Origin of the sequence: Cedecea colo, from assembly GCF_011808225.1 — a bacterium.
Lineage (GTDB): Bacteria > Pseudomonadota > Gammaproteobacteria > Enterobacterales > Enterobacteriaceae > Dryocola > Dryocola colo.
In genome coordinates, this window is record NZ_SOYS01000004.1 from 57,672 (window position 1) to 288,357 (window position 230,686).

Here is a 230,686-nt window from a genome sequence, read left to right on the forward strand (position 1 = left end):
CCAGGCGGAAGAAACCGAAGCTGCGGTTGTTGTCCATGTTCTGGATCGATTCCAGACTCCCGCCATCAAACACCAGGCGGGCGCGGATCTGCCCTTCCTTGCTGTCCGGGAAATCAAACGGCCGACGGATCATCTCGATGCTGTTGGCCTGCACGGTAAACTCGCCCGGGCGCGTCATGCGCGTGACCTGGCGATACTGCGTGGCTTCCAGCAGATTAATCATCTCTTTTTTGCTGTACGGCATGTCCGGCTCAAGGTTCACCATGCGGCCATACACCGCCGCCGGAAGCTGCCAGACTTTGCCGTCGATACGGCTGCGAATCTGCTGGTCCAGGTAGACGCCGTAAATCACAAACAGCACCACAAAGACGACAAACAGCTTCACTAAAATCCATAGCCAGCGGCGTTTCTTACGCGGCGGACGGCCGTTACCGCCCCCCTTCCCTTTACGTGGCGGCATCGGTTCCTCGTCATCGTAGTCATCAGCGTACTCGTCGTCATACTCTTCTTCCCTGAGCCGACGACGGCTTACCTTCGCTTGTGTGGGACGTTTAGGTTTTCCTTTACGTCCAATAGGTTCGCGGTCATTCCCCGCCATTGCTTTCTCCACCAAAAATGAGGCGCACGGCCTGATTCTCCTTTCTTCCGCCGATGACGGAAGAAGAAATCTCTCAAAGTCACTGATACTTTTTGGTACGCCGCGTCGGCAGCGCCGTTGCCGGCGAGTCCGGCCAGACATGCTTCGGATAACGTCCCTTCATCTCTTTTTGCACCTCCCGGTACGCCCCGTTCCAGAAGGCGGTTAAATCGCGCGTAATCTGTAACGGACGCTGGGCCGGAGAGAGCAGTTCAAGCACTAACGGCACGCGTCCCTCGGCAATTGCCGGGGTCTGCGCTTCACCAAACATTTCCTGCATGCGCACCGCCAACACGGGCGGATTGTCTTCGTCGTAGCGGATAGCAATCTGGCTTCCGGTCGGCACAGTGTAATGAGTTGGCAGCGCACTATCCAGACGTTGACGCATGCTCCACGCCAGCAGATTCTGTAACGCCCGGTTGATATCGATATTTTTCAGCGCGCGCAGCGAGTGTACGCCAGCCATTTCCGGCAGCAGCCAGCTATTCAGATCCCGCAGCAGCGCTTCGTCACTCACCTCTGGCCAGTTATGTTCAGGCAGCCATTTTGCCGCGCATGCCAGACGAATACGTAATTGCTGCGCCTGGGTAGACCAGTTCAGCACGCCCAGTCCACGGTCGCGAATACCGTTTAGCATCGCCTGGTGCAGTTCATCTTCAGAAGGCTTTGCCAGCGGCTGGACCTTTAGCACCAGTTGTCCAATCTGCGTGCGGCGAAACGCTTTTAGCGTTCCCTGCGCTTCGTCCCATTCTACGGAGTCGCTTTGAGTCAGCAGACCAGGCACGCTTGTTACCAACGCATCGATATCCAGCGGCAGCGCCTGAAGCATACGCGCATCAGGCGTCTGGCCGCCTTGCAAAAGCAGCGGCGCTAATAGCCATTCATAGCGGGTCAGCGCATCGTCCTGGTTTAACATTGCGCCCATGCCGTTCGCCAGCTGGTAGCGCCCATCCTGCCCGCGCCGGCGGGCGATGCGATCGGCAAAAGCCTGCGCAAGCAGCGGGCCGGCTAGGCTGATATCAACCTGCCCGCCCCGGCTGTTCAGACGTTTAAGAAGCTGGTTTGCGCGCTGCTGCCAGTTTTCATGACGACGGCCAAACGCACTGCGCAAATCGCTCTCCTGCCCACGCGGCGGCTCTTCCAGGATGGCGACAAGGCGCGCCGCCGTTGCCTGCTCATCTGGCGTTCTGGCCGCAACCAGCATGGCGGCAAAACGCGGATCGTTGCCGAGCCGCGCCATTTTTTGTCCCGTTGGCGTCAGGCGATGTTGTTCATCCAGCGCGTTGAGCTGCCGCAGAAGCCGTTGCGCCGCGTGAAGCGTAGCCGCTGGCGGCGCATCCAGCCAGGTCAGCTGATTCGGCTCCTGACAACCCCACTGTAAAAGCTCAAGCCACAGGCCGGAAAGATCGCTTTGCAGGATTTCGGGTTCGCTCTGCGCGGCTGCACGTTCAGCCTGTTCACTGCTGGTCAGATGTAAACAAATACCCGGCTCAAGACGCCCGGCACGCCCGGCGCGCTGGGTCATGGAAGCCTGGCTGATACGCTGCGTGACCAGCCGCGTCAGCCCGGATCGCACGTCAAAACGCGCCACACGCTCAAGCGCGCAGTCAACGACCAGCCGGATGCCTTCAATCGTCAGGCTCGTCTCGGCGATATTGGTCGCCAGCACCACTTTACGTGTGCCGTTCGCTGCCGGGAGAATGGCTTTACGCTGCTCGCTGAGCGACAAAGCGCCGTATAACGGGCAAAGCTGCACGTCGCTCGCTACACGTTCCAGAAGCTGTTCCTGCACGCGCTGAATTTCTCCCACGCCCGGCAGGAACAAAAGCAGCGAGCCTGTTTCTTCGCGCAGCAGGTTCGCCACGGCAATGGCAACGGCTTCGTCGAAACGCTGGTGTGCGGCAAGCGGGCTGTAGCGGCGTTCCACCGGATAAGCTCGTCCTTGCGAGCTAATCACCGGCGCATCGGGGAGGCACCGTTGCAGGCGCTGATTATCAAGCGTTGCCGACATGATCAGCAGCTTAAGATCGTCACGCAATCCCTGCTGTACATCGAGCAGCAGCGCTAAAGCCAGATCGGCCTGCAGGCTGCGCTCATGGAATTCATCGAGGATCACCAGCGCAATGCCGTTAAGTTCGGGATCCTGCTGAATCATACGAGTCAGGATCCCTTCGGTCACCACCTCAAGCCGGGTATCCGGCCCGACGCAGGTTTCGGCGCGCATGCGATAGCCAACGGTTTCTCCGGTTTGCTCACCGAGTAATTCTGCCAGCCTCTGCGCGACGTTACGCGCCGCAAGGCGACGCGGTTCCAGCAGCAAAATGCGCCCGTTTATCACACCGGATTTAAAAATCTGCAGCGGCAGCCAGGTGGATTTGCCCGCACCGGTAGGCGCGTTGAGCAGCACTTGCGGCGAGTGTTTAAGCGCGTGAAGAACATCGGGTAACACCGCAGCGACCGGTAATGACGACACAAACAGCTCCAAAGAGTTAACATACGCAGTCGCGCATTGTAGCATCCCGCAAAACCTTAACCGAGAGACAACTATGGCCGACACTCGCCGACTGTTCTTTGCCCTCGATATGCCTACCGAGGTGCAGCAGCAGATTATTCACTGGCGCGCCGAAAATTTTCCTGCCGATGCCGGTCGGCCCATCGCGGCGGCTAATCTGCATCTGACGCTCGCCTTTCTGGGCGACGTGAGCGCCGAAAAGCAAAAAGCGCTCAGCCAGCTTGCCGGACGTATTCAGCAGCCCGGTTTTACGCTGACGCTGGATGATGCGGGGCTTTGGGTTCGTTCACGCGTTGTCTGGCTTGGCCCGCGCCATGCGTCGCTCGGTCTGATCCAACTGGCCAATATGTTGCGCGCCCAGGCGGCGCGAAATGGCTGTTACCAAAGCCCACAGCCTTATCATCCGCATGTCACGCTCTATCGCAACGTGATCCAGTCCGTCGCCATCCCACCGCCCAACTTTCGCTGGCAGTTTAAAGTCGAAGCGTTTGTGCTTTACGAGTCCGTTTTCGCCCAGGGACGTACCCGCTACCGGCCGCTGGAGCGCTGGCAACTAAATAATAAGGAAGAGTAGATGGAATTTTCCCCGGCGCTACAGCCCGCCACGCTGGTTAAGCGTTACAAACGCTTTCTGGCCGATGTCATCACCCCCACGGGTGAACTACTGACGCTTCACTGTCCAAATACCGGCGCTATGACCGGATGCGCAACGCCTGGCGATACCGTCTGGTATTCAACGTCGGCAAATTTAAAGCGTAAATATGCCCATACGTGGGAATTAACGCAGACGCCAGGCGGCGACTTTATTTGTGTGAATACGTTGCAGGCAAATAACGTTGTGAAGGAGGCGCTGAGGGAAAATCTGCTGCCGGAATTAAGCGGTTACACAAAAATCCTCAGCGAAGTGAAGTACGGGGCAGAACGCAGCCGCATCGACTTTATGCTACAGGCGGATAACAAAGTTAACTGCTATATTGAAGTGAAATCAGTCACGTTATCCGAACAGGGAAGCGGCTTTTTCCCGGATGCCGTCAGCCTTCGCGGGCAGAAGCATCTGCGGGAATTGATGAGCGTGGTTATGCAAGGAGAGCGCGCAGTGCTGCTGTTTGCGGTATTACACTCCGCCATCACTCGTGTCTCACCGGCACGCCACATCGACGCAAAATATGCGCAACTTTTATGCGAGGCGCAGGAATGCGGAGTAGAAATAATTGCCTGGCGGGCAGAACTTTCTGCCGCAGGGCTGACTCTAACTTCGCCGTTGCCTGTCTGTTTATAACGTTTCATTTATAAAGAGCAGTTAACGTATTGTATGTTTTGTGTTCCGGTCGCTCGCGTAAATACGCTTTTCTTCACAGGGTTGTCAAGAGAGGAATTTATATAATTGCCATCCTGAAAAGCATCTGCTATTTATAGCGGCCTGATTTTCCCCCGACAGGGGACCGATAGTGCGTGTTAAGGAGAAGCAACATGCAAGAAGGGCAAAAGCGTAAAACATCGTCCCTGAGTATCCTCGCCATCGCTGGGGTGGAGCCATACCAGGAGAAAGCGGGCGAAGAATACATGAACGAAGCCCAGCTGTCGCACTTCAGGCGTATACTTGAAGCCTGGCGTAACCAACTTATGGACGAAGTTGATCGCACCGTCACGCATATGCAGGATGAAGCTGCTAACTTCCCGGACCCGGTAGACCGTGCCGCCCAGGAAGAAGAGTTCAGCCTGGAGCTGCGCAACCGCGATCGCGAACGTAAGCTGATCAAGAAGATCGAGAAGACGCTTAAGAAAGTAGAAGACGAAGATTTCGGCTACTGCGAATCTTGCGGCGTTGAAATTGGTATTCGTCGCCTTGAAGCTCGTCCGACGGCTGATTTGTGTATCGACTGCAAAACGTTGGCAGAAATTCGCGAAAAACAGATGGCCGGCTAAACGGCCCGCAATTTCACCACTTTCAAAGGCGGGAGACTCTCCCGCCTTACTTATTTGTAGGCTCATGACAGCTCCTCACTACATCGGGCGCTTTGCCCCCTCGCCTTCCGGCGAGCTCCATTTCGGCTCGCTGATTGCCGCCCTTGGCAGCTATTTGCAGGCACGTGCGAATCAGGGCCAGTGGCTGGTCCGCATCGAAGATATCGATCCTCCCCGCGAAGTACCCGGCGCCGCTGAGACGATTTTGCGTCAGCTTGACCATTACGGCCTGCGCTGGGATGGCGAAGTGCTGTGGCAGTCCGCGCGCCATGAAGCCTACCGCGAAGCGCTGGCCTGGCTGCGTCAGCACGGCTTAAGCTATTACTGCACCTGTACCCGCAGCCGCATTCAGCAGATCGGCGGTTTTTACGACGGCCATTGTCGGACGTTAAACCAGGGGCCAGACAACGCGGCGATGCGCCTGGTGCAACAGCATCCGGTATTAAGTTTTGAGGATCGCCTGCGCGGCAGGTTAGTGGCCGACGAGCATCTTGCGCGGGAAGATTTTATTATCCACCGCCGCGACGGGCTGTTTGCCTATAACCTCGCCGTGGTGGTTGATGATAATTACCAGGGCGTGACCGAAATCGTGCGCGGCGCCGATTTAATCGAACCGACCGTAAGACAAATTTCGCTTTATCAGCAGCTTGGCTTTCGGGTACCGGATTACGTTCATCTGCCTTTAGCGCTAAACGGTCAGGGGAATAAATTATCCAAGCAAAACCATGCGCCCGCGCTGCCGCAGGGCGATCCACGCCCGGTATTGGCTGCCGCTTTAACCTTCTTAAACCAGCCGGTTATTTCCCACTGGCGGGATCTTACCCTTGAGGATCTGCTAAGCGAAGCGGTGGAAAAGTGGGCGCTGGCCAACGTTCCATTACATGCATCCATGAATACAGCATTCTCAAATGCCCCACACTGAGCTATGATTAGCCGCTGTTTTTTTTGTCCCTATGATTGACACTGCCGAGGTGGACCATTTTTACCCGAGTCGCTAATTTTTGCCGCAAGGTGCTCAACCGCGATGATGTTGTGGCGCAGGAGAGCGAAGATCTCCCGCAAATCACGGTCATCCCGCGTGACCAGCACGCTATTTCCCGCAAAGATATCAGTGAAAATGCCCTCAAGGTGCTCTATCGACTGAACAAAGCGGGCTACGAGGCATATCTCGTTGGCGGCGGCGTTCGCGACCTTCTGCTGGGCAAAAAACCGAAAGATTTTGACGTAACGACCAGCGCCACGCCGGATCAGGTGCGTAAACTGTTCCGCAACTGCCGCCTGGTAGGCCGTCGCTTCCGCCTCGCCCACGTGATGTTTGGGCCGGAAATTATCGAGGTCGCCACCTTCCGCGGGCACCACGAAGAACAAAAAGCCGATCGCCAGACCTCGCAAACCGGACAAAACGGCATGCTGCTGCGCGATAATATCTTCGGCTCCATTGAAGAAGATGCCCAGCGCCGCGACTTCACGATTAACAGTCTTTATTACAGCGTGGCGGATTTTTCCGTCCGTGATTACGTCGGCGGCCTGCGTGATTTACGCAACGGCGTGATTCGCCTGATTGGCGATCCGGAAACGCGCTACCGTGAAGATCCGGTACGTATGCTGCGTGCGGTACGCTTTGCAGCCAAGCTGAATATGTCCATCAGCCCGGAAACCGGCGAACCGATTCCACGTCTCGCTACGTTGATTAACGACGTGCCGCCCGCTCGCCTGTTCGAGGAATCCCTCAAGCTGTTGCAGGCTGGACACGGCTACGCAACTTACGAACTGCTGCGTGAATATCAGTTGTTCCAGCCGCTGTTCCCGATTATCACCCGCAACTTTACCGAGCAGGGCGACAGCCCGATGGAGCACATGGTTGCCCGGGTGCTGAAGAACACCGATAACCGCATTCAAAATGATATGCGCGTTAATCCGGCCTTCTTGTTCTCCGCCATGTTCTGGTACCCACAGCTTGAGATGGCACAGAAGCTGACCCAGGAAAGCGGCCTCGCCTATATGGACGCGTTCGCCCTGGCGATGAACGAAGTGCTGGACGAAGCCTGCCGTGCGCTGGCGATCCCAAAACGTATCACGACCCTTGTGCGTGACATTTGGTCCCTTCAGCTGCGTCTGTCACGCCGCCAGGGCAAACGCGCCTGGAAACTGATGGAGCATCCTAAATTCCGCGCCGCCTACGATCTTCTGGCCTTACGTGCCGAAGTGGAAAACAACCAGGAGCTGCTGCGTCTGACCAAATGGTGGGGCGAGTTCCAGGTCGCAGCGCCTCCGGCACAAAAAGACATGCTCAACGAGTTGGGTGATGAACCCGCAGCACGTCGCCGCCATCGCCGTCCGCGCAAGCGTGCGCCGCGCAGCGGTGGAGCTGCATGACGCTGGCGTATATCGCGCTGGGCAGCAATCAGGCGTCGCCGCTGGAGCAGGTTGCCTCAGCGCTTAACGCCATAGCGGCCATTCCGCACAGTCGGGTGGTCGCCACGTCCTCTTTTTATCGCACCCCACCGCTCGGCCCGCAGGATCAACCAGATTATCTGAATGCCGCCGTGGCGCTGGAAACAGCCCTCTCCCCGGAAGCACTGCTTGACCATACTCAGCGTATCGAACTTGAGCAGGGTCGCGTGCGTAAAGCTGAACGCTGGGGGCCACGCACGCTTGATCTCGACATCATGCTGTTCGGCGATTTAATCCTTTCCACGCCGCGTCTGACCGTGCCTCATTACGATATGAGGAACCGGGCGTTTATGCTGGTTCCGCTGTCAGAAATTGCGCCTGACTGCACCTTCCCGGACGGACAGCGCGTCGCCGATGTGCTCGAAAAGCTTTCCCGCGCGGGCATTACTTACTGGTAACACCGAATCTGTTCCTTTGTTAAAATAGCAATCGATTACACTCCCTCACTATTCCAATCCAGGGATTGCCATGAAACCAACCACAATGTCTCAGTTGCGCCAATGGAAACAGGCTCAACGTAAATTCGCCACCATCACCGCGTATGACTTCAGCTTCGCCAAACTGTTTGCCGAAGAAGGCATCGGTGTGATGCTGGTTGGCGATTCATTAGGGATGACCGTTCAGGGGCACGACTCTACGCTGCCGGTAACCGTAGAGGATATCGCTTACCACACGCGCGCCGTTCGCCGCGGCGCGCCGCATTGCCTGCTGCTTGCAGACCTTCCGTTCATGGCTTACGCCACGCCAGAGCAGGCTTTTGCCAATTCAGCGGCAGTGATGCGCGCCGAGGCCAACATGGTGAAAATTGAAGGCGGACGCTGGCTGGTTGAAACCGTCAAAATGTTAACCGAGCGAGCCGTACCCGTTTGCGGCCACCTGGGGCTGACGCCGCAGTCGGTGAATATCTTCGGCGGCTACAAGATTCAGGGGCGCGATGAAGCGGCCGCGCAAACATTGTTTGACGATGCCGTAGCGCTCGAAGCCGCGGGCATTCAGCTATTGGTGCTGGAGTGTGTGCCGGTCGCGCTGGCTAAACGTATTACCGATGCACTGACCATTCCGGTGATTGGCATCGGTGCCGGCAACGTTACTGACGGCCAGATTCTGGTGATGCACGATGCCTTCGGCATTACCGGCGGTCATATTCCGAAATTTGCGAAAAACTTTCTGACCGAGGCAGGCGATATGCGCGCAGCCGTGCGCCAGTATGCCGCTGAAGTTGAGTCCGGCGCCTATCCGGGCGAAGAACACAGTTTCCACTGACAGGAGAAAAGGCGTGTTGATTATCGAAACGTTACCGCAGCTCCGCCTGCAAATTCGCCGCTGGCGCCAGGAAGGTAAACGCATCGCGCTGGTACCGACCATGGGCAATCTGCACGACGGGCACATGACGCTGGTTGAAGAAGCGAAAGCCGTGGCCGATGTCGTGGTGGTGAGCATTTTTGTGAATCCAATGCAGTTCGACCGCCCGGAAGATCTGGCGCGCTACCCGCGCACTTTGCAGGAAGACTGCGAGAAACTGAATCGCCGTAAAGTCGATCTGGTATTTGCCCCTGCCCCGTCAGACGTGTATCCGCAGGGCATGGATACTCAGACCTTCGTCGATGTGCCGGGAATCTCCACCATCCTTGAAGGCGCGAGCCGTCCGGGTCATTTCCGCGGCGTATCCACTATCGTCAGCAAACTATTTAACCTGGTTCAGCCTGATGTCGCCTGCTTTGGCGAAAAGGATTACCAGCAGCTGGCGCTTATCCGCAAAATGGTTGCCGATATGGGCTACGACATCGAGATTATCGGCGTGCCAACGGTGCGCGCTAAAGACGGTCTGGCGCTAAGTTCCCGCAACGGTTACCTGAGCGCCGAGCAGCGCAAAATCGCCCCAGGCCTTTCCAGGGTTATGAACTCGCTGGCCGATAAACTGCGTGCGGGCGAGCGTGATATCCAGGAAATGCTGGCCATTGCAGCAACCGAGCTGAACGCACAAGGCTTCCGTGCTGACGATCTGCAAATTCGCGATGCGGACACGCTGCTGGAGCTGGGTTCGGAGAGTAAACGCGCGGTGATTCTGATGGCCGCATGGCTTGGTCAGGCGCGTCTGATTGATAATATTCAGGTTGATTTAGCGCAGTAGACACTGTCTGAAAAACGGGCAATACTGCTGCGATATATTCATGGGATCGATATTTTTCGATGCCGTTTCGGCCCAGTAACTAAGGTTTAATTTATGATTCGCACCATGCTGCAAGGCAAGTTACACCGCGTGAAAGTGACCCAGGCGGACTTGCACTATGAAGGCTCCTGCGCCATCGATCAGGACTTCCTGGAGGCGGCAGGCATTCTGGAATATGAAGCCATCGATATTTACAATGTGACCAACGGCAAGCGTTTTTCCACTTACGCCATCGCCGGTGAGCGCGGTTCTAAAATTATCTCCGTCAACGGTGCAGCGGCGCACTGCGCCGACGTGGGCGACATTCTGATTATCGCCACTTACGTGACGATGCCGGACGAGCAGGCCCGCAGCTGGCAGCCCAAAGTCGCCTATTTTGACGGCGAGAACGAGATGAAGCGCCTGGCAAAAGCCGTGCCGGTTCAGGTAGCTTAAGGTTCTGAGCAGAAAAAGGCCCGCTTAAAGCGGGTCTTATATAGCCGACAAAGAAAGAAAAAGCGTGGTTTTTCCTTCTTTGTGTTTATCAGCCGAAAATCAATCCGTTGATTTTCCTTATTTTTTATTCGAAGGCATACGTTCAACCTGTGTTGGTTGAAAGTTTGTCAGCAAGCTGAGACCGCTTAAAGCGGGTCTTTTTTTTCCTAAGATCCGGGCTGATTGGTGATCAATCTCGACATGGTCTCCAGCGAATCCGTCCGCAAAATATAAAGCCGTTTTAGCAAGAACGGATTATCTCCCGGCTTCACCTTGCCCCTCACCGTTGTCACCGCCATATGAAATCCCGCGTTATTCGCGGCCTTTACCGCCTTGTCGTCATAGCCGCCGAATGGATAAGACAGATACAGCACGTGTGGATTGAACTGCGCCAGCGCGCGTCTTGAGCGTTCAAAATCAAACAGAACATTATGATAGCTGCGGCTTAGTAAGATTGGGTGACGATAACCGTCAACCCGGTGCAGGAAATGCGTGTGGGACTGCACGTCAAAGACGTCCTGGCTGGCCTGCAATTCCTGGACGCTCATAAACTGCAATGCTTGCGGATTCCACGGCTGCGGGCGACGCTTGATACGTGACGAGATAATAAACGAGGTCGCTTTAAAGCCATACTCTTTAAGAATTGGGTAAGCGTAGCGATAAACTGATTTTAGCCCGTCATCAAAGGTGATCGCCACCGAACGCGCCGGCAAATTCATACGATTACGCACGTAACCTTCGAGCTGATACATGGTCAGCGTGGTATAGCCCATATCGCGCAGCCAGGTCATTTGGTTGCTGAAAGCCACCACGGAAGTGGTTGTTGAAGTATGGCGGAAGCGGGTGTTTTCTTCGTCACGCAGGATGTGATGGTAAGTCAGCACCGGAATGCCGTTATCCTGCTGCGCATCCAGGCCGCTTACATAGCCCAGACGGTTGCCGATGCGGATTTGAAACCAGGTCTGGTTGAGGCGATCTTTCAGGCGGGCAATAACAGGGTAACGCAAATTTTTTGCCAGCGTTCCAAAAGGCGCGCTGCCGGCGCTCGGGGCGTTATAGATTTGCACATCGCGAAAGGTGACAAGATTTTGATTGCTGAGCGGCTTGTTTAAATCGCCCAGGCGGTCTTCAACACGCTGCTTGCCTGCCACCGGCCCGAGATGCGTTTTATCGATAAAGCCGGTGCCGAAACCAAACCTGAATTCATAGTAATCCGCAGCAGCAGGCACCACCGCGAGAATCTGTCCTTCCTGTATTGTGCCAACCGAGATGACCTTATTCCCCACCTGCGCCCAGATATCGGCATCCTCGGTAGTTTGCATATATTGCGCGGGGGTTGCATGGCTGCTGAGCAGGCTGGCGTTAGCCGTACCGACACAGAACAGCATCAACAGGCAGAAGAAAAAGCGAGTTAGCATAACGGATTTGATGACACTTTTTGCATAACGACGGGAAGGAGGGCTTATTCTAACAAAAACCCGCCCGATACCAACCTTTCAAGTCGATAATGATGCCGGGACAAAGGGTGGATATTTTTGCTGCTGATGCCAGAGGCTGGTGACCTCTTTGCCCCCCTGCTCCACGATGAACTGGCGGAAAGCAGCGCTTGAGAGCGTATCGCGATGATAGCGCATGGCGAAAAGCAGCGGTAGCGTGACGCCGGAGATAACTTCGCAATGAGGGTGTTTATGGCTCAGCTGCGCGGCTGTACGGTAAGGCGCTGCGCCCGTTTTATCCGTCAGGAAGATGACGCCGTCTCCGGAATCACATTTGTAAATCGCATCGCACAGCATGCGGCTGAGCATATTCGTACTTAGTCCCTGCCAGAAATTGACGGCGTAGCACTGAGGTTGCGGACCAAAGCGTTTTTCCATAACGTCCAGCATATTCTGTGCAAAGTAGTCGTGACCTGCGAGCACCCATCCCAACATATCGCCTCTCCCGTTAGCGAAATGCCAGTTTGCCAGAATGGATGTCGGGCGGCGTGATGTCAGTCAATCTTCGACGGGAAAACCTGACGGACTTCCCCCGCAGGGGAAGCCTGTACGGCTAGCTGCGCAAGCCTCGACCACGCTGGATCAGATACCAGCACAGCAGATAGAACGCGGCGATAAAGGCCACCAGCACCACTACGGTGAAGAGTAACGGCACATCGCTGATGCCGAGGAAGCCAAAGCGGAAGCCGCTGATCATATAGACGATTGGATTCAGGTGCGACAGCGCCTGCCAGAACGGCGGCAGCAGCGTCAGCGAGTAGAATACGCCGCCCAGATAGGTCAGCGGCGTCAGCACAAACGTGGGGATCAGGCTGATATCATCAAAGGTTCTGGCGAACACGGCGTTAAGTAATCCCGCCAGTGAAAACAGAATCGCGGTCAGCACCAGGGTCAGGGCTACGAACAGCCATGAGTGTACCTGGAACGGCACGAAAAACAGCGAAATCGCCGTCACCAGCACGCCGACACACAGGCCACGCGCCACGCCGCCGCCAACGTAACCAGCGATGATCACATGCGTTGGCACCGGGGCCACCAGCAGCTCTTCAATATTACGCTGGAACTTCGCGCTGAAGAACGATGAGGCGACGTTTGCATAAGCGTTGGTGATCACCGCCATCATGATCAAACCCGGCACGATAAATTGCATATAGGTAAAGCCGTGCATTTCGCCGATGCGCGAGCCAATCAGGTTACCGAAAATAATAAAGTACAGCGTCATGGTGATGACAGGCGGTACTAACGTCTGGATCCAGATGCGGGTGAAGCGGTGGATCTCTTTGGTCCAGATGCTTTTTAATGCCACCCAATAAAGATGCATCATGCCTGGTCTCCTTTTTTCGTTACCAGCGTGACGAATAGCTCTTCCAGACGGTTGGCTTTGTTACGCATACTTAATACCTGAATCCCTTGCGCGCTTAACTGGCTAAAGACGCTGTTAACTCCCTGTTCACGCAGGACTTCTACTTCAAGCGTTGCGGTATCGACCAGACGATACTGATAGCCGTCAAGCTTCGGCAGCGGGCTTTTTGGCGCCAGATCGAGAATAAAAGTTTCGGACTTGAGCTTGGAAAGTAGCGATTTCATCGAGGTGTTTTCTACCAGTTCGCCGCTCTGAATAATGCCGATATTGCGGCACAGCATCTCCGCTTCTTCCAGATAGTGCGTGGTCAGAATGATGGTGGTGCCTTTGTCGTTCAGATCCTTTAAGAAGCCCCACATGGAACGCCGAAGTTCGATATCCACGCCTGCGGTTGGTTCATCAAGAATCAACAGCTTAGGCTCGTGCATCAGGGCGCGGGCGATCATTAAGCGACGTTTCATGCCGCCTGATAGCATGCGCGCACGTTCGTTGCGTTTTTCCCACAGATCGAGCTGTTTTAAATACTTTTCGCTGCGCGCTATCGCTTCGCCACGCTCAACGCCGTAGTAGCCAGCCTGATGTACAACGATCTGCTGCACCGTCTCAAACGGGTTGAAGTTAAATTCCTGTGGGACCAGACCAAGCTGGCGCTTTGCATTTACCACATCCATCTGCAGGTCGTAACCAAACACCCGCACGCGGCCAGAAGTTTTATTCACCAGCGAGCTGATTATTCCGATGGTGGTGGATTTGCCTGCGCCGTTCGGGCCAAGTAAAGCATAAAAATCCCCCGCTTCGACGCGAAGATCTATGCCGCGCAGCGCCTGTACGCCGCCGGGATAGGTTTTCGTGAGCTTAGATAGTTCTAATGCAATGGTCATTGTTTGGGATTACCTTTCATGATGCAAATTTGTTAAGCAGTTTTAAAATTTATCGAGTTGCCCTATATTACCTCAACGCACTTATTCGGTTACAGGTTGTTAACCTCCATGAAAGATATAGATACGCTCATCAGCAATAACCAGATGTGGTCAAAACTGATGGAAGATGAAGATCCGGGCTTTTTCGAACGCCTGGCTTTGGCACAGAAACCCCGTTTTCTGTGGATTGGCTGCTCGGATAGCCGCGTACCGGCTGAACGTCTGACCGGCCTTGAACCCGGTGAACTGTTTGTTCACCGTAACGTGGCGAACCTGGTTATCCACACCGACTTAAACTGCCTTTCTGTCGTGCAATACGCGGTAGATGTGCTTGAAGTTGAACACATCATTATTTGCGGGCACTACGGATGCGGCGGCGTACAGGCGGCGGTTGAAAACCCGGATTTAGGGCTTATCAACAACTGGCTGCTGCACATTCGTGATATCTGGTTCAAGCATAGTTCGCTGCTGGGAGAGCTTCCGCAGGAACAGCGCCTTGATACCTTATGTGAGCTGAACGTTATGGAACAGGTGTATAACCTGGGCCACTCCACGATTATGCAATCCGCATGGAAGCGCGGGCAAAAAGTCACCGTACACGGCTGGGCCTACGGCATACACGATGGTCGTCTGCGCGATCTGGAAGTGACGGCAACCAGCCGCGAATCGCTTGAACAGGGTTACCGTAGCGGGATTTCAAACCTGCGACAGTCCCATAGCAGCCATAAGAATAGAGTAACTGCGGAATAATGCAGATAGCAAAAAGGGCCCTGAAGGCCCTTTAGATTACTGACAAAGAAGGAAAAAGCGTGGTTTTTCCTTCTTTGTGGTTATTTGCCGAAAATCATGAATTGATTTTGCTGTTAATTTTAGGCTGGCATCTTCCAGAACTTCGTAAGCTATGAGGTTTGTCATCAGTCTCAAGGGCCTGAAGGCCCTTTGCTTTTCTGCTCGTTAAGTCGCTGATTGTTAAGTTATTCGTCCAGCAGCACTACTTTGCCAACGTAGGGCAGATGACGATAGCGCTGAGCGTAATCAATACCGTAACCCACCACAAATTCGTCGGGAATGGAAAAACCAACCCACTCAACGTTGACGTCCACTTCGCGGCGCTCTGGTTTATCCAGCAGCGTGCAGATAGCGAGGGATTTTGGCTGGCGCAGGCTGAGAATTTCACGCACTTTGCTTAACGTGTTGCCGGAATCGATGATGTCTTCCACAATCAGCACGTCTTTGCCGCGGATATCTTCGTCCAGGTCTTTGAGGATTTTCACATCGCGGGTGGTGGACATGCCGCTGCCGTAGCTGGAGGCGGTCATGAAATCGACTTCATGGGGCACCTGCACTTCACGGCACAGGTCCGCCATAAACATAAACGAACCGCGCAACAACCCCACCAGCACCATATCACTGCCGCTGTCGCAATAATGTTCACTTATCAGGCGGCCAAGTTCAGCGATGCGGGCTTTGATTTCCGTTTCCGGAATCATGACTTCTACACTATGTTTCATATCTATAACCAAATGATTTTAAAATCAAATAATCCAGCGCCGGTTCAGTTTAATCCAACACAAAATATTCAGGCCAGCAGTATAACAGCAAATCACAATTGCAGGCATTTTCAATAAAAAGCTATTTATGTGATGCAGATCACACATGTTAATAACTATAATCAATTGCTATCAAACTTTTAAGAGCGTGATAATTGTGAAAATAAATAACTCAGGATCGCGTGTTCTCGCGGCCTTATCAGCCCTGTTTGCGGTGCTTACCGGGTTGTATTTACTTATTGGCGGAATATGGTTAGTGGCAATTGGTGGGTCATATTACTATCCAATTGCAGGGGTGGTGATGCTTGTCACCGCATGGTTACTGTGGCAACGCAAAGCGCTGGCCTTGTGGATTTATGCCGCATTGCTGCTTTGCACCCTGGCATGGGCCGTCTGGGAAGTCGGTTTCGATTTCTGGGCGCTGACGCCGCGTTTAGACGTGCTCTTCTTCTTTGGCGTATGGTTGTTGTTACCTTTTGTCTATCGCCAGTTCATTCTGCCCACCGCAGGCGCCGCACCGGCGTTAGGTGCCGTTCTGGCTATCACGGTTGTGGCTCTGATCTGGGCGGTATTTAACGATCCGCAGGAAATTAACGGCACGCTTAATACAGACGCAACCGCTTCTGCCGCGCCGGCTTCCACAATTCCTGATGCCGACTGGCCTGCTTATGGCCGTAATCAGGAAGGCCAGCGCTATTCTCCTTTAAAACAGATCAACGATAAAAACGTTGGTCAGCTGAAGGAAGCCTGGTCGTTCCAGACTGGCGATGTGAAACGCCCAACCGATCCGGGCGAAATCACTAACGAAGTTACCCCGATCAAAATCCGTGACACGCTTTACCTGTGTACCGCACACCAGCAGCTTTTCGCGCTGGATGCCGCAACGGGTAAACAGAAGTGGAAATTTGATCCGCGTATGGATACTAACCCTACGTTCCAGCACGTGACCTGCCGTGGCGTTTCTTATCATGAAGCTACAGCGGATAACGCCAGCCCGGACGCGGTTTCAGACTGCCCGCGCCGCATTCTTCTTCCGGTGAATGATGGCCGCATGTTTGCCGTGAACGCTGATAACGGTCAGCTATGCGAAAGCTTTGCTAACAAAGGCATTCTGAATCTGCAAACCAATATGCCGGTAACGACGCCTGGCATGTATGAGCCGACTTCACCGCCAATCGTCACTGATAAAGTTATCGTTGTTGCGGGTGCGGTAACGGATAACTACTCCACCCGTGAGCCATCTGGCGTGATTCGTGGGTTTGATGTGAACAGCGGAAAACTGCTGTGGGTGTTCGATCCGGGTGCGAAGGAGCCGAATGCTATTCCAGGCGATGAGCATCACTTCTCCATCAACTCACCGAACTCCTGGGCGCCGGCAGCTTACGATGCCAAACTGGATCTGGTGTATCTGCCAATGGGCGTGACCACGCCGGATATCTGGGGCGGCAACCGCACGCCGGAACAGGAGCGCTACGCCAGCAGTATTCTGGCGCTGAACGCCACGACCGGTAAACTGGCCTGGTCCTATCAAACCGTGCACCACGATCTGTGGGATATGGATATTCCCGCTCAGCCAACGCTTGCGGATATCACCGATAAGAGCGGCAACACCGTTCCGGTAATCTACGCACCGGGAAAAACCGGCAACATCTTTGTTTTGGATCGCCGTGACGGCAAGCTGGTGGTTCCGGCTCCGGAAAAACCTGTACCACAAGGCGCGGCGAAAGGCGACCATGTCTCACCTACCCAACCGTTCTCCGATCTGAGCTTCCGTCCGAAGAAAAATCTGAGCGGTGCGGATATGTGGGGCGCGACCATCTATGATCAGCTGGTCTGCCGCGTAATCTTCCACAAGCTGCGTTATGAAGGCATCTTCACTCCGCCATCTGAGCAAGGCACGCTGGTATTCCCTGGTAACCTGGGCATGTTCGAATGGGGCGGTATTTCTGTCGATCCTAATCGTCAGGTAGCGATTGCCAACCCAATGGCGTTGCCGTTTGTCTCTAAACTGATGCCGCGTGGCCCGGGCAACCCAATGGAACCGCCTGCAGACGGACAGGGCACCGGTTCTGAGGTAGGTATTCAGCCGCAGTACGGTGTGCCTTATGGCGTAACGCTCAATCCGTTCCTCTCTCCGTTCGGCTTACCTTGTAAGCAACCGGCGTGGGGCTACATCTCTGCGTTGGATCTGAAAACCAACGAAGTGGTGTGGAAAAAACGTATCGGTACCGTGCGCGACAGCTCGCCGCTTCCGCTGCCGTTTAAAATGGGCATGCCGATGCTGGGCGGCCCAATTTCCACGGCGGGCAACGTCCTGTTCATTGGTGCAACCGCAGATAACTATCTGCGCGCGTATAACATGAGCAACGGTGAAAAACTGTGGCAGGCTCGTCTGCCGGCCGGTGGCCAGGCAACGCCGATGACTTATGAAGTGAACGGTAAGCAGTACGTCGTAATTTCCGCAGGTGGCCACGGCTCCTTCGGCACGACGATGGGCGATTACATCGTCGCTTACGCTTTACCGGACGACGCTAAGTAAACCTTCATTGCTCTCTTCTGGAGAGAGACATAATTGAAAATGCCCGCACCTTACGGTGTGGGCATTTTTTTACGCCACGGTAAAGCCAAGCATCATGCCCGTATCTTCATGTTCAAGCAGATGACAGTGCGCCATATACGCATGTTCTGCAGATGCCTGATGATTAAAGCGCACCAGCACCTCGCTGCGTCCGCCTTCTACGTGAACCGTATCCTTCCAGCCCTGACGATGCGCCGCGACCGGCTGACCGTTCTCGCTCAGAATGCGGAACTGCGTGCCGTGAATATGGAACGGGTGCAGCATCATGTCGCCTTCACCTGAGATCGTCCACTTCTCATATTTTCCCTTAACGGAGGCAAAAGCGGGCGCATGCATATCGAAAGCTTTGCCGTTGATCTTGTTGGCATTATGGAAGTCAAAATCGTGCCCCATCTGCCCGTGATTCATCTGGCCGTGGTTCATGCCGCCGTGATTTATACCAGCCAGCGCACGGTCGCCATATTTCTCCGTCAGCGCCTGCATGCCCATCATGTCGAGCATCGGGTCCATCATCAGTTGCAGCCAGCGTTCGGTTAGCCCTGCGAGCGCAGGCAACGCCGGCACGTCCACCAGCTTATCCGGTAGCGTTCCCGAAGCGGCAATACGCAGCGGCTGAATACGTGCGACCGGCACCGGTTTATCAAACGGCGCCACGGTCATGCCTATTTGTTTGACAGGCAGCGTGACAATATCAAAAGGTTTGCCGTCGAGGGTATCCACCAGCACTTCGAAACGCTCGCCCGTCAGCATCGACAGTTCGGTAACCTTCACCGGTTCGGCCAGAAAACCGCCGTCGCTGGCAATCACGTACAGAGGACGGTTGTCGCTGGCGGCAATGTTCAGGGAACGGGCGTTACAGCCGTTCAGCAAACGCAGACGCAGCCAGCCGCGTGGATTGGAATGCTGCGGATAGCTTACGCCATTGCACAGCAAGGTATCGCCGAACCAGCCTACCGCAGCGCGCATTACGTCCAGCCTGTAATCAATCTGTCCGTCTGCGGAAAAATTTTTATCCTGAATAATCAGCGGAACATCGTCGATGCCCCACTGCTTTGGCAACATTAGCTGGCGGCCTGGCGTATCTTCAATTAACACCAGACCCGCAAGCCCCATTGCAACCTGATGCCCGGTTTTACCGTGCTGATGAGGATGGAACCAGCACGTCGCCGCGCGTTGCTGCGGGGTGAAAGTCACGCTGCGTTTTCCACCTGCGGCAATCACGCCTTGCGGGCCGCCGTCAACCTCGCCCGGCACTTCCAGACCATGCCAGTGCACCGTAGTTTCTTCAGCCAGGCTATTATAAATATTTACGGTGACAGTTTCGTCCCGGGTAAGTTGTAAGGCAGGACCAAGCAGATTGCCATTGTAACCCCAGGTGGTGGCTGATTTTGCCCCAAAAGCAATTTTGCCGGATTGAACGGTTAAGCGAATGCTGTTTTTAGCATCCGGCGCGAGTAAAGCGGGTATCGGTAAGACGGGCTGGTCCATCGCTAACGCCGCACGGCTCCAGAGCGGCAGCGCGCTAAAAGCGCCAAAGGCGGCGGAATGTTTCAGAAAATCACGGCGATGCATATTCAGTTCCTTTAAGTCAGCAGGCGTGCCTGTGAGCATAAACCTTTCCCCAGCGGGAAGGTCAAGTTTGCGGCAGATAATAAATCTCGTCGTGGTCCAATTAACTGTGATAACGTTTCGCATCTGATAAAAAGTGGTAGACGTGATGAAGATGGGAGTTAGGGCGTTAATGTTGGGTGTTTTGCTGGCCTTTTCTACCAGCAGTCAGGCACTTAGCGAATCCGAAGCGGAAGATATGGCCGATCTGACTGCGGTGTTTGTATTTTTGAAAAATGATTGTGGCTACCAGAACCTCCCTAACGGACAGATTCGTCGCGCGCTGGTCTTTTTTGCTCAGCAAAACCAGTGGGATTTAAGCAACTACGATAGCTTCAACATGAAGGCACTGGGTGAGGACAGCTATCGCGATCTGAGCGGCATCGCTATCCCGACGGCAAACAAATGTAAATCGTTGGCCCGTGACTCTTTAAGCCTGCTCGCCTACGTTAAGTAACCCGCCCTCCCCAGGATTTCTGCTGAAATAGTAGCCGTGCATACGCGGCTATTGTTGACTATTATGTTGCGCCCATTTTTCAAGGGTGTGAATGAAGAGGCCCAGGACCATGACCGATAAAAAAGTGTGGCGCGAAACGCTGCATGAAAATTTTGGCCAGTACTTTGCCATCGACAATGTGCTCTATCACGAGAAGACGGAACACCAGGATCTGGTCATCTTCGAGAACGCCGCTTTTGGGCGCGTGATGGCGTTAGACGGCGTGGTGCAAACCACCGAGCGCGATGAGTTTATTTACCATGAAATGATGACGCACGTTCCGCTGCTGGCTCATGGTCAGGCGAAACAGGTGCTGATTATCGGCGGCGGCGATGGCGCGATGCTGCGTGAGGTCACGCGTCATAAGAACGTTGAAAGCATCACCATGGTAGAAATCGATGCAGGCGTAGTGTCTTTTTGCCGCCAGTATCTGCCGAATCACAATGCCGGCAGCTACGACGATCCGCGCTTTAGGCTGGTTATCGACGACGGCGTCAACTTTGTTACCCAGACCACGCAAAAGTTTGACGTGATTATTTCCGACTGTACCGACCCAATCGGGCCGGGCGAAAGCCTGTTTACTTCCGCGTTTTACGAAGGCTGCAAACGCTGCCTGAACCCGGGCGGTATTTTCGTCGCGCAAAACGGTGTCTGCTTCCTGCAACAGGATGAAGCCATCGATAGCCACCGCAAGCTCGGCCATTACTTTGCAGACGTCAGCTTTTACCAGGCGGCGATCCCGACCTATTTCGGCGGCATCATGACCTTTGCATGGGCAACGGACAATCCCGCCCTGCGCCATCCCGGCACCGAAATCATCCAGGCACGATTCCAGAAGGCCGGTATTACCTGCCGCTATTACAATCCGGCAATCCACACGGCGGCATTCGCTTTGCCGCAATATTTGCAAGATGCGCTGGCCTGTCAGTCATCCTAAGGAGGTGATAAAAATTGAAAAAGCTGAAACTACACGGCTTTAACAACCTGACGAAAAGCCTGAGTTTTTGTATTTACGATATTTGCTATGCCAAAACCGCCGAAGAGCGTGATGGTTATATTGCGTATATTGATGAGCTGTATAACGCGAACCGTCTGACGGAGATCCTCAGCGAGACCTGTTCTATTATTGGTGCGAATATTTTGAATATCGCCCGCCAGGACTACGAACCGCAGGGCGCCAGCGTCACTATTCTGGTCAGCGAAGAGCCTGTCGATCCGCAAAGCATCGACAAGTCCGAACATCCCGGTCCGCTGCCGGACGTCATCGTCGCCCACCTTGATAAAAGCCATATTTGCGTGCACACCTATCCGGAAAGCCACCCGGAAGGCGGCCTGTGTACTTTCAGGGCCGACATAGAAGTATCGACCTGCGGCGTTATTTCACCGCTTAAGGCGCTGAACTACCTCATCCACCAGCTTGAATCCGATATCGTCACCGTTGATTATCGCGTGCGCGGCTTTACCCGCGACGTGAACGGCATGAAGCATTTTATCGATCATGAAATCAATTCGATTCAGAACTTTATGTCCGATGACATGAAAGCGCTGTACGACATGGTGGACGTGAACGTTTATCAGGAAAACATCTTCCATACCAAGATGTTATTAAAAGAGTTCGATCTGAAGCATTACATGTTCCACACCCGTCCGGAGGACCTGAGCGAAGCGGAACGCAGAACGATCACGGATTTACTCTGGAAAGAGATGCGCGAGATTTATTACGGGCGCAATATCCCACACATTTGATGCGCTTGCGGCGGGTGAGGCTTTGCTTACCCGCCCTGTAAAATAACGGTTAGCGGTGGTTCACAAACTCCCGGTAAGCGTGCACCACCTGGAGAAAATCCTCCACGCCGCAGAATGAAAGGCTCTCTTCGTCGTAATAACTCATTCCTTCTTCTATCTCATCGCCGGAAATTTCTAACTGATTGGCCCGGATAATCACCTCTTCACCGTCAAGCCAGAGTGTATATTCATGCCCGGTACGTTGCCACTGACGTTCGCTGCCTTTTACCGACAAGGCCGCCTGCTCCACCTCATCCAGTAACGCCAGGTTATCTTTTACTTCTTCGTTAAACCAATGTCCCACCACTTCGTGGCCCATCGACATACGCACCTTCACCAGACCAGTGACATCGCGCAAAAATTCATATTCCATGGTGTTTTCCTCTACAGGGCGAGGGAAAGCCAGCACCCCTTCGCGTATAGCGTAATTATCGCAGCAAAGTCGGTGAAAAACAGCGCGGTGCGAAGAAGGATGAGAAATAAAAAAGGGGTGGAGCATGATGCCCTCACCCCCGGTTCCTCTCCCACAGGGAGAGGATAGGATTTACTAGACCGCAGTCTGGAAGATAACGCCGTCGGCTTTCTCGGTGTACTGGGAAAGCTGGTCGAAGTTCAGGTAACGGTAAGTGTCTACCGCCGTTTTATCGACCTGCGCCATAAAGGTCTGGTATTCGTCCGGCGTCGGCAGTTTGCCCAGCAGCGAAGCTACAGCGGCCAGTTCTGCAGAAGCCAGGAAGACGTTAGCCCCGGTCCCCAGACGGTTCGGGAAGTTACGGGTGGACGTGGAAACCACCGTCGCGCCATCGGCTACACGCGCCTGGTTACCCATGCACAGTGAACAGCCAGGGATTTCGATACGCGCCCCGCTCTTGCCAAAGACGCTGTAATAGCCTTCTTCAGTGAGCTGTGCGGCATCCATACGCGTTGGCGGCGCAACCCACAGGCGAGTTGGCAACTGGCCCTGGTGGTTATCTAACAGCTTACCAGCGGCACGGAAGTGGCCGATGTTGGTCATGCAGGAACCGATAAATACCTCATCGATTTTCTCGCCGGCAACGTCAGACAGCAGACGCGCGTCATCCGGGTCGTTTGGCGCACACAGGATCGGCTCTTTGATATCGTTCAGATCGATTTCAATCACCGCCGCATATTCTGCGTCCGCGTCAGCTTCCATCAGTTGCGGATCTGCCAGCCATTTTTCCATGCCCTGGATACGGCGCTCAAGCGTACGACGATCGCCGTAACCTTCCGCGATCATCCACTTCAGCAGCACGATGTTGGAGTTCAGATACTCTTCAATCGGCTCGCGGTCCAGCTTGATGGTGCAACCGGCGGCGGAACGTTCCGCGGAGGCATCGGTCAGCTCAAACGCCTGTTCAACTTTCAGCGTCGGCAGGCCTTCGATTTCCAGGATGCGGCCAGAGAAGATGTTTTTCTTCCCTTTCTTCTCAACGGTCAGCAAACCCTGTTTGATGGCGTACAGCGGGATTGCGTGAACCAGGTCGCGCAGGGTGATACCCGGCTGCATTTTACCTTTGAAGCGCACCAGCACCGATTCAGGCATATCCAGCGGCATTACGCCCGTTGCGGCAGCAAACGCCACCAGACCGGAACCCGCAGGGAAAGAAATGCCGATTGGGAAACGAGTATGGGAGTCACCGCCTGTGCCCACGGTATCCGGCAGCAGCATACGGTTCAGCCAGGAGTGAATGACGCCGTCGCCAGGACGCAGCGACACGCCGCCACGGTTCATGATGAAGTCCGGCAGCGTGTGGTGAGTCGTCACGTCTACAGGCTTAGGATAGGCCGCCGTATGGCAGAAGGACTGCATAACCAGATCGGCGGAGAAGCCCAGGCACGCCAGGTCTTTCAGTTCATCACGGGTCATTGGACCGGTGGTGTCCTGAGAACCAACGGACGTCATTTTTGGTTCGCAGTACTGGTTCGGACGAATACCTTCAACGCCGCAGGCACGGCCAACCATTTTCTGCGCCAGCGAGAAGCCACGCGTGCTGGCGGCCACGTCTTTCGCCTGTACGAAAACTTCGCTGTGCGGCAGATTCAGCGCTTCGCGTGCTTTGGTAGTCAGACCGCGCCCGATGATCAGCGGGATACGGCCACCGGCGCGCACTTCATCCAGCAGCACGTCTGTTTTCAGCTCGAAGCTGGCAATCAGCTCGTTGGTTTCGTGATGACGCACTTCGCCTTTATAGGGATAGATGTCGATAACATCGCCCATGCTCAGGCCGTTAACGTCCACTTCGATTGGCAGCGCACCGGCATCTTCCATAGTGTTAAAGAAGATTGGCGCGATTTTACCGCCGAGCACCACGCCGCCGCCGCGCTTGTTCGGCACGTTAGGAATGTCGTCGCCCATGAACCACAGCACGGAGTTAGTCGCGGATTTACGGGATGACCCCGTGCCGACGACGTCACCAACGTAAGCCAGCGGGAAACCTTTTTGATTTAATGCTTCAATCTGTTTGATCGGGCCAACGCTTCCCGGCTGGTCCGGCTCAATACCTTCACGGGCATTTTTTAGCATCGCCAGCGCGTGCAGAGGGATATCCGGGCGCGACCAGGCGTCCGGGGCCGGAGACAGGTCGTCGGTGTTGGTTTCACCAGTCACTTTAAACACGGTAACGGTAATTTTATCCGCAAGCTTAGGACGGCTCAGGAACCACTCGGCATCGGCCCAGGATTTCAGTACCTGTTGCGCATGGGTATTACCCGCTTTCGCTTTCTCTTCCACATCGTAGAAGTTATCGAACATCAGCAGCGTATGGGACAGCGCTTTAGCGGCAATGGGTGCCAGCTTTTCGTTATCCAGGGCATCAATCAGCGGATGAATGTTATAACCACCTTGCATGGTACCAAGCAGTTCAACCGCTTTTTCAGGGGAGATTAATGGGGAGGTAGCATCGCCTTTGGCGAGGGCAGCCAGGAACCCGGCTTTAACGTAGGCGGCTTCATCAACGCCTGGTGGAACACGATTGGTAATCAGATCTAACAGGAATTCTTCTTCACCCACCGGTGGGGTTTTCAGCAATTCAACCAGCGCAGCCATTTGGGTAGCATCTAAGGGTTTAGCAACAATCCCTTCAGCAGCACGTTCAGCTACGTGCTTACGGTATTCTTCTAGCACGACGGTTCTCCTCGCTCTCATTGTCATTATGGCGCCAGGCTAAATCTCTTCACGCTCCTGTGAGACAGCAGTTTGTAGGGTAAATGCCCGGATCCGCGTCGGCAGCATAGCAGGATTTTAGGGGGGTGTTAATCCGTTTACAAAAAAGCAACATTAAATCCTTGCTGAATCGTTAAGGGCGAAATATTACTTTTCGATATGACCTCTAAGAGCAAAAAAACCGCCTTCCGGCGGTTCCTTTGTCTCTTCAAAGTGGTAGCACACGATGAGGAGAAGTATGTGGCAAGCCCAACACGAGAAAGATATTGCCCTGAATTTTTTTCGATGCAAGACCAGTTGCTTATTTTGCGTACTGCTATTGGAAAATGAATGTAACCCTATGCAAAAGCTATATATTCATTTTCTGGCGCTTATATTTGCTCTACATTCAACGACGGCCTGCTTCGCTGGTGTAGCAGCCGGTCACCGGGTCCGGGAGCAGTTCACTCGCTCTACGTGGCAAGCCCAACACGCTTGCCCGGTTCTGCCTTTCCCGGTAGAGAAGGAACCTCCGTAGTTAATATGGAATTACGCACTGGAAATGCGTCTGCTGTACGCGCTTATGCTTGTGTTCGGTTCGGCAATTGCACTTAGCCACGGTGGCTGGACTATTTCTGACATCACGGTTCTGTTGGTGCTGAACCCGGGCAATTACGCTACTGGCCGCTCGCAAGGGCGGCCTTTTAGCAGACATAAAAAAACGGCCCCGCAGGGCCGTTGAGATTACTAACAAAGAAGGAAAAAGCGTGGTTTTTCCTTTTTTATGGTTAGCAGCTGAAAATCAACTCATTGATTTTCTTGTAAATTTAATCTAAGACCTATTTCAGATCTTTGCACGCCATGAGCGTTGTCACCGGTTTGAACGGCCCCGCAGGGCCGTTTGGTCAAACGCTGAAAGTTACTTTTTCTTCGCTTTCGCGTTTGGCAGATCGGTGATGCTGCCTTCGAAGATCTCAGCGGCAAGACCCACAGACTCGTGCAGAGTCGGGTGTGCGTGGATAGTGAGCGCGATATCTTCAGCGTCACAACCCATTTCGATAGCCAGACCGATTTCGCCCAGCAGCTCGCCGCCGTTGGTCCCGACAATCGCACCACCGATAACGCGGTGAGTTTCTTTGTCGAAAATCAGTTTGGTTATGCCGTCTGCGCAGTCGGAAGCGATAGCACGGCCAGAAGCAGCCCACGGGAAAGTGGCGGTTTCATAGCTGATGCCTTTCTCTTTCGCTTCTTTCTCGGTCAGGCCAACCCAGGCAACTTCTGGTTCGGTATAAGCGATAGATGGGATCACTTTCGGGTCAAAGTAATGCTTCATGCCAGCGATAACTTCAGCGGCAACGTGACCTTCGTGAACGCCTTTGTGGGCCAGCATTGGCTGACCAACGATGTCGCCGATAGCATAGATGTGCGGCACGTTAGTGCGCATTTGCTTATCGGTACGGATAAAGCCACGATCGTCAACTTCAACGCCAGCAGCGCCTGCATCCAGCGTTTTACCGTTAGGCACGCGGCCGATAGCAACCAGCACCGCGTCGTAACGCTGCGCTTCCGCCGGGGCTTTTTTGCCTTCCATAGTGACGTAGATGCCGTCTTCTTTGGCTTCAACCGCCGTCACTTTGGTTTCCAGCATCAGGTTGAACTGCTTGCTGATGCGTTTAGTGAATACTTTTACCACGTCTTTGTCGGCAGCCGGGATAACCTGGTCGAACATCTCAACCACATCAATCTCTGAACCCAGCGCATGGTAAACGGTACCCATTTCCAGACCGATGATACCCCCACCCATAACCAGCATACGTTTTGGTACGGATTTCAGTTCCAGCGCGTCGGTGGAATCCCATACGCGTGGGTCTTCATGCGGAATGAACGGCAACTGAATCGGACGGGAACCCGCCGCAATAATCGCGTTATCGAAGGTAATAGTCGTCGGGCCGTTTTCACCTTCGACAACCAGAGTGTTAGCGCCGGTGAATTTACCCAGGCCGTTAACAACTTTAACTTTACGACCTTTCGCCATACCGGACAGGCCACCGGTCAACTGGTTGATAACCTTCTCTTTCCAGGTGCGAATTTTGTCGATGTCGGTTTTTGGCTCGCCGAAAACGATGCCGTGTTCAGCCAAAGCTTTCGCTTCTTCGATAACTTTAGCAACGTGCAGCAGGGCTTTAGAAGGGATACAGCCAACGTTCAGGCAGACACCACCGAGGGTGCTGTAACGTTCTATAATGATGGTCTCCAGACCTAAATCAGCGCAACGGAAAGCAGCGGAGTATCCTGCAGGACCAGCCCCAAGTACCACGACCTGAGTTTTGATTTCAGTACTCATCATGACCTCTTAATTTATTTCCGGCGGGTCTGACGTCATTTTTATGTCTTAACGCCCATCATCCACCGGGACGTTCTATCCGCCCGCAGTTTACAAAATTGTTAACAAATTTGAAACAACAAACGGCAAACGATTTATGTTATGCAGCCGCTAATCTCAAGCAGCATCATGCGATTATCAGAAAAAAGCCGGCCGACTGGCCGGCTTTTTCGATTACATCACCAGGCGGCGAATATCTGCCAGCATGTTGTTGATGATGGTAATGAAGCGCGCACCGTCAGCACCGTCAATCACGCGGTGGTCGAAGGAGAGCGACATTGGCATCATCAGGCGCGGCGTGAACTCTTTACCGTTCCAGACTGGCTCCATCGCTGACTTGGACACGCCCAGGATAGCAACTTCCGGCGCGTTAACGATAGGCGCGAAGTGAGTCGTCCCGATACCGCCCAGGCTTGAGATGGTGAAGCAACCGCCCTGCATTTCGCCTGCGGTCAGCTTGCCATCACGAGCTTTCTTAGAGATAGCCATCAGTTCGCGAGACAGTTCAGTGATGCTCTTCTTGTTCACGTCTTTAAAGACCGGAACCACCAGGCCGTTTGGCGTATCAACCGCCACACCGATATTGATGTATTTTTTCAGCGTCAGTTTCTGAGCGTCTTCGGACAGGGAGCTGTTGAAACGTGGCATCTGCTCGAGCGCTGCCGCAACGGCTTTCATGATGAACACCACAGGGGTGAACTTCACGTCCAGCTTACGCTTAGCGGCTTCTTCGTTCTGCTGCTTGCGGAACGCTTCCAGATCGGTGATATCGGTTTTGTCGAAGTGCGTAACGTGCGGGATCATCACCCAGTTACGGCTCAGGTTTGCACCTGAGATTTTCTGGATACGGCCCAGTTCCACTTCTTCGATTTCGCCGAACTTGCTGAAGTCAACCTTCGGCCATGGCAGCATGCCAGGCAGACCGCCACCCGCAGCAGCCGCTGGTGCAGCTTCCGCACGTTTAACGGCATCTTTTACGTAAGCCTGAACGTCTTCACGCAGAATACGGCCTTTACGACCGGTGCCTTTCACTTTCGCCAGGTTCACACCGAATTCGCGCGCCAGACGGCGAATCAGCGGGGTAGCGTGGACGTAAGCGTCGTTTTCAGCGAATTCAGATTTGCCTTCGGCTTTCGCCGGTGCGCTCGCTGGTTTTTCAGCTTTCGCCGCAGGAGCCGGGGCCGCTGCTTCTTGTTTAGCGGCCGGTGCAGGCGCTGCGCCTTCAACTTCGAAGACCATAATCAGGGAGCCGGTAGATACTTTATCGCCGGTGCTGATTTTGATTTCTTTAACGGTACCAGCAAACGGTGCCGGGACTTCCATAGAAGCCTTGTCGCCTTCTACGGTAATCAGCGACTGTTCAGCGGCAACTTTGTCGCCCACTTTCACCATCACTTCGGTCACTTCTACTTCGTCACCGCCGATGTCCGGTACGTTAACTTCTTTAGAACCAGACGCTGCTGGCGCTGCAGCCGGAGCGGCTTCAGCTTTGGTTTCTGTGGCAGCAGGTGCGGCACCCGCCACTTCGAAGACCATAATCAGGGAGCCGGTAGACACTTTGTCGCCGGTGCTGATTTTGATTTCTTTTACCACACCCGCGAACGGCGCCGGGACTTCCATAGAAGCTTTGTCACCTTCAACGACGATCAGCGACTGCTCTGCTTCAACTTTGTCGCCGACTTTGACCATGATCTCGGTGACTTCAACTTCGTCGCCGCCGATGTCAGGCACGTTCACTTCTTTCGCGCTCGCGGCGGCTGGTGCGGCTGCAGGCGCTGCTTCTTTCTTCTCTTCTGCCTGAGCAGGTGCAGCTGCTGCTGCACCGTCGGCGGAATCGAAAATCATGATCAGTTTACCGGTCTCGGTTTTGTCGCCGACGGAGACTTTGATCTCTTTAACGACGCCAGCCTGCGGAGACGGGACTTCCATAGAGGCTTTATCGCCCTCTACGACGATCAGCGACTGCTCAGCTTCAACTTTGTCGCCCACTTTGACCAGGATCTCGGTGATTTCAACTTCATCAGCCCCGATGTCCGGCACATTGATTTCGATAGCCATTATTTTTTACCTCTTACGCCAGACGCGGGTTAACTTTTTCTGCATCGATGTTGAATTTAGTAATTGCTTCCGCAACCACTTTCTTATCGATTTCGCCACGTTTAGCCAGTTCGCCCAGCGCTGCTACAACCACGTAGGAAGCATCAACTTCGAAGTGGTGACGCAGGTTCTCACGGCTGTCAGAGCGACCGAAACCGTCGGTACCCAGCACGCGATAGTCATCAGCCGGAACGTAAGTACGGACCTGCTCGGCGAACAGTTTCATATAGTCAGTAGATGCTACAGCCGGTGCGTCGTTCATCACCTGGGCGATGTAAGGTACGCGTGGAGTATCCATCGGGTGCAGCATGTTCCAGCGCTCACAATCCTGGCCATCGCGCGCCAGTTCAGTGAAGGAGGTAACGCTGTAAACGTCAGAACCTACGCCGTAGTCTTTCGCCAGGATCTCTGCCGCTTCACGAACGTGACGCAGGATAGAACCGGAGCCCAGAAGCTGAACTTTACCTTTGCTGCCTTCGAGGGTTTCGAGTTTGTAGATACCTTTACGGATACCTTCCTCAGCGCCTTTCGGCATCGCCGGCATGTGGTAGTTTTCGTTCAGCGTGGTGATGTAGTAGTAAACGTTCTCTTGTTTCTCACCGTACATACGCTCCAGACCATCGTGCATGATCACAGCGACTTCGTACGCGTAAGATGGATCGTAAGAGATACAGTTCGGGATAGTCAGAGACTGAATGTGGCTGTGGCCATCTTCGTGCTGCAGACCTTCGCCGTTAAGCGTAGTACGACCGGAAGTACCCCCGACCAGGAAGCCGCGAGCCTGCTGGTCGCCTGCCTGCCAGCACAGATCGCCGATACGCTGGAAACCGAACATGGAGTAGTAGATGTAGAACGGGATCATCGGCAGGTTGTTGGTGCTGTAAGAGGTCGCAGCAGCCAGCCAGGATGCGCCTGCGCCCAGCTCGTTGATCCCTTCCTGCAAAATCTGACCTTTCTCGTCTTCTTTGTAGTACGCAACCTGCTCACGGTCCTGCGGGGTGTACTGCTGGCCGTTCGGGCTGTAAATACCGATCTGACGGAACAGACCTTCCATGCCGAAAGTACGCGCTTCGTCAGCGATAATCGGAACCAGACGATCTTTGATCGACTTGTTCTTCAGCATCACGTTCAGGGCACGAACGAAGGCAATAGTAGTGGAGATCTCTTTGTTCTGCTCTTCCAGCAGCTGAGAGAAATCTTCCAGCGCCGGCAGTTCCAGCTTCTCGGAGAATTTAGGCTGACGAGCAGGCAGGTAGCCTTTCAGCGCCTGACGACGTTCGTGCAGGTACTTATGCTCCTCAGAACCTTCCGGGAAGGTGATGTAAGAGAGTTTTTCAACCTGCTCATCGGTAACAGGAACGTTGAAACGGTCGCGGATATAACGCACGCCGTCCATGTTCATTTTCTTAACCTGGTGCGCGATGTTTTTACCTTCTGCGGTATCACCCATGCCGTAACCTTTAATGGTATGGGCCAGGATTACAGTCGCTTTACCTTTGGTTTCCTGCGCTTTTTTCAGTGCAGCATAGACTTTCTTCGGATCGTGACCGCCGCGGTTCAGCGCCCAGATCTGCTCGTCAGTCCAGTCTGCAACCAGCGCTGCGGTTTCCGGATATTTACCGAAGAAGTGCTCGCGCACGTAGGCACCGTTTTTGGATTTGAAGGTCTGATAGTCGCCGTCAACGGTTTCGTTCATCAGCTGGATCAGTTTACCGCTGGTGTCTTTACGCAGCAGCTCGTCCCAACGACTGCCCCACATCACTTTGATGACGTTCCAGCCGGCACCGCTGAAGATGCCTTCCAGTTCGTTGATGATCTTGCCGTTGCCGGTTACCGGACCATCCAGACGCTGCAGGTTACAGTTGATGATGAAGCACAGGTTGTCCAGCTTCTCACGGGTCGCGATGGTGATAGCGCCCTTAGATTCTGGCTCATCCATCTCGCCGTCGCCCAGGAAGGCGTAAACGGTTTGCTCGGAGGTGTCTTTCAGACCACGGTGTTCCAGATATTTCAGGAACTTAGCCTGGTAGATAGCGCCAATCGGGCCCAGGCCCATAGAAACGGTCGGGAACTGCCAGAATTCCGGCATCAGTTTCGGGTGTGGGTAAGAAGAGAGGCCTTTGCCGTGAACTTCCTGACGGAAATTGTTCATCTGCTCTTCGGTCAGACGGCCTTCCAGGAACGCACGTGCGTACACGCCCGGAGAGATGTGGCCCTGGAAGTACACCAGATCGCCGCCGTCTTTTTCGCTGCGCGCACGGAAGAAGTGGTTAAAGCACACTTCGTAGATGGTCGCAGAAGACTGGAAGGAAGCCATATGGCCGCCAAGCTCCAGATCTTTCTTGGACGCGCGCAGAACGGTCATGATGGCGTTCCAGCGGATGGCAGAACGAATGCGGCGTTCCAGATCCAGATTGCCCGGATACTCCGGCTCATCTTCAACGGCAATAGTGTTTACGTAGTTGGCTACACCAGTGCCAGCAGCCACTTTAACGCCGCCTTTGCGAGCTTCGGACAATAACTGGTCGATGAGATACTGAGCACGCTCAACACCTTCTTCACGGATGACCGATTCGATCGCCTGTTGCCAGTCGCGAGTTTCGATCGGATCCACGTCATTTGGGAAACGTTCTGACATGGGTGGTATTCCTTATCTGTGTCTAATACGTTGATTATCTGGAACCTGTCCCATTGTGCTTTTCTGGAAAAAACACAATAAGACAGGTTCTGCGTTTAGTTGCCGCGCTCTAAGTTTGGCGCTTGCGAGCCTGAAAACTGGCCCTATTCCTTTCGTTGCTGTAAGCGCCGCAGAGACCGTTCACGACGACTCTCTTCGCGGCTGCGATCCAGCAATATTTCCTCGATAAATGCCAGGTGACGATGCGACGCTTCACGCGCCTGCTCCGGCTGGCGAGCCATAATCGCTGCAAAAATGCTGGCGCGATGGCTGCTCACTTGCGCCAGCATTTCGCGACGCGCGTAGAGCAATTCAAAATTCTGACGAACGTTTTGTTCGAGCATAGGTCCCATGCAACGCAACAAGTGTAGTAGCACAACGTTGTGTGCGGCTTCAGTCACTGCAATTTGATACTGCATAACGGCGTCGGATTCGGCATCCAAATCGCCGGACTCCTGTGCCTGCTCAATAGCAACGTGGCAATCGCCAATGCGTTTGAGATCTTCGTCCGTACCGCGCAATGCGGCGTAATAGGCGGCGATCCCTTCCAGGGCATGGCGGGATTCAAGCAGGTCAAACTGGGATTCTGGATGGTCAGACAGCAGTTCTATAAGCGGGTCGCTTAAGCTCTGCCAGAGGCTGTTCTGGACAAAAGTGCCGCCACCCTGTCGACGAAGCAGTAATCCTTTCGCTTCGAGACGCTGTATGGCCTCGCGCAGTGAAGGACGAGAAACGTCAAACTGACGCGCCAGTTCGCGCTCGGGTGGGAGTTTTTCGCCGGGACGCAAAGTTCCCTCAAGGATAAGAAACTCCAACTGCTGCTCTATCACGTCGGATAATTTAGGTTGGCGAATTTTGCTGTAGGCCATTCTTCCTTTTCTCTGCCATTAGCCCGGAGTCAATTGGTATGACCAATTTCACATTCGTGACGGTAAAGTAACAAAGTATTCACCTTCTGTCCATATTGGGTTTGCCTGAAATCAGTAAAGCGGGCACTTTTTAACAATATTACGAATATAGCGTTTCAAAGATGTAACCTTGTGCAAATCTTATGTTTACTCCCTAAGTGGCAGTTTTAACTTTTATAAAAGCGTCAGTTTTCATCTCCCGGACAATCTGAACCGATTCAACTCCTTTATATATGAATATAAATTCATAAACGCCGCCCGGCATCGGGAAATAAGCGGGTGGTAAAGCAGCGAAGGAGTTTATTTACCTTTGATTCCTTTTTATCCAACTCGTCACGGCAGCAAGCGAAAGCAGGTGCAAACGTTGGCGCTTACCACTATTCTTGGCGCTGCGGTAGTCCACAACGCAAAATTATGGAATTAACAACCGTAAAATAAAGACTACACCTTACGGAATTACAAAATTACACACGCCGTTATGAGCGTATAAAAACAACCACAATCACGAGGTTTAACGATGGATGGTCAACAGCAAGGCGGCGACACGCTAAAGCGCGGCCTTAAAAACCGCCATATTCAGCTTATCGCGCTGGGTGGCGCTATCGGGACGGGCCTGTTTCTGGGCAGCGCCTCCGTCATTCAGTCCGCGGGCCCGGGCATTATTCTCGGCTACGCTATCGCAGGATTTATCGCATTTTTAATTATGCGCCAGCTAGGCGAAATGGTTGTTGAGGAGCCGGTCGCCGGTTCATTCAGCCATTTTGCCTATAAATACTGGGGCGGATTTGCCGGTTTTGCTTCCGGCTGGAACTACTGGGTTCTGTATGTTCTGGTTGCGATGGCGGAACTGACCGCCGTCGGGAAATACGTTCAGTTCTGGTGGCCTGAAATCCCAACCTGGATTTCCGCAGCCGTTTTCTTTGTGCTCATCAATGCCATCAACCTCACCAACGTCAAGGTGTTCGGGGAAATGGAATTCTGGTTCGCCATCATCAAGGTTGTCGCCGTGGTGGCCATGATCCTCTTCGGCGGCTGGTTGCTGTTTAGCGACAGCGCTGGTCCGCAGGCAACGGTGCGTAACCTTTGGGAACAAGGCGGTTTCCTGCCGCACGGTATGACGGGGCTGGTGATGATGATGGCAATCATTATGTTCTCGTTCGGCGGTCTGGAACTGGTAGGCATCACTGCGGCTGAAGCGGACAACCCGGAGATCAGCATTCCTAAAGCGACCAACCAGGTTATCTACCGCATTCTGATTTTCTATGTGGGTTCACTGGCAGTGTTGCTTTCACTGATGCCATGGACACGCGTCACCGCAGATACCAGCCCGTTCGTACTCATCTTCCATGAGCTGGGGGATTCTCTGGTCGCTAACGCGCTGAATGTGGTGATCCTGACGGCGGCCCTGTCGGTCTACAATAGCTGCGTTTACTGTAACAGCCGCATGCTGTTCGGCCTTGCTCAACAAGGTAACGCGCCTAAGGCGCTGCTTAAGGTTGATAAACGCGGTGTTCCGGTGGGTACTATCCTGGTTTCAGCCATCACGACAGCGCTGTGCGTACTCATTAACTACATCATGCCCGGCGAAGCCTTCGGCTTACTGATGGCACTGGTCGTTTCTGCACTGGTTATCAACTGGGCGATGATTAGCCTTGCGCACATTAAATTCCGCCGTAAGAAAGATCGACAGGGCGTGAAGACTCGCTTCCCGGCTCTGTTCTATCCGCTGGGCAACTGGATCTGCCTGCTCTTTATGGTGGCGATTCTGGTGATTATGGTGATTACGCCCGGCATGGCGATTTCCGTATGGCTGATTCCAGCCTGGGTGCTGATCCTGGGTATCGGCTACTGGATTAAAACGCAGCGTAGCGCGAAGTCAGTTAAAGCTTAAGCCTTATACCTTGTTTTAAAGCGCCTGCTCCTGAAGCGGGCGCTTTGTTATCTGCCTCACACTTTTCTTCCTACGACACAATTGTCCATCCCTTCGACGGTTTCCTGCTGCGCATTCTCGACTCATCGGGCCAATAATCTTGTCCATATTAAATTCAGGAGTGTTGTCGATGGCAAATAATAAATTATCTATCAAAGAAAAAATCGGCTACGGGATGGGTGATGCCGGCTGTAACATGATCGGCGGTGCCATCATGCTGTTTTTAAATTATTTTTATACTGATGTATTCGGCCTTGCGCCAGCATTAGTCGGCGTACTTCTCCTTTCTGTCCGCGTGATTGATGCCGTAACCGATCCGATAATGGGTGCAATTGCCGACCGTACCACTACCCGTTGGGGAAGATTTCGTCCCTATTTATTGTGGGTCTGCGTCCCGTATGTCCTGTTTAGCGTATTGATGTTTACCACGCCGGACTGGAGCTACAATAGCAAGGTTGTCTATGCCTTCGTGACTTATTTCCTGATGTCACTGACCTATACAGCTATTAATATTCCCTATTGCTCACTTGGCGGCGTGATTACCGCCGACCCGCATGAACGTGTAGCCTGCCAGTCCTACCGCTTCTTTATGGTTGGTATTGCGACGCTTATTCTCTCCTCGACGTTGTTACCTATGGCTGACTGGTTTGGCGGAGCAGACAAAGCCAAAGGCTATCAAATGTCGATGGGCGTTATGGCTATTATCGCGTTATTCATGTTCCTGTTCTGCTTTAGCACGGTAAAAGAGCGTATTAAGCCCGCCAGGCCATCAAAACATGCCCTGAAATCCGATCTGAAAGATATCTGGAAAAACGATCAATGGGTGCGCATTCTGCTGCTCACTTTCTGCAACGTTTGTCCTGGATTTATTCGTATGGCGGCAACCATGTATTACGTCACCTGGGTAATGGAAAAATCCGCTTCCTTCGCCAGCATGTTCATTAGCCTCGGCGTAGTGGGCATGATGATCGGCAGCGCGTTGGCCAAACCCCTGACCGATAAGTATTGCAAACTTAAAGTATTTTTCTGGACCAACATCGCTCTCACCCTTTTCTCCTGCGGCTTCTATTTCCTCAATCCGCACGCCACCACGCTGATTTTGATTGCCTATTTTGGGCTTAATATTCTGCATCAGCTCCCTTCCCCGCTTCACTGGTCATTAATGGCCGATGTCGATGACTATGGCGAATGGAAAACGGGTAAACGCATCACCGGCATCAGCTTCTCCGGCAATTTATTCTTCCTGAAATGCGGTCTGGCGGTGGCTGGCGCGATGGTTGGCTTCCTGCTGTCATGGTACGGTTACGACGCCAGCGCCCAGCAGCAAAGCGCCAATGCCACCCAGGGTATTGTGTTGTTGTTCACCGTTATTCCTGGCATCGGCTACCTGATCACTGCAGGCGTGGTGCGCCTGCTGAAAGTCGACCGCAAAATGATGATACAAATCCAGGCCGATCTGGATAAACGCCGTACCAGCTATCAGGAATTACACGTTCCCTCCGAGCTGCAAGCGACTGATACATTAAGGAAAGTGTAATGAATAACTGGCTAAACCCCTTTATCGAGCAACGCGCCGATCCCTTTATTTTGCTGCATGAAGATAGGTATTACTTCATCGCTTCCGTACCAGAATATGACAGGCTGGAGCTGCGTTGTTCTGCCACGCTCGAAGCGCTGCCGCACGCTACGCCAGCCGTTGTCTGGCGCAAGCCTGAACATGGCCCGATGAGCAAACTCATCTGGGCTCCTGAACTGCATCATGTGAACGGGAAATGGTACATCTACTTTGCCGCAGCCCATACGCAGGATCTGGATAAGCTCAATATGTTCCAGCATCGTATGTTTGTGCTGGAGTGTGCCGATGCGGACCCGCTGACCGGTAAGTGGATCGAAAAGGGCCAGATTAAAACGCAGTTCGATTCTTTCTGTCTTGATGCTACGACTTTTTCTCATCAGGATAAGCAGTGGTATTTGTGGGCGCAAAAAGATCCGAACATTCCGGGCAACTCGAATATCTATCTCGCTGAAATGGAGACGCCCTGGTCAATCAAAGGCGAACCGGTCATGCTGAGCAAACCGGAATTTGAGTGGGAATGCCGCGGTTTTATGGTTAATGAAGGGCCTGCGGTGATAACGCACGGCGAAAGGCTGTTTGTTAGCTATTCAGCGAGCGCCACGGATGAGAATTACTGCATAGGACTGCTGTGGATTGACCTGGCAGCTAATCCAACAAAAGTAGAACACTGGCACAAATCACCGCAGCCGGTATTTATTACCAGCTATGAAAACAAGCAGTACGGGCCGGGCCACAACAGCTTTACCAGAACGAAAGAAGGTGAGGATGTGCTGGTTTATCACGCTCGAAACTACACGGAAATTGAAGGCGATCCGCTTTACGATCCTAATCGTCATACCCGGCTGAAGAAAATTATTTGGGATGAAGACGGAATGCCCGTGTTTGGCATCCCGCCCGCTGACTATCCTTAATGACAGGCGGCCTCTGGCCTCAAACCAGAGTGCCGTAAATCGTCAGCAACGCCACCACGACCACGATCGCCAGCGATGTCTTCTTGGCCATAGAAACAGCGGCTTTTGGCGTTTTAATTTTGTCGTGGTGCGGCTCGCGCGCCAGCGAATATTGCGCAAGCTGGGTCAGCACCTGGTATTGAGAAGAGTGACGGTCTGCAAGCGTTGCAAACCATGCCGGCAAGGCTTTCTCTCCGTGTCCAAGCAAGGCGTAAGCCACGCCAACTAAACGTACCGGCACCCAGTCAAGCACATGTAAAATAGCGTCGATACCCGAGAGCAAACGCTGATGCGGCGTATGGTGACGCGCAAGCCAGCTTTGCCACGCGCGCAGGAAGGCATATCCAGCAAGCGTAACCGGCCCCCACGCTCCTCCGACGATAAACCAGAAAATCGGCGCAAGATAGAAGCGGAAGTTAATCCACAGCAGCGCATTTTGTAGCTCTTTAAGATATTCGCGCTCGTCGCAGTCAGGCGGCACGCCGTGGATAAGCGTCAGTTCGCTAGCCATCGCATCGCGCGCGTGAAGATCGTCGTGACTTGCGGCCTGCAAATAAGCGTGATAATGCAGACGAACCTGCCCTGCCCCGATACACAACACGCCAAGCGCAATCCAGAACACCAACAGCGGAATATTAAAGAACAGCCCCTGCAAAGCGCGCACGCAAAGGAAAACAACCAGCATGCAAAGCGCCGTCATCAAAATCGTGCGCAGCATAGAAAAGTGTTTTACCCGCCGGAAAATAACCTCCAGACGGTGATCGAACTGCCAGTGCTCGCCCATCTTAAACAGGCGCTCCCAGAGCGTGACCAGTAAGAGTGTAAAAAGCGTCATGTCATCTCCTTATTCGACATAGACTCCACGGACTGCCGAAAACGACGCCAGTCGAAAGAAGGTCCAGGATCGGTTTTACGCACAGGCGCGATATCGCAATGGCCTGTCATGTTATCGGCAATTGAAGGATATTGCTTAATTAACAAGCAGGTAAGCGCGGTTAGCTGCTGATATTGCTCGTCAGTGTAGGACAAGGTATCTGTACCTTCCAGCTCAATACCGATGGAAAAATCGTTGCAGCGCTCTCTTTCCTGATAAACCGACACCCCCGCATGCCAGGCGCGTTTATCAAAAGGAACGTACTGGACAATTTCACCGTCGCGGCGGATCAAACAATGCGCGGAAACTCGCAAATGGGCGATGTCAGCAAAATAAGGATGAGCGTCAGGATCAAGCTGACCGGTAAATAATGCATCAATCCAGGGACCGCCAAATTCACCCGGCGGCAGACTGATGTTATGCACCACCAATAAAGAAGGGTTTTCGTCTGCCGGTCGGCAATCGAAATGTGGGGAAGGGACATGCTTCACGCCCGCCAGCCAGCCGTCTAAAAGCCGCATGCGTGGTTCTCCTCAATAGTGGTACTCGACGTCGCATCAGAGTAGCATGTTTCGACATTAACTTAGCCATTTCGGAGTTTTATCATGCCGCCCCGCCGTTATAACCCAGACCGCCGACGTGACGAGCTTCTCGAACGCATCAGCCTTGATATTCCGCAGGCCGTCTCCCTCGCCCTGCGTGAAGATCTCGGTGGTGAAGTCGACCCTGACAAAGACATTACCGCTCAATTGTTGCCAGAAAATCATACTTCTCATGCGGTGGTTATTACCCGTGAAGATGGCGTTTTTTGCGGTAAACGTTGGGTTGAAGAGGTCTTTATCCAGCTAGGCAAAGATGTTCAGGTGAAATGGCATGTGGAAGATGGCCAGGCGGTAACCGCAAACCAGCCGCTTTTCGAGCTTGATGGCCCATCCCGCGTGCTGTTAACCGGCGAACGTACCGCGCTCAACTTCGTGCAAACCCTCTCTGGTGTAGCAAGTGAAGTTCGTACCTGTGCCGATCTGCTGGCGGGAACAAACACGCAACTGCTGGATACGCGTAAAACCTTACCGGGATTGCGCACGGCCCTGAAATACGCCGTTCTTTGCGGTGGCGGCAGCAACCACCGTTTAGGGTTATCCGATGCGTTTCTGATAAAAGAAAACCATATAATTTCCTCCGGCTCGATTCGCCAGGCGGTAGAAAAAGCTTTCTGGCTACATCCGGACGTACCGGTAGAAGTAGAAGTGGAATCTCTGGATGAACTGGAACAGGCGCTCAAAGCCGGTGCGGATATCATCATGCTTGATAACTTCAACGTTGAGCAAATGCGCCAGGCTGTTGCGCTGACCGCAGGCAAAGCACGGCTGGAAGTTTCCGGTAACGTCACGAAAGAAACGCTACGTAAATTTGCTGAAACGGGGGTCGATTTTATCTCTGTAGGCGCGCTCACCAAGCATGTCCGCGCCCTCGACCTTTCTATGCGTTTCCGCTAAGCCTTTCTTTTAAGATGGGTCAAAAGACCCATCTTTCCTCTGTTTTGCGAAGCTGCTCGCGTCATTACTATCCGCTTTTGCAAGCTAATTAAACATTCCGGAAAGTCTCTTCCCGATCCACTTTTTACTTCTCGCAAGCCGTGACCCGGCCTGACAAAGTGTCGCCACTTTCCTAAGGAGCGACCTATGAACAGGCAAAAAGGATTTACCCTCATTGAGCTGATGGTAGTGATTGGCATCATCGCAATTCTGAGCGCTATCGGCATTCCTTCCTATCAGGGCTATCTGCGCAAAGCGGCGCTCACCGATATGCTGCAAACCTTTGTACCCTACCGAACGGCAATTGAACTCTGCGCCATAGACAAAGGCGGAGTCGCTGCGTGCAACGCGGGGGATAACGGTATTCCCTCAGAAAAAAACAGCCGTTACATCAGCAGCATGCAAATTGAAAAAGGCGTGGTAACGCTTATCGGCCAGGAAACGCTCAATGGGTTAACCGTGGCGTTAACGCCGGTATGGAAAGATGCGGAAGGCGTTGAGAACTGGAAGCGCAACTGCCGCGTAGCGGCCGGCGGCTCCCTCAAACAGGCATGCGAAGAGGTTTTTCGCTTTGAGAGTGAAACCTCTACCGAGGAAGAATAACCATGTCCAGCCATCAGCAGCTCCTCGCCTTGTGTGCCCAATATCATGCCGTACTGCTTGAAGAAGAGAGTCATCGGTTGCGCATTGCCGTGGCGCCTAACCCACCGATACAGTTATTCGAATCATTACGCTTTATCTGCGATAAAAATATCGACGTTGAATACTGGTCCGCCGAGCGTCTGGAGAAGGTCAAGCATCTCTCCTTCTCCCCCCGTTCTGAGGAGGACCAGGAGAACGGGCACTCTGTCGTTACGCTACTAAGCGAAACCCTGCAAAAAGCCATTCAGCTACGAGCCTCAGATATCCATTTCGAACCTGCGGAGGAACATTACAAGGTCAGATTACGTATCGACGGCGTGCTACAGCTACAGCCCCTACTTTCCGCAAGCCTTGCTGCTCCGCTAACGGCGCGGCTAAAGGTATTAGGCAATCTCGATATTGCGGAGCGTCGTCTGCCTCAGGATGGGCAAATGGACGTGGACACCGCCAACGGCAAGGTCTCATTCAGGATTTCCACTCTTCCCGTACGGTACGGGGAAAAGGTGGTTCTGCGTTTGCTCCAGCAAAGCGAACAGCCGCTGGAGCTTGCCGCCCTTGGGATGTCCTGCGAAAACCACCGCTTTTTCGAGGCCGCGCTGGCTCATCCGCAGGGCATGATTCTGGTTACCGGTCCTACCGGAAGTGGGAAAACCCTCACCCTATATAGCGCTCTTAACACGCTGAATCAGCCGGGCACCAACGTATGCAGCGTTGAGGATCCGATTGAAATACCGTTGCCGGGCCTGAATCAGACGCAGGTGAATATCAAGGCCGGGCTGTCCTTTCAGGGCGTGCTTCGCGCGCTGTTACGACAGGATCCAGATGTGATCATGGTCGGTGAAATCAGGGATAGCGAAACAGCGGAAATTGCCATTAAAGCAGCCCAGACGGGGCATCTGGTGTTATCCACGCTGCATACTAACTCAACCATTGAAACCGTAATTCGTCTTGAGCAAATGGGCGTTGCGCGCTGGATGCTGGCTTCAGCGCTTAAGATGGTGGTCGCGCAGCGTCTGGTTCGCAAGCTATGTCCTCATTGCAAAAAGCAGAAGCACGAAAAGCTCTCTTTGCCCGCGCAGATTTGTCCCGAGCCGCTACCGGACTGGCAGCCCGTCGGCTGTGAACGCTGCTATGGCGGGTATTACGGACGCGCTGCGCTGTTTGAAATCCTGCCGATTGAAAACACCGTCCGGGCGGCAATCGCCTCGGGAACCCATACCGCAGAGATGGAACGGCTTGCCCGCGAGCAAGGTATGGTCACGCTGTTTGAAAGCGGCTGCCGGGCGGTATCAAAGGGGCTGACCACGCTCAAAGAGATCTACCGTGTGCTGGGAGTGCCCCATGGCTAAATTTTTGGTCTGGAGCTGGCAAGCCATAGATCCGCTGGGGCAACTCAGCGAGGGTTCGATGCTCGCGGATAATCGCTCGTCCGTAGAAGCGCAGCTTTTTGCGCAGCAGTTACAGTTACTCAGCGCCCGTAAGCATACCGGCAGCCGCAGTGGATGCTGGCATATCCAGCAAAAAATACAGCTATTTCGTCAGCTGGCGACCCTTCTTCAGGCAGGCATCCCCCTCGCTGACGGGCTGGTGCTGATGGCAAAACAGCATCAGTATCGGGAATGGCGTGCTTTACTTCTGCGCATTGAACAACAGGTTTCACAGGGCGTTTCTTTTTCGGACGCGCTTCGTCAGTGGCCAGGGATCTTCCCACCGCTCTTTATCTCGCTTATTCATATAGGGGAACTCACGGGAAAGCTTGATGAATGCAGCCGCAGGCTGGCGGACCAGCAGGAGCAGCTTTATTGTCTGCATAAAAAAGTGATGAAAGCGCTGCGTTATCCGTTGTTTATCCTGGCCGTTGCTTTAGCGGTCACTGCTGGCATGATGGGGTTTGTTCTGCCCGAATTCGCCGCCATTTACCGCTCCTTCAATGCATCATTGCCAGCTATCACGCTTGCGGTTATGGCGGTTTCAGACTGGGTGACGACCCAAGGCGGATGGTGGCTACTTGTGGCTGTTATCGCTACGGCTTTCTGGCTCACGTTGCGCAAAAATCATCCACGCTGGAAAGAGTATGAACAAAAGCTTCTGCTTAAAATCCCTCTTGTCGCCCCGCTATGGCAAGGGCAAATACTTAGCCAAATTTATACCACCCTGTCGCTCTCGCAACAGGCCGGCATTCCACTGCTGCAAGGACTGACTGCGGTCGAACAAACGTTAACGCCCCTGCTGTGGAAAAAGGTGCTTACCCGTTTAGCCTCTCAGGTAGCACAAGGTACACCCTTCTGGCACGCCGTAGATAGCGCCGGTTGCTTTACACCTTTATGTTCCCAGTTGATACGTATCGGCGAAGAATCAGGAGCGCTGGATCTGATGCTGGAAAGGCTGGCTATCTGGCATCACGATCACACCCAGGAACTGGCGGACACGCTCGCGGCTGCACTTGAACCTGTCATGATGATAACAATAGGGATAATCATCGGTACGCTGGTCCTTGCCATGTACTTACCGATTTTTCAGTTAGGGGATGCGATGAGCGCGGGATAATGGCGCAGCGGGCGCTGCGCCACAGACAGCTTAAAGACTGTTAAAAACGCGGTTTTCTTGCTCCGCTACGCGGATAAAAGTGGTGCGTTTGGTCAGCTCTTTCAAACGAGAAGCGCCTACATAAGTACAGGCAGAACGCAGACCGCCGAGGATATCTCGCGCGGTGTTCTCAACCGGCCCACGAAGTGGCAGCTTAACGGTTTTACCTTCTGCCGCACGGTACTGAGCAACGCCGCCGACGTGGCGAGTCATTGCTGACTCAGAACTCATGCCGTAAAACAGCATAAATTTCTCGCCGTTCTCTTCAACCAGGGTGCCGCCGCTTTCTTCATGGCCTGCCAGCATACCGCCCAGCATGACAAAGTCTGCGCCGCCGCCGAAAGCTTTAGCAACGTCGCCAGGCACGGTGCAACCACCGTCGCTGACGATCTGGCCGCCAAGGCCATGAGCCGCATCAGCGCATTCAATGACGGCAGAAAGCTGCGGATAGCCAACGCCGGTTTTCACTCGGGTGGTGCATACGGAGCCCGGGCCAATGCCCACTTTAACGATATCCGCACCAGACAGGATCAGCTCTTCGCACATTTCGCCTGTCACCACGTTACCGGCACAGATAGTTTTGTCCGGCCAGGCTTCACGGGCTTTGCTGACAAACTGGGCGAAGTGTTCGGAATAACCGTTTGCCACATCGATACAAATGAAATTCAGGCCAGCATGCAACGCCAGAATCTGCTTTGTTTTAGTGAAGTCAGCGTCGGAGGTGCCGGTTGAAACCATCACGTGGCGCAGTACACTCTCAGAAGAGGATTTAACAAACTCGCTCCACTGTTCAACAGAGTAATGCTTATGAACCGCAGTGAGGATATCAAAGGAAGCCAGCGCTTGCGCCATGCCGAAGGTACCCACTGTATCCATGTTAGCCGCGATGATCGGCACGCCAGACCATGCAATAGCGGAATGTTTGAAAGTAAACTGGCGCTCAAGCTCTACGTCGGAGCGGCTTTTCAGAGTGGAACGTTTCGGGCGGATAAGAACGTCTTTAAAACCTAACTTCAAATCTTCTTCAATACGCATATTGCAGATTCCTGGTAAATGGCGATGGACGCGGGAACGTTATCGGCGACAGCTCTAAATAATTCGAACTGCAGGAAGGCGGCAAATTCATAAATCCCCGGAAGCTTATTTCAATAAGTGATCGGGGTGAGGGAATGCAGCCAACGCACCTGCAGCTTGAAGAATGACAAGCGTGCAACTGCCAACTCCAGTGACGCTATCATACGCACTAATAATGGCTCTGCAAGACTGCGAAAACAGTCTTTTTTACGCTACAATCGTTTAAATTTACCTGAGAAACGCTGAAATAATACGCAGGCAGGAAACACTGCTCTTTCTGCCCCGTTCTTTCTGTTTATAAACTCAGGATGAAAGATGATTTATCTGGCTGATTAAACGAGATTTAAGGTTCGGCGCTTATGGTTTATACGGTGGCATTAACGGGCGGGATTGGCAGCGGAAAAAGCACCGTCGCCAACAGTTTTTCCCGATTAGGCGTCACCGTCGTCGATGCCGACGTCATTGCCCGCCAGGTTGTTGAACCCGGCCAGGCTGCCCTGAACGCGATTTCTGAACGTTTTGGCAAAGAAATCCTCCTTCCGGATGGTTCTCTTAACCGAAGAATACTGCGCGAAAAGATCTTTTCTTTCCCTGCGGAAAAACGGTGGCTGAATAGTCTTTTACACCCGCTGATTCATCACCGCACCCAAACTGAGATCGGCAATGCCCTTTCTCCTTACGTGTTATGGGTAGTTCCGCTATTGGTTGAAAACCAACTGCAGCAGAAAGCGGATCGCGTTCTGGTTGTTGATGTCTCGCCAGAAATACAAATCGCACGTACCATTGAGCGCGATAATGTCAGCCGACAGCATGCGGAGCAAATCCTTGCTGCTCAGGCGACCCGCGAAGAGCGGCTGGCCGTTGCTGATGATGTCATTAATAACGACGGTTCCCCCGAGAGGGTAGCCGCGCATGTTGATCGTCTGCACCGCCAGTATCTGGAACTGGCGAGGCAGGCCGCACAACAGGATAAAGAATAATGAGCACTCAAATCCTTTTTGAGCACCCACTGAATGAAAAAATGCGTACGTGGCTGCGTATTGAGTTTCTCATCCAGCAGCTGCAGGCTTCTTTGCCGATAGATGGAAGCTCCAGCGCGCTGCATTTCTTCCGCAATATCGGCGATCTGCTGGATGTCTTTGAGCGCGGAGAAATTCGCACGGATATTCTTAAAGAGCTTGAGCGCCAACAACGTAAATTGCTGACCTGGTCTGAAGTACCGGGTGTGGACAGGCAACGCATTGATTCTCTGCGTAGTCAGCTAAAAGAACATGGCAGCGTGCTGATGTCCGCGCCACGTATTGGTCAGGCTTTACGTGAAGACCGCCTAATTGCCCTTGTTCGTCAGCGCTTAAGTATTCCCGGCGGCTGCTGTAGTTTCGATCTGCCGACGCTGCATATCTGGCTGCATCTGCCGCAGGCGCAACGGGATGAACAGGTAAGCTTCTGGCTGGCAAGCCTGCAACCCCTGACACGGTCGCTGGAGTTGCTGCTTGATATCATTCGTAACTCAGCCCCGTTCCGTAAACAAACCAGCCTGAATGGCTTTTATCAGGATAACGGTGATGATGCCGATTTACTGCGTCTGCAGTTAGATCTGGCCTGGCAGCTCTATCCGCAAATTTCCGGCCATAAAAGCCGCTTCGCGATCCGCTTCCTGCCGCTGGACAGCGAGCGTGGAGCTATCCCTGAACGCCTCGATTTTGAACTGGCGTGCTGTTAAGGAGAGAAGATGTCTGAGACTACCATTGTCAATTGCCCAACCTGTGGCAAAGCCGTTATCTGGAACGAAACCAGCCCATACCGCCCGTTTTGCAGCAAACGCTGCCAGCTTATCGATTTAGGCGAATGGGCCGCAGAAGAGAAGCGAATCCCAAGCAGCAGCGATCTTTCCGATAGCGACGGCTGGAGCGAGGATCGGTAGCCTTAAGGGCTGCCAGATACATTCTCGTACCGGCGCCTTCTGTTGTGCTCAGGCCCCAGAAATCACCTTTTCCGGGGCCTGTAGCGAGTAAGCGGTCTTAAGGCTGCTGTAGTTTTTGGATAACGGGTTCGTTCGCGGGCGGAAAATCTGCCGCCACAAGTTCGTGCTGTGCAATCCATTCTCCTGGCTGCCCTTCTTTGCCCCACGGCTCGCCTTCCCAGCTTTCTACCAGGAAAAACCATAGCGTGATGTGCCTGTCCGGGAACTGATATGCCAGCGTCTCGAACTGGGTATAACGCGTCGCGGTGATTCCCGTCTCTTCCTGTAGCTCACGAACCAGCGCCTGCGCGGGCGTTTCGCCTGCTTCAATCTTCCCACCGGGAAACTCAAGTTTATTCGCCATGTGAGCATCGGCCGCACGTCGGGTAATAAATATCTCGCCTTGTGGATTGCGAACGATCCCGACGGCAATTTGCAGTTGTTTCATTTTTGTTCAGGTGCTCCATAAAGAAAAGGCGCAGCAAGCTGCGCCTTTTTAATACTATCGTGCTTAGCTCAGACGGCCATGGCACTGTTTGAATTTTTTACCGGAACCGCAAGGACACGGATCGTTGCGGCCTACTTTACGCTCGCCAGTTTCCGCTGCTAAAGCAATGGCCGCCTGAGTATCGTCATCGACGTGGCTCAGTTGCTGCATTTGAGCCAGGCGCTCAGCTTCTTCACGGCGCTGTTGCTCCATTGCTTCAACCTCTTCCGGCATCCGCACCTGAACTTTGCTCAGGGTGCTGATTACTTCATATTTCAGTGATTCAAGCATGGCGGCAAACATGGCGAAAGATTCACGTTTGTATTCCTGCTTAGGATCTTTTTGCGCGTAGCCACGCAGGTGAATGCCCTGACGCAGGTAGTCCATTGCGGCCAGGTGCTCTTTCCACAGCGAATCCAGCGTTTGCAGCATCACGCCTTTCTCGAAGTGACGCATCATCTCGGCGCCAACCACTTCTTCTTTGCGCTGATAAACTTCGATAGCATTTTGCAAAATACGCTCACGCAGCGTCTCTTCATGCAGCTCAGGCTCTTTGTCCAGCCACTCTTTAATCGGCATCTCAAGGTCGAAGTCGTTTTTCAGACGATCGACAAGGCCGGTCACATCCCACATTTCTTCCAGAGACTGCGGTGGGATATGCGCATCAATCGTGGTTTTGAACACGTCTTCGCGGATGCTGCTGATGGTTTCGCTTACGTCGCTTACGTCCAGCAGTTCGTTACGCTGGGTATAGATAGCACGGCGCTGGTCGTTGGCAACGTCATCGTATTCCAGCAGCTGCTTACGAATATCGAAGTTCCGGCTTTCCACCTTACGCTGTGCGTTGGCGATGGCTTTGGTTACCCACGGGTGTTCAATCGCCTCACCTGGCTTCATACCCAGTTTACGCATCATATTAGACACGCGGTCTGAGGCGAAAATACGCATCAGGGCATCTTCCATAGACAGGTAGAAACGGGAAGAACCGGCATCGCCCTGACGACCAGAACGGCCTCGCAGCTGGTTATCGATACGGCGTGATTCGTGACGTTCGGTACCGATGATATGTAAACCGCCGGATGCCAGCACCGCTTCGTGACGCACCTGCCAGTCAGCTTTGATCTGCGCGATTTGCTCGGACGTCGGATCGACAAGCTCGGCCACTTCCGCCTGCCAGCTACCGCCCAACACGATATCCGTACCACGACCCGCCATATTGGTTGCGATGGTTACGGCGGCAGGATAGCCCGCCTGAGCAACAATGCCCGCTTCGTTGGCGTGGAACTTGGCGTTCAGGACGTTGTGCTTAATACCCGCTTTGGCCAGCTCAGCAGAAACCACTTCGGATTTCTCGATAGAGATGGTCCCCACGAGGACCGGCTGGCCGTTCGCCGTCCGCTCTTTAATGTCCTCAATGATAGCGCCGATTTTGTCCATTTCGGTCATGTAGACGAGATCCGGCATGTCCTTACGGATCATTGGACGGTTGGTCGGGACCACGATGGTATCGAGTTTGTAGATAGAACTGAATTCGAACGCTTCGGTATCTGCGGTACCGGTCATACCGGCCAGTTTCTCATACAGACGGAAATAGTTCTGGAAAGTAATGGAAGCCAGCGTCTGGTTCTCGTTCTGAATATCCACCCCTTCTTTTGCTTCCACAGCCTGATGCAGACCATCAGACCAGCGACGGCCCTGCATAGTACGGCCCGTGTGTTCATCCACGATGATGACTTCGCCATCCTTAACGATGTAGTCAACGTCGCGAGTAAACAGCGCGTGCGCACGCAGCGCTGCCGTAACGTGGTGCATCAACATGATGTTGGCTGGAGAATAAAGGGACTCACCTTCTTCCATGATGCCTTCACGTACCAGCAGTTCTTCAACCAGCACCAGACCGCGTTCGGTAATATTTACCTGGCGTGATTTCTCGTCCACGGAGAAGTGACCTTCGCCCTGGAAAGTGTCGGAATCTTCTTTTTCCTGACGGATCAGCTCGGGAATGATGGTATTTACTTTTTTGTACAGCTCGGAGCTGTCTTCGGCCGGCCCGGAAATAATAAGCGGAGTACGAGCCTCATCAATCAGGATGGAGTCAACTTCATCCACCAGCGCATAGTGCAGCTTACGCTGGACGCGTTCTTCAGGGCTGAACGCCATGTTGTCGCGCAGGTAATCAAAGCCGTATTCGTTGTTAGTACCGTAGGTGATATCAGCAGCATAAGCCTCACGCTTAGCGGGCGCTGGCATCCCCGGCAGGTTGATACCCACGCTCAGGCCAAGGTATTCGAACAGCGGACGGTTGTTTTCCGCATCACGCTGGGCCAGATAGTCGTTGACGGTGACTACGTGAACGCCTTTACCGCTCAGTGCGTTCAGGTAAGCAGGCAACGTCGCCGTCAGCGTTTTACCTTCACCGGTACGCATTTCTGCGATGCAGCGATCGTTGAGCACCATACCGCCGAGCAGCTGTACGTCAAAGTGACGCATACCGAATACGCGCTTACTTGCTTCACGCACCACGGCGAAAGCTTCAGGTATTAACGTTTCCAGCACCGCGCCTTTTTCCAGACGGGCGCGGAACTCATTGGTTTTAGCTTTCAGCTCATCGTCAGAGAGCTTTTCCATTTCCGGTTCCACGCCGTTGATCATGGACACCACTTTGCGCATACGGCGCAATGAACGATCGTTACGACTGCCAAAGACTTTAGTTAATAGTTTGGTTAGCATAATAAATTCTCAAACGCCTGCATCAGAGCAGATCTACAGATAATGTTATAATTTAAAGAGATTTTTTTAGCTGAGACGTTGGGGTCCGGCGCGGATGCCCTGCACCTGGCCTACCCACATTGCGGTACTGAATACCGCAACAGCAGGACGCTGCCAGAGTGAGATATGGCGAACAATAACGGGAGGCTTGCTTTCGTGGGTTAATAACGCGTTGAGCGTATCCAGTAAAGCGAGGTGCTGCGCCTGAAGCGGTATATTCTCTTGTGCTACCGGCAGCGCTTGTGGTGCCATAGCGAAAGAAAGATGGCGGATTACGGTACGGATGGCATGCTGATGCCAGTAATCCACGGTAAAGGACGGGCGGCGGGTGCTTTCCTGCAATAATGCCAGGCTATCGAAGCTAGCCTGGTTAAGATAGTCCTGACTGCTGGCAGAGGTTTCCGCAGGCGCATTATGACCGGTATTTCCGCTTAGCGCAGGCATGCCAAAACTCGCCGCGACCATCCCTAACAAGAGATGCGGCCAGAAATAACGTCTGCCAAATTGTCGCCAACGATTTAGAATACTAATCACTTTTTCCGCCGGAGCTTATAGTATGCGCGATAGTCGCCCGCAATCCTTAGATAATCTGTTCGACGATGCCGGTGCTCAGAGCGTGTTGCAAAACGTGCAACAGCGCGCGACAGCCTTACTACGGCTCAACCGGGCAGTGAGAAGCATCCTGCCTGCTCAACTGCATCCCTGGTGCCGGGTCGCGAACTTCCGCCAGGGGATCCTCGTACTTGAAACGGCGAATGCCAGCTGGCTGATGCGGTTACGCTACGAACAAGCCACGCTGCTGAGTGCATTGCGCGCACAAATACTACCATCATTGACGTCAATCGACATCAGGATTAATCCAACGCTTGCAGCAATTGGCAGGGATTCCGTACAAGAAACCAGCACTCAAACACAGAGCGGGCAATTTGAGGTCAATCGGGAATTAAGCGAGCAGAGCGCGGAAGCGTTACGGGAGGTGGCTAAACGTAGCCCGGAGAAACTTAGAGCGGCAATAGAACGACTGGCTTCGTTGGCCGGAGAGAGTACCAACAAAAACCAGTCGTAATCGAGAGCTTAGGTTACGCCAGCACCATGGTTGGTGCTTTGAATGCCAGCGGAAGTTCTGCGTCGTCTTCAAAGGTTGCCCATTCCCAGGCTTCCTGCTTCGCCAGAACCGCCTGCAGCAGTTTATTGTTCAGCGCATGACCCGATTTATAGGCGGTAAACGCGCCGATAATATTGTGGCCACACATGAACAGGTCACCGATAGCATCCAGCATTTTGTGACGAACGAATTCATCTTCAAAACGCAGGCCGTCTTCGTTCAGTACGCGATAATCGTCAACAACGATGGCACAATCGAAGCTGCCGCCCAGGCACAGGCCGCGGGACTGCAAATATTCGATATCACGCATAAAGCCGAAAGTACGGGCGCGGCTGATCTGGCGCATAAAGGCTTCTGCAGAGAAGTTCATGCTGTAACGCTGGGTGCTGGCATCAATCGCCGGATGGTTAAAATCGATGGTAAAGTCCAACGAAAAACCATTATACGGCCTGAATTCAGCCCATTTATCGCCATCTTCAACACGAACCGTCTCTTTGACGCGCACAAATTTCTTCGCGCTGTTCAACTCGTCGATACCGGCATCAAGGAGCAGGTAGACAAACGGCGCCGCGCTGCCGTCCATGATCGGGATTTCTGGCGCATCGACTTCAACAATAATGTTGTCGATGCCCAGCCCCGCGAGGGCAGCGTTAAGGTGCTCAACGGTAGATATCCGCACATCGTGCTCGTTCACCAGGCAAGTACAGAGCATGGTATCACGCACAGATTTGGCATCTGCCGGAAAGTCTACCGGAGGATTCAAGTCGGTACGACGATAGATGACCCCGGTATTGGCCGGCGCAGGGCGCAACGTCAGTGTGACCTTTTTGCCGGTATGTAAACCGACGCCGGTCGCCTGAACGATACGTTTAAGTGTCCTTTGTTTGATCATCGTATAATCTCGCCAAATTACTCATCCAACCGAAGTGTATCTCACAATCGGCAGGCCAGTTTAGCACAAAGAGCGGAGATGCCCAACTTCCGGTTTATTCTTAATCAGCCTGCTTACGCAAAAATGCCGGAATATCCAGGTAATCAGGTTCTTTCGCAGCCTGTGGCGTGTTGTCATTAACAACCTTAGCGGCCGGCTTCTGTTCCTGAGTCAAAGGCGCCATACCGTGCTGCTGGTAGCGATCCATAACGGGCTGCTGAGTCTGCTGTTTATTGGTAACCAGGGTAATTTCAGGACGTTTATCCATGCCGATACCGGTAGCAACAACGGTAACACGCAGTTCGTCGTTCATCTCTGGGTCCAGAGAGGTCCCGATAACCACGGTCGCGTTATCCGAAGCGAACGCACGGATGGTGTTACCCACGGTTTCGAACTCATCCAGACGCAGATCGAAGCCAGCGGTGATGTTAACCAGCACGCCACGCGCACCTGACAGATCGATATCTTCCAGCAGCGGGCTGGAGATCGCCATTTCTGCCGCTTCTTCCGCACGGTCTTCGCCGCTTGCCACGCCGGAGCCCATCATGGCATAACCCATTTCGGACATCACGGTACGCACGTCAGCAAAGTCGACGTTCATCAGACCCGGACGGGTAATCAGTTCAGCGATACCCTGCACGGCGCCTTTCAGCACATCGTTCGCCGCGCCAAATGCGTCGAGCAAAGAGATACCGCGACCAAGCACTTTCAGCAGCTTGTCGTTTGGAATAGTGATCAGGGAGTCAACGTGTTTTGACAGCTCGGCGATGCCCTGCTCCGCAAATGCCATACGCTTTTTGCCTTCAAAATTGAAAGGCTTAGTGACGACGGCAACGGTGAGGATACCGAGGTCTTTAGCAACCTCCGCAACAACGGGTGCTGCACCCGTGCCCGTGCCACCGCCCATACCTGCGGCGATAAACACCATGTCTGCGCCTTCAAGCGCGGCACGTAACGCGTCCCGATCTTCATCGGCTGCGGAACGACCCACTTCAGGGTTTGCTCCAGCACCCAGACCTTTGGTAATACCATTACCAATCTGGATTGTCTGGCCTACCGCAGTTTTACGCAACGCCTGCGCGTCGGTATTCACCGCGAAGAAATCAACGCCTTCGATGCGCTCGCGCACCATGTGTTCAACGGCATTACCGCCGCCGCCACCGACGCCGATGACTTTAATCACCGCGTCGTTGGTCAGTTCCATAGGTTCAAACATAGTTTCTCTCCGTTTTGTGCCTGTCGCCTGAGACCGCTAATTTTGTCCGGTCTCTTATAAAAATTAAAACTCTTTTCTCAGCCAGCTGTTGATTCGCTTAAACCATGAGCCGACAGAGGTCCGTTTTTCCACTTCTGCTTCACCACTGAGATGAGACTCCTTCCCGTAGTGCAGCAAGCCGACGGCAGTCGAATAGTACGACTCCTGGGCATAATCAGTCAGGCCAGTAATATTTAACGGCTGTCCGATACGCACCTGCGTATGGAACACGCGCTGAGCACAGGCCGCCAGGCCTTCAATTTGCGCCGCGCCACCGGTTAACACAATCCCCGCGGCCAGGTGGTGCTTCACACCCTGCAGGCGGAGTTGTTCCTGTAACTGCAAAATCTCTTCATTGACCAGGTTGAGCAGCTCGGTATAACGCGGCTCAATAACCTCAGCCAGCGTCTGACGCTGCAGGCTACGCGGTGGACGGCCACCCACGCTCGGTACCTCAACGTTTTCATCTTTGCCTACAATGGAGCCCAGCGCACAGCCGTGGCGTACTTTAATGGCTTCTGCATCGCTTGGCGGCGTGCCGAAGGCATAGGCGATATCGCTGGTCACCACGTTCCCCGCATAAGGGATAACCTTGGTGTGGCGCAACGCGCCGCCAGTGTATACCGCGATATCCATTGTACCACCACCGATATCAACTACGCAGACGCCCAGTTCACGTTCGTCTTCGGTTAAAACGGCGTAGCTTGCGGCCAGACCGGCAAAGATAAGTTGGTCAACTTTCAAACCACAACGTTCAACGGCTTTCACAATGTTTTTGGCCATATCGTTGTGGCAGGTGATTAAATGCACCTTAGCCTGCATACGCACACCAGATAACCCTACCGGATTTTTAATCCCTTCCTGATAGTCGATGGCATATTCTTGCGGGATAACGTGCAGAACGCGATGTTCGTCACGAACGCGCACTGATTTTGCGGTATGAACGACGTTTTCCACGTCCTCCTGCGTTACCTCTTCTTCAGAGATAGGCACCATACCAATCTCGTTCTGGCAGCTAATATGCTTGCCGGATAGCGCCAGGTAGACCGAAGAGATCTGGCAATCTGCCATCAGCTCGGCCTGGTCAATCGCCCGCTGAACGCATTTTACGACCGATTCAAGGTCGTTAACGCCGCCTTTGTCCATCCCACGGGACGGGCAGCTACCCACGCCGATAATATTGACCATACCGTCGGGCAGAACTTCCCCTACTAAAGCGGCGACCTTCGCGGTCCCGATCTCCAGTCCAACTACCAGTTTTCTGTCCGTCGCCTTGATCATTGTTGTTCTGCCTGTGCCTGATTCTGTTGCTGATTAGGTTCCTGTTCGGGAGCGGGCTGCCAGCCTACTGCCGCGCCTGAGTCATATCGCAAGTCGACATAGCTAACCACTTTGCTGTCCGCTTGCCCCTGCTGTTGCAGAACCGGATACAGCTCCACAAAGCGACTCAGGCGTTTCATCGTATCGCCCCGGCCCAGATTGAGCTTAATGCCGTTGTTTAACGTCAACTGCCAGGAACGACGAGCGGTCATTGCCGCTTCTTTTAACGTGAATTTATCCTTTGCCAGCACCTGCCCCATCGCGCGATAGCCCTGTAAAACTTCACCTTCGCTCCCTTCAGGGCCGGATAACATCGGTAAAGTCTGCTTTCCGGTACGTTCTGCCGGCACGCTGAAGGCGTTGCCTTCGGCGTCGATCATGTGCTGATCATTCCAACGCGCTATGGGCACATATTCAACCAGATGAATCTTCAATTCGTCCGGCCACTGCTTTCTTACGCTCGCCTGCTTGATCCAGGGCAAACGTTCAATCTGCTGCTGGATGATATTTACATCCTGCGTCATAAAGGTGCCCGGAGGCCCAAGCGCCAGAATAGACTGGCGAATATCATCGTTGCGCGTGTAATGCCGATCGCCGGTTACCACTAGCCTGGAAAGCGGCAGGCGCTGAGCATCTTCCATCCAGCCGACCACAATCCAGCCGCCGATAAACACCGTAAACAGCACCGCACTCAGGAAGATAATTCCTGCCAGTCGCCCCCCGTTGCTACGACGGGTACTGCCAGGTTCTTCCTGGCGATTACGCGCATTGAGGGCTGCTTGCGACATATCAGTCCGCCAACTCCAGAATACGTACTACCAGTTGTGAGAAAGTCATCCCCGCCTGACGCGCCGCCATCGGCACCAGGCTATGGCTGGTCATGCCCGGCGACGTGTTCACTTCCAGCAGATAAAACTGCCCGTCGCTGTCTTGCATGACATCCACCCGGCCCCAGCCGCTGCAGCCTAAAATCTGCCAGGCTTGCAGCACCAGCGCACGCAAATCCTGCTCGCGCTGTTCGCTTAAACCACCCGGACAAAAATATTGAGTTTCATCAGAGAGATACTTCGCGTCATAATCATAGAAGGTTCCAGCCGGCTGGATACGAATTGACGGTAATATTTCTTCACCGAGGATGGCTACCGTGTACTCAGGCCCGCTCAACCATTTTTCGATCAGCACCTCTTCATCGTGTCTGAAAGCTAATTCCAGCGCGGCCGACAGTGCCGCAGCGTCATCGACTTTCGACATCCCCACGCTTGAGCCTTCACGGCTTGGCTTAACGATAACCGGCAGGCCCAGTTGGGTGATACGTTCCACCGTTGCAGCAGTAATGCCTGCTTGTGCATCCTGACGAGTCAACGCCACCCAGGGCGCAACCGGTAAACCTGCACCCTGCCACAGCAGCTTGGTACGCATTTTATCCATGCTGATAGCCGAGGCCATCACGCCGCTGCCGGTGTACGGAAGATCCAGGAATTCCAACAGTCCTTGCAGCGTACCATCTTCACCACCGCGGCCATGCAGCGCGATGAAAATTTTGTCGAACCCTTTAAGCTTAAGTTCGGTTACCGCGGTTTCTTGCGGATCAACGCCATGAGCGTCGATGCCCGCTTCTTTCAGGCCCGCCAGCACGGCGCTTCCTGACTGCAACGACACGTCACGCTCCGCGGAATTCCCACCCAGCAGAACAGCTATTTTATCAGCCATGGCGGTCTTCCTCTTTAGCCTGGGGCCGTAATTTACTTTCAGCCAGTTTTTTTGCGATCTTGCCAACGTTTCCCGCGCCCTGCACCAGGATCAAATCATTTCCTGTCAATACCGGCGCAAGGATATCCATAATCTGGCCCGCTTCCGGCACCAGAATCGGATCAACTTTGCCACGACCGCGAATGGTACGACACAGCGAACGGCTATCCGCTCCCGGGATAGGCGCTTCACCGGCAGCATAAACATCCAGCATCAGCAAAGAATCCACCTGCGACAGCACGCCGGCAAAATCGTCATACAGATCGCGGGTACGCGTAAAACGGTGCGGCTGGAAAATCATCACCAGATTTTTATCCGGCCAGCCTGCGCGGGCGGCTTTGATTGTCGCGTCCACCTCCGTCGGGTGATGGCCGTAGTCGTCCACCAGCATTGCGCTACCTGTTTTGCCATTTACCGGCGCCAGCGGATACTCGCCCAGGAAATCAAAGCGGCGACCGGTGCCCTGGAAGCTCTCCAGCGCACGCAGGATAGCGTCGTCTTCAATGCCTTCTTCCGTGGCAACAGCGACCGCTGCCGCAGCGTTCAGGGCGTTGTGACGGCCAGGCGCATTCAGCGTGACGCACAGCTCCGGTTTATCCAGACGCACGATAGTGAAATGCCCCTGCGGCCCTTTCTGCTGATAGTTTTCAATACGAATATCCGCATCGTCGCTAAAACCGTAGGTGGTGGTTTGACGACCCACGCGCGGCAACAGCTCACGAATCACCGGATCGTCTACGCACATCACGGCACGACCATAAAAAGGCAAATTGTGCAGGAAGTTAATAAACGTCTGCTTTAGATTTTCGAAATCGCCCTGGTAGGTATCCATATGGTCGGCTTCGATGTTGGTCACCACGGAGACCATAGGTTGCAGATGGAGGAATGACGCATCGCTCTCATCGGCTTCCGCAATCAAATAGCGGCTGTGGCCCAGACGCGCATGCGTTCCCGCCGCCTTCACCAGGCCACCGTTAACGAACGTCGGATCCAGACCCGCTTCCGCGTAGATGCTGGATACCATCGCCGTGGTCGTTGTTTTTCCGTGGGTTCCCGCGATGGCGATGCCATGACGAAAACGCATTAATTCAGCCAGCATTTCGGCGCGACGAATAACCGGAATGCGCGCTTCATGAGCGGCGACAATTTCCGGGTTGTCCGCAGAAATCGCGGTCGATACCACCACCACGCTGGCATCCAGCACGTTTTCCGGGCGGTGATTAAAGTAAATAGTGGCACCCAGTGCCGACAACTGCTGCGTGACCGGGTTCGGCGCCAGATCGGATCCGCTAATCTGATAGCCTTCGTTAGCCAAAACTTCGGCAATACCGCCCATACCGGCGCCGCCGATGCCAACAAAGTGAATGTGCCGGACGCGACGCATCTCGGGCACGATAGAACGCAGTTTCGCCAGCTGTTGTGTATTCATTCTCTAACCTGCGGCGCTTTGCGCCATTACATCAAAAAATTCACGGGTGAAAATCGTCACCCACAACCTTTAAATCATTACGCCAGTGCTGCAGCGCTTACTTCTTTGGCTACCCGCTCAGTTGCATCTGGAATGGAGGCAGCGCGTGCACGTTCGGCCATCGCCAGCAACGTTGCTCTGTCCCATCCGCTGAGCGTTTCGGTAACGGCATCCACGGTAAACTGCGGTTGTTCCAGTATTCTGGCGGCTCCGGCCTTTTCCAGCGGCAGCGCGTTCCAGTATTGCTGCCGGTCTTTATGCTGGAAGGGAACGAACAGCGCGGGCAATCCTGCGGCGGCAATTTCGCTCACGGTTAACGCACCTGAGCGGCATACCACAACATCTGCCCATGCGTAAGCAGCGGCCATATCGTCAATAAATTCAGTCACTTTATGCTGAGGCTGCGCGGCTTCTGCATAGGCCTGCTGGACGATAGCCTGCCCGCCCTTGCCGCATTGATGCCAGATAGTCACGGTATCACCGAGGCGACCCGCAACCTGCGGCATAATCTGGTTCAGCACGCGAGCGCCCTGAGAGCCACCGACCACCAGTACGCGAACCGGCCCCTCACGATCGGAAAACCGTTCCTGAGGCAAAGGCAGCGCTAATACATCCGTGCGCACCGGATTGCCGACCACGTCCGCATTTGGGAATGCGCCGGGAAACGCCTGCATCACCTTTTTAGCAATTTTTGCCAGCCACTTATTGGTCAGGCCCGCAATACCGTTTTGCTCGTGCAAAACAACGGGAATGCCAAGCGACCACGCGGCCAGCCCGCCAGGGCCAGAAACATAGCCGCCCATTCCCAGCACAACGTCCGGACGATATGCTTTCATGATCGCCCTCGCCTGACGCCAGGCGTTAAAGATACGTACCGGCGCCAGCAGCAGTGCTTTTACCCCCTTCCCGCGCAGCCCCGAAATACGGATAAAGTCGATTTCAATGCCGTGCTTCGGAACAAGGTCAGCTTCCATACGATCGGCGGTGCCAAGCCAGCGCACCTGCCAACCCTCAGCCATCAGATGATGGGCCACCGCAAGCCCCGGGAAAACGTGTCCGCCCGTGCCGCCCGCCATCACCATTAACCGCCGGGATTGATTGCTCATCGTACGCTCCGTGTAAACGCCTGGGCTTTCGCCAGACGCGTTTCATAATCAATACGCAGCAACATTATGATTGCCGTAGACATAATCAATAAGCTGGAGCCACCGTAACTGATAAGCGGCAACGTCAGGCCTTTCGTCGGCAACATACCTGCCGCCGCGCCTACGTTAACCAGCGCCTGGAAACTGAACCAGATTCCGATTGAACAGGCGAGAAAGCCCGCAAAACGCTGATCCAGTTCAAGGGCGCGTTTGCCGATGGACATCGCACGAAAAGCGACGAAGAATACCATCAATAAAGCCAGTGCCACACCGATATATCCCAGCTCTTCGCCAATAATGGAGAAGATAAAGTCAGTGTGCGCTTCCGGCAGATACTCCAGTTTTTGTACGGAATTTCCTAAGCCCTGGCCCCATAATTCACCGCGGCCAAATGCCATTAGCGACTGCGTAAGCTGGTAGCCGCTGCCGAAGGGATCCTCCCATGGATTCCAGAAGGAGGTTACGCGGCGGATACGATAGGGTTCGGCCAGAATCAGCAACACGACCGCTGAAATACCCATGCCGATAATGGCGATGAACTGCCAGAGCTTTGCCCCCGCGAGGAACAGCATCGCAAGCGTAGTGACGAAAAGCACGACGACCGTACCGAGGTCAGGCTGGGCCAGCAAAAGCACGGCCATCACCAGAATCACGCCCATCGGTTTAAGGAAGCCGCGCAGGTTATTACGCACCTCATCAACCTTGCGCACAAGATAGTTGGCGAGGTAGCAGAACAGCGACAGCTTGGTGAATTCGGCAGGCTGAATACGCAGCGGGCCGAAGGCAATCCAGCGCGATGCGCCGTTAACCGAGCTGCCCACCACCAGCACGACCAGCAGCATGGCTATTGAAAGCAGCAGCATCGCGGTACTGTGGCGCTGCCAGAATTCCATAGGCAGACGCAGCGTTATCAACGCCAGAACAAACGCCAGAACGATATACAGCCCATCACGTTTGGCAAACAGGAACGGATCGTTTGCCAGGCGTTGCCCAACCGGCATTGATGCCGAGGTCACCATGATAAAACCTATGGCGGCCAGGCCAAACGTTAACCACAGCAAGGTGCGATCGTAAAGCACCATGCTGTTTGAGTCGGCTTCACGGGAACCCATCACCCAGCCTTTTAGCGCATCGGACACCCATGCCAGGATACCAAATCCCGGAATACGCGGCATACGCAGGCGAGGGAGTGATAAACGCATCAACCTAGCTCCTTTGCAAGACGGGTAAAGAGATCCCCACGCTGTTCAAAGTTTTTGAACTGATCGAGGCTTGCACAGGCCGGCGATAACAGCACCATATCTCCCGGCTTAACACGCGGGGCGATAAGTTCCATCGCTTGCGTCATGGTTTCTGTCTGCTCTGCCACTTCCGGACGCAGTTCAGCAAGCTCAGCACCGTCGCGGCCAAAGCAGTACAGGCGAACATTCGGCCCTTGCAGATAGTGTGCAAGCGGTGAAAAATCGGCGGATTTACCGTCTCCGCCCAGCAGCAGATGCAGCGTGCCGTCCACGTGCAGGCCGTTAAGCGCGGCTTCGGTGCTGCCGACGTTGGTCGCTTTTGAGTCGTTAATCCAGCGCACGCCGTTGTGTTCCCAGGCCAGCTGGAAACGGTGCGCCAGGCCGTCGAATGTCGTTAGCGCCTTCAGGCTGCTGGAGCGCGGCAGCTTCACCGCATCAGCCAGAGCAAGCGCCGCCAGGGCGTTGGTGTAGTTATGCTGACCTACCAGCTTCATCTCTTTGGTGCTCAGCACTTTCTCACCCTTCACGCGCAGCCAGGTATCTCCCTGCTGGCGATTAAGGTGATAATCACCCACGTCCACGCCAAAGCTCACGCAGCGCTCATCGGCACCGCGCACCGGCATGGTCAGGGCGTCATCCGCATTCACAACGCAAACTGCCGCATTTTCATAGACACGCAGTTTGGCCGCACGGTACTGCTGCAGACCGAACGGATATCTGTCCATATGATCTTCAGTGACGTTAAGGATCGTGGCGGCTGCCGCTTGCAGACCGTACGTGGTTTCTAACTGGAAGCTGGAAAGCTCCAGCACGTACAGTTCGCGATTCGGCTCAAGCAGCATCAGCGCTGGCAGGCCGATGTTGCCGCCCACGCCAACGTTTATGCCAGCGGCTTTCGCCATTTCGCCCACGAGGCTGGTCACCGTGCTTTTCCCGTTCGAGCCGGTAATCGCCACAATCGGCGCCTGCGCCTCACGGCAAAACAGCTCGATATCGCCGACGATTTCCACGCCGTGATCGGCCGCGTTGCTTAGCGCCGGTTGCGCCAGCGCGATACCAGGGCTGGCAACGATTAAATCTGCCGCCAGCAGCCAGCTTTCATTCAGGGAACCGAGATGACGCTCTACCGCTTCCGGCAGTTTATCCAGGCCCGGTGGGGAGATACGGCTGTCCATCACGCGCGGCGTAACGCCACGCGCAAGAAAGAAATCCACGCAGGACAGGCCGGTTAAGCCCAACCCAATAATGACGACGTTCTTACCCTGGTAATCAGCCATGATTAACGCACCTTCAGCGTAGCCAGGCCAATCAGGACCAGCATCAGCGAGATAATCCAGAAGCGCACGATAACGCGCGGTTCCGGCCAGCCTTTCAGTTCATAGTGGTGATGGATTGGCGCCATGCGGAAAATACGCTGTCCGCGTAGCTTAAAGGAACCCACCTGCAGAATAACGGAAAGCGTTTCGACCACGAACACGCCGCCCATGATTACCAGCAGGAATTCCTGACGCAGCAGAACCGCGATGGTGCCAAGCGCGCCGCCCAGAGCCAGGGAACCAACGTCCCCCATAAAGACCTGAGCCGGATAGGTGTTAAACCACAGGAAGCCTAACCCTGCACCAACGATCGCCGTACAGACGATAACCAGCTCACCCGCATGACGCAGATAAGGTATATGCAGGTACCCGGCAAAATTCATGTTACCGGTCGCCCATGCCACCAGCGCGAAGCCGCCTGCAACCAGCACGGTAGGCATGATAGCCAGGCCGTCCAGCCCGTCGGTCAGGTTCACCGCATTGCCGGTGCCAACAATCACGAAGTAGGCCAGCAGAACGTAGAACAGGCCAAGCTGCGGCATTACATCCTTAAAGAACGGCACAACCAGCTCGGTGGCTGGCGTTCCTTTCCCGGCGATATACATAGTGAAAGCCACGGCGAGGGCGATAACGGACATCCAGAAATATTTCCAGCGCGCGATAAGCCCTTTAGTGTCTTTGCGTACGACTTTGCGGTAATCGTCGACAAAACCTATTGCCCCGTACCCCACCAGCACAAACAGCACGCACCAGACGTATGGGTTGGCCGGATAGGCCCACAGCAACACGGAAATCACGATAGATGTCAGGATCATAATCCCGCCCATCGTCGGCGTGCCGCGTTTGCTGAAGTGCGATTCGGGGCCGTCGTTACGTACGACCTGACCGAAAGAGAGTTGCTGTAAACGTGCAATCATACGCGGGCCCATCCACAAAGAGATGAACAGCGCGGTCAACAGGCTGACGATGGCGCGAAACGTCAGATAAGAGAAGACGTTAAAGCCAGAATAATATTTGACCAAATGCTCGGCCAGCCAAACTAACATGTTCCTTTCTCCTGTAATGCGCGTACCACCTCTTCCATGGCGGCACTACGTGAACCCTTCACTAAAATGGTGATAATTGAATGCTCCGCGATTAGCGCATGCAGACGCGCTATCACGGCTTTTTTATCGGTAAAATGTTCGCCCGCTTCAGCGGCCTGGCTGATAATTTCGCTCAGCGCGCCAACGCTTAACACGCAGTCGATACCGGCAGCTTTCGCGGCTTCCCCAACCTGGCGATGGCAATCCTGCGTCTCCGCGCCCAGCTCGGCCATATCGCCAACCACCATTACGCGGAAACCAGGCATTTCAGAAAGCACCTGAGCGGCGGCAATCATTGATCCCACGTTGGCGTTGTAGCTGTCGTCGAGCAGAAGCTGTGTTTGTGCAAGCTGAATCGGATACAGGCGCCCCGGCACGGCCTTAAGCTCCGCCAGCCCTGTTTTTATGGCTTCAGCCGGCGCGCCGACGGCCATTGCCAGCGCGGTTGCAGCCAACGCATTCGCAATATTATGGCGGCCCGGCAGCGGCATAGTTACTTCTATATCGCCCGTTGGGGTTTGCAGAGTAAATTCGGTGCCGTGAGAGGTAATATGCACGTTAGTGGCCGTGAAATCGCCGTCTGCCGCGTCGGGCGAGAAACGCCAGGTTTTACGAGCGCCAATCACCTCCTGCCAGTTCAGCCAGTCGTTATTATCGGCATTCATAATGGCGATGCCGTTAGCAGGCAGGCCGGCAAAAATTTCCCCTTTGGCTTTCGCCACGCCGGCAAGCGATCCGAACCCTTCCAGATGCGCGGCGGCGAGGTTATTTACAAGCGCGGCTTCCGGGCGGGTCAGGCTTACCGTCCAGGCTATTTCACCCTGATGGTTCGCCCCGAGTTCAATCACCGCATAGTCATATTCCGGCGTCAGACGCAGGAGCGTCATGGGCACGCCGATATCGTTATTCAGGTTACCGGCGGTATAAAGCGTGTTGCCGCACTGGCGCAGGATTGCTGCGGTCATTTCTTTTACGGATGTCTTACCGGATGAACCGGTCAGCGCAACCACGCGAGTGGGAACCTGCTGGCGAACCCAGGCGCCGAGCTGGCCAAAGGCAAGACGCGTGTCTGCAACCACCAGTTGCGGAACGTCAATCGGCAGCTTACGGCTAACCAGCAGCGCGCCCGCTCCGCCTTTAACGGCCTCTTCCGCGAAGCCATGCGCGTCAAACCGTTCGCCTTTAAGCGCGACGAACAGGCAGCCCGGCGTTAATTTTCGCGTGTCCGTTGTGACATCAACGATATCCGCATCGGCGCCGTGCAGCTGCCCGGCCAGGATCCCGGCGAGTTGGCTCAGTGAAACGCGGATCATGCCACCACTCCCAGTAAACGAGCTGCGGTCACGCGATCTGAATAGTCGAGACGGCGATTGCCAACGATCTGATAATCTTCATGGCCTTTGCCCGCGACCAGCACAACATCGTTTTCTTTAGCCTGCATGATCGCGTTGGTGACGGCTTCTGCACGTCCCGGCACGACATATGCGCGGCCCGCATCCAGCATGCCAGCCAGGATATCATTGACGATAGCTTTTGGTTCTTCCGTGCGCGGGTTGTCGTCAGTGACCACGACCACGTCAGCATACTGTTCCGCAATGGCCCCCATTATCGGGCGTTTGCCTTTGTCGCGGTCGCCACCGCAGCCAAACACGCACCATAATTTGCCGGTACAGTGCAGGCGCGCGGCCTGTAGCGCTTTTTCCAGCGCATCCGGCGTATGGGCGTAATCCACCACTACGGTGGTTTTACCCGGCGCGGTGAACACTTCCATACGGCCGCAAACTGGCTGCAAACGTTCAGCGGTTTTCAACAGATCCGCCAGCCCGTAACCCAGCGCCAGAAGCGTCGCCAGAGCCAGTAACAGATTGCTGACGTTAAAGGCGCCCATCAGACGGCTTTCGACTTCGCCATCTCCCCAGGAAGAACTGAACCGGATGGTGGCTCCGCCATCGTGATAGTGGACATTTGTCGCTTTCAGCCAGCGACCATGGCAGTCTGGCTGAAGATTATTTTCCATGGACACCGCCACCGCATCCGGCAGACGCGCCAGCCACTTACGGCCCACTTCATCGTCCGCGTTAATAATGGCTTGCCCGGCATCATGTTCGGAAAACAGCAGCCATTTGGCGGCTTCGTAGCCAGCCATATCGCCGTGATAATCAAGGTGGTCGCGGCTGAGATTGGTAAACACAGAGGCCGCGAATTTCAGTGCCGCCACGCGATGCTGCACCAGGCCATGGGAAGAGACTTCCATTGCCGTAAACGTTGCGCCCTGCTGATGCAGGTTAGCAAGCGCTTGCTGCACATCAACAGCCGAGCCGGTGGTATTCTCGGTTGGGATGACCTGATTGAGCAAACCGTTCCCCACGGTTCCCATTACCGCACTGGTTTCACCCAGTCGTTGAGCCCACTGCGCGAGAAGCTGCGTGGTCGTGGTTTTGCCGTTGGTACCGGTCACGCCAACCAGACGCAGCGCGCTGGAAGGTTCGTGATAAAAACGCCCCGCGAGCGCGGAGAGTCGTTGATGCAGCTGGCTGAGGTAAATCACCGGCACACCGTGCATTTCACGGATTTCACCGTCGCTTGCCTGGCCTTGTGCCTCTGCAACGACGGCCGCTACGCCTTGCGCAATCGCCTGCGGGATATATCGACGCCCGTCCGCCTGATGACCGACCACCGCCACAAAAAGATCGCCCGAAGCCGCCACGCGGCTATCGAGTGTCATCTCTCGCAGTGCTCTCTCCGGGGCCAATGGCACCCAAGGAGCGAGAAGGTCGCGCAAATTACGATCTGCCACCTGATCCCTCTTTCTGATTAATTACAAATTCGCTTTTTTCACCGGTTGCCAGCGCGTCTGGTTCGATGTTCATGGTGCGTAACACGCCGCCCATAATGGCTCCGAACACAGGTGCAGAGACGGCACCACCGTAATATTTACCCGCCTGCGGATCGTTAATCACCACCACCAACGCAAAGCGCGGATTACTGGCTGGTGCAACGCCCGCCGTGTAGGCAATGTATTTATTGATATATTTCCCGTCCGGCCCGACTTTCTTCGCCGTACCGGTTTTAATCGCAATGCGGTAGCCTTTAATAGCCGCCTTCACGCCCCCGCCGCCTGGCAGGGCCACGCTTTCCATCATATGAACGACGGTGCGAACGGTAGATTCCGGGAAGATACGCTCGCCGGGCACCGGCGGGTCAACTTTGGTTATCGACAGCGGACGGTAAACCCCGTAGCTGCCAATGGTTGCGTAGACTCGCGCTAACTGTAACGGCGTTACCATTAGCCCGTAGCCGAAAGAGAAGGTGGCCCTCTCTATGTCAGACCACCGTTGTTTTTGAGGATATAAGCCACTGCGTTCCCCGACCAACCCCAAATTGGTCGCTTTTCCCAGTCCAAAACGTGAGTAAGTATCTACTAACGCTGAGGAGGGCATCGCTAACGCCAGTTTGGAAACCCCGACGTTACTCGACTTCTGAAGTACCCCGGTAAGGGTCAATTCGCTGTAGCGCGCCACATCTTTAATCTCATGACCATTGATGCGGTACGGTATGGTATTCAGTACGGTGTTTTCCTGCACCACGCCGCGCTGAAGCGCGGTCATCACGACCATCGGCTTAACGGTTGAGCCCGGTTCAAACACGTCGGTGATGGTGCGGTTACGCATAATATCTTTCGGCGTGCCGGTCAGGTTATTCGGGTTATAAGACGGGCTATTGGCCATCGCCAGAACTTCGCCCGTATTCACATCCACCAGCACGGCGCTGCCCGACTCCGCTTTGTTAAAGGCCACGGCGTTATTGAGCTCGCGGTAAACCAGCGCCTGCAGGCGTTCATCAATGCTCAACGCCAGGTTATGGGCGGCCTGGCTGTCCGTTGAGGAGATATCTTCGATAACGCGGCCGTAGCGATCTTTACGCACAATACGCTCGCCGGGCTGCCCGGTAAGCCATTTATCAAAGCTTTTCTCGACGCCTTCAATACCCTGACTGTCAACGTTGGTAAAACCAATAAGGTGAGCGGTGACTTCGCCAGAAGGATAGTAGCGGCGGGACTCTTCACGTAAGTGAATCCCCGGCAGCTTCAGCTTCTTAATGTAATCGCCGATATCCGGGTTAACCTGGCGCGCCAGATAGATAAAGCGCCCTTTCGGGTTGCTGTTCACGCGGGAGGCGAGTTGATCGAGTGGAATTTTTAGCGCGTCGGCCAACGCTTTCCAGCGGTTATCGAGAGTGATGCCGCCGGCTTCATGCAGTTCCTTCGGATCTGCCCAAATGGCTTTCACCGGTACGCTCACTGCCAGCGGGCGACCCGCACGGTCGCTGATCATTCCACGAGAGGTGGACACTTCCTGCACGCGCAGGGAACGCATGTCACCCTGGCGTACCAGCATATCCGGGGCGATAATTTGCAGCCAGGCAACGCGGCCTAACAGAAAAGCCAGCGCCAGTAAGATACAACCGCAAAGCAACGCAAAACGCCAACCGATAAAGTTGGCCTGCTCTTCCTGGCGTTTTGGTTTAAGCGTTTTTGCCGCTGCTCTCATCTGTCGCGCGATTCCTTATTATTGCTGAACTACGATATTTTCCTGCGAAGGATCGACATGCTGCAACTGCAGCTTTTCCGTGGCGATCCGTTCCACCCGGCTATGATCGCCGAGTGCGTTTTCTTCTAAAATCAGGTTACGCCATTCGATATCCAGAGCATCACGCTCCACCACCATTTGCTCACGTTGAGCCGTAAGTAAACGGGTATGGTGCGCGGTGGTTACAACTGAAATGGCGGTAAAAATAATGGCGACGAACAGACACAGTGGCAGTTTGCCGTGGCGTAAGAGATCCCCGCCAATCACCGTTGGCAGCGCGTGGCGTTCATTGCTACCAAGCTGGGTCACTTTCCCGAGGGCTTCTGTCACTGCGTTGATCATGCGTTAGTCCTCTCGGCAATGCGCAGCACCGAACTGCGCGCGCGAGTATTTTCCGCGACCTCATCTTCGCCCGGCATCATTTTGCCCAGCGATTTCAGATAGCGGCCGCCGAGTTTATTCAGCTGCGCTTCCGTCATTGGTAAACCAGCCGGAACCTGCGGGCCACGACTGTTTTCACGCATAAAGCGTTTCACAATACGATCTTCAAGCGAGTGAAAGCTGATGATGGACAAACGGCCGCCCGGAGCCAGCGCTTCGATAGATCCTTTCAGCGCCTTTTCGATCTCTTCTAATTCGCTGTTGATCCAGATACGTATTGCCTGGAAGGTGCGCGTTGCCGGATGTTTGAACTTATCTTTGACCGGCATCGCCGCAGCCACAACTGCCGCCAGTTCTTTGGTGCGAGTCATTGGCTGTTCGCGATTACGCTCAACGATGGCGCGCGCGATGCGTTTGCCAAATTTCTCTTCACCATAGGTTTTAATGACCCAGGCGATGTCGGCTTCGTCTGCGGTAAGCAACCACTGCGCGGCGGATTGCCCGCGGGTTGGATCCATACGCATATCCAGCGGACCGTCACGCATAAACGAGAAGCCGCGCTCTGCGTCGTCAAGCTGCGGTGAGGAAACGCCAAGATCGAGCAAAATGCCGTCGATTTTACCCTGCAGGCCACGTTCGCGTACGTAATCCGCCAGCTCGGAGAAAGGGCCATGAACGATGGCGAAACGCGGATCGTCAATGGCTTGAGCCGCAGCAATAGCCTGCGGATCGCGATCGATAGCCAGCAGGCGGCCTTCTGCGCCCAGCTGTGAGAGGATCAGTCGTGAATGGCCGCCGCGGCCAAAAGTACCATCAATGTAAATGCCATCGTGACGAATATTAAGGCCGTTCACGGCCTCATCAAGCAGCACCGTCGTGTGTTTAAAATTTTCCATCATTATTTATAGTGACAAGTCCTGCAGGCGTTCCGACAAACCGGTTGTCGTTTCCTGCTCAGCGTCGATGTCTTCCTTGATCTGTTGATGCCAGGTCGCTTCATCCCACAGTTCAAACTTATTGAACTGCCCAACCAGCATGACTTCTTTGGTCAACCCGGCGTGCTGGCGTAAAACAGGCGCCACCAGTAATCGCCCGGCACTATCCATCTGACACTCACTGGCATGGCCAAGTAAAAGCCGCTGCACGCGACGCTCTACCGGGTTCATGCTCGACAAACGGGCTAGCTTTTGTTCAATAATTTCCCACTCGGGAAGGGTATAAAGCAGCAGGCAGGGATGATGGATGTCGATGGTGCATACCATCTGACCTTCAGAGATGCCGACCAGCTTTTCCCGATATCGGGTTGGCACGGCAAGCCGCCCTTTGCTGTCGAGATTGACTAACGTTGCTCCACGGAACATGCCAGCCTCATCCTAAACTAATCCTTTCCACCACTTTACCCCACAAATTCCCACCCAAAGGAGTTTACGGAGCGGAGGAAAAGCTTGTCAAGCAAGCCTCGCAGCACGGGGAAATAAATTTCCCTGGCTAAGCGGTTGATTAATGGCTGGCGTGAAAAGCACTGCAAGCGCGAAGCAAAATTAACAGTATGAATATTTGAAAGAAAAGAGACGAATAAACATGCAGTTCGTTAAATCCACTGAAAACCTGAGCATAAAAATATTAAGTACTCAGTTTGCGACGCGGTCGGCATTTTAAGGTATTTCCCTACAGGATAACAGCGCCAGATACAGGCGGAATGCAGGACAGGGGCGGGTCCGGGGATAAGAGGAGAGCTATCGTTTAATTAACCGACATTTTTTAACTCTACGTATGTAACAAAATAATACAGCAGGCCGAATTAAACTTTTAAAAGATTCGTTTCTTTACATTCAAGCTTAAAGATTTAATTACCAGAAATAATAAGGGAATTTAAAAGAAGAAAAATCTTAATTAACCAAGGCAGCCGAAACTGCCTTTTCTGCTTAATGGCGGCTTAAGCTGCCACGACGATAAAGATTGCGGCGAATTCTGGTAAGGCCTGGTTTAGGTTTTCGCGGTTCATCAAGGCTTGCCAGCACCAGCTCCAGCACTCGCTCAGCAACGTCACGATGGCGTTGCGCCACCGCCAGTACCGGGCATTGTAAGAAATCAAGCAGCTCATGATCGCCAAAGGTAGCGATAGCGAGTTCAGACGGCAGACGCCCTTCGCGTCGCAAGGTGACGTCCATCACACCCTGAAGCAGAGCAAACGAAGTGGTGTATAGCGCTTGCGGCATCGGATGCGTTTCCAGCCATTTTTCGAACAGCTGGGCTGCGGCTTCGCGTTCGTAACTGTTTGCATACAGGAAATGGACTTCGCGAGGATCGCCTTCCCAGGCCTTACGAAATCCCTGTTCACGCAGATAGCTGACGGATAATTCGGGCAGCGCGCCGAGATAAAGAATCGTGTCGCCCGGAAATTTGCGCAGCTCTTGCGCGAGCATTTCAGCGTCTTCCTGATCGGCACCCACCACGCTTGTAAAATGTTCACGATCCAATGCGCGATCGAGGGCGATAATTGGGAACGAATCGTTCGCCCAGCGTTGATAGAAAGGATGCTCCGGCGGGAGGGACGTCGAAACGATTATGGCATCAACCTGGCGCTGCAGAAGATGCTCAATACAGCGCATCTCGTTATCAGGTTGATCTTCCGAGCAGGCGATAAGCAACTGATAGCCGCGCTGGCGAGCCTGTCGTTCAAGATAGTTCGCAATTCGGGTATAACTGGTGTTTTCCAGATCCGGGATAACGAGGCCAATAGAGCGCGTGCGCCCCGCTCGTAAACCCGCCGCCACCGCGTTTGGGTGGTAGTTATGTTCGCGTACAACTGCCATGACTTTCTCAACGGTTTTGTCACTGACACGGTACTGCTTTGCTTTACCGTTGATGACGTAGCTCGCCGTGGTGCGCGAAACTCCGGCCAGGCGCGCGATTTCATCCAATTTCACAGTAGCCCCTTAATCAAAAAGTTATCCATAACCATACCCTGGTCATGGTTACAACGTTGACATCTAAGCGCAGAATAATAACTCCGGCAACCGCTTTTGCAGGCAGTTATTGGGAAGTTGCAAAAAAAAGCCCGGCAGTGATTACCGGGCGTGTGAATCAGATCACATTTAATGGCTAGCGCATTATTTTATCGCCGCGTGAAACGCCAACGATACCCGAGCGCGCGACCTCAACGATTTTCGCTACTTCACGGATAGCGTTCAGAAAAGCATCAAGCTTATCGCTGGTGCCGGCAAGTTGAACCGTATACAGCGTTGGCGTGACATCAATGATTTGCCCGCGGAAGATCTCCGCATTGCGTTTCACCTCTTCACGTCCGTATCCGCTGGCCTGAACTTTTACCAGCATGATTTCACGCTCGACGTGTGCGCCCTGCCCCAGCTCGCTTACGCGCAAAACATCTACCAGCTTATGGAGTTGTTTCTCGATCTGCTCAAGCACTTTTTCGTCGCCGACGGTCTGTATAGTCATGCGTGACAGGGTGGGATCGTCCGTTGGCGCAACGGTCAGGCTTTCGATGTTATAGCCACGTTGAGAGAACAGGCCGATAACCCGGGAGAGCGCCCCGGATTCGTTTTCCAGTAAGACAGATAATATCCGGCGCATATCAGGTTCTCTCCGTTTTGCTTAACCACATTTCGTCCATTCCCCCGCCGCGGATCTGCATCGGGTAAACGTGCTCTGTCCCATCAACCGTGACATCCACAAATACCAGTCGCTGATTTTTTACCGCTTCCAGCGCTTCCGCCAGCTTGCTTTTCAGCTCGTCGGGCTGAGTAATACTGATACCAACGTGCCCGTAAGCTTCCGCCAGGCGAACAAAATCAGGCAGCGATTCCATATAAGACTGGGAATGGCGGCCAGAATAAATCATGTCCTGCCACTGCTTAACCATGCCGAGATAGCGGTTGTTAAGATTTAATACCAGCACCGGCAAGCCGTACTGAAGCGCGGTGGAGAGTTCCTGAATATTCATCTGAATACTGCCGTCTCCGGTCACGCACACCACGGTTTCTTCAGGCAGCGCAAGCTTCACGCCGAGCGCTGCCGGCAATCCGAAGCCCATAGTGCCAAGCCCGCCGGAATTTATCCAACGGCGAGGTGCGTCAAAGGTATAATAGAGGGCCGCAAACATCTGATGTTGACCAACGTCGGAAGTCACGTATGCTTCGCCGTTGGTGAGTTTATAGATAGTCTCGATAACCGCCTGAGGCTTAATTTTTCCGCTTTCGCGGTCGAATTCCAGACACTGCCTTGCACGCCAGCTTTCAATCTGTTGCCACCAGTCGCGGATATCATCGCAGGGCTGGGAAGTCTCTTCCTGGCTAAGCAGTTCAAGCATCTGTTGCAGCACCTGGCGGGCATCGCCGACGACAGGAATATCTGCGCCAACCGTTTTCGAAATGGAAGTTGGATCGATATCGATGTGCAATACGGTGGCATGCGGACAGTATTTTGCCAGGTTATTGGTTGTGCGGTCATCAAACCTTACGCCTACACCAAAAATCACATCCGAGTTATGCATGACCATATTGGCTTCATAGGTCCCGTGCATGCCTAACATGCCCAGCGCTTGCCGATGCGTGCCCGGAAATGCGCCCAGTCCCATTAAAGAAGAGACGACGGGAATGTTCAGCTTCTCGGCAATTTCACGCAGCTCTGCATGGCAGGCTGAGGTTATCGCGCCGCCTCCCACATACAGCACCGGCTTTTTCGCGCCCAGTAAGGTTTGCAGGGCGCGTTTTATCTGTCCCTTATGTCCCTGCGTAGTCGGGTTATACGAACGCATGCTCACCGTCGCCGGATAACTATAAGGAAACTTATTTGCCGGACTCATAATATCCTTCGGCAAATCCACCACCACCGGCCCCGGACGACCGCTGGCGGCCAGCCAGAATGCTTTTTTGATAATGCCTGGAATATCTTCTGCCTGCTTAACCAGGAAGCTATGTTTCACCACCGGGCGCGAGATCCCTACCATGTCGCATTCCTGGAAAGCATCGTAGCCGATAAGGGACGTAGCGACCTGGCCTGACAGCACCACCAGAGGAATGGAGTCCATATAAGCGGTAGCGATACCGGTAATGGCATTTGTTGCGCCGGGTCCTGAAGTCACCAGCACAACCCCGACTTCTCCGGTTGCTCGTGCCAGTCCATCAGCCATATGTACGGCAGCTTGTTCATGGCGTACCAGCACATGATCAATTCCACCAATGGTATGGAGCGCATCGTAAATATCGAGTACGGCGCCTCCCGGATAACCGAATACATGCTTAACGCCCTGATCGATTAACGATCGGACGACCATCTCGGCTCCTGACAACATCTCCATGGTTTGCCTCCAGGCTCACATTTTTGACTGACGGCAGAACTCATTTCCGCTCGGTCATTAAGGCAGAATTTACGTTCTGCCTGACTGTTTATTTTACGTGTTCCTTCCTAACATAACCGTTGAAAATCAGGCAATCAATCGCACGGCGATGTAACCACATCATCGTTTTTAACTTCGCCACTACAATATGCCGACATGGCGGAGTTAAGCCCTAATCATAAGCAAATATTATTGTTGAATATGTTATGAATTGAGGAATTACAGGCAGAATCTAATTAACGACAGGAATTTCATGCGTAGCGAGACGGCACGCATAAAGTGCGATAGCATAAAATGCTGCTTTCCAGGCCACAATAAGGAAAACCGACCTGTTTATGCGCGCCGGTTCATCCAAAGCAATCGGGGATTACCTGCAACAAACGGCGGTAAGTATTTCTGCCATCCACTGGTGGCCTCTGTCTCTGTCCGCAGATTCATGCCAGGACAGATAACAGGTGCGCTTATTTTCCCTAAGAGGAAGAGCAAATATTTTTAGCTGTAGACTTTCAGAAAATTCTTCGGCTAACCAGCGAGGCGCTATTGCCACTAACTGCGTCTGCGATACTACATTCAGCACGCTTGTCAGCGCCATACCTTGATAAGAAATACAGGACTGTCTTTGCGGCGACTGATACCAGGGTGCGCTAAAGGAGGCAAAACGATCCAGTGAAACCACCGCGTGTTGCTCTTTATAAATATCCCTCGCCCTTAACATTGTTATCAGTCGAGGATGTTTTTGGCTGGCCACCAGCACCATTTCGTCTTCAAACAGCGGTAGACAGGAAAAATCCGGACGAAGGAACTCATCATAGCTGATAACAAATTCTGTTTCCTGATAGCGTAACTGTTGTTCGATATCTTTATTTAAGCAGGACTTAAACGACAACTGAATATTGGGCGCCGCCTTTCTGACATTATAAAAAATGATGGGGGTCAATAAATTATCGAGAGGACTGCTGACGCAAAGATGAAAAATCCGCTTGCTCTCAGCGGGGTCAAAACCCGTGCCCGGCAGCTCATTTTGCACAAGGTGCAAGGCCTGGCGCACCACGCCAAACAGTTGAAAAGCTCGGGCCGTTGGCTGTATGCCACGTCCATAGCGTACAAACAGTTCATCGTTAAACATAACCTTCAGGCGCGCCACTGCATTGCTGACCGCAGGTTGTGACATCCCCAGCAATTGAGCCGCCTTTGTGATGTTCTGAACCTGCATCACCGCATCAAAAACAGTCAGCAAATTTAAATCCACTGTTCGTAGCTGGTATTTATTCCCGTCGCTAACGGGCGTGCTTTTTATATAATTATCAGGCATAACTTTACTCCAGTAACAGGGCAATTCCTTCTGCACAGAAGGTGCAATACACAATTCCTTTCAACCTTTCAAAATATACTGGTAGCAAAACAAACGGATTTACTGAGTTAAGCCCTGCCATCCTGCCAGGTCATGGCTGTCACAAAGGTGTGCGTTATTGCTGCAACAAATCCCTTTCAATGCCTCGATCAATCCGTATGCTTCCAACGTGGTTTACAGACGGGTAATAACATCATAAAACGACCCAATGTACAATTATTCACATAGTGAATAAATTCCTTTTGATTGATAAATTATTTAAATGAGTTTTACGGTATTTTAGGAATATAACGCATAAAAATAACTTTACTTTCAATGGAAGCAAAAGAGCGCTGGCAAAAACACAGGAATTAAAAGCACCCATAATAAAACTTTTCTTAATCAAAAATTAACGTGGCCACTGCTTTCATAACTTACCCGGTGATCAAAGGACTCACTATGCGCCATTAGTATATTTTTGAGTTTTTGATTTTTTTAGCATAATAACCTGCCTCAGTAACCCGCTGAATACGATCGCATTAGTTTTCCTTAACCGCTGAGGGTTGACACAGCAAAGCAGATCAAGTACCAATAAATACATATCGCAAACGCTTGAGGCCTGAAACATGATTCGCATCCATCGCCTACTAGTTCTCCTACTAAACGCATTTTATTTGCGCGGTAGACTGGTGGGCGACATCAAGCGTTGATTCAAGCCATCAGACTGAAAAAACCCGCGCCGCTGCGCGGGTTTTTTTATGCCCCCAGCATCGGCGCTAAAACAAAATAAGGACCATAGCATGAGCCAGCAAGTCATAATTTTTGATACGACCTTACGTGATGGCGAGCAAGCGCTGCAGGCCAGCCTGAGTGTTAAAGAGAAGCTGCAGATCGCGTTGGCACTGGAACGTATGGGGGTCGATGTTATGGAGGTCGGTTTCCCGGTTTCCTCACCTGGCGACTTTGAATCCGTACAAACTATCGCCCGCAGTATCAAAAACAGCCGTGTTTGTGCGCTGGCCCGCTGCGTAGAAAAAGATATTGATGTCGCGGCTGAATCATTGAAGGTCGCAGAAGCATTCCGCATTCATACCTTTATCGCCACCTCCCCAATGCATATCGCGACCAAGCTGCGCAGTACGCTGGATGAAGTCATTGAGCGCTCGGTCTATATGGTGAAACGCGCCCGCAATTACACCGACGACGTTGAGTTTTCCTGTGAGGATGCGGGACGAACGCCGATTGCCGACCTGGCACGTGTGGTAGAAGCCGCCATTAACGCAGGCGCAACCACCATCAATATTCCTGACACCGTCGGTTACACCCTGCCTTTCGAATTCGCTTCAATTATTAACGGTCTGTATGAACGCGTACCGAATATCGATAAAGCTATCATCTCCGTACACACCCATGACGACTTAGGCCTGGCTGTGGGTAACGCCATGGCGGCCGTGCATGCTGGCGCGCGCCAGGTTGAAGGCGCAATGAACGGTATCGGTGAGCGTGCCGGCAACTGTTCTCTGGAAGAAGTGATCATGGGCATCAAGGTGCGCAAAGATATTATGAACTTGCACACCAACATCAATCACCATGAAATCTGGCGCACCAGCCAGATGGTCAGCCAAATCTGTAACATGCCGCTTCCGGCAAATAAGGCCATCGTCGGCACTGGCGCTTTCGCCCACTCTTCGGGTATCCACCAGGATGGCGTGCTGAAGAACCGCGAAAACTACGAAATCATGACCCCGGAATCCATCGGCCTGAATCAGGTTCAACTGAACCTGACCTCCCGCTCCGGCCGTGCCGCAGTGAAACATCGCATGGATGAAATGGGTTATAAAGAAACCGACTACAACCTGGACTCGCTGTACGACGCCTTCCTGAAGCTGGCCGACAAAAAAGGCCAGGTCTTTGATTACGATCTGGAAGCGCTGGCATTCATCGATAAGCAACAGGAAGAGCCGGAGCATTTCAGCCTGGAATACTTCAACGTGCAGTCTGGTTCAAGCGTCATCTCTACCGCTTCCGTCCAGTTGCACTGCGGCACAGAAACGCATTCTGAAGCCGCTACCGGTAACGGCCCGGTTGACGCCGTTTACCAGGCGATTAACCGCATTACAAATTACGATGTTGAACTGGTGAAGTACCAGCTGTCCGCAAAAGGCCAGGGCAAAGACGCTTTGGGCCAGGTGGACATCGTTGTTACCCATAAAGGCCGCCGCTTCCACGGCGTAGGTCTGGCGACCGATATCGTGGAATCCTCAGCGAAAGCGATGATTAACGTGCTGAATAACATCTGGCGTGCCGGCGAAGTAGAAAAAGAATTGCAACGCAAAGCCTGCACAAAACACATAACTGAACCTTCGATGGATTAAGTTTTTTGAAAATCAATTCATTGATTTTCTGACTTTAAGCACAATAACCAGAAAACCACGTTTTTCTGGTTATTGTCAGCAATTGGAAGAAACAAACCAGGAAACCGTGTGACATGTCAAAAACTCATCATATAGCAGTATTGCCGGGTGACGGCATCGGCCCGGAAGTCATGGCGCAGGCGCTGAAGGTGCTGGATGCCGTTCGTACGCGCTTCGATATGCGCATCACCACCAGCTCTTATGACGTCGGCGGCATCGCCATCGACCGCTATGGCAATCCTCTGCCTCCGGTTACCGTTGAAGGCTGCGAGCAGGCTGACGCCATTCTGTTTGGCTCGGTTGGCGGTCCAAAATGGGAACATCTGCCGCCGACGCAACAGCCGGAGCGCGGCGCGCTGCTGCCGCTGCGTAAACATTTCAAACTGTTCAGCAATCTGCGCCCGGCGCGTTTGTATCAGGGTCTGGAAGAGTTTTGTCCCCTGCGTGCCGATATCGCTGCAAAAGGCTTCGACATTTTGTGCGTGCGTGAACTGACCGGCGGTATTTATTTCGGCCAGCCGAAGGGCCGCGATGGCGCCGGCATGCACGAAAAAGCGTTCGATACCGAGGTTTATCATCGTTTTGAAATTGAGCGTATCGCCCGCATTGCCTTTGAGTCAGCGCGTAAACGCCGCAGCAAAGTTACCTCTATTGATAAAGCGAACGTACTGCAAACTTCCGTTATGTGGCGTGAAATCGTCAACGAAATTGCTAACGAGTACCCGGACGTCACGCTGTCGCATATGTATATCGACAACGCCACCATGCAGCTGATTAAAGATCCCTCTCAGTTCGACGTGCTGCTGTGCTCCAACCTGTTCGGCGACATTTTGTCCGACGAATGCGCGATGATCACCGGCTCTATGGGCATGCTGCCTTCCGCCAGCCTGAATGAACAAGGCTTTGGTCTGTACGAACCTGCAGGCGGCTCCGCGCCGGATATCGCCGGCAAAAATATCGCAAACCCAATTGCGCAGATCCTGTCTCTGGCTCTGTTGCTGCGCTACAGCCTGGACGCTGAAGAGGCCGCCGTGGCCGTCGAAAACGCGATTAACCTCGCGCTGGAAGAAGGCTTCATGACCTACGATCTGGCTTGCGATGGCAAAGCAATCAGCACCGACGAAATGGGCGATACCATTGCCCGCTTCGTGGCTCAGGGGAAATAATCATGGCGAAGACATTATATCAAAAGCTGTACGATGCCCACGTCGTTTATGAAGCGGTGGATGAAACCCCGCTGCTGTATATCGACCGTCATCTGGTGCATGAAGTTACCTCTCCGCAGGCGTTTGATGGCCTGCGCGCGCACCATCGCCCGGTGCGTCAGCCGGGTAAAACCTTTGCGACCATGGATCACAACGTTTCCACGCAGACAAAAGACATCAACGCCTCGGGTGAAATGGCCCGCATTCAGATGCAGGAATTGATAAAAAACTGCAAAGAATTCGGCGTTGAGCTGTATGACCTGAATCATCCGTATCAGGGCATCGTCCACGTAATGGGGCCGGAACAAGGCATTACGCTGCCGGGTATGACCATCGTGTGCGGCGATTCCCACACCGCAACCCACGGCGCATTTGGCGCGCTGGCATTTGGTATCGGCACCTCAGAAGTTGAGCACGTGCTGGCCACGCAAACCCTGAAACAGGGCCGCGCTAAAACCATGAAGATTGAAGTCACCGGCGACGCCGCGCCGGGGATCACGGCAAAAGACATCGTGCTGGCGATCATCGGTAAAACCGGCAGCGCCGGCGGCACCGGTCACGTAGTGGAGTTCTGCGGCAGCGCCATCCAGGCCCTGAGCATGGAAGGCCGCATGACGCTGTGCAATATGGCCATCGAAATGGGCGCCAAAGCTGGCATCGTTGCGCCGGATGAAACCACCTTCAGCTACGTAAAAGGCCGCCTGCACGCGCCAAAAGCGGCAGACTGGGACGATGCGGTTGCGTACTGGAAAACCTTCAGCACCGACGAAGGCGCGCAGTTCGATAGCGTTGTCACGCTGGACGCAGCCGATATCGCTCCGCAGGTAACCTGGGGCACCAATCCGGGCCAGGTGATTTCCGTTAATGACAACATTCCGAATCCAGAATCCTTCGCCGATCCGGTCGAACGTGCTTCTGCCGAAAAAGCGCTGGCTTATATGGGCCTGAAACCGGGCATCCCGTTGACTGAAGTGGCTATCGACAAAGTATTTATCGGCTCCTGCACCAACTCACGCATTGAAGATTTACGCGCTGCGGCGCAAATCGCTAAAGGCCGTAAAGTCGCGCCAGGCGTGCAGGCACTGGTCGTGCCGGGTTCAGGCCCGGTAAAAGCGCAGGCGGAAGAAGAAGGTCTGGATAAGATCTTCATCGAAGCTGGTTTTGAATGGCGTCTGCCGGGCTGCTCGATGTGCCTGGCGATGAATAACGATCGCCTGGAGCCGGGCGAACGCTGCGCCTCCACCAGTAACCGTAACTTTGAAGGCCGTCAGGGCCGCGGCGGGCGCACCCATCTGGTTAGCCCGGCAATGGCGGCGGCAGCGGCTGTTGCCGGTCATTTTGCTGATATCCGCACGTTGAAATAAGGGAAAACACCATGGCAGAGAAATTTACCCAACATACCGGCCTGGTCGTTCCGCTGGATGCTGCAAACGTTGATACCGACGCAATTATCCCGAAGCAGTTTTTGCAGAAGGTCACCCGCACCGGCTTTGGCGCGCACCTGTTTAACGACTGGCGTTTTCTGGACGACGCAGGCCAGCAGCCTAACCCGGAATTCGTGCTGAATTTCCCGGAGTTCAAAGGCGCATCCATCCTGCTGGCACGTGAAAACTTCGGCTGCGGTTCGTCCCGTGAGCACGCGCCGTGGGCGCTGACGGATTACGGCTTTAAGGTCGTTATCGCACCGAGCTTTGCGGATATCTTCTACGGCAACTCGTTCAACAACCAGCTTCTGCCGGTCACGCTGAGCGAAGAAGAAGTCGATGAGATGTTTAAGCTGGTCGCGGCAAATCCGGGCATTAAATTCGTGGTCGATCTGGAAGCGCAAACCGTGAAGGCGGGTGAAAAAACGTATGCCTTTAATATCGATACGTTCCGCCGCCACTGCATGTTAGAAGGGCTGGACAGCATTGGCCTGACGCTGCAGCACGAAAGCGCTATTTCGTCTTATGAGCGCAAACAGCCGGCGTTTATGCGGTAATAGTTACGCCCTCACCCCAACCCTCTCCCTCGGGAGAGGGAAAACACCGATCCGTTCCCTCTCCCTGGGGGAAAGGATCGGGGTGAGAGCGGTGTTAGATATTCTTTACCCGACCAGTCAAAACCAAAGCCACCACCGAAAGCCCGGCAATCAACCAGTATACAGCATAGTGACCAAAACTTTCTGCCAGCGCGCCCTGTAATACACCCGCCAAAATTACCCCGGTCGAAATGCTGTTCGTAAAAAGCGTCGTTGCAGAACCTGGCCGTCCCGGCATTAAATCCTGAAACCAAAGCATGCCGATACCGGCCACAATACCGATAAATACCGCGTTGAAAAGCTGCAAAATCAATAACGCGGCCCGGCTGTGAAACATAATTAACCCAATGTAGAACAACATGCCAGCGGCCACGGCAATCACCATCATGCGTCGCTTCCCGAAACGCTTCACGTAATAGCCCGCCAGAATCATCGCCGGAATTTCCAGGCCTGCCGCCGTTCCCATCAACAGACCGGCAAGAGATTCAGGCAGACCTAAATCACTGCTGATCCACAGCGGCATATCGATGATATACATGGTATTGCAGGTCCACATCAGCATCGAGGCGATAAACAGCATGCGCACATTTTTATCTTTCCAGCCGCTAACCTGCGTGAGCGCCACGTCGGCGGACTGCTCTATTCTTGCGACGGAAGGTAAGGCAAAGAAAATCAGCGCCAGCGAGATAACAAAAATTCCCGCCGCAATAAGGAACATGGTGGTAAAGCCGTAGTTCAGCGCCAGCATAAAGGAGAGCGGCGGGCCGATAACCCAGGCAAGCGAGAGCTGAGCACGCATTACCGAGCTGAACATCACCACTTCACGCGCGGAGCTGTCCGCATATTCGCGCGCGAGGGCAAAAATCTGCGGCATAGCAGTACTTGCGATGGCAGCGAACATCACGCCGATAGTGATTAACGTCAGGTAATGGCGGTTAAAAGCAAACAGCACGCAGTTCGCCACCGCCATGGCGCAGCAAAACATGATTAATTTGCGCCTGTCGCCCCGGTTATCGGAGCGCTTAGCAAGCAGCAGGCTGACCAGAATACCGGCCACGGCATTAACGGTATAAAACAGGCCAACCCAGAAGGGACGAGCTTCCACCTCACGCGATAAAAACAGGCTGAGAGTTGGCGCCTGCAGCGCCCCAGCAATGCCTATCATAAAAGCTACTACCATAAAAGCGGCGTACACCGGGTTAATACGTCGTCCTTTGGTGAGAAACCAGGCCATGTACAGGGGTCCTTTTAAACGCGGGCGTTAAGTGTTCTTATCCCGGATAAGTGAAGTTGCAACAGGCCGTAGCCAACGCAGAAGCAGCTTTCAGAATGACGGATAAATCATAAACTAAAAAAGCCAGCAGTTAACCTGCTGGCTGGTGAAAAGCACCAATACTCAGTTGCACTTGATGAAAACAATTCAGCGCTTCGCGGCCACCGGGGTTGTAACCTCCCACTGCATTAAGTCTTTGAGCATCCTCAGACGTTGCCCTGCTGTCAGGCGAGCCAGCCATCCAGACCCGACACGTTGTGTCGCGGCAAAGTAATATCGATAAAACTCAACAGGTGATGACCGTTTCATATGTCCTCCTCGCTTTCATCGTTGATGATTATTGGCATAATATAGGGAAAGGTAAATTGATGAGTTTCTGTCTGGAGTTCCCCTTTTATGTCCTCGGGTCGTCTGCAACAACAGTTCATCCGTCTGTGGCAATGCTGCGACGGCAAACCGCAAGAAACCACGCTCAACGACCTGGCGGAGCTGCTGAATTGCTCGCGCCGCCATATGCGTACGCTATTGAATGCGATGCAGGAAAAAGGCTGGCTAAGCTGGAAGGCTGAAGCGGGGCGCGGCAAACGATCGCAGCTTGAGTTTCTGTACACTGGCCTTGCGCTCCAGCAGCAGCGGGCCGAGGATCTTCTTGAGCAGGATCGCATCGATCAGCTTGTGCAGATCGTGGGAGATAAAGCCGCCGTTCGGCAGATGCTGATCTCACATCTCGGCAGGAGCTTTCGCCAGGGCCGCCATATACTTCGGGTGCTCTATTATCGCCCGCTGCTGAACCTGCTTCCCGGCTCCGCATTGCGTCGTTCAGAGACGCACATCGTCCGTCAGATATTCAGCGGCCTGACGCGAATAAATGAGGAAAATGGGGAACTGGAAGCGGACATTGCCCATCACTGGCAGCAGATTTCCCCTTTACACTGGCGCTTTTATCTTCGCCCCGGTATCCATTTCCACCATGGCCGCGAGCTGGACATGCTGGACGTGATGATTTCCCTGCAGCGCATTAACAGCCTGCCGCTTTATGTACATATTAATCAAATCAGCACGCCAACGGCCTGGACGCTGGATATTTATCTCTCGCAGCCGGACCGCTGGCTTCCGTGGCTGCTCGGCAGCGTGAACGCGATGATCCTGCCGCGCGAGTGGCAAACTTTAGATAATTTTTCCCGCCAGCCCGTGGGCACCGGTCCCTACTCCGTGGTGCGCAACAATACTAATCAGCTCAAGATTCAGGCCTGGGATGACTACTTTGGTTATCGCGCGCTTATCGACGAGGTGAATTTCTGGGTGCTGCCGGATATTGGCGAAGAGGTCAGCTGTGCCGTGCAGCTTCAGGGCATGCCGGATAGCGAAAAAGCCGTCGAAAGTCGGCTGGAAGAAGGCTGCTACTACCTGCTGTTTGATAGCCGTTCTTCACGCGGCAGCCATGACGGCGTGCGGACATGGGTAAGCCGCCTGCTGGCACCTGTTCATTTGCTGTATAACGCAGGCGAACAAAATCAGCAGTACTGGTTTCCGGCTTACGGCCTGCTTCCACGTTGGCACCATACGCGCCCACGGCCTGTGGAAGAGAAGCCCGCAGGGCTTGAAACCCTCACTCTGACCTTCTATCGCGACCACGCTGAACATCGCGTCATCAGCAATATTATGGTGAAGCTTCTCGCCGCACATGGCGTCCGCCTTGAAGTGCAGGAGGTGAGCTATGAGGCGTGGCATCAGGGCGAAATTGTCAGCGATATCTGGCTTAACAGCGCCAATTTTACCCTGCCGCTGGAGTTTTCGCTCTTTTCCCACCTCTATGAAGTGCCGCTGATACAAAAGTGCATCGACATTGACTGGGCCACCGACACCGGCAAATGGCATAAGGGTGAGCTAAACCTCCCGGTATGGTGCCAGCAACGCGTTGAGCAAAATGATATTTTGCCGCTCATTCACCACTGGCTACGCATTGAAGGCCAGCGCAGCATGCGCGGCGTAAGGATGAACACGCTCGGCTGGTTTGATTTTAAATCCGCCTGGTTTGCCCCGCCGGAACCCTAGCCCTTTCGGAAAGTGCGCAGAATCATTACAATGGCGCGTTCTCAACGGGGTGCAAGGACCATTGTCCGAGCTGAGATAATACCCGTCGAACCTGATCCGGATAACGCCGGCGAAGGGATTTGAGGCTTATCGCTCAAAGTCCTTTGCCACCCCTATTTTAAGAGGTGCAAAGTGTTCAAAAAATTATTGCCGCTGCTCATACTCGTCGCCGCTCCTGTTTTCGCTAAACCCCTGCTCACCGTTTATACCTACGACTCCTTTGCCGCTGACTGGGGTCCGGGGCCGGCGGTAAAAAAAGCTTTTGAAGCCGACTGTAACTGCGAGCTGAAATTCGTTGCCCTTGAAGACGGCGTGTCGCTGCTCAACCGTCTGCGTATGGAAGGCAAAAACAGCAAAGCCGACGTGGTGCTGGGCCTGGACAACAATCTGATTGAAGCGGCTTCGCAAACCAAACTCTTTGCCCCGAGCAATATCGACACCAGCGCTCTGAGCATCCCAGGCGGCTGGAAAAACGACACATTCGTTCCGTTCGATTACGGCTACTTCGCTTTTGTCTACGATAAAAACAAACTGAAAAACCCGCCGAAGAGCCTGAAAGAACTGGTAGAAAGCGACCAGAAATGGAAGGTGATTTATCAGGATCCGCGCACCAGCACGCCGGGCCTGGGCCTGCTGCTGTGGATGCAAAAAGTTTATGGCGACAAAGCGCCTGCAGCCTGGGCGAAGCTTGCCAGCAAAACCGTTACCGTCACCAAAGGCTGGTCTGAGGCCTATGGCCTGTTCTTAAAAGGCGAAGGCGACCTGGTGCTGAGCTACACCACGTCCCCGGCTTATCACATCATTGAAGAGAAAAAAAATAACTACGCCGCCGCAGATTTTAGCGAAGGGCATTATTTGCAGGTGGAAGTAGCGGGCCGCCTGGCCGCCAGCAAACAGCCTGAACTGGCGAAAAAATTCATGCAATTCATCACCCAGCCTGGCTTCCAGAACACTATCCCAACCGGCAACTGGATGTATCCGGTCACCGATGTGAAATTACCCGAGGGTTTCAGCAGCATCAAAAAACCACAAACCTCGCTGGAATTCACGCCTAAAGAAGTTTCTGAGCTTCGCGCAAGCTGGATTAGTGCATGGCTTCGCGCCGTCAGCCGCTGATCCCCGGCTGGCTGCTTCCAGGGCTATTCGCTGCCGCGCTGGTGGTAGTGGTGGCCCTTGCGGCTTTTCTGGCGCTGTGGTTTAACGCACCGCAAAGCGATATCCGGGGGCTTACGCAGGACAGCTATCTGTGGCACGTTCTGCGCTTCTCGTTCTGGCAGGCTTTTCTCTCTGCCGTACTTTCAGTGTTTCCGGCGATTTTCCTTGCGCGCGCGCTCTACCGCCGTCGCTTCCCGGGCCGTCTGGCTCTGCTGCGCTTATGCGCCATGACGCTGGTGCTGCCGGTGCTGGTGGCCGTATTTGGCATCCTGACCGTTTACGGGCGCGTCGGCTGGCTGGCCTCGCTTTGTGCGTGGCTGGGCATACAGTGGACGTTCTCGCCGTATGGTTTGCAGGGAATCCTGCTGGCGCACGTCTTCTTTAATCTGCCGATGGCGACGCGGCTTCTGTTACAGGCGCTGGAGAATATTCCCGGTGAACAGCGACAGCTCGCCGCACAGCTTGGCATGCAGGGCTGGAATTTCTTCCGCTTTGTAGAGTGGCCGTGGTTACGTCGCCAGATCCTGCCCGCGAGCGCGCTTATTTTTATGCTCTGCTTTGCCAGTTTTGCTACCGTGCTTTCGCTTGGCGGCGGGCCGCAGGCGACCACCATCGAACTCGCGATTTTCCAGGCGCTAAGCTACGACTACGATCCCGCTCGTGCGGCGCTGCTCGCGCTGGTGCAGATGATTTGCTGTCTGGGCCTGGTGCTGTTAAGCCAGCGGCTCAGCAAAGCCATTCCCGCAGGCAGCAGCCACGTGCAGGGCTGGCGCGATCCGCAGGATAACCTGCGCCGCAGGCTGTGCGATGGGGCGCTAATCGCCCTGGCGCTGGCGCTGCTGCTGCCGCCTTTGCTGGCGGTGATAATTGATGGCATCAATAGCGGCTTCAGCGCGGTGCTGTCGCAGCCAATCCTCTGGCAGGCGCTCGAAACCTCGCTGAGAATAGCCGTTGCCGCCGGGCTGCTGTGCGTGATAATCACCCTGATGCTGCTCTGGAGTTCGCGAGAGCTGCGTCTGCGTAACCGCGCTTTTTCCGGGCAGGCTCTGGAGCTGAGCGGTATGTTAATCCTCGCTATGCCGGGCATCGTTCTGGCAACCGGCTTCTTCCTGCTGCTGAATAATACGGTCGGCCTGCCGCAGTCAGCTGATGGCATCGTGATTTTTACCAACGCGCTGATGGCTATCCCCTACGCGTTAAAAGTGCTGGAAAATCCGATGCTGGACGTAGCCGGGCGCTACGGAAAACTCTGTCAGTCGCTGGATATTAAAGGCTTTCATCGCCTGCGCTTCATTGAACTCCGGGCGCTGAAAATTCCGCTGGCACAGGCGCTGGCCTTTGCCTGCGTGCTGTCGATTGGCGATTTTGGGGTAGTGGCGCTGTTTGGCAATGAAGATTTCCGCACGCTGCCGTTCTATCTTTACCAGCAAATCGGTTCCTACCGCAGCGAGGCTGGCGCCGTGACCGCGTTTATCCTGTTGATGCTGTGCTTTGCTTTATTCACCCTGATTGAAAAACTTCCGGGACGCCATGCTAACGCTGACTAATGTAACCTGGCTTTATCGCCATTTACCGATGCGCTTTTCACTTAACGTGGCGGCGGGAGAACGCGTCGCGGTGCTGGGGCCAAGCGGCGCCGGGAAAAGCACCCTGTTGAGTTTGATTGCTGGTTTTCTGACGCCCGCAAGCGGGGAAATAAATTTGTGCGGTGAAAATCATACCCGAACCGCACCCGCCCAACGTCCTGTTTCTATGCTGTTTCAGGAAAACAATCTTTTCAGCCACTTAAGCGTGCGGGAAAACATCGGGCTGGGCATCAATCCCGGGCTGAAGCTCAATCTGGAACAACGCGAGCGGCTTGGAAAGATTGCCGAACAAATGGCGATCGGCGATTTGCTGGATCGCTTACCTTCGCAGCTTTCCGGCGGCCAGCGTCAGCGCGTAGCCCTTGCCCGCTGTCTGGTGCGTAAACAGCCCATTTTGCTGCTCGATGAACCCTTTTCCGCTCTCGATCCGGCGCTGCGTCTGGAAATGCTGCAACTGCTGGATGAAGTGTGCCAGCAGCAACAGCTTACCCTGCTGATGGTTTCCCACAGCATTGAAGACGCGGCACGCATCGCCGAAAGAAGTCTGGTGGTGGTGGATGGCCGCATAGCCTGGGATGGCGACACGGCAACGTTACTGAGCGGCGAAGCGAGCGCTTCATCGCTGCTGGGAATAGCGCGTCAGGGCTGACCCGTAAGATTTGTGGCAAACGCCTGAAAACGCGGTTTTCAGGTGTTTGAGATAAACCAGCGGACATAATCCTTTGATTCTATAGGCAACGATAAAAAACTTCCGTGGTGCAGCACCATATCACTCTCTTCGCGGGTCAGGCCTGATCCGTTAGATTTGTGGCAAACGCCTGAAAACGTGGTTTTCAGGTGCTTGAGATAAACCAGCGGACATAACCCTTTGTTTCTACAGGCAACGATAAAAAACTTCCGTTGTGCAGCATCATATCACTCTCTTCGCGGGTCAGGACTGACCCGTAAGATTTGTGGCAAACGCCTGAAAACGTGGTTTTCAGGTATTTGAGATAAACCAGCGAACATAATCCTTTGATTCTACAGGCAACGATAAAAAACTTCCGTTGTGCAGCACCATGTCACTCTCTTCGCGGGTCAGGACTGACCCGTAAGCACTTTCGAGAGAATTTTAAGATAGACAGGCATCAGCGGATGCATTTGTAGCGCCACAACACTGCCAATCGCCAGCACCAACGTGGCGGGCGCAAGCCAGTGCAAACGCGTGCGCGGCAGATAACGCGTTAATTTGTCGGTGCCAGACTTTCCGCTGCGCCACCAGCGCCAGCAAAGCCATGCCGCCAGCCAGACCAGCAATGCCACGGCCAGCAATAGCCATTTGAAGCTGCTGCTTTGCATATCCGCAGGGATATCAATGGCCGCACCGGCCAGAATGCCCGGCATAAAATAAAGCGGCGGCCAGAAGATGCAGCCGATGATATTAGGCAGGATAAATTTCGAAACGGGCAGATCCAGCATCCCCGCCACCATTGGCACCAGCGGGCGCGTCGGGCCAATAAACCGGCCAATCAGAATGGTAAACATGCTGTGCTGATGCAGCGCATGCTCGGTTTTATCGAGCAATGCCTTATTTTTCTTCATAAACGACCAGCGATGCAGCGGCCCTTTAAAACGTCCGCCCAGCCAGAACGAAAGCCAGTCGCCCAACAGGCAGCCCACAATTCCCGCCGGCCAGGCATGATAGAAGTTAACTTCTCCACCGCCAATCAGCGCGCCAAGCCCCGCCATCATCACCGTGCCCGGTAAAATTAACCCCACCAGCGCCAGCGACTCCAGAAAGGCCACCAGCATCACCGCGATAAGCGAATACGCCACCGACTGTGTAATAAAGTGTTCCAGCAAAGCTTCCATAAAGCATCCGTCGAGAAACGAGTGGGCGATTCTCCTGAGTGATTACTTCAGCGTCAAGCCATCAATTGTATGAATAAATAATACGGATCGGAGACAAATCTCGTGCCGGTGAAGTTCGCAAAGAGTTTTCCCAAAAAATTACCAGTAAAATCAAGGCATTAATTTTCGCCCTATAACCACAAAGAAGGAAAAAACACGCTTTTTCTTTCTTTACCAACAATCGCATAGCGACTATTCACAGCCTGCACGGAATTCACTTGGGCTTGCCCCGGTACACTTTTTGAATACGCGTGAAAAATAGAGCTGGTCCTCGAAACCCACGTTGCGCCCGACGCTTGCAATCGGCATTCGCGTAGTGCTGAGCAGCAGCTTCGCCTGGCTGATGCGCTGATCCTCGCGCCAGCTTAAAACGCTGACGCCAAGCTGCTGGCGAAAAAGATGCGAGAGCCGGGAAGGAGATAAACAGACGTGCTGCGCCACGCTTGCGATATCAAAATTGCTGTCGGCAAGATGGTCGCTAATATACTGGCAGGCATCGCGCACGCGGTTATCCAGCGGCGGGTTGAGAGAGGCGCTCAGCACTTCCATGCGCCGCAGCAAGAGCTGTTCAAGAAGATTGATCGCCAGCAGTTCCGCATAGCGCCCTTCAGCCTGTCCCGCGTCAATAATTTGCTGAAAAAGCTGTGAAAATCCTTCCTGATGCGCATCGTCGGGGCGATAAAAACCCGTATGGGCAAAAATGGGTTCCCAGTTCAGCCACTCCTGCCAGTAGGCGCGCGGGCGGAAGTAGACCCACTGGTGATACCACTCTTTGCTGTCCGGCGCGCGGCCGTAGTGATGCACTTCACCGGGCGGGAACAGCAGCATATCACCGGGGCGACAAACGTAATTCTTTCCCTGATTGTTAATAACCCCTTCGCCCTGCACGGTGAGGTTGAGGATATAACCTTTCATGCCCAGCGGCCGGTCAATAAAAAAATCCAGCGGCCCCAGCGCTTCGATAGGCGTTAATCCTGCCACCAGATGCGCATTAAAAGAGTAGCCGGGCAACAGGGGGTCGTTTTGCAATTCAGGCATGATGAAGCTCGCTTTTAAGTCAGAATAATAGAAACAATTTGTCCATATCCATGCTTAACGCCTCATCGTCCCCGGCAGCATTTCAACAAACAGGCTGATTTTTATCATAAAGCCACGATCTGCAAGCACCTATGCTTTTTAACGGGTCATCACATGCTTTTATGAAGACAGCCAAAGTGTCTATAACCGTGACAGAAAAGTCCACATGGAATATTTGCGGGGCGTCACATTTTGCGCGCCCATAGCTATTTTATCCATAACTACAGCGATTAAGACCTGTCCCTTTTTTGCTACAAAACCTACTGTTCATTGCATGAGTGTTTGACCTTCTGGAGTGAAAAAATGTCGATTGCGCTGGGCCTTGATTTTGGCAGCGATTCAGTACGCGTCTTAGCAGTGGATTGTGAAAACGGAGCCGAACTGGCCACCAGCGTAGAGTGGTATCCCCGCTGGCAGGAAGGCCTCTACTGCGATGCCGCCAGCAACCAGTTCCGTCACCATCCGCAGGATTATATTGAATCAATGGAGCGGGCGCTAAAAGCGGTGCTAAAAGAGCTGACGGCCGAGCAGCGCGAAGCCATTTGCGGTATCGGCGTGGACAGCACCGGCTCAACCCCTGCCCCGATAGACGCCAGCGGCAACGTGCTGGCGCTGACCCCGGAATTCGCCGACAACCCGAACGCCATGTTCGTGCTGTGGAAAGATCACACCTCGGTCGACGAAGCCGAAGCGATTACCCGCCTGTGTCATACCGCCGGAAAAACTGATTACTCGCGCTATATCGGCGGTGTTTATTCCAGCGAATGGTTCTGGGCCAAAATTCTGCATGTGACCCGCGCGGACAGCCGGGTCGCTCAGGCTGCGGCTTCGTGGATTGAACTTTGCGACTGGGTGCCTGCCCTGCTTTCCGGCACCACACGCCCGCAGGATATACGTCGCGGGCGCTGCAGCGCGGGCCACAAATCTCTCTGGCATGAAGACTGGGGCGGCCTGCCTCCCGCCAGCTTCTTTGATGACCTTGACCCAATAATTAACCAGAACCTCGCTTACCCGATGTTCACCGAGACCTGGACTGCCGATATTCCCGTGGGCAATCTCTGCGCCCAATGGGCTGAGCGCCTTGGCCTGCCGCAAAGCGTGGTAATTTCCGGCGGCGCTTTTGACTGCCATATGGGCGCCGTTGGCGCAGGCGCGCAGCCGAACACGCTGGTGAAAGTCATCGGCACCTCCACCTGCGACATTCTGATTGCCGACAAACCAACCGTGGGCGAGCGTGCCGTAAAAGGAATTTGTGGGCAAGTGAACGGCAGCGTGGTGCCCGACTTTATCGGTCTGGAAGCCGGGCAGTCCGCCTTTGGCGATATCTATGCCTGGTTCGGTCGCGTGCTCGGCTGGCCGCTGGAACAGCTGGCGCAACAGCATCCTGAACTACGCGGCCAAATCGATGCCAGCAAAGAACGGCTGCTGCCCGCGTTGACCGAAGCCTGGGCAAAAAATCCTTCTCTGGAACATCTGCCGGTTATTCTCGACTGGTTTAACGGCCGCCGCACCCCGAACGCCAACCAGCGCCTGAAGGGTGTGATTACCGATTTGAATCTGGCGACCGACGCCCCGGCGCTGTTTGGCGGATTGATTGCCGCCACGGCATTTGGCGCGCGCGCCATTATGGAATGCTTCACCGAACAGGGCATCCCGGTCAACAACGTGATGGCGCTGGGCGGCATTGCCCGTAAATCCCCGGTCATTATGCAGGCGTGCTGTGACGTGCTGAATCGCCCGCTGCAGATTGTCGCCTCCGACCAGTGCTGCGCCCTTGGCGCGGCGATATTTGCCGCCGTCGCCGCAGGCAAGCATGCGGATATCTCGCAGGCGCAGCAGGCCATGGCGAGCCCGGTCGAAAGTACTCTCCAACCCATTGGACAACGCGCCGAGCGTTTTGAGCAGCTTTACCGCCGCTATCAGCAGTGGGCCATCAGCGCGGAACAGCACTATCTCCCTTCAGCCCCTGCTGCGGTTCCAACCGTCAAGCAGGCAGCGACGACTCTTTAAGGACATAACGATGAACATTTTTGAACAGTATGAAGTGTGGTTTGTCATTGGTAGCCAGCATCTCTATGGCCCGGAAACGCTGCGCCAGGTAACGCAGAACGCTGAGCACGTCGTAAATGCGCTGAATAAAGAAGCTAAGCTGCCGTGCAAACTGGTGCTTAAACCGCTCGGCACCACGCCGGATGAAATCACCGCGATTTGCCGCGACGCCAGCTACAACGATAAATGCGCCGGCATGGTGGTATGGCTGCACACCTTCTCTCCGGCAAAAATGTGGATTAACGGCCTGAGCATCCTCACCAAGCCGCTGCTGCAGTTCCACACCCAGTTTAATGCGCAGATCCCATGGGACAGCATTGATATGGACTTTATGAACCTGAACCAGACCGCACACGGCGGCCGCGAGTTCGGTTTTATCGGCGCGCGCATGCGCCAGCAGCACACCGTTGTCACCGGTCACTGGCAGGATCCGCAGGCGCACAAACGTATCGGCGCCTGGATGCGTCAGGCCGTCTCTAAACAAGATACCCGTCAACTGAAAGTGGCGCGTTTTGGCGACAATATGCGCGAAGTTGCGGTTACCGATGGCGACAAGGTTGCCGCCCAGATGAAGTTCGGTTTCTCGGTCAATACCTGGGCGGTCGGTGACCTGGTGGCGGTGGTTAATGCCGTCAGCGATGGCGATGTGAACGCGCTGGTAGACGAATACGAAAGCAGCTATCGCCTGACGCCTGCCGCACAGCTGAACGGCGAAAAACGCCAGAACGTGCTGGACGCCGCCCGCATTGAGCTGGGGATGAAACGCTTCCTCGAAGAAGGCGGGTTCCACGCCTTCACCACCACTTTTGAAGATCTGCACGGCCTTAAACAGCTGCCGGGCCTTGCCGTTCAGCGTCTGATGCAGCAGGGCTACGGCTTCGCGGGCGAAGGCGACTGGAAAACGGCCGCCCTGCTTCGCATTATGAAAGTGATGTCCGCTGGCCTGGAGGGCGGCACCTCCTTTATGGAGGACTACACCTACAACTTCGAAAACGGCAACGACATGGTGCTCGGCTCGCACATGCTGGAAGTTTGCCCCTCTATTGCGCTTGCGGAAAAACCAATTCTTGATGTGCAGCACCTCGGCATCGGCGGCAAGGCCGATCCGGCGCGCCTGATCTTCTCTACCCAAACAGGCCCGGCGGTAAACGCCAGCCTTATCGATCTGGGCGATCGTTTCCGCCTGCTGGTGAACTGCGTGGACGCGCTGGAAACTCCGCATCAACTGCCAAAACTGCCGGTCGCCAACGCTTTGTGGAAAGCGCAGCCGGATCTGCCGACCGCATCCGAAGCCTGGATCCTGGCGGGCGGCGCGCACCACACCGTATTCAGCCAGGCGCTAACGCTGGACGACCTGCGCCTGTTCTCTGAGCTACACGGCATCGAGCTTACCGTTATCGACAACGAGACTCGCCTGCCCGCGTTCAAAGATGCTCTGCGCTGGAACGAGGTTTATTACGGCTCCAGACGATAATACTCGCCGGCCGTTTTTGTAGGGCGGGTAAGCGCAGCATCACCCGCCGAACAGGTGAAAGCGGTGGATGACGCCTTGCTTATCCACCCTACGTAAAGCAGGACTCTATATGTTAGAAGATCTTAAACGCCAGGTGCTGGCAGCCAACCTGGCTTTACCGCAGCACAATCTGGTGACGCTGACCTGGGGCAACGTCAGCGCGGTCGATCGCGAGCGCGGCGTGCTGATAATCAAACCGTCAGGCGTGGATTACAGCATAATGACCGCCGAAGACATGGTTGTGGTAAGCCTGGAAACGGGTGAAGTGGTAGAAGGCGACAAAAAGCCCTCTTCCGATACCCCAACCCACCGCCTGCTGTATCAGCATTTCCCGCATATCGGCGGCATCGTTCACACCCACTCGCGCCACGCCACCATCTGGGCGCAGGCCGGGCAATCTATTCCGGCCACCGGCACCACCCACGCCGATTACTTCTACGGCACGATTCCATGCACGCGTAAAATGACCGATGAAGAGATTAACGGCGATTACGAATGGCAAACTGGCGAAGTGATCGTAAAAACCTTTGCCGAACGTGGAATAGATGCGCTGCAAATGCCCGGCGTGCTGGTGCATTCCCACGGCCCGTTCGCCTGGGGCAAAGATCCGCTGGATGCCGTGCATAACGCGATTGTGCTGGAAGAGGTGGCCTATATGGGCATTTTCTGTCGCCAACTGGCGCCAGAATTACCGGATATGCAGCAAACGTTGTTAGATAAACACTATCTGCGTAAGCACGGCGCAAAGGCTTATTACGGGCAGTAAGCACTGTATATAAAAGCAGTAAACTCCGGCAAAGTGGTCTATAATCAGACCACTTTTCTTTTAACGAGAATACAGCGTGTCGCAAGCTCGGCAGGGGTTTTTATTAACGCGTCACTGGCGCGATACCCCGCGTGGTACAGAGGTGGATTTCTGGCTGGCAACGGATGATGGCCCGGTTAAAGTACGCCTGCCGTATCAGGAATCCGTGGCGTTTATTCCTCAGTCGCAGCAAAGCGAAGCCGCACGTCTGCTCGCCGGTGAAAGCGAGTCACGTCTTACCCCGCTTCCCTTAAAAGATTTCCATCGCCAGCCCGTCTGCGGCCTGTACTGCCGCCAGCATCGCCAGTTAATGCGCCTGGAAAAGCTGCTGCGCGACGGCGGCGTAAAGGTTTATGAAGCCGATATCCGCCCGCCGGAACGCTTTTTAATGGAGCGTTTTATCACCGCCCCGGTCTGGTTTAGCGGCGAGGAGCGCAATGGCGAGATAACCGAAACGCGTCTTAAGCCAGCCCCCGATTATCGTCCTCCGCTGAAATGCGTTTCGCTGGATATTGAAACCAACCGCCACGGCGAGCTGTACTGCATCGGCCTGGAAGGCTGCGGGCAGCGAATCGTCTATATGCTCGGCCCGGAAAACGGCGACGCCAGCGGACTGGATTTTACCCTTGAGTATGTTGCCAGCCGTCCGCTGTTAATTGAAAAACTCAACGCCTGGTTTGCCCGACACGACCCCGATGTGCTGATAGGCTGGAACGTGGTGCAGTTTGACCTGCGTATGCTGCAAAAACTGGCTGACCGTTATCAGACGCCGCTGCGCCTCGGGCGTGGAAACAGCGTGCTGGAGTGGCGCGAGCACGGCTTTAAGCAAGGCGTGTTTTTTGCACAATTGCCCGGACGGGCAATTATTGACGGTATCGACGGGCTGAAGTCGGCTTTCTGGAATTTCTCTTCCTTTTCACTTGAGGCCGTTTCCCAGGAGCTGCTCGGCGAAGGCAAGTCGATTGATAATCCCTGGGACAGAATGGACGAAATCAACCGCCGCTTCGCGGAAGATAAGCCCGCGCTGGCGAAGTACAACCTCAAAGATTGCGAACTGGTAACAAGGATTTTCCACAAAACCGAGCTTATGCCTTTTCTGCTGGAGCGCGCCACGGTTAACGGCCTGCCGCTGGACAAGCACGGCGGTTCTGTCGCCGCTTTTAGCCATCTTTATATTCCGCGCATGCACCGTGCCGGTTATGTCGCCCCGAATCTGGGCGCAATCCCTCCGCAGGCAAGCCCTGGCGGCTACGTTATGGATTCCCGCCCCGGCCTTTATGATTCGGTGCTGGTGCTTGATTACAAGAGCCTGTATCCGTCGATCATTCGCACCTTTCTTATCGATCCGGTTGGCCTGATTGAGGGTATGGCGCATCCCGAACCTGAACAGGCTGTGGAAGGTTTTCTTGGCGCCCATTTCTCCAGAACCACGCACTGCCTGCCGGAAATTGTCGGCCAAATCTGGCATGGCCGCGACGAGGCGAAACGGCACGGGAATAAGCCGCTCTCCCAGGCGTTGAAGATAATCATGAACGCTTTTTATGGCGTACTGGGCACCAGCGCCTGCCGTTTCTTTGATCCGCGCCTTGCATCGTCGATCACCATGCGTGGGCATCAGATCATGCGCAAAACCAAAGAATTGATCGAATCCCAGGGCTTTGACGTAATTTACGGCGACACCGATTCCACCTTTGTCTGGCTGAAAAAAGCCCATTCGGAGGAAGATGCCGCACGCATTGGCAGGCAGCTGGTCAACTATGTGAATGCATGGTGGACACGGCACTTGCAGGAGACGCAACGGCTAACCAGCGCGCTTGAAATCGAGTTCGAATCCCATTTCTGCCGCTTCCTGATGCCCACTATTCGCGGCACGGTAGAAGGCAGCAAAAAGCGTTACGCGGGGATGATTCAGGAAGGCGAGAAGCAGCGCATGGTGTTTAAAGGACTGGAGACAGTGCGCACAGACTGGACTCCCCTCGCCCAGCGGTTTCAGCAAACGCTTTATCTGCGGGTATTCCGCAAGGAGCCGTATCAGGATTACATTCGTGAAACGATCGCCAGCCTGATGGCAGGCGAACTTGATGACCAGCTGGTGTATCGTAAAAGGCTGCGTCGTCCGCTTAGCGAATATCAAAAAAATGTGCCTCCACACGTGCGTGCCGCACGCCTGGCCGATGAGCATAATCAGCGCCTGGGGCGGCCAGCCCAGTACCAAAACCGCGGCACAATCAATTACGTAATGACGTTAAGCGGTCCGGAACCGGTGGATTACCAGCGCTCCCCGCTTGATTACGATCACTACCTCACCCGGCAGCTCCAGCCGGTAGCAGAAGGAATTTTACCTTTCCTTGAGGATGACTTTGCTACACTGATGACAGGGCAATTAGGGCTATTTTGAAGGTGACGAATTTGACGGTGACGAACGCGTTTGCTTCCAGTACCATAGCGCCCTCCTGAAACATCCATACATCTACTACCCAACCACCGCCCACTTTTGCGCGCGGTTGTTATGCTATTGCCTGCAAATCTTAGTAACTGATAATAGAGCCGAAATCTTATGCCTTTTACACTTGGTCAACGTTGGATCAGCGATACCGAAAGCGAACTGGGACTGGGAACCGTCGTTGCAATAGACCCAAGGATGGTAACCCTGCTTTTCCCTGCCACTGGTGAAAATCGTCTGTATGCCAGAAATGACTCGCCTATCACCCGCGTGATGTTTAACCCGGGCGATACCGTCACCAGCCATGAAGGCTGGCAACTCAAAGTTGATGAAGTTAAAGAAGAAAACGGCTTGCTCGCCTATATTGGCACCCGTCTGGACACCGAAGAAGCGGGCACGCTGCTGCGCGAAGTTTTCCTCGACAGCAAGCTGGTCTTCAGCAAGCCGCAGGATCGTCTGTTTGCCGGTCAAATCGACCGCATGGACCGCTTTGCCCTGCGTTTTCGTGCCAGAAAATATCAGAGCGAGCAGTATCGTCAGCCGTGGAGCGGCCTGCGCGGCATGCGCACCAGCCTGATCCCACACCAGTTGAATATCGCCCACGACGTGGGTCGTCGTCATGCGCCACGCGTTCTGCTGGCGGACGAAGTAGGGCTGGGTAAAACCATCGAAGCCGGGATGATCCTGCACCAGCAGCTGCTGGCCGGGAGCGCCGAGCGCGTGCTGATCGTGGTGCCAGAAACCCTACAGCACCAGTGGCTGGTTGAAATGCTGCGTCGCTTTAACCTGCGTTTCGCGCTGTTTGACGACGAGCGCTATGCGGAAGCCCAGCACGACAGCGATAACCCGTTCGAAACCGAACAGCTGGTTATCTGCTCCCTTGATTTTGTGCGCCGCAGCAAGCAACGCCTTGAACATCTGTGCGACGCCGAGTGGGATTTAATGGTCGTCGATGAAGCGCACCACCTGGTGTGGAGCGAAGAGGCGCCAAGCCGTGAATATCTGGCGATTGAACAGCTTGCCGAACGTGTGCCCGGCGTCCTGCTGTTAACCGCAACGCCTGAACAGCTGGGAATGGAAAGCCACTTCGCTCGTTTGCGCCTGCTGGACCCGGACCGTTTCCACGATTTCGAACAGTTCGTTGAAGAGCAGCAAAACTACCGTCCGGTAGCGGATGCTGTAGCGCTGCTTCTGGCAGGCAATCACCTGACCAACGAACAGCTGAACGCTATGGGCGAGCTTATCGGCGAGCAGGATATCGAGCCGCTGCTGCAAACTGCCAACAGCGATCGCGAAGGCAGCGAGGCCGCGCGTCAGGAGCTGATTTCCATGCTGATGGACCGCCATGGCACCAGCCGCGTGCTGTTCCGTAACACCCGTAACGGCGTGAAAGGCTTCCCGAAACGCGAACTGCACACTATTCGTCTGCCGCTGCCGACGCAGTACCAGACGGCAATTAAAGTCTCCGGGATTATGAGCGCGCGTAAATCCGTCGAAGATCGCGCTCGCGACATGCTGTACCCGGAGCAGATTTATCAGGAGTTCGAAGGCGATAGCGGTACGTGGTGGAACTTTGACCCGCGCGTTGAATGGCTGATGGGCTACCTGACCAGCCACCGCTCGCAAAAGGTGCTGGTGATTTGTGCGAAAGCCGCCACCGCGCTGCAACTGGAGCAGGTCCTGCGCGAGCGCGAAGGCATTCGCGCAGCCGTGTTCCACGAAGGCATGTCGATTATTGAGCGTGACCGCGCCGCCGCCTGGTTTGCAGAAGAAGATACCGGCGCGCAGGTGCTGCTGTGCTCTGAAATCGGCTCCGAAGGCCGCAACTTCCAGTTTGCAAGCCAGCTGGTGATGTTCGATCTGCCCTTTAACCCGGACCTGCTGGAGCAGCGTATCGGGCGTCTGGACCGTATCGGCCAGGCGCATGACATTCAGATCCACGTGCCATACCTCGAGAAAACCGCGCAGTCGGTGCTTGTACGTTGGTATCACGAAGGTCTGGACGCCTTTGAGCATACCTGCCCGACGGGCCGCGCGATTTACGACAACGTTTATAAGCAGCTAATTGAATACCTTGCCGCGCCGGAGAATACCGACGGTTTCGACGCGTTAATCAAACAGTGCCGCGAGCAGCACGACGCGCTGAAGCTTCAGCTTGAACAAGGCCGCGACCGCCTGCTGGAAATCCACTCCAACGGCGGCGAAAAATCCCAGGCGCTGGCCGAAGCGATTTCAGCGCAGGACAGCGACACCGGTCTGGTGAACTTCGCCCTCAATCTGTTTGATATCGTTGGCATTAACCAGGACGACCGCGGCGACAATATGGTCGTGCTGACGCCTTCCGATCACATGCTGGTTCCCGACTTCCCGGGCCTGCCGGAAGATGGCTGCACAATCACCTTTGAACGTGATGTGGCGCTGTCCCGTGAAGACGCGCAGTTTGTGACCTGGGAGCACCCGATCATTCGCAACGGCCTGGATCTGATTCTTTCCGGCGATACCGGTAGCTGCGCCCTTTCGTTGCTGAAAAATAAAGCGCTGCCGGTGGGCACGCTGCTGCTGGAGCTGATGTACGTCGTGGAAGCGAAAGCGCCGAAGCAGCTACAGCTCAACCGCTTCCTGCCGCCAACGCCGGTTCGTATGCTGGTGGATAAAAACGGCACAAACCTCGCAGGCCAGGTGGAGTTTGAAAGCTTCAACCGTCAGCTGAGCGCGGTGAATCGTCACACCGGCAGCAAGCTGGTGAATGCGGTACAGCAGGATGTGCACGCTATTTTGCAGTTAGCGGAAGTGAAAGTGGAAGCGGCCGCGCAGGAGTTGATTAAAACGGCGCGTGAAGAAGCGGACGAGAAGCTCAGCGCAGAGCTGTCCCGCCTCGAGGCGCTGAAAGCCGTTAACCCAAACATTCGTGATGACGAGCTGGAAGCTATTGAAAACAACCGTCAGCAGGTGCTTGAGAGCCTCGCGCAGGCTAACTGGCGGCTGGATGCGTTGCGTCTGATCGTGGTGACGCACCAGTAATGATTATGGAACCCTACAACCCGCCGCAGGATCCCTGGCTGGTCATCCTTTATCAGGATGCGCATATTATGGTGGTCAACAAGCCTTCAGGCCTGTTGTCCGTGCCCGGGCGTCTTGATGAGCATAAAGACAGCGTGATGACACGTATCCAACGTGACTTCCCGCTGGCGGAATCGGTGCATCGTCTGGATATGGCCACCAGCGGCGTGATTGCGGTGGCGCTGACCAAAGACAGCGAGCGCGAGCTGAAGCGTCAGTTCCGGGAACGCGAACCGAAAAAGCAATATATAGCGCGGGTGTGGGCGCATCCACAGCCCGAAGAGGGTCTGGTGGACTTACCGCTGATTTGCGACTGGCCGAACCGGCCAATGCAAAAAGTGTGTTATGAAACGGGGAAATCTGCGCAGACGGAATATCAGGTGCTGGAGTATGCGGCGGATAATACGGCCCGCGTGCTGCTAAAACCGATTACCGGACGCTCGCACCAGCTCCGCGTGCATATGCAGGCGTTGGGGCATCCTATTCTTGGGGATCGTTTCTACGCAACGCCTGAAGCGCGGGCGTTAGCATCGCGTTTGCAGCTTCACGCCGAAAAGCTGACCATTACCCACCCAGCTTACGGCACGCCGATGACCTTCCGGGCAGCGGCTGATTTCTAAAATCCACCCTTCAGATTCAATCTAACACGCCGGCAGAGCGCATTCTGCCGGTTTTCTTGCGCGCCTTCGTTAGCTTTCAGATGTTTCTTGACCAATTTTTGATGGAAATATGCTCAGACACTCCCGTATATTGATGCCGATTATTTTTCATTATGAAAAATATCTGTACGCAGGAAACGCGTCTCAGTGTAAGGAAGTATATCGAAATGGATATTCGAAGCTTGTCACGCAGGGGAATGCTCATTTTTTCTATTGCCTGTCCGGTGATAGCCGCTTTATGTGCTCCGTTTTCCGCAGGCGCCGTCCCTGGCGATGAGCAGTTTATTTTACAGAACCAGCGCCAGCAGGCTCTGGAAGAACAGCTGACCCCGTCGACACCTGATATTCGTTTATCCACGTCCGACGTTGCTTCCGGAAAACTAACCCTCCCTGCCGAAACGCCCTGCTTTCCAGTTCAGCACGTCGAGCTATCCGGACATGACAGTCTTCCCCACTGGCTACCGCTGCAAAGACTGGCCAATCAGGCGGCGGGAAAATGCCTGGGATCGCAGGGCATTAATCTGCTGATGAGCACGCTTCAGAACAGGATAATTTCACACGGCTGGACCACCTCCAGAGTGCTGGCGCCGGCGCAGGATTTAAAAAGCGGCCGCCTGCAACTCATCGTTTTCCCTGGTAAAATTCGCCATGTGGAGTTAACCCCGGACAGCAGCCGCTGGTTCTGGCTATACAGCGCGTTTCCAGCCCATGATGGCGACCTGCTGGATTTGCGCAATATCGAGCAGGGCCTGGAAAATCTTCAGCGCCTGCCCACGGTACAGGCCGGGATGGAAATCGTTCCGGCGCAGCAGCCCGGTGAAAGCGATATTATTATTTCCCGCCAGCAAAGTAAGTTCTGGCGGCTGGGGATGTCTCTGGACGATTCAGGTTCCACCTCCACCGGGCGCTATCAGGGAGGCGTAACGCTTTCTCTGGATAACCCGCTGGCGCTGAGCGACCTGTTCTGGTTCTCCGTCAGCCACGATTTACAGACCGGGCGGGACAAAGGTAACCAGAACCTCAGCGCGCACTGGTCCGTTCCCGTGGGGTACTGGGCGTTCTCGCTGACCGGCAGCGACTACCATTATCACCAGACCATCGCCGGGTACGTTGAAGACTACCGTTACAGCGGCAAAAGCCAGAGCCTCAACGCACAGCTGAGCAGGGTACTGCACCGCAGCAGCGCGCAAAAAACGACCGCAGCCCTGGACGTTCAGTCCCGTACCACCCGCAATTACATCAATGACACTGAAATAGAGGTGCAGCGCCGCCATGTCTCCTCATGGAAAGCGGGTCTTCAACACCGGCATTATATCGGCCAGGCCACGCTGGACGCGGGCATCAGCTACCAGCGGGGCACCCGCTGGTTTGGCGCTCAGCCCGCGCCCGAAGAGTGGTTTAACGAGGCCACAGCGCTTGTCCGCATTCTGCGCACGGATGCCCGCCTGAGCCTGCCGTATGAACTCGCCGGGCAAAACTTCCGCTATGACGTAGCCTGGCAACGCCAGACCAGTAATACCCTCCTCACCTCACAGGATCGGTTCTCCATCGGCGGGCGTTATACCGTGCGCGGCTTTGACGGTGAACGCACTCTGAACGCGGACAGGGGCTGGTCCGTACGGAACGATTTCTCATGGCGCATGCCGCTGCCGGGCGCTGAATTTTATCTGGCGGCAGACTACGGCGAAGTGAGCGGTAAAGGCACTGAATATCTGGTGGGAAATCACCTTGCAGGCGGGGCGGCAGGCGTGCGCGGCAGCGTATGGAAAATGGGCTATGACCTGTTTGCGGGCGTACCGTTCTCTCGTCCTGACGGTTTTAAAACCAGTCCGGCCACCTTTGGTTTTAGCCTGAATATGGATATCTGAATGCGCTACGGAGATTTTAATGTACAGGCCCCCCTTATCCTCGGCGGGCAGGTTTGCGAAGCAGAAGTGCTGGGCGCCTCGGTCTGGCTGTGGATGCATTCACCGATGCACCGCGATGCGCCGCTGCTCGCGCTGCCTACGGTTCTGTTACCCATTATCAAGCGCCGCCAGTACGTGCTGGTTTCCGAAGGGGAGCGGCCAATATTTTTTCTGAGCTGGATGTGGCTTAACGAGGATGCCGAACAGCGTTATCTCACGGAGGCCACGGTGATGATAAGGGATGAGGACTGGTGCAGCGGTGAAAGGATGTGGTTCCGGGATTTTATTGCGCCTTTTGGCCATGCCCGCGCCATGAGCCGTCTGTTGCGTGAAGAGATCCTGCCTCATTCCCGCGCCAGATTTCTCTGGCACCGGGGAGAAACCATACGTCCCTGCATCAAAACCTTCCGGGGTAATCATGTCCCGCGAGATGAATTCCAGGCGTGGAAGTTACTGTCCCCTCCGCAGACGGGGCTACCCCAGTGCTGACAGATAAATGCGCGTACGGATAGGTAAATGGGTTAAAGATCATTCGGAGATTAAGAAATGAGAAAGAGCAAATTTAGGTGGTTGTTTGCTTATCTGTACCTTAACTTAGCGCTAATGTTTGTTTTCCCGCTGTGGTTTATGCTCGTCCAGATTGGGACTGAGTTCTTTTACTCATTGTACTATGCTGGTGAGTTTAGTTTTTCAAATATTGATTTCATGAAAGCAATAAAAGCTGGCTTATTCTGCGGAGTACTTGCTGGTACTGGCTGTTGGTGGATTTACTACCAGCACTACAGAAAAAACCGAAACAGATAGAACAAAAATCCCAGCCCTTGCGGCTGGGGTTTTACTTTATATGCCAGTCAGTTACCGTCTTACCTCTGTGGCTTGCTGATCACCTCAATCAACTCGGTCACCTGGCGCTGCTTGCGGGCGGAGAGCTTACAGACCTTTTTAAGCGTGTGCATAATCTCCGGCTCAGGTGGTGGGGTCTTTATGCGCGGTGGTGTTCGCCGGGGCGGTAGCGTGCACGGGCGAAAAAAGCGCGTCGGGGCAAAAAGTTACGGCCCCGGAAGTGCAGCAGGGAAAATCACCTGTAACAGACGGAAAGTACAGGGAAAAGCCGGGTTCGTCGGCAGACTTCGCACCGGATAAAGTTGTTGTGGAAAATAATCTGTTTGGTGGAAATGAATGGAGCCAGACTGAAAAAGCCAAAGAGCATGGTGCGGATGTGCTGTCATGCGATGGCAATCCTTCCGGTGAAGCCTGCAAGCGTGGGCTAGCCGAAAATAAAGCCTATGCCGGAGCACTGGCAACGGGGGGGGTGGCGCTACTGCCGGGTGGCGCACAAGCTATGTGGGGACTGGGAGCTGGAGCAAATGCTGGTATGCAATATGTAAACGAGGGCGAAGTTAATCTTGTGAACTCAGTGGTTGCGGGCTGGATAAATGTAATCACCATAGGCCAGGGCTGGAAAGGGACAGTAGCCTGGAATGCTGCCGGTGGTGCACTGACCAATCAGATAAACGGTGATAATCCGCTTACCGGAGCGATAACTACGGGAGCAGGTGCATGGTTTGGATATGGAGTTGGTAACTATATCGTGAAACCTACTGCAAATATGGCGGGTAAGTGGTTAACAGGAGGTTGGGATCCAAAATTTGATCCTGGTTTACTGAAATATACAGAAATACAGGGACGGTTGGGGATATCCAAGGAAATGCTGCCGAGTAAAGTTCCGGGTGTTGCAGGAAATACAGGAGGAAGTTTTTCATCCGAATTTGGAAGCTCGATCATTCAGGATAAAGTGAAACAAATGGTTGGTGAAAAATGAGGTGGTTCTTTTTTTTAATTATTCTCGTGAGTGCTTCAACTTTGGGTTTGTTCATTATCGGATCCATTTTCTACATAGGTATAGAGATATTCTTTTATTTTTATGGAAGTATCCCTATAACTTTAGAGATTTATCAGTTTGAAAGACTCCTGAAAATGGGCATAGCAGGCGGGGGGATTTTGGGCTTTGGGATTACAGCGCTACGTTTTTTTAAAGTTAAAGGCTTTTGATATTAATTACTGATCCCAGCCAACGAGCCGGGATTTTACTTTATATGTTAGCTCGTATCTTCGGGGCGGTGATCACCTGTATAAACTCCTCCACCTGCCGTTAGCAGATACAAACTTAGTAATATCAAGCGTGGCAGATTTTTCATCATGCAGGGCGGTAGCGTGCCGTGGATATCGGCTAAGGCTGCAGGGAAAAGTAAGGTTGAGCAACAGAGCATCGGACAGATATTCGACAGGGAAAAAGATCAGCAGAAAATCCAGGAATCACAGCTTATCAGCGACATCGGTACGCAGGCGTCAGATATCGCACGGACGGAAGATGCCATTGCGACAGGCCAGTGAAAAACGCGATAGCGCATCGCAGGACGAACGAGATGCGGCGAAGGATGAATGGGAGAAAGCCCATCCGGGTAAAACGGCAACGGACGCGGATATCGGGGAAGTATTTCAGCAGGCATGACAGGGGCGCTGGCTCCGGGGCGCGGGGTATGGCAAAACGTGAGTATCGCGGCAGGAGGTGCGATATTTACGGATGGACCAGATATTGGTTCTATCGGAGGTGCTGCGGCAGGTGCCTGGGCCGGTGGAAAGTTTGGGGAATATGCACCGGGAATTGTAAGCTCAGTAACAGGAAAAGAATTGCCAGGATTTCTATTTGATGCTACAGGTTCTTTTGATAGTGAAATTTTAGGTGGATATACCAAAGATGGTGTAAATGGTAAACAATTGCCTTCCAGAGAACAGATGGAGGGGGGGAAATGATTGCTTATTTTAAGCTATTTATATATGCATGTTTTTTTTGTATCACACTTGGTTTCCTGCTTATAGGATTTGGTACATTATTTATTTATTTAACGAAAGGATATTTATTTTTCCCTATCTATCATGTGAAGAGAGTGCTTGTATTCGGCTGTATCGCAGGCACAGCGATAACTTCAGCCACAATAGTTTTTAATCTGATCGACAAGTTTAATTTTCGAAAAAAACCACCGACAGATCCTGACTAAAATTCATAAAAACCACGGTTCCTGTGGCCAATATTTGATAAGAAAATTGAGTGGTAGAAGATACTGAAAGCATAGCGCCAGGCGTCAGATATCGCGAGGACGGAAGATGCCATTGCGGCAGCACGACAGGCCAGTGAAAAACGCGATAGCGCATCGCAGGACGAACGAGATGCGGCGAAGGATGAATGGGAGAAAGTCCATCCGGATAAAACGGCAACAAACGCGGATATCGGCGAGGTGATTTACCAGAACGCGTATGCGGATGCGATGAAAGCGGCCAGCCACGGCACCGGCAGCCGTACCCAGCAGGCCATTCAGGCCGTGACGGCAGCAGTTCAGGGCGTGGCCGGAGGCAACCTGAACGCCGCCATCGCCGGTGCCGCCGCCCCGTATATGGCGGAAGTGATTGGTCACCAGTCCGGCCTTGAAGGCATGATTAAACTGGCAACCCATGCGGTGGCCAATGCCGTGCTGGCCTCAATGCAGGGCCAGAATGCACTGGCAGGCGCGGCCATCGGTCAACTGGCCGGCATGATCGCCCTGGAAATGTACGGTAAGCAAGCCAGTGAACTGAGCGAAACAGAGAGGCAGACGGTCAGTTCGCTGGCAACCCTCGTCGCAGGCATTACAGGAGCTCTGGCTCCGGGCCGCGGGGTATGGCAAAACGTGGGTATCGCGGCAGGAGGTGCAATATTCAGTGACGGGCCGGATATTGGTTCTGCTGGCAGTAGCGCTGCCGGGGCATGGGCTGGCGGAAAGTTTGGGGAATATGCTCCGGGAATCGTTTATTCGATAACAGGAAAAGAATTGCCAGAATTTATTTATGACATTGGCGGAGCTTTTGTCTCAGAAACCGCAACAGAAGTAAGAAAAAATATTACCCAAAAATAGGAGGGAGCAAAATGATAAAAATCACTCTCAAATATATAGCCCTTGGGGGTTATTTTACTGCTGGTTTTTTCTTGTTAGGTTTGGTTATAAAAGTTGTTCTTGGTTTTATTTATTTGAACACTTTTTATTTGCCATATGAAGAGGTTGTGACGAACTTTTTTAAAAGTATTATTGCCGGTTCAGCCATAACATTAGCTGCAATAGTCTTTAATATAATAGATAAAATAAAACTTAGGAATTCCTCATCTTCGGATATCAAGCAAAAGTGACGGACATCAGGAATTACAATGTTGCCCGTAACCTGACGATATAGGAATCACAGCTTATCAGCGACATCGGTACGCAGGCGTCAGATATCGCGAGGACGGAAGATGCCATTGCGGTAGCACGACAGGCCAGTGAAAAACGCGATAACGCATCGCAGGACGAACGAGATGCGGCGAAGGATGAATGGGAGAAAGCCCATCCGGGTAAAACGGCAACAAACGCGGATATGGAGTTGGTAACTATATCGTGAAACCTACTGCAAATATGGCAGGTAAGTTGATTACTGGAGGCTGGGATCCTAAGTTTAATTCTGATCTACTTAAATACGCTGAGATTAAGGGACAGTTGGGGATCTCTAAGGAGATGTTGCCAAGTATGATTCCTGGAGCGATAGGAAACGTCGCCGGTTCCTTAAGTTCCGAATATGGCAGTTCTGAGGCCCAGAAGATTATTGATGAGGTCAGCAAATGAACCTCCATTCTGTTGTTTTAAAAAGAGAATGCATTGTAAGTTTTTGCATATTTTTTACCTGCATACTATCCGTAATTATCGCTGGGTTATTGGTCAAATTCTTTTTTGCCACAATATTATGGGTTTTAACAGATGAGTTTGAATTGACATGGAATGAATTTTTACGAGGAGTAAAAATCGGTGGTGTCGGAGGGGCCATATTGGGAGCAGGAATAGTGTTACTCCGTATATTTAAAGTGAAAGGCTTTTAATTTTCACTGAGAAGATCTCGGCTGTTGAGACCGAGATCGTTTTAATCCAATGAAACCATGGAAAGACTGGATCTGGACTGATGTCGGGATGGGTATAGCGAAACCTATGCCAATAAATCCATTGCCTGGTATGGCAGGTAATGCATCAGGTATGTGCAGTTACAAAAATTCTTAATAGCCAATTTAACAAGTCAGCAACAAGTAATAATGAAGGGAAGATAGCGCAACAAATCCATGCTATCGCCGCATTTGTGAATTGCCTTGTGAACCAGAAATAATTTCCCCGCCATTTGGGAGCATCCAAATTTAAGATTTTTCATGGGTATTTAAGGTATAAAGCTATTGTTTTTCAATGGGCATATAAATAATAATTTACACATATGAGCTCAGGGGTAACAACATGCTCACAGTCGCTATGAATAGCTTTCGATGTACGTATGGTAATAAAAAACAAGTAAAATTTTAAATTTATTTAATAAGGATATTCAATATGAAAAAAACTTCTCTGGCAGTACTACTGGCAACCACAATGGTAAGTGGTATAGCGGTTGCAGATAATCACACAGCCTCAGTCGGTTATGCACAAAGTAAAGTGCAGGATTTCAAAAACATTCATGGCGTAAATATACAATATCGTTATGAGACTAATTCTCCGCTAAGCCTTCTGGCTTCTTTAAGTTACATGAAAGGGGATAACGAGCAAAATTATTTGCTTTCCGGGGATGCCGTTAATAACCGTTTTGACATAAAATATTACTCCCTGCTGGCTGGGCCAGCTTATCGCATTAATGACTATGTTTCTCTGTATGCTCTGGGTGGTTTAGCTCACGTAAAAGCTTCGGGAAAGACTCGCTGGACAGAGAGCGACTATGATTATGTCGGCCAGGAAGGGATTTCCGAAAAGTCGACCGATTTCGCTTACGGCTTTGGGATAATTATTAACCCTGTAGACAAGTTTTCCATTAACGTCGGATATGAAGGTACCCAAATCAAAGCTGATGGCAACCATTCCATCAATGGCTTCAACGTCGGTGTTGGTTATCGGTTCTGATGAAATAATCAATTAGTCCTCAGGTTCGCCATTTCTGAATAAAGTAAAGAAATGGTGAACCCTTTTGGACATTAATATAAAGAAGTGGCCTGGGTTCAAAAATCACTAAACAAATCCAAAGTGAAATGGAATATGGCCAGCCAGCGGGTACTGGCGGATAATAAAGCCGTCGTCAGCGCCTGACGGGACTTAATTATCCGAAGCCACCCAACGTTAACAGAGAAGCTTTTCTCTATTTGAACCCTTTCGCCGTTTTTATCAAATCATAGGCTTTCTGGATTTCCTGCGCTTTCTGCTTCGCCATCTGCATCATCTCCGGCGGCAGCCCTTTGGCGACCAGTTTGTCCGGGTGATGCTCGCTCATGAGCTTGCGGTAGGCGCGCTTTATGGTCGTTGGATCATCGCTGCTCTTCACGCCCAGCACATTGCAGGCATCTTCAAGCGTTGGGCCACGCTGTTGCTGCTGGAAACCACCGCCCTGCTGCTGGCTGTAACCGCCGCCAAACTGCTGACCGCCTTCCATCATGCGCAGGAACCGATCGAACTGAAGACGTGAAATACCGAGTTCTTCCGCAATCACATACAGCACCTGACGTTCGTTGGGATGCAACGAACCATCGGCGAAAGCGGCCTGAATCTGGATTTCCAGAAACATCCTAATCAAATCAAAACGGCCAAAACAGACGCTGCGCAGCTGACGCATTTTCTCGCGCAGCGGATAACCGTTCTCTTTACCGACGCGAAAAGCGTGCTGCGCCGCGCTTCGGGCGTCGCCATGCAACTGCATTCGGTCCATTAGCAAAGAGGCTATCTGAATATCCGCCTCGGTAACGCGTCCTTTAGATTTGGTCAGATGCCCCATCACTTCAAAGGTGGTGCTAAAAAATAGCGACTGTCGCTGCTGTTGGTTAGAAAACCAGGCGCTACGACGGCTACGCATCTTGTCGATTGCATGGCCAATCAGCAGTCCTGCCACCACGCCCCAGAAGCCACCGCCCATGATAAGCGCTATTGCGACACCGAGTACTTTTCCCCAATACTGCATATACTCCCCAAATCGTCATGCTGTCGGCTAGAATTTGCTTTATCATACCCGTCATTGATAGCGGTGCCTAACGGCAGGCTGCTGAACGGGCGGGATTAACACTAGCGCTGTGGTGATGAGTAAGTTAGTCTCTGACCGTTTGCCGACGCTAAGCCATTGATGATGGAACAACGAATAACACGTATGAAAAAACGTATTCCCACCTTGCTGGCCACCCTGATTGGCTCAGCGCTTTATAGCCAACAAGGTATGGCTGCCGATCTTGCCTCGCAATGTATGCTGGGCGTCCCCAGCTACACCCGTCCTTTGATCAAAGGCGATACCAATAACCTGCCGGTGACGATTAACGCCGACCATGCGAAAGGAGATTATCCTGACAACGCGGTCTTTACCGGTAATGTGGATATACAGCAAGGTAACAGCCGCCTGCAATCCGATGAAGTTCAACTGCATCAGAAACAGGTTGACGGACAGCCCGATCCCGTCCGCACGGTAGACGCGCTGGGTAATGTGCACTACGACGATAATCAGGTCATCCTGAAAGGTCCTAAAGCCTGGTCAAATTTAAATACAAAAGATACTAACGTCTGGGAAGGCGACTACCAGATGGTTGACCGTCAGGGACGCGGCAAGGCCGACGTAATGAAGCAGCGTGGCAATAACCGCTACACCATCCTTGATAACGGAACTTTTACCTCCTGCCTGCCCGGTTCAAATACCTGGAGCGTTGTAGGGAGCGAAGTGATTCAGGACCGCGAGGAACAGGTTGCCGAAATCTGGAACGCTCGCTTTAAGCTTGGCCCGGTGCCGGTGTTCTACAGTCCTTATTTGCAGTTGCCGATCGGCGACAAACGCCGTTCTGGTTTCCTGATCCCGAATGCGAAATACAGCACCAATAACGGCCTGGAATTTACCCTGCCGTATTACTGGAACATCGCACCAAACTTTGATGCCACCATTACCCCGCACTATATGGAAAAACGTGGGACGCAATGGCAGAACGAATTCCGCTACCTGACCGTAGCGGGCTCGGGTCTGATGGAGTTTGACTATCTGGGTTCTGACGACGAATACAAAAATGAAACGGGCGTAAATCCAGACGACAGCGCACACCGCTGGTTATTCTACTGGCGTCACGGCGGCGTAATGGATCAGGTCTGGCGTTTCAACGTCGATTACACCAAAGTCAGCGATGAAAAGTATTTTAACGACTTTAGTTCACAGTACGGTTCCAGCACCGATGGCTATGCGACGCAAAAATTTAGCGTCGGCTATGCGGTGGAAAACTTTAACGCAACGCTCGCCACTAAACAGTTCCAGGTCTTTGATTCCCAGCGCACGCGTAATTCGTACCGCGCCGAGCCGCAGCTGGACGTTAACTATTACCAGAATGATGTAGGTCCTTTCGATACCCGTATTTATGGCCAGGCCGTTCACTTTACAAACGTGAATGAAAACCTGCCGGAAGCCACGCGTCTGCATATCGAACCGGTAATCAGCCTGCCGCTTTCCAACGGCTGGGCGAGCCTGAATACCGAAGCGAAGGTCATGGCGACCCACTATCAGCAGCGCAACCTGGATGAGTACCGTTATTCCGTCAGAAATAGCCCAACAAACCTTGCTTCTGCGAACAAACTGGACGAAACGGTTAACCGTACCCTGCCGCAGTTTAAAATGGACGGTAAGCTGATTTTCGACAGAAATATGAATTCTGCCGAAGGCTGGACGCAAACGCTGGAACCCCGCGTGCAATATCTTTATGTTCCTTATAAAGATCAAAGCAATATCAATAACTACGACTCCGCCCTGCTTCAGTCAGATTATACGGGTCTGTTCCGTGACAGAACCTATGGCGGTCTGGACCGTATTGCTTCCGCCAACCAGGTCACTACCGGTTTAACCTCACGTATTTATGATGATGCCGCTATTGAACGTTTTAACGTTTCCGTGGGTCAAATCTACTACTTCACAAAATCGCGAACCGGCGATGAAACGATTAGCAGCGAGAAAGGTAATGAAACCGGATCTGTCGTATGGGCTGGTGATACCTACTGGCGCATGACCGATCGCTGGGGCTTACGAGGTGGTGTGCAATATGATACACGCCTGGATAACGTGGCTACCGGCAACGGTGCAATCGAATACCGTCGCGATGCTGACCGTCTTGTGCAGTTGAATTATCGCTATGCAAGCCCGGAGTACATCAGTGCAACGATACCAGGCATTAATACCAATGCCGATCAGTACAAAGATGGGGTTTCTCAGGTGGGTGTAACGGCAAGCTGGCCGGTTGTCGATCGTTGGTCGGTTGTCGGTGCGTACTACTACGACACTAAGGCGCAACAAGTGGCAGACTCTATGCTTGCCGTGCAGTACAGCTCATGCTGTTATGCGATTCGTGTTGGTTACGAGCGTAAAATTAACGGCTGGGAAAACGATCAAAGCAAATACGATAACGTATTCGGCTTTAACATCGAGTTACGCGGCCTGAGTTCAAACTATGGCCTGGGCACACAGCAGATGTTGCGTTCTAATATTCTGCCGTATCAAAGCTCGATGTAATTCACTAAGACTTGAAAACGTAATCCGCTTCGCGGCTGGTAAAATTGGGAAAAGTATGAAGAACTGGAGAACGCTGCTTCTCGGTATCGCTCTGGTGGCGAATACCACCTTCGCGGCGCCACAAGTGGTCGACAAAGTAGCAGCCGTAGTAAACAACGGTGTAGTCCTTGAAAGCGACGTCGATGGCCTGATGCAATCGGTGAAGTTAAACGCTCAGCAAGCGGGTCAGCAGCTGCCGGATGACAGTACGCTGCGCCACCAGATTCTGGAACGTCTGATCATGGACCAAATTGTCCTGCAGATGGGCCAGAAGATGGGCGTGAAAATCACCGACGAGCAGCTGGATAAAGCTATTGCTGACATCGCCGCGCAGAACAAAATGAGCATGGATCAGATGCGCAGCCGTCTGGCCTATGACGGTATCAATTACAATACGTACCGTGCTCAAATCCGCAAAGAGATGACTATCTCTGAAGTGCGCAATAACGAAGTGCGTCGCCGCGTTACCATTCTGCCGCAGGAAGTTGATTCGCTGGCACAGCAGGTCGGTAGTCAAAACGACAGCAGCACCGAGCTGAATCTGAGCCATATCCTGATCCCTCTGCCAGAAAACCCAACGTCCGCTCAGGTTGACGATGCGGAAAAGCAAGCGCGTGATATCGTTTCCCAGGCGCAAAACGGCGCGGATTTCGGCAAGCTGGCCATCACTTATTCTGCTGACCAGCAGGCGCTGAAAGGCGGACAGATGGGCTGGGGTCGTATCCAGGAACTGCCGTCAATTTTCGCCCAGGCGTTGACCACCGCGAAAAAAGGCGACGTCATCGGCCCGGTGCGTTCCGGCGTTGGCTTCCACATCCTGAAAGTGAACGATCTGCGTGGCCAGTCCCAGAGTATTTCTGTGACCGAAGTACATGCGCGTCATATTCTGCTTAAACCATCGCCTATCATGACCGATCAACAGGCGCGTCTGAAGCTTGAGCAAATCGCCGCAGATATCAAGAGTGGCAAAACCACCTTTGACAAAGCCGCGAAAGCGTTTTCTGACGATCCAGGTTCTGCCAACCAGGGCGGCGATCTGGGCTGGGCTTCCGCGGATATCTACGATCCGGCCTTCCGTGATGCGATCATGAAACTGAACAAAGGCCAGACCAGCGAGCCCGTTCACTCTTCCTTCGGCTGGCATTTGATCGAGCTGCTGGATACCCGCAAAGTCGACAAGACTGACGCGGCGCAGAAAGATCGTGCGTACCGTATGCTGTTTAACCGTAAGTTCTCTGAAGAAGCGCAGACCTGGATGCAGGAACAACGCGCCAGTGCTTACGTGAAGATTACCGGCAGCAATGGCTAACGTCTCTCGCGTGACCCTCACTCCCGGCGAACCCGCCGGGATTGGTCCCGACCTGGTCGTCGCACTCGCGCAACGCGACTGGCCCGTTGAACTGGTCGTCTGCGCAGCCCCCGAATTACTGCTTGAACGAGCAGCCCTGCTTGGCCTGCCGCTCACGCTCCAGCCTTATCAACCCGGACTTCCGGCCACGCCTCAGGCTACAGGAACGCTGACTATTTTGCCTGTCGCGCTGCATGCTGCGGTAGTGCCCGGCCAGCTGGACGTGCGTAACAGTGCCTATGTCGTTGAAACGCTGGCTCGCGCCTGCGACGGCTGTCTTAACGGTGAGTTTGCCGCGCTGATTACCGGGCCGGTACACAAAGGCATTATCAACGATGCCGGCATCCCGTTTATCGGCCATACAGAGTTTTTCGAAGAACGTTCGCAAAGCGAAAAAGTCGTGATGATGCTGGCAACCGAGGAACTACGGGTTGCCCTGGCGACCACGCATCTGCCGTTAAAAGCGATTAGCGATGCCATCACGCCAGATTTATTACGCCAGATAATCTCCATCCTGTATCATGACCTGCAAACCAAGTTTGGTATTGCGCAACCTCATGTGCTGGTGTGCGGCCTGAATCCTCATGCGGGCGAAGGCGGCCATATGGGCACAGAAGAGATTGATACAATAGTGCCGGTGCTCAACGAGATGCGCGCCCGCGGAATGAACCTTTCAGGTCCACTTCCGGCCGATACGCTCTTTCAGCCGAAGTATCTCGACCACGCCGATGCGGTGCTGGCGATGTATCACGACCAGGGGCTACCGGTGTTAAAATACCAGGGCTTTGGTCGCGCGGTGAATATCACCCTGGGCTTACCTTTTATCCGCACATCCGTCGACCACGGGACTGCTCTTGAACTTGCAGGCCGGGGAAAAGCCGATGTCGGCAGTTTTATTACGGCGCTTAATCTCGCCATCAAAATGATTACAAATACTCAATGAATACTCGCGTCCACCAGGGCCATCTTGCCCGTAAACGTTTTGGACAAAACTTCCTTAATGACCAGTTCGTTATCGACAGTATTGTCTCCGCTATTAACCCGCAGAAAGGCCAGGCGATGGTAGAAATCGGTCCGGGCCTCGGCGCATTAACCGAACCTGTGGGTGAGCGACTGGACGAAATGACCGTCATCGAGCTCGACCGCGATCTGGCCGCTCGTCTGCAGACGCATCCTTTTCTGGCGCCCAAGCTTACGATTTACCAGCAGGACGCCATGACGATGGATTTTGGCGAGCTGGCAAAAAAAATCGGCCAGCCGCTGCGCGTGTTTGGCAACCTGCCGTATAACATCTCTACGCCGTTGATGTTCCATCTCTTTAGCTATACTGATGCCATTGCGGACATGCATTTTATGCTGCAAAAAGAGGTCGTCAACCGTCTGGTTGCAGGCCCAAACAGTAAAGCGTATGGTCGTTTATCAGTGATGGCGCAATATTATTGCAACGTTATCCCGGTGCTCGAAGTGCCGCCAACGGCCTTTACGCCTGCGCCGAAAGTGGATTCAGCAGTGGTACGTCTGGTGCCTCATGCGACGATCCCACACCCGGTAAAAGAGCTGCGCGTGTTAAGCCGCATTACCACTGAAGCGTTTAACAAGCGCCGTAAAACGATTCGCAACAGCCTCGGCCATCTGTTCAGTGCAGAGGTCATGGCGGAACTGGGTATCGATGCGACCCTGCGCGCTGAGAACATTTCAGTTGCCCAGTATTGCCAACTGGCAAACTATCTGGCTGAGCACCCGCAGCCGAAGGAGAGTTAACGATGTTAAATTCGCCCCGCGTATGTGTTCAGGTACAAAGCGTTTATATCGAATCTCAATCCTCCCCGGAAAATGAACGTTTCGTTTTTGCTTATACCGTAACCATCCGAAATCTGGGGCGAACGCCGGTGCAACTGCTTGGCCGTTACTGGCTCATTACCAACGGAAACGGCCATGAAACCGAAGTGCAGGGCGAAGGCGTCATCGGCGTCCAGCCCCACATCGAACCGGGCAATGAATACAGTTACACCAGCGGCGCGGTGCTTGAAACGCCGCTGGGCACCATGCAAGGCCATTACGAAATGGTCGATTCTCAGGGCGAGGCTTTCCGCGTCGCCATTCCCGTCTTCCGTCTGGCCATTCCAGCCTTCATTCATTGATACGATGTCTACATACCTGATTGGCGATGTTCACGGCTGCTACGATGAACTGATCGCCCTGCTGCAACAGGTTGAGTTTACGCCTGGCAAAGATACTTTATGGCTCACGGGCGATCTCGTCGCGCGAGGTCCGGGCTCACTTGAAGTGTTGCGCTATGTCCGCAGTCTGGGTGACAGCGCGCGTATGGTGCTCGGTAATCACGATTTGCATCTGCTGGCGGTTTACGCAGGCATTAGCCGTAATAAGCCCAAAGATCGCGTCTCACAGCTGCTTGAAGCGCCGGATGCTGACGAGTTGCTCAACTGGCTGCGTCGTCAGCCATTGCTCCAGCTCGATGAAGAGAAAAAACTGGTCATGGCGCACGCCGGGATCACCCCGCAGTGGGATATCGCTACGGCTATCGCCTGCGCTCGTGATGTCGAAGCGGTGCTTTCAAGCGACAGCTACCCGCTGTTCCTCGACGCGATGTATGGCGATATGCCAAACAACTGGTCGCAGGATCTTACCGGTCTCGCCCGTCTGCGCTTCATTACCAACGCGCTCACGCGTATGCGCTACTGCTTCCCGAACGGTCAGCTGGATATGTACTGCAAAGACACGCCTGAAAGCGCGCCTGCGCCGCTAAAACCGTGGTTTGCCATCCCTGGCCCGGTAACGGATGCATATTCGGTCATCTTTGGTCACTGGGCGTCGCTTGAAGGCAAAGGGACACCGCCTGGCATCTACGGTCTGGATACCGGCTGCTGCTGGGGCGGGGATTTAACCTGTTTGCGCTGGGAAGATAAAACGTATTTTGTGCAGCCGTCGAACCGTAAGGTCGATACCGGCGACGGCGACACGGCCATAGCATTATAAAAAAAACCCGGTGAATAACCGGGTTTTTTATTGCTGACAAAGAAGGAAAAAGCGTGGTTTTTCCTTCTTTGTGGTTATCAGCCGAAAATCAACCCTTTGATTTTACTTGATTTTTATTCGGCGGCATACGTTCAACCTGTGTTGGTTGAGAGTTTGTCATCATTCTGAAACCCGGTGAATAACCGGGTTTTTAATTTTAGCGACGCTCCAGAACCTCGAAGCAGTAACCGTGCGAGTTGCTCTCGTCGGCGTCGTGGAATTCGCTGAACGTTGACTGCCATTCGTCCGGGTCGTAATCCGGGAAATGCGTGTCGCCTTCCACTTCCGCATCAATATGCGTCAGATACAGGCGCTGCGCTTTTGGCAGGAACTGTTCGTAGACGCGTCCGCCGCCAATCACCATGATCTCTTCCGCATCGCCGCAGGCGCGGATTGCTTCATCAACGGAACCGACCCACTCAACGCGATCGTCAGTGCCCGGTTTGCTGCTGATAACAATATTCTTGCGGCCAGGTAACGGGCGGCCAATAGATTCCCATGTCAAACGTCCCATCACGACCGGTTTATTTAACGTATTACGTTTAAACCAGGCCAGATCGGCAGGTAAATTCCAGGGCATGGCGTTTTCCATGCCAATAACGCGATCTACCGCTAATGCAGCAATCAGACTGATCATTCTGTTAATCCAGGGCTGGTGAAAAAATTGCCGCCACTATACGTAAAGCGCATTCTTTCGTCGACTGCCCTTACCCTTCGCGACAAAAATTATTTTTGTTCTGCTGAGCAAGGCAGAAAGCGCCTCCTCACCAGCGCTAACCCGAACAAGGAGTTAGCGAAAAATCCCATGACATTCGCTTAAAAAATGCTTATTCATCGCGAACGTCACTGTAAGTTTATGCGATGGCTGAGTTATAGTTTATTTTTATCTCTCTGCGCTGGACACCTTTATGCTGGAAACCACCCTCTTCGTCGCCACCATTGCCACGCTGGGCATGCTTTCTCCCGGCCCCGACTTCTTTCTGGTTATAAAGAACGCAGCGCGCTACACGCGCTCGGCGGCAATGATGACTTCCCTTGGGGTGATAAGCGGCGTAGCAACTCACATGACCTATTGCGTTGCCGGTCTTGCCGTCGTTATCACCACCACGCCATGGCTGTTCGGCCTGCTGAAATACGCCGGTGCGGCGTACCTGGTCTGGGTCGGCCTGCACGCGCTGTTTGCCCGTGGCGGCAGCAAAATGGATGTCAGCCAGATTGCCCGTCAGGAAACCACGCTCGGGAAAGCATTTCTGCAGGGCTATCTGTGCAATTTGCTGAATCCAAAAGCGACGCTATTTTTCCTGTCGATCTTCACACAGGTATTGAGCGTTAATTCAGACACGCTGGATAAGCTGTGGTATGCCGGCGTGATCCTGACACTGTCTGTCATCTGGTGGCCGCTGCTGGTGGTGTTAATCCAGAGCGCGCCGGTGCGCCTTGGTCTGGCAAAAGCGCAAAAAATTGTGGATAAACTGCTGGGCGGTATGCTGGTTGCGCTGGGGATTAAAGTCGCGCTGAGCTAAAAAACGCTCCCAGCCGGGAGCATTTGTCACTCATTGCGCAGGCTTCGCTGGCGGTTCATCCGTCAGCTTACCAGTATGCTTCCCTTCCTCCGTGCCCTGCCAGCCGTGCCGTTGGATGACGTTCAGATGCGCGCGGTCTTCGTTAATCACCTCGGTCAGCATCGCGCTGGTACGTTTAAGAACATCCGCGCGCGCGGGCATATCCGCTGCGGCAACCATCTCTTCTACCATTTGCATATTGAAACGACGGAAATGATCGGCACGCTCACGCGCTTCATAGCTACCTACGCCCAGTATTTCCAGCGCCCGGCGTCCTACTTTTAACGAGCTTTCAAACGTTTCACGTTCCGGCTGTTCAACGCCCGCCTGCCGCAGGCGGATAAAGTGATCGAGATCGCGCGCTCTGGCGATAACCTGCAAATTCGGGAAATGCGCCTGCGCCAGTTCGGAGAGCTGTATATTCGCATCCGGATCGTCGATGGCGTTGATCAGCACTTCGGCTTTCGCCGCTCCGGCAGATGCGAGTAAATCCACGCGCGTGGCGTCACCGTAGAATACTTTGGTGCCAAATTTACGCAGCGTTTCGATATGGTCCGGATCGTGATCGAGCACCACCATTTTCACCCCGCTGGTCAGCAGCAAACGCCCGGCGATTTGCCCGAAACGGCCAAAGCCCGCAATGATGACCCTCGGCTGTTGTTCATCGATTTCATCTGCCTCGCGCGCCTGCTCTTTGGCTGATTTTTCCAGGCGGCTAAGCAGCACTAACAGCAACGGCGTTGCGGCCATGGAAAGCGCGACGACAAGCGTCAGGGATTTTGCCCAGCCGTCATCAAGCACGTCAGCCATCCTCGCCGTACCGAAAATAACAAACGCGAATTCACTGCCCTGCCCTAATAAAACAGCAAACCAGCGCTGCTGTTTACGCGGTACTTTCAGCGCCCTGGCGACGATCCACAGCATCAGCGTTTTAATCACCAGGAAACCAGCCAGCAGCACGATAATGCGCAGCGGATTTTCCACCAGCGTGCCGAAGTCTATCGACATGCCGACACCGATAAAGAACAGCCCAAGCAGCAAACCTTTAAACGGTTCGATATCGCTTTCCAGCGCGTGGCGATATTCCGAGCTTGCCAGCAATACGCCTGCCAGAAACGCGCCCATCGCCATGGATAAACCGGCTTCTTCAAGCAGCAGTCCAAAGCCGAAGACAAGGAATAACGCCACGGCGCTGAAGACTTCCCGCAGGCCGGAGCGGGCAACGAATCGCAGCACTGGACGAGTAACGTACCGACCAAGCAACACAACCAACGCCAGCGCGCCAGCTACTTTCAGTGCAGAAATAGTAAAGGCTGCGAAAGTTGTCGCGCTACCGCTGCTCGCCAGCAGCGGGATCATCGCCACCAGTGGAATGGCGGCGATGTCCTGGAACAACAGCACGGCAAATGCGCTGCGGCCCATCGGTGAAATCGACAGGTTACGCTCGTTCATGGCCTGCATGGCTATCGCCGTGGAAGAGAGCGCAAGCGTTAAGCCGATCAATACAGCCACCTGTAAGCCGAGCCCCATCAGCATGCAGAACAAACCGAGGAACAGACCGCACGCCGCCATTTGCAGCATACCGCCGCCAAACACCGAAGCGCGCAGCGTCCACAGCCGACGCGGGTCCAGCTCAAGGCCGATAACAAACAGCATCAACACCACGCCAATTTCAGCGAAATGCAGAATCGTGCCGGCGTCCGTTACCAGCCGTAATCCCCAGGGCCCGATAATACAGCCGGCGATCAGATAGCCGAGTACCGAACCTAATCCCAGACGTACCGCAACAGGCACAATCAGCGCGGCGGAACCAAGGTAGATCAATGCCTGGATCATGCTATGACTGTCCATGATTCATCTCCTGCCAGCCAGCCAAACGCTGTTTGTAAAGCTCCGCCTGTACGTCAAGCGTGTGCTCATCGCAAACAAAAGTGAAATGAATGGCAAAACCCGGTAGCCATTCCATACCACAGTAAAGCGCGGTCGCCTGTAAAGGCTGCGCCAGCACGTCGAAGCCAGGATGATCGCCCAGTTCGAAATGCCTTTCGCCGCCGCCGGTCGTCACGGCCCACATCACATTTTTTCCTTGCAGCGCCGTACCGCCTTGACCGTAAGCCCAGCCGTGAGAAAGCACCTTGTCGATCCACAGCTTCATTAACGGCGGCATGCTGTACCACTGCATCGGGTGCTGCCAGACAACGAGATCGGCCCGGCTTAACGCTTCCTGCTCGGCGGCGATATCAATATTGAAATCGGGATAGAGATCGTACAACGGGCGGACTTCTACGTCGGGCAGCATGGTGGCCCGCTCTATCATTTTACGATTGGCGTGTGAATGCTGCGGATAGGGGTGCGCATAAATAATTAAGATCATGAATTAGCCTGTCGTTTACCGCTTTCTTTTACCACAAGAGTGTAGGCAGTAATTCAACAGGCTAATAGTCAATATTCCTGGCGGGCTAATGGAGTAAAACTGAATCAGTTATCCAGTTCGTTCATCGTCTTAACCCGATCGCGATTGATCTGTTCGGTCTGGCCGGTTTCCGCATTTTTATAAGATACCAGGCCGGTATCGTCATCTACCTGCGGTTTGCCGTCGGTAACGATGGTTTTGCCATCGGTGGTTTTTACCGCCTGGTTAGATGAACAGCCAGCTACGGTAAACAGCGTCGCGGCGGCAAATACGGAAGCCATCAGAATTTTGTTTTGCATGTTGCTCTCCCTGTTTGTAGCCATTTTTCATTATCTGACTCAAAACATTAGCAGAGCCTTGCAGCTTCAGCGGAAAATGCAGAACTCTCCGAAGCGCGCCTGCAATCGCTAAAGCCGGTGGTGAAGGCTCATAAAAAAACCCGCTCAGTGAGCGGGTTTTGGGATCAATCCGGGAAATTACCCGGTGATTTGCGCGTGCATTTCCTGCACCGAAATCACCTTCTCGGTGGCATCCGCGTTCAGCGCCATGGCCGTGGCGAAACCGCCGTTCAGCGTGGTGTCGTAATGCACCTTGTATTGCAGCGCGCTGCGGCGGATAAGTTTGGAATCCTCAATCGCCTGGCGGCCCGCAGTAGTGTTGATGATGTAAGTGTATTCGCCATTCTTGATACGGTCCTGAATATGCGGACGACCTTCATGCACCTTGTTCACCAAGCGTGGGTTGATACCCGCTTCGCCCAGTACGATAGCCGTACCGTGGGTCGCGTCCAGCTCAAAGCCCTGTTTCAGCAGCTTGGCGGCGAGATCCACCACGCGCTCTTTATCGCCTTCGCGGACGGAGAGCAGCGCGCGGCCCGGTTTACGCATCGTGGACTGGCTGCCCAGCATCGCTTTCGAGAAAGCTTCTGCAAAGGTGCGGCCGACGCCCATCACCTCGCCGGTAGAGCGCATTTCTGGCCCCAACAGCGGGTCCACGCCCGGGAACTTGTTGAACGGCAGCACCACTTCTTTCACGGAGTAGTAAGGCGGGATAATTTCTTTTGTTACGCCCTGCTCAACCAGCGTTTTGCCAACCATCACGCGCGCGGCAACCTTCGCCAGCGCCACACCGGTTGCCTTGGAGACAAACGGCACGGTACGTGCGGCACGCGGGTTCACTTCAATCAGATAAACTTCGTTGTCTTTCACCGCAAACTGCACGTTCATCAGCCCGCGCACCTGCAGTTCGAAAGCCAGTTTCTGCACCTGCTGGCGCATTACGTCCTGAATTTCCTGACTGAGGGTATAAGCCGGCAGCGAACATGCGGAGTCGCCGGAGTGTACGCCCGCCTGTTCGATATGCTCCATGATGCCGCCAATCAGCACGGTTTCGCCGTCGCAGATTGCGTCCACATCCACTTCTACCGCGTCGTCGAGGAAGCGGTCCAGCAGCACCGGCGCATCGTTGGATACGCTGACCGCCGTCTGGAAGTAGCGTCTGAGGTCGGCTTCGTCATAAACGATTTCCATCGCGCGTCCGCCAAGAACATAAGAAGGACGAACCACCAGCGGATAGCCGATTTGCGCCGCTTTCTCTACGGCCATTTCGATAGCCGTTACCGTGGCGTTAGCAGGCTGTTTCAGCTTCAGACGGTCAACCGCATGCTGGAAGCGCTCACGGTCCTCGGCGCGGTCAATCGCATCCGGGCTGGTGCCGATGATTGGCACGCCAGCGGCTTCCAGTTCACGCGCCAGTTTCAGCGGAGTCTGGCCGCCGTACTGTACGATAACGCCTTTAGGCTTCTCAACGCGGACGATTTCCAGCACGTCTTCGAAGGTTACCGGTTCGAAGTACAGACGGTCAGAGGTGTCGTAGTCGGTAGAAACGGTTTCCGGGTTGCAGTTAACCATGATGGTTTCATAACCATCTTCACGCAGCGCCAGAGAGGCGTGTACGCAGCAGTAGTCAAACTCAATACCTTGGCCGATACGGTTCGGTCCGCCGCCCAGCACCATGATTTTGTCACGGTCGTTGTTCGGGTTAGCTTCGCACTCGTCTTCATATGTGGAATACATGTACGCGGTGTCGGTGGAGAATTCCGCCGCACAGGTATCAACGCGTTTATAGACCGGGTGCAGCTTGTGCTGTTCACGCAGCTTGCGGATTTCGGATTCGCGGACGCCAGCCAGTTTTGCCAGGCGCGCATCGGCAAAGCCTTTGCGCTTGAGCACGCGCAGGAAATCGTAGTCCAGGCCGGTGATGCCCACCTCTTCCACTTTCTCTTCCAGACGCACCAGCTCTTCAATCTGCACCAGGAACCAGCGGTCGATATTGGTCAGGTTGAATATGCCATCGACAGACAAACCTGCGCGGAACGCGTCGGCGACATACCAGATACGTTCGGCACCGGCGTCTTTTAACTCGCGACGGATTTTGGTCAGCGCTTCCGGGTCTTCCAGATTCACTTTCGGATCCAGACCGGTGGCGCCCACTTCCAGACCGCGCAGCGCTTTTTGCAGCGATTCCTGCTGGGTGCGGCCAATCGCCATCACTTCGCCGACGGATTTCATCTGCGTAGTCAGACGGTCGTTGGCGCCAACAAACTTCTCGAAGTTAAAGCGAGGGATTTTGGTCACAACGTAGTCGATAGACGGTTCGAACGAGGCAGGCGTTTTGCCGCCGGTGATATCGTTCATCAGCTCATCGAGGGTGTAACCCACCGCCAGCTTCGCGGCAACTTTAGCAATCGGGAAGCCGGTTGCTTTAGAGGCCAGCGCGGAGGAGCGGGATACGCGCGGATTCATCTCGATAACGATCAGGCGGCCAGTCTTCGGGTTCACCGAGAACTGCACGTTGGAGCCGCCGGTTTCAACGCCGATTTCACGCAGCACCGCCATCGAGGCGTTACGCATGATTTGATATTCTTTGTCGGTCAGCGTCTGGGCTGGCGCGACGGTGATAGAGTCGCCGGTGTGGATGCCCATCGGGTCGAAGTTTTCGATAGAGCAGACGATGATGCAGTTGTCGTTTTTATCACGCACCACTTCCATCTCGTACTCTTTCCAGCCGATGAGCGACTCGTCAATCAGCAGCTCTTTGGTTGGGGAAAGGTCCAGACCGCGCTCGCAGATTTCTTCGAACTCTTCGCGGTTATAGGCGATACCGCCGCCGGTGCCGCCCATGGTGAATGACGGACGAATGATGCACGGATAGCCCACGTCTGCCGCAACCGCCAGCGCTTCTTCCATGGTGTGGGCGATGCCGGAACGCGCGGTGTCGAGGCCAATTTTTTTCATCGCCACGTCAAAACGACGGCGGTCTTCTGCTTTATCAATTGCGTCGGCAGTGGCGCCAATCATGGTGACGCCGAATTCGGCAAGCACGCCCTGACGCTCAAGTTCCAGCGCACAGTTCAGCGCCGTCTGGCCGCCCATGGTTGGCAGCACCGCGTCCGGACGCTCTTTTTCAATGATTTTGCGTACCACTTCCCAGTGAATCGGCTCGATGTAGGTCGCATCGGCCATTTCCGGGTCGGTCATAATGGTGGCCGGGTTAGAGTTCACCAGAATGACGCGGTAACCCTCTTCGCGCAGCGCTTTACACGCCTGCGCGCCGGAGTAGTCAAACTCACACGCCTGGCCGATGACAATCGGGCCTGCACCAAGGATCAGGATGCTTTTAATATCTGTACGTTTTGGCATTTTTTATGGCTCCTGATTATTTGGCGATCGAACGGTAGTGCTTAATCAAGTCGATAAAGTGGTCGAACAGCGGTGCGGCATCGTGCGGACCAGGGCTCGCCTCCGGGTGACCCTGGAAGCTGAACGCTGGCTTATCGGTACGATGGATGCCCTGTAATGTTTTATCGAACAGCGAGTTGTGCGTTACGCGCAGATTTGACGGCAGCGTATCTTCATCTACTGCAAAGCCGTGGTTCTGAGCGGTAATCATCACGCAGTCGCGGTCGAGATCTTTAACCGGGTGGTTGCCGCCGTGGTGACCAAACTTCATCTTCACGGTTTTGGCGCCGCTTGCCAGAGCCAGTAACTGGTGGCCAAGGCAGATACCGAATACCGGCACGTCGGTTTCCAGGAAGGATTTGATGGCGCTAATCGCGTAATCGCAAGGCGCCGGGTCGCCCGGGCCGTTGGAAAGGAAAATGCCGTCCGGGTTCAGCTTCAGGACTTCCTGCGCTGACGTCTGAGCCGGAACCACCGTCAGGCGGCAGCCGCGGTCAACCAGCATGCGCAGGATGTTGCGCTTCACGCCGTAGTCATAGGCCACCACGTGGAACGGTAAATCTTCTTCTTTTGCCGCTTCCGGCAGCTCGCCTTCAAGCGTCCAGCTCCCCTGCTGCCAGGCGTAAGATTCTTTGGTAGTTACTTCTTTTGCCAGATCCATACCGTTCAGACCCGGGAACGCTTTGGCTTTCTCAAGCGCCAGCGCCGCGTCAACGTTATCGCCAGCGATAATGCAGCCGTTCTGAGCGCCTTTCTCACGCAGCAGGCGCGTCAGCTTACGGGTATCGATGTCGGCAATCGCCACGATGTTATGGCGCTTTAAGTAAGAAGAAAGATCCTCGGTATTGCGGTAGTTGCTGGCAATCAGCGGCAGGTCACGAATGACGAGGCCTTGCGCATGTACCTGAGAGGATTCTTCGTCGGCGGCATTGGTGCCGACATTGCCGATATGAGGATAAGTAAGGGTGACTATCTGGCGGGAGTAGGAAGGATCAGTGAGGATTTCTTGATAACCGGTCATAGAAGTGTTGAAAACGACTTCTCCCACTGCCTGACCCGATGCCCCAATGGCCCGACCGTGGAATTGGGTTCCGTCTTCCAGAACCAATATTGCTGACTTAATCAAAACGTCCTCCAGGGGAATAAACATTCAATTTATTCGCATATTAATTCAAAACTCATGTCTGAATCAAATGCAAAACAGCCTGTCATTCGGATTTTTGACAAACGGCGGCATTCTAAGGACAGGATGAATAAAAGTCTACCCGATCCCGAACTTTTTATCGTTATTTTGCCGCTCTGGTTAAAAATATCGGCACTGGCAGGCAAAACGTGCAGCTAACTCAGGAAAGGTAATCGTTTGCGAAGCAGGAAGAATAGAAATTTATCTTTACGCGTCGGAGAAAGTGGACCGAATGGTCAAAATTAACGTTACAACCACAAAAAAACAGAGATAATTGTAGTTTATGCCGACTTGAGATAAAAAACATTGAATAGTGCTCAAAATAAAAAAGGGCAATAAATTATTGCCCTGTCAATCAAATAATTATGATTGTAATAACCACATCACGATGGGTAATAACGTTTACAACCTGTTGAGATCAAGCACATCACGCATATCAAAAAGACCATTTTTCTTGCCGTTCAACCATAAAGCAGATCGAACTGCCCCATTTGCAAAAGTCATGCGGCTTGAAGCCTTGTGGCTGATTTCAATGCGTTCGCCAGTATCAGCAAACATCGCGGTATGCTCACCGACAATGTCCCCGGCGCGCACGGTCGCAAAACCAATAGTTCCAGGCACCCGCTCGCCGGTATAACCCTCGCGGGAGTAGACGGCGCATTCTTTTAAGTCTTTGTCCATGGCCTGGGCGATGGCTTCTCCCATCGCCAGAGCGGTGCCTGAAGGCGCATCCACTTTATGCCGGTGGTGAGCTTCGATAATTTCGATATCGGTATAGTCGCCCATCACTTTGGCCGCTTTTTCCAGCAGCTTAAGCATGACGTTCACGCCCACGCTGAAGTTCGCCGCAAAGACGATGGGGATCGTCGCCGAAGCATCAACGATCGCCTGCTTGCCAGCTTCGTCAAAGCCAGTGGTGCCAATGACCATACCTTTACCGTGCTGGCGGCAGAATGCGAGATGGCTCAGCGTGCCTTCCGGACGAGTGAAATCGATAAACACGTCAAAATCGTTGACTACTTTATCCAGGCTGTCGCTGACGGTGACGCCCGTTTTCGCGACGCCAGCCAGCTCACCCGCATCGCTGCCGACTAAAGATGAGCCGGAACGCTCAAGCGCCGCACCAAGCTGCACGCCGTCCAGCTGTAAAGCTGCCTGAATAAGTTGTCGTCCCATACGACCGCCCGCGCCCGCAATCGCGACGCGGATCTGTGCTTCAATCATATCCACTCTCTTCATTAATCTGCTTACAAAACATTCTCAGGTTACCCAGCCCCGTGAAAGGCCGCCAGCCGAAAACACCAATAATTAGAAATTTATGTCAAACCGCCGCAGTTATCAGTAAAAGCCGTTATTTCCCTGGTAAAAACAGGGGCTACTTAAACCCGCACGACTCGCGTACCACAAGCGTTGGCGGCAGGATAATACGCTTTGGCGGCTCGTCATTCCCCTGTATACGACTGAATAATAGCTCTCCCGCTTTACGGCCAATCTCTTTGGCCGCGACCGAAACCGTGGTCAGCGCGGGCTGTACCAGCGCAGCCTCGGTGACATCGTCAAAGCCTACCAGCGCAAAATCCTTACCCGGCGTGCGTCCCATTTTGCGTAAGGTCTGCATAACGCCAAGCGCCACAATATCCTGATAACAAACTGCGGCGGTAATTTCCGGATAGCGATGGAGCAACGCCTCAGCCACCCTTGCGCCGTCGCTCTGGCTGGCCGCCGAGGAGACGACCCACTCGCTATTGGGCTGCAGGCGATTTTCCAGCAGCTTGCTGCTGTAGCCGCCGATGCGCTGTGCCCGGGTCATGGAGTTTTCGCTGCCGCCGATAAAAGCGATATGGCGGTGCCCCAGACGCAGCAGGTGCTGGGTCGCCAGCTGCGTTCCGAGAAAATTATCCGTACCTACAAAATCAAAATCTACGTCATCCAGCGGACGCACCACCATTATCGCCGGGATATTGCGACGCTTGAGCGTTTCAAAAAACAGCGGTGGCGTTTCACGTGCGGCGCATAGCACCATACCGCAGGCATTATTGCGCATCAGGGAATCAACAAACTTCTGTTGTCGCTCCCCTGACTCTTCGCTGTTTGCCAGAAACAGTAGCAGATCGTGGCGCTCCATCTCCTGACTTAACCCCGCCGTCATCTCGCCATAAAACGGGTTAGTAATATCATGCAGCAGCAATCCAACCTGATTGCTGGTGCGGTTGCGAAGATTAGCTGCGGTCTGGTTATAGACATATCCCAGCTCATTAAGCGCCTGCATCACGCGATTTCGCGTGGCATCGGAAATGCGCCCACGGTTGCGCAGCACCATCGAGACAGTAGCCGTTGAGACGGAAGCGCGCTTTGCAACCTGGGCGAGAGTAACGGTGCTCATTTTCTTTCCTCAAACGAAACGAATGCAAAGAGATTAATCGAATAACCCAAAAGATGCATTTTTACTTGTGAAAGCCGTCACAGATAATGGCTCCTTCGCGCCTTGATTGCTAAAAGTGGCAGGTTAATCGCGTTTACCACCGTGTTCATAGACGGTTAATCGATTAATCTTTAGCTATCAACTCCAGGAGACATTTATGCAACACGCGTCATACGATAAATATCCTGAAGTACGCATCGCGGGATTCGAGCACCAGGCCTGGCAAAGCTGGAACGATATAGCGCAAGCCGTGCAACGGCGTTTGCCCGGCCAGGGTAAAACCGTGCTGGTGATAGAATGCTACCCCGGCGTGCGCCATGAAGAACTGTACGAACACTTAATAACGCATCTTAGCCCTGCGCTGCTTATCAATGCCGAAACCGCACGCCTTAGCGAACAGCATCTGCATGAGTTACTGGCGCAGAATCTCACGGATGATCGGGTATTCGGCGTCCTTTCCTGCCATCAGCTCAATGAATTTTTCTGTCCTGACAAACTTGCACAGGCACGGCGTGAGGTCGATAACGTCACGGAAGGCCTGGTGGTGGTTTACGGTCCGGGAGCGGCGCTTGTTCATGAGGGCGATATTCTTATTTATGCCGATCTGGCACGCTGGGAAATCCAGCAGCGCTTCCGCAGCGGTGAACTGGGCAACTGGGGCGCCAACAACGAAAGCGAAGATATTCTGCGTCGCTATAAGCGTGCTTTTTTCATTGAGTGGCGCGTGTTTGACCGTCATAAAACGCCGCTGCTTAAACGTGCCGATTTCCTGCTTGATACCAATACGGCGAACGCCCCGGCCATGGTCAGCGGGGAAGCGTTGCGTCACGCCTTACAAAAAACCACGCAGCGGCCGTTCCGCGTGGTGCCGTTCTTCGACCCGGGCGTCTGGGGCGGACAATGGATGAAAGACAAGTTTACTCTCGATCCCTCAAAGCCAAACTACGCATGGTGTTTTGACTGTGTGCCCGAGGAGAACAGCCTGTTACTGCGTTTTGGTGATGTGCGGATCGAGATCCCCTCGCAGGATCTGGTACTGCTCCATCCGCGCCCGCTGCTGGGCGAAAAGGTCCATGCGCGCTTTGGCGCAGAATTCCCGATCCGTTTTGATTTCCTCGATACCATCGGCGGGCAGAATCTTAGCTTCCAGGTTCATCCTCTTACCGAATATATCCAGCAGCACTTTGGCATGCATTACACCCAAGACGAAAGCTATTACCTGCTGGAAGCCGAACCGGGTGCAGAAGTGTATCTGGGCACCAAAACGGGTATTAATCCGCAGGAAATGCTCGACGATCTGGCGAGTGCCCAGCGCGGAGAAAAAGCCTTTGATGATGAAAAATTCGTTAACCGTTTCCCGGCCCGCAAGCACGATCATTTCCTCATCCCGGCAGGCACGGTGCACTGTTCCGGCACCGGCGCGATGGTGCTGGAAATCAGCGCCACACCGTATATTTTCACGTTCAAACTGTGGGACTGGGGGCGTCTGGGCCTGGATGGCCTGCCGCGTCCGGTGCATCTGGAGCACGGGGCGGAAGTTATCGACTGGCAGCGCGATACCCAATGGGTAACGGAGCATCTGGTCAATCATTTTGAGCCGATCGCCGCAGGGGACGGCTGGCGCGAAGAGCGTACCGGTCTGCACGAACGCGAGTTTATCGAAACCCGCCGCCACTGGTTCAGCAAACCGGTTCTTCACCACACGCAGGGCGGCGTCAACGTGCTTAACCTCGTGGAAGGCAGCGAAGCGCTGGTAGAAAGCCCGGAAAACGCCTTCGAACCTTTTGTCGTGCACTACGCCGAAACCTTTATCGTTCCTGCGGCGGTGGGCGAATACCGTATTTCACCTCATGGCGCAAGCGTCGGACAGCAGCTCGCCACTATGAAAGCCTGGGTAAGGGGATAGATATGATCAACGTAATTCTTGCTACGCACGGCCCGCTGGCGGAAGGCATGCTCGCCAGCGCCCGTATGGTGTATGGCGAACTGCCGCACGTCTTTCCGGTCATGCTGAGTGAAACAAAAGGGATTAACAGTTTCCGCGATGAGTTCGCAGCGGTGCTTCATCAGGCCAGCAAAAAGGCCGACGGCGTGCTGGTGCTGTGCGACCTGCAAAGCGGTACGCCCTGGAACGTAGCCTGCCACCATGCCTTCGATCCTGATACCACGCCGCCGGTGGCGGTGCTTGGCGGCGTCAATTTCCCAATGCTGCTGTTAAGCGACGATATAAAAGATTTCCAGGACGTCAGGCAAGCCGCTGCTGAACTACTCGAACAGGCTAAAGACGCAGTGGTGCAGGCCCGCCTGGTTGAAACAACACAATCCGATGATTTTTAAGGGGGAACGATGAGCATTTCCTTTGTACGCATTGACGACCGGGTAATTCACGGCCAGCTCGTCACCCGCTGGGCGAAAGAGTTACCGTGCGACGGCATCGTTGCCATCGATGACGCGGTTGCCGCCGACCCGCTGCTCTCTTCGGTAATGAAGGGCGCGGTGCAGGATATCAAAGTCTGGCTGTTTGATACCGCCACGGCTATCGAAAAGCTGCCGAAAATCATTGCCAGCGAAAAGCGTTATTTCGTGATAGGCAAATCGCCCGTCACGCTCAAACGCATCGAAGAAGCGGGCGTCAGCCTGCAAAACGCCAATCGCAAAATTAACGTCGGGCCGATGAGCGCCCGCGCCGGGACTACCACCATCGGACCTAATCAGTCAGTAAGCCCGGAAGAGGCGGCAGCGTTTGATTTTCTGTCGCAACGCGGCCATCAGGTTGAGTTTCGCCTGGTGCCGGACGCCAGCAGCTATAGCTGGCAGGACGCGCGTCTTAAAATTAAATAGAGGGATGCATTATGGCTTTTGAAGCTGCATTAATCGGCATTCTTTGTTACCTCGGTGCGCTTAGCAGCCCATGGCTGCTGGGCCTTACCGGAGGCTGGTATTTAATTACCCGCCCGCTGGTTTCAGGAATGTTAGTCGGGTTTATTCTCGGCGATGTACAAACCGGGATTATCATCGGCGTGGCCGTGCAGGCGGTCTACATCGCGATGGTAACCCCCGGAGGCTCCATGCCCGCCGATCTTAACTTTGTCGCTTTTCCGGCAATCGCGCTGGGCATTTTATCTGACAAAGGGCCGGAAGTGGCTGTCGCCCTGGCGGCAACCATCGGCATTGCGGGCACCGTGTTGTTCAACGCCATGCTGGTTCTTAATTCGTGGTGGAACCACCGGGCAGACGTCGCGCTGGAAAAAGGCGACGAGCGCGGTATTTACCTCAACAGCGCTATCTGGCCGCAGGTCACCAACTTCCTGATGCGCTTTATTCCGACGTTTATCGCCGTCTATTTCGGCGCGCAGTACATCAGCGCCTTTATGGACAGCCTGCCGCATATCGTGCTGTCGACAATGAACGTGCTCGGCGGCATTTTGCCTGCGGTAGGTATCGCTATCCTGCTTAAGCAGATAATCAAAAATTACAGCATGCTGATTTACTTCCTGGTGGGCTTCATCTGCATTGTCTTCCTGAAGCTCAATATGGTGGCGCTGGTGATTGTCGGGGCGCTGCTGGCGCTTATCCATTATAACTACAAACCGGAACCGCACGCGGCAGGCGCGGTCAGACCGGCTGACGACGAGGATGAATTCTGATGGCAGAACGTAAACTCACCCGCCAGGATCTCAGGCGCTGCTGGCGTAGCTGGATGATGTACAACCTCTCGTCCATGAGCTTTGAACGCCTTGAGTCCTTTGGTTTTTGTCTGAGCATGCTGCCGGTGGCGAAAAAGCTCTATCCCGACGAGCAGGAGCGCAAAGATATGCTCAGGCGCCACGCGTCATTCTACAATACCGAGCCGCAGCTAGGCGCGATTGTAAATGGCATGGTGCTGGGGCTTGAAGAGAAGCGCGCGAACGGAGAACCGATAGACGGCGAAACCATCAACACCCTGAAAGTGGGCCTGATGGGTCCGGTTGCCGGTATCGGTGATTCGATGATCCCCGGCATGCTGATCCCTATTTTGCTGAGTATCGGCATGGCGCTGGCGGCGGGCGGCAATATTCTCGGGCCGCTGTTTTACTGCGTTGCCTGGCTTGCCATTATCATCCCCGGCTCGTGGTTCCTGTTTTTGAAGGGCTACCGCATGGGCTCGACCTCCGTTGAGATGCTGGTCAGCAGCAAATCAACACGCCTGCGTGAAGCGCTATCGCTGCTTGGCGTCTTCGTGATGGGCGGCGTGGCGGCAAGCTACGTGAAGCTTGGCACCGGGCTGGAATTCGTCACCAAAGACGGCGTGAACATTCATTTGCAGCAGATGCTGGATGGAATATTCCCGCAGCTTCTGCCGCTTCTCGTGGTGATTGGCAGCTGGTATCTGATGGCGAAACGCGGTCTCTCACCGGTGAAGGCAATGCTGCTGTTGCTGGTGCTCGCCGCAGCGGGTGTGGCGGCAGGGCTGTTTGCTTAATGAATTTAATGGGTGGCTTCGCGCCACCCATTAATCGTTAAGGATGAAAATTCACCCATTTCTGCGTGGCGATCCCCGGCTTCGAAATAAACTGGAAGCGTGCCGGGTCCGCAATAAACTGCTGATACAGCGGCTCATCGGTTATACCAAATTCAGCGTAGCTACGCGGTGAAACCACCTGTAATCGGCCCGGCATATAATGCCGGTTATGCTGCCAGGCAATATGTTCATCCTGCAAGAGCGGATACCACGCCAGCCCTTTGTATGCCCGCACCGCATCGTATTCAAACCCGTATTCTCGGTCACACCAGGCACCAAACGTCAGCGGTTCGTCCGGCGAGGCGGAAATGGTCGCATGCGCCCAACCCGGCGGCACCAGCACCTTTTCGCCAGGCCCGGCACAGACGGCGAAGCAGCGGCCAGGATCGTCGGCAACGTATTCCTGCATATAGATAATCGCCTTACCCTGCCAGATTTCATACAGCTCCGGCGGCGACCAGCCGCTGTGCGCGCTGATGCGGTGGATATGGCCCTGGCTACGAATGGGCTCATCGCCCAGCCGCCCGCTTGCATACGTCACCACACCAAACAGCAGCATACGCTTTTTGAGCTCTTCGCGATCCTTAAGCCGGGAGACATCCATAACGATGGCATAAACGTCCTCAGGGCCGGCGCATTGCGGATCGCGAAGCGAAGCGCGGATCTGATTGAGCTTGCGGATCTCCGGCAGCGGGCCGATCGTCTCTTCGCCATAGCTGAATCCCATCGGCGAATGATGGATTGTCATATCGAGACCAAAATTAAAGCGTTGTTCAGCCATGCTGCACCTCTTTCGCCTGAATTTTGCCGTCCTGCTCAATCACTCGTAACGCAAAGCCGTGCGCCAGCGCTGCGTAGTCGTGCCCGGCAACGCTCGGCCAGACGGCAAGTGCGGAAAGCACCTCGCTGCCGGTGTTAATCAGGCGATGAGCGGTAAAGCCGGGAATGATGTGGACGGAGCCAGGCGATATCTGTTCGAGGCGCGCTACGCCCTGTTCGTTTTGCAAAAGCAGCAGACCCGTACCGCGCAGCCCAAAATAGACCTCACCCTGCTCGCGACGCTGATGGAAATGACCGCGGGTCATATAAAACTCGTCGCCTACACGGCCCGGCTGCAGGTGCGTGATGCCTACAAACAGTTCACCTTCGCCCTGCGGAGAACGTAGCATTTCGACCCGGTAAACAGGCGTATCGACAGGGATCGCTTGCCATGCGGCCCGATCGTAAAAGACGCCGCTCAGATCGCCGCAGCGCGTGATTTTTTTAATACCATTTTCAGCCGTGAACTGGCCGGACAGGAACGCCACGCCCGGTGGCATGCTTGAAGGAATGTTCATCGTTTTTCTCCGGCCCAAGGAGAACTGCCTGACCAGTATAATAGGTTAAACGATTAACCCAACGCCCGGAACGGAAAACAGCGATCCCTGTCGCGTTTAAAAATTACGGCGCCAGCGCCAGCACGTCGGCTACCCAGGCGCGGAATGCCGGTACGTCTAAATCCAGCGCAACCTGCGCATTGGCCTGTTGCTGGTAGCGGTTTTCAATATCCACAACCGTTGTGCCCGCCGTATATTCACCATGCGTTTCCACCGCCACAAAACAGGGTTGCATGCGGAACAGCTCCGGCTTAATTAACCAGGCAATCGCGCACAGATCGTGCATGCGCAAACCAGTTGCCATGCTGCCGCTACGATAGTGACTAAATAACGCATGGAGCATTTTTGCGGTCCGATTAAGCTGTGGAAGCTGTTGCAGATAGTCAGGGCTAAGCATCGCCTGATTAGTCACGTCCAGCCCGCACATAACGATATCCAGCCCGCTATCAAATACGCGCGCGGCGGCTTCCGGGTCAATGGCGATATTAAATTCGGCGGTTGGGGTGAAGTTGCCCCGTCCGGCGGAACCGCCCATCATTACCAGCCGTTTGATTTTTGTCTTGCTGTCAGGGTATTGCATTAACAACAGCGCGATGTTGGTCAGCGGGCCGATGGTGACCAGCGTAACGGGCTCGTCGCTGCTATAAAGGCACCGGTAAATCGCCTCGAAAGCGGGCATGTCGAGCGGCTTACGTGAATGCTCAACGAAAGCGTAGCCTTCCATGCCGGATTCGCCATGCACATAAGCGGCATCGCGCAGCTTACGCACCAGCGGCGTGGCAGCACCCTGTGCGACAGGGATATCTTTCTGCCAGAAATGCATAAGTTGCAGCGCGTTACGCGTGGTTTTTTCTACCGAGACATTGCCGGCAACGGTGGTGATAAGCTTTACATCAAGCTGCGGCGCAAAGAGCGCGGCGGCAATCGCCACCGCGTCGTCGATACCGGGATCGGTATCAAGAATGATTGGGGTTCTGCTCATGCTTTCCTCCATAAAAAATGCCAGACGATTTTCATCATCCGGCATCTTCGCATTTTTGTTAGCGGCCTGCGTTACTCTACTTCACGAACATCCATACGCAGCTCACGCGGCACTTCAAAAACGATGTTCTCTTCGCGCCCTGTCAGCTCGCGGGTTTCGCTGCCGCCCAGTTCACGCAGGCGGGCAAGCACGTTTTGCACCAGGATATCAGGCGCGGAGGCGCCAGCGGTAACGCCGACACATTTCGCGGCCGTTACCCAGCCTTCCTGAATATCCGCCGCATCGTCAATCAGATATGCCGCTTTACCCATACGTTGCGCAAGCTCGGCCAGACGATTGGAATTGGACGAGTTTTTCGAGCCAACCACCAGCACCACATCCGCTTCATCAGCCAGCGCACGCACCGCTTCCTGACGGTTGGTGGTGGCGTAGCAAATATCGTCTTTACGGGGACCGATAATTTTCGGGAAGCGGTGACGCAGCGCGTCAATCACATCGGAAGTATCATCCACGGAGAGCGTGGTCTGCGTCATAAACGAAAGCCGGGCCTCATCTTTCACATCCAGCTTGCTGACATCTTCCGGTGATTCAACCAGGTACATTCCCCCTTTCGGGTTGCTGTACTGGCCCATGGTGCCCTCCACTTCCGGATGGCCTGCATGGCCAATCAGAATGGATTCTTCGCCACGACGGCTGGCGCGCGCCACTTCCATATGCACCTTGGTGACCAGCGGGCAGGTGGCATCAAACACCGTTAAATCACGGCCTTTGGCTTCGTTGCGTACCGCCTGGGAAACCCCATGCGCGGAGAAAATCAGAATCGCACCGTCCGGCACTTCGCTGATTTGCTCGATGAAAATCGCCCCGCGCGTGCGAAGGCTATCCACTACATAGCGGTTATGTACCACTTCGTGACGAACATAAATTGGCGCGCCGTACAGGGCCAGCGCGTTTTCCACAATGCTGATAGCGCGGTCGACCCCGGCACAAAAGCCGCGTGGGTTAGCCAACAGGATCTGCATTCAACGCCTCCAGTACCGGGTTAACTTCCAGTACTTCGATATCAAAATGGATGGTTTGCCCGGCGAGCGGGTGATTAAAGTCAACGGTGATGGAATCACCGTTGACTTCACGCACGACGCCCGGCATCTCGCTGCCATCCATTGCGGTGAAAAGCATAATCGCACCCGGCTCCGGCTCGCCCGCGTCGACAAATTCGCGACGCGAGAAATACTGGATCATGTCCGGGCTGGGTATACCAAACGCGGATTCTGGCGCCAGAGAAAAGGCTTTTTTATCGCCGGCCTTCAGACCGACAAGCTGATCTTCCATGCCCGGCGACAGGGTTTCATCGCCAAGCGTAAAGAGCGCCGGCTTACCGTTGTTACGGGTGGACTCAGCGGTGGAGCCGTCTTCGAGTTTCAGCGTGAAATGCACCAGAACCCGGCTGTTGGCCTGTATGGAATCAGCCATTGGTTACCCTTTTTGCTTTGCGGGCTTGTTGGAGGAGACAAAAAATCCCTCCAGCACAATCAGCGCCGCGCCGATACAGATTGCCGTATCGGCCAGATTGAAGGTGGCAAAGTGCCAGTCGCCAACATAGAAGTCGATCATATCGACCACAAAACCATGCCAGAGCCTGTCAAACAGGTTGCCCAGTGCGCCGCCGATAATTAAAGCATAGGCGATATTATTGAGCTTCTGGCTCGCTTTGGCGCGATACATTAGCACTGCCAGCACCACGCTGATACCAATAGCGATACCCGCGAAGAACCAGCGCTGCCAGCCGCCTTTATCGGCAAGGAAGCTAAATGCCGCGCCGTAGTTACGGGCGTAGTGCAGATTCAGCGACGGGAACAGCGATACGGTATCCCCCAGCATAAAATGCTGGAGAATAAGATACTTGCTGCCCAGATCGACGATCAGCACCGCGACCACCAGCCACAGCCAGCGCAGGCCGGTAGAAAGAATCGGTTTACTCATCAGGCAAATTTACGCTTTTCGCCGTCACCGGCTACGTTGCTGACACAGCGGCCGCAGATTTCTGCGTGTTCCGCTACCTGACCGGCATCTTTGGTGTAGTGCCAGCAGCGCGGGCACTTCTCACCGTCGGCTTTACGCAAGGCGACTTTCAGACCCTTAACGATTTCACTCTGTTGCGCGTCGTCACCCGCCTGCGCATAATCCGCAACTTCGGCTTCGGAGGTCAACAGGACAAATCGTAATTCTTCGCCGAGGCTGTTCAGCTTCGCCGCCAGTTCGCTGTCTGCATACAGCGTTACCGCCGCTTCCAGAGAACCGCCAACGCGCTTATCAGCACGCGCCTGTTCAATGACTTTGTTCACTTCGCCACGCACCGTTAATAGCGTGTCCCAGAAGTCATTGTTCATCGCTTCGCTGTCGGCAAGACCGAACAGGCCTTCGTACCACTCGCCGGTAAAGACGTATTGCTCGCGTTTACCCGGCAGGTAACCCCAGATTTCGTCTGCGGTGAAGGACATGATTGGCGCCATCCAGCGAACCAGCGCTTCTGCGATATGGAACAGCGCGGTCTGGCAGCTGCGGCGCGCCCGGCTTTCCGCTTTCGCGGTGTACTGGCGATCCTTGATAATGTCGAGATAGAACGAACCCATTTCAATGGAGCAGAAACGCATCAGGCGCTGCACCACTTCGTGGAAGTCATACTTTTCGTAGGAAGCCAGGATATCGGCCTGCGCTTCTTGCGCGCAGCCAACGGCCCAACGATCGAGCCGAACCATATCTTCCGGTTTCACCATGTCGGTTTCTGGATTAAACCCGTTCAGGTTCGCCAGCAGGAAACGCGCGGTGTTACGGATACGGCGATAGGAATCAGCGGCACGTTTGAGGATTTCGTCAGAAACCGCCATTTCGCCGGTGTAATCGGTAGAGGCCACCCACAGACGCAGGATATCCGCGCCCAGTTTGTTCATCACATCCTGCGGAGAAACGGTGTTACCGATGGATTTGGACATTTTGCGGCCCTGACCATCCACGGTAAAGCCGTGCGTTAATACCTGACGGTATGGCGCTTTGCCTTTCATGGCGGTGGAAATCATCAGGGAAGACATGAACCAGCCGCGATGCTGATCCGACCCTTCCAGATACATATCCGCCGCGTGGCCGTTGAATTCCGGGCGCACATCAACAACGGATGAGTGCGTTGAACCGGAATCAAACCAGACGTCCAGGGTATCCGGCACTTTGGTGTAATTGTCGGCGTCGTCACCCATGATGTCGCGCGGGTCGAGATCCCACCACGCCTGGATGCCATCTTGTTCTACGCGCTTAGCGACTTCTTCCATCAGCTCCAGCGTGCGCGGATGCAGCTCTTCGGTCTCTTTATGTACGAACAGAGACATCGGTACGCCCCAGGTACGCTGACGAGAGATACACCAGTCCGGGCGGTTCGCCACCATGGACTCGATACGCGCCTGGCCCCATTCAGGGATCCACTGCACGCTCTTGATCTCTTTCAGAGACTGCTCGCGCAGGCCTTTTTGATCCATGCTGATGAACCACTGCGGCGTTGCACGGAAGATGATCGGCGTTTTGTGACGCCAGCAGTGCGGGTAGCTGTGCAGCAGTTTTTCAACGTGCAGCAGAACGCCTTTATCACGCAGAATATTAACGATCAGATCGTTGGCTTTAAACACCTGAATGCCGTCCAGCCCTTCGTAAGTCCCCGGCAGATAGCAACCGTCCGGACCAACCGGGTTAGCAATTTCCAGGCCGTATTTCTGGCTGATCACGTAGTCGTCCGGGCCGTGGCCACCGGCGGTATGAACCGCACCGGTACCGGCTTCCAGCGTAACGTGCTCGCCCAGAATTACCGGCACGTCGAAATCCAGGAACGGATGCTTAAAGCGCATCAGCTCCAGCTCTGCGCCCTTCGCGGTGCCCAGCACCTGCCAGTCGCTGATAGCCGCACTTTTCATCACGCTTTCGAGCAAATCTTTCGCCACGATCAGCGCCTGGCCATCAACCTGCACCAGCACGTACTCGAATTCAGCATGCAGGGAAACGGCACGGTTAGCCGGCAGCGTCCACGGCGTGGTGGTCCAGATAACCATCGAAACCGGACCGTTAACCTGCGTCGCACCAAATTTGGCTTTTACCGCTTCGGCATCAACTGCCTGGAAGTTAACGAAGATAGACGGGGAAGTTTTGTCGTAGTACTCCACTTCCGCTTCAGCCAGCGCTGAGCGGCAGTCGACACACCAGTGCACCGGCTTCGCCCCTTTATGCAGATGGCCGTTACCGATGATTTTACCGAGCGCACGGATGATGTTCGCTTCGGTGTTGAAATCCATGGTCAGATACGGACGTGACCAGTCGCCCAGCACGCCCAGACGGATGAAGTCCGCGCGCTGACCATCAACCTGCTCTGCCGCGTATTTACGGCATTCTGCACGAAACTCCGCCGCAGAGACTTTCTCGCCCGGCTTGCCGATAAGCTGTTCTACTTTCAGCTCGATTGGCAGACCGTGGCAGTCCCAGCCCGGAACGTACGGAGAATCAAAACCGGAAAGCCCTTTGGACTTCACGATAATGTCTTTCAGAATCTTGTTAACCGAGTGACCAATATGAATGCTGCCGTTCGCGTAGGGAGGGCCATCATGCAGGATAAAGGATTTTTTGCCTTTTTTTGCATTACGGATGATGCCGTACAGGTCATCACCATTCCAGCGCGCCAGCATGCCCGGTTCGCGTTTGGCGAGATCGCCGCGCATCGGGAACCCTGTTTCCGGCAGGTTCAGGGTAGATTTAAAGTCACTCATTAGATTCTCGGTTCCGTATTTCGGTGTTGAGGAAAGTCTGCTCAGGCTTTTGACCCGAAAAACTCGCGGGCTGTTACCACGTCTTTTGCGATTTGCGCCTTGAGTTCATCAAGCGAGGCAAACCGCTGTTCATTGCGTATTTTTTTACGCAGCACCACATCTATATGGTGCCCATACAGGTCCATTGCAACGTCCAGCAAATGGACTTCTAACTGCTGGCGCATCCCCGCAACCGTTGGGCGGGTGCCGATATTGGCCACGCCAGGCAACAGCTTATCGCCGAGGCCCGCTACTTCTACCGCAAAGACCCCTTTAACCGGGGAAACCTGACGACGCAGCGGTAAATTCGCCGTCGGGAAGCCGATGGTACGGCCTAATTCATCACCGTGAACGACGCGCCCGGAGATGATAAACGGATGCCCTAGCAGGCTCTGGGCCAGTTCAAGGTTGTCATCCGCCAGCGCCTGGCGAACCGCCGTGCTGCTGATGCGCACGCCATCTTCGCAAAAGGTTTGCGTACTGGTGACGTCAAAACCGTATTCCTGGCCAGCCTTCTGTAATAACAAGAAATCCCCCTGGCGACCAGCGCCAAAGCGGAAATCGTCCCCGACGGCGAGAAACTTTACCCCGAGGCGGTCAACCAGCAGATCGCTGACAAAATTTTGCGCCGTCAGGGCGGCAAAGCGACGATCGAACCGAACACAAAGCACGTAGTCCACGCCGCATTCGGCCAGGTAACGTAGCTTTTCGCGCAGCCTTGTCAGGCGCGCGGGGGATTTTCCAGCAGCAAAAAGCTCAAGCGGTTGTGGCTCGAAGATCATGACCATCACCGGAAGATTGCGCGCACGCCCCTGGGCACACAGCCCTTGTAGCAGAGACTTGTGGCCTCGATGCACGCCATCAAAATTACCAATGGTGAGGACACACCCGTGGTGATTCTGGCGCAAATTATGTATGCCGCGTATCAGCTTCATGGCTGGCTCAAAACAGTGGAAATCGGCGGATTATACCAACTACCGCGATGAACGTTAACCAACGATTGCCCCCTTTGGCATAAAGCTTTAAGGATTTCATTGCGCTGAAGGAGAGTTTCAGCATTCAAGCGCGCCATTGAACGAATTTTGTTAGCGAAAGGCTGTATTCATAGCCATGAAGCTGGTAGAATCCGCGCCATCACAACGTAAGAGGTGTCGTAAGTTTAACGGCGCTTATTTGCACAAATCCATTGACAAAAGAAGGCTAACCGGGCATATTCCTCGGCCTTTGAATTGTCCACATAGATCATATTTGGGAGTTGGACCTTGGCTAATATCAAATCAGCTAAGAAACGTGCCGTACAGTCTGAAAAGGCTCGTAAGCACAACGCAAGCCGTCGCTCTATGATGCGTACTTTCATCAAGAAAGTATACGCAGCGATTGAAACTGGCGACAAAGCTGCTGCACAGAAAGCATTTAACGAAATGCAACCAATCGTGGATCGTCAGGCTAGCAAAGGTCTGATCCACAAAAACAAAGCTGCGCGTCATAAGGCTAACCTTACTGCGCAAATCAACAAACTGGCTTAATCGCCTTTGTGTTGTCAGCTTGAAAAAAACCGGCTCGCGCCGGTTTTTTTATGCCTGAAATTTAGCGCTTACTTAAAAAGCGCCGAGTAATCCCTTTTACAGACGCGCTGCACCGCCGGGTGCTGAATCATGCGCTCTGCAAAAATAGCGTGATATTCTTCCATCACATTCTCAATCCGCCCGACCTCAACGATGCTGTCGTCGTTATAAATATCTTTTCTATAAAGCGTGGGCGCAACGAAAATGGCGTTATGCGCGGCACCAAATGCTTTCATCAGCGCGGCATCGTCAAACTCACCGAGTATTTCCACCTTCAGACCCTGCCCGTTAATCCAGTTAAGGATTTTACGTCCGAGCATTGATCGTCGGCCAGGTATCAATAAACGTCTCGTTTCAAGACAGGCCGGGAAAGGTAAATCCGGCAGCGGATTCTGGCACCAGAAGCTGATACCGCACTCGCCAATTTTGACCGAGAACAGCCCTTCCTGCTGCGTCGAATCAATCGGGCAGTCGGAAATAATCATATCCAGCTTGTGCTGGCTGAGCTGCTCCAGCAGCATTTCGTGAGTGGATTCAAAACAGCGCAGATGAATTTGTTCATCCTCCACCACCGCCGCATCCAGCACGCCGCTCACCAGCCGTTTGGAAAGCGCGTCAGCAACGCCAACGTCAAACAGCAGGCTGGACTCTTTGCGGTAGTTAACGATATCCAGCATTTCCTGGCTTAGGGTGAACATACGGTCCGCGTAACGAAATACCAGCTGCCCCAGTTCGGAAGGCTCCAGCCCGCGTCCTTTGCGCTTAAACAGCTTACCGTCCAGCCGCTCTTCCAGCGCTTTTATCTGGCCGGTGATCGTTTGTGGCGTCAGATAAAGCGCATCCGCCGCACCCACCACGGACCCTTCTTTGCAGACGTGCCAGAAATAGTAGAGATGGTTGTAATTGATATGCGACACGCGGCTTTCACTCCCTGAGAAATATCCACTAGCAGACGGCAACCCGCCGTCAGCGTGAAAATCACGCTGAAAAACGGCTTCTTAACATACTGTAGCCCACCACGGCGGAAAGCAGCGACCCCAGAAGAATACCGAGTTTAGCCCAGGTAATAAGCTCCGGATCAACGCTGCCAAAGGCAAGTGAAGCGATGAAGATCGACATAGTAAAGCCGATCCCGCACAGCACGCCCACGGCCATAATGTCTTTTCCCGTTGTTCCCTCCGGCAGGCTCGCCAGCCTGAGCTTTAATGCAGCCCAGCAGAACAGGCTGATGCCCAGCGGTTTACCAATAAACAGGCCAGCAATAATGCCCATCGGCAGCAGCGACGTTAATCCTTCAAACGTCACGCCGTTTAAGGAGACGCCTGCGTTGGCAAACGCGAACAGCGGCAGTATTAAGAATGCCACCCACGGATGCAGTACATGTTCCAGCTCACGCGCAGGCGATCGGCCTTCTTTTTCTTTCAGCGGAATAAAGAAACCTATAATCACCCCGGCAAGCGTTGCGTGAACGCCAGACTTCAGCACCGCCGTCCACAGCACAATGCCCACCAGAATATACAGGCCCGTGCGGCGGACGTTACAGACGTTCAGCAAAGCCAGCACCGCAATCGCTCCTGCGGCCACCGCCAGCGACAGTAAAGAGAGATCGCTGGTATAAAACAGGGCGATAATAATGATGGCGCCAAGGTCATCGATAATGGCCAGCGCCATCAGGAATACCTTTAAAGCGGCAGGCACGCGGTTGCCCAGCAGCGCCAGAATACCCAGCGCGAAGGCGATATCCGTCGCGGCCGGAATGGCCCATCCTTCACGGGTAATAGGATCCTGATAGTTGAAAATTAAATAGATAGCGGCGGGAACAATCATGCCCCCAAGCGCTGCAATCATCGGGAAAGCGGCCTGACGGCGGTTTGCCAGGGAGCCTTCAACCATTTCACGTTTTACTTCCAGACCAATCATCAAAAAGAAGATGGCCATCAAAGCGTCGTTCACCCACAGCAGCAGATTTTTACTGATATCCAGAGAACCAATGCGCACTTCAACAGGCGTGGCTAAAAACGCCTGATAAAAGCCGCTGGTGAATTCGAAGTTAGCCAGAATCATCGCCATAACGGCGGCAAAGATCAGCAGGATGCCGCTTGCGGCATCGCCATGGAAAAAGCGTTGTAGAATTTTCGTCATTCTTTCATCCTGTATACACGCGGTTAAGCCGATACCAGGTCGCCAAAATAACAGCCAAAATATTTCGATAAAAGTAGTTTATATGGCAGAAACAGATCGGTAAAAACGAATTAAAAGCGCCACAGGCTTAACGACCTGCCGCGAATAAAAAAACCTGAACCGAGGCTGTCGATTCAGGTTTTTATTTTTATTGCACAATGCGCTGATTTATTTAGTTAAATCATCAAAAAATCTTTTCACACCGTCAAAGAAGCTCTTAGAGCGCGGGCTGTTTTTCTCGCCGCTTGGTCCACCAAAGCTCTCTTCCAGATCGCGTAAAAGCTGCTTTTGTTTATCATTCAGGCTGACAGGCGTTTCCACTACGACGCGGCACAGCAGATCGCCCTGTGCACCACCCCGTACGGATTTCACACCTTTGCCGCGCATTCTGAACAGCTTACCCGTTTGCGTTTCGCTCGGCACTTTCAGATTTACGCGGCCATCCAGCGTCGGCACTTCAATCTCACCGCCCAGCGCTGCCATAGCAAAGTTGATCGGTACTTCGCAGTAAAGGTTGTTGCCTTCACGCTCGAAGATTGGATGCTGCTTAACCTGCACCTGAACATACAGGTCGCCTGACGGCGCGCCATGTTCGCCTGCTTCACCTTCGCCTGCCAGGCGAATACGATCGCCGGTATCCACGCCAGCCGGGATTTTCACCGACAGGGTTTTGGTTTTTTCTACACGGCCATGGCCATGACAGGTGTTGCACGGATCTTTAATAATGGTGCCGCGGCCCTGACAGTGCGGACAGCTCTGCTGCACGGTAAAGAATCCCTGGCGCATTTGCACCTGGCCCTGGCCGTGACAGGTTGGACAAGTCTGCGGTTTGGAGCCAGCTTTCGCACCGCTGCCGTGGCAAACGTCACACTCTTCAAGCGTTGGAATGCGGATCTCTTTGGTCACGCCGCGAACCGCTTCTTCCAGCGTTAAATCCATGTTATAGCGCAAATCGGCACCGCGTGCGGCGCGCTGACGGCGCCCGCCGCCAAAGATGTCACCGAATACGTCGCCAAAGATATCGCTGAAGTCGGCACCGCCGCCGCCAAACCCGCCGCCGCCCATGCCGCCTTGCTCAAACGCAGCGTGGCCATACTGGTCATACGCAGCACGCTTTTGCTCGTCGGTCAGGATTTCGTAGGCTTCTTTGATCTCTTTAAACTTACCTTCGGCCTCTTTGTCACCCTGATTACGATCCGGGTGGAATTTCATCGCCAGGCGTTTGTAAGCTTTTTTGATTTCACGTTCGTCCGCAGACTTCGGAACGCCTAAAACCTCGTAATAGTCTTTCTTCGCCATCTTTTTGTTCTGCCCCTAACATGCGTGCACGGGCGTGGAGAAAACTCCTACGCCCGTGCCAGTGTTTCAACCGCTCAAAGGGCGATTATTTCTTGTCTTTAACTTCTTCGAACTCAGCGTCAACAACGTCGTCGTCTTTGCCGGCGTTAGTCGCGTCTGCCGCGTTGCCCGCCTGCTGTTCAGCGTGTTGCTGCTGAGCCAGTTCCATCAGCTTCTGGGAAACCTGCGCCAGCGCCTGCATTTTCGCTTCGATATCGGCTTTGTCTTCGCCTTTCAGAGAAGTTTCCAGCGCGGTCAGCGCAGACTCGATAGCAGTTTTGTCGTCAGCCGGCAGTTTGTCGCCCGCTTCTTCAACTTGCTTACGGGTGCTGTGCAGCAGATGGTCGCCCTGGTTGCGGGTCTGCACCAGCTCTTCGAACTTACGGTCAGATTCGGCGTTAGCTTCCGCGTCACGGACCATTTTCTGGATTTCTTCTTCGTTCAGACCAGAAGAAGCTTTGATAGTGATCTTCTGCTCTTTGCCGCTATTTTTGTCTTTCGCGGAAACGTGCAGGATACCATCGGCATCGATATCGAAAGTCACTTCGATCTGCGGCATGCCGCGCGGTGCCGGGCTGATACCATCCAGGTTGAACTGACCCAGAGATTTGTTATCAGACGCACGCTTACGTTCACCCTGAATCACATGGATGGTTACCGCGGACTGGTTGTCTTCAGCGGTAGAGAACACCTGGCTGTGCTTGGTCGGGATGGTGGTGTTTTTGTTGATGAGCGCAGTCATCACGCCGCCCATGGTTTCGATACCCAAAGAGAGCGGGGTAACGTCCAGCAGCAGTACGTCTTTCACTTCACCCGTCAGAACACCACCCTGAACGGCAGCGCCGATTGCCACGGCTTCGTCCGGGTTAACGTCTTTACGTGGTTCTTTACCGAAGAACTCAGCAACTTTTTTCTGCACCATTGGCATACGGGTCTGACCGCCGACCAGGATAACGTCCTGGATGTCGGATACGGACAGGCCAGCATCCTGCAATGCAACTTTCAGCGGCTCGATAGAACGGTTTACCAGGTCTTCGACCAGGGATTCCAGCTTCGCGCGAGTCACTTTGATGTTCATGTGTTTTGGACCGGTCGCGTCTGCGGTGATGTACGGCAGGTTCACGTCGGTCTGCTGTGCAGAAGAGAGTTCGATTTTCGCTTTTTCCGCAGCTTCTTTCAGACGCTGCATTGCCAGCGGATCGTTACGCAGATCGATACCCTGATCTTTCTTGAACTCTTCCACCAGGTAGTTGATCAGACGGCTGTCGAAGTCTTCGCCGCCCAGGTGAGTATCACCGTTGGTTGCCAGAACTTCGAAGGTTTTCTCGCCATCAACTTCATCGATTTCGATAATAGAGATATCGAACGTACCGCCGCCCAGGTCGTAAACCGCAATAGTACGGTTGCCAACTTCTTTATCCAGACCGTAAGCTAGTGCCGCTGCGGTCGGTTCGTTGATGATACGTTTTACTTCCAGACCTGCGATACGACCGGCGTCTTTGGTTGCCTGACGCTGCGCATCGTTGAAGTAGGCAGGAACGGTGATAACCGCTTCCGTTACCGGCTCGCCCAGGTAATCTTCAGCCGTTTTCTTCATTTTTTTCAGCACTTCAGCAGAGATCTGCGGAGGCGCCATTTTTTGGCCTTTAACGTCGATCCATGCGTCGCCGTTATCAGCGCCGATGATTTTGTACGGCATGATGGCTTCATCACGCTGTACTTCTTCATCCTGGAAACGACGGCCAATCAGGCGCTTGATCGCAAACAGGGTGTTCTGCGGGTTAGTCACTGCCTGACGTTTAGCCGGCTGACCAACCAGAGTTTCGCCATCCTGGGTATATGCGATGATGGAAGGCGTGGTGCGATCGCCCTCGGCGTTTTCCAGCACGCGTGCCGTGTTGCCATCCATGATTGCTACACAAGAGTTGGTTGTACCCAAGTCGATACCAATAATTTTACCCATCTAAACGTCTCCACTTAAAATTTGTTCGTCATGTGGTTGTGAACCTGTTATGCGGGCAAACAAGTGCGTTTCAACTGCCCAAACACGTTTTTTTCAGGTCCGCCAACTGCGGTTGGATACAAGATGGGGTCGGCTTGTCCGCCATCAAGGGGCAAAGCAAAAAAAATTTTCGTCCTCATACCCGTTTAGATCATAGTTTCCGGCCTGCCATCTGATTATGATGCCGCGCCCCGCAGCCCTCTAATGGCCGCGTGGTCTTTATTCATATTACGTTTCAGATGAATTTTCAGAGGAACTATGGGCAACACTAAGTTGGCTAATCCCGCTCCCCTGGGCTTAATGGGCTTTGGCATGACCACCATTTTGCTCAACCTGCACAACGCAGGCTTTTTTGGTTTTGACGTTATTATTCTCGCCATGGGAATCTTCTACGGTGGAATCGCACAGATTTTCGCGGGCCTGCTGGAGTTTAAAAAAGGGAACACTTTCGGTCTGACCGCATTCACTTCATATGGCGCTTTCTGGCTGACGCTGGTCGCTATCATCCTGCTGCCGAAAATGGGCGCGGGTGAAGCTGCCGATGCTAATTTCATGGGCGCATACCTGGGCACGTGGGGCGTATTTACGCTGTTCATGTTCTTTGGCACGTTGCAGGCTGCACGTATGCTGCAGTTCGTATTTGCAAGTCTGACCGTGCTGTTTGCCCTGCTCTCCATCGGCCACTTTGTAAATAACGAAAGCATTATTCACGTTGCGGGCTGGGTCGGCCTGGTTTGTGGCGCAAGCGCTATTTACCTGGCAATGGGCGAAATGCTCAACGAGCAGTTTGGCCGCACCGTGCTGCCAATCGGTGAAAAGCGCTAATTCCTGTCCTGAGCCGCAAAAGACAAGCGGAGCCTGGCTCCGCTTTTTTTATGAATGTTGCAGCGGCCTTTCCACCACCACATCTTCGTAATTCAAATCCTGGCGCAGCCAGATCCCCAGTGCGAATCCAACCAGCGCCAACGCCAGCACGTACCAGGCCGGCGCCATTGGGGAAACGCCCATCAGCATGGTAACAAAGATTGGCGTAAGGCCGCCGAAGATGGCGTACGACACATTGTAAGAAAAAGAGATGCCGGTAAACCGCACTTCTGCCGGGAATGCCCGCACCATCACAAAGGGTACCGCACCGACTACCCCAACGCTCAGCCCTACCAGGCCGTACAGCATAAACAGGTATTCAGGATAAACAGGGGTAAGGTGATAGAACATCCAGCTACACACGGCCAGCAGCAGGCCGCCTATAATAAAAGTTTTGCTCGCACCGATACGGTCGACAAACAGGCCCGCCGCAATACAGCCGATGCACAGCATAACGGTGGCGATACTATTCGCCTGAAGCGTCAGCGCAGGCGCAATACCCACCTGCTTTTGCAGCCAGGTCGGCGACATTAAAATAACCACCACAATACCCGCTGAAAGCAGCCAGGTCAGGAGCATTGAAACCACCACCGCTTTCTTATGTTTAACCACAACGGATTTGAGCGGCAGCTCTTCGGCCAACGCTTTGCGTTTTTGCATCTCAATAAAGACGGGCGTTTCCTGCAGCCAGCGACGCAGATACATCGCCACCAGCCCGAAGATACCGCCGAGGAAGAACGGAATACGCCAGCCGCCGTCGTGGATAGCGTCCTGTGTCATGGAGGTATTGATAAGCGTTGCGACGACAGATCCCAGCAAAATGCCGACGGTTAACCCGGCCGTAAGCGTTCCACAGGCGATACCGATACGTTTATAAGGCACGTGCTCGGCAACGAATACCCATGCGCCAGGCACTTCACCGCCGATCGCAGCGCCCTGAAGGACACGCATCAGAAGCAGTAACAGCGGAGCCGCAATGCCAAGCGTGGCGTAGGTCGGCAGCAAGCCAATCGCCAACGTCGGCAGGGCCATCAGCAGAATGCTCAGCGTGAACATTTTCTTGCGCCCGACAAGATCGCCAAAGTGAGCCATCACGATGCCGCCCAGCGGTCGAGCCAGATAACCAGCGGCAAAAATCCCGAAGGTTTGCACCTGGCGCAGCCATTCCGGAATATCCGCCGGGAAAAAGAGCGCGCCGACGACCGTGGCGAAAAAAACAAAAATAATAAAATCGTAGAATTCGAGCGCGCCGCCGAGGGCGGCGAGAGTCAGGGTTTTGTAATCCTGACGGTTCAGAGGTCTTGCTGGTGATGTCGTTGCTTTTTGTATGGCCATAAGGAACCGCGCGTCAAAGAGGAGTGTGATAATTATTGCCGTTTAGCTGTAAAGCAAACATTACTATAACGGTTAAATATCGGCACTCCACAGGCACTGCATCTTATGTCATAAACGCCATAACTTTAGGATTTTGTCTCGCGTATAGCGCTCTTGGGACGAAAAGCTGCTACTACTGTCGGATCGGTTTCAATATATGGCCCGTCCAGCAGCTGTACACAATAAGGTACACTGGCAAAAATACCGGGCACAATTACTTTACCGCTCTCATCTTTCACGCCTTCAAGCGTTTCCTGAATGGATTTCGGCTGGCCCGGCAGATTGAGGATCAGCGCCTGTTTACGAATCACTCCCACCTGGCGAGAAAGGATTGCCGTCGGCACAAAATGCAGGCTTATTTGCCGCATCTGCTCGCCAAAGCCGGGCATTATGCGGTCGGCAATCGCAAGCGTTGCATCCGGGGTAACGTCGCGGCGAGCCGGGCCGGTTCCGCCGGTCGTCAGCACGAGGTGGCAGGTCATTTCATCGACGAGTTCGCAAAGCGTTTGTTCGATTATCGACTGTTCGTCTGGAATCAGGCGAGTTTCAATCTGAAAAGGTATGGTAAGCGTACGCTCAAGCCAGGCAGCCAGTGCCGGAATGCCTTTATCCTGATAGACGCCGCTTGAGGCGCGGTCAGAGACGGAAACTAAACCAATGCGTAAGTTATTCATATCATTCCCTGGGAGTCAAATCTTAGGCGGAATGATACACGGCGAAGGGAATTGCAGACAGGGGATAACGCTAAAAAGCGTGACCGGGAACCCCGGCCACGTCAATGATTACAGCAGATCGCCGATCGTTTTTTCCAGTTTTTCCTGGTCGATTGCAAACTTGCGGATACCGTCAGCCAGTTTATCAACGGCCATTGGATCCTGGTTGTGCTGCCACAGGAACTGGGATTCGGTGATACGCTCAGGACGGGCCTTCACCTCGCCGCTGTACGCCAGTTTACGCTCAACCGCGCCTTCGCTTTCTGCTAGTTCTTTAAGCAGCGCTGGAGCGATGGTCAGACGGTCGCAGCCGGCCAGCTCAAGAATTTCGCCAAGGTTACGGAAGCTTGCGCCCATCACCACGGTCTCGTAGCCGTGCTGTTTGTAGTACTGATAGATTTCAGCTACGGACACCACGCCCGGATCTTCAGAAGCCGCGTACTCTTTCTTATCGGTGTTAGCTTTGTACCAGTCGAGGATACGGCCAACGAACGGAGAGATCAGGAACACGCCTGCTTCTGCGCAAGCACGCGCCTGAGCAAAGGAGAACAGCAGGGTCAGGTTACAGTTGATGCCTTCTTTTTCCAGCTGCTCAGCAGCGCGGATGCCCTGCCAGGTAGAAGCCAGTTTGATCAGGATACGATCGTTGCTGATGCCCTCGTCGTTGTAGAGCTTAATCAGACGTTTTGCTTTCGCGATGCTGGCTTCAGTGTCATAGGACAGACGAGCGTCAACTTCTGTAGAAATGCGGCCCGGGATCAGTTTCAGGATTTCCAGACCAATGTTTACCGCCAGCTTGTCGGTGGCGTCCACAACCTGCTGTTCACGGTTGCTGCTCTGCTCACGCGCCCACGCCACCGCATCGTCAATCAGTTTGCGGTATTCAGGGATTTGCGCTGCGTTCAGAATCAGGGAAGGGTTAGTCGTAGCATCCTGCGGCTGGTAGAGCTTCATTGCCGCGATATCTCCGGTATCAGCAACCACTGTGGTTAGCTGACGCAGGGAGGTCAATTTATCCGTCATGATAGTGTTTCTCGTCAGGTGTAGCTTGTTAGGGAGATGTAACCGGTCTTGCCTGATGATATCACGACGCAAGTCAGGTGCAACCGTAGCAACACGCCGCCAGGAGGCTGACGCAAATATGATAAACCGCCTGAAATATTTGCAAGCGTTATTATGAATTGCGCGTTAACGACGCTATCCGCCCGGTCCTGTCAAGCTTTGACAAAAGGTACGTTAACTATCCATTTTCTGCAATTTATCAACAACATATTGTGAAGATCATTGCTGCTCTACCCGCTTACCGGCGCGGGCATCTGGTTTACTTTTCGCTGTGGTTTTGTCCAGTTCCGCTATTTTATCCAGTTTCGCTCGTTTATCAGGACACAGCCCTCTCACGACAGCGCGGGGATTTCCCCCTTCCGGGCGCTTTGTACAAGCCTTGCCGCACGCGTCGGCAGCGGCAATATCGCAGGCGTTGCGCTGGCGCTAACGATGGGCGGCCCCGGCGCGATTTTCTGGAGGTGGGTAGTGGCCCTCATCGGCATGGTGACTTCCTTTGCAGAATGTTCCCTAGCGCAGCTCTATAAACGCCATACAGGCAAACTTCATTGCCAATGCGGCAAGCCATGCCTTTGCCGTGCCGAAAACCTGGGTGGGTATCCTGCTGGCAGGAAGCGGCTTCAGAGTTGCTGGCGTTTACGTCAGGCCAGGCGATGCCGACGGGAATTATCGCTTTTTTCATCTTTCTGCTCGTCTTCACTCTTGATCCTGATCGTTTCCCGAAATCAAAAACCAGCTGGCTTCGGGCGTGTGCAACGACATTAGCGTCACTAAAAACCGGCGCTAATCGCATCCATTGGCGGATACTTTCGGGAAATTTGTTAAAGTAGGCGGCATAATTTGCAAGGAGCGAACATGCTGATTGTTATTTCACCCGCTAAAACGCTTGATTACCAAAGCCTTCTGCCAACCGATCGCTACACTCAACCGGAACTGCTGGAGCATTCGCAGCAGTTAATCGGTATTGCCCGCAAGCTCAGCGCGCCGCAAATTGCCTCGCTTATGAGCATCAGCGACAAACTGGCCTCCCTCAACGAAACCCGCTTCCACGAATGGCACCCGGATTTCACGCCGCAGAACGCGCGCCAGGCTATTCTGGCTTTTAAGGGCGATGTGTACACCGGCTTACAGGCTGAAAAATTTAGCGATGCTGATTTTGACTTTGCCCAACAGCATTTACGTATGCTGTCGGGATTGTATGGCGTGCTACGTCCGCTGGATCTGATGCAGCCTTACCGTCTGGAGATGGGAATTCGCCTGGAGAATCCGCAGGGCAAAGACCTTTACCATTTCTGGGGTGATACCCTTACCGAGAAGCTGAACCAGACGCTGGCAGATCAGGGCGATAATATTCTGATAAACCTGGCTTCAGACGAATATTTTAAAGCGATAAAACCGAAGAAATTGCAGGCTGAAATTATTAAGCCTGTCTTCCTCGATGAGAAGAACGGCAAATTTAAAGTTATCAGCTTCTACGCCAAGAAAGCGCGTGGGCTGATGAGCCGTTACATCATTGAAAACCGGCTCACCCGGCCTGAACAGCTAAGCGCCTTTAATATCGATGGCTACTTCTTTGATGAAGCGGCATCGGCTAAAAACGAACTGGTGTTTAAGCGTCACGAGCAGTAAAACAAAACGCCAGCTTTACGCTGGCGTCAGACCGATGACAAATTTTATAGCTTACGAAGTTCTGAAAAATGTCAACCTAAAATTAACAGCAAAATCAATCCATTGATTTTCGGCCATTAATCACAAAGAAGGAAGAATCACGCTTTTTCCTTCTTTGTCAGCAACCTGACGCCAGCTTTACGCTGGCGTTTCTTTAGTGATGGTTCCGGTGGCCGTTATCGTGGTCATTATCACGATAGTCGTGACGATCGTAATGGCGATCGGGGCCGCCATGCGGACGCCAGTGGTTATCGCGCCACTCATAATGATTACCCCACCAGCCATGGTCGCGCCAGTGGCCGCCATCCCAGTAGTTACCATGATCATCCCGATCGCCGATTTGCAGCTTCACCGCCGGAACCAGGGTTATTTCAGCGGCCTGCACGGCCAGAGGAGTCACCGCCAGAATCGATAACGCCAGAACGATAGGTTTCAACATAAGTACTCCTTAACACATTCATGCCCGTATGGGTCGTTAAGGAGAGCTTATGCCGAATGGCGCCCGGTTGTTATCCTGCGCAATCCTAATATCTAAGTGTCCGCATTTTATGGGAATTTCTACTTTTTTCCTCCTTGATTCCTGCTTATTTTCTCCATAATCAGGCCCAAAACCACCCGAAAAGGTGTTCAGACTGATAACAAACTCTCAATCAGCACAGGTTGAACGTATACCGTCGAATAAAAAATAAGTAAAATCAATGCATTGCTTTTCAGCTGATAACTACAAAGAAGGAAAAGCCACGTTTTTTCCTTCTTTGTCAGCAATCTAAACCACCCAAAAGGGTGGTTCGTTTGCGGCCCTGCCAGTTACCAGGCTTTCGCCATCATTAATTTACGCAGCGCAGCAAAATCCGCTGGCAAATTGTGAGAGAGCAGCGGCAAATCAGCACGCGATGCCAGTTCTTCCGGCAACGGCAGCGTCTCATCAAGGATTTCTTCAACGCTCTCTTTGAATTTCGCCGGGTGTGCCGTTCCCAGGAACAGGCCGTATTCGCCCGGCTGTAGCTGGTCGCGCAGCGCGCGCCAGGCAATCGCCGCGTGTGGTTCGGAAACATACCCCTTCGCCCGCAGCTCACGCATCGCCTGCTTCGTCTCTTCGTCGCTCAGCGCGGCATAGCCCAGATCGGCCAGCCGCCAGATTTTACGGCGGAACAGCTCTTCCACGCGCGGCCAGTTGTTTGGCTGGCTGACGTCCATCGCGTTAGAAAGCGTGGCAACGGTGGTGTTTGGCGACCATTTACCGTCTGCCAGGAAGCGCGGAACGGTGTCGTTGGCGTTGGTGGCGGCGATAAAGCGTTTAACCGGTAAACCGAGCGATTTCGCCAGCAGGCCAGCGGTCAGATCGCCAAAGTTACCGCTAGGCACGGAAATAACCAGCTGATTACGGGACGCCTGCGGAAGCTGCGCCACGGCTTCGAAGTAGTAGCAAATCTGTGCCAGCAGGCGGCTGATGTTGATAGAGTTTGCGGAATTTAACCCCAGCGCGGCCTTTAGCTCTTCATCATCGAATGCCTGTTTGACCAGCGCCTGACAGGCATCAAAATCGCCATCAATGGCTACGGTTTCAATATTGCCGCCAAGGGTACAGAACAATTTTTCCTGCAGCGGACTGATTTTGCCACGCGGATAAAGGATCACTACGCGGACGTTTTCCAGCCCGTAGAATGCATGCGCCACGGCCGCGCCGGTGTCGCCGGAAGTCGCCGTTAAAATCGTTACCGGTTTATCGCCGCTGATATGGGTCAGCATCTGGGCCATAAAGCGCCCGCCGAAATCTTTAAATGCCAGCGTCGGGCCGTGGAACAGTTCAAGACAGCCAATATCCGGCTCGACGCTTTTAACCGGAGCAGGGAAAGCAAAGGCCGCACGCACGCACGCCTCAAGCTGTTCCTGAGGAATTTCATCGCCGATAAACGCGGACAGGATCTTGCTGCTGCGCGTGACGAAATCCATCTTCAGCATTTCGTCGATTTCGGTCAGTTCGAACTCGGGCAGGTCGTGCGGGAAAAATAGCCCCTGCTGTTTGCCCAGGCCCTGCGTAATCGCCTGGGCAAAATTGACCTGCTCGTTATGATCTTTAAGGTTATACAGTTTCATGCGTTATCCCAGAACTCGTGCGCCAGCCGTATCCAGACGGCAAATATGTACAAAACCTTCCTGGTTCTGCAAATAATGAAGGCTTAGCCAGTCAGCCACGCGCTGTGCGGTATCGGTGTTATCGCACAGCGCAAATAAGGTCGGGCCGGAGCCAGAAATGCCGCTCGCCAACGCGCCAATATCCGCCGCAGCCTGACGCGCTTCGTTAAAGCGCGGCAGTAATTTGGCACGATACGGCTCGGCAATGACATCACGCATCAGCTTTGCTGCAAGCTGTGGCTGGCGGGTATGACAGGCGTGAATAAAGCCCGCCAGATGGCGACCATGGCTGATGCAATCCTGGCGGCGATACTGTGCGGGCAGGATCGCACGCGCTTCGGCGGTGGAGACTTTAATCCCCGGATAGGCCAGCACCCACAGCCACTCGTCAAAGCCCGGCACCGACTGGCTAATAATGCCGTTTTCTTCGATCATCAACTGCATACCGCCAAGGTAGCACGGTGCGACGTTATCGTAGTGAACGCTGCCCGAAATACGGCCTTCCAGCTCGCCCATCAGGCTAAGCAAACGGGCCTCGCTGAGCGGCCTGCCGCAATATTCGTTCATCGCCATTAACCCCGCGACGACGGAGCAGGCGCTGGAGCCAAGGCCTGAGCCAATCGGCATACTTTTTTCCAGCGTCATCGCGACGGGAACGTTTTTGCCGATTTCCTGGCAGAAGCGTTCCCAGCATTGATAAACAATGTTCTCACGCGGCTCGGACGGTAATTTACTGGCAAAGCGCCCGATATTGTTCAGACTGAACGATTCCGCCGCTTCGACCGTAACGTAGTCTCCCAGCAGCGAACCATCTATTGGCGAAACCGCCGCCCCCAGCACATCAAACCCGACGCTCATATTGGCACTGCTTGCCGGGGCGTATACTTTAACCATCTTAAACTCCTAACTTCCATGACAGGGTGCGCAATAAGTCCGCAAAGACACCGGCAGCCGTAACATCGTTGCCCGCACCGTAACCGCGCAGCACAAGAGGCAGCGGCTGATAATAGTGGCTATAAAAAGCCAGAGCGTTTTCGCCGTTTTTGACCTTATACAGTGGATCGTTACCGTCCACGGCGTCAATTTTAACTTTGCAGCTACCGTCTTCTTCGATCGCACCCACAAAACGCAGCACTTTACCTTCATCGCGCGCTTTCGCCACGCGAGCTGAAAAATCGTCATCCAGCTGCGGCAAGCGCGCCATAAACGACTCGACGTCCCCGCTGGAATCGAAGGACTCAGGTAAAACAGGTTCGATAACGATATCGGAAAGTTCGAGATTGCTGCCCGTTTCGCGAGCCAGAATCAACAGCTTGCGCGCCACGTCCATGCCGGAAAGATCGTCACGCGGATCGGGTTCGGTGTAGCCCATTTCACGCGCGACGCGCGTCGCTTCCGACAGGCTCATCCCTTCATCAAGCTTGCCAAAGATGAACGACAAAGAACCGGAAAGGATGCCGGAGAAACGGCGCAGCTCATCGCCCGCATTCAGCAGGTTTTGCAGGTTTTCGATAACCGGCAGCCCCGCGCCAACGTTGGTATCATAGAGGAATTTACGCCGCGATTTCGCCGCGGCGTTACGCATCTGATGGTAGTAATTCATAGTCGAGGTGTTCGCCTTTTTATTTGGCGTCACCACGTGGAAACCTTCGCCGAGGAAATCGGCATACTGATCCGCCACCGCCTGGCTTGAAGTACAGTCGACGATGACCGGATTCAGCAGATGATACTCTTTTGCCAGACGGATAAGGCGGCCCAGGTTAAACGGCTCTTTGGCTTCGGCCAGTTCCGCCTGCCAGTTTTCAAGGTCCAGGCCATGGACGTTGGTCAGCAAAGCTTTTGAATTTGCCACGCCGCAGACGCGCAGATCGATATGCTTCTTTTTCAGCCAGTTTTGCTGGCGCTTCACCTGCTCAAGCAGCGCGGAACCCACGCCGCCGACGCCAATCAGGAACAGCTCAATAACCTGATCGGTATTGAACAGCATCTGATGCGTCACGCGCACGCCGGTGGTCGCATCGTCGTTGCTGACCACAACGGAAATAGAACGCTCGGAAGATCCCTGTGCGATCGCCACAATATTTATGTTTGCGCGAGCAAGCGCCGCAAAGAACTTAGCGGAGATGCCGCGCAGCGTGCGCATACCGTCACCCACTACGGAGACGATCGCCAGGTGCTCCATAATCGCCAGCGGCTCAAGCAGGCCTTCTTTCAGCTCCAGATAAAACTCTCCTTCCATAGCGCGGCGCGCGCGGCCGCAATCACCCTGCGGCACGCAGAAGCTGATGCTGTATTCGGAGGAAGATTGCGTAATCAGCACCACGGAAATGCCCGCGCCGGACATCGCAGCGAAAACGCGCGCTGCCATGCCCACCATGCCTTTCATGCCCGGCCCTGAGACGTTAAACATCGCCATGTTATTCAGGTTAGTAATGCCCTTAACCGGCAGCGCGTCTTTATCGCTTTCAGCGCCAATCAACGTGCCGGGCGCCTGAGGATTACCGGTGTTTTTGATAAGGCATGGGATCTGGAACTGGGCGATGGGGGTAATGGTGCGGGGGTGAAGAACTTTGGCGCCGAAGTAGGATAGCTCCATGGCTTCCTGATACGACATCGACTTTAACAGCCTGGCGTCGGGTACCTGACGCGGATCGCAGGTATAAACACCATCAACGTCAGTCCAGATTTCACAACAATCGGCGCGTAAACACGCGGCCAGCACGGCAGCGGAGTAATCGGAACCGTTACGGCCAAGTACAACTAGCTCCCCCTTATCGTTACCGGCAGTAAAGCCCGCCATTAACACCATATGGTCAGACGGGATGCGGCTGGCGGCGATGCGCCGGGTGGATTCAGCGATATCAACGGTGGATTCGAGATAATGCCCAACGGCGAGTAATTTTTCGACCGGATCGATAACGGTAACGTTGTGACCGCGGGCTTCAAGCAACGCTGCCATGATGGCGATGGAAAGCTTTTCACCACGACAAATAATAGCCGCGTTGATGCTGTCCGGACACTGCCCTAACAGGCTGATGCCGTGCAGGACGTGTTTAAGCTGGGCAAATTCTTGCTCAACAAAGGCTTTAAGTTTCGCGAGCGGGAAGCCGGGTTGCGCTTCGGCAAGCCCGGTAAGCAATTCGTTAAAAATGCGCTCGGCGTCGCTGATATTCGGTAGTGCATCCTGTCCACCGATGGTTTTTTCAATCATCGCCACCAGGTGATTGGTAATTTTTGCCGGGGCAGACAGCACGGTCGCCACCTGCCCCTGTTTGGCATTGCTTTCCAGGATATCGGCAACACGGAGAAAACGTTCCGCGTTCGCCACTGATGTACCACCGAATTTCAACACTCGCATTGGATATTACCCCTTGATTTTTAGTCGAAAAAAAAGCCCGCACTGTTCAGGTGCGGGCTTTTTTCGTTTTTCCTGTATGCGTCAGCCCGCACCGTTACCTGTGGTAATGGTGGTTGTAATAATTGTGGTCATCGGGCTGATGCGGATCATGGATGTTGTGTGCTCTTAATCTGATTTACCTGTATTGGTTAAAGTATCCGTCAGATGAAGTCAATTTATTTTTAGTTTTGCTACCCAGGCTTACGTTTCCCCGGTTCGCTAACAAACAGGGCGGAAATGACATGTTTACGCTGCGTAACTGCGGATATCACTCGGCGTTATCACTGCCAGAAGCTTTCTGCACAATATTATCCACTGGCAGATTTATTTCGATATCGTGCAGCAATCGATGCAGCATTGCGGTATCTCGCTGCGTTAAAAGCCCTAAACGCTGCTGTAGCCAGTCGGCCATTTTCTGGTCGTCCGCAACATCAAGGCGAGCGGTCAGCGCCGTTATACGCAGGCGTAAGGCGCTCAATTGTTGAGCATCCGCCTCCTGCTTCTGTGCTGCGGGCAACTGCATAAGGGAAGAAAGCTGGTAGCAATAAACCATCACCGCCTGCCCTAAATTTAGCGATGGATAATCCGCCACCATCGGCACGCCGGTGAGCACGTCAGCCAGCTCCAGTTCTTCATTGGTCAGGCCCGAATCCTCGCGTCCAAAGACCAGCGCGGCGGTGCCAACCCATTCACGTTTCTCTTCCAGCAGCGGCACCAGTTCTTGCGGCGTCGCGTAGTAATGAAATTTGGCCCGGCTGCGGGCGGTGGTCGCGACGGTAAAATTAACATCGTGCAGCGCATCGGCAAGCGTTGCAAAATGCTGTGCATTATCAAGGATATCGCCTGCGCCATGCGCCACCCAACGCGCTTCTGGCTTAAGGTGAGCATCGCTTGCCACTATACGCAATGCCGTAAAGCCCATGGTCTTCATAGCACGAGCGGCGGCACCGACATTCTCGGCTCTGGCAGGGGAAACCAGGATGATTGGTAAACGCATCAAAACTCTCTTAAAAATCGTCAAACCCGGGAAAAAACCGGCGCTAAAATGATAATGCGCGTCACAAATTTACTTTAATGCAACATTCGCACAGGCGATAATAAGTTATAAAGACAAACATGAAGCGCATAAGCTTTAGATGCAAATCGCTGAATAATCCCGGTAAAACTGGTTACATCCTGCTGGTTATTATAGGTAAAAAGCGTTTATTACCCTAAGTAAAACCGCTTTACCAGATTTATTGTATCCAGGGCGTCACTGCGTTGATTATTAAAAAAATGTGACGCAGGCTAGCAATACGCGACGATGATTTCATCAAACTGTTAACGTGCTACAATTGGAATTGATATATGTCAACGAAGCGTAGTTTTATCAGATGTCTGAAGCGGTCCTGCCTGTTATGTTGCTGTTAAAATGGTTAGGATAATAGCCGTTTTTGACACCGTCGGGTCCAGAGGGAAAAGCGCCCACGACCAAGCTAATGATGTTGTTGACGTTGATGGAAAGTGCATCAAGAACGCAATTACGTACTTTAGTCACGTTTAGCCCGACATGTTAATTTATGGCATGTACCTGGCAGGTCAGGGACTTTTGTACTTCCTGTTTCGATTTAGTTGGCAATTTAGGTAGCGAACATGCAGACCCCGCACATTCTTATCGTCGAAGACGAGCTAGTAACACGCAACACGTTAAAAAGCATTTTTGAAGCTGAAGGCTACGATGTCTTTGAAGCGACTGATGGCGCAGAGATGCATCAAATCCTTTCAGATAATGACATCAACCTGGTCATTATGGATATCAACCTGCCGGGCAAAAATGGCCTGCTGCTGGCGCGTGAACTGCGTGAGCAAGCCAACGTGGCGCTGATGTTCCTCACCGGCCGCGATAACGAAGTAGACAAGATCCTCGGTCTGGAAATCGGCGCAGATGACTACATCACTAAGCCATTCAACCCGCGTGAACTGACTATTCGTGCCCGTAACCTGCTGTCGCGCACCATGAATTTAGGCGCCATTAGCGAAGAACGCCGTTCGGTTGAAAGCTACAAATTTAACGGCTGGGAACTGGATATCAACAGTCGTTCTCTGGTTAGCCCGAATGGCGAACAGTATAAGCTGCCGCGCAGTGAGTTTCGCGCCATGCTGCACTTCTGTGAAAACCCTGGCAAAATTCAGTCGCGCGCCGAACTGCTGAAAAAAATGACCGGGCGCGAGCTTAAGCCGCACGATCGTACCGTTGACGTCACCATCCGCCGTATTCGTAAACACTTCGAATCCACGCCGGACACGCCTGAAATCATCGCCACTATTCACGGCGAAGGCTACCGTTTCTGCGGCGACCTGCAGGAATAATTCAGGTATAGCGGTTAGCATTACGAAAGGGCGGATTTCCGCCCTTTTCTTTTTGCTGTTATTTCCACGGCATGATTGGCACGGCGCTCAGCGCGTTCTTTGGCGAACCCTCAACCACTTTATCCGAGTAAGCCAGATACGCCAGCGTGTTACGCTTCGCGTCGTAAAAACGCACGACCTGAAGCTTTTTAAACACTAAAGAAGTGCGTTTCTGAAACACCACTTCTCCCTGCGATTTGCCGGCTTTAATCTTCTCGCTGAGTTCTACCGGCCCGACCTGCTGACAGGAAATCGCCGCATCGGAAGTATCTTCCGCAAGGCCCAGACCGCCCTTAATACCACCGGTTTTGGCCCGGCTGATATAACAGGTAACGTTCTTCACATCCGGATCGTCAAAAGCTTCTACGACAATTTTATGATCCGGCCCAAAGACCTTAAACACCGTGTCTACCGAACCGATCTGTTCAGCAAAAACGCTCTGGGACAACATCAGCAACGCACCCGCTGCGGCTAACTCTTTATATTTCATATTATTACCGTTAATAAAGGTGACCCCGATTGACTAAACAGGCTTGAGGAAAAAGTTGTTTAATATCACTTTATTAATCAACTTATCCATAAGAAAAATTGAATTTGGCACAACTTGTTATAAAAAACTCTGCCGGCTCTGAGAATAAAAAATGCTATTATCCGGCCATAATTACGGCACTGCTCTGTCAGGATGAGGATATTTTATGGATCAGGCTGCGATCATTCGCGATCTGCTTACCTGGCTAGAACGCCATCTGGATCAACCCCTTGCGCTGGATAATGTGGCGGCAAAGGCGGGCTACTCTAAGTGGCATTTACAAAGGATGTTCAAAGACGTTACGGGAAACGCTATCGGCGCCTACATTCGTGCGCGTCGCTTATCAAAATCCGCCGTAGCGCTGCGCCTCACCGCTCGTCCTATTCTTGATATTGCGCTTCAGTACCGCTTTGACTCACAACAGACGTTTACCCGCGCCTTTAAAAAGCAGTTCGCACAGACGCCAGCATTATATCGTCGTTCTCCGGACTGGAGCGCTTTTGGTATGTGCCCGCCGCTGCGTTTGGGCGAGTTTACCCCGCCCCAGGCTCATTTTGTCACCCTGCCGGAAATGCATCTGGTTGGCGTCACGCAGAGTTATAGCTGTACGCTTGAACAGATTTCAGATTTCCGCAATGAAATGCGCATCCAGTTCTGGGCACAGTTCCTTAACAATGCCCCGAGCCTCCCTCGTGTGCTGTACGGTTTGCACGAGCCGCGCCCAAGTATTGAGAAAGACGACGAACAGGAAGTGTTTTATACCACGGCTCTGACGCTGGAAATGGCCAACGGCTTCCTGCCGGATTCTCATCCGGTCACGCTGGAAGGCGGCGATTACGTTCAGTTTAACTATGAGGGGCCGAGCACAGGGCTTCAGGACTTCATTCTGACCGTTTACAGCACCTGTATGCCGTCGCTGAACCTGACCCGCCGTAAGGGTCAGGATATTGAGCGCTTCTTCCCGCAGGAAGAAACGCGGGTTGAAAACAGACCGCTGCAAATCCGCTGTGAATACCTGATTCCGGTGCGCCGTTAACGCTGCAGTTCGTCTAACGCAGGGGCATCTAAGTGTGAGATATCCCCTGCCGTTTCAACCACCCAGCCTGGCGCAAGCCACGGGCTTTCCTGGTGATCCACACGCGAGATAGAACAGTTTCGCAAACGTAAGCGGCGCTCCGCCCAGGCCGGCAAGCCCAGAATCGTACTGACCAGGCAGCCCAGCGCCATGCCGTGGCTCACCAGCAGCGGACGGCTCCCGATGGGCAAATCACGGCAGGCATTGAGCGCCGCGTGCATACGGCTGCTCATTTCCAGCATCGACTCCCCTTCGGGAATGCGGCCATCCGGCGTCCCGTTGACCAGCAGACGACGCCAGCCCTCTTCTTCTTCGCTTAGCGTATCCAGATGTCGGCGTTCAAGCACGCCCATATCCAGCTCGCGCAGACGTGCGTCAAGCGTTACATCGCACCCACATCCTTGCGCGATTATCTCTGCTGTTCGACGCGTGCGGCCCAAATCACTGGCAATAACGTGAGTAATGCCCAATGCTTTGACACGTTCAGCCACTTGCCATGCCTGACGCTCCCCTTTTTCAGTCAGCGCGCTGTCTGACTGGCCCTGAATGCGGCGCTCCGCATTCCACTGCGTTTCACCATGGCGAACAAGGTATACCTGTAACATGCGTTTTATCCGTTATACTGCTGCAACAAAAAATCTTTAGAGTTTCAGTGATTATGTACCATGTCGTCTGCGCCACAACCAATCCTTCTAAAATTCAGGCTATTCTGCAGGCATTTGACGAAATCTGTGGTGAAGGATCCTGCCATATTGAGTCCGTTGCCGTCGAGAGTGGCGTACCAGAACAACCCTTTGGAAACGTTGAAACGCGAACGGGCGCACGATGCCGGGTAATAAACGCGCGCAAGCTCCGGCCTGCGGCAGATTTTTGGGTGGCCATAGAAGCGGGAATTGACGAAGGCAGCACGTTTAGCTGGGTGGTTATCGAAAACCACAGCACGCGTGGCGAATCGCGTTCGGCAACGCTGCCGTTACCGGCGGTCATTCTGGAAAAGGTGAAAGCGGGCGAAGCGCTTGGCCCGGTAATGTCGGCCTATACCGGCATCGACAAAATCGGCCGCAAGGAAGGCGCAATTGGCGTATTTACCGCCGGGAAGCTCACGCGAAGCAGCGTTTACCACCAGGCGGTCGTGCTGGCGCTGAGTCCATTCCACAATGAAATTTACCGTTAGCTTCCGCTGCGTAACAGCTCCTGTTCCAGCCAAAGACAGAGTTCTGGCGGTGCGGATTTCAGGCTGTTCGAGCCGCGAGTAATCGTCGCGATACCAGCGCCAAGCTCGTTTTTCAGCTCGCGCTGGCTCATTTCACCCTTCAGTAACTCTTCGATGATTCTCACGCGAGTGCCTAAAGCGGCGCGCTCATCTGGCGTAAGTAATAGCGCTAACAGCGGCAGATGGAGTTGCTTATCAAACGATTTTTGCAGCAAATCCACAAAGCGAAGCCACTCCTGATTGCTTTGCTCGGCCTGCTCCGCCGAATATTGAGAGAGCTGAGTCATATCATGCCACCATACTATTTAACTAGTACAGCAGCATAACATAAACTCCCGCAACTCAATAACGGCGTTGCCATTCGGCGTCCGTTAACAACGGCGCCGATTTGCCCATGAAATACTTATAGTAAGCGTCATAAGCCAGCACATTTTTCACATAGCCGCGCGTTTCGGAGAACGGAATGCTTTCCACAAAAGCGACGGCGTCAATGCGCCCTGCGCTGTTGCCAAGCCAGGTTCTGACCCGTCCGGGCCCGGCGTTATACGCCGCCGATGAGAAAATACGGTTGTTCTCAAACTGTTGATATACGGACTCCAGATAGGTAGTGCCAATATTGATATTGGTATCCGCATCCAGCAGCTGATTCGGGCTGCTGTAACCTGCGAGACCGAACTTACTCACGGTATGCGCCGCGGTAGCAGGCATAACCTGCATCAGACCGCTGGCCCCCACCGGCGAGCGCACTTTTGGGTTCCAGGCACTCTCCTGACGGGCGATAGCCATCGCGTAGCTTTGCGAAATGTCTTTGCCGCTGACATAGCGGGCGAAAGTATTTTTGTAGGCCAGCGGGAAGCGCTCTTCGAGATGATCCCACAGCTTGCCGGCGATCGTCGCCTGAACGCTCAGATCCCACCAGTTTTGATCGAAGGCGTAACGCGCCAGCCCTTCCTGCTCTGGTTTACTGCGGCTGGTGATTAAATTCGCCCATTCGCTGCGGGCGGTGTTATCCATATTCCAGTACATCAGTTCACGCACGCGCGCCATTTCCGGGCCCTGCACCAGCGCCTGATTCGCCGGGGCGGCTTTATCCACGCGCAAAGGATAATCTTCACCTAAACGCTGGGCGGCGATCATCGGATAAAAACCACGCTGTTGCATCAATGAATGAAGGATCTCTTTGGCTTCAGCTTCACGCCCCCGCTCAAGCAGCAAATCCGCCTGCCAGTAGCGCCATTCATCTTTTTCTTTGGCATCCATCGGCAGGCGCGCAAGCCAGGTATTCAGCCCCGCGCGATCGCCTGAGCCCAGCGCCATGCGCACGCGGCGCTCAATCAACGAGGTAGACTGCGAGCGCATGATCACATCGTCGCGCCAGCTGGCCTGCTCAGAGGTAATATCGTTGCCCATCAGACGCCAGGCTACGGTCTCTTTCAGCTCCTGGGCCCGATCCTCATTCAACTGCTGGGCCTGCACCAGAGATGGGATCATCAGGCGTGCGTTTTCCGCATCCTGACGTGCAATGCGGGTGAAGGCTACCGCAGCCGCCTGACGGGTAAAATCTGTTGCGCCAACGGTACGGGCAAAAGTAAGCACGGTATCAGGGTCGTTTTGCAGGCTGACAAGCGAGCTGGCAATGGTCTGGTAATCTGCTGGCATCTGACTTGCCAGGCTCGTCACCAGAGAGGTATTGCCTTCTTTCATCGCCAGGCGGATACGTTCCAGATACGCAAGGGGATCCTGCGTCCCGGATGAACGCCAGGCCGAGAACAGACGATCGCAGCTCGAAGGTAAATTCTTACCGCTCAGCCACAGTTCCTTTGCCCCGCTCCACGCGGCATCGGCTTGTCCGGTATTCCACTTCGCGTAGTAATAGTTACATTTTGATTCTGTCGTGCCCGGTGGTTCCGGGCTAAAAGCCAGCAATCCTCGCCAGTCTTCACGACGCGCCAGTTCGTTTACAAAGCGGGATTTCAGCGAGCGCGCCGGAGGTAAAGTTGGATTCGCCTGGATAAACCGGCTGACGGAGACCGCCGGCTCATTCATTAAATCATCGGTGAGCAGGCGATATTGCAAATAAGGATAGAGCGGATAATTCTGCAAACCGGGCAGCATCTGCTGCACCACATCCATTTGCCTGTTATCCCACGCCTGTTTGATTTGCGCATAACGGTTGCGTTGTTCGTCGAGCGAATCGGCCCGGGCCACACCGGCGAACGTTGCCAGGCAAACGCCTGCGGCCAGCATACGCCATACAACTTGACTGAATTGCCCCACAAGTTCTCCTCATATGTGTCAGGGCGGCATCGTGCCGCCGCGCAGACTGATGACAAACCTCATGGCTTGCGAAGTTCTGAAAGATGTCACCCAAAAAATGAACGGAAAAATCAATTTATTGATTTTCGGCGGATCAACCCCAAAGCAGGAAAAACCACGTTTTTACTGATTTGTCGGCAATCTCAGGGCGGCATCATGCCGCCACGTTATCTTCATGCTAACCAGGGGGAGCCGGATGCGCCACGCCAGATAAGGATATTTTGCCAATAAACGCCTTAAGCCCGTTTTGGCTAACACAACCGGCGTACCCTGCTGGGATTACCGGGTGAAAACGGCTACACTTCGCCATTGATATGAACCATCTTAAATCACGAAAAAGAGGCGAAGTCGCACTGTGGCTCAATTCGTTTATACCATGCATCGTGTCGGCAAAGTTGTTCCGCCGAAACGTCATATTCTGAAAAATATCTCGCTCAGTTTCTTCCCTGGCGCCAAGATCGGCGTGCTGGGTCTGAACGGTGCCGGTAAATCCACTCTGCTGCGCATAATGGCGGGCATTGATACGGAGATTGAAGGCGAAGCCCGTCCTCAGCCTGGTCTGAAAATTGGTTATCTGCCTCAGGAACCTAAGCTCAACCTGGAGCATACGGTTCGTGAGTCCGTTGAAGAAGCTGTTTCCGAGGTTGTTAACGCGCTGAAAGGTCTGGATGAAGTGTACGCGCTGTACGCCGAACCGGATGCTGACTTCGATAAGCTCGCCGCACAGCAGGGCAAGTTTGAAGAAACCATTCAGGCGCACGACGGCCATAACCTGAACGTTCAGCTTGAGCGCGCAGCCGACGCCCTGCGTCTGCCAGACTGGGATGCAAGAATCGAAAACCTGTCCGGTGGTGAGCGCCGTCGCGTGGCGCTGTGCCGCCTGCTGCTTGAAAAGCCAGACATGCTGCTGCTCGACGAACCAACCAACCACCTGGACGCCGAGTCCGTGGCCTGGCTGGAACGCTTCCTGCACGACTTCGAAGGCACCGTTGTGGCGATTACCCACGACCGTTACTTCCTCGACAACGTAGCGGGCTGGATCCTGGAGCTGGACCGCGGCGAAGGTATTCCGTGGGAAGGCAACTACTCTTCATGGCTTGAGCAAAAAGATCAGCGTCTGGCGCAGGAAGCCTCCCAGGAAGCGGCCCGCCGTAAATCCATTGAGAAAGAGCTGGAATGGGTCCGTCAGGGCGCGAAAGGCCGTCAGTCGAAAGGCAAAGCGCGTCTGGCTCGCTTTGAAGAGCTTAACAGCGCTGAATATCAGAAACGTAACGAAACCAACGAACTGTTTATCCCACCGGGTCCACGTCTGGGCGATAAAGTCGTTGAGGTTACCAATCTGCGTAAATCCTACGGCGACCGCCTGCTGATTGAAGATCTTTCCTTCTCCGTACCGAAAGGCGCGATCGTCGGCATCATCGGTCCGAACGGCGCGGGTAAATCTACCCTGTTCCGTATGATGTCCGGCCAGGAACAACCTGACAGCGGCACTATCGAACTGGGCGAAACCGTGAAGCTGGCTTCCGTCGATCAGTTCCGTGACGCGATGGACAACAGCAAAACCGTCTGGGAAGAAGTCTCCGGCGGCCAGGATATCATGCGTATCGGCAACACCGAGATGCCAAGCCGTGCTTACGTTGGCCGCTTTAACTTTAAAGGCGTTGACCAGGGTAAACGCGTCGGCGAGCTGTCCGGCGGTGAGCGCGGTCGTCTGCACCTGGCGAAGCTGCTACAGGTTGGCGGCAACATGCTGCTGCTCGATGAACCGACCAACGACCTGGATATCGAAACCCTGCGCGCGTTAGAAAACGCCCTGCTGGAGTTCCCGGGCTGCGCAATGGTTATCTCCCACGACCGCTGGTTCCTTGACCGTATCGCGACCCATATTCTGGATTACCAGGATGAAGGCAAAGTTGAATTCTTCGAAGGTAACTTTACCGAATACGAAGAGTACAAAAAACGTACCCTGGGTGCGGATGCGCTGGAGCCTAAGCGTATCAAGTACAAGCGTATTACTAAGTAATAAAAACGGGGCGCCTTGTGCGCCCCGTTTTTTTAAGCAAGCAGCCTTTATCCCTGCTCGCCAATCATATCCTTCACCAGCTCAACGCAGCGCAGGAAACGGGAATCGTAATCAGATTCTTCAACGTGAACGTAGCTGATATTGTTTTCTTCAAGCATTGATAGCAGAAGATCCTGGAAAGACTTTCTGTCCGTATCGCTGCCCAGGCTTCGCAGGCCGTCGGCTACCCACGGCGTATTGTTTTCCAGCAGGATAACCAAGTCGAAACGGTATTCATCAATCAGCGCCTGCACGAACGGATGTTCCCGCCCTTCATACTTTTTGCAGAACGCCTGGGTCGTGACAAAATCGGTATCGATAAAGGCCACTTTGTTAGCGTACTTCACCGCAAAATCCACGTACTGGGCGTGTCCGATAGCGATTTTGTCGTAGTCGGAATACTGGAGCGCCATCTCATCGCCGCCCAGATGCGAAAAGACATAATCCCGCCCGTACTCCCAGGCGCTGGTGGTATTGAAGATATTGGCGAGCTTATTCACCATCCATGACTTACCGCTTGATTCGCCACCCAAAATAGCCACGGTTCTGACAAAAAATGGTTTGACCTCTGTCGGAATATATTCCCAGTAGCGAAACGGGTTTTCGCGGATCTGCCCGCCGCTGATATTCATAAAGGTACGCTGCGGATCGATAAGCACCGTTTCAATGCCAAGCTGTTCCGTAAACCTCGGCGCATCGCTCTCTTCCGAAGTGTAGATTCGGTCGGCGTTGATGCCTTTGCTTTCCATAAACGCTTTAATACCGCGGCTCCAGACATCCCAGCCGTGCGGATACGGCTCCATGCCTTCTTCATTGAACGAATGGATGCGGATATTTTTCTGGTACTTGAACGTCTGTAACAGCCAGCGCAGGCGGTCTCCGGTGGTGGGCTGCTGGGACATGGCGCTGTCTTCAAACAGCAGGCGGTCGCGGGTTTCGTCATAGCCCATGATGATATGCAGCTCATCAACCTGGCTTGCAGCGCGCTGAATTAAGTAGATATGGCCGGTATGCAGCGGATAAAACTTCCCGAACACCACGCCCACTTTTTTCTCACGCCTTGGGAATTCCAGGCCAAGAAAACGGTGCAGCGCTTCCAGCTTCTGGGCGCTCGGGCTTTTGATTTTGGCATTCAGCAACTGGCTAAGATAGCCCTTGGTCATGCCGCAGGCTTCTGCGACCTGCTGTAGCGTAACGCTCTGCTGCCGAATAGCGGTCTTCAGATATTCGAAAGACGACATGCTGCCTGCCTCCTGCAAAATGGGCGAATAATCAATTATAAGTCGTCAAATACCGAGAGCGCATCCGCGAGTTTTTTCACGCCGAAGACCTGCATTCCTTCCGGTATTTTTTTCGGCACGTTAGCCTGCGGGACAATCGCACGCTTAAAGCCGTGTTTTGCCGCTTCTGAAATGCGCTCCTGGCCGCTCGGCACCGGACGGATTTCCCCTGCCAGCCCGACTTCGCCGAAGACCACTAAATCCTGCGGCAGCGCTCTGTTTCGCAGGCTGGAAACCATCGCCAGCAGCAATGCCAGATCGGCGCTGGTTTCGGTGACCTTCACGCCGCCTACTACGTTTACGAACACATCCTGATCCGCCATTTGCAGGCCGCCATGACGGTGCAGCACGGCAAGCAGAATAGCGAGACGGTTTTGCTCCAGGCCAACGGCAACGCGGCGTGGGTTGGACATCATTGACTGGTCCACCAGCGCCTGGATCTCTACCAGCAGCGGGCGCGTGCCTTCCCAGACGACCATGACCGAGCTTCCCGGCGTGATTTCATCGCCACGGCTTAAGAAGATGGCCGAAGGGTTGCTGACTTCGCGCAGACCCTGTTCCGTCATCGCAAACACGCCCAGCTCGTTGACCGCGCCAAAGCGGTTTTTGTGGCTGCGCAGCGTGCGGAAACGGGAATCGGCATCGCCATCTAACATCACCGAACAGTCGATACAGTGCTCAAGCACTTTTGGCCCGGCGAGCGAACCGTCTTTGGTTACGTGGCCGACCATAATAATCGCCACGCCGCGGGTCTTGGCAAAGCGCGTAAGGTAAGCGGCGGATTCGCGCACCTGCGCTACGCTACCCGGAGAAGACTGTACGTCCGCCATATGCATCACCTGGATGGAGTCGATAACCATCAGCTTCGGCGCTTCCTCTTCGGCAATCATGCAGATTTGCTCGATGCCGGTTTCCGAAAGCATATTCAGGTTAGCCGTTGGCAGACCCAGACGATGGGCGCGCATAGCGACCTGCTGCAAAGACTCTTCGCCGGTGACGTACAGCGTTTTCATCTGCGCGCTGAGTTTGCACAACGTTTGCAATAAGAGCGTCGATTTACCGGCGCCCGGGTTACCGCCAATCAGAATGGCGCTGCCCGGCACCACGCCGCCGCCCAGCACGCGGTCAAACTCTTTGAAGCCGGTTGAGAAACGTGGAAGCTCTTCCAGGCTGATATCAGAAAGTTTTTGTACCCGGCTTGCGCCCGCGCTGCCCGCATAGCCGGACAAACGCTCGTTGCGCGCAACGGTTGGCGAGGCGGCGATGCGCACTTCGGTGATGGTATTCCACGCATGACAGGCGCTGCACTGCCCCTGCCAGCGCGGATAATCCGCACCACATTCATTACAGACAAATGCGCGTTTTGGTGCTTTCGCCACCTTTTTACCTCCAGACTGATGACAAACCTCATGCTATTGCGGAAGGTCAGCGTGTCGAAAAAAATAAATAAACCAAATCAACGGGTTGATATCCGCCAGCTCAAGCACAAAGCGGGTAAAACCATGTTTTTCCTGCTTTGCAGCAGGCGACTACCGCTTAACGCTCTTCCTGAATCAGGCTGCCGGATAAAATACAGAAGACGCCCATCAAATCGGCATGGCGGATAGTCACTTCTGTCTTTTCATTAACCTTCGGCTTGGCATGGTAAGCAATACCCAGCCCGGCGGCCTGAATCATCGGTAAATCGTTAGCCCCATCGCCAATGGCAACGGTCTGCTCGACGGGAATGTCATATTTGATTGCCAGGCGCTTTAGCGTCTCGGCTTTAAACTGCGCATCGACAATCTGACCAACCACTTCGCCGGTCAGCCTACCGTCGCAGATTTCAAGTTCATTTGCCACTACGGCGGTGAGATGCAGTTTATCGCGCAGATATTCTGCAAAGAAGGTGAATCCGCCGGAGGCGATGGCAACTTTCCAGCCGAGAGACTCAAGCTTTAGCACCAGCGACATCAGGCCCGGCATCAACGGCAGCTCATCACGCACCTGGCATAAAATCGACGCGTCCGCCCCTTTCAGGGTGCCTACGCGCAGCTTCAGGCTGGCGGTAAAATCCAGCTCGCCGCGCATCGCTCGTTCGGTCACTTCAGACACCAGCTCACCCGTACCGGCGAGTTTAGCTATCTCATCGATACATTCGATTTGAATCGCGGTGGAGTCCATATCCATCACCAGCAGGCCCGGCGTGCGCAGGTGCGGAATTTTACCCAGCGGGGCGACGTCCAGCCCGGCATCATGAGCAAGCTTCGTCGCAACGGGCGTTAATGAACCCGCGAGGCGAATAACCTGATAATCTTCCACGCACCAGGCGGCCACGATAACCATCGCTGCGCCCAGTTTACGTTGATAGCGATTAAGACAGGCTTTATCGAGATTCCGGCCATACAGGAGCCAGCCGCTGCGGCCCGCCCGGTAATCCAGCGGCATGACTTCGTCACCGCTTAACGATAGCGGCAATCCAGGCCAGAGGGCAACGTCGTTGGGCAAGTCGCACCAGGTCAAACTATTTGGCATTACAGCTCCTGAAAAAAATTTAAGATACCCTTTAGCATTCGAATTCCAGCCAGGCGGCAAGGGAGTTTACCTGAGCAAGTGACTGGAATAAGTGAGTGCAGCCAACGCCTCTGCAATGTGAAGGATAAAGGGTATCCGGGACAAAAGAACGCATGAGGCTACCTTGTCCGGGCCGCTTCTGGCAACATTAAAGTAAGCAATTTTCCTGAGGCGCATTATGGCTCAAGCAAAAATGAAATTCAGGCTTCATCGTGCAGTGATTGTCCTTATCTGTCTTGCACTTTTGGTGGCGCTGATGCAGGGCGCATCATGGTTCAGCCAGGGACATCAACAGGCCCGTAACGTCCAGCTTGAAGAGCTGGCCCGCACGCTGGCACGGCAGGTCAGTTCCAGCCTGATTCCCTTGATGAAATCAGAAAACCCGGATGAAAAACGCATCAACGCAATACTGACTTTGCTCACCCGTGACAGCCGAATCCTGGATGCAGGCGTCTATAATGACGAAGGCGATCGGGTTTCCCGGGCTGGTGAAGGCATTGATGTGCGCGACCGCCTGGCATTAGATGGCAAAAAAGCAGGCAGCTATTTTAACCAGCAGATTGTCGAACCCATTATCGACAAAGACAGCCCCATCGGCTACCTGCGCATCACGCTTGATACCCATAGCCTGCCCACGGAAGCCAAACAGGTGGATAACACTACCAACCTTCTGCGCCTGATGATGCTGCTGGCGCTGGCGATTGGCATCGTTCTGACCCGCACGCTGTTGCAGGGCAAACGCACCCGCTGGCAGCAGTCACCCTTTCTTCTTACCGCCAATACCGAGGTGAAAGAAGATGAAGAAAAGGACGCCTGATATGACCGATTTACGCCTGCTTATTTCTGACTCGCACGATCCCTGGTTCAACCTGGCGGTGGAAGAGTGTATTTTCCGCCAGATGCCTGCCACACAGCGCGTGCTCTTTTTATGGCGCAATGCCGATACCGTGGTCATCGGCCGGGCGCAAAACCCGTGGAAAGAATGCAATACCCGGCGCATGGAAGAAGACAACGTGCGGCTGGCAAGGCGCAGCAGCGGCGGCGGCGCGGTGTTTCACGATCTGGGCAATACCTGCTTCACCTTTATGGCGGGAAAACCGGAATACGATAAAAGCGTGTCGACGGCTATTGTCGTCAACGCTCTGAATTCGCTGGGCATCAATGCCAGGGCGTCCGGACGAAACGATCTGGAAGTGTTAACCGCACAAGGCGCGCGCAAAGTTTCAGGCTCGGCCTATAAAGAGACAATGGATCGCGGCTTCCATCACGGCACGCTGCTGCTGAATGCAGACTTAAGCCGCCTGGCGAACTATCTTAATCCGGACCTTAAAAAACTCCAGGCAAAAGGCATCACCTCCGTCCGTGGCCGAGTTACCAACCTGAGCGACCTGCTGCCGGGCCTGACTTATGAAGATATTTTTGCGGCGGTACGCGAAGCCTTCTTTGACTACTACGGCGAGCGCGTTGCAGCCGAGCATATCTCGCCGGATGCCCTGCCAGATTTACCTGCCTTCGCCGAAACCTTTGCCCGCCAGAGCAGCTGGGAGTGGAATTTCGGCCAGGCGCCCGCCTTCAGTCATCTGCTGGAGCAACGCTTCACCTGGGGCGGTATCGAGCTGCATTTCGACGTTGAGAAAGGACATATTACCCGCGCGCAGCTTTTTACCGACAGTCTGAATCCCGCACCGCTCGAAGCGCTCGCCGCCCGCCTTCAGGGCTGCCTGTATCGTAGCGATATGCTGCAACAGCAGTGTGAAACGCTAATTGCTGACTTTCCGGAACAGGAAATGGAGCTGCGGGAAGTTAGCGCGTGGATTGTGCAAACCGTGCGTTAAGCAAGACGCTGGATATCTGCCTCAACGGCATCAAGCTGGCGTGCCATTTTCCCGCTCAGCTCACGAAACTCTTCGCTAATGCCTTGATTCTGGCCTGCTGCAAGCCAGAATTGACGGGCCAACGGCAACATTTCCTGCCAGATATCGCGCGGCACGGTGGGATCTATTTGCGGTGTGACGGCTTCTCTGCGCATGCTCCCGGCGCTGTTGGGAGCAAAAGCCATCGGCAACATGTCATAGACAGGGGCTAAACGAAGCGGCATATCGGAGAGAAAGAAAGAGAGATTTCCCGCATGCATATCGCTATTGGCAATCAGTCGGCCAAACGCCCAGACCTTTTGGACCAAACGCAGCGTTGAGGTTTCGATGACTTTTCGCGCCAGTAATTCAGCCATTGCCGCTGGCCAGTGCAGCGGCCCGCTTGCAAATTCACCCTGCACAGCTTCAAGAGAAACGATCCCCTGACGACCGCGCATGCCGGTACAGTCAAAGCGGATAACTTCCAGAAAGGCTTGTCCCTGTTGGTTCACCTGCACAAAAGCCCGGGAGGCTGTAACAGCAGCCTGATTTAATATGTTCAGCGCCAGCGCCTCGGCATGAAGCAAATCAGCCCAGCGCTGACTGTTTTCATTGTTTACCGGCGGGGTAAATTTAACGATGACGTGAACGGGACCCGCTTCAGTTTGCGCATAGCAGGTGAATTTTGGCTGCTCGCCACCCGCAGACGATCCCGCTATATCCCCGGCTAAAGCGCCGTTTGCCATTTCACCATAGGCAAAACGCTTGTCTGGCTCAGAAATTGCCTGCGGCGCCGGTGCTTCAAACCAGCGACGATAGCTTTCCTCGCCCACCAACCAGCCGCCCAGATTTTCCGGCACCTGCTGGGAAAGCGCCAGCAAAACGTCCCCTTCCTGCCATAGGCGGATATCTTCCGGCAGGCCTGACTGCTGCGCTAGCCGACGTCCCCATGTTCGCCCCAAAAAACCCTGCGGACGCAGATCGGTTAAATACCATGGCAACCCATCAAACCACTGCGCAGTACCGTTGTTCAGCATCACAAGACAGCTGCCCTGCGGCCAGATTGGATAGAGTTCGCCAAAACGCCACGCTTTTCCCTCATTGTCTATTTGCCACAAAGGAAACTGACGAATCTGGCGTACGGGTCTTATTAACGCATAGCGCGTCGCTCTGGCCTGCCCTGCTTTGATGACGTTGTGTTCAGCATTCACAAGACGTGAGAACGTCGCCTGGCTGACGCCCAAACGCTGACGCAGCGGGTTTGCAGGCCGTGGCCCGTGCAGCAGTAAATCCGTTAATGCGCTCATGTGAATAAATTCGTGAATAGATACTTGAATAGATTTATAGCGCTAAGCGGCTGAAGGGTAAAGCCGTGGGGAATAAAAACGGAAGGATGATGAATAGATAGCGAAAAGAAAAAAGGGCGCTTTATAGCGCCCTTCCGGATTACTCTTTGTCACCCAATAATACGGATTCAAGAGCGATCTTGATCATATCGGTGAAGGTGGTCTGGCGTTCCGCCGCGGTGGTTTGCTCATGGGTACGGATATGGTCGGATACGGTGCAGATGGTCAGGGCTTTCGCGCCGTATTCTGCTGCTACGCCGTAGATACCAGCCGCTTCCATTTCCACGCCCAGAATGCCGTATTTTTCCATCACGTCGAACATTTGTGGGTCCGGAGTATAGAAAAGATCGGCGGAGAAAATGTTGCCTACGCGAGCTTCAACGCCCAGCGCTTTAGCCGCATCAACCGCGTTACGGACCATATCGAAGTCCGCAATGGCCGCGAAATCGTGATCTTTGAAACGCAGGCGGTTCACTTTGGAATCGGTACATGCGCCCATGCCGATAACTACGTCACGCAGTTTCACGTCAGCACGAACCGCGCCGCAGGAACCCACACGAATGATTTTCTTCACGCCGAAATCGGTGATCAGCTCTTTGGTGTAGATAGAGCAGGATGGGATACCCATGCCGTGACCCATAACGGACACTTTACGGCCTTTATAAGTCCCGGTGTATCCCAACATGCCGCGCACGTTGTTCACTTCACGCACCTCTTCGAAGAACGTTTCAGCGATGTGTTTCGCGCGCAGCGGGTCGCCGGGCATCAGCACGACGTCTGCGAAATCACCCATCTGCGCGTTAATGTGTGGCGTTGCCATCTTTATATTCCTTGATTTGAAAAGGTTCAGTGCGGGCGGAAGCTATCCGCCCGACGAAATCACAGCATGTTTTTACCGTATTCCATGTCGGAAAGACCGAAGTATTTCGCTACGGTCTGGCCGATGTCCGCAAAGCTTTCACGGTGATCAAGGGAGCCGGCTTTCACTTTCTGGCCGTAAACCAGCACCGGGATATGCTCACGAGTGTGGTCGGTACCTTTCCAGGTTGGGTCGCATCCGTGGTCAGCGGTGAGGATTAAAATATCGTCCTCTTTGAGCAGGTTCATCAGTTCCGGCAGACGGCGGTCAAACAGTTCCAGACCGGCGGCATAGCCCGCTACGTCGCGGCGGTGGCCCCATGAAGAGTCGAAATCAACGAAGTTGGTAAACACAATAGTGTCGTCGCCTGCTTCTTTCATCTCTTTGATGGTGGCATCAAATAGCGCATCCAGGCCGGTCGCTTTCACTTTTTTAGTGATACCTACGTGCGCATAGATATCTGCGATTTTACCCACGGAAACCACCTGGCCGTTTTTCTCTTCGACCAGTTTTTTCAGCACGGTTGGCGCTGGCGGCTCAACGGCCAGGTCGTGACGGTTACCGGTACGCTGGAAGTTACCCGGTTTGTCGCCGATAAACGGACGAGCGATAACGCGACCGATGTTGTAGCCGCCTTCGGTCAACTCAACACGCGCGATCTCGCACAGTTCGTAGAGTTTATCCAGGCCGTAAGTTTCCTCATGGCAGGCAATCTGGAACACGGAGTCCGCGGAGGTGTAGAAAATCGGCTTACCGGTTTTCATATGCTCTTCGCCCAGCTCGTCCAGAATCACGGTCCCGGAAGAGTGGCAGTTGCCCAGGTAGCCTGGCAGATTCGCGCGCTCGACCAGTTTATCCAGCAGTTCCTGCGGGAAACTGTTTTGCGTATCAGAGAAGTAGCCCCAGTCGAACAGCACAGGCACGCCTGCGATTTCCCAGTGACCGGACGGGGTGTCTTTACCGGATGAAAGCTCGTGAGCCCAGCCGTAAGCGCCAATCACTTCGGCGTCGCCGTCCATACCCGCCGCAACTTTACCAGTCGAGCCTTCATGGGCTTTCACCAGCCCCAGGCGAGTCAGATTTGGCAGGGTCAGCGGGCCTTTACGGCCGTTATCCGCTTCACCCTTTGCGCAGGCCTCGGCAATGTGGCCTAACGTATCAGCACCGACGTCGCCGAAGCGGTCAGCGTCTTCTGTAGCACCGATGCCGAAGGAGTCCAGCACCATAATAAATGCACGTTTCATATGTTCTCCATATCTTGTGCGCTATAAAAAAGCGATCGGATCAGTATACCGTTATTCGGTGATTCGGCGATAGACCGTCGGCGTTTCCTGCGGCGCTTTATCGTCAAGCGTAATTGCCGCTTTCACCGCCTTCGCCGCTTCCTGCCAGCTTGATTCATCTTTAGCGTGAATAACGGCCAGCGGGCGCGAGGCGTCAACGGCGTCGCCCAGGCGAGCCATATCGGTGAAGCCCACGCTGTAGTCGATTGTGTCGGAAGCCTGACGGCGGCCGCCGCCCATCGAAACTACGGCCATGCCCAGCGCCCGGGTATCCATTTCGCTCACAAAACCGGTGCGGTCAGCGTAAACCGCTTTGCTCAGAACGGCGGTTGGCAGGTATTTCGCATAGTTTTCAACGAAGTCAGCCGGGCCTTTTTGCGCCGCAACCATGCGGCCAAACACTTCCGCCGCTTTGCCGTTGTCCAGCACGGCCTGAAGCTTAGCGCGCGCTTCCGCTTCGTCTTTGGCAAGTTTGCCGGAAAGCAGCATTTCCACGCAAAGCGCCATGGTCACTTCCAGCAGGCGCGGATTACGGTATTCGCCGGTGAGGAATTGCACCGCTTCGCGCACTTCAACCGCGTTACCCGCGCTGGAAGCCAGCACCTGGTTCATGTCGGTCAGCAGCGCGGTGGTTTTGACGCCAGCGCCGTTGGCAACCCCAACAATCGCTTCCGCCAGCTCGGCAGACAGCTCGTAAGTTGGCATAAATGCGCCGCTGCCCACTTTTACGTCCATTACCAGCGCGTCCAGCCCTTCGGCCAGTTTCTTCGCCAGAATAGAACCGGTGATAAGCGGAATAGAATCTACGGTTGCGGTAATGTCACGCGTGGCGTAGAAGCGTTTATCCGCAGGGGCCAGCGAGTTGGTCTGGCCGATAATCGCCACGCCGACATTTTTAATGATGTCGCGGAAACGGTTATCGTCCGGGAAAATATCAAAGCCCGGGATCGCTTCGAGTTTATCGAGCGTGCCGCCGGTGTGGCCAAGCCCACGACCAGAGATCATCGGGATATAACCGCCGCACGCCGCCACCATCGGGCCGAGCATCAGTGAAGTCACATCACCTACGCCGCCGGTGGAATGCTTATCCACAATAGGGCCGTTGAGATTAAGGCGTTTCCAGTCCAGAACGCTACCTGAATCTCGCATCGCCATCGTCAGCGACACGCGTTCCGGCATGGTCATATCATGGAAGAAGATGGTCATCGCCAGCGCGGCAATCTGTCCTTCGGAAACGGTATTGTCGCGAATGCCGTTAATAAAGAAACGAATCTCTTTGTCGCTTAACGGCAGGCCATCACGTTTTTTACGAATAATTTCTTGAGCGAGAAACAAGGTAACCCCCTGAGTTAATCAGGTAAATGCGGCGGTGAACCCGCCGCCGGAGAGATTAGTAGCTGCTGGCGCTTTTGCCGTCGCCGTGGCCCAGCGCTTTTAACAGGCTGGCAAGCAGGCTGGATGCGCCAAAACGGTAGTGACGGGAGTCAGCCCAGTCAGCGCCAAAGAGGTCATCAGCGATGGACAGGAACAGCGCTGCATCTTCTGCGCTACGCACGCCGCCCGCAGGTTTGAAGCCAACGGTTTTTTCCACGCCCATATCACGAATAACTTCCATCATGATGCGCGCGCTTTCTGGCGTCGCATTCACCGGCACTTTACCGGTAGACGTTTTGATGAAATCGGCACCCGCTTTGATAGATATTTCAGAGGCTTTACGAATAAGCCGCTCCTCTTTCAGCTCACCGGTTTCGATGATGACTTTCAGCCACACGTTCGCCGCGGCACAGGCTTCTTTACAGGCTTTAACCAGGTCAAAACCAACCTGCTCATTGCCGGCAATCAGCGCGCGATATGGGAACACAACGTCCACTTCGTCTGCGCCATAAGCGATAGCAGCACGGGTTTCGGCCAGGGCGATGTCGATATCGTCGTTGCCGTGCGGGAAGTTGGTGACGGTGGCGATACGGATATCCGGCGTGCCCTGCTCTTTAAGAGTTTTACGCGCAAGCGGAATAAAACGCGGGTAGATGCAAATCGCTGCGGTGTTGCCTACTGCGGTTTTCGCCTGATGGCACAGCGCGATGACTTTTTCATTAGTGTCATCATCGTTCAGGGTGGTCAGGTCCATCAGTTTCAGCGCGCGCAGGCTGCTTGCAGTTAAATCGGTCATAACGTTCTCCAACAGAAGATACAGAAGTCTCGGGCTTGCGAAACTCAACACGTTGGAGCGGACTTGGTTCCATGAAGAGGAGAGGCAACCCGGGTCGCCATCACGTTGAGATCCTTCTCACCGCACATTGCCGGTAGCAATGTTATAATTCTAACACTCACTACCACGGCAATTTGTGTATTGCTTCACAAAAGCCAAAGGCGGAATTACATACTTTCCATAGTATAAGTGATTTAACAGACAAAATAACCTGATAAAATGCCTGGTCAGCGCGGGAAATGGCTGGCAAAGCGCCAGCCACCGCTTTCCGCGTAATGTTATAATTCTAACATTACCGCTGAATTGCTACAGCGCGAGGAAGACGCCTGCGATAGTTGCGCTCATCAGGTTCGAGAGCGTCCCTGCCGCCACCGCCTTCAGGCCAAGCTGGGCAATATCGTGACGACGGTTTGGCGCCATGCTGCCGAGGCCGCCTATCAGAATCGCTATAGAAGAAAGGTTAGCAAACCCACACAGTGCGAAGGAAATAATTGCTTTCGTGTGGTCAGAAAGCACCTGCAATCCAGCAGCCGCAACGGTCGCATCATCTTTAAGGTATTCGCCGAAGTTCAGGTAAGCCACGAATTCGTTGATGATAAGCTTCTGCCCGATAAACGAACCGGCCACATTCGCTTCGCTCCACGGCACGCCGACAATCCACGCCAGCGGCGAGAATACCCAGCCCAGGATCAGCTCCATTGAAAGCTGCGGATAGTTAAACCAGCCGCCAACACCGGAGAGCATGCCGTTGAGCAATGCGATCAGGGCCACAAACGCCAGTAGCATTGCACCCACGTTCAGCGCAAGCTGCATACCAGACGCGGCGCCGGAGGCGGCGGCATCCAGCACGTTTGCCGGGCGATCCGGATCGTTTTTCATCGATTCCAGGTCAGGCGCATCATTCGGCACTTCGGTTTCCGGCAGGATCAGTTTGGCGAACAGCAGGCCGCCAGGCGCTGCCATAAACGACGCGGCAATCAGATATTCCAGCGGCACGCCCATTTGCGCATACCCTGCCAGCACGGAACCGGCAACGGACGCCAGACCGCCGCACATTACCGCGAACAGCTCGGAACGGGTCATGGTTGCGATGTAAGGACGAACCACCAGCGGCGCTTCGGTTTGTCCAACGAAAATATTCGCCGTGGCTGAAAGGGATTCAGTACGGGAAGTCTTCAGCATCTTACGCAGGCCGCCACCCAGAATACGGATAACAAGCTGCATAATGCCGAGGTAATAAAGCACGGCAATTAGCGAGGAGAAGAAGACGATAATCGGCAATACGCGCAGCGCGAATACAAAGCCGCCGCCGCCGAACACTTCGAACATTTTATCTGAAACCAGCCCGCCGAACAGGAACGAGATCCCCGCATTGCCGTAGGCAATCACGTTTGCGACTCCTTCTGACATAGCGAGCAATACTTTGCGTCCGACCGGGACATAAAGAATTAACGCGCCAATGCCGACCTGAATCAGCCACGCGCCCAGCACGGTACGTAAATTAATAGCTTTGCGGTTACTGGAGAGTAAAACGGCGATCAGCAGCAGTACTATCATGCCGACCAGTCCCATGAGGATTTGCATACATTTTCCCTGTGTATTTATATAGAAACAGAAAAGCGCAACGGCTTTCGCCCAACGCGCGGATTATAGCCGTAGGTGTCGGACAAACTGCTATCGCTATCACTTAGTTCTACAAATTCAGAGAAACGTTTATCTTATAAAGCGATGCACATCACATTATTTTATTATGTCATTACCAGCGGAATAATTTGTTTGCGTTGTAAATCAACGCGCTGGCAATCTCTTGCGCGGGTTCCGGGCGAAGCTCACACAGCGTTCTGAAGACATCTGCAACGCGTTCCGGGCGGTTTGGCCGCCCCTGCGAGCCGTTAAGCGGCATATCCGGCGCATCCGTTTCCAGCAGCAATGAAGAAAGAGGAAGGCGCGCTATGACATCGCGGGTTTTGCTGGCCCGGGGATAAGTGATGGTGCCCCCAACGCCAAGGAAATATCCCAGCTCGACAAACCGCTCGGCCTGTTGCAGGCTGCCGGCAAACGCGTGTACTACGCCGGTGCGCGGTAAATCGTGGCGTTTAAGATGCATGGCCAGTTTGTCATGGGTGCGGCGTGAATGAAGGATCACCGGCAGCGCGTAGCGCTTCGCCAGTTTAAGCTGCGCATCAAGAAGCGCTTCTTGTCGCGCAAACATTGGATCGTTCATATAGAGATCGAGGCCGATCTCGCCGATCGCCACCAGTTTATCCGCACGCTGCTTGAGATGATGTTCCAGCAAGGCCAGGGAAGCGTCCTGATGCTTATAAATAACAATCGGATGCAGGCCAATCGCGGCATACAGGACAGAATGCTGTTCCGCCAGCGCCAGCACGGTAGCAAAGCGCTCCGCTTCGATCGCCGGGACGATAATTTTCTCCACGCCCGCCTGCTGCGCTAATGCGAGGCTATCGGTTTCATTGCCGGTAAAGGGCGCAAAATCAAAGTGGCAGTGCGTATCGTAAAATTTAGCCATCACGCCGTGTCCTCATTATTAAAAGAGGCATCGTTGGCTTCCGGCGCTTCCACCACGGTTTTGATCAAAGGTTCATTAGCCACGACCGCAGGCGGCACAACCAGCGGCCCGGGCGTAATAATACCTGGACGGTGGCGTTTGATTGGCGGCTTCGCCACCAGCTGTCTGCCAATCGTGGCGAGGAAGTAGCGCCCGCACAGGCGTCCCGTTTTGTAGTCGGCATTCAGCGACGGCAGACGGCTGCCCAGCGCAATGCTCATCAGCGGCTTAGGGGGATAAATTTCAAAGATGCGCAGCTTACCCGGCGGTTTTTCAATAAAGCCCTGAATATCGCGGTAACTTGCCTCATGATGCTGCACAAGGTTGAGTAACGGTTGCAGACTGCTGTCGCCCAGCCAGCGTTCCATGCGCTTAAACCACTCCGGCGTGTAATACATTTGCGAAGGAACGGTGCGGATCACCACCAGCGTATCGGCGCCGAGGCGCGCGGCTTCGCGAACCGGAATAGCGTCGCTTATGCCACCATCCTGATAGCTAATCCCTTCGATATCCACGCCGGTACGATAAAATCCTGGAATAGCGCTTGAAGCCTTGATGATGTTCAGCCACGTATCGCTGGTCGGCGAGAAGTAGCCCGGCGAATAGTCATCGCTGCGGCACGCGCACATATAAAACCGTTTACCCGTCTCGAAAAGCTGGTCTGCATGGGACATAGAGAGCGGAAGTTTTGCGGCCGTTGATTCAACAAGCCAGTCGAGGTCAATCAGGTTTCCGCCGCGCACAAAGCGCAGCGGATCGAAGAAGTCGCGGGTTGTCGTAAAGCGAGTAATCACGCGTCGCGCGTAGCCCGGTTGATTACAAACGTAAGCTGAAAGGTTTTGCGCGCCGGCCGAAGTGCCCAGGAACAGATCGAAAGGGTTAAATTCGGCGCGCATGAATTCGTCCAGCACCCCGGCGGTGAAAATCCCGCGCTGTCCGCCACCTTCGCAAATAATAGCGAGTTTACCGGGATGAAACGGTTTAACGGCAAGCGGCGCAATGTTGCCAAGCGTTACGGGTATACGTTGTCCCACACTGCTTTCCTGAAGCTAAGTTATTTTTGTCGGCTATCCACCCAAAGCGGGGGATTACAAACGCGAGAGCCAGTCATAAATGACTGGCTCTGGGGTCGGTCTCTTACTGTTATAGCACGCTATGGACGTCTACGGCCCATAAACAGGCTGACCAGGAACAGAATAATACCTACCACGAAGACGATTTTTGCAGCACCCGCTGCGGTACCAGCCAGGCCACCAAAGCCTAAAGCTGCTGCAATCAACGCGATAACCAGAAAAATAATGCCCCAACGAAACATAAGCCTCTCCTTAACCATAGTGAACTCGAATCGCTTCTTAATGAGTGCCTTCAGGCTGCTCACTGGCGATATATGAGTAGCGGTAGTGCTGACTGATTCCCCCGGCCAACCCGGAGGAATGAGTTTCGGTATGCTGCAATTACTGAACTTTCAGGTCGTTCTTAACGCTTTTCACGCCGTCTACGGCTTTAGCGATGCTTTCTGCACGTTCAGATTGAGCATTGTTCTTCACGTGCCCTGAAAGCTGGACGACGCCGTCGGTGGTTTCCACTTTGACATTGCGTGACGGAACGATGTCATCTGCTAATAGTTTAGCCTTGATTTCGCTGGTGGTGGCAGCATCACCGGCATAACCGCTTACCGATTTCTCTTTCCCATCACGCACGTGAAGCTTATCGCTTACGGAGGAGACGCCTTTAACGCCTTTAGCAACGGATACCGCTTGCTCCGCCTGAGCCTGGCTTTCAACAAAACCGCTCAGCGTCACAACTTTTTTATCGGTTTTCACCGAGATATCGGTGCTTTTAATATTTTCATCGTCCACCAGCGCGGCTTTTACTTTCGCGGTGATGGAGCTATCGTCCATGAAATTACCGACTTTATTCATAGAGCTATCGATTTTTTCCCCTGCGGAGTGAGCCGTTGATTCAGTCTTGTTCAGCATGGTGTCTTCCGCAAGGGCAGAACCGCTTGCCAGAACCGAACCCAGAACCACCGCCAGCAGAGTTTTCGAAATCTTAGTCGTAGTCATCGATTTATTCCTGTAAGTTTGCGCAGAATTTGAGCGCCGGGCCACAACGTGGCAGCTTTGCTGAAAAGGCAAAAGCCTAAGCTTGCTCTCAGTCTGTGACTTCCGTGATAACCAAAGCTAATGGCTGTTCGCCCTGTCCGATATCACGCCCTTCATGAGTTAAAGCAGTTATTAATATTGCGATAACAAGTTTTCACTTAAAAACATCCCGTAAATCCGTGAATGAATGGGATATTTATCCGTTCGCGTTGTCATTACTTTGTTAAATATAGATCACAATCGCAAAATTGCATGGTGGCGGCGGTTGAAAAATGGGCGAATGCAGAGGAATAACAGGAAATTAAGAACAATCCGTAAGGGGTTAAAAAGACAGGAAAAGTAGCAGGACACGGCGGCTGCCGCGCCCTGCGAGGGGATTAATGCTCGCGGGTTTTACGGAACACCACATCCGGATAACGATCCTGCGTCAGGTTAAGGTTAACCATGGTTGGCGCGATATACGCCAGGTTATCCCCGCCATCGAGCGCCAGCTGTACTTCGTTTTTACGCTTGAACTCTTCAAACTTTTTCACGTCGGTGCTTTCTACCCAGCGGGCCGTCGATACGTTAACGGATTCGTAAATCGCCTCAACGTTATATTCGCTTTTAAGCCTTGCAACCACCACGTCAAACTGCAGCACGCCCACCGCACCCACAATAAGGTCGTTGTTGGTAATGGGACGGAACACCTGCACCGCGCCTTCTTCAGAAAGCTGGACCAGGCCTTTAAGCAGCTGCTTCTGCTTGAGCGGATCGCGCAGGCGAATGCGGCGGAACAGTTCCGGTGCGAAGTTCGGAATACCGGTGAACTTCATCATTTCGCCCTGGGTAAAGGTGTCTCCAATCTGAATGGTGCCGTGGTTGTGCAGGCCGATGATGTCGCCCGGGTACGCTTCTTCAACGTGCGAACGGTCGCCGGCCATAAAGGTCAGCGCATCGGAAATCACCACGTCTTTGCCGGTACGCACCTGGCGCAGCTTCATGCCCTTTTCATATTTACCGGAAACCACGCGCATAAAGGCTACGCGGTCGCGATGTTTCGGATCCATATTGGCCTGAATCTTAAACACGAAACCGGTAAATTTATCTTCCGCTGCTTCCACTTCACGGGTGTCGGTTTTACGCGACATTGGCGCAGGCGCCCACTCAACAAGGCCATCAAGCATATGGTCAACGCCGAAGTTGCCCAGCGCGGTACCGAAGAAGACCGGCGTCAGCTCCCCTTCAAGGAACAGGTCACGATCGAACTCGTGAGACGCGCCCTGCACCAGCTCCAGCTCATCGCGAAGCTGCGCGGCCAGCTCTTCACCCACGGCGACATCAAGCTCGGGATTATCCAGCCCTTTAACGATGCGTACTTCCTGAATGGTATGGCCTTTACCGGTCTGGTAGAGATAGGTTTCGTCTTTATATAAGTGATAAACGCCTTTGAACAGCTTGCCGCAGCCGATAGGCCAGGTGATCGGCGAACAGGCGATTTTCAACTCGCGCTCGACTTCGTCCAGCACTTCCATCGGATCACGGATATCGCGGTCCAGTTTGTTCATAAAGGTGAGGATCGGCGTATCGCGCAGACGGGTCACTTCCATCAGTTTACGCGTCCTGTCTTCAACGCCTTTCGCAGCATCGATAACCATCAGGCAGCAGTCCACCGCCGTCAGCGTGCGGTAGGTATCTTCGGAGAAGTCTTCATGCCCCGGAGTATCAAGCAGGTTGACCAGGCTGTCGCGATAAGGGAACTGCATAACGGAAGTGGTGATGGAAATGCCGCGCTGTTTTTCCATCTCCATCCAGTCGGATTTTGCATGCTGGCTGGAGCCGCGGCCTTTTACGGTGCCGGCGGTCTGGATCGCCTGTCCGAACAGCAGCACTTTTTCAGTGATAGTTGTTTTACCGGCATCCGGGTGGGAAATGATCGCAAAGGTGCGGCGTTTCGACACCTCTTGCAGATAAGGAGACAAAGTCATAATTCTATCTTCTGTGAATGCGCGCGGCCCTGGGCCACGCGGCTAGTGAACGTATTCTGGCGGTTATTTTACCCATCAGTACGGGTTTAACAATCAACAATCATTCGAAGGATGACAAACTTTATACGATTGCGAACCGAGAAGATCTCACTGGAATATTAACAAGGAAAATCAACGCATTGACTTTCATCTGCTCTTTAACAAAAAGGGAAAACCATGTTTTTCCCTGTTTTGTTAATAACCTCAATCATGGCTTACACAACAGTTGCTCCAGCTCACTGAGTGAGGTGACCTGCCACGTCGGATGAATGCCTTCCGGCAGGCTGCGTCCGTGGGCATTTAACCAGCAGGTCGCAAGACCGGCGTTCATCCCGCCCAGAATGTCCGATTCAGCAGTATCGCCCACCATCATCACGCGATCGCGCGGCGGGTTGCCCATTTGCTCGACAGCATAATCGAAAATTCTGCGGTCCGGTTTGGCGATGCCGACCTGCTCGGAAATCACCAGCAGATCGAAAAAGTCCCGCAGGCCGGTACGCTCCAGGCGAATTTGCTGTAGCGCAGTAAAGCCGTTGGTAATGATGCCGAGCTTAACCTTGCCTTTAAGCGCGTCGAGAAGCGAGATGGCGCCCGGCAGCGGCGCGCAGATTTCAGCCATCGCATTTAAAAACGCGGCGTTCAAATCGCCTGCGGGTACGCTCAGCCTGTCAGACCAGCCCTGAAAACGCTGGTGCTGAAGCTGCAGGGCATTGATAGCGCCGTTCTGGTAATCCACCCATAAAGGTTTATTAATTGCCTGGTAATCCTGGAAATCTTCAGCGGTGAACGTCACGCTATAGTCGAGAAACATCCGCTGTAAGCCGCCGAAAGCGTCAAAGGTAAATAACGTTTCGTCGGCATCAAATAAAATCCAGTCCCAGTTCATCAATACACCTTTTATCAATTGCTACCCTGAATAATCCGGGTATTTTAGCCCAGCGGTAACGCCATGATAATGGCGTCTTCCCTGCCCTCTTTCGTCGGGTAGTAGTTGCGGCGAATCGTCGCCTCGTTAAAGCCCAGGCTCTCGTAAAGCGCGATAGCCGCACTATTCGAGGCGCGCACTTCAAGCCACAGGGTGAAGACTTCTCGCTTTTCCAGCTCGCTGATTAAATATTCCAGCAGCTGGCGGCCTAATCCTTTGCGTTGATAAGCGGGATCGACCGCAATATTGAATAATGTGGCCTCGTCGAGGACAACCTGCGTCACGGCAAATGCGGCCATCTCGCCATCGACATCAAGCCGCAAATTGAAATAGCGTTCGCCCTGATTGCTGGCAAAGGTTTTTTCGCTCCATGGAAAGGCATGGCTGCGCTGCTCGATGGCGTAAGCCGCCGCTAAATCACTCGGCTTCAGGGAATAGATCGTGTTCATGTTCGCAAATTTGCTGCCACAGCGCCTGTCGCGCATTGCCATTGTGATAAAGCTCGTCTAAAGCGGGGGTCGTCAACTGCGTGCCGGGAAGGGGCAGCGGTTCATCAACGCCCAGCCGCCAGCTGTTGCAGCGGGTATCGGCTGGCAGCATCGCCGCGCGATCCGGCGTGAGCTGCAATACCTGCTGCGGCGTCAGCGCCAGGCTGCGCAGCACGTCGTTGACCAGCGGGTCGTCCAGTGCCGGAAGCGTTTCCGCCACCATAACCAGCCGGGTATCTGCCGACAGCGAAACGGCAATTTCGCCCTGCAACACCAACGGTCGCCGCAGCTCCCACTGGGTGATCCCCAGTTGCCCTAACAGCCAGTCGCGTCGCAAGCTCATAGCGAAACCTTTGCAGAGTGCCAATTGGGGCGCAAATATAGCAAATACATCGAATGCGCGCCATTAAACCTCTTTCTACACTCATTAGCTGGAATCGCAGCAAGGCGAGCAGGAAGCCTATCCCGATGAGCTTACTCCTGGATAAGTGATTCGGGTAAGCGAGTGCAGTTAACGCCGCTGCAACTTCAGGTAAGACGTGTATAATCGCCGCTCTGTTTAAAAGGAGTGTTCTGATGTCTGCGTTAACCCCGGCAAGCGAAGTGCTGCTGCGCCACAGCGATGATTTTACCGAGAGCCGCGTACTGTTTGCCGGTGACTTACAAGACGATTTACCCGCCCGTTTTGAGACCGCGGCAAGCCGCGTCCACACCCAGCAGTTCCATCACTGGCAGGCACTAAGCGCCCAGATGGGCGAAAACGCGCAGTATGGCCTGGTTGCGGGTGCCGACACCATTAGCGACAGCAATACGCTGATTTACTACTGGCCGAAGAACAAGCCGGAAGCACACTTCCAGTTGATGAATATCCTCTCCCTGCTGCCGGTTGGCTGCGATGTGTTCGTCGTGGGCGAAAACCGTAGCGGCGTGCGAAGCGCCGAGCAAATGCTTGAAGATTATTGCCCGTTGACCAAAATCGACAGCGCGCGTCGTTGCGGCCTGTATCATGGCCGACTCGAAACGCAGCCGCAGTTCGATGAACACGCCTGGTGGGATGAATATCCACACGAAGGCATGACGGTGAAAACCCTGCCGGGCGTCTTTAGCCGCGACGGGCTGGATACCGGCAGCAAGCTGCTGCTTTCCACGCTGACGCCGCACACCAAAGGTAAAGTGCTGGACGTTGGCTGCGGCGCGGGCGTGCTCGCCATTACGCTCGCAAGCCATTCTCCAAAAGTTCGCCTGACGCTATGCGACGTTAGCGCCCCGGCAGTGGAGGCCAGTCGCGCAACGCTTGCTGCGAACGGGATTGAAGGTGAAGTCATCGCCAGCAACGTCTATTCCGAAATTAATGGCCGTTTCGACATGATTATCTCCAACCCGCCGTTCCACGACGGGATGCAAACCAGCCTGGATGCCGCCCACCAGCTAATTCGCGGTGCGGTACGCCACCTGAGCACGGGCGGTGAGCTAAGAATCGTCGCCAACGCCTTCCTGGCCTATCCGAACATCCTCGACGAAGCTTTTGGCAACCATGAAGTGATCGCCCAGACGGGTCGCTTTAAGGTTTACCGTGCGGTCCTGGGGCGCGGCGCTAAAAAGCGCTGATACCACAGCGGCGCCGCTTTTTGCAGCAATTGCGGAAGCTGCGCCAAATTAACTGTTGACGAAGTCCAGAAAACATCTAGAATGCGCCTCCGTGGTTGTGATACTTCGGTATTACAGGTATGCGAAGGTGGCGGAATTGGTAGACGCGCTAGCTTCAGGTGTTAGTGTTCTTACGGACGTGAGGGTTCAAGTCCCTCTCTTCGCACCACCAACAACCACGCAAGATATCGTTCGCACTGCGCGAAGGTGGCGGAATGGGTAGACGCGCTAGCTTCAGGTGTTAGTGTTCTTACGGACGTGAGGGTTCAAGTCCCTCTCTTCGCACCAATGCGAAGGCGATATCAAAAATACCAGTGCGAAGGTGGCGGAATTGGTAGACGCGCTAGCTTCAGGTGTTAGTGTCCTAACGGACGTGAGGGTTCAAGTCCCTCTCTTCGCACCACTTCTTTGTTGTTTCCCAGAAGTTTTTCAGTCCTTCCTCGGTTTTTTCCTGCATCTTTTATCCCATTCCCGTATTCAGCATCACCAACGCAAGCCCGCTGGCAAAAACAATCCCTGATGGTAACAGCACATAATGCCGTAGCCGCCTGTGGAACAGCATTGTTGTAGACGCGACTAATCCCAGCACCATCAACGCTCGCCACTGGCTAAAGGACAAATCCATATACACCAGTCCCGCGACGATCGGACCCGGCACGAGCGCTCCCCAGACGCTTTCAAGCTGTCGTTGCAACATATTGGCTATTCCATCAATTGGTAATGATAACCAATATCATATGATAGACTTTCTCAGTTGTCAGCCTCCACGGCAACGTTTTCAGGCTGAACCTGAGCCTTGCGCAACATCAGATGACAGGTATTCATGAAAGTGATAGATTTAACAGCAACGTTAATAAAATTTACTCGTACAAAACAAATAACGTCAATCATCTATCCGCAAACGTAACGTTAAAGCAATGCAAATTCGCATCTCCCACATCCGACCGAAAGAATTAATTTAGCTATGAGCGCAAAGACCTGGCGGGCATTAATTAAAGAAAAGCATCAGCTCTCTTTACGTTTATTTCTATTACTGAACGCAATATCTGCCTGTTTCAACATCGCGAGCCCGACCCATCACGCCATAACTATCACCGTACCCGTCATTCTGGTACTGCTATCCAGCACCGCTCTTTTGCTCTGGCAAGCGCTTGATAAAAAAAGATTAATCAGCATTAATTTAGTGTCGCTGTTACTGGGCGTATTATGGGCCTGGCATATCGTCATTAAAAATAGCGACGTTCCCAATAACGATGCCTCGTTTTTAATAATCGTTCTGCTGACTATCCTGTTTATTGGTTCTATCTCTTTTATCAATAACTTACGGGCGTTCACCCTACATTGCCTGCCGGTTACTTTAACCGTTCTGTGGCTCGATCAGGGCGAGCACTGGCTGCGCGTGCTTTACTCTATCGCACTCCCCGGCATCGGCATCACCATCCAACATATCATTCAGCGACGTAATGATAAGTTCACTCAACGGCTGATGGACAAGCTGCTGAAAGAGAAAAAGACGCTGAGCGACCTGAGCATGGTCGACCCGCTTACGGGCCTGTACAATCGCCGTGGCTTTCAAAACCGTCTTGAGAATGTCCTGGCGGCCGGCAGCGGCAACCACTATGTGCTGCTGCTTGATATCGATCATTTCAAAGCTTACAACGATAACTACGGTCACAGCATGGGCGACCAGGCGTTAATTCGCGTTTCTGCTGCCGTCCGCGATGCGGTACGCTCACGGGACATCGTCACGCGCTACGGCGGCGAAGAGTTTATGGTTCTGCTGACTAATATTGAAGCTAACATCGCCCTGCAAACCGCTGAGCGCATCCGGCAACGTGTTTACGATTTGAAGATCCTACATCTGTTTAACGAACAGGTAGCCACCAATGTCACTATCAGTATTGGCCTTGCGCCACTCAAAGATGACGGCATAGAAGAAGCCTTAAGGCTGGCTGATAAGGCGCTTTACCGCGCCAAGAACCAGGGGCGTAATAGCATCCTCACCAGCGACGCACTACAGGCGGCGTAAATAACGCCGCTCTTTTGCAGAAATCCCCTTCAGCGCGCACATTTTCAGCTTGCTAACGGCCTTGCCTATAGTTAGGATTGGCAATCATTATCATTTAGATTACCGGTCGTATCAGGCGATGGCGTTTCAGTCCCAACAGTTTATCGATGACACTGCATGGCAGACGCCTTTTCGGCGCGCTGAGCCATCGCTTGCGGACGAATTGCGCGACCACTTCACGTCGCATCGCGCCTGGTTTAACGATACCGTTAAGCTCAATGAACCTGCGCCTGATAAAGCGCTGACCTTCTATCAGTGAGCTCAGCCAGCAACCTTAACCTCTCTGATGGCCTGCTATGCCGATCACATCTATCTCAACCAGCCCGGATTGCCGCGCGAAGGCAAGCCGCTGAAGTCCCTGTGGGCTCAGTGGTATCTCGATTTACTGGTGCCGCCTCTGATAATGGCGCTGATTACGCATCCGCGCGCGCTGGATATCGATCCGGCGCAAATCCGCGCTGAGTTTCATGAAACGGGCCGCGCCGCCACTTTCTGGCTGGACGTGCAGGAGGACAGGCAGGCTTCGGTATTACCGCTTCGCCTGCGCATAGAGAAACTTATCGTTAAAAGCCTGATACCCGTTGTTGATGCGCTGGAAGAGAGCGGTGATATCAACGGTAAGCTTATCTGGGCAAATACCGCCTATATCGGTCCGTTGGCAGCCGCCTGAGGCTTAAACGTATGTCTTAAGGAGTTATATATCAGGTAAGTTACAGGCTATAAAGATAAAGCCTCATGTAATATTATATCGGAGATATTGTTTCCAGTTAGACTTCTTAAGCGACTATTTTTGAACTTATACCTATGCAATAATGAACCGTTGTGTAAAAAACTCAGACGTTAGCTCAACATGGATAAGTCGAAACCAGAAGACAGCAGAAGGGAGAATAATCATCAAATGAAAGTTAATAGTACGGCTCATAGTTTAACGATAAAAATGCTCTCGCTTTTAGCCATAGCAATTGCGACGTTGCTAATAATAGCAGGCTTTTTTATCAATACTCCAGAACAACCATTGTTTGAGGTCATAATTAAGAATACAAATGTTATACCTTCAAACCTGTCATCTATCAATCCGCAGTTAAGTAAGATTTTAGATATGTATTGCAAGTCGGCTCCAATATTAGCATTGGCCTTCTTTCTTTTTGCCCGTCAGTATCTCATCATACAGAAGACCCAGGGGTTAAGAGTATTAATTAAAACGTTACTCGCCTTTACTATACTATACTTTATAATAATTTATTATTTATTGTTACATAGCAGTGTGCTCAACGAATACGGGGCGCTTCTGCGGTTTTTATCAAGCAATGATTATCTTCTAACGCTATTCTTCATCTGTGTATATTCTGCTTGTTATGTGCTTTCCGTCTATTATTTCAGTTTTGTTTATGCAGTAGTAAAATTGACAAGGAACAGATGAATAAAAATATGGCAGGCAGTCTAACCACCTGCCTAACAATTAATACGCCGGGCGTACTAATTCATTATTTATTCGATCAACAAGTTTATCATCGATAAACGAGGCTACTATGCTTATAGCGATGATGCCCATAATCACTATCGCAGACACAGGTAACCCGACGGTTGTCGCAATAATTGGTGCAATTGTTGCAAGAATGCCCATCGCCAAACCAGCAGCAAGACCACTTAACACCCATGACTCAACTTCCAGTAGCAGTGGACCCCAGTTGCCCGTTTCATAGCCAATAATGCTTTTCTCACGAACCTTTTCAACTTTTAGTGCAATATCTGCAGCTTTGAATGATTTCCCGAGATAGCCTGGTTTGTTTGCCATATCTTTTGCGTTTAGATGTTTCCAGGCATTAACAATTGCGTCTTTATCTCCCTTGTTAATTTTTACTCCCGGATTCGTAAGGACTTTCTTTAATGACCTCATCGCATCATTATAAGTGCGAATTTTTTTGCCCTGGAAGTTCTTGATGTTAGCTGCTATCTCATTCGATAAAGCTCGATATTTAGCACCAAGATGTTTACTTACGCCTTCTCCGACAGAAGCAGAAAGCTCACTGGCCTTTGTAAGGAGCTCTCTTTCTTCCATTTTTTTTGCATTAAAAAAATCTCTAGCTATACCCCTGACTATTTTCTCATGTTTATCTCTTGGTCCCCTCCAGTTTGTAAATTGAACTGTAATATTATTTGGATCACCATTATTTACGGTTACCTGGAAAGGTTTTCCAGGAAATGGACGAAGAACTATAGTGTAATTTAATGGTGTGTTAGCCTTTATAGATGTTAAAAGGCCAAAATATTTTGATTTAAAGTACGAGCCTTGTTTTGGGTCATAACTCCGTTCTTCTGTTTTTTCTATAAAGCTATTTGCAGAACGTGGGAATCCCTGACCTCCCGGACCAGTTTTATCCGCCGTACGTTTATGCCCTGTTGAAATATTACCGATAGCAAGCGGGCTTCCTGCAACATCAAATCCCATAACCAAGCCAGTTAGGCCAATTTTTGATGCCTGTGCCGCCGTTAGCTCCGTAACCGAAAGACTCATTACTCCCGTACTTGATATACTTTCTATTGTCACCTTTGCATACGGACTTATTTTTTCGCTGTGGCAAGAAGGTTAGTAAGTTTCTGCCTAATGGAAGAATCATGCTGAATCGCAGCTAATTGTTTTTGAACTGATTGAGGAGCACCAGTATTACCACCTGGATCCCTGTTTCCTGAATTTCCGGTTGAACCACCACCAGGGGCCGGGCCACTACCTCTTTCAGAGCTCCAGCTTGTTCCATCACCTTTACCACCATAATTAAATCCAGGCATGGTTATTCCCTTTATTAGATACAAATTCCAGAAAGTGCTTGAATATAGGCTAAAATTTACTAGCCTATTTTTGATTCTACGCCCGAGATAATAACATTGTCAAATAGATAAGTTTTTATAAAAAATACACATTACGGGTGAAGGATGACGAATTGTACTCTGCACATGGAATATCAATAATTTAATTGAGGGTAATTGAAATAAATGAAAGTTCTGGAAACTCATGAATGGTGATGTAGATCTTCAATTGATTTAGCTATAACTTCCCGTTTAAGATATTCGCGCAATGTTTAAATGCTATAAGGTGTTTGATTACCTCCTGCTCTCCCAAACGGGGTAATATTTCAGCTTGCTAACGGCTTTATCTATAGTTAAGATTGGCAATCATTATCATTTAGATTACCGGTCGTATCAGGCGATGGCGTTTCAGTCCCAACAAGTTATCGATGACACTGCATGGCAGACGCCTTTTCGGCGCGCTGAGCCATCGCTTGCGGATGAATTGCGCGACCACTTCACGTCGCATCGCGCCTGGTTTAACGATACCGTTAAGCTCAATGAACCTGCGCCTGATAAAGCGCTGACCTTCTATCAGTGGGCTCAGCCAGCAACCTTAACCTCCCTGATGGCCTGCTATGCAGATCACATCTATCTCAACAAGCCGCAGCTGCCGCGTGAAAGCAAGCCTCTGAAATCCCTGTGGGCTCAGTGGTATCTCGGTTTGCTGGTGCCGCCTCTGATAATGGCGCTGATTACGCATCCGCGCGCGCTGGATATCGATCCGGCGCAGATCCGCGCTGAGTTTCATGAAACGGGCCGCGCAGCCACTTTCTGGCTGGACGTGCAGGAGGACAGGCAGGCTTCGGTATTACCGCTTCGCCTGCGCATAGAGAAACTTATCGTTAAAAGCCTGATACCCGTTGTTGATGCGCTGGAAGAGAGCGGTGATATCAACGGTAAGCTCATCTGGGCAAATACCGGCTATCTCATCAATTGGTTCCTGGGCGAGCTCAAAGACCTGCTCAGCGATGAAACCGTGGCCGAGCTGCGTCACGCCTGCTTCTTCGAAAAACAGCTTGCCGATGGCCGGGATAATCCGCTGTACCGCACCGTTGTGCCGCGTGAAGGATTACTGGTTCGTCGCACCTGCTGCCAGCGCTATAAGCTGCCGGGCGTGCAGGGCTGCGGTGACTGCACTTTAAAATAAAAACGGCGGGGAAACCCGCCGTTTTCACATCACAAAGGCTTATGCAGTCTGCTGGCTTGTCTCATCAGAAGCTTTCAGGGCCTCTTCCGCTTCCGCCTCCAGCAGCTGCTTCTCGTACACTTTAAAGAACGGGAAGTAAATGATGGCAGACACCACGGCCAGCAGCACGACCAGAATCGCCGCACGGAAATCCCAGCCCAGCGCCCAGGCCGCACCGATAGGCGCCGGTGCCGTCCACGGCACAACGGAAATTACGCGCCCAATCAGATCCATCTTCATTGCGCCCCATGCCAGCACGGCGTTAACCAAAGGCGCCAGCAGGAACGGAATGAAGAACACCGGGTTCATAACGATTGGCGTACCAAAAATGACCGGTTCGTTAATGTTAAAACAGGTAGGCACAATACTCAGGCGACCGATAGAACGCAGGTGGGCTGATTTACTGCGCAGATAGCAAATCACCAGCCCCATCGTCGCACCGGAACCGCCGACCACGATAAAGAACGTCCAGAAAGCTTCCATAAAGATATGCGGCAACGGCGCACCCTGCGCCAGCGCGCTCTGGTTCATCCCGAGGTTAGTCAGCCAGAACATTTGCAGCATACCCGAGACAATCGCCGCCCCGTGGATGCCTGCAAACCACAGCAGGTGGCCAATCAGCACCGCCAGCAGAATCGCCGGCAGAGAATCTGCCGCGGAAACCAGCGGTTTAAACAGCGACATAATGGCCTGCGGGATAAGCATATCGAACTGCGACTGAATGAACAGGCTCAGCGGATAGAGCGTCAGCACCACAACCAGCACCGGGATCAGCAGATCAAAGGAGTTTTTGATCATCGGCGGCACCTGGTCCGGCAGTTTAATACCAATATTATGCGCCTTCAGAAAACGCATCATTTCAACGCAGTAAACGGCTACCAGAATCGCGGTAAAGATCCCCGTACCGCCAAGGCTGTCTACCGGCAGTGTGCCTTTGGTTTTTGGCGCAGCCACCAGCAGGAACGCCATCAGCGACAGCATGGCGCACATGAACGGGTCCAGACCGTGCGATTTCACATAGTGCTTGCCCAAGTTATAGGCGATAGCCGCACATATATAGATGGACATGATGCCCATTGTCATATCGAACGGCGTAAGGATTTGTCCTTCAAAGTGTTTCGCCGCATCGAGCCACGCGCGGGCGAAGCCCCAGGTGGTGGTTGGCGAGAACGGTGGATAAGCAAAGACCAGCAGGAACGAGCCGACAATCATAAACGGCATGGCGGAGATAAATCCGTCGCGAATAGCCATGACATGTCGTTGGGCCGAGATTCGCCCGGCTACCGGACTCACATAGTTTTCAACAAAACGAAAAATTAAATTAAAGGCGGCATGGTTAGAAGACATAGTCGTTCTCCAGTCAGGCTATCAACGCGAGTGCGTCAGCGAGAATTTTATCGCCGCGCATCATTCCGTAATCCATAGAGTTGATCACCGTGACCGGGATCCGTTCAGATGCTGCCTGTGCTTTGAAATCCTCCAGACGATATTTAATTTGTGGTCCGAGTAAACAACAATCATAACCGGGCATAACGTCGGTGAACTCTTCAATGCCAACCGCTTTAATTTCTACATCAATCTGTTGCACTAAAGCGGCTTGCTTCATCCTGTTCACGACCATACTGGTAGACATACCTGCGGCACAGCATAAAAGGATACGTTTCATAGACTGCTCTTATAATGAGGGTACAGGGGGTGGTTACAGATTCAGTATTCCTCGCGCTTTACATTACCGCAACCGGTTACTGTAACCGGTTGCAGTGATTGTGAAGGAGATCGAGAATTCGCTGAATTAAAGCGGCTTTATTGATGATAAGCGGTTTACAGAAAGCACGGCCTTATGCGAAATTATTTCCAGTTAAATCAGGAGAAATACATGAGTCTGCAGTCTGTGCGGCAATTCTTTGCCGATCACGCCCCCGATATCACTATCATCGAACTCAATCAAAGTACTGCCACCGTAGCCCTTGCCGCCGTTGCGCATAACGTTGAACCCGGCCAGATTGCCAAGACGCTGACATTGAAAGTAAAAAATGACATCATTCTTGTCGTCGCCAAAGGCGATGCCCGGCTGGATAACAAAAAGCTCAAAGCCGTCTTCGGCGCGAAAGCCCGCATGCTCAGCAGCGATGAAGTCGTTACCTGGACCGGTCATCCCGTCGGCGGCGTTTGCCCCTTCGGACTTGAGAATCCGCTGGCTGTCTATTGCGATATTACGCTTAAACAATATGACGAAGTGCTTCCCGCAGCGGGCGCTATCCACAGCGCTATACGCATTGCCCCGGAGCGTTTAGCCGAGCTGGCCGCCGCAAAATGGGTTGATGTTTGTCTCTGAATACCCAAATAAAGCGAACCTGAAAGCCGTCTGATTCATCAACATTCACGCTGTGCCCGCGTCTGATGATAAAAGCATGCAATTATCCGAATAAATGTTGATCTGGCATCTCTGAGTACGGGTGAGGACCTGTGCTAATAATGGTCAACGTTTAATTTGTGCGGCTCGTGCCGCTATTTCATGGTCCAGGATAAAGCATGCAGACGGACGACAACGTACAGCGGGAAGTGACCCGCTTATGTATTCAGTGCGCACTTTTTTTGCTGCAACACGGCGCAGAAAGCGCGTTGGTTGAAGAACTCTCCACCCGTTTAGGCCTCGCGTTGGGAATGGACAGCGTGGAAAGCTCCATCTCAGCGAACGCTATCGTATTAAGCACGATTAAAGATAACCAGTGCCTGACCACCACTCGTAAAAACATCGACCGTGGCATCAACATGCACATGGTCACCGAAGTGCAGCATATTGTGATCATGGCTGAACATAACCTGCTGGATCATCATGACGTGCTAAAACGCTTCGGGCATATCAAGCCCCTGCGTTATCCGCGCTGGTTAGTGGTGCTGATGGTGGGCTTATCCTGCGGCTGCTTCTGTAAGCTGAACGACGGCGGCTGGGACGGCGCGTTCGTCGCCCTGGTAGCCAGTTCCATGGCGATGTACGTCCGTCAGGTGCTGACGCAGCGCCATTTGCATCCGCAAATTAACTTTTGCATCACCGCTTTTATCGCTACTACCGTCTCCGGCCTGCTGATAACCAAAGGGCCGTTTGCCAGCACCTCAAACATAGCGATGGCGGCAAGCGTGCTGCTGCTGGTGCCGGGCTTTCCGTTAATTAACGCCGTGGCGGACATGTTCAAAGGCCACGTCAATACGGGCCTGGCGCGCTGGGCCATGGCAAGCCTGTTAACGCTCGCCACCTGCATTGGCGTGGTGATGGCAATGGTTATCTGGGGGCTGCGCGGATGGGCATAATCGATTTTGTACTCGCGCTGATACAGGACATGGCGCTGGCGGCAATTCCGGCCGCGGGTTTTGCGCTGGTCTTCAACGTACCGCGCCGGGCGCTGCCCTGGTGCGCGCTGCTTGGCGCAGCAGGACACGGCTCGCGCATGGCAATGATGGCCGCCGGTTTCAACATAGAATGGAGTTCATTTATCGCCGCTATTCTGGTGGGCACGATCGGTATCCAGTGGTCGCGCTGGTATCTCGCCCACCCGAAGATATTTACCGTGGCGGCGGTAATCCCGATGTTTCCCGGCATCTCTGCCTACACCGCAATGATTTCCGCCGTGAAAATGAGCCATTTCGGCTACAGCGAAGCGCTGCTGATGCAGCTGATAACCAACTTCCTGAAAGCATCGTTTATCGTCGGCGCCCTGTCGATTGGTCTGTCGTTGCCGGGTTTATGGCTGTATCGCAAGCGCCCGCGAGTGTAGATTGATTTTGTCGGGCGGGTAAAAGCCCGGATAATGCTATCTACCTGATTACCCTAAGGAGCCCGCGTGGAACCTCAAGACATCTCTCTTCCGGAACGTTTCGCTGAGGCGAGCCTGAAAGAGAAAATCTTTTTTAGCGCTCTTACCCTGTTTGCTGAATTTGGTCTGAACGGCGCGCGTATGGAGCAGATAGCCGAGAAAGCCGGCACCACCAAACGCATGGTGGTGTATCACTTTAAGAGCAAAGAGCTGCTCTACGTGCAGGTGCTGGAATATGTTTATACACAAATCCGCACCTCCGAGCGTCAGCTTAACCTCGCCGATCTGCCTCCCGTGGAGGCCATGGTACAGCTCGTTGAATGGACGTTCGATTTTCACGCTCAGCACCCGGATTTTATCCGTATTATTTGCATGGAGAACATGCAGCGCGGGCGCTTTATTAAGGAATCCTCCTTCCTGCGCGAGATCAACCGCAGCGCGCTGGATTTGCTCGAAGAAATTCTCTCACGCGGCCAGGCCAGGCAGTTATTTAACGCCGCGATAACCGCCAAAGACGTGCATCGCCTGATCAGCAGCTTTAGCTTCTACCATGTCGCCAACAGCTACACGTTCTCCAACCTGTTTGAAGAAGGACGCGACCCGGCGGAGTACACCGATCACTATCGTAAAATGGCGGTGCAGGTGGTGCTGCGCTATATCGGGCCGTAGCAAGCCCTTACTGACGGAAAAAGTTGCAGGAATGCCCTGTTGATTAAGAACAGTCGCTGTTCCGGCGGTCTGTATCGACGCGTTATACTCAGCAACGACTTCTCCTGCTAAGCAGGTTATCAACATGAGTATGACAAGATGAAAGCAAGCAATCGTATGGTATGCGCACTGGCGCTGGCGACCTCAGTTTTTGCAGGCCAGGCCGTTGCGGCAAGCTGGCAGGATCAACTTTCCAGCGCGGCAAGCGAACTCAGTAAAAGCAACACCACGACGACCAGCGACACGGTCAGCGGCGGTCTTTCTCTCTCCTCGTTGACCGGCCTGCTGAACGGCGGCAACCAGGCGCTGAGCTCCAACAGCATGACCAACGCTGCGGGCGTGATTGAGTACTGCGCCAAAAACAAACTGGCGTCCGTCACCAGCACCGAAAATATCAAAAGCCAGCTGATGAGCAAACTGGGTATAGAAGATAGCACCAAACCTGCCGAGCAACCGGACTACAATCAGGGCCTGTTGGGCTTGCTCAATACCGGTAAAGACCAGCAGTTGGATCTGAACACTATCGGCAGCTCGCCGCTGGCTGAAAAAGTGAAAACCAAAGCCTGCGATCTGGTTCTCAAGCAAGCGGCAAACTATATCTCCTGAATGAAAAAGGCTGCCGCAGCGGGCAGCCTTGCTGACGCTTAATAATCAAACTGACGGTAGTAGCGCCGGATATCCAGACTGTGCCCCGTATAGTGCTCAAAGTGCGCGGCAAGCCTGTCCACCAGCAGGGTGGAAGCCACGCACGGCGCCAGTATCCAGCGGAACTCATCATCAATACCGCTGAGCTCGAACTCCCGAGGATCGATGACCACGAGGTTATCCGTTATTTTTCCGGCAAAGGCTTCAACGCGATCGTCGAGCTGGCGGCACTTCCCTTCCCCTTTAATAAGAAACAGCGGGACGTCCTTTTCCAGCAGTTCCAGCGTGCCGTGGAAAAACTCAGCCGAACTCACCGATTTAGTGCGCTTCCACTGCATCTCTTCCAGAATACACATCGAGAACAGATACACTTCGCCCCACATCTCCGCGCCGCCGATCCACATCATGTAATCCGCGCTATGGTAGCGGCTGGCAATTTCATCGGCGCGATCGTTAAACTGGCGTTTGGCCTGTAGCAGATTTTCCGGCAGCAGTTCAAGCTGGCTGGCAAAACGATCGTAACCGCTGAACTCGCCGTTAAGCGCAACCAGACGGAAGAACAGCCAGTAAAGCAGCATGTATTCATATTCCACGCCGTTTTTGTGCTGCATAGGGATATGCCAGGTCGCGGCTTCGGCCAGCGGTGAATCGGCGTTCTTAGTGATAGCCACCACGCGAATGCCCTGCGCTTTACACCACTGCGCAATAGCCACAGACTCTTTAGTATCTCCCGATTTTGAAAGCGTAATCACCACCGAGTCTTGATTAAGCTTTTTATTGCCTTTGCAGATTAATTCTGCCGCCTGCTCGGTATATACCGGCAGCGCTGTCACCTCTTTAGCGAATTCCTGTATCGCCATCATCGGCGCCAGAGAACCGCCTACGGAGGCGAAAAATAGATTACTAAAACCTTCGGAATAAATATTCTCCGCAACCCGTTCAGCGATATTACGCGCAGAGATAATGTCACGAGCACTGGTCAGGTACTCGTCCTGATTAAAACCTAACATAGCTATTCTCCTGAAAAGGAATTAAATTTTACTTTTAAGCACTTTGTCGAAATCATCAAAAATACGCACGCTTAAATCTATTCCTTTCGCTGCGGAAATATTAAAGGCCAGCAACTGGAAGGGAACGATTAATAATAAAGGCGCAAAGTTATGGGTTAACGGGAAATCTAACGCCAGCGTGTTTTCATCGTTATTCTCTGCCGCCAGGGTGACGGTAAAAACGGCATCAACAGCAGGCCGCATATAATCGCGTAATGCCGCGCTTCGCGCATGAGGCCGATCCTCAATAAAGAACAGCGTGTGGCTTGCATTGGCTTCAAGATACGGGCCATGCATATATGCCTCTAACTCGAAGCCGCCTGAAGGCAGACGAACGGTTTCCGTAAATTTGGTTTCGCACTCCTTCGCCACGCCTGTCAGCGCTCCATAGCCAATGGCGACAAAGCGTGATGCCTGGATAAAATGCTGCCGATGACGGATGATAAACGCATTGGTTTTATCGATGACGCCCGGTATCGCCTGTGCCGCGTCCTTCAGGCTTGCCAGCGATTCGGCCCGTTCGGCCTGCGTAACCAGCCCGCGGTTTTCGGCCACCATCAGCGCGATTAACAGCAGATTGAGCACCGTGGCGCTAAAGCCACGTGTCACGTAACCCACGCTTTCAAGGCCGGTATTAATATCCAGTATGCCATCCGCCTGCTTAGCCGCCGGGCTTGCGGGGCTGGAAGTCAGGCAAAAGACCGGAATACTCAGCGCCTGGACCTTTTTCATGGCAGCCAGCGTGGACGAACTTTTCCCGCTCTGGGTTACCGCAATCACCATGTCCGTTGCCGGATCGACTCGTTCATAATAGGTGAAATTATACGGCTCTTTAATATCGACCAGAATGCCAAAATGCTCTTCAAAATAATATCTGGCGCACAGCGCTGCGTTATAAGATGAACCCGTCGCCAGAATCATAATTTTATTTACGGGTCTGGTTTCCAGATAAGCCTTAACTGGCGCAAGCTTTTGCTGGTACTCCTGCAATATAACCGTCAGCGCCTCTGACTCCTGCTCAATATAATCCAACATGGTTGACATAATTTTTCCCTCAGAATACCCCAAGCCATGAACCGACTATTCCCACCACGGCCATGCCGCCAAGAATGGCTAACGGCTTCACTTTTTTCCCCAGCAGCCAGTAGACGATACCGAAGCTCAGCAGGGGTAATAGCGCGGGCATAATGTCGTTGATGATGTCCTGCACATGGGTTTTCGCCTCCCCCGTCCCAAAGGTGACGGGAATAGTGATATCAATCATCGAGGCGGTCATGGCGCCCACCACCATCAGGCCGATTATCGACGCGCCGTAGGTCAGGCTTTCCATCATCCCGCTCTTCTGAATACGTTGCAGGACGCCGGTCCCCAGCACGTAGCCCCAGCGGGTAAACAGAAAACGCACCGCCAGATGCGGAATGTTAAACACCAGCAGGAAAAGGATCGGTCCGAGAATACTCCCTTTCAGCGCAAGGCTTGTGCCAATGCCCGTAGCAATCAGGCGCAACGTTCCCCAGAAGAAAGAGTCCCCAAGCCCTGCCAGCGGCCCCATCAGCGATGCCTTCACGCTGTCGACGGACGCCGCATCCATGCCCTTCGAACCGCTGTTTTTCTCTTCCATCGCCGCGGTAATGCCAAGGATCAGCGTGACGATATGCGGCGTAGTATTAAAGAACACCAGATGACGCTTGAGCGCGCAGGCCAGATCCTCTTTGCGGGTATAGAGTTTTTTAAGCACCGGGATCATGGCGTAGACAAACGCCAGGTTCATCTGCCGCTCGTAGTTCCAGGAAAACTCCATCTGGAAAGAACGCCAGAACACGCTCCGCAGCTCTTTATCCGTGATGCTGTTTGCGGTGTCCTCTACCACCTGAGTTTCCTCAGAAATCATCTTCATCGTCATGCTGGACTCCTTGCGCCGCAGCCGGGCGGGGGGAATTAAATTGCGTTACGTTCACCATCACGACGGCCGTAATGGCACCCAAAATGGCGATACCGGTAACCGGGATTTTCAGATAGGCCATCAGGACGAATCCCAGGAAGAAGTAAGGCGCGACCTTCTTGTTGATCAGCAGGCGAGCCAGCATGGCAAAGCCCAGCGCAGGAATGATGCCCGTGGCCACGCTCAGCCCGTGCTTGATAAATTCCGGAATAGCGTCCAGCAGGCTCTTCACCGCGCCGCTGCCCACCATAAAGGAAACGGTCACTACGGTCGCCAGCATCAGCGAAAGGCCAAAACCGGCAAGTAAATGCATCCGCTCAATGCCGCGCGTATCCGCCTGCTCGGCATAAGCATCCGCCTTCTGGTTCAGCGTCGGGATAAACAGCCCCAGATAGACGTTCTTCAGCACCAGCGTCAGCGTGGCTATCGGTAAGCCCAGCAGCAGCGCGGTTTCCGTTCCTGCGCCCGAGGTAATGGCAAAGGCCACGCCGAGGATCCCGCCGGTTACCACGTCCGGAGGAATGGATGCGCCTACGGAGAACGAGCCGATAAACGCCAGTTCAAGGGTCGCCCCCATCACTACGCCAGTCTGCACGTCGCCTAATACCAGCCCGGTGAGAAAGCCGGTGACAATCGGGCGGGATATTAACGACGTGCCTAAGGCATATTCGGACTGGGCAATAAACGCCACCAGGCCAAGCAATAATGCTTCTAACATAATGCGTCCCTCACTATTCAACACACTCGGTGAATAATAATTTCCTGTCGTTAGGCACCTGCCGGATTTCCACTTCCGTACCCGCTTTAACCAGTTCATTTAGCAAAGCGATTTCCTCAGGCAGGACGTTTATCGCTTTGGAAATATTCTGGCTCCCCTCTTTGGCTTTAATGCCGCCTAAATTAATACTTTTTATTTCCGGGATAGCGCTGGCCAGCCGCCAGGCGTCCTCAACCGATTCCACGACGATAAATAATTTATATTTATCCGTTACCCCGCTCTTAATGGCGGCGATCGCATCAGCGATGTTTTTCATAACCAGTTTTACCGCTGGCGGTTTGGCCAGTTTGATAGTGGTTTTACGCAGCTCATCCTCCATCACCGCATCGTTGGCGATCAAAATGCAGTCGGCGCCGATGTACTGCGTCCAGGAGAAAGCGACCTGGCCGTGAAGTAAGCGATGGTCAACACGCAGAAGCGTTATCATTTTTATTATCCTCTGTTAAAAGTCTTTATCCGCAACCAGCGCCGCATCAAGCGTATGATTGCAGTACTGAATGCTCTCGCGGGCATTGGCCAGGGAGTCGCTGATCAGCGATATCGTCTCTTCATCCTGGGGCGCAATAAGCATTTCAACGATCAGCGGGAGATTAAGACCGGCAATAAGATGGAAGCCGGGGCGATTAATAAAACGAATAAATTCGTTATTCACGCTGCCGGCAAAAATATCGGTTAATACCACCAGTTCATCCTGAACCGAAAATGAAGCAACGAGATTATTGACCTGCTCGGTTAAATCCTCACCTTCATTAATATAAGCACATAAGGCATGGATATTATTTTGCTTACCCAGAATAAGCTCAACCGAATTGAGGATCCCGATAGCGAAAGTGCCGTGGCTGGCAAATATATAGTGTCGTTTCATCCTGACCTCGCAATAAATTCCACCTGTTAAGGGAATAATTGCAACCGCCATGCCAGAAATAGTGGCACAGCGGCAAGCAGGGGCGTCAGACGGGCGGGAACGCGCTAAAACTCTTGATCGTATTGAAGAAATTCAGTTTCTAAATGCAGAATATCGTGAATATAAAACAGCTCGGCTTCGGGGATTTTGACACTGTAGCTGGCCTCAATGACACTAAACGCCTCGCACAGCGCGGCGAGGTGTTTTCGTTGACACTGCGCGCGACGCCCCGCATAGCGCTGGATAGCAGCCTGGCGGATCAGACGTTCAATCAGGCAACTAACGTGGATGTAAAGCGCAACCTTACGGTCGTTGGGCACGGTGACGGCGGCCAGATGCTGATAGCGCGCCAGAAACTGCTCCACCTGATTAATCACCTTGCTGGTATCCAGAATAGTGACCGACTCAATTACCCGGCGCAAAGAGAAGTTCTTCACGATACGCTCGTTAATCAACGTTACGTTCCCGACGGTGGTAATCGCCCCAAACAGCGCCAGCAGCGTTTCGTTGCCCTGCCCGGAAATCAGCGTATCCAGCGAAATATAAGGCACGTCGGGTATATTGGGATCGAGCGTCCCGACCAGCGCCAGCACCTCAAAACGGGAAAAGATCGGCTCACGCCTTTTGTTTTCCGCCAGCGTATCGTACTCATAGGCCACCACCTCAATGCCCAGCTCCTGAGGAATGCTTGCTTTCAACAGGCTGCTCAAATTGCTGGCGGCGCCAATCCCGGTGGCGCAGGTTGTGATAATCGCTTTCGGCTTGTTCAGCTCAGGCCAGACGATGTTATGCTCCACCGGCAAATCTGCGGCTATATCGCTGGCGATGGTTTCCAGATAGTCGCCCCGCAAAATGCGCTCCCCAACGTAAAGCGCCATGCGGGTTGAAACGTTGTTGATAATGACCACCGGCATCGTGACCTTACGGCTGAAATACTGATGGATATCGTTAAGCGAGCCCATATCCACCAGAATCACCAGGCTGCTGGCCTGCGCGTTACGCTCCACGTACTGCGTCACCTGCTGGGCGATGGCTTCAGGCGTGACGTCCAGCGGCATATCAAATGACTCATAGACGGTCTGCTTTAATAGCCGGTTTGCCACGTTCGCAATACTGCTGGCGGTGGCGTAACCGTGCGCCAGAATCACAGCTTTGGTGACCAACTGGCTGGTCTGTACGCCGGTTTTATTAAGCCAGAGCAGCAGCAGCACGCGATCCATCGCCTGAATACGTAAATCCAGCCTGCGGATGAGCGACGCCAGCACCTCCTCGCAAAACAGCGAAAGCAGCGGATATTTCTGCTCTAAAAAACGGTCCAGCTGTTTGCACAGTTCTGCATTCAACCGTGAAGGCTCGACGTTTGACCGGTGCACCAGATAATGCCCGATAGCGTAAATACAGTTGCCGTTAAACTGAATGCCGTAGCTTTTCTCCAGCCGGTAAAACTCTTCGCGTACCTGGCTTGTCACCAGCAGCAGCATCTGCGAACTGGCCTTATCCTGACTATCGAAAATAAGCCGGTCAAACAGGTTTTCAATTTCATTGCCGATACGCAGCTCGATGTCATCCCACGGATGCCGGGCGCTGCGGTACTTTTCAAACAGCGTCAGAACGTTGAGCTGAACGTCGTGAATAAGCATCCTCGCCGCATCCTGAGCCTGCAGCAGCCAAGGCAGGCTGGTATTTTCATCCAGCACGATATCCTCGGTACGCTCAGTCGCGGCGTCGTTGAGCGCGGGCAGCTGCGCCACCACCGGCTCCGGTAAATCATGAATAGACACGCCCAGCGTCCGCCCGCCGCCCTGCTTCGCATACGCCGAAGCCACCACATACTTAACGACGTTTTTCAACTCGCCCACGTTGCCGCGGAAAACATAATGCGCAAGCACCGACAGCAGGCGCGGGCTGATGCTCAACCCAAGGCCAACCTTTTTTGCCTCCAGCCAGAAGAACTGGAGGATCAGCGCTTCCTTCTCTTTGCGGCTGCGGTTTTCCAGGTCCGGCAGCATCACCTGAATAGGAATACGGCGGATAAAGGTGGTCAGAAACGTGCTGTGAATATCCTCGGTGGTAGCGAAAATCAGCCGCACGGAAACCCGATGCCCGCTGGCGGTTTCGCCCAGACGGTAGATTTCGCCCCGGTCAAGCCAGGTGAAGAGCTTTTCCTGCCCTTCGGCATGCAGGCGATGCACCTCATCAAGAAATAAGATGCCGCCGTCCGCCGCCTCGAAGGCCCCGGCTTTATCGGTGCTGGCCCCGGTAAATGCTCCTTTGACATAGCCAAACAGGTTGCCCGCCAGCAATTCCGGGTTGCTGGCGTACTGCGCGCAGTTAAAGGTGACGAACGGCGCGCCGGCGTCAATCAGCCCGTGTGCAATGGCATATTCATGCATCAGCTGCGCCAGATAGCTTTTTCCGGTGCCGCTGTCGCCGGTAATCAACAGCGGCAGGCCGCCGTCAGGATAAAACAGCGCGGTTTTAAGCTGCTCAATGGGCTTTTTCAGCGAGCCCTCATGGCCTATCAGCAATGAAAAATGGTCCCGCTGCTCGCGGCCGCCGTCATTTTCCGCCAGTAGCTCATCAATGCTGGCAAACTCCGTGCGCGAAAGCCGGTAGAACTGCTGTTCGAAGCTCGCCTTATGCAGGAAATAGACGGGACGAGTATTGATTTTTATCAGCACGCCCTGCGCCACCAGCTGGTTAAGGTAATGGCTGGCGGTATTTCGCTGTAAGCCAAAGCGCTGCGCAAGATGGCTGGCGGTAAAAATCTCGCTGACGTCGTGTGGATCGAAAAAGTCGGTCTGGTTAATGAGGAAGGTGAGCAAATCGTCTTTACGCATGAAGCAATCCTTTCACAGCAGTGGGCGCAGCAGGCCCTATGATGCCGTGAAAGCCTGCACCGCAGACGATAACGCCGGGAAGGATTTTTGCTTTTGTGGGCGGCAGCACAAAAGCTGCCGGTATTAAGGTTACGCCAGCAGCAGGCGAATACCCAGTTCGCTCAGGCGCTTTACGTCCTGTTCGGGCAACGCTTTGTCGCTGACGATATGGGTAAAGGCGCTAAGCGGCGCGATGCAGAACAGCGAGTGATGATGATATTTGGAACTGTCGGCAATAAGGATTTTTTTGCGGGCGTTAGCGATAATATCCTGCTTGATCGCCGCTTTCTCTTCGGTCGGGGTCGTAACGCCCTTCTCCAGGCTCCACGAGTTACAGCTCATAAACGCCACGTCAGGATGAATAGCCCGCAGCAAACTTCTGCCGTGTTCACCCACGCAGGACTGGCTGCTGTCATCGATGCGTCCGCCGATAATGGTCACTTCAATCTGGCGAAACTCAGACAGGAACAGCGCAATGTGCAAATCCGCCGTAAACACGCGCAGCGGAAGATGAACCAGGCTACGCGCCAGCTCCAGCGCCGTCGTCCCGGCGTCCAGCACAACTGAATCCCCGGAAGAGACGAGCGATGCGGCTTCACGGGCAATCGCCTGTTTTTGTTTGAGATTACGCTGCTGCTTTTCAAAGGTGGTGGGCTGGATGGGCACAAAATGTTTAAGCGCAACGCCGCCGTGGCTACGGCTGATGACGCCCTGTTCGTCCAGCTTTATCAAATCGCGACGAATCGTTGCCGGGGAAGCGTCTACCGCCTCAACAAGTTGCTCCACTGTCACCAGATTATGGCTTTTCAACACCGCCATAATCTGGTCAAGACGATAATTACTCTTCATTTTTGGTGAGATTACGCCAGTTGCATTGCGAGTTTAATCGAGACCTCCATGCTCGCAGATTTAGCTTTTCCTTGCCAGGCAATATCAAAAGCGGTGCCGTGATCCGCCGAAGTACGGATAAAAGGCAGACCGGCGGTAATGTTTACGCCATCGTAAAAGCCCAATAGCTTAAGCGGGATATGCCCCTGATCGTGATACATAGCGACCACCATGTCGTACTGCCCTTCATAGGTCTGCAAAAAGACCGTGTCTGGAGGACAAGGGCCGAACACCGTTAAACCCTGCGCTTTCGCCGCGTTGATGGCGGGCGTGACGATATTAATTTCCTCATCCCCAAACAGCCCGTTTTCTCCGGCGTGAGGATTTACCCCCGCAACGGCAATACGCGGCGCGGCATAACCCACGCGCCTGAGAAACTTATCGGCAATCCCGATGACCGTTTCAATGCGAGCCTGGTTAAGCGTATCGAGGAACTTGCGCAGCGCAATATGGGTGGAGACATGGATCACTTTGAGTTTATCCGTGTACAACACCATCGCGTAGTCTTTGCTGTTGGTCAGCTTCGCCAACAGTTCCGTATGCCCCGGATACATATGGCCCGCGGTGTGCAGAGCTTCCTTATTCAACGGCGCCGTAGCAATAGCGTGCACCTCGCCAGCCATCGCCAGCTCAGTGGCTCTTTTCACACAACGGTAGGCCAGATCCCCCGCCTGCGCCTGCACTTTGCCAGGCACCAGGGCTTGCGGCCGTTCGAGCGGCTCATCAAGTACGTTGATAACGCCACGCGCAAAACGCGCCTGCGAAACCTGAGTGATGGGGCGTAAATCCACCTCGGGAACCAGGCCTTGCTGGCAAACGTGCCGCAGGGTTTCCAGGCAGCCAATAACCACCGCCGGCGCGCCATGCAGTTCATCCGCCAGCAGCGCTTTGATAATGATTTCCGGCCCAATTCCCGCCGGATCGCCCATCGTTACCGCGATTGTTTTAGTGGTCACCGTACATCTCCTCAATAAAATAGAGCGCATCGCACAACGTGCTCTCCATACCAAACCCACCGGCTTTGGTGATCACCGGTAAATCGTCAATCTCGCTGTTAATAAACGTTCCACAAGGGATACAGGGCGCGACTTCACTTTCGATTCGATATCCTTCCGCCCCCAAAGCGTTAGCAACCGCAATGGCAATATCGCCGCCGGTCAGGAACAGACCGCCAATACGGGCCTGCCCGGTAATTGCCAGCGTCAGCAGGCCGAGCTGGCGGCTTATCTGCTCCCCAATCTGCTGACGGCTAAGGTTATGCCGTTGACACAGCCCATCTATCTGAAAACGATCTTCGGCTTCACGGCTGGTGCGCAAAATACAGTGCAGCCCCTTCTCCAGCAGCTGACAGGCCTGCGTCAGTACCGCCTCGCGGTGATCTTCGGCCTGAGAGGTCAATAGCTTACCGACGTCAATATCGACAATTTCTGCACGCTTGCTGCATTTTGCCTGCTCAACCTGGCGTCGCGTCACTTCGCTCATCGAACCGGCCACAACCAGCACCGGCAGCGCCCGGCGCTCAGTTAACCAGGCGCTTACGGGCAACGCATTCGCAAGGCCTGCGGCGCCAACCAGCAAAGGCGTTTGTGACAGTGACATTGCCGCTCGGGCGATCAGCTCCAGATCGTTATCGGTCACGGCATCCACCACAACCATAGTGTTCCCCTGCCCGGCAAGCTGCTCTAACGCGCTTACAAGCTCGCCGCTTCTCACGCGCGGTAAGCTTATTTCGCAGACCGGAATTTCACTTTGCTGAGCAATCAAGGTGCTGATACGAGAAGAGATGATTGGCGTGCGGGGATCGCTGGCAAACTCCGTTTCCAGCAGCGGCACCCCATGTACCCGGCACTCCCCTTGTTCGGTGGTGCGCCCTGCTCCCGGAATAGCGCCAGCTATCAGCGCCAGCGGCTTCCCCGTCGCCCGCATAGCTGCTTCGACTTCGGCCCCTATGTTGCCGCGAAACGTTGAGTCGATTTTTTTATACACCAGCGGCGAAGCTTCCCCCGGCTGGCACCATTGACATAAAGCCCGGGTAACGGCTTGCGTCGCCTCGTAAGCCGTACTGGCGCGGCTTTCAGTATTAATAACGAGCACGTCAGCGTGGCGGGAAGGCTTCTGCTTTTGGCTCAGCATCACTTCCGTTTTGGCCCCTTTTTTGGCCAGTTGCACTCCGGTGTCATTGGCTCCGGTGAAATCATCCGCCACCACGATTAGCTTCATGCGGCCTCCTTCTCTTTAAGCTGCGCGTTTCGTTTTGCAACCCAGGATGTTAATAGCGGCGTGAGGATCGCGGTGGTAATAACCGAAGCTGCAATTAACGGGGCCGCCGCCGCGGCTACCTGCGCCAGAGAGGGGTCCGCCTGCGCAATAGCCAGCGGCGTAGCAACGGCGTTGCCTGCGGTACTGGAAGCTGCCGCGCCTGCAACGCCTGTGCCGCCCATTAAACGATCGGCGCGGATGTTAAAGTATCCGCCCACGACGGTGGTCAACACGCCAAGCAGAATACCGGCCAGACCGCCCTGCAACAGCATTTCCAGATTAATACCGGCGCCTAAAGCAAAGGCGAAGAAAGGAATCAGCAACGGGCCGCCTTTGGTAAGAAAATCGCGCATATTCGCATCGAGATTCCCCAGCAGCATGCCCACGACGAGTGGAACAAGGATAGCCACCAGCGCCATCAGAGGAATATTCGCCATCCCCGCCGCGCCAAGGGCAATCATGGTAAAGAATGGCCCGTCGTTAAGAGACAGGATGGAGATGGCGCCCACGTCACGCTCGTTGCCAAACTCACCGACCAGCGCAGCGTAGAGACCGCCGTTGGAATTGCTCATCGCCGCAATGATTGCCACGCCGCTCAGGCCAAAGATCCCTTCGGCGCCGAAAAGGTATTGCACGCCAAGCCCCAGCGCTACCGCCACCAGCAGTTTGGTCAGGGTAATGCTCCCGCCCTGCAATAACGCCTGCGGAGCGGCCTTAAAGCTGATGCCTGCTCCCATGCAAAGCAAAAAAGCACCGATTAACGGCGCAGCGCCGTTTTTGAACAACGCCGTGGTAAACCCGCCAATCTCAAGCGCCTGCGGAAAGAAAGTGTTCAGCGTCGCCCCCAGCACCAGCGGGACAACCATCATGCCGCCGGGAACTTTTTCGATTGTTCTTTTAATGTTCATCCTGCACCCACCCCGATTAAATAAAATCAAAATGATTATAATCAATCAAATCCAGGATAGACAGCGATCGCGGTCACAGAATAACCAGCAGGGGAAATGCGGCCCGTATGGCGCGGCGAAAAAGGCGAAAAAGGTGAACAAGAAAAAAAGCATAATGATTGAATTAAATCATTATGCTGGCTCATTTAAACAAGCAGGAAGCAAAGGTCGTTAAAAATCAGTATCCCAGCGCACAGCCATAATCCAGAATCTCGCCTGCCGTACCGAGGTTCAAATCCATTACTTTCAGCCGGTTAGCCAGCAGTACAACGTCGCCATGCTTATTGCTGGTCATCGCCAGGCCATATTTCGCAATGTCATCGCCCCGTTGCTGAACATAGGTATTCAACAGCTTAAAGGGATTCTGCTGCTCAAAGATACCGGCAGGAATTTTCATCGCCAGGTAATCATGCCCTTTAAGCTTGTCACCGAGCGGCTGCCAGCTATTGCCGATGCGTTCTTCCTGCCGGTTAAGCGTCTGATAAACGTCCGGCCGCAGACAGGCGAGATGGATATGCAGTTGATTTTGCGAACGCCCGTACCAGGAGTTTATCGCCAGGCCCAGATAGCGGTCGTTAATGGGTTTGTCCGCCATCTGCTTTAGCCTGTCGCGCTCCTGCCAGGCGTGGTAAAAGAAATGCGCAGCGGCAGGTTTCTGAATCTCAGGATCTTCTATACCGGTGATTTTTTCCGTCGGCATCACCAGCGTATGCAGCGGCCCTTTGGCATCCTTAAATACGACAAAGCGCTTATCCAGATTGACCGTTAAACAAGGTGCGGGATCGTGGCGCTGCTGCTGATTGGGTACGCACTGCTCGCTGATAATCCTCCACAGGGCATCGCTGTTGGCGCGGATAGATAACAGCCAGGCGGTAACGACTACCAGCAGGACGATAAGCAGGAAAAAGAGAATGCGGAGAGTTTTCTTCATAAAGAGTCACATCCTGTGTCAGAGAGATTTACCAAAGCGGGTATAGCGCAACTTTTTACGCAATCTGAGCCCGAAGCATAGAACCAGCAGCCGGCATTCAGTGCTTTTGCAACGACCTGGCGATTAACTGAAAACACTCCTCAATCTGCGGCGGAAAAACCTGCTGATTGCTGCGCATCAGGGCGATAGTGCGGCTCAGGGATGGCTGCTGGAGATGCACCACCTTCAGCTCTTTATCCTGCAGGTGCGTGGTGTAAAGCTGCGGCAGAATGGCGATAGCAAGGCGCGATCGAACCAGACCGTAAAGCGTTTCGATAAAATCGACCTGATAGCGCGCCGTAATGTTCAGACGCTGGCTTTCCGCCATCGCGGCCACCAGACGGCTGGTGTTTCCCCTGGAAAATACACCAATGTCGCGGCGAGCAAGATGCCGCCACGGGATATGGCTGGAGGTTGCCAGAGGATCTTCGCGGTGCATAACAGCCACAAACGGATCCTCCTGAAGCGGATGGATCTCAAGCGTGTCAGGGATGGAACTGTCCAGCGCGCCAATCCCAAAGTCCAGCCGCCCGTTCTCAAGCTGGGCGATCAGCGCATCGTTAGTCCGATCGTGAAATTCAGCGCGCAGACGCGGAAAATGCTGCGCCAGAAGCTCGGGAACCTGCGGAAACAGCAGGCTGCTCACCGATGGCACGAGACCTATACGCAAGGTGCCGCCGCCTCCCTCCTGCACAATGCGCTGCATATCAACAAACGACCGCTGCGCCACGTACAGCACGCGCTCCGCATGGGGCAATATCGCCGCTCCCAGCTCGGTTAACGTCACTGCCGAAGCGGTACGATTCACCAACCTGCCGCCGAGCACCGACTCAATTTGCCGTAACGCGCTGCTCAACGCCGGTTGGCTAATCGCCAGTCGGCTCGCGGTATCGGTAAAATGGCGCAGTTTTGCCAGCGTCACAAAATACTGAATTTGTTTCAGGGAGAGCGCGGGCAGGCGCTGCCAGGGTTCAGCCATGGTGTATCAGGGTTCCGGGGAAAACGTTTGCGACAGGATAAACGTTTCTTATCGGCCGATAAATTAAATCATCTGGGTAAATCGCGTCTGCCTGGAGTAGCCTGCCATTATTTCCTGCCGGACGGTAAGATAATGAATTCATACATGCATGCGGACCTGCGCCGCCGGGCGGTCAAAGCGGCTTTGGGCGAGGCGCCTTTCGACCTGCTGCTGACCAGTGCCAATCTGATTGATATGGCGACAGGCGAGATCCGTCTGGTCGATATCGGCATTGTTGGCTCGCTTATCGCCAGCGTCCACCCTTGCGGCACCTGGGCTGAAGCCGCTGAAACTCACGATCTGGCGGGCGCTTATGTAAGCCCCGGCCTGATGGACACCCACGTTCACGTTGAAAGCTCGCACCTGCCGCCTGCCCGCTACGCTGAAGTCGTCGTCGCTCAGGGCACCACGACTATCTTCTGGGACCCGCATGAGCTGGCGAACGTGCTCGGCGTGGCAGGCGTGCGCTACGCTGTTGAAGCGAGCCGCGATTTACCGCTACGCGTGATCTGTGCCGCGCCGTCCAGCGTACCTTCGACGCCGGGCCTGGAAATGTCCGGGGCTGATTTCGCAGGCCGGGAGATGGAAACCATGCTTGCGTGGCCGGAAGTAGCAGGCGTTGCGGAAGTGATGGATATGCACGGCGTGCTGAACGGCAGCGAACGCATGCTGGAAATTCTCAATGCCGGGCTGAACAGCGGCAAGCTGATTGAGGGCCACGCGCGCGGCCTGAGCGGTGCGCAGCTTCAGGCTTATCTCGCCGCTGGCGTCACCTCGGATCACGAACTGACCTCCGCCGCCGATGCGCTGGAAAAACTCCGCGCCGGACTGACCATCGAAATCCGTGGCTCCCATCCGTATCTGCTGGCGGAAATCGTGGCCGCCTTGAATGCTCTGCCTCATCTATCTTCACAGGTCACGGTCTGTACTGACGACGTGCCGCCAGACATACTTCTGGAAAAAGGCGGCATTATTGCCCTGCTGAATCTGCTGATTGAACATGGCATGAAGGCCACCGACGCGCTGCGCCTGGCTACGCTCAACGCCGCCATCCGTCTGCAACGCCACGATTTAGGCCTGGTTGCCGCCGGGCGCACGGCAGATCTTGTGGTATTCGATTCGCTCGAAAGATTACAGGCGAAAGCGGTGTACGTTGCCGGGCAGCATATAGCGCAAAACGGCAAGTTGCTCAAGCCGGTCAACGCGCCAGACGTATTGCCGCCGCGCGATACCGTGCGATTAAAACCATTGTCGCCCGCGGATTTCGTCATCAATATTCCCGTCGCTCACGGCACCGCCACGCTGCGCCACATCAAGGGCGCGCGCTTTACCCAGTGGAACGAAACCAGCGTAAATGTACGCGACGGCAAAGTGCAGATCCCGGAAGGCTTCAGCCTGATTTGGGTACAGCATCGTCACGGTCGCCACGAAGCCAAACCACAATTAGCGCTGCTGGAAGGCTGGGGTGAACTGCGCGGCGCGATTGCCACAACCTATTCGCACGATTCCCACAACCTGGTCGTGCTGGGACGCGACCCGCAGGATATGGCGCTGGCGGCGAACGCATTAATCGCCAGCGGTGGCGGCATGGCGTTAAGCCAGAACGGTGAGATCCTTGCTCACGTTGCGATGCCAGTTGCCGGAATGCTCTCCGATTTACCCGCAGCAGAGCTTGCTCAGCAGTTTCACCAGCTGCGCGAACTAAGCAACAAAGTGGCCGACTGGGAGCCGCCATACCGCGTATTCAAAGCTATTGAAGGCACGTGCCTCGCGTGTAACGCCGGGCCGCACCTGACCGATCTTGGACTGACGGACGGCACTACGCGTCAGATTGTCAATCCGCTTATTGCCTGCCAGGAAACGCCGGCGAAATAACTACACCACGTTGAAATAGCACAGGAGAGCTACACAATGGTCGAAAACTCAGTAAATCCAGCCGCTTCAGGAAGCTGGCTGGAGCGGCGATTCCAGCTTTATTCGCGGCAAAGCAAGGTGAAAACCGAATGTCTCGCCGGCGTGACGGGCTTTCTTGCCGCCGCTTATCTGCTGGTAGTGATCCCCGGTCTGCTGGCCGTGGGTGGAATGGATAAAGGCGCTGTCACAACCGGCACGATTCTGGTATTTGTCGCGGGCACCCTGCTGATGGCTTTTTACGCCAACCTGCCGTTTATCGTAGGCCCGGGCATTGGCGGATCGGTACTGGTTGGCGTTACGCTCGCCGGCAGCGAAGGCATTGGCTGGCAGACTGGACTGGGTATCGCCTGCTGGTCCGGCATGCTCTTTTTCGTCCTCACCCGGCTTGGCCTGCGCGAAGTGGTCACCCGCTCGGTGCCGCAGTCCATCAAGCTTGGGCTAACGGCTTCCATCGGGCTGTTTGTTGCCATATTGGGTTTTCGCAACGCCGGGCTGGTGCTGGCGAATGCCAAAACTAATGCGCTAATGCTGGGTGATTTCACCGCGCCGGGCGCTCTGATTGCGCTGTGCGGCCTGTTCCTCGCCATTGCTTTGCAGGCGCGACGCATTCCAGGCGCGATTCTCTGGGCTATTCTGTTCGCCACGCTTGTCGGCATTCCGTTTGGCGTCACGCATCTGCCGCAAAGCTTTATCGCTATGCCGCACTCCCTCGCGCCGGTACTCGGTCATGTGGACATGTTTGGCGCGCTGAATATCGCCTTCCTGCCGTATCTGTTTGTGTTCTTCGCCTCTGAATTTTTCTCCACCATGGGCACCACGCTTGCCGTTGGTGGCGAAGCAGGCCTGCTGGATGAGCACGGCAATATGCCGCATATCAATCGCCCGTTTATGGTGGACTCTATCGCTGCGGCACTCGGCCCGTGGGTAGGGATCCCCGCGGCCACCGCGCTGATCGAATCTTCCGCAGCCGCAGAGGCTGGCGGTAAAACCGGGCTAACCGCGCTGGCCGCAGCCATCATGTTCCTGCTGATGCTGCTGTTCACGCCGGTTGCCCTGATGATTCCGAAGGAGGCTACCGCCCCCGCGCTGATCCTCATCGGCCTGAATATGTTCAGCGGGCTGCGCAGGGTGGATTTAGCGAACTTCACCGACGGCCTGCCGGTACTGATGATGGTGATGATTACGCTGATTGCCAACAGCTTCGGCACCGGCATTGCGGGCGGCCTGCTGTTCTACATCATCATTAAGGTGATTGCCGGAAAGTGGCGTGAGATCCCTGCTGGGCTGTATCTGCTGGCGATTCCGCTGGCGTATTACTTTGCGACGCTGGTGCGCCATTGATTTCTCCGGCCTCAGCCGCGTTGGTGCGCTCCTGAGGCGCCGGGAGTTCAGCGGATAACGATCCGTCAATCACATAGAGAAAGGGTTGCCATGCCATAACTACCTCCAGCGGCGTTTTCCCTGAGTGTAGAGGACGCCGCGGCGGTAGCATTGGGTCGAAAGTCTTAACGAGCCATTGACGCTAAGCCTTATGTTCCGGCGGGAGGCGCCTGCATTTTCCGGGTTACAACGTCAATCTTCAGCCTCTGCCCCTGCGCGAAGTACTGCCCGCCACCGATACTGGCATTTACTGTCCAGGCATTGGTCGCCTGTCTCCCGCCAGCAGTACGTTTATGGAAATGCGGAGGTTCAATTCAGGGAACCGGCCGCAGAAAAATGATGCGCTGAAATGGTCGTGTGGGGCTAATAGAGTAACAATATATTTTGAACGCATTTTGACCTATTTTTAACCGGCCAGGAAATCACCTGGCGTTAACTCATCCCTGACTGCTTATGAATTAAGTCAGCGAACATATGTTCGCTCGTTTATTTTTATTATGATCCTTCCTCTGTTTACTTTGCACAAAGGCTTCCCATGCTTACCCTTGTTATAAGAGAGAAAAACAGCCACTTCGTTCATGGTCTAAAAATCATTATTGAACAGCTATGCCGCCATCGGCGTGAGGCTTTCCATATTTTACCTGCGGAGCATCATGACGTAGCCGATATTGTTTTTGTCTCTCTGGAAGATGGCTGGGTAAGCGCCAGCTGTTATAAAATACCTCAAATTACAAAAGTGCAGCGCATTATTCTTATTTGCCGAAAGTCAGAACATGAAAAATTAATGTTTCGCCCCTGCCTGTATATGCTGCCGGTCATTTTTTGCGAGGATGAGATTGACGAGATAAGCAAAAAAATCGCTCACTGGATGGATCCGAATCGGCGAGGAAGAAACACTCGAGCCGTGCCGGCAAGCGTTTGTAGATACTGTACAACCCGTCATTTCACCGTTCCTGAACGCGAACTACTTAAGCACATTGCCTGTGGACATTCTCTGTGTGACACGGCCCATCTGATGAACATCGATACGCCGATAGCTCGGCAGCATCGTCAGGCTATCATGAAAAAATTACGTATCAGCAATCAACAAGGTTTAATGAAATTTATAAAGATGAACCTGGGTTTTTTGTTTGATTAAACTTCCTGGCTATCCATGCCGGAAACCAGTAGCCATTTATTGTTCAGGGAGCTGCGCCTGTAAAATCAAGCGCCTGATTAAGAAATTTCCAGCCTAAATTTAAGCCAGGCCCAATATCTATCAGCATATTCTCCTGTCAGAATATCTTCAGTACAACATAAACAAAATGCGCTTTCGCCACGAGTCTGTAGCGCAGAACGTCACGGTTAGCAAAAAAATAATTATGAATATTTTAGTTAATGACGCATTATTTATTAGCATTCTAACAATTATCGGAGCGTTTTTTATCCGCAAAGAAATAGCCGATCTAGATTGTGAGTGAGCGTTTGCATTTAACCATCCGTAAAAGAAGACATCGCCGTATTAGCAACGAGGGGCCGTTTCACCCCAGAGGCTCAGGCATACCGATGATCTTCGACCGCCTTGAGTATTTCCAGCAGCAAATTCGCGCGCTGCGCTTGCAACCGCCGGTAGATATGCTTCTTGTCAGTAATGACAGATACCTTTCGCTTGCGCTCACGCAACACCTTTTCAAGCGAACCCGCATCCACATTTGTGCAACCCTCGAAGAAGTCATGAGCTTTTTTAAACAAACGCCGTTGCCGGGTATCGTTATCGATCTGGACTGTATAACGATTCCCGTCATCCAGGTGCTCGCCGCTATTCGCCTCTGGCATAAAGAAAGGCCCGGCATCAACGTCACGCTGCTCACCGCCGGTCGGAAACCGGAAGCTGCCTGTTTTATCGTTGCGGCCGCAGCATGTCGGGTTATCGAACGGCGGCTGGACGTCAGAATAATGGCATATTTATTGATGCTACAGCCTTGTTCCCCGGCGCCCGTTCAGGCTAACTATACGCGCGAAAACGACGTCCTCTCGCTGCGTGAATGGAACATTCTTATGGAAGTTGCCAGCGGACATTCTTTGAAAGCGATCGCGGTCTCCTTAAAGAAGCCGTATCATTCGGTGGTGTACACCCTGGGCCGCGTGTCGGTTCGTATTGGTTTGAATAACAGGAAGACGCTTATTTATTTACTTCACGAATTGTCTGTCGTACCGACTGAGAGAAACTGTGAATGCTGACCTGCTGGTTTTCGCATTGCGGCTAAGAAATTACTTATTTTTAACGTTTCAATACTGTTAAAACAGAACAATTCATTAACAATTATAATTATTCCTGGATCGATAAATCGCCCTCGCTACCCGGCCTGAAGGGGAAAAAGGTTAATTGTAACCCTGTAAAAACTTAACAAAAAACTCACAATCCCTATTTCATACTATTTTTAATATTTAAAAAGAACTTTTAGTTTAATTATCTTGTTTAGTCTGGAAATATCTCTCAAATAAAAAATGCATCCCTCACGAAGCAGAACTAAATAATGCCAGACCGGCCTGACGGCAACAGCAGCCTTTCTCTCTTATAATATGAATGTATAATCGACCCATCGGAATAGCCTATAAGAAAAACCCATACATAAATGTATCGGCGTTTTTTATAACCCCCATCGCTAATCATAAATACGCTACCCAACGGAAGGTTTAATTTTAAATGGAGAACCCACCACATGTATTTGACATCTTAGCCTGTTAATATTTCATATATCGCTGCCGTGGCCCTGCGCCAGTGCGGTGTTTTCCTCAAACAATCCGAGGTAAAAAAATGAAACCTGCATCCGTAATTATTATGGACGAACATCCTATCGTCCGAATGTCGATAGAAGTGTTGCTCCAGAAAAATAAAGCTATCAGCGTCGTGCTGAAAACCGATGACGGCCAGGAAGTCATCGATTATATGCGCGCTCATCCGGTCGATCTCATCATCCTGGATATTGAGCTCCCCGGCATAGATGGGTTTACGTTACTTAAAAGAATAAAAAACATACAGGAAGATACCAAAGTCCTCTTTCTGTCATCTAAATCAGAAAGATTCTATGCGGGGCGAGCGATTCAGGCGGGTGCGAACGGCTTTGTCAGCAAGCGGAAAGAACAGGATGATATATTTAAAGCGGTAGAAATATTACTGTCCGGGTACTCATTCTTTCCTTCAAATACCCTGCATTTTATTAGCCAATCCCACTCGCGCAAGGGTGCCGTAGATGATATGCCGCTCTCTAATCGCGAGGTCACCGTATTACGCTATCTGGCGAACGGATTATCTAATAAAGAAATTGCAGAGCAGCTTTTGTTAAGCAACAAAACGATCAGCGCGCATAAGGCGAATATATTCTCTAAGCTACACGTTACTTCTATTGTTGAACTTATCGACTATGCGCGAGTGAAAGAATTATTATAAGAGCACCCTTACAGACATAGTGCACACATTGAATGCTCAGTAATAATTAATCATAAAGGTGGCATCGGCATTGGCTTTTCCCGGCTGCGGGTTATCCGCCAGCGCTTTATAATTGGCAAAAAAAGTTAGCGTTACATCGCCATTGGCATCTACTGCTATATCCTGGCTCGCCTGATCCAGGGGCAGCGGGGTTCTGTCTTTGTCGCGCAGCTCAACCGCGACGTTAGTGGCGCTACTGGTATCATTGAGCGCCAGCAGCGCCGGATTCCCGTTCGCCTTCCTGCCTGAAAAAGTAATCGACGCCGATCCCGGCGGGCAGCCGTTAAGCTTCAGCGTGAAAGGAATGCTTTGTGTGGTACTCCCCGCGGTGCGTAGCTGCTTAGTTGGCCATGTGCCCAGATGGACGGTTTTGTTACCGTAGCCCGCTTCTACATAGCAACTATAATCCACCACATTTCCGCGCAGCTTGATGTTTATTTCGCCCAGCGGCGCATCCGCCCACGCGGCGCCCGCTAACAGTTCCGCAGACAGCGACATCGCCAGAAAACTATATTTGCGTATGTTAGTCATAGTCCACCCTCAAATATCCGCGTGAAGTAAACGGGCCTGCCGCAGGCTTATTCCCCGTCACGCTCACCGGCCAGGCGCGGATATCAACCCTTGAAGTAGCGGCATCGTCGAGGCGAAAATTAATTTTGCTGCCCATATTGCCAGGCGTAAGCGGAGTTCCTGTGCCATCGGCTACGATAAAACCGAGGTCGCGATTGTCGGAAACCATCATATTGCCGGAGCTCTTTTCCGCCTGCAGGCGCAGTGAGAGATAGGCCTGCGCCTCGACGTTAGTACATTTGATGCCGATAGTTTTGGTTTGTGGCGTCACGCTCTGCGGACGATTACCCGCCCCGGCCTGGCTAAACAGCGCCGCGCCAATATCGCCAAAATCAAACTCGACGATTTGCCCGGCGTTGATTTCGCAGGTTTGCGGCACTTCCACTTTGCCGCTGTAGCTGATGGTATAAACCGGCGTAGTCAGCGGATCGGTGTTTTGCGTCGTGACGTACACCATAAACATGGTCTGGTTCGGGATGGTCACCATGTTGATAAAGCGCTTCACCACTCTGAGCCGGAAGACCAAATTCGAGTCTTTGACGGGAAACGGCTTGCGCTTAGGGACGTTAGGATGTTTGCCCATCTGGATATAGTTGGCAGGCGGATGGAACACGCCCACCTCACTGTCGGTGATCTTCATGCCACCTTCAAGGTAGTCATTAATTTTTAGATACTTATAGCCATCTATCGTTTCCTCTATCGGCAGCGTGGTGACGTAACTACGCATAGTCCTGTCGCCAGTGGTACCCGCCGGGCAGATAGCATTAACGCCGATCCACTGGGATTTTTCCGCCAGCACAACGATCTGTCCAACCTGATTATTAGAGCGGTTGAAGGTGTTTGACAGGTCGTATGAGATTTCCGTCGGCACGCCTTTTGAATTGACACAAACCGTGGCATAAGCCGGTGCCGCGCAGGCCAACAGCACGGCAACGGCAAGATACATCTTCGCTTTCATTTTTAGGTTCCTGAGCCTTACGGCTTCGCTATGAACAGATGGCATTAGCCACCACGACAGCCTGTTTTAAGCTCTCCGCCGGCAGTGAATAAGGTGCAAAACAGCGCGATCCTTCGCCGTCGCCCCATTGAATTAGCAGCTTCCCTTCCAGCGGCAGGCCGCTTAAATAGATCTGTCCGGCATCGCCCACCATGCTGGTCGCGCCGCTGCCCTCTTCACGCACTGCCGAACCAAACGGCACCGCACGGTCGCCGCTTTTCACGTTAATGATTGCCCGCACGCCAATGCGCGCATTAAACGCCGCCCTTACCAGCGCGCCCTGTGTGGGCGCCACGTTGCTGACGTTGTTTTCAATATCGGTATGGTTATCCATCGAGTTGGTGTCCAGCGCGATACGGTTGTAGCGATAAACCGTGGCGTAAGGCATCACCGCATAGCCTCGCCAGTCGGTTTTCACTCCGGTCTGGTTTTCCACGCTGATGCCGGATGCGCCGGGCGCTTTAATCAATACGTTCGTGTCGCCAAGCGGCTGGCTGAAGGTAATGCCGTCGGCATGTCCTACCACACCGCCGGAAGCCTGCCAGTTAAACTCACGCTGATTGCGGTCGTAGTTATAGCCCAGACCCAACGTGCCGTAAGTCGCCTGCCAGTTAGCGCTGGCGCTGCCGCTATAGCCGCTGGAACTGCTGCGGCCCTGGGTCACGCTGTAGTTTAAATTGCGGCCCTCAAGCAGCGTGCCGCCAATGCCTGTTTGTACCGTGCTTTGCCCGTCGGCGTTTTTGCTGGCCGCAAAGGTGGTATAGGCGTGGTCGATAGCTTTATCTCGTGAATAGCCGTGACCCAGCAGCGTGCTGAACGGAACGGAAAGGTTAAACGCCACGATGCGATTGTTATTCGCAAGCCCGACAGATTTGCTCCACGAAGCGGAAACGGAATAGCTGATCCCTTTCCAGCCGCTGGCGTAGCCGGCCTGATACGAGGTGTTGTGCCGATCGGTGCCCCAATAAGTTTGCTGGCTGCCGGAAACGTACAGCGAGCCGTAATCGCCTAGCGACTGGGAGAGGTTGACCTGTAAACGCCCACGCTTGCTGTAGCGCAGGTTGTGATAACTTTGCGGCTTCCGTACCTTATGATGTGTTCCATCGTCCTCAAGCTCGTACTCGTAACCTTCTATATTTTTGTACGCCACTTCATCCAGCGTGTAGAACCCGCTCGTGGAGTAGCGATAGCCCAGAAGCTGGAAGTTGGTGCCATAGCTGCTCAGGGATTTGGCATACAGAAAACGCAGCGACTGTCCCTGATGCTCGCTGTCATCGGCAAGCTTGCTGCGCGCATGGGTGACATCCATAGAAATCGCGCCCCACTCGCCGAGGTTCTTTCCAAGCCCGATTGCCGCTGCGGTGTAGCTTTCCGCAAGCTGCGTGCCGCCATAGACCGTATAGCCCTGCGGCAGGCCCGCAATCAGCGTGCCCTGAGTAAAGAACAGCGTGTCCTGTTGGCCGTTGCCGCTGCGTAAATCCCCGGCGACCAGGTCATACTTCAGGCGTCCTTCACGCTGCAACAGCGGCACGGTAGAGTACGGCACGGTGTATTTTTGCTGGCTGCCGTCTTTTTCTTCCAGCGTGACTTCAAGATCGCCGCTCGAAGAGGTCGGATTCAAATCGCTGATAGCGAATGCGCCCGGCGATACATAGCTTTGATAAATAACGAAGCCGTTCTGGCGAATAATCACTTTGGCGCTGGTACGGGCGATACCACGTACCGTTGGCGCGTAGCCCTGGAGGCTATCCGGATACATGCTGTCCGACGAATAAAGACGCGCGCCGCGAAAGCCAAGGCTGTCGAACACATCGGTGCCGGTATTGCTGTCGCCCATCACCAGCTCGCCTTTTAGCGGAATAATAGCCCGCTGCGCGTAGGTGCTGATGTTCTTCCAGGTATTGGTGTTATAGCTATCGCTGCGGGTATAGCTCCATGCGCCGCTGTTACGCAGCCGCCACGGGCCGTAGTTCAGTCCGCTTTGCAGGCTGAGATAATAGCTGTCGTTATTGCTGCTGCGGTTGCCGGTAAACGAGTAGTTCACCAGCGCCGCCGGAATGCCCTCGTCCCACTGGTCGGGCGGGATATAGCCGCGCGAGCCGTTCAGCATTGAGGCCTGCGGCAGGCTGATATCCAGGCGCAGGCTGGCAAAATCAAACGTCATTTCCACGCCGGGAACCTCTTTGGTCACCGGCACGCATTCACCCGCTTTATATTTTGCCAGCTCAGGATAAGCGAGCATGTTCAGCCCCAGGCGTTTAAGCCAGCCTACGTCCAGGCAGGGTACGAGGCCGCCGGATTTAACGTCGGCTCCAGAGCGGGCTTTATCCGCCTCCACAAACGAGAGATCTTCGATGGCGATAAACTCATCGTTGCGCCAGATATCAACGCGATACTTGCCCGGTGCCTGGCCACTGCTTTTTTCAAAACGCGACAGATCCGCCACGGAGGCGGCATCTTCGGATAAAAACGCCGGGTTAAAGTAGCTTTCGGCAAGGCTTACGCCCGGCCAGAGCGTCGCCATTACCCATGCTGCCAGAGGGGCAAGCGTGAGTGCCTGGTGCGTGAGCGACTTTTTGATCATTTCCCTGCTTCCCAATTGGCCACACGGCATTACTGCATGACCCCGGCCTGGACCGGCGTCACCGCGCCGTAATCATTTACGGTCTGGTAAGAGATTCGCCCTGACAATTTTGCGGGCACAGCAACTTTCGCCACGCTCTTAGGAGCGACCATGGTATTAGGCAGCTTTTCGTTGCCGATCTTCAGGTTGACCGTGGAGATATAGTAAGGAGAAGGGTTATGCAGGCTGAGGTAGCCTCCGCTGCGGGAAAAACGCAGCTGCCTGACCGCTTCTTCCGGCTGCATCTGGAGATTTTCCGGCCGTACGAATAATTTAATGCGCGACAAAATAGCCAGCTGCAGCACGTTATTATTTTCAACGGTATTTTTATCTACCGAAGGAATGGCCTTCACGTTCATCCAGAAAATAGACTCACGATCGGCAGGCAGCGGCTGACCAACATAGATAATGCGCAGAGTATTTTCGCTTTTTGCCTCGCTGGCAAACAGCGGCGGCGTAACGATAAAACTTTTATCTTTTTCACCGAGATTATTCTCTATCCATGAATTGACCAGATAACGCTCTTTATTGTCGTTATTGTTAATAGACAGGGAAGCCTGCTTCGCATCGGCGGAATAAATAACGCGCGTGGCGCCGAGGCCAATTCCTCCGCCCGCCAGAGCAGAAAGACTTATTAACAAACATAACGCTGCGGCCACGCCTGATTTAAATAATGTATTCATCACGACAGATACCATTAATTGTGAATAATTTCGGCTCAGGAATAAACCGGCGTGCGCCAGACTTGAGAATGCATATTTCCCGGCAAGACAGGTTCGGTAACCGAACGGTAACAAGCGGTAAAATATCAAGCCATTTGCTGGTTTTTAATCATGGAAAAATAGCCCGGATCGGTATTGGGAGTAATGAACGGCTGCTCGCTGTCGAATACTGCGAGCCCAATACCGGTGCTGGCGTCATTGCCATTAACGCTGGTCAAAGCCAGAAATACCTGCGGATCTGCGATGAAAACTGCTTTCTGAAAAGCGATATCCGTCTGCTCAGTAACGTCGGGAAGGCAGTCGATCAATCGAATCACAAACGCAATGAGGAACAGGAATTTTCTTTTCATGTTCACCCTCGCAGGGTTGATATGGAATCCGCCTCCTCCCTGAGGCCAGACACATCCTTGCGCCTGTCGATTACTCGTATTTCATGACGAAAGTGGCATCAGCGTTGGCCCGGCCCGCCGTTGCTTTAGCCGCCGTTGCTTTATAACGAGCGGTGAACGGCAGGGTGTTAACGCCGCCGTTCAGATTTTGCGCGGTAGAGAAAGTCGCGCCGTCCGGGGGAAGTACTTTAGAAGCGCGGTCGAGGATCTGGATACCAACGCCCGTTGCGGTGGTGCTGTTATCACTGGAGTTAACCGCCAGCAGGGTTGGGTCAATGGCATCAGCCTGGCCTGCGAAAGCAGCGGCAGCGGTAGCGGCAACGGTGCTGTCACAGTCGTTCAGAACGATAGTGAAAGGAATCTGGGCTGAGGTATCACCAGCTTTGGTGAAAGCGGCAGTGCGATACTGGCCCAGTTTTACAATCTGGCTGTCGGACTGAGTGCTTACGGAGCAAGCTGCGTTAACCAGCTCACCCTTAAAGTGAACGGTACCGCCGTTAACGGTAACCGGCGTCGAAACCGGGTCAGCTGCATAAGCCGAACCACTTAACAATGCGATGCCAGCAACCAAAGAAGAAGCAACTTTGGATAATTTCATAAGTATTCCTTTAAGTATTAAAATGCATATCCGGGTATAACTGCATATATATTTCAGTATTTATTAATGATCTTTATCGCCGGAGCAGCACCTAACGGTCTGATTAGCAGGCCGGTGCTCTCAGGTAATGCTCAACGCAGAGATAATTAATTAAATATTTAATACGCCATTGGCGACGAGGGATAAATTAATGCAAGTGCGAGGCAAATAATAGCCGTCAAAACTTTATATAGCCTAAGCAACGCCTTAATAATCCCTAAGAAAAGACGTGAATAACCCAGGCTGGCGGTAAGTAAAGTTGCAAAAACGTTAAATGTGCCACAATCGTGATGCTACACTGTGCGGCTTTATTGCAAAGACGTATCTGGTGACGAAATTGAGTGAACATATTGAAGAAAAAATCCAGCCGGGAGCGGTGATCCGCCCCAACTGGTCGGCAGTTTTTGCCGTGGCGTTTTGCGTCGCCTGTCTGATTACCGTGGAATTTTTACCGGTGAGCCTGCTGACACCGATGGCGCAAGAGCTGGGTATTTCTGAAGGCGTGGCCGGGCAATCGGTCACCGTCACGGCGTTTGTCGCGATGTTTGCCAGCCTGTTTGTCACAAGCGTCATCCGTTCAGCCGACAGACGCTACGTCGTTTTCCTTTTCGCCGTGTTGCTCACCCTCTCCTGCCTGCTGGTTTCTTTTGCCAATAATTTCACGCTGCTGCTGTTGGGGCGAGCCTGCCTGGGAATTGCACTGGGCGGTTTCTGGGCGATGTCGGCCTCGCTGACCATGCGTCTGGTCCCTGCCAGAACGGTGCCAAAAGCGCTGTCGGTTATTTTTGGCGCGGTGTCCATCGCGCTGGTTATCGCCGCTCCGCTGGGGAGTTTTTTAGGCGGCATTATCGGCTGGCGCAACGTGTTTAACGGCGCGGCGTTAATGGGCATAGCGTGCATTATATGGGTGTGGAAAGCGCTGCCGTCGCTGCCGGGCGAATCCAACCGCCACAAACAAAACATGTTCGGCCTGCTTAAGCGCCCCGGCGTACTGGCTGGCATGGCGGCCATTTTTATGGCCTTCGCCGGACAGTTCGCGTTCTTCACTTATATCCGTCCGGTGTATATGACGCTGGCGGGTTTTGACGTCGACGGCCTTACGCTGGTGCTGCTGAGTTTTGGTATCGCAAGCTTTGTGGGCACCTCGCTCTCGGCGGTGTTTCTGAAGCGTTCGCTGAAGCTCGCGCTGGCCGTCGCACCGTTAATTCTGGCGCTTAGCGCTTTAACGCTGGTGCTATGGGGGACGGATAAAATTGTCGCCTCCGGCATCGCTATTATATGGGGCTTCGCTTTCGCGCTGATACCGGTCGGTTGGTCCACGTGGATCACCCGCTCGCTTGCCGATCAGGCTGAAAAAGCTGGCTCTATTCAGGTAGCGGTCATTCAGCTTGCGAATACCTGCGGCGCCGCAATCGGCGGCTACGCGCTGGATAACCTCGGTCTGCTTTCACCGCTGGTGTTATCCGGAAGCCTGATGTTGCTGACGGCATTGTTGGTGGCGACGAAAGTACGGGCTAAATAAATATGCGTCGGGTGGCGCGTTGTTTACCCGACCTATAAGGCCAGGCTTTGCCAGGGCGGATAAACGTTAGCGTCACCCACCAGAGATCGGCAGATGACGCTAAATCACGCCGGTGACCGCTGCAAAAACAGCCTGTCTGTGAAAAGTCATTCAGGATGCATTTCAATAAATGCAGCAGTTGTTTTTTTGAGTTTGCCTGGCCTTTAGCGAGAGGCCACAACTTTTTTCTCTCCGTCTGATGATCGTCTCGCCCCTCTTTAACGAATCAAAGAAGTCAGGTAAATAACCTGCGGGTTCATAAACTGCTGGAGACTTATGCACGACTCTTCTCACCTGCATAAGCCAATTATTTCTCTCATTTACCCGTTGCTGGCTTGACCCATCACCGTTCTGAACAGCAGCGCATCCAGTTCATCGGCGTTTCTTTTCCGGCTCCCGGAAAGCGGCGTGCGGTCGCTATTTGCTGCCAGCTCTTGTTTTATAAAGTCATGAAGCAATGGCCTGCGCGGCCCGTATTTTGCTTCGCCTGCATTTTGTTTTATCGCAAGCAGCTCGTTTATTTCATTCAATAGCAAAGGATCCTGAACCGTGCCTTCAACCAGTTCATCAAAACGTACCGGAGGCAAACCTTTCCCGGCTTCCAGCCACTGCACCGCCAGCAAAGGCCGCAGGACATAAAAATATTTTTTGAGCCTTACTTCATCACCCTGCAAATAGCCTCGAAAGTTTTTTCGCGCCATAGAGAAATAGTGCCAGCGCGATTTCTGTGCAGAAAACCACTCCGGCGCCAGCGCCCGCAGTACATCCATTGTTTCGCTATCTTGTTGATAAACCACCGGCGAACCGAGCCACTCCAGCAGCGTTGGGTTTGCGCCTTTTAATAACCCCAGCGCTTTGCGCCATTCCCAGCCGCAAACGTCCAGTTCATTGTCTATCGGAAGTTCAATAACATCCCGCTGCGGCTCAACTCGCAGATACCATTCAGGGGCGTGGACATAGATAAAGCGCACGTCGTAATCGCTGTCCGGTGAGGCGAAGCCCCAGCCGCGGCTGCCCGATTCGCAGGCGTACAACACTCGTACGCCATAACGTTTTTCTATGTCACGCAAAACCAGGTGGACCCTTTTACGCATAGCGGCATTTACGCCGTTCAATCCCGTTTCCATTATTTATCCTTTTACACAGACTACCTGACGCAGCGTGTGAACAATTTCCACCAGCGAAGACTGGGCCGCCATTACCGCATCGATGTCTTTATAAGCCATTGGTATTTCATCGATGACATCGCTGTCTTTCCGGCATTCAACATGCGCCGTCGCACGAATTTGATCTTCCACGCTAAAGCGCTTTTTCGCTGCTGTTCTGCTCATGGTACGGCCCGCACCGTGGCTGCATGAACAGAAGCTTTCTTCATTACCTAATCCACGCACGATAAAGCTTTTTGCGCCCATAGAGCCGGGAATGATCCCCATCTGGCCTTTTTGTGCCGATACCGCACCCTTGCGGGTTATCAACACCGATTCGCCAAAATGCGTCTCCTGCTGCACATAATTGTGATGGCAGTTAACCGCTTCCTGGTGAGTAGTAAACGGCTTCGTGATGATGCGTGAAAGCGCTGCCAGAGTACGTGCCATCATTACTTCACGGTTATGACGAGCAAAATCTTGCGCCCAGCTAACCGCTTCCATGTAATCCTCAAAATGGCGGCTCCCTTCCTGAAAGTAGGCAAGATTACGATCCGGCAGATTAGCGATATGCAGCTGCATATCCTTCTGGGCAAGCGCGATAAACAACGAGCCGATGGCGTTGCCTACCCCACGCGAACCGCTGTGGAGCATCACCCAAACCTGCTGCGCTTCGTCCAGGCAAACTTCAATAAAGTGGTTACCGGTGCCCAGGGTTCCAAGATGCTGATGATTATTAGTTTTCAGCAACTGCGGGTATTTGTCCGTCAGGCGCCTGAAGCGCGGGGCCAGCTCAGCCCAATGCTTATCCACTTCCTGCGGCGGGTTTTCCCATGCGCCACGATCCCTTCTGGAACGCGTCGATGTACGGCCATGCGGCACGGCTTGCTCAATAGCGCTTCGCAGCCCCGCCAGGTTATCCGGCAGGTCGCTTGCCAGCAGAGAAGTACGCACGGCAATCATGCCGCAGCCGATATCAACGCCCACTGCCGCCGGAATAATTGCACCATGGGTTGGAATAACGCTGCCGATGGTCGATCCTTTACCTAAATGTACATCCGGCATTACCGCCAGATGCTTAAAAATAAAAGGCATTTTCGCCGTATTCAGAAGCTGTTCTCGTGCCTCTGGTTCAACCGGCACACCCTGCGTCCACATTTTTATCGGTGCGCTATTGGCTTGATTGAGCAACTGATACATTTCGTTTTTCATCAAGGTTCTCGCTCTGTTAGTTGTTGTTATAGATATTGCGAAAGGCATGCCAGGTAAAATCCGTTGCGCTAAAAATATTTAACTCTTTGAAAAACAATCATTAATAATTAGCATGCCAAACATAGCCATTAAGCTTCCGGCCAGCTATCTTATCTCACAGGATAAATAGTTATCTTTGGAGATAAAATGAAGCATACCGTCGTCATCGGCATGTTGGGCACTACCCTTGATAAGCGAGGCAAACGTGAAAACCGCTGGACGAAGTGGCGTCCGACGGTTGGTCTGTGCCAGCAACAAGGGCTGGTGGTCGACCGTATTGAGCTTTTGCATCAACCCAAAGATAAAGGAATGGCTTTGCAGGTTGTCGAAGATATTGCAAAGGTTTCTCCGGCCACGCAGGTTGTACTGCATGAGATTGAACTGCGCGATCCGTGGGATTTTGAAGTGGTTTACAACGCGCTGCTCGATTTTACCAGCCGCTACCCTTTCGATACCGAACACGAAGAGTATCTGGTACATATCACGACCGGCACGCACGTGGCACAAATCTGCTGGTTTTTACTGACGGAAGCGCATTATCTCCCGGCCAGGCTGCTGCAAACGGCACCGGGTGAAAAGAAGGATCGCCCTTCTCCACAAGGGATCTACTCGATAATCGATCTGGATCTGAGCCGTTATGCCACGCTGACCAGCCGCTTCCTGCGGGATCGGCAGCACTCGGTTTCTTTCCTGAAAGCGGGTATAGAAACCCGCAATAAAACATTTAATGCCTTAATCGATCGGATAGAACGTGTAGCCCTGCGTTCGGATGCCCCTATTTTGCTGACCGGCCCTACCGGCGCAGGCAAATCCTTTCTGGCGCGGCGAATCTATGAGCTGCGTGAATCAAAGCATCTGATTAACGGGCGTTTTGTCTCGGTAAACTGCGCCACCCTGCGCGGTGATAACGCCATGTCGACGCTGTTCGGCCATGTAAAGGGCGCTTTCACCGGCGCGCTACGGCCACGGGCAGGCTTACTGAGGGAAGCCGATGGCGGCGTCCTGTTCCTGGATGAAATAGCCGAGCTGGGGCTGGACGAACAGGCGATGCTGCTAAAAGCCATTGAAGAGAAAAAGTTTTTCCCTTTTGGATCCGACAAAGAGATCGGCAGCGATTTCCAACTTATTGCCGGTACGCACCGTGATATGCAGCAATGGATCGCCGAAGGACGCTTTCGCGAAGACCTTTACGCCCGCATCAATATGTGGACGTTCCGCCTGCCGGGCCTTGCCGAACGCCGTGAAGACATCGAACCCAACATCGATTATGAACTTCAACGTTTTGCCAGAAATAAGAAAACCCAGGTCCGCTTCGATAAAGAAGCACGGACGCTTTACACCACCTTTGCCAGTTCCACACAAGCAGCCTGGCGTGGAAATTTTCGGGAATTGAGCGCATCAATTGCTCGTATGGCAACGCTTGCTGAACAGGGCCGTATTTCAACAATCCTTGTTGAAGAAGAGATAGAACAATTGAAATCCAACTGGCAGCATCAGCAGCCGATCGCATCTTTCAGTGCCGTCCCTGAAAATATCGATCTCTTTGAAAAGCGGCAGCTGGAGACGGTAATTGAAGTGTGCCGCAACGCCGTTTCGCTTTCGCAAGCGGGCCGCCAGCTTTTCGCCGTTTCCCGTATGCAGAAGAAAAAGCCCAACGACGCGGACAGATTACGTAAATATCTGGCGCGGTTTGGGCTGAGTTGGGAAGAGCTGAAAGACCAGCAATAGCTTTGCCTACTGCGCCACACGCCAGAAAGGCCGATCTCCCAATATCGTTGCGCGATGCATAACACGGCGCGCAGGCAGGTAATCCGCATTCGCATAATGCTGCGTGACGCGGTTATCCCAGATGGCGATATCGTTTTCCTGCCAGCGCCAGCGGACCTGGAACTCGGGTTTGGCGATATGCGCAAACAGGAAGGCGAGCAGCGCGTCGCTCTCTTTTTGTGCAAGATCGACAATACGCGTGGTGAATCCTTCATTCACAAACAGCGCCTGCTTGCCGCTCACCGGATGGGTGCGTACCACCGGATGAT

General features: G+C 53.6%; 209 protein-coding genes, 3 tRNA genes, 3 pseudogenes, 1 riboswitch and 1 other annotated feature (2 of these 217 only partly in view). Of the genes and pseudogenes, 92 read left to right on the forward strand and 123 right to left on the reverse strand.

What is annotated here, in order from left to right:
• A protein-coding gene (gene mrcB / locus E2L00_RS10655) for a bifunctional glycosyl transferase/transpeptidase (protein WP_167610941.1) crosses the window boundary here: on the reverse strand, nt 1–598 show its start. The gene continues 1,946 nt to the left of window position 1, outside the view; the window shows 598 of its 2,544 coding nt (coding positions 1–598); it begins with the start codon at nt 596–598; its stop codon lies beyond the left edge, outside the window.
• A gap of 79 nt (nt 599–677) precedes the next feature.
• The gene (gene hrpB / locus E2L00_RS10660; RefSeq protein WP_167610944.1) at nt 678–3,110 is read right to left on the reverse strand and encodes an ATP-dependent helicase HrpB; all 2,433 of its coding nucleotides are present in this window, start codon (nt 3,108–3,110) and stop codon (nt 678–680) included.
• Between the two features lie 73 nt (nt 3,111–3,183).
• Between hrpB and thpR the strand changes: the two genes are divergently transcribed.
• The 9 genes from thpR (at nt 3,184) to panD (ending at nt 10,173) form a co-directional block, all read left to right on the forward strand.
• Entirely contained in the window at nt 3,184–3,723 is a 540-nt protein-coding gene (gene thpR, locus E2L00_RS10665) for an RNA 2',3'-cyclic phosphodiesterase (protein ID WP_167610947.1), read from the forward strand.
• Nucleotides 3,724–4,428: a DNA/RNA nuclease SfsA gene (sfsA, locus tag E2L00_RS10670; protein WP_167610950.1), complete on the forward strand. Its 705-nt coding sequence runs from the start codon at nt 3,724–3,726 to the stop codon at nt 4,426–4,428.
• A gap of 191 nt (nt 4,429–4,619) precedes the next feature.
• Nucleotides 4,620–5,075 (forward strand): RNA polymerase-binding protein DksA, encoded by a 456-nt coding sequence (dksA, locus tag E2L00_RS10675; protein ID WP_121266913.1) that lies wholly within the window; start codon nt 4,620–4,622, stop codon nt 5,073–5,075.
• Between the two features lie 64 nt (nt 5,076–5,139).
• Entirely contained in the window at nt 5,140–6,036 is an 897-nt protein-coding gene (gene gluQRS / locus E2L00_RS10680) for a tRNA glutamyl-Q(34) synthetase GluQRS (protein ID WP_167610953.1), read from the forward strand.
• A gap of 56 nt (nt 6,037–6,092) precedes the next feature.
• Complete coding sequence (gene pcnB / locus E2L00_RS10685) at nt 6,093–7,490, forward strand: polynucleotide adenylyltransferase PcnB (protein ID WP_338031923.1); 1,398 nt, start codon at nt 6,093–6,095, stop codon at nt 7,488–7,490.
• Nucleotides 7,487–7,966 (forward strand): 2-amino-4-hydroxy-6-hydroxymethyldihydropteridine diphosphokinase, encoded by a 480-nt coding sequence (gene folK, locus E2L00_RS10690; RefSeq protein WP_167610959.1) that lies wholly within the window; start codon nt 7,487–7,489, stop codon nt 7,964–7,966. Before pcnB ends, folK begins: the two co-directional genes overlap by 4 nt.
• 70 nt (nt 7,967–8,036) lie before the next feature.
• On the forward strand, nt 8,037–8,831 hold the full coding sequence (panB, locus tag E2L00_RS10695; protein ID WP_167610962.1) for a 3-methyl-2-oxobutanoate hydroxymethyltransferase: 795 nt from the start codon (nt 8,037–8,039) through the stop codon (nt 8,829–8,831).
• Between the two features lie 13 nt (nt 8,832–8,844).
• Nucleotides 8,845–9,699 (forward strand): pantoate--beta-alanine ligase, encoded by an 855-nt coding sequence (panC, locus tag E2L00_RS10700; protein ID WP_167610965.1) that lies wholly within the window; start codon nt 8,845–8,847, stop codon nt 9,697–9,699.
• A gap of 93 nt (nt 9,700–9,792) precedes the next feature.
• Nucleotides 9,793–10,173 (forward strand): aspartate 1-decarboxylase, encoded by a 381-nt coding sequence (gene panD / locus E2L00_RS10705; RefSeq protein WP_167610968.1) that lies wholly within the window; start codon nt 9,793–9,795, stop codon nt 10,171–10,173.
• A gap of 206 nt (nt 10,174–10,379) precedes the next feature.
• On the opposite strand, the gene E2L00_RS10710 is transcribed toward panD, so the two are convergent.
• From E2L00_RS10710 to E2L00_RS10725, 4 genes are all read right to left on the reverse strand, one after another.
• Nucleotides 10,380–11,630: a polysaccharide deacetylase family protein gene (locus E2L00_RS10710; protein ID WP_167610971.1), complete on the reverse strand. Its 1,251-nt coding sequence runs from the start codon at nt 11,628–11,630 to the stop codon at nt 10,380–10,382.
• Nucleotides 11,631–11,708: 78 nt separating this feature from the next.
• Nucleotides 11,709–12,143: a PTS sugar transporter subunit IIA gene (locus tag E2L00_RS10715; RefSeq protein WP_167610974.1), complete on the reverse strand. Its 435-nt coding sequence runs from the start codon at nt 12,141–12,143 to the stop codon at nt 11,709–11,711.
• 118 nt (nt 12,144–12,261) lie between these two features.
• Nucleotides 12,262–13,032 carry an ABC transporter permease gene (locus E2L00_RS10720; protein WP_167610977.1) on the reverse strand — a complete coding sequence of 257 codons (771 nt, stop codon included), beginning with the start codon at nt 13,030–13,032 and terminating at the stop codon, nt 12,262–12,264.
• Entirely contained in the window at nt 13,029–13,952 is a 924-nt protein-coding gene (locus tag E2L00_RS10725) for an ABC transporter ATP-binding protein (RefSeq protein ID WP_167610979.1), read from the reverse strand. The genes E2L00_RS10720 and E2L00_RS10725 overlap by 4 nt, the downstream gene beginning before the upstream one ends.
• A 108-nt stretch (nt 13,953–14,060) precedes the next feature.
• Here E2L00_RS10725 and can point away from each other — a divergent pair, with 108 nt between their 5' ends.
• Nucleotides 14,061–14,741, forward strand: a complete 681-nt coding sequence (can, locus tag E2L00_RS10730) for a carbonate dehydratase (RefSeq protein WP_167610982.1) — start codon at nt 14,061–14,063, stop codon at nt 14,739–14,741.
• A gap of 224 nt (nt 14,742–14,965) precedes the next feature.
• Here can and hpt read toward each other — a convergent pair whose 3' ends face one another.
• Nucleotides 14,966–15,502 carry a hypoxanthine phosphoribosyltransferase gene (gene hpt, locus E2L00_RS10735; protein WP_167610985.1) on the reverse strand — a complete coding sequence of 179 codons (537 nt, stop codon included), beginning with the start codon at nt 15,500–15,502 and terminating at the stop codon, nt 14,966–14,968.
• A 145-nt stretch (nt 15,503–15,647) separates the two neighbouring features.
• Between hpt and E2L00_RS10740 the strand changes: the two genes are divergently transcribed.
• Nucleotides 15,648–18,080 (forward strand): glucose/quinate/shikimate family membrane-bound PQQ-dependent dehydrogenase, encoded by a 2,433-nt coding sequence (locus tag E2L00_RS10740; protein WP_167610988.1) that lies wholly within the window; start codon nt 15,648–15,650, stop codon nt 18,078–18,080.
• 69 nt (nt 18,081–18,149) lie between these two features.
• On the opposite strand, the gene cueO is transcribed toward E2L00_RS10740, so the two are convergent.
• Nucleotides 18,150–19,691, reverse strand: a complete 1,542-nt coding sequence (gene cueO / locus E2L00_RS10745; RefSeq protein WP_167610991.1) for a multicopper oxidase CueO — start codon at nt 19,689–19,691, stop codon at nt 18,150–18,152.
• Nucleotides 19,692–19,836: 145 nt separating this feature from the next.
• Between cueO and E2L00_RS10750 the strand changes: the two genes are divergently transcribed.
• From E2L00_RS10750 to speD, 3 genes are all read left to right on the forward strand, one after another.
• Nucleotides 19,837–20,184: a YacC family pilotin-like protein gene (locus tag E2L00_RS10750; protein ID WP_121266924.1), complete on the forward strand. Its 348-nt coding sequence runs from the start codon at nt 19,837–19,839 to the stop codon at nt 20,182–20,184.
• Nucleotides 20,185–20,293: 109 nt separating this feature from the next.
• Nucleotides 20,294–21,160, forward strand: a complete 867-nt coding sequence (gene speE, locus E2L00_RS10755; RefSeq protein ID WP_167610994.1) for a polyamine aminopropyltransferase — start codon at nt 20,294–20,296, stop codon at nt 21,158–21,160.
• Nucleotides 21,161–21,174: 14 nt separating this feature from the next.
• On the forward strand, nt 21,175–21,969 hold the full coding sequence (gene speD, locus E2L00_RS10760) for an adenosylmethionine decarboxylase (protein ID WP_167610996.1): 795 nt from the start codon (nt 21,175–21,177) through the stop codon (nt 21,967–21,969).
• A gap of 49 nt (nt 21,970–22,018) precedes the next feature.
• Here speD and yacL read toward each other — a convergent pair whose 3' ends face one another.
• From yacL to pdhR, 6 genes are all read right to left on the reverse strand, one after another.
• Nucleotides 22,019–22,381, reverse strand: coding sequence for a protein YacL (gene yacL / locus E2L00_RS10765; protein WP_167610999.1), 363 nt, complete (start codon nt 22,379–22,381; stop codon nt 22,019–22,021).
• A 174-nt stretch (nt 22,382–22,555) separates the two neighbouring features.
• Nucleotides 22,556–25,153: a bifunctional aconitate hydratase 2/2-methylisocitrate dehydratase gene (gene acnB / locus E2L00_RS10770; protein WP_167611002.1), complete on the reverse strand. Its 2,598-nt coding sequence runs from the start codon at nt 25,151–25,153 to the stop codon at nt 22,556–22,558.
• Between the two features lie 937 nt (nt 25,154–26,090).
• Entirely contained in the window at nt 26,091–27,515 is a 1,425-nt protein-coding gene (gene lpdA, locus E2L00_RS10775) for a dihydrolipoyl dehydrogenase (protein WP_167611006.1), read from the reverse strand.
• 213 nt (nt 27,516–27,728) lie between these two features.
• Complete coding sequence (gene aceF / locus E2L00_RS10780) at nt 27,729–29,612, reverse strand: pyruvate dehydrogenase complex dihydrolipoyllysine-residue acetyltransferase (RefSeq protein WP_167611009.1); 1,884 nt, start codon at nt 29,610–29,612, stop codon at nt 27,729–27,731.
• A gap of 13 nt (nt 29,613–29,625) precedes the next feature.
• The gene (gene aceE, locus E2L00_RS10785) at nt 29,626–32,289 is read right to left on the reverse strand and encodes a pyruvate dehydrogenase (acetyl-transferring), homodimeric type (RefSeq protein WP_167611012.1); all 2,664 of its coding nucleotides are present in this window, start codon (nt 32,287–32,289) and stop codon (nt 29,626–29,628) included.
• 143 nt (nt 32,290–32,432) lie between these two features.
• Nucleotides 32,433–33,197, reverse strand: a complete 765-nt coding sequence (pdhR, locus tag E2L00_RS10790) for a pyruvate dehydrogenase complex transcriptional repressor PdhR (protein ID WP_167611015.1) — start codon at nt 33,195–33,197, stop codon at nt 32,433–32,435.
• 556 nt (nt 33,198–33,753) lie between these two features.
• Here pdhR and aroP point away from each other — a divergent pair.
• From aroP to E2L00_RS10805, 3 genes are all read left to right on the forward strand, one after another.
• The gene (gene aroP / locus E2L00_RS10795) at nt 33,754–35,127 is read left to right on the forward strand and encodes an aromatic amino acid transporter AroP (RefSeq protein ID WP_167611017.1); all 1,374 of its coding nucleotides are present in this window, start codon (nt 33,754–33,756) and stop codon (nt 35,125–35,127) included.
• A 169-nt stretch (nt 35,128–35,296) separates the two neighbouring features.
• Nucleotides 35,297–36,703, forward strand: a complete 1,407-nt coding sequence (locus E2L00_RS10800) for a glycoside-pentoside-hexuronide (GPH):cation symporter (protein WP_167611020.1) — start codon at nt 35,297–35,299, stop codon at nt 36,701–36,703.
• On the forward strand, nt 36,703–37,653 hold the full coding sequence (locus E2L00_RS10805; protein ID WP_167611023.1) for a glycoside hydrolase family 43 protein: 951 nt from the start codon (nt 36,703–36,705) through the stop codon (nt 37,651–37,653). The genes E2L00_RS10800 and E2L00_RS10805 overlap by 1 nt, the downstream gene beginning before the upstream one ends.
• A gap of 19 nt (nt 37,654–37,672) precedes the next feature.
• On the opposite strand, the gene ampE is transcribed toward E2L00_RS10805, so the two are convergent.
• Together ampE and ampD are read right to left on the reverse strand one after the other, a co-directional pair.
• Entirely contained in the window at nt 37,673–38,527 is an 855-nt protein-coding gene (gene ampE, locus E2L00_RS10810; protein ID WP_167611026.1) for a beta-lactamase regulator AmpE, read from the reverse strand.
• Nucleotides 38,524–39,087: a 1,6-anhydro-N-acetylmuramyl-L-alanine amidase AmpD gene (ampD, locus tag E2L00_RS10815; RefSeq protein WP_167611029.1), complete on the reverse strand. Its 564-nt coding sequence runs from the start codon at nt 39,085–39,087 to the stop codon at nt 38,524–38,526. Before ampD ends, ampE begins: the two co-directional genes overlap by 4 nt.
• An 84-nt stretch (nt 39,088–39,171) precedes the next feature.
• Here ampD and nadC point away from each other — a divergent pair, with 84 nt between their 5' ends.
• The 4 genes from nadC (at nt 39,172) to hofC (ending at nt 43,290) form a co-directional block, all read left to right on the forward strand.
• Entirely contained in the window at nt 39,172–40,062 is an 891-nt protein-coding gene (gene nadC, locus E2L00_RS10820; RefSeq protein ID WP_167611032.1) for a carboxylating nicotinate-nucleotide diphosphorylase, read from the forward strand.
• A gap of 186 nt (nt 40,063–40,248) precedes the next feature.
• A complete protein-coding gene (gene ppdD / locus E2L00_RS10825; RefSeq protein WP_167611035.1) occupies nt 40,249–40,704 on the forward strand; it encodes a prepilin peptidase-dependent pilin in 456 nt (151 codons plus the stop codon).
• 2 nt (nt 40,705–40,706) lie between these two features.
• Nucleotides 40,707–42,092, forward strand: coding sequence for a type II secretion system protein GspE (gene gspE / locus E2L00_RS10830; protein ID WP_167611039.1), 1,386 nt, complete (start codon nt 40,707–40,709; stop codon nt 42,090–42,092).
• On the forward strand, nt 42,085–43,290 hold the full coding sequence (gene hofC, locus E2L00_RS10835; protein ID WP_167611042.1) for a protein transport protein HofC: 1,206 nt from the start codon (nt 42,085–42,087) through the stop codon (nt 43,288–43,290). Before gspE ends, hofC begins: the two co-directional genes overlap by 8 nt.
• Before the next feature lie 30 nt (nt 43,291–43,320).
• Here hofC and E2L00_RS10840 read toward each other — a convergent pair whose 3' ends face one another.
• Nucleotides 43,321–44,364 (reverse strand): GMP reductase, encoded by a 1,044-nt coding sequence (locus E2L00_RS10840; protein ID WP_167611045.1) that lies wholly within the window; start codon nt 44,362–44,364, stop codon nt 43,321–43,323.
• 398 nt (nt 44,365–44,762) lie between these two features.
• On the opposite strand from E2L00_RS10840, the gene coaE reads away from it, so the two are divergent.
• The 3 genes from coaE to yacG are packed head-to-tail and all read left to right on the forward strand — an operon-like array spanning nt 44,763 to nt 46,327.
• On the forward strand, nt 44,763–45,383 hold the full coding sequence (gene coaE / locus E2L00_RS10845; RefSeq protein ID WP_167611048.1) for a dephospho-CoA kinase: 621 nt from the start codon (nt 44,763–44,765) through the stop codon (nt 45,381–45,383).
• Nucleotides 45,383–46,126, forward strand: coding sequence for a cell division protein ZapD (gene zapD, locus E2L00_RS10850; protein WP_167611051.1), 744 nt, complete (start codon nt 45,383–45,385; stop codon nt 46,124–46,126). Before coaE ends, zapD begins: the two co-directional genes overlap by 1 nt.
• A 9-nt stretch (nt 46,127–46,135) precedes the next feature.
• Nucleotides 46,136–46,327, forward strand: coding sequence for a DNA gyrase inhibitor YacG (gene yacG / locus E2L00_RS10855; RefSeq protein WP_167611055.1), 192 nt, complete (start codon nt 46,136–46,138; stop codon nt 46,325–46,327).
• 97 nt (nt 46,328–46,424) lie between these two features.
• Here the strand turns inward: yacG and mutT are convergent, their stop codons facing one another.
• The 3 genes from mutT to secM form a co-directional block, all read right to left on the reverse strand.
• A complete protein-coding gene (gene mutT, locus E2L00_RS10860; protein WP_167611058.1) occupies nt 46,425–46,814 on the reverse strand; it encodes an 8-oxo-dGTP diphosphatase MutT in 390 nt (129 codons plus the stop codon).
• A gap of 63 nt (nt 46,815–46,877) precedes the next feature.
• Entirely contained in the window at nt 46,878–49,583 is a 2,706-nt protein-coding gene (gene secA / locus E2L00_RS10865) for a preprotein translocase subunit SecA (RefSeq protein WP_167611062.1), read from the reverse strand.
• Between the two features lie 66 nt (nt 49,584–49,649).
• Entirely contained in the window at nt 49,650–50,156 is a 507-nt protein-coding gene (secM, locus tag E2L00_RS10870) for a secA translation cis-regulator SecM (protein WP_167611065.1), read from the reverse strand.
• 22 nt (nt 50,157–50,178) lie between these two features.
• Here secM and E2L00_RS10875 point away from each other — a divergent pair, with 22 nt between their 5' ends.
• Complete coding sequence (locus E2L00_RS10875) at nt 50,179–50,688, forward strand: DUF721 domain-containing protein (RefSeq protein ID WP_167611068.1); 510 nt, start codon at nt 50,179–50,181, stop codon at nt 50,686–50,688.
• Between the two features lie 13 nt (nt 50,689–50,701).
• Here the strand turns inward: E2L00_RS10875 and lpxC are convergent, their stop codons facing one another.
• The 20 genes from lpxC to leuO all read right to left on the reverse strand — a co-directional run bounded on the left by lpxC (nt 50,702) and on the right by leuO (nt 73,881).
• Complete coding sequence (gene lpxC / locus E2L00_RS10880) at nt 50,702–51,619, reverse strand: UDP-3-O-acyl-N-acetylglucosamine deacetylase (protein ID WP_167611071.1); 918 nt, start codon at nt 51,617–51,619, stop codon at nt 50,702–50,704.
• A 100-nt stretch (nt 51,620–51,719) separates the two neighbouring features.
• Nucleotides 51,720–52,874 carry a cell division protein FtsZ gene (gene ftsZ, locus E2L00_RS10885; protein WP_167611074.1) on the reverse strand — a complete coding sequence of 385 codons (1,155 nt, stop codon included), beginning with the start codon at nt 52,872–52,874 and terminating at the stop codon, nt 51,720–51,722.
• Between the two features lie 63 nt (nt 52,875–52,937).
• On the reverse strand, nt 52,938–54,194 hold the full coding sequence (gene ftsA / locus E2L00_RS10890; RefSeq protein ID WP_167611077.1) for a cell division protein FtsA: 1,257 nt from the start codon (nt 54,192–54,194) through the stop codon (nt 52,938–52,940).
• Nucleotides 54,191–55,021, reverse strand: coding sequence for a cell division protein FtsQ (gene ftsQ, locus E2L00_RS10895; RefSeq protein ID WP_167611080.1), 831 nt, complete (start codon nt 55,019–55,021; stop codon nt 54,191–54,193). Before ftsQ ends, ftsA begins: the two co-directional genes overlap by 4 nt.
• Nucleotide 55,022: 1 nt before the next feature.
• A complete protein-coding gene (locus tag E2L00_RS10900) occupies nt 55,023–55,943 on the reverse strand; it encodes a D-alanine--D-alanine ligase (RefSeq protein WP_167611083.1) in 921 nt (306 codons plus the stop codon).
• On the reverse strand, nt 55,936–57,411 hold the full coding sequence (gene murC, locus E2L00_RS10905) for a UDP-N-acetylmuramate--L-alanine ligase (RefSeq protein WP_167611086.1): 1,476 nt from the start codon (nt 57,409–57,411) through the stop codon (nt 55,936–55,938). Before murC ends, E2L00_RS10900 begins: the two co-directional genes overlap by 8 nt.
• A gap of 77 nt (nt 57,412–57,488) precedes the next feature.
• On the reverse strand, nt 57,489–58,556 hold the full coding sequence (murG, locus tag E2L00_RS10910; protein WP_167611089.1) for an undecaprenyldiphospho-muramoylpentapeptide beta-N-acetylglucosaminyltransferase: 1,068 nt from the start codon (nt 58,554–58,556) through the stop codon (nt 57,489–57,491).
• On the reverse strand, nt 58,553–59,797 hold the full coding sequence (gene ftsW, locus E2L00_RS10915) for a cell division protein FtsW (protein ID WP_167611092.1): 1,245 nt from the start codon (nt 59,795–59,797) through the stop codon (nt 58,553–58,555). The genes murG and ftsW overlap by 4 nt, the downstream gene beginning before the upstream one ends.
• On the reverse strand, nt 59,797–61,113 hold the full coding sequence (gene murD, locus E2L00_RS10920; protein ID WP_167611094.1) for a UDP-N-acetylmuramoyl-L-alanine--D-glutamate ligase: 1,317 nt from the start codon (nt 61,111–61,113) through the stop codon (nt 59,797–59,799). The genes ftsW and murD overlap by 1 nt, the downstream gene beginning before the upstream one ends.
• A 2-nt stretch (nt 61,114–61,115) precedes the next feature.
• Complete coding sequence (gene mraY / locus E2L00_RS10925; RefSeq protein WP_167611097.1) at nt 61,116–62,198, reverse strand: phospho-N-acetylmuramoyl-pentapeptide-transferase; 1,083 nt, start codon at nt 62,196–62,198, stop codon at nt 61,116–61,118.
• Nucleotides 62,192–63,550, reverse strand: coding sequence for a UDP-N-acetylmuramoyl-tripeptide--D-alanyl-D-alanine ligase (gene murF, locus E2L00_RS10930; RefSeq protein WP_167611099.1), 1,359 nt, complete (start codon nt 63,548–63,550; stop codon nt 62,192–62,194). The genes mraY and murF overlap by 7 nt, the downstream gene beginning before the upstream one ends.
• Nucleotides 63,547–65,034 (reverse strand): UDP-N-acetylmuramoyl-L-alanyl-D-glutamate--2,6-diaminopimelate ligase, encoded by a 1,488-nt coding sequence (murE, locus tag E2L00_RS10935; RefSeq protein WP_167611102.1) that lies wholly within the window; start codon nt 65,032–65,034, stop codon nt 63,547–63,549. Before murE ends, murF begins: the two co-directional genes overlap by 4 nt.
• Nucleotides 65,021–66,787: a peptidoglycan glycosyltransferase FtsI gene (locus E2L00_RS10940; protein ID WP_167611105.1), complete on the reverse strand. Its 1,767-nt coding sequence runs from the start codon at nt 66,785–66,787 to the stop codon at nt 65,021–65,023. Before E2L00_RS10940 ends, murE begins: the two co-directional genes overlap by 14 nt.
• 18 nt (nt 66,788–66,805) lie before the next feature.
• A complete protein-coding gene (gene ftsL / locus E2L00_RS10945) occupies nt 66,806–67,168 on the reverse strand; it encodes a cell division protein FtsL (protein WP_167611108.1) in 363 nt (120 codons plus the stop codon).
• Nucleotides 67,165–68,106, reverse strand: coding sequence for a 16S rRNA (cytosine(1402)-N(4))-methyltransferase RsmH (gene rsmH, locus E2L00_RS10950; RefSeq protein ID WP_167611111.1), 942 nt, complete (start codon nt 68,104–68,106; stop codon nt 67,165–67,167). Before rsmH ends, ftsL begins: the two co-directional genes overlap by 4 nt.
• 3 nt (nt 68,107–68,109) lie before the next feature.
• Complete coding sequence (gene mraZ, locus E2L00_RS10955; protein WP_167611114.1) at nt 68,110–68,568, reverse strand: division/cell wall cluster transcriptional repressor MraZ; 459 nt, start codon at nt 68,566–68,568, stop codon at nt 68,110–68,112.
• A 564-nt stretch (nt 68,569–69,132) separates the two neighbouring features.
• A complete protein-coding gene (gene cra / locus E2L00_RS10960; protein ID WP_167611117.1) occupies nt 69,133–70,137 on the reverse strand; it encodes a catabolite repressor/activator in 1,005 nt (334 codons plus the stop codon).
• Between the two features lie 175 nt (nt 70,138–70,312).
• A complete protein-coding gene (gene ilvN / locus E2L00_RS10965; protein ID WP_167611122.1) occupies nt 70,313–70,804 on the reverse strand; it encodes an acetolactate synthase small subunit in 492 nt (163 codons plus the stop codon).
• Nucleotide 70,805: 1 nt separating this feature from the next.
• Nucleotides 70,806–72,530 carry an acetolactate synthase 3 large subunit gene (gene ilvI, locus E2L00_RS10970; RefSeq protein WP_167611125.1) on the reverse strand — a complete coding sequence of 575 codons (1,725 nt, stop codon included), beginning with the start codon at nt 72,528–72,530 and terminating at the stop codon, nt 70,806–70,808.
• Nucleotides 72,531–72,936: 406 nt separating this feature from the next.
• A complete protein-coding gene (leuO, locus tag E2L00_RS10975) occupies nt 72,937–73,881 on the reverse strand; it encodes a transcriptional regulator LeuO (protein ID WP_167611128.1) in 945 nt (314 codons plus the stop codon).
• 818 nt (nt 73,882–74,699) lie between these two features.
• Here leuO and leuA point away from each other — a divergent pair.
• From leuA to leuD, 4 genes are all read left to right on the forward strand, one after another.
• Nucleotides 74,700–76,274, forward strand: a complete 1,575-nt coding sequence (gene leuA / locus E2L00_RS10985) for a 2-isopropylmalate synthase (protein ID WP_167611131.1) — start codon at nt 74,700–74,702, stop codon at nt 76,272–76,274.
• A gap of 113 nt (nt 76,275–76,387) precedes the next feature.
• Nucleotides 76,388–77,479, forward strand: coding sequence for a 3-isopropylmalate dehydrogenase (gene leuB / locus E2L00_RS10990; RefSeq protein ID WP_167611134.1), 1,092 nt, complete (start codon nt 76,388–76,390; stop codon nt 77,477–77,479).
• 2 nt (nt 77,480–77,481) lie between these two features.
• Nucleotides 77,482–78,882: a 3-isopropylmalate dehydratase large subunit gene (gene leuC, locus E2L00_RS10995; RefSeq protein ID WP_167611137.1), complete on the forward strand. Its 1,401-nt coding sequence runs from the start codon at nt 77,482–77,484 to the stop codon at nt 78,880–78,882.
• An 11-nt stretch (nt 78,883–78,893) separates the two neighbouring features.
• A complete protein-coding gene (leuD, locus tag E2L00_RS11000; protein ID WP_167611140.1) occupies nt 78,894–79,499 on the forward strand; it encodes a 3-isopropylmalate dehydratase small subunit in 606 nt (201 codons plus the stop codon).
• Between the two features lie 94 nt (nt 79,500–79,593).
• On the opposite strand, the gene E2L00_RS11005 is transcribed toward leuD, so the two are convergent.
• Both E2L00_RS11005 and sgrT read right to left on the reverse strand, forming a co-directional pair.
• Nucleotides 79,594–80,772 carry a sugar efflux transporter gene (locus E2L00_RS11005; RefSeq protein ID WP_167611143.1) on the reverse strand — a complete coding sequence of 393 codons (1,179 nt, stop codon included), beginning with the start codon at nt 80,770–80,772 and terminating at the stop codon, nt 79,594–79,596.
• Nucleotides 80,773–80,958: 186 nt separating this feature from the next.
• A complete protein-coding gene (gene sgrT / locus E2L00_RS11010) occupies nt 80,959–81,120 on the reverse strand; it encodes a glucose uptake inhibitor SgrT (protein WP_167611145.1) in 162 nt (53 codons plus the stop codon).
• A gap of 87 nt (nt 81,121–81,207) precedes the next feature.
• Here sgrT and sgrR point away from each other — a divergent pair, with 87 nt between their 5' ends.
• The 4 genes from sgrR (at nt 81,208) to thiQ (ending at nt 86,295) form a co-directional block, all read left to right on the forward strand.
• Complete coding sequence (gene sgrR, locus E2L00_RS11015) at nt 81,208–82,866, forward strand: HTH-type transcriptional regulator SgrR (protein WP_167611148.1); 1,659 nt, start codon at nt 81,208–81,210, stop codon at nt 82,864–82,866.
• Between the two features lie 35 nt (nt 82,867–82,901).
• Nucleotides 82,902–83,002, forward strand: a riboswitch (TPP riboswitch).
• Nucleotides 83,003–83,037: 35 nt separating this feature from the next.
• Nucleotides 83,038–84,021: a thiamine ABC transporter substrate binding subunit gene (gene thiB, locus E2L00_RS11020; RefSeq protein ID WP_167611151.1), complete on the forward strand. Its 984-nt coding sequence runs from the start codon at nt 83,038–83,040 to the stop codon at nt 84,019–84,021.
• The gene (thiP, locus tag E2L00_RS11025) at nt 83,997–85,607 is read left to right on the forward strand and encodes a thiamine/thiamine pyrophosphate ABC transporter permease ThiP (protein ID WP_167611154.1); all 1,611 of its coding nucleotides are present in this window, start codon (nt 83,997–83,999) and stop codon (nt 85,605–85,607) included. The genes thiB and thiP overlap by 25 nt, the downstream gene beginning before the upstream one ends.
• Nucleotides 85,591–86,295, forward strand: a complete 705-nt coding sequence (thiQ, locus tag E2L00_RS11030) for a thiamine ABC transporter ATP-binding protein ThiQ (protein WP_167611157.1) — start codon at nt 85,591–85,593, stop codon at nt 86,293–86,295. The genes thiP and thiQ overlap by 17 nt, the downstream gene beginning before the upstream one ends.
• A gap of 428 nt (nt 86,296–86,723) precedes the next feature.
• Here the strand turns inward: thiQ and E2L00_RS11035 are convergent, their stop codons facing one another.
• Both E2L00_RS11035 and araC read right to left on the reverse strand, forming a co-directional pair.
• Entirely contained in the window at nt 86,724–87,497 is a 774-nt protein-coding gene (locus E2L00_RS11035; RefSeq protein WP_167611160.1) for a DedA family protein, read from the reverse strand.
• 231 nt (nt 87,498–87,728) lie between these two features.
• Complete coding sequence (araC, locus tag E2L00_RS11040; protein ID WP_167611163.1) at nt 87,729–88,574, reverse strand: arabinose operon transcriptional regulator AraC; 846 nt, start codon at nt 88,572–88,574, stop codon at nt 87,729–87,731.
• Between the two features lie 342 nt (nt 88,575–88,916).
• On the opposite strand from araC, the gene araB reads away from it, so the two are divergent.
• The 16 genes and pseudogenes from araB (at nt 88,917) to E2L00_RS11125 (ending at nt 107,039) form a co-directional block, all read left to right on the forward strand.
• Entirely contained in the window at nt 88,917–90,623 is a 1,707-nt protein-coding gene (araB, locus tag E2L00_RS11045) for a ribulokinase (RefSeq protein ID WP_167611166.1), read from the forward strand.
• Nucleotides 90,624–90,633: 10 nt separating this feature from the next.
• Complete coding sequence (araA, locus tag E2L00_RS11050; protein ID WP_167611169.1) at nt 90,634–92,136, forward strand: L-arabinose isomerase; 1,503 nt, start codon at nt 90,634–90,636, stop codon at nt 92,134–92,136.
• A 109-nt stretch (nt 92,137–92,245) separates the two neighbouring features.
• Nucleotides 92,246–92,941, forward strand: coding sequence for an L-ribulose-5-phosphate 4-epimerase (araD, locus tag E2L00_RS11055; protein WP_167611172.1), 696 nt, complete (start codon nt 92,246–92,248; stop codon nt 92,939–92,941).
• Nucleotides 92,942–93,017: 76 nt separating this feature from the next.
• Nucleotides 93,018–95,378: a DNA polymerase II gene (gene polB / locus E2L00_RS11060; protein WP_167611175.1), complete on the forward strand. Its 2,361-nt coding sequence runs from the start codon at nt 93,018–93,020 to the stop codon at nt 95,376–95,378.
• A 159-nt stretch (nt 95,379–95,537) separates the two neighbouring features.
• Nucleotides 95,538–98,444, forward strand: coding sequence for an RNA polymerase-associated protein RapA (rapA, locus tag E2L00_RS11065; protein WP_167611178.1), 2,907 nt, complete (start codon nt 95,538–95,540; stop codon nt 98,442–98,444).
• Complete coding sequence (rluA, locus tag E2L00_RS11070) at nt 98,444–99,103, forward strand: bifunctional tRNA pseudouridine(32) synthase/23S rRNA pseudouridine(746) synthase RluA (RefSeq protein WP_167611181.1); 660 nt, start codon at nt 98,444–98,446, stop codon at nt 99,101–99,103. Before rapA ends, rluA begins: the two co-directional genes overlap by 1 nt.
• 206 nt (nt 99,104–99,309) lie before the next feature.
• Complete coding sequence (locus E2L00_RS11075) at nt 99,310–101,010, forward strand: ShlB/FhaC/HecB family hemolysin secretion/activation protein (RefSeq protein ID WP_167611184.1); 1,701 nt, start codon at nt 99,310–99,312, stop codon at nt 101,008–101,010.
• Nucleotides 101,011–101,538 (forward strand): toxin-activating lysine-acyltransferase, encoded by a 528-nt coding sequence (locus E2L00_RS11080; RefSeq protein WP_167611187.1) that lies wholly within the window; start codon nt 101,011–101,013, stop codon nt 101,536–101,538.
• Nucleotides 101,539–102,190: 652 nt separating this feature from the next.
• Nucleotides 102,191–102,871 (forward strand): annotated as a pseudogene (locus E2L00_RS11085) (hypothetical protein); the annotation flags it as partial.
• 377 nt (nt 102,872–103,248) lie between these two features.
• Entirely contained in the window at nt 103,249–103,443 is a 195-nt protein-coding gene (locus tag E2L00_RS11095; protein ID WP_167611193.1) for a hypothetical protein, read from the forward strand.
• Nucleotides 103,421–103,561, forward strand: a complete 141-nt coding sequence (locus tag E2L00_RS11100) for a hypothetical protein (RefSeq protein WP_167611195.1) — start codon at nt 103,421–103,423, stop codon at nt 103,559–103,561. The genes E2L00_RS11095 and E2L00_RS11100 overlap by 23 nt, the downstream gene beginning before the upstream one ends.
• A 38-nt stretch (nt 103,562–103,599) precedes the next feature.
• Nucleotides 103,600–103,863 carry a hypothetical protein gene (locus tag E2L00_RS11105; protein ID WP_236127719.1) on the forward strand — a complete coding sequence of 88 codons (264 nt, stop codon included), beginning with the start codon at nt 103,600–103,602 and terminating at the stop codon, nt 103,861–103,863.
• A gap of 482 nt (nt 103,864–104,345) precedes the next feature.
• Nucleotides 104,346–104,999 (forward strand): VENN motif pre-toxin domain-containing protein, encoded by a 654-nt coding sequence (locus tag E2L00_RS11110; RefSeq protein WP_167611197.1) that lies wholly within the window; start codon nt 104,346–104,348, stop codon nt 104,997–104,999.
• Between the two features lie 11 nt (nt 105,000–105,010).
• Nucleotides 105,011–105,268: a hypothetical protein gene (locus E2L00_RS11115; protein ID WP_167611200.1), complete on the forward strand. Its 258-nt coding sequence runs from the start codon at nt 105,011–105,013 to the stop codon at nt 105,266–105,268.
• A 244-nt stretch (nt 105,269–105,512) separates the two neighbouring features.
• Nucleotides 105,513–105,737, forward strand: a complete 225-nt coding sequence (locus E2L00_RS11120; RefSeq protein WP_236127720.1) for an adhesin — start codon at nt 105,513–105,515, stop codon at nt 105,735–105,737.
• 741 nt (nt 105,738–106,478) lie between these two features.
• On the forward strand, nt 106,479–107,039 hold the full coding sequence (locus tag E2L00_RS11125; RefSeq protein ID WP_167611204.1) for an Ail/Lom family outer membrane beta-barrel protein: 561 nt from the start codon (nt 106,479–106,481) through the stop codon (nt 107,037–107,039).
• Nucleotides 107,040–107,271: 232 nt separating this feature from the next.
• Here the strand turns inward: E2L00_RS11125 and djlA are convergent, their stop codons facing one another.
• On the reverse strand, nt 107,272–108,084 hold the full coding sequence (gene djlA, locus E2L00_RS11130) for a co-chaperone DjlA (RefSeq protein ID WP_167611208.1): 813 nt from the start codon (nt 108,082–108,084) through the stop codon (nt 107,272–107,274).
• Nucleotides 108,085–108,267: 183 nt separating this feature from the next.
• On the opposite strand from djlA, the gene lptD reads away from it, so the two are divergent.
• The 6 genes from lptD to apaH are packed head-to-tail and all read left to right on the forward strand — an operon-like array spanning nt 108,268 to nt 115,030.
• Nucleotides 108,268–110,646: an LPS assembly protein LptD gene (gene lptD / locus E2L00_RS11135; protein ID WP_167611211.1), complete on the forward strand. Its 2,379-nt coding sequence runs from the start codon at nt 108,268–108,270 to the stop codon at nt 110,644–110,646.
• A 55-nt stretch (nt 110,647–110,701) separates the two neighbouring features.
• Nucleotides 110,702–111,994: a peptidylprolyl isomerase SurA gene (surA, locus tag E2L00_RS11140; protein ID WP_167611214.1), complete on the forward strand. Its 1,293-nt coding sequence runs from the start codon at nt 110,702–110,704 to the stop codon at nt 111,992–111,994.
• Nucleotides 111,987–112,976 (forward strand): 4-hydroxythreonine-4-phosphate dehydrogenase PdxA, encoded by a 990-nt coding sequence (gene pdxA / locus E2L00_RS11145; protein ID WP_167611217.1) that lies wholly within the window; start codon nt 111,987–111,989, stop codon nt 112,974–112,976. The genes surA and pdxA overlap by 8 nt, the downstream gene beginning before the upstream one ends.
• Entirely contained in the window at nt 112,973–113,794 is an 822-nt protein-coding gene (rsmA, locus tag E2L00_RS11150) for a 16S rRNA (adenine(1518)-N(6)/adenine(1519)-N(6))-dimethyltransferase RsmA (RefSeq protein WP_167611220.1), read from the forward strand. Before pdxA ends, rsmA begins: the two co-directional genes overlap by 4 nt.
• 2 nt (nt 113,795–113,796) lie before the next feature.
• Nucleotides 113,797–114,174: a Co2+/Mg2+ efflux protein ApaG gene (gene apaG, locus E2L00_RS11155; RefSeq protein ID WP_167611223.1), complete on the forward strand. Its 378-nt coding sequence runs from the start codon at nt 113,797–113,799 to the stop codon at nt 114,172–114,174.
• 4 nt (nt 114,175–114,178) lie between these two features.
• Complete coding sequence (gene apaH / locus E2L00_RS11160; RefSeq protein WP_167611226.1) at nt 114,179–115,030, forward strand: bis(5'-nucleosyl)-tetraphosphatase (symmetrical) ApaH; 852 nt, start codon at nt 114,179–114,181, stop codon at nt 115,028–115,030.
• A gap of 196 nt (nt 115,031–115,226) precedes the next feature.
• Here apaH and folA read toward each other — a convergent pair whose 3' ends face one another.
• A complete protein-coding gene (gene folA, locus E2L00_RS11165; protein ID WP_167611229.1) occupies nt 115,227–115,706 on the reverse strand; it encodes a type 3 dihydrofolate reductase in 480 nt (159 codons plus the stop codon).
• A 271-nt stretch (nt 115,707–115,977) separates the two neighbouring features.
• Here folA and E2L00_RS11170 point away from each other — a divergent pair, with 271 nt between their 5' ends.
• Entirely contained in the window at nt 115,978–116,592 is a 615-nt protein-coding gene (locus E2L00_RS11170; RefSeq protein ID WP_167611232.1) for a LysE family translocator, read from the forward strand.
• A 30-nt stretch (nt 116,593–116,622) separates the two neighbouring features.
• Here the strand turns inward: E2L00_RS11170 and kefC are convergent, their stop codons facing one another.
• The 7 genes from kefC to E2L00_RS11205 form a co-directional block, all read right to left on the reverse strand.
• Nucleotides 116,623–118,482 carry a glutathione-regulated potassium-efflux system protein KefC gene (kefC, locus tag E2L00_RS11175; RefSeq protein ID WP_167611235.1) on the reverse strand — a complete coding sequence of 620 codons (1,860 nt, stop codon included), beginning with the start codon at nt 118,480–118,482 and terminating at the stop codon, nt 116,623–116,625.
• Entirely contained in the window at nt 118,469–119,005 is a 537-nt protein-coding gene (gene kefF / locus E2L00_RS11180) for a glutathione-regulated potassium-efflux system oxidoreductase KefF (protein ID WP_167611238.1), read from the reverse strand. Before kefF ends, kefC begins: the two co-directional genes overlap by 14 nt.
• Nucleotides 119,006–119,109: 104 nt before the next feature.
• Nucleotides 119,110–119,343: a YgdI/YgdR family lipoprotein gene (locus E2L00_RS11185; protein WP_167611242.1), complete on the reverse strand. Its 234-nt coding sequence runs from the start codon at nt 119,341–119,343 to the stop codon at nt 119,110–119,112.
• A 177-nt stretch (nt 119,344–119,520) separates the two neighbouring features.
• Nucleotides 119,521–122,745: a carbamoyl-phosphate synthase large subunit gene (gene carB / locus E2L00_RS11190; RefSeq protein ID WP_167611245.1), complete on the reverse strand. Its 3,225-nt coding sequence runs from the start codon at nt 122,743–122,745 to the stop codon at nt 119,521–119,523.
• A 16-nt stretch (nt 122,746–122,761) separates the two neighbouring features.
• Nucleotides 122,762–123,910 carry a glutamine-hydrolyzing carbamoyl-phosphate synthase small subunit gene (gene carA / locus E2L00_RS11195; protein ID WP_167611248.1) on the reverse strand — a complete coding sequence of 383 codons (1,149 nt, stop codon included), beginning with the start codon at nt 123,908–123,910 and terminating at the stop codon, nt 122,762–122,764.
• A gap of 459 nt (nt 123,911–124,369) precedes the next feature.
• Entirely contained in the window at nt 124,370–125,191 is an 822-nt protein-coding gene (dapB, locus tag E2L00_RS11200; RefSeq protein ID WP_167611251.1) for a 4-hydroxy-tetrahydrodipicolinate reductase, read from the reverse strand.
• A gap of 151 nt (nt 125,192–125,342) precedes the next feature.
• Nucleotides 125,343–126,350, reverse strand: a complete 1,008-nt coding sequence (locus E2L00_RS11205; protein ID WP_167611254.1) for a LacI family DNA-binding transcriptional regulator — start codon at nt 126,348–126,350, stop codon at nt 125,343–125,345.
• Between the two features lie 196 nt (nt 126,351–126,546).
• Here E2L00_RS11205 and E2L00_RS11210 point away from each other — a divergent pair, with 196 nt between their 5' ends.
• The 5 genes from E2L00_RS11210 to E2L00_RS11230 are packed head-to-tail and all read left to right on the forward strand — an operon-like array spanning nt 126,547 to nt 130,851.
• Nucleotides 126,547–128,295 carry a class I mannose-6-phosphate isomerase gene (locus E2L00_RS11210; RefSeq protein ID WP_167611257.1) on the forward strand — a complete coding sequence of 583 codons (1,749 nt, stop codon included), beginning with the start codon at nt 126,547–126,549 and terminating at the stop codon, nt 128,293–128,295.
• A 2-nt stretch (nt 128,296–128,297) separates the two neighbouring features.
• Nucleotides 128,298–128,726 carry a PTS sugar transporter subunit IIA gene (locus E2L00_RS11215; RefSeq protein WP_167611260.1) on the forward strand — a complete coding sequence of 143 codons (429 nt, stop codon included), beginning with the start codon at nt 128,298–128,300 and terminating at the stop codon, nt 128,724–128,726.
• 9 nt (nt 128,727–128,735) lie between these two features.
• The gene (locus E2L00_RS11220) at nt 128,736–129,230 is read left to right on the forward strand and encodes a PTS sugar transporter subunit IIB (RefSeq protein ID WP_167611263.1); all 495 of its coding nucleotides are present in this window, start codon (nt 128,736–128,738) and stop codon (nt 129,228–129,230) included.
• A gap of 11 nt (nt 129,231–129,241) precedes the next feature.
• Nucleotides 129,242–130,036, forward strand: coding sequence for a PTS mannose/fructose/sorbose/N-acetylgalactosamine transporter subunit IIC (locus E2L00_RS11225; protein WP_167611266.1), 795 nt, complete (start codon nt 129,242–129,244; stop codon nt 130,034–130,036).
• On the forward strand, nt 130,036–130,851 hold the full coding sequence (locus tag E2L00_RS11230) for a PTS system mannose/fructose/sorbose family transporter subunit IID (RefSeq protein ID WP_167611269.1): 816 nt from the start codon (nt 130,036–130,038) through the stop codon (nt 130,849–130,851). Before E2L00_RS11225 ends, E2L00_RS11230 begins: the two co-directional genes overlap by 1 nt.
• Before the next feature lie 37 nt (nt 130,852–130,888).
• Here the strand turns inward: E2L00_RS11230 and E2L00_RS11235 are convergent, their stop codons facing one another.
• The 8 genes from E2L00_RS11235 to ribF all read right to left on the reverse strand — a co-directional run bounded on the left by E2L00_RS11235 (nt 130,889) and on the right by ribF (nt 139,021).
• Complete coding sequence (locus E2L00_RS11235) at nt 130,889–131,671, reverse strand: glucose-6-phosphate isomerase family protein (RefSeq protein ID WP_167611272.1); 783 nt, start codon at nt 131,669–131,671, stop codon at nt 130,889–130,891.
• Nucleotides 131,664–132,227: a glucose-6-phosphate isomerase family protein gene (locus E2L00_RS11240; protein ID WP_167611275.1), complete on the reverse strand. Its 564-nt coding sequence runs from the start codon at nt 132,225–132,227 to the stop codon at nt 131,664–131,666. The genes E2L00_RS11235 and E2L00_RS11240 overlap by 8 nt, the downstream gene beginning before the upstream one ends.
• A gap of 103 nt (nt 132,228–132,330) precedes the next feature.
• Entirely contained in the window at nt 132,331–133,248 is a 918-nt protein-coding gene (gene rihC, locus E2L00_RS11245) for a ribonucleoside hydrolase RihC (RefSeq protein ID WP_167611278.1), read from the reverse strand.
• Between the two features lie 71 nt (nt 133,249–133,319).
• Nucleotides 133,320–134,270: a 4-hydroxy-3-methylbut-2-enyl diphosphate reductase gene (ispH, locus tag E2L00_RS11250; RefSeq protein WP_167611281.1), complete on the reverse strand. Its 951-nt coding sequence runs from the start codon at nt 134,268–134,270 to the stop codon at nt 133,320–133,322.
• Complete coding sequence (gene fkpB / locus E2L00_RS11255; RefSeq protein ID WP_167611283.1) at nt 134,251–134,721, reverse strand: FKBP-type peptidyl-prolyl cis-trans isomerase; 471 nt, start codon at nt 134,719–134,721, stop codon at nt 134,251–134,253. Before fkpB ends, ispH begins: the two co-directional genes overlap by 20 nt.
• Nucleotides 134,722–134,724: 3 nt before the next feature.
• Nucleotides 134,725–135,231: a signal peptidase II gene (lspA, locus tag E2L00_RS11260; RefSeq protein WP_167611285.1), complete on the reverse strand. Its 507-nt coding sequence runs from the start codon at nt 135,229–135,231 to the stop codon at nt 134,725–134,727.
• Entirely contained in the window at nt 135,231–138,047 is a 2,817-nt protein-coding gene (ileS, locus tag E2L00_RS11265) for an isoleucine--tRNA ligase (RefSeq protein WP_167611288.1), read from the reverse strand. Before ileS ends, lspA begins: the two co-directional genes overlap by 1 nt.
• 41 nt (nt 138,048–138,088) lie before the next feature.
• The gene (gene ribF / locus E2L00_RS11270) at nt 138,089–139,021 is read right to left on the reverse strand and encodes a bifunctional riboflavin kinase/FAD synthetase (protein ID WP_167611290.1); all 933 of its coding nucleotides are present in this window, start codon (nt 139,019–139,021) and stop codon (nt 138,089–138,091) included.
• 327 nt (nt 139,022–139,348) lie between these two features.
• Here ribF and rpsT point away from each other — a divergent pair, with 327 nt between their 5' ends.
• Nucleotides 139,349–139,612 (forward strand): 30S ribosomal protein S20, encoded by a 264-nt coding sequence (gene rpsT, locus E2L00_RS11275; protein WP_039897887.1) that lies wholly within the window; start codon nt 139,349–139,351, stop codon nt 139,610–139,612.
• Nucleotides 139,613–139,680: 68 nt separating this feature from the next.
• Here the strand turns inward: rpsT and nhaR are convergent, their stop codons facing one another.
• From nhaR to dnaK, 4 genes are all read right to left on the reverse strand, one after another.
• Nucleotides 139,681–140,568, reverse strand: coding sequence for a transcriptional activator NhaR (nhaR, locus tag E2L00_RS11280; protein WP_167611293.1), 888 nt, complete (start codon nt 140,566–140,568; stop codon nt 139,681–139,683).
• Nucleotides 140,569–140,629: 61 nt separating this feature from the next.
• Entirely contained in the window at nt 140,630–141,793 is a 1,164-nt protein-coding gene (nhaA, locus tag E2L00_RS11285; protein ID WP_167611296.1) for a Na+/H+ antiporter NhaA, read from the reverse strand.
• Nucleotides 141,794–142,000: 207 nt separating this feature from the next.
• On the reverse strand, nt 142,001–143,131 hold the full coding sequence (gene dnaJ, locus E2L00_RS11290; RefSeq protein ID WP_167611299.1) for a molecular chaperone DnaJ: 1,131 nt from the start codon (nt 143,129–143,131) through the stop codon (nt 142,001–142,003).
• 85 nt (nt 143,132–143,216) lie between these two features.
• Entirely contained in the window at nt 143,217–145,133 is a 1,917-nt protein-coding gene (gene dnaK / locus E2L00_RS11295; RefSeq protein WP_167611302.1) for a molecular chaperone DnaK, read from the reverse strand.
• A gap of 297 nt (nt 145,134–145,430) precedes the next feature.
• Here dnaK and satP point away from each other — a divergent pair, with 297 nt between their 5' ends.
• Entirely contained in the window at nt 145,431–145,997 is a 567-nt protein-coding gene (satP, locus tag E2L00_RS11300; RefSeq protein ID WP_167611305.1) for an acetate uptake transporter, read from the forward strand.
• 48 nt (nt 145,998–146,045) lie between these two features.
• Here the strand turns inward: satP and E2L00_RS11305 are convergent, their stop codons facing one another.
• The 3 genes from E2L00_RS11305 to tal all read right to left on the reverse strand — a co-directional run bounded on the left by E2L00_RS11305 (nt 146,046) and on the right by tal (nt 149,146).
• Nucleotides 146,046–147,371 carry an MFS transporter gene (locus E2L00_RS11305; protein WP_167611308.1) on the reverse strand — a complete coding sequence of 442 codons (1,326 nt, stop codon included), beginning with the start codon at nt 147,369–147,371 and terminating at the stop codon, nt 146,046–146,048.
• Between the two features lie 125 nt (nt 147,372–147,496).
• Nucleotides 147,497–148,084 carry a molybdopterin adenylyltransferase gene (mog, locus tag E2L00_RS11310; RefSeq protein ID WP_167611311.1) on the reverse strand — a complete coding sequence of 196 codons (588 nt, stop codon included), beginning with the start codon at nt 148,082–148,084 and terminating at the stop codon, nt 147,497–147,499.
• Between the two features lie 108 nt (nt 148,085–148,192).
• Nucleotides 148,193–149,146: a transaldolase gene (tal, locus tag E2L00_RS11315; RefSeq protein ID WP_167611314.1), complete on the reverse strand. Its 954-nt coding sequence runs from the start codon at nt 149,144–149,146 to the stop codon at nt 148,193–148,195.
• Nucleotides 149,147–149,407: 261 nt separating this feature from the next.
• Here tal and E2L00_RS21600 point away from each other — a divergent pair.
• Nucleotides 149,408–149,713: pseudogene (locus tag E2L00_RS21600) on the forward strand (alanine:cation symporter family protein); the annotation flags it as partial.
• A 327-nt stretch (nt 149,714–150,040) separates the two neighbouring features.
• A complete protein-coding gene (gene yaaA, locus E2L00_RS11325) occupies nt 150,041–150,814 on the forward strand; it encodes a peroxide stress protein YaaA (RefSeq protein ID WP_167611317.1) in 774 nt (257 codons plus the stop codon).
• Between the two features lie 193 nt (nt 150,815–151,007).
• On the opposite strand, the gene E2L00_RS11330 is transcribed toward yaaA, so the two are convergent.
• The 7 genes and pseudogenes from E2L00_RS11330 to yjjY form a co-directional block, all read right to left on the reverse strand.
• Nucleotides 151,008–151,292 carry a DUF2502 domain-containing protein gene (locus tag E2L00_RS11330; RefSeq protein ID WP_167611320.1) on the reverse strand — a complete coding sequence of 95 codons (285 nt, stop codon included), beginning with the start codon at nt 151,290–151,292 and terminating at the stop codon, nt 151,008–151,010.
• Between the two features lie 368 nt (nt 151,293–151,660).
• Nucleotides 151,661–152,950 carry a threonine synthase gene (gene thrC / locus E2L00_RS11335; RefSeq protein WP_167611323.1) on the reverse strand — a complete coding sequence of 430 codons (1,290 nt, stop codon included), beginning with the start codon at nt 152,948–152,950 and terminating at the stop codon, nt 151,661–151,663.
• Nucleotides 152,951–152,953: 3 nt separating this feature from the next.
• The gene (thrB, locus tag E2L00_RS11340; protein ID WP_167611326.1) at nt 152,954–153,883 is read right to left on the reverse strand and encodes a homoserine kinase; all 930 of its coding nucleotides are present in this window, start codon (nt 153,881–153,883) and stop codon (nt 152,954–152,956) included.
• A gap of 1 nt (nt 153,884) precedes the next feature.
• Nucleotides 153,885–156,347, reverse strand: coding sequence for a bifunctional aspartate kinase/homoserine dehydrogenase I (thrA, locus tag E2L00_RS11345; RefSeq protein ID WP_167611329.1), 2,463 nt, complete (start codon nt 156,345–156,347; stop codon nt 153,885–153,887).
• 26 nt (nt 156,348–156,373) lie between these two features.
• Nucleotides 156,374–156,490: a sequence feature (Thr leader region), on the reverse strand.
• On the reverse strand, nt 156,429–156,497 hold the full coding sequence (gene thrL / locus E2L00_RS11350; protein ID WP_072009468.1) for a thr operon leader peptide: 69 nt from the start codon (nt 156,495–156,497) through the stop codon (nt 156,429–156,431). (Overlaps the previous feature by 62 nt.)
• 157 nt (nt 156,498–156,654) lie before the next feature.
• Nucleotides 156,655–157,383, reverse strand: coding sequence for a tRNA/rRNA methyltransferase (locus E2L00_RS11355; protein ID WP_167611333.1), 729 nt, complete (start codon nt 157,381–157,383; stop codon nt 156,655–156,657).
• A gap of 398 nt (nt 157,384–157,781) precedes the next feature.
• Nucleotides 157,782–157,923 (reverse strand): annotated as a pseudogene (yjjY, locus tag E2L00_RS11360) (YjjY family protein).
• Between the two features lie 95 nt (nt 157,924–158,018).
• Here yjjY and arcA point away from each other — a divergent pair.
• Entirely contained in the window at nt 158,019–158,735 is a 717-nt protein-coding gene (gene arcA, locus E2L00_RS11365) for a two-component system response regulator ArcA (protein ID WP_034459438.1), read from the forward strand.
• Between the two features lie 58 nt (nt 158,736–158,793).
• Here arcA and creA read toward each other — a convergent pair whose 3' ends face one another.
• Nucleotides 158,794–159,264: a protein CreA gene (gene creA, locus E2L00_RS11370; RefSeq protein ID WP_167611336.1), complete on the reverse strand. Its 471-nt coding sequence runs from the start codon at nt 159,262–159,264 to the stop codon at nt 158,794–158,796.
• A 205-nt stretch (nt 159,265–159,469) separates the two neighbouring features.
• On the opposite strand from creA, the gene robA reads away from it, so the two are divergent.
• Nucleotides 159,470–160,339, forward strand: a complete 870-nt coding sequence (gene robA, locus E2L00_RS11375; RefSeq protein ID WP_167611339.1) for an MDR efflux pump AcrAB transcriptional activator RobA — start codon at nt 159,470–159,472, stop codon at nt 160,337–160,339.
• On the opposite strand, the gene gpmB is transcribed toward robA, so the two are convergent.
• On the reverse strand, nt 160,336–160,983 hold the full coding sequence (gene gpmB, locus E2L00_RS11380) for a 2,3-diphosphoglycerate-dependent phosphoglycerate mutase GpmB (protein ID WP_167611341.1): 648 nt from the start codon (nt 160,981–160,983) through the stop codon (nt 160,336–160,338). The two genes, robA and gpmB, sit on opposite strands and share 4 nt — an antisense overlap.
• Nucleotides 160,984–161,036: 53 nt before the next feature.
• Between gpmB and yjjX the strand changes: the two genes are divergently transcribed.
• Entirely contained in the window at nt 161,037–161,552 is a 516-nt protein-coding gene (yjjX, locus tag E2L00_RS11385) for an inosine/xanthosine triphosphatase (protein WP_167611665.1), read from the forward strand.
• Here the strand turns inward: yjjX and trpR are convergent.
• Together trpR and sltY are read right to left on the reverse strand one after the other, a co-directional pair.
• The gene (trpR, locus tag E2L00_RS11390; protein WP_167611344.1) at nt 161,549–161,878 is read right to left on the reverse strand and encodes a trp operon repressor; all 330 of its coding nucleotides are present in this window, start codon (nt 161,876–161,878) and stop codon (nt 161,549–161,551) included. The two genes, yjjX and trpR, sit on opposite strands and share 4 nt — an antisense overlap.
• Before the next feature lie 55 nt (nt 161,879–161,933).
• Nucleotides 161,934–163,868 carry a murein transglycosylase gene (gene sltY, locus E2L00_RS11395; RefSeq protein WP_167611346.1) on the reverse strand — a complete coding sequence of 645 codons (1,935 nt, stop codon included), beginning with the start codon at nt 163,866–163,868 and terminating at the stop codon, nt 161,934–161,936.
• 394 nt (nt 163,869–164,262) lie between these two features.
• On the opposite strand from sltY, the gene ettA reads away from it, so the two are divergent.
• Nucleotides 164,263–165,930 (forward strand): energy-dependent translational throttle protein EttA, encoded by a 1,668-nt coding sequence (gene ettA / locus E2L00_RS11400; protein WP_167611349.1) that lies wholly within the window; start codon nt 164,263–164,265, stop codon nt 165,928–165,930.
• Nucleotides 165,931–165,977: 47 nt separating this feature from the next.
• Here ettA and nadR read toward each other — a convergent pair whose 3' ends face one another.
• From nadR to serB, 3 genes are all read right to left on the reverse strand, one after another.
• Nucleotides 165,978–167,210 (reverse strand): multifunctional transcriptional regulator/nicotinamide-nucleotide adenylyltransferase/ribosylnicotinamide kinase NadR, encoded by a 1,233-nt coding sequence (gene nadR, locus E2L00_RS11405; protein ID WP_167611352.1) that lies wholly within the window; start codon nt 167,208–167,210, stop codon nt 165,978–165,980.
• A gap of 35 nt (nt 167,211–167,245) precedes the next feature.
• Nucleotides 167,246–168,628, reverse strand: a complete 1,383-nt coding sequence (gene radA / locus E2L00_RS11410; RefSeq protein WP_167611355.1) for a DNA repair protein RadA — start codon at nt 168,626–168,628, stop codon at nt 167,246–167,248.
• Between the two features lie 157 nt (nt 168,629–168,785).
• Nucleotides 168,786–169,763 (reverse strand): phosphoserine phosphatase, encoded by a 978-nt coding sequence (gene serB / locus E2L00_RS11415; RefSeq protein ID WP_167611358.1) that lies wholly within the window; start codon nt 169,761–169,763, stop codon nt 168,786–168,788.
• Nucleotides 169,764–169,980: 217 nt separating this feature from the next.
• Here serB and E2L00_RS11420 point away from each other — a divergent pair, with 217 nt between their 5' ends.
• Both E2L00_RS11420 and lplA read left to right on the forward strand, forming a co-directional pair.
• Nucleotides 169,981–170,619, forward strand: coding sequence for a YtjB family periplasmic protein (locus E2L00_RS11420; protein ID WP_167611361.1), 639 nt, complete (start codon nt 169,981–169,983; stop codon nt 170,617–170,619).
• 1 nt (nt 170,620) lies between these two features.
• The gene (gene lplA / locus E2L00_RS11425) at nt 170,621–171,637 is read left to right on the forward strand and encodes a lipoate--protein ligase (RefSeq protein WP_167611364.1); all 1,017 of its coding nucleotides are present in this window, start codon (nt 170,621–170,623) and stop codon (nt 171,635–171,637) included.
• Here lplA and yjjJ read toward each other — a convergent pair.
• The 14 genes from yjjJ to E2L00_RS11495 all read right to left on the reverse strand — a co-directional run bounded on the left by yjjJ (nt 171,634) and on the right by E2L00_RS11495 (nt 185,788).
• Nucleotides 171,634–172,962, reverse strand: a complete 1,329-nt coding sequence (gene yjjJ, locus E2L00_RS11430) for a type II toxin-antitoxin system HipA family toxin YjjJ (RefSeq protein ID WP_167611367.1) — start codon at nt 172,960–172,962, stop codon at nt 171,634–171,636. The genes lplA and yjjJ overlap by 4 nt on opposite strands.
• 139 nt (nt 172,963–173,101) lie before the next feature.
• Nucleotides 173,102–173,821, reverse strand: coding sequence for a purine-nucleoside phosphorylase (gene deoD / locus E2L00_RS11435; protein ID WP_167611370.1), 720 nt, complete (start codon nt 173,819–173,821; stop codon nt 173,102–173,104).
• Between the two features lie 59 nt (nt 173,822–173,880).
• Nucleotides 173,881–175,104, reverse strand: a complete 1,224-nt coding sequence (deoB, locus tag E2L00_RS11440) for a phosphopentomutase (RefSeq protein WP_167611373.1) — start codon at nt 175,102–175,104, stop codon at nt 173,881–173,883.
• Between the two features lie 51 nt (nt 175,105–175,155).
• On the reverse strand, nt 175,156–176,478 hold the full coding sequence (gene deoA, locus E2L00_RS11445) for a thymidine phosphorylase (RefSeq protein WP_167611376.1): 1,323 nt from the start codon (nt 176,476–176,478) through the stop codon (nt 175,156–175,158).
• Between the two features lie 55 nt (nt 176,479–176,533).
• Nucleotides 176,534–177,313: a deoxyribose-phosphate aldolase gene (gene deoC / locus E2L00_RS11450; protein WP_167611378.1), complete on the reverse strand. Its 780-nt coding sequence runs from the start codon at nt 177,311–177,313 to the stop codon at nt 176,534–176,536.
• A 345-nt stretch (nt 177,314–177,658) separates the two neighbouring features.
• Entirely contained in the window at nt 177,659–178,936 is a 1,278-nt protein-coding gene (locus E2L00_RS11455) for a NupC/NupG family nucleoside CNT transporter (RefSeq protein WP_167611381.1), read from the reverse strand.
• 172 nt (nt 178,937–179,108) lie between these two features.
• A complete protein-coding gene (locus E2L00_RS11460; protein ID WP_201279390.1) occupies nt 179,109–179,882 on the reverse strand; it encodes a TatD family hydrolase in 774 nt (257 codons plus the stop codon).
• A complete protein-coding gene (locus tag E2L00_RS11465) occupies nt 179,882–180,955 on the reverse strand; it encodes a patatin-like phospholipase family protein (RefSeq protein WP_167611386.1) in 1,074 nt (357 codons plus the stop codon). The genes E2L00_RS11460 and E2L00_RS11465 overlap by 1 nt, the downstream gene beginning before the upstream one ends.
• A 119-nt stretch (nt 180,956–181,074) precedes the next feature.
• The gene (locus tag E2L00_RS11470) at nt 181,075–181,236 is read right to left on the reverse strand and encodes a DUF1328 domain-containing protein (protein ID WP_002437547.1); all 162 of its coding nucleotides are present in this window, start codon (nt 181,234–181,236) and stop codon (nt 181,075–181,077) included.
• Between the two features lie 139 nt (nt 181,237–181,375).
• Nucleotides 181,376–181,987: a molecular chaperone OsmY gene (gene osmY / locus E2L00_RS11475; protein WP_167611389.1), complete on the reverse strand. Its 612-nt coding sequence runs from the start codon at nt 181,985–181,987 to the stop codon at nt 181,376–181,378.
• Between the two features lie 416 nt (nt 181,988–182,403).
• Nucleotides 182,404–183,993, reverse strand: a complete 1,590-nt coding sequence (gene prfC / locus E2L00_RS11480) for a peptide chain release factor 3 (RefSeq protein WP_167611392.1) — start codon at nt 183,991–183,993, stop codon at nt 182,404–182,406.
• A gap of 247 nt (nt 183,994–184,240) precedes the next feature.
• Nucleotides 184,241–184,918 (reverse strand): pyrimidine 5'-nucleotidase, encoded by a 678-nt coding sequence (gene yjjG / locus E2L00_RS11485; protein ID WP_167611395.1) that lies wholly within the window; start codon nt 184,916–184,918, stop codon nt 184,241–184,243.
• Nucleotides 184,919–184,962: 44 nt separating this feature from the next.
• The gene (gene rimI, locus E2L00_RS11490; RefSeq protein ID WP_167611398.1) at nt 184,963–185,406 is read right to left on the reverse strand and encodes a ribosomal protein S18-alanine N-acetyltransferase; all 444 of its coding nucleotides are present in this window, start codon (nt 185,404–185,406) and stop codon (nt 184,963–184,965) included.
• Nucleotides 185,375–185,788, reverse strand: coding sequence for a DNA polymerase III subunit psi (locus E2L00_RS11495; protein ID WP_167611401.1), 414 nt, complete (start codon nt 185,786–185,788; stop codon nt 185,375–185,377). Before E2L00_RS11495 ends, rimI begins: the two co-directional genes overlap by 32 nt.
• A gap of 233 nt (nt 185,789–186,021) precedes the next feature.
• Between E2L00_RS11495 and rsmC the strand changes: the two genes are divergently transcribed.
• The 4 genes from rsmC to E2L00_RS11515 all read left to right on the forward strand — a co-directional run bounded on the left by rsmC (nt 186,022) and on the right by E2L00_RS11515 (nt 187,495).
• On the forward strand, nt 186,022–187,053 hold the full coding sequence (gene rsmC, locus E2L00_RS11500; RefSeq protein WP_167611404.1) for a 16S rRNA (guanine(1207)-N(2))-methyltransferase RsmC: 1,032 nt from the start codon (nt 186,022–186,024) through the stop codon (nt 187,051–187,053).
• Nucleotides 187,054–187,174: 121 nt separating this feature from the next.
• Nucleotides 187,175–187,261 (forward strand) — tRNA-Leu (locus E2L00_RS11505).
• Between the two features lie 32 nt (nt 187,262–187,293).
• Nucleotides 187,294–187,380: transfer RNA gene (locus E2L00_RS11510), tRNA-Leu, on the forward strand.
• A 28-nt stretch (nt 187,381–187,408) separates the two neighbouring features.
• Nucleotides 187,409–187,495: transfer RNA gene (locus E2L00_RS11515), tRNA-Leu, on the forward strand.
• Nucleotides 187,496–187,552: 57 nt separating this feature from the next.
• Here E2L00_RS11515 and E2L00_RS11520 read toward each other — a convergent pair.
• Nucleotides 187,553–187,789 (reverse strand): DUF1435 domain-containing protein, encoded by a 237-nt coding sequence (locus tag E2L00_RS11520; RefSeq protein WP_167611407.1) that lies wholly within the window; start codon nt 187,787–187,789, stop codon nt 187,553–187,555.
• A 267-nt stretch (nt 187,790–188,056) separates the two neighbouring features.
• On the opposite strand from E2L00_RS11520, the gene E2L00_RS11525 reads away from it, so the two are divergent.
• The 4 genes from E2L00_RS11525 to cui all read left to right on the forward strand — a co-directional run bounded on the left by E2L00_RS11525 (nt 188,057) and on the right by cui (nt 190,580).
• Entirely contained in the window at nt 188,057–189,121 is a 1,065-nt protein-coding gene (locus tag E2L00_RS11525) for a GGDEF domain-containing protein (RefSeq protein ID WP_167611410.1), read from the forward strand.
• Between the two features lie 118 nt (nt 189,122–189,239).
• Nucleotides 189,240–189,419 carry a hypothetical protein gene (locus tag E2L00_RS11530; RefSeq protein WP_167611413.1) on the forward strand — a complete coding sequence of 60 codons (180 nt, stop codon included), beginning with the start codon at nt 189,240–189,242 and terminating at the stop codon, nt 189,417–189,419.
• Nucleotides 189,420–189,446: 27 nt separating this feature from the next.
• Entirely contained in the window at nt 189,447–189,830 is a 384-nt protein-coding gene (fhuF, locus tag E2L00_RS11535) for a siderophore-iron reductase FhuF (RefSeq protein ID WP_167611416.1), read from the forward strand.
• A gap of 267 nt (nt 189,831–190,097) precedes the next feature.
• On the forward strand, nt 190,098–190,580 hold the full coding sequence (gene cui, locus E2L00_RS21960) for a colicin immunity protein Cui (RefSeq protein WP_420808848.1): 483 nt from the start codon (nt 190,098–190,100) through the stop codon (nt 190,578–190,580).
• Nucleotides 190,581–190,619: 39 nt separating this feature from the next.
• Here the strand turns inward: cui and E2L00_RS21605 are convergent, their stop codons facing one another.
• Nucleotides 190,620–191,675 carry a colicin-like pore-forming protein gene (locus E2L00_RS21605; protein WP_236127721.1) on the reverse strand — a complete coding sequence of 352 codons (1,056 nt, stop codon included), beginning with the start codon at nt 191,673–191,675 and terminating at the stop codon, nt 190,620–190,622.
• Nucleotides 191,676–191,722: 47 nt separating this feature from the next.
• Entirely contained in the window at nt 191,723–191,947 is a 225-nt protein-coding gene (locus E2L00_RS11550; protein WP_167610810.1) for a hypothetical protein, read from the reverse strand.
• A gap of 418 nt (nt 191,948–192,365) precedes the next feature.
• Here E2L00_RS11550 and fhuF (E2L00_RS11555) point away from each other — a divergent pair, with 418 nt between their 5' ends.
• Nucleotides 192,366–193,154, forward strand: coding sequence for a siderophore-iron reductase FhuF (gene fhuF / locus E2L00_RS11555; protein WP_167611422.1), 789 nt, complete (start codon nt 192,366–192,368; stop codon nt 193,152–193,154).
• Nucleotides 193,155–193,193: 39 nt separating this feature from the next.
• On the opposite strand, the gene E2L00_RS11560 is transcribed toward fhuF (E2L00_RS11555), so the two are convergent.
• Together E2L00_RS11560 and E2L00_RS11565 are read right to left on the reverse strand one after the other, a co-directional pair.
• A complete protein-coding gene (locus E2L00_RS11560) occupies nt 193,194–194,540 on the reverse strand; it encodes a PTS sugar transporter subunit IIC (protein ID WP_167611425.1) in 1,347 nt (448 codons plus the stop codon).
• 13 nt (nt 194,541–194,553) lie between these two features.
• The gene (locus E2L00_RS11565; RefSeq protein ID WP_167611428.1) at nt 194,554–194,859 is read right to left on the reverse strand and encodes a PTS sugar transporter subunit IIB; all 306 of its coding nucleotides are present in this window, start codon (nt 194,857–194,859) and stop codon (nt 194,554–194,556) included.
• Nucleotides 194,860–195,069: 210 nt separating this feature from the next.
• Between E2L00_RS11565 and E2L00_RS11570 the strand changes: the two genes are divergently transcribed.
• The 5 genes from E2L00_RS11570 to E2L00_RS11590 all read left to right on the forward strand — a co-directional run bounded on the left by E2L00_RS11570 (nt 195,070) and on the right by E2L00_RS11590 (nt 198,319).
• Nucleotides 195,070–195,528 (forward strand): YbaK/EbsC family protein, encoded by a 459-nt coding sequence (locus tag E2L00_RS11570; RefSeq protein ID WP_167611431.1) that lies wholly within the window; start codon nt 195,070–195,072, stop codon nt 195,526–195,528.
• A gap of 197 nt (nt 195,529–195,725) precedes the next feature.
• Nucleotides 195,726–196,502, forward strand: coding sequence for a threonine/serine exporter family protein (locus E2L00_RS11575; RefSeq protein ID WP_167611434.1), 777 nt, complete (start codon nt 195,726–195,728; stop codon nt 196,500–196,502).
• Entirely contained in the window at nt 196,493–196,966 is a 474-nt protein-coding gene (locus E2L00_RS11580) for a threonine/serine exporter (protein WP_167611437.1), read from the forward strand. The genes E2L00_RS11575 and E2L00_RS11580 overlap by 10 nt, the downstream gene beginning before the upstream one ends.
• A gap of 66 nt (nt 196,967–197,032) precedes the next feature.
• Nucleotides 197,033–197,674 carry a TetR family transcriptional regulator gene (locus E2L00_RS11585; protein ID WP_167611440.1) on the forward strand — a complete coding sequence of 214 codons (642 nt, stop codon included), beginning with the start codon at nt 197,033–197,035 and terminating at the stop codon, nt 197,672–197,674.
• Nucleotides 197,675–197,812: 138 nt separating this feature from the next.
• Nucleotides 197,813–198,319, forward strand: coding sequence for a YjjA family protein (locus tag E2L00_RS11590; protein ID WP_167611443.1), 507 nt, complete (start codon nt 197,813–197,815; stop codon nt 198,317–198,319).
• 38 nt (nt 198,320–198,357) lie between these two features.
• On the opposite strand, the gene E2L00_RS11595 is transcribed toward E2L00_RS11590, so the two are convergent.
• The 13 genes from E2L00_RS11595 to E2L00_RS11655 form a co-directional block, all read right to left on the reverse strand.
• Nucleotides 198,358–199,368, reverse strand: coding sequence for an SIS domain-containing protein (locus E2L00_RS11595; RefSeq protein ID WP_167611445.1), 1,011 nt, complete (start codon nt 199,366–199,368; stop codon nt 198,358–198,360).
• Nucleotides 199,369–199,389: 21 nt separating this feature from the next.
• Nucleotides 199,390–200,454, reverse strand: a complete 1,065-nt coding sequence (locus E2L00_RS11600) for an SIS domain-containing protein (RefSeq protein WP_167611671.1) — start codon at nt 200,452–200,454, stop codon at nt 199,390–199,392.
• A gap of 7 nt (nt 200,455–200,461) precedes the next feature.
• Complete coding sequence (locus E2L00_RS11605) at nt 200,462–201,310, reverse strand: PTS system mannose/fructose/sorbose family transporter subunit IID (RefSeq protein ID WP_167611448.1); 849 nt, start codon at nt 201,308–201,310, stop codon at nt 200,462–200,464.
• The gene (locus tag E2L00_RS11610) at nt 201,288–202,067 is read right to left on the reverse strand and encodes a PTS mannose/fructose/sorbose/N-acetylgalactosamine transporter subunit IIC (protein ID WP_167611451.1); all 780 of its coding nucleotides are present in this window, start codon (nt 202,065–202,067) and stop codon (nt 201,288–201,290) included. Before E2L00_RS11610 ends, E2L00_RS11605 begins: the two co-directional genes overlap by 23 nt.
• 13 nt (nt 202,068–202,080) lie before the next feature.
• The gene (locus E2L00_RS11615; protein WP_167611454.1) at nt 202,081–202,554 is read right to left on the reverse strand and encodes a PTS sugar transporter subunit IIB; all 474 of its coding nucleotides are present in this window, start codon (nt 202,552–202,554) and stop codon (nt 202,081–202,083) included.
• A 15-nt stretch (nt 202,555–202,569) separates the two neighbouring features.
• Nucleotides 202,570–202,992 (reverse strand): PTS sugar transporter subunit IIA, encoded by a 423-nt coding sequence (locus E2L00_RS11620; protein ID WP_167611457.1) that lies wholly within the window; start codon nt 202,990–202,992, stop codon nt 202,570–202,572.
• A gap of 104 nt (nt 202,993–203,096) precedes the next feature.
• Entirely contained in the window at nt 203,097–205,871 is a 2,775-nt protein-coding gene (locus tag E2L00_RS11625; protein WP_167611460.1) for a sigma-54-dependent transcriptional regulator, read from the reverse strand.
• A gap of 129 nt (nt 205,872–206,000) precedes the next feature.
• Complete coding sequence (locus E2L00_RS11630; protein ID WP_167611463.1) at nt 206,001–206,759, reverse strand: DeoR/GlpR family DNA-binding transcription regulator; 759 nt, start codon at nt 206,757–206,759, stop codon at nt 206,001–206,003.
• Nucleotides 206,760–206,770: 11 nt separating this feature from the next.
• A complete protein-coding gene (locus E2L00_RS11635) occupies nt 206,771–207,754 on the reverse strand; it encodes a D-threonate 4-phosphate dehydrogenase (RefSeq protein WP_167611466.1) in 984 nt (327 codons plus the stop codon).
• Nucleotides 207,744–209,018 carry a D-threonate kinase gene (gene dtnK / locus E2L00_RS11640; RefSeq protein ID WP_167611469.1) on the reverse strand — a complete coding sequence of 425 codons (1,275 nt, stop codon included), beginning with the start codon at nt 209,016–209,018 and terminating at the stop codon, nt 207,744–207,746. Before dtnK ends, E2L00_RS11635 begins: the two co-directional genes overlap by 11 nt.
• Nucleotides 209,015–209,965: a 2-keto-3-deoxygluconate permease 1 gene (locus E2L00_RS11645; RefSeq protein ID WP_167611472.1), complete on the reverse strand. Its 951-nt coding sequence runs from the start codon at nt 209,963–209,965 to the stop codon at nt 209,015–209,017. Before E2L00_RS11645 ends, dtnK begins: the two co-directional genes overlap by 4 nt.
• A 217-nt stretch (nt 209,966–210,182) precedes the next feature.
• Nucleotides 210,183–210,935 (reverse strand): CDP-diacylglycerol diphosphatase, encoded by a 753-nt coding sequence (locus E2L00_RS11650; RefSeq protein WP_167611475.1) that lies wholly within the window; start codon nt 210,933–210,935, stop codon nt 210,183–210,185.
• 97 nt (nt 210,936–211,032) lie between these two features.
• A complete protein-coding gene (locus tag E2L00_RS11655) occupies nt 211,033–211,953 on the reverse strand; it encodes a LysR family transcriptional regulator (protein ID WP_167611478.1) in 921 nt (306 codons plus the stop codon).
• A gap of 144 nt (nt 211,954–212,097) precedes the next feature.
• On the opposite strand from E2L00_RS11655, the gene E2L00_RS11660 reads away from it, so the two are divergent.
• From E2L00_RS11660 to fimZ, 5 genes are all read left to right on the forward strand, one after another.
• The gene (locus E2L00_RS11660) at nt 212,098–213,867 is read left to right on the forward strand and encodes an adenine deaminase (RefSeq protein ID WP_420808849.1); all 1,770 of its coding nucleotides are present in this window, start codon (nt 212,098–212,100) and stop codon (nt 213,865–213,867) included.
• A gap of 36 nt (nt 213,868–213,903) precedes the next feature.
• A complete protein-coding gene (locus tag E2L00_RS11665) occupies nt 213,904–215,247 on the forward strand; it encodes an NCS2 family permease (protein WP_167611484.1) in 1,344 nt (447 codons plus the stop codon).
• Nucleotides 215,248–215,821: 574 nt separating this feature from the next.
• The gene (locus tag E2L00_RS11670) at nt 215,822–216,424 is read left to right on the forward strand and encodes a fimbriae biosynthesis transcriptional regulator FimW (protein ID WP_167611487.1); all 603 of its coding nucleotides are present in this window, start codon (nt 215,822–215,824) and stop codon (nt 216,422–216,424) included.
• 407 nt (nt 216,425–216,831) lie between these two features.
• A complete protein-coding gene (locus E2L00_RS11675; protein WP_167611489.1) occupies nt 216,832–217,506 on the forward strand; it encodes a helix-turn-helix transcriptional regulator in 675 nt (224 codons plus the stop codon).
• Nucleotides 217,507–218,083: 577 nt separating this feature from the next.
• Nucleotides 218,084–218,716, forward strand: coding sequence for a fimbria biosynthesis transcriptional regulator FimZ (gene fimZ, locus E2L00_RS11680; RefSeq protein ID WP_167611492.1), 633 nt, complete (start codon nt 218,084–218,086; stop codon nt 218,714–218,716).
• A 36-nt stretch (nt 218,717–218,752) separates the two neighbouring features.
• Here the strand turns inward: fimZ and sfmF are convergent, their stop codons facing one another.
• From sfmF to fimA, 6 genes are all read right to left on the reverse strand, one after another.
• Nucleotides 218,753–219,286, reverse strand: coding sequence for a fimbria assembly protein (sfmF, locus tag E2L00_RS11685; RefSeq protein WP_167611495.1), 534 nt, complete (start codon nt 219,284–219,286; stop codon nt 218,753–218,755).
• Complete coding sequence (gene fimH, locus E2L00_RS11690) at nt 219,279–220,283, reverse strand: type 1 fimbria D-mannose specific adhesin FimH (protein ID WP_167611499.1); 1,005 nt, start codon at nt 220,281–220,283, stop codon at nt 219,279–219,281. Before fimH ends, sfmF begins: the two co-directional genes overlap by 8 nt.
• Nucleotides 220,284–220,311: 28 nt before the next feature.
• Nucleotides 220,312–222,906 carry a fimbrial biogenesis usher protein gene (locus E2L00_RS11695; protein ID WP_167611502.1) on the reverse strand — a complete coding sequence of 865 codons (2,595 nt, stop codon included), beginning with the start codon at nt 222,904–222,906 and terminating at the stop codon, nt 220,312–220,314.
• Between the two features lie 29 nt (nt 222,907–222,935).
• On the reverse strand, nt 222,936–223,628 hold the full coding sequence (gene fimC / locus E2L00_RS11700; protein ID WP_167611505.1) for a type 1 fimbria chaperone FimC: 693 nt from the start codon (nt 223,626–223,628) through the stop codon (nt 222,936–222,938).
• 125 nt (nt 223,629–223,753) lie between these two features.
• Nucleotides 223,754–224,017: a fimbrial protein gene (locus E2L00_RS11705; RefSeq protein ID WP_167611508.1), complete on the reverse strand. Its 264-nt coding sequence runs from the start codon at nt 224,015–224,017 to the stop codon at nt 223,754–223,756.
• Between the two features lie 70 nt (nt 224,018–224,087).
• A complete protein-coding gene (gene fimA / locus E2L00_RS11710) occupies nt 224,088–224,654 on the reverse strand; it encodes a type 1 fimbrial major subunit FimA (protein WP_167611511.1) in 567 nt (188 codons plus the stop codon).
• A 376-nt stretch (nt 224,655–225,030) separates the two neighbouring features.
• Between fimA and nepI the strand changes: the two genes are divergently transcribed.
• The gene (nepI, locus tag E2L00_RS11715; protein ID WP_236127722.1) at nt 225,031–226,215 is read left to right on the forward strand and encodes a purine ribonucleoside efflux pump NepI; all 1,185 of its coding nucleotides are present in this window, start codon (nt 225,031–225,033) and stop codon (nt 226,213–226,215) included.
• Nucleotides 226,216–226,574: 359 nt separating this feature from the next.
• Here the strand turns inward: nepI and E2L00_RS11720 are convergent, their stop codons facing one another.
• Both E2L00_RS11720 and E2L00_RS11725 read right to left on the reverse strand, forming a co-directional pair.
• The gene (locus E2L00_RS11720; protein WP_167611515.1) at nt 226,575–227,381 is read right to left on the reverse strand and encodes a nucleotidyltransferase domain-containing protein; all 807 of its coding nucleotides are present in this window, start codon (nt 227,379–227,381) and stop codon (nt 226,575–226,577) included.
• Nucleotides 227,382–227,384: 3 nt separating this feature from the next.
• Nucleotides 227,385–228,611 (reverse strand): RtcB family protein, encoded by a 1,227-nt coding sequence (locus E2L00_RS11725; protein WP_167611518.1) that lies wholly within the window; start codon nt 228,609–228,611, stop codon nt 227,385–227,387.
• 186 nt (nt 228,612–228,797) lie between these two features.
• Here E2L00_RS11725 and rtcR point away from each other — a divergent pair, with 186 nt between their 5' ends.
• Nucleotides 228,798–230,378, forward strand: coding sequence for an RNA repair transcriptional activator RtcR (rtcR, locus tag E2L00_RS11730; RefSeq protein WP_167611521.1), 1,581 nt, complete (start codon nt 228,798–228,800; stop codon nt 230,376–230,378).
• A 6-nt stretch (nt 230,379–230,384) separates the two neighbouring features.
• On the opposite strand, the gene tauD is transcribed toward rtcR, so the two are convergent.
• On the reverse strand, nt 230,385–230,686 hold the 3' end of the coding sequence (gene tauD, locus E2L00_RS11735) for a taurine dioxygenase (protein WP_167611524.1). It continues 553 nt past the right edge of the window; the window shows 302 of its 855 coding nt (coding positions 554–855); its start codon lies off the right edge, out of view — the gene reads right to left on this strand; the stop codon is at nt 230,385–230,387.

What these genes read in the sequence shown, in the direction of transcription:
- thpR (WP_167610947.1), top strand. Translation starts at nt 3,184, where the DNA reads ATGGCCGACACTCGCCGACTGTTCTTTGCCCTCGATATGCCTACCGAG.
- sfsA (WP_167610950.1), top strand. Translation starts at nt 3,724, where the DNA reads ATGGAATTTTCCCCGGCGCTACAGCCCGCCACGCTGGTTAAGCGTTAC.
- dksA (WP_121266913.1), top strand. Translation starts at nt 4,620, where the DNA reads ATGCAAGAAGGGCAAAAGCGTAAAACATCGTCCCTGAGTATCCTCGCC.
- gluQRS (WP_167610953.1), top strand. Translation starts at nt 5,140, where the DNA reads ATGACAGCTCCTCACTACATCGGGCGCTTTGCCCCCTCGCCTTCCGGC.
- folK (WP_167610959.1), top strand. Translation starts at nt 7,487, where the DNA reads ATGACGCTGGCGTATATCGCGCTGGGCAGCAATCAGGCGTCGCCGCTG.
- panB (WP_167610962.1), top strand. Translation starts at nt 8,037, where the DNA reads ATGAAACCAACCACAATGTCTCAGTTGCGCCAATGGAAACAGGCTCAA.
- panD (WP_167610968.1), top strand. Translation starts at nt 9,793, where the DNA reads ATGATTCGCACCATGCTGCAAGGCAAGTTACACCGCGTGAAAGTGACC.
- E2L00_RS10710 (WP_167610971.1), bottom strand. Translation starts at nt 11,630, where the DNA reads ATGCTAACTCGCTTTTTCTTCTGCCTGTTGATGCTGTTCTGTGTCGGT.
- E2L00_RS10715 (WP_167610974.1), bottom strand. Translation starts at nt 12,143, where the DNA reads ATGTTGGGATGGGTGCTCGCAGGTCACGACTACTTTGCACAGAATATG.
- E2L00_RS10720 (WP_167610977.1), bottom strand. Translation starts at nt 13,032, where the DNA reads ATGATGCATCTTTATTGGGTGGCATTAAAAAGCATCTGGACCAAAGAG.
- E2L00_RS10725 (WP_167610979.1), bottom strand. Translation starts at nt 13,952, where the DNA reads ATGACCATTGCATTAGAACTATCTAAGCTCACGAAAACCTATCCCGGC.
- can (WP_167610982.1), top strand. Translation starts at nt 14,061, where the DNA reads ATGAAAGATATAGATACGCTCATCAGCAATAACCAGATGTGGTCAAAA.
- hpt (WP_167610985.1), bottom strand. Translation starts at nt 15,502, where the DNA reads ATGAAACATAGTGTAGAAGTCATGATTCCGGAAACGGAAATCAAAGCC.
- E2L00_RS10740 (WP_167610988.1), top strand. Translation starts at nt 15,648, where the DNA reads ATGTTAATAACTATAATCAATTGCTATCAAACTTTTAAGAGCGTGATA.
- cueO (WP_167610991.1), bottom strand. Translation starts at nt 19,691, where the DNA reads ATGCATCGCCGTGATTTTCTGAAACATTCCGCCGCCTTTGGCGCTTTT.
- E2L00_RS10750 (WP_121266924.1), top strand. Translation starts at nt 19,837, where the DNA reads ATGAAGATGGGAGTTAGGGCGTTAATGTTGGGTGTTTTGCTGGCCTTT.
- speE (WP_167610994.1), top strand. Translation starts at nt 20,294, where the DNA reads ATGACCGATAAAAAAGTGTGGCGCGAAACGCTGCATGAAAATTTTGGC.
- yacL (WP_167610999.1), bottom strand. Translation starts at nt 22,381, where the DNA reads ATGGAATATGAATTTTTGCGCGATGTCACTGGTCTGGTGAAGGTGCGT.
- lpdA (WP_167611006.1), bottom strand. Translation starts at nt 27,515, where the DNA reads ATGAGTACTGAAATCAAAACTCAGGTCGTGGTACTTGGGGCTGGTCCT.
- aceF (WP_167611009.1), bottom strand. Translation starts at nt 29,612, where the DNA reads ATGGCTATCGAAATCAATGTGCCGGACATCGGGGCTGATGAAGTTGAA.
- aceE (WP_167611012.1), bottom strand. Translation starts at nt 32,289, where the DNA reads ATGTCAGAACGTTTCCCAAATGACGTGGATCCGATCGAAACTCGCGAC.
- pdhR (WP_167611015.1), bottom strand. Translation starts at nt 33,197, where the DNA reads ATGGCCTACAGCAAAATTCGCCAACCTAAATTATCCGACGTGATAGAG.
- aroP (WP_167611017.1), top strand. Translation starts at nt 33,754, where the DNA reads ATGGATGGTCAACAGCAAGGCGGCGACACGCTAAAGCGCGGCCTTAAA.
- E2L00_RS10800 (WP_167611020.1), top strand. Translation starts at nt 35,297, where the DNA reads ATGGCAAATAATAAATTATCTATCAAAGAAAAAATCGGCTACGGGATG.
- E2L00_RS10805 (WP_167611023.1), top strand. Translation starts at nt 36,703, where the DNA reads ATGAATAACTGGCTAAACCCCTTTATCGAGCAACGCGCCGATCCCTTT.
- ampE (WP_167611026.1), bottom strand. Translation starts at nt 38,527, where the DNA reads ATGACGCTTTTTACACTCTTACTGGTCACGCTCTGGGAGCGCCTGTTT.
- ampD (WP_167611029.1), bottom strand. Translation starts at nt 39,087, where the DNA reads ATGCGGCTTTTAGACGGCTGGCTGGCGGGCGTGAAGCATGTCCCTTCC.
- nadC (WP_167611032.1), top strand. Translation starts at nt 39,172, where the DNA reads ATGCCGCCCCGCCGTTATAACCCAGACCGCCGACGTGACGAGCTTCTC.
- ppdD (WP_167611035.1), top strand. Translation starts at nt 40,249, where the DNA reads ATGAACAGGCAAAAAGGATTTACCCTCATTGAGCTGATGGTAGTGATT.
- gspE (WP_167611039.1), top strand. Translation starts at nt 40,707, where the DNA reads ATGTCCAGCCATCAGCAGCTCCTCGCCTTGTGTGCCCAATATCATGCC.
- hofC (WP_167611042.1), top strand. Translation starts at nt 42,085, where the DNA reads ATGGCTAAATTTTTGGTCTGGAGCTGGCAAGCCATAGATCCGCTGGGG.
- E2L00_RS10840 (WP_167611045.1), bottom strand. Translation starts at nt 44,364, where the DNA reads ATGCGTATTGAAGAAGATTTGAAGTTAGGTTTTAAAGACGTTCTTATC.
- coaE (WP_167611048.1), top strand. Translation starts at nt 44,763, where the DNA reads ATGGTTTATACGGTGGCATTAACGGGCGGGATTGGCAGCGGAAAAAGC.
- zapD (WP_167611051.1), top strand. Translation starts at nt 45,383, where the DNA reads ATGAGCACTCAAATCCTTTTTGAGCACCCACTGAATGAAAAAATGCGT.
- yacG (WP_167611055.1), top strand. Translation starts at nt 46,136, where the DNA reads ATGTCTGAGACTACCATTGTCAATTGCCCAACCTGTGGCAAAGCCGTT.
- mutT (WP_167611058.1), bottom strand. Translation starts at nt 46,814, where the DNA reads ATGAAACAACTGCAAATTGCCGTCGGGATCGTTCGCAATCCACAAGGC.
- secA (WP_167611062.1), bottom strand. Translation starts at nt 49,583, where the DNA reads ATGCTAACCAAACTATTAACTAAAGTCTTTGGCAGTCGTAACGATCGT.
- E2L00_RS10875 (WP_167611068.1), top strand. Translation starts at nt 50,179, where the DNA reads ATGCGCGATAGTCGCCCGCAATCCTTAGATAATCTGTTCGACGATGCC.
- lpxC (WP_167611071.1), bottom strand. Translation starts at nt 51,619, where the DNA reads ATGATCAAACAAAGGACACTTAAACGTATCGTTCAGGCGACCGGCGTC.
- ftsZ (WP_167611074.1), bottom strand. Translation starts at nt 52,874, where the DNA reads ATGTTTGAACCTATGGAACTGACCAACGACGCGGTGATTAAAGTCATC.
- ftsA (WP_167611077.1), bottom strand. Translation starts at nt 54,194, where the DNA reads ATGATCAAGGCGACGGACAGAAAACTGGTAGTTGGACTGGAGATCGGG.
- ftsQ (WP_167611080.1), bottom strand. Translation starts at nt 55,021, where the DNA reads ATGTCGCAAGCAGCCCTCAATGCGCGTAATCGCCAGGAAGAACCTGGC.
- E2L00_RS10900 (WP_167611083.1), bottom strand. Translation starts at nt 55,943, where the DNA reads ATGGCTGATAAAATAGCTGTTCTGCTGGGTGGGAATTCCGCGGAGCGT.
- murC (WP_167611086.1), bottom strand. Translation starts at nt 57,411, where the DNA reads ATGAATACACAACAGCTGGCGAAACTGCGTTCTATCGTGCCCGAGATG.
- murG (WP_167611089.1), bottom strand. Translation starts at nt 58,556, where the DNA reads ATGAGCAATCAATCCCGGCGGTTAATGGTGATGGCGGGCGGCACGGGC.
- ftsW (WP_167611092.1), bottom strand. Translation starts at nt 59,797, where the DNA reads ATGCGTTTATCACTCCCTCGCCTGCGTATGCCGCGTATTCCGGGATTT.
- murD (WP_167611094.1), bottom strand. Translation starts at nt 61,113, where the DNA reads ATGGCTGATTACCAGGGTAAGAACGTCGTCATTATTGGGTTGGGCTTA.
- mraY (WP_167611097.1), bottom strand. Translation starts at nt 62,198, where the DNA reads ATGTTAGTTTGGCTGGCCGAGCATTTGGTCAAATATTATTCTGGCTTT.
- murF (WP_167611099.1), bottom strand. Translation starts at nt 63,550, where the DNA reads ATGATCCGCGTTTCACTGAGCCAACTCGCCGGGATCCTGGCCGGGCAG.
- E2L00_RS10940 (WP_167611105.1), bottom strand. Translation starts at nt 66,787, where the DNA reads ATGAGAGCAGCGGCAAAAACGCTTAAACCAAAACGCCAGGAAGAGCAG.
- ftsL (WP_167611108.1), bottom strand. Translation starts at nt 67,168, where the DNA reads ATGATCAACGCAGTGACAGAAGCCCTCGGGAAAGTGACCCAGCTTGGT.
- rsmH (WP_167611111.1), bottom strand. Translation starts at nt 68,106, where the DNA reads ATGATGGAAAATTTTAAACACACGACGGTGCTGCTTGATGAGGCCGTG.
- mraZ (WP_167611114.1), bottom strand. Translation starts at nt 68,568, where the DNA reads ATGTTCCGTGGAGCAACGTTAGTCAATCTCGACAGCAAAGGGCGGCTT.
- ilvN (WP_167611122.1), bottom strand. Translation starts at nt 70,804, where the DNA reads ATGCGCCGGATATTATCTGTCTTACTGGAAAACGAATCCGGGGCGCTC.
- ilvI (WP_167611125.1), bottom strand. Translation starts at nt 72,530, where the DNA reads ATGGAGATGTTGTCAGGAGCCGAGATGGTCGTCCGATCGTTAATCGAT.
- leuO (WP_167611128.1), bottom strand. Translation starts at nt 73,881, where the DNA reads ATGCCTGATAATTATATAAAAAGCACGCCCGTTAGCGACGGGAATAAA.
- leuA (WP_167611131.1), top strand. Translation starts at nt 74,700, where the DNA reads ATGAGCCAGCAAGTCATAATTTTTGATACGACCTTACGTGATGGCGAG.
- leuB (WP_167611134.1), top strand. Translation starts at nt 76,388, where the DNA reads ATGTCAAAAACTCATCATATAGCAGTATTGCCGGGTGACGGCATCGGC.
- leuC (WP_167611137.1), top strand. Translation starts at nt 77,482, where the DNA reads ATGGCGAAGACATTATATCAAAAGCTGTACGATGCCCACGTCGTTTAT.
- leuD (WP_167611140.1), top strand. Translation starts at nt 78,894, where the DNA reads ATGGCAGAGAAATTTACCCAACATACCGGCCTGGTCGTTCCGCTGGAT.
- E2L00_RS11005 (WP_167611143.1), bottom strand. Translation starts at nt 80,772, where the DNA reads ATGGCCTGGTTTCTCACCAAAGGACGACGTATTAACCCGGTGTACGCC.
- sgrT (WP_167611145.1), bottom strand. Translation starts at nt 81,120, where the DNA reads ATGAAACGGTCATCACCTGTTGAGTTTTATCGATATTACTTTGCCGCG.
- sgrR (WP_167611148.1), top strand. Translation starts at nt 81,208, where the DNA reads ATGTCCTCGGGTCGTCTGCAACAACAGTTCATCCGTCTGTGGCAATGC.
- thiP (WP_167611154.1), top strand. Translation starts at nt 83,997, where the DNA reads ATGGCTTCGCGCCGTCAGCCGCTGATCCCCGGCTGGCTGCTTCCAGGG.
- thiQ (WP_167611157.1), top strand. Translation starts at nt 85,591, where the DNA reads ATGCTAACGCTGACTAATGTAACCTGGCTTTATCGCCATTTACCGATG.
- E2L00_RS11035 (WP_167611160.1), bottom strand. Translation starts at nt 87,497, where the DNA reads ATGGAAGCTTTGCTGGAACACTTTATTACACAGTCGGTGGCGTATTCG.
- araC (WP_167611163.1), bottom strand. Translation starts at nt 88,574, where the DNA reads ATGCCTGAATTGCAAAACGACCCCCTGTTGCCCGGCTACTCTTTTAAT.
- araB (WP_167611166.1), top strand. Translation starts at nt 88,917, where the DNA reads ATGTCGATTGCGCTGGGCCTTGATTTTGGCAGCGATTCAGTACGCGTC.
- araA (WP_167611169.1), top strand. Translation starts at nt 90,634, where the DNA reads ATGAACATTTTTGAACAGTATGAAGTGTGGTTTGTCATTGGTAGCCAG.
- araD (WP_167611172.1), top strand. Translation starts at nt 92,246, where the DNA reads ATGTTAGAAGATCTTAAACGCCAGGTGCTGGCAGCCAACCTGGCTTTA.
- rapA (WP_167611178.1), top strand. Translation starts at nt 95,538, where the DNA reads ATGCCTTTTACACTTGGTCAACGTTGGATCAGCGATACCGAAAGCGAA.
- rluA (WP_167611181.1), top strand. Translation starts at nt 98,444, where the DNA reads ATGATTATGGAACCCTACAACCCGCCGCAGGATCCCTGGCTGGTCATC.
- E2L00_RS11075 (WP_167611184.1), top strand. Translation starts at nt 99,310, where the DNA reads ATGGATATTCGAAGCTTGTCACGCAGGGGAATGCTCATTTTTTCTATT.
- E2L00_RS11080 (WP_167611187.1), top strand. Translation starts at nt 101,011, where the DNA reads ATGCGCTACGGAGATTTTAATGTACAGGCCCCCCTTATCCTCGGCGGG.
- E2L00_RS11095 (WP_167611193.1), top strand. Translation starts at nt 103,249, where the DNA reads ATGCAGGGCGGTAGCGTGCCGTGGATATCGGCTAAGGCTGCAGGGAAA.
- E2L00_RS11100 (WP_167611195.1), top strand. Translation starts at nt 103,421, where the DNA reads ATGCCATTGCGACAGGCCAGTGAAAAACGCGATAGCGCATCGCAGGAC.
- E2L00_RS11115 (WP_167611200.1), top strand. Translation starts at nt 105,011, where the DNA reads ATGATAAAAATCACTCTCAAATATATAGCCCTTGGGGGTTATTTTACT.
- E2L00_RS11125 (WP_167611204.1), top strand. Translation starts at nt 106,479, where the DNA reads ATGAAAAAAACTTCTCTGGCAGTACTACTGGCAACCACAATGGTAAGT.
- djlA (WP_167611208.1), bottom strand. Translation starts at nt 108,084, where the DNA reads ATGCAGTATTGGGGAAAAGTACTCGGTGTCGCAATAGCGCTTATCATG.
- lptD (WP_167611211.1), top strand. Translation starts at nt 108,268, where the DNA reads ATGAAAAAACGTATTCCCACCTTGCTGGCCACCCTGATTGGCTCAGCG.
- surA (WP_167611214.1), top strand. Translation starts at nt 110,702, where the DNA reads ATGAAGAACTGGAGAACGCTGCTTCTCGGTATCGCTCTGGTGGCGAAT.
- pdxA (WP_167611217.1), top strand. Translation starts at nt 111,987, where the DNA reads ATGGCTAACGTCTCTCGCGTGACCCTCACTCCCGGCGAACCCGCCGGG.
- rsmA (WP_167611220.1), top strand. Translation starts at nt 112,973, where the DNA reads ATGAATACTCGCGTCCACCAGGGCCATCTTGCCCGTAAACGTTTTGGA.
- apaG (WP_167611223.1), top strand. Translation starts at nt 113,797, where the DNA reads ATGTTAAATTCGCCCCGCGTATGTGTTCAGGTACAAAGCGTTTATATC.
- apaH (WP_167611226.1), top strand. Translation starts at nt 114,179, where the DNA reads ATGTCTACATACCTGATTGGCGATGTTCACGGCTGCTACGATGAACTG.
- folA (WP_167611229.1), bottom strand. Translation starts at nt 115,706, where the DNA reads ATGATCAGTCTGATTGCTGCATTAGCGGTAGATCGCGTTATTGGCATG.
- E2L00_RS11170 (WP_167611232.1), top strand. Translation starts at nt 115,978, where the DNA reads ATGCTGGAAACCACCCTCTTCGTCGCCACCATTGCCACGCTGGGCATG.
- kefC (WP_167611235.1), bottom strand. Translation starts at nt 118,482, where the DNA reads ATGGACAGTCATAGCATGATCCAGGCATTGATCTACCTTGGTTCCGCC.
- kefF (WP_167611238.1), bottom strand. Translation starts at nt 119,005, where the DNA reads ATGATCTTAATTATTTATGCGCACCCCTATCCGCAGCATTCACACGCC.
- E2L00_RS11185 (WP_167611242.1), bottom strand. Translation starts at nt 119,343, where the DNA reads ATGCAAAACAAAATTCTGATGGCTTCCGTATTTGCCGCCGCGACGCTG.
- carB (WP_167611245.1), bottom strand. Translation starts at nt 122,745, where the DNA reads ATGCCAAAACGTACAGATATTAAAAGCATCCTGATCCTTGGTGCAGGC.
- dapB (WP_167611251.1), bottom strand. Translation starts at nt 125,191, where the DNA reads ATGATTGAAGCACAGATCCGCGTCGCGATTGCGGGCGCGGGCGGTCGT.
- E2L00_RS11205 (WP_167611254.1), bottom strand. Translation starts at nt 126,350, where the DNA reads ATGAGCACCGTTACTCTCGCCCAGGTTGCAAAGCGCGCTTCCGTCTCA.
- E2L00_RS11210 (WP_167611257.1), top strand. Translation starts at nt 126,547, where the DNA reads ATGCAACACGCGTCATACGATAAATATCCTGAAGTACGCATCGCGGGA.
- E2L00_RS11215 (WP_167611260.1), top strand. Translation starts at nt 128,298, where the DNA reads ATGATCAACGTAATTCTTGCTACGCACGGCCCGCTGGCGGAAGGCATG.
- E2L00_RS11220 (WP_167611263.1), top strand. Translation starts at nt 128,736, where the DNA reads ATGAGCATTTCCTTTGTACGCATTGACGACCGGGTAATTCACGGCCAG.
- E2L00_RS11225 (WP_167611266.1), top strand. Translation starts at nt 129,242, where the DNA reads ATGGCTTTTGAAGCTGCATTAATCGGCATTCTTTGTTACCTCGGTGCG.
- E2L00_RS11230 (WP_167611269.1), top strand. Translation starts at nt 130,036, where the DNA reads ATGGCAGAACGTAAACTCACCCGCCAGGATCTCAGGCGCTGCTGGCGT.
- E2L00_RS11235 (WP_167611272.1), bottom strand. Translation starts at nt 131,671, where the DNA reads ATGGCTGAACAACGCTTTAATTTTGGTCTCGATATGACAATCCATCAT.
- E2L00_RS11240 (WP_167611275.1), bottom strand. Translation starts at nt 132,227, where the DNA reads ATGAACATTCCTTCAAGCATGCCACCGGGCGTGGCGTTCCTGTCCGGC.
- rihC (WP_167611278.1), bottom strand. Translation starts at nt 133,248, where the DNA reads ATGAGCAGAACCCCAATCATTCTTGATACCGATCCCGGTATCGACGAC.
- ispH (WP_167611281.1), bottom strand. Translation starts at nt 134,270, where the DNA reads ATGCAGATCCTGTTGGCTAACCCACGCGGCTTTTGTGCCGGGGTCGAC.
- fkpB (WP_167611283.1), bottom strand. Translation starts at nt 134,721, where the DNA reads ATGGCTGATTCCATACAGGCCAACAGCCGGGTTCTGGTGCATTTCACG.
- lspA (WP_167611285.1), bottom strand. Translation starts at nt 135,231, where the DNA reads ATGAGTAAACCGATTCTTTCTACCGGCCTGCGCTGGCTGTGGCTGGTG.
- ileS (WP_167611288.1), bottom strand. Translation starts at nt 138,047, where the DNA reads ATGAGTGACTTTAAATCTACCCTGAACCTGCCGGAAACAGGGTTCCCG.
- ribF (WP_167611290.1), bottom strand. Translation starts at nt 139,021, where the DNA reads ATGAAGCTGATACGCGGCATACATAATTTGCGCCAGAATCACCACGGG.
- nhaA (WP_167611296.1), bottom strand. Translation starts at nt 141,793, where the DNA reads ATGACGAAAATTCTACAACGCTTTTTCCATGGCGATGCCGCAAGCGGC.
- dnaJ (WP_167611299.1), bottom strand. Translation starts at nt 143,131, where the DNA reads ATGGCGAAGAAAGACTATTACGAGGTTTTAGGCGTTCCGAAGTCTGCG.
- dnaK (WP_167611302.1), bottom strand. Translation starts at nt 145,133, where the DNA reads ATGGGTAAAATTATTGGTATCGACTTGGGTACAACCAACTCTTGTGTA.
- satP (WP_167611305.1), top strand. Translation starts at nt 145,431, where the DNA reads ATGGGCAACACTAAGTTGGCTAATCCCGCTCCCCTGGGCTTAATGGGC.
- E2L00_RS11305 (WP_167611308.1), bottom strand. Translation starts at nt 147,371, where the DNA reads ATGGCCATACAAAAAGCAACGACATCACCAGCAAGACCTCTGAACCGT.
- mog (WP_167611311.1), bottom strand. Translation starts at nt 148,084, where the DNA reads ATGAATAACTTACGCATTGGTTTAGTTTCCGTCTCTGACCGCGCCTCA.
- tal (WP_167611314.1), bottom strand. Translation starts at nt 149,146, where the DNA reads ATGACGGATAAATTGACCTCCCTGCGTCAGCTAACCACAGTGGTTGCT.
- yaaA (WP_167611317.1), top strand. Translation starts at nt 150,041, where the DNA reads ATGCTGATTGTTATTTCACCCGCTAAAACGCTTGATTACCAAAGCCTT.
- E2L00_RS11330 (WP_167611320.1), bottom strand. Translation starts at nt 151,292, where the DNA reads ATGTTGAAACCTATCGTTCTGGCGTTATCGATTCTGGCGGTGACTCCT.
- thrC (WP_167611323.1), bottom strand. Translation starts at nt 152,950, where the DNA reads ATGAAACTGTATAACCTTAAAGATCATAACGAGCAGGTCAATTTTGCC.
- thrB (WP_167611326.1), bottom strand. Translation starts at nt 153,883, where the DNA reads ATGGTTAAAGTATACGCCCCGGCAAGCAGTGCCAATATGAGCGTCGGG.
- thrA (WP_167611329.1), bottom strand. Translation starts at nt 156,347, where the DNA reads ATGCGAGTGTTGAAATTCGGTGGTACATCAGTGGCGAACGCGGAACGT.
- E2L00_RS11355 (WP_167611333.1), bottom strand. Translation starts at nt 157,383, where the DNA reads ATGCGTTTACCAATCATCCTGGTTTCCCCTGCCAGAGCCGAGAATGTC.
- arcA (WP_034459438.1), top strand. Translation starts at nt 158,019, where the DNA reads ATGCAGACCCCGCACATTCTTATCGTCGAAGACGAGCTAGTAACACGC.
- creA (WP_167611336.1), bottom strand. Translation starts at nt 159,264, where the DNA reads ATGAAATATAAAGAGTTAGCCGCAGCGGGTGCGTTGCTGATGTTGTCC.
- robA (WP_167611339.1), top strand. Translation starts at nt 159,470, where the DNA reads ATGGATCAGGCTGCGATCATTCGCGATCTGCTTACCTGGCTAGAACGC.
- gpmB (WP_167611341.1), bottom strand. Translation starts at nt 160,983, where the DNA reads ATGTTACAGGTATACCTTGTTCGCCATGGTGAAACGCAGTGGAATGCG.
- yjjX (WP_167611665.1), top strand. Translation starts at nt 161,037, where the DNA reads ATGTACCATGTCGTCTGCGCCACAACCAATCCTTCTAAAATTCAGGCT.
- trpR (WP_167611344.1), bottom strand. Translation starts at nt 161,878, where the DNA reads ATGACTCAGCTCTCTCAATATTCGGCGGAGCAGGCCGAGCAAAGCAAT.
- nadR (WP_167611352.1), bottom strand. Translation starts at nt 167,210, where the DNA reads ATGTCGTCTTTCGAATATCTGAAGACCGCTATTCGGCAGCAGAGCGTT.
- serB (WP_167611358.1), bottom strand. Translation starts at nt 169,763, where the DNA reads ATGCCAAATAGTTTGACCTGGTGCGACTTGCCCAACGACGTTGCCCTC.
- E2L00_RS11420 (WP_167611361.1), top strand. Translation starts at nt 169,981, where the DNA reads ATGGCTCAAGCAAAAATGAAATTCAGGCTTCATCGTGCAGTGATTGTC.
- lplA (WP_167611364.1), top strand. Translation starts at nt 170,621, where the DNA reads ATGACCGATTTACGCCTGCTTATTTCTGACTCGCACGATCCCTGGTTC.
- yjjJ (WP_167611367.1), bottom strand. Translation starts at nt 172,962, where the DNA reads ATGAGCGCATTAACGGATTTACTGCTGCACGGGCCACGGCCTGCAAAC.
- deoD (WP_167611370.1), bottom strand. Translation starts at nt 173,821, where the DNA reads ATGGCAACGCCACACATTAACGCGCAGATGGGTGATTTCGCAGACGTC.
- deoB (WP_167611373.1), bottom strand. Translation starts at nt 175,104, where the DNA reads ATGAAACGTGCATTTATTATGGTGCTGGACTCCTTCGGCATCGGTGCT.
- deoC (WP_167611378.1), bottom strand. Translation starts at nt 177,313, where the DNA reads ATGACCGATTTAACTGCAAGCAGCCTGCGCGCGCTGAAACTGATGGAC.
- E2L00_RS11455 (WP_167611381.1), bottom strand. Translation starts at nt 178,936, where the DNA reads ATGCAAATCCTCATGGGACTGGTCGGCATGATAGTACTGCTGCTGATC.
- E2L00_RS11460 (WP_201279390.1), bottom strand. Translation starts at nt 179,882, where the DNA reads ATGGCTAAATTTTACGATACGCACTGCCACTTTGATTTTGCGCCCTTT.
- E2L00_RS11470 (WP_002437547.1), bottom strand. Translation starts at nt 181,236, where the DNA reads ATGTTTCGTTGGGGCATTATTTTTCTGGTTATCGCGTTGATTGCAGCA.
- osmY (WP_167611389.1), bottom strand. Translation starts at nt 181,987, where the DNA reads ATGACTACGACTAAGATTTCGAAAACTCTGCTGGCGGTGGTTCTGGGT.
- prfC (WP_167611392.1), bottom strand. Translation starts at nt 183,993, where the DNA reads ATGACTTTGTCTCCTTATCTGCAAGAGGTGTCGAAACGCCGCACCTTT.
- yjjG (WP_167611395.1), bottom strand. Translation starts at nt 184,918, where the DNA reads ATGAACTGGGACTGGATTTTATTTGATGCCGACGAAACGTTATTTACC.
- rimI (WP_167611398.1), bottom strand. Translation starts at nt 185,406, where the DNA reads ATGAACACGATCTATTCCCTGAAGCCGAGTGATTTAGCGGCGGCTTAC.
- E2L00_RS11495 (WP_167611401.1), bottom strand. Translation starts at nt 185,788, where the DNA reads ATGAGCTTGCGACGCGACTGGCTGTTAGGGCAACTGGGGATCACCCAG.
- rsmC (WP_167611404.1), top strand. Translation starts at nt 186,022, where the DNA reads ATGTCTGCGTTAACCCCGGCAAGCGAAGTGCTGCTGCGCCACAGCGAT.
- E2L00_RS11520 (WP_167611407.1), bottom strand. Translation starts at nt 187,789, where the DNA reads ATGTTGCAACGACAGCTTGAAAGCGTCTGGGGAGCGCTCGTGCCGGGT.
- E2L00_RS11525 (WP_167611410.1), top strand. Translation starts at nt 188,057, where the DNA reads ATGAGCGCAAAGACCTGGCGGGCATTAATTAAAGAAAAGCATCAGCTC.
- E2L00_RS11530 (WP_167611413.1), top strand. Translation starts at nt 189,240, where the DNA reads ATGGCGTTTCAGTCCCAACAGTTTATCGATGACACTGCATGGCAGACG.
- fhuF (WP_167611416.1), top strand. Translation starts at nt 189,447, where the DNA reads ATGGCCTGCTATGCCGATCACATCTATCTCAACCAGCCCGGATTGCCG.
- cui (WP_420808848.1), top strand. Translation starts at nt 190,098, where the DNA reads ATGCTCTCGCTTTTAGCCATAGCAATTGCGACGTTGCTAATAATAGCA.
- E2L00_RS21605 (WP_236127721.1), bottom strand. Translation starts at nt 191,675, where the DNA reads ATGAGTCTTTCGGTTACGGAGCTAACGGCGGCACAGGCATCAAAAATT.
- E2L00_RS11550 (WP_167610810.1), bottom strand. Translation starts at nt 191,947, where the DNA reads ATGCCTGGATTTAATTATGGTGGTAAAGGTGATGGAACAAGCTGGAGC.
- fhuF (WP_167611422.1), top strand. Translation starts at nt 192,366, where the DNA reads ATGGCGTTTCAGTCCCAACAAGTTATCGATGACACTGCATGGCAGACG.
- E2L00_RS11560 (WP_167611425.1), bottom strand. Translation starts at nt 194,540, where the DNA reads ATGTCTTCTAACCATGCCGCCTTTAATTTAATTTTTCGTTTTGTTGAA.
- E2L00_RS11565 (WP_167611428.1), bottom strand. Translation starts at nt 194,859, where the DNA reads ATGAAACGTATCCTTTTATGCTGTGCCGCAGGTATGTCTACCAGTATG.
- E2L00_RS11570 (WP_167611431.1), top strand. Translation starts at nt 195,070, where the DNA reads ATGAGTCTGCAGTCTGTGCGGCAATTCTTTGCCGATCACGCCCCCGAT.
- E2L00_RS11575 (WP_167611434.1), top strand. Translation starts at nt 195,726, where the DNA reads ATGCAGACGGACGACAACGTACAGCGGGAAGTGACCCGCTTATGTATT.
- E2L00_RS11580 (WP_167611437.1), top strand. Translation starts at nt 196,493, where the DNA reads ATGGGCATAATCGATTTTGTACTCGCGCTGATACAGGACATGGCGCTG.
- E2L00_RS11590 (WP_167611443.1), top strand. Translation starts at nt 197,813, where the DNA reads ATGAAAGCAAGCAATCGTATGGTATGCGCACTGGCGCTGGCGACCTCA.
- E2L00_RS11595 (WP_167611445.1), bottom strand. Translation starts at nt 199,368, where the DNA reads ATGTTAGGTTTTAATCAGGACGAGTACCTGACCAGTGCTCGTGACATT.
- E2L00_RS11605 (WP_167611448.1), bottom strand. Translation starts at nt 201,310, where the DNA reads ATGACGATGAAGATGATTTCTGAGGAAACTCAGGTGGTAGAGGACACC.
- E2L00_RS11610 (WP_167611451.1), bottom strand. Translation starts at nt 202,067, where the DNA reads ATGTTAGAAGCATTATTGCTTGGCCTGGTGGCGTTTATTGCCCAGTCC.
- E2L00_RS11615 (WP_167611454.1), bottom strand. Translation starts at nt 202,554, where the DNA reads ATGATAACGCTTCTGCGTGTTGACCATCGCTTACTTCACGGCCAGGTC.
- E2L00_RS11620 (WP_167611457.1), bottom strand. Translation starts at nt 202,992, where the DNA reads ATGAAACGACACTATATATTTGCCAGCCACGGCACTTTCGCTATCGGG.
- E2L00_RS11625 (WP_167611460.1), bottom strand. Translation starts at nt 205,871, where the DNA reads ATGCGTAAAGACGATTTGCTCACCTTCCTCATTAACCAGACCGACTTT.
- E2L00_RS11630 (WP_167611463.1), bottom strand. Translation starts at nt 206,759, where the DNA reads ATGAAGAGTAATTATCGTCTTGACCAGATTATGGCGGTGTTGAAAAGC.
- dtnK (WP_167611469.1), bottom strand. Translation starts at nt 209,018, where the DNA reads ATGAAGCTAATCGTGGTGGCGGATGATTTCACCGGAGCCAATGACACC.
- E2L00_RS11645 (WP_167611472.1), bottom strand. Translation starts at nt 209,965, where the DNA reads ATGAACATTAAAAGAACAATCGAAAAAGTTCCCGGCGGCATGATGGTT.
- E2L00_RS11650 (WP_167611475.1), bottom strand. Translation starts at nt 210,935, where the DNA reads ATGAAGAAAACTCTCCGCATTCTCTTTTTCCTGCTTATCGTCCTGCTG.
- E2L00_RS11655 (WP_167611478.1), bottom strand. Translation starts at nt 211,953, where the DNA reads ATGGCTGAACCCTGGCAGCGCCTGCCCGCGCTCTCCCTGAAACAAATT.
- E2L00_RS11660 (WP_420808849.1), top strand. Translation starts at nt 212,098, where the DNA reads ATGCATGCGGACCTGCGCCGCCGGGCGGTCAAAGCGGCTTTGGGCGAG.
- E2L00_RS11665 (WP_167611484.1), top strand. Translation starts at nt 213,904, where the DNA reads ATGGTCGAAAACTCAGTAAATCCAGCCGCTTCAGGAAGCTGGCTGGAG.
- E2L00_RS11670 (WP_167611487.1), top strand. Translation starts at nt 215,822, where the DNA reads ATGCTTACCCTTGTTATAAGAGAGAAAAACAGCCACTTCGTTCATGGT.
- E2L00_RS11675 (WP_167611489.1), top strand. Translation starts at nt 216,832, where the DNA reads ATGATCTTCGACCGCCTTGAGTATTTCCAGCAGCAAATTCGCGCGCTG.
- fimZ (WP_167611492.1), top strand. Translation starts at nt 218,084, where the DNA reads ATGAAACCTGCATCCGTAATTATTATGGACGAACATCCTATCGTCCGA.
- sfmF (WP_167611495.1), bottom strand. Translation starts at nt 219,286, where the DNA reads ATGACTAACATACGCAAATATAGTTTTCTGGCGATGTCGCTGTCTGCG.
- fimH (WP_167611499.1), bottom strand. Translation starts at nt 220,283, where the DNA reads ATGAAAGCGAAGATGTATCTTGCCGTTGCCGTGCTGTTGGCCTGCGCG.
- E2L00_RS11695 (WP_167611502.1), bottom strand. Translation starts at nt 222,906, where the DNA reads ATGATCAAAAAGTCGCTCACGCACCAGGCACTCACGCTTGCCCCTCTG.
- fimC (WP_167611505.1), bottom strand. Translation starts at nt 223,628, where the DNA reads ATGAATACATTATTTAAATCAGGCGTGGCCGCAGCGTTATGTTTGTTA.
- E2L00_RS11705 (WP_167611508.1), bottom strand. Translation starts at nt 224,017, where the DNA reads ATGAAAAGAAAATTCCTGTTCCTCATTGCGTTTGTGATTCGATTGATC.
- fimA (WP_167611511.1), bottom strand. Translation starts at nt 224,654, where the DNA reads ATGAAATTATCCAAAGTTGCTTCTTCTTTGGTTGCTGGCATCGCATTG.
- E2L00_RS11720 (WP_167611515.1), bottom strand. Translation starts at nt 227,381, where the DNA reads ATGGAAACGGGATTGAACGGCGTAAATGCCGCTATGCGTAAAAGGGTC.
- E2L00_RS11725 (WP_167611518.1), bottom strand. Translation starts at nt 228,611, where the DNA reads ATGAAAAACGAAATGTATCAGTTGCTCAATCAAGCCAATAGCGCACCG.
- rtcR (WP_167611521.1), top strand. Translation starts at nt 228,798, where the DNA reads ATGAAGCATACCGTCGTCATCGGCATGTTGGGCACTACCCTTGATAAG.